The organism is Paracoccus maritimus (assembly GCF_025195095.1).
In the GTDB taxonomy this organism is placed as follows: domain Bacteria; phylum Pseudomonadota; class Alphaproteobacteria; order Rhodobacterales; family Rhodobacteraceae; genus Paracoccus; species Paracoccus maritimus.
This window is the reverse complement of record NZ_JANAVZ010000004.1, coordinates 1-226,553: the sequence shown is the minus strand read 5'-3', so window position 1 is coordinate 226,553 and position 226,553 is coordinate 1. Positions and strand designations below refer to the sequence as shown.

The following is a 226,553-nucleotide window of genomic DNA, read 5'->3' as shown; positions in this document are numbered from 1 at the left end:
GTCAGTTCCTTCCGAAAGGGCAGTTGCAGGGTCACAACCCCGGCGCTGATTTCCGCGATCCGCGCGCCAAGATGGCGCATCAGGCCCTGGCGATCGAAGCTGTCGCGGATCTTGCGGATGACCGCCCGGTCCAGTTCGGTGTCCGTCATGCCGATGTGTCCTCCCTGTTCCTCGGAGAAGTGTGGCGGTCGGCCCGGATGATGCAAAGCGTGACGCGGGGTCACATCCGCAGCAGGGCGCCACGAAATTCGGGCGCGGACAGAACGACCTCTCGCGCGCCGATGCGGGCGGCATGCGACATCGCCATCCCGGTCAGCTCCTGCGCCTGATCCACAGCCTGCATCAGCGGGTATCCGCGCCCCAGGGCTGCCACGATCAGCCCCGCGAACAGATCTCCGGTTCCGGGCAGGGACACGGGCAACATCGCCGTCGGATGCCGGCTGAAGCCCTCTGGCCCCAGGATCACGCTTTCCAGTTGTCCGGCTGCGGTATCGCGCAATTCGCAACCCGTGGCGACCAGCCGGGCTCCTTCGGCCAATGACAGGGACCGCGCTGCCGCGTGAAGATCGTCCAACGTGTCGATCGGTTGATCTGTCAGATACCCCAGTTCGAAGGAATTCGGCGTGGCCAGATCGGCCAGCGGCAATAGCCGCTTGCGCAGGACTTCCGCGATTGCCTGTGGAACGTACAGCCCCGGCGCGTGGTCGCCCATCACCGGGTCGCACAGATAGCGCAGCGCGCGATTGCGGGTCTTGCACCGCGCGACGAACTCGGCCGTCATCAAGGCCACGTCCACCGATCCGATATAGCCTGTGACCAGCCATGCCGCGCGATCCGGCAACCCGCGCTCTTCCGCGCCACGCAGCAGGTCCGCGAACAGATCGGGAGGCAGCGGCGCGCCGCGCAGCGTCTCGTAGTCCGGGGTGTTCGAGAACAGCACCGTGGGGATTGCCGCGACCTCAAGGCCCGCGGCCTGCATCGGAAACACCGCGGCCGAGTTGCCGACATGGCCGTGCACCACCTGACTTTGAATCGAGATCACCAGCGGCGGGCGGTCGTTGTCGGTCATTGCGGTCCCTCAAGCCTTGCAGTCCAGTCCTCGACGCGGCCGCGTTCAAGCCGTCTGGCGGCATGGCGGCGCCAGCCGTCGGCCAGAACAGCCAGATCCGCCATCGCGGCCAGATCCTGCGCGTTCATCCGGTCGACATACATCACCCGCCACAGTCGCGCGATGGACCAGTCCGGCGCAAGCCGGTCAACCAGTTCAAGCCGATCGCCCGGTGCAACGATTCCGGATTGCAGCACCCGGTAATACCAGCCCGTCCGTCCTGTGCGCTGGACCCTGCGGGCCATGTCGGGAACCCCGAAACGCAGGTTCAGCTTCCAGCAAGGCTGCCGCCCCTGACTGACCTGCACCAGCGCTGTGCCTATCCGGAAGATGTCGCCCACTGCCACATCGGCCTCGGTCATCCCTGTCAGCGAGATGTTTTCGCCGAAGGCGCCGGCGGCGTTCAACAGGGGCAGGGGGCCGATCTCGTCGCTCCATGTCGCATAGTGATCGCGTGGATAGTGGTGCAGCGCCTTTTCGGGGCCGCCATGCACGCGAAGGTCCGCCTGCTGATCGCCCTCGAATCCCGTCGGGGTCAGTGTCAGCGGCGCAGGTGCCGGGATCTTCGCGATCCCGCTGAGATGCGTGCTTCCGGGCAACAGGCTGGCCTTGCCGGTCAGCAGGGTCGGGGGTGCCATCATGTGTTCCGGGGCTGGTCAAGGAAAAGGCGCGGGCCGATCGGACCCGCGCCTGACTGTCATCGCGTGATTGCGGGATCAGCGGCGCAGGGCGCGCAGGCGCAGCCCGCCTTCGATCAGCAGAGCGGCCAGCACGATCTTGAACAAATCACCCAGAATGAACGGCGTAAAGCCTGCGGCCAGCAGCTTGTCGGCGGGAACAAAGGCCGACAGCCACGCAAGCCCGCAGGCATAGACCAACGCGATTCCGGCCAGCATTGCGACCATGCGGCCGAGCAGTGCGCGACCCTGCGCCAACCAGCCCGTCACCAACGCCATCAGTGCCATGCCGATCAGGAAGCCGCCGGTCGGACCCAGCGCATATGCCAGCCCGATGCCGCGTTCGGGCGATCCGGCGAAGACCGGCAAGCCCGCAATCCCCGCGCCCAGATAGGTCAGATAGGCGGCAAGCCCAAGCCGCGGCCCCAGCGCCGCCGCAATCGCCATGACCGCCATGGTTTGAAGCGTCATCGGGACCGGCCAGAACGGAACCTGGGTCTTGGCGCTCAGCGTGATCAGGGCGGCGGCGACCAGGCTGATGCCGATGGCGCGAGCCGGGCTGAGGCCAAGTGTCTGACGATTTGTAAGCTGCATGGAAATCCCTCCGGATGGATCGCGAATCAGAACCGGCTCTGCCCTTCGCGAATATATCTCGATACCGAGGTTATGGACCGGCTTCGATGATGGGTGCAACCTTGACGCTCGTCCGGTGCCGCCGCGGTGCCGCGACTTGCGGCAGTCCCGCGCACCAGCAGCCTCGTTCGGCATCAGAGGCAGGCGATCTCCCACTGGTTTCTGGTCCAGTTGCACGATGGACTGTCCGAATCGAAACGACTCGGTCCGGTTTCCGGCGTGTTTCCTTGAACGGCATCGACGAAGCGGATAGCGTGATGGGTGTAGTCTGTTGACCGTGGCATGGTAACGCCGATGAGGATTTCCCGCTCTGTGATCGCAGCTCCGCCCGTCGCGCCGCCAGCCGTCTGTCTGCGGCCCGCAGCTACTTTTGACCGGCCGGGCCGATGATCGAAAACAGACCAGCCTCGGGCAAGCCCTGTCCCGCGTTTCGCGCGGTGCACGACCCGGCATGGTTCTTTCCGTCGGCCGGGCACAGTCAGGCCGTCAGGGTCCTGTTTCACGGTGCCGAATCCGGCCATCGACTGACCCTGCTGACGGGCGAGACCGGCACCGGCAAGACTCTGTCGATGCGGGTCGTCGCCGCGGAACTGCGCAACGAATTCACCGTGGGCTGGATTGATGCAACCAAGGGTGCCTTGCGTGATCCGCTTGCCAGTGTTCCTGCGGCGTTCGGCCTGAAACTTTCCGGGGCCGGCGCGGGGGATGTCCTGCTGCGCATGCAGGAATTTCTTGGCGATCAGAACCGTCAGGGTCGACCCGCGATCCTGTTCGTGGATGACGCGCATCTGTGCGGCCCCAGCGCCCTTGAGGATCTGCGCGGGCTAAGCGATCCGGGCGGGCGTGGCGCGGAGACGATGCCGTTGCTGATGGCGGGCGCGCCGCATCTTCGTGCCCGGCTGACAGATCCGCAGCACCGTGGATTGTATCGGCTGATCTCGGGATATTTCGACCTTCCGCCCTTGGGCGTGGACGAGGCGCGGGCCTATATCGACCACCGGTTTGCCGTCGCGGGCTGCGAATGCCACGCAGGTGTATCACCATTTGAACACGGCAGTGTCAGGGTGCTACATCACTGGGCCGGCGGCGTTCCCGAGGAGATGAACGAATTGGCCCGATATTGCCTGCGTCAGGCGCAGGCCGCCAGTCGCGACAGGCTGGACGCGGATTTTGTCGATACCTGCCTGCGAGAGCGTGGCCTGAAAGCGCGGCCCGGCGCGGGCGTGGCGGACAGGCAGGACCTGCCTTCGGTGGAACCGGGACAGCCCGTCGTGGAGCTGCCTGTACGTGCGGCCGCGTCACCGACCACCGCCCCCCCAACATCGGCTGTGCCGCGTCACGAGATGCCGCCGGCGACCGGTGCGGACCAGCCGGTGACCGCGGCGCGCAGCCTGCCGGTCCTGACCTCGCAGCCGGTCCGGACGAAAAAAACGGCATCACCTTGGCCGGGCCTTTCGCGCGCGGCCTTCGTGCTGGCGATCGCCGGCGCTGCCGGGGCGCTGTATTGGTGGCAGATCCGTGAACGCAATCCGGACCTGACGACCATTTCCGACATCGACACACAGCCCGCGCAGTTGCGGCCGGAACCGGACGACCTGCCGCCCAGTGCATTTACCCAGTTCGCCGAGAGCCCGGAACTTCCGCCGCCTGCACAGGTCGAACGGATGGCGTCCATGCCTGACCCGGCAGCGTTGATGGCAGAAGCCCTTTCCATCGGGCAGGATCAACCGGAAGATGCGGCGCTGCTGTATGAGCGTGCGGCGATCCACGGCAATGCGCGCGCTGCCTATTATCTGGGGCAGGCTTTCGAGATTGGCGAAGGCGTGAATGCCGATCCGAACCGGGCGCGAAGCTGGTATGACACGGCAGAGGGTATCTGGGGTGCGACAGACCGTCTGGAAGGTCTGTCGGACCAACCCGTGGTGCAGGCTGCTGCTTCGGCGCCCATCCCGGTCTTGCAGGCGGTCCTTCCCTCGGGACAGCTGGAGCTGCACTGGCGGGCGGCCCAGGGCGAAAGCCCCGCGACCTTTGCGATCGAAACCGAATCCAATGAAGACGTTGATCAAGGTGATGCGCCGACTCAACGCATCGTCACCGATCGTTCCGCCATTCTGCTGGAAAATGTGCCGGCGCGCTGGCGCTTTGTCACCATCGGCGTCGACGGAGAGGACGTGGCCGCGACCGACTGGTTCGCGGCCCCCGCGCCCGGACGATGATCAGCAGCCCATGACGGCACAGATGCTGCGGCGATAGGCGGCGTTCGCGTCGCTTTCGGGATCGCTCATCGTCGATGGTGCAGTGCAGTTTGCGACGTAATCGGGGCTGATGCCCCGATTGACGCAGGCGCCAATGCTCCAACCCGGCGGGATCGCTTCAAGATCGACATCGCGCCATTTCGGATGGCCATTTGCCTTCAACTGTTCCAGTTGCGTCAGGATCAGGGAAGACAGGTCCGAGACAGCGGTGCAGGCATCGCGGTGATAGCTGTTGCCGCGCATGTTGTATTCGTAGGTCATCAGAACCGCCTTCACCGCGACCAGATCGACGGGCTCGGTCTGAAACGGATAGGTGTTGGCGGGAAGGGTCGAGGGCGTATAGACGCTGGTCAGCGTATCATCCGAGATCGGGACAAGGTGAAAGCGGTCGCCGTCGATGTTGCCTTCGGAATACAGCGAGGCGGGCGCCCCCGCGACATAGATGAAGGCATCGACGCGGTCCGCATTCAGCGCATCCAGCCCTTCCTGCGGTCCCAGCGGCAGACGTTCCGCAGGCTCTATCCCGCTGAGCGACAGCATCAGGGACGATGTCAGGAATGTCCCGCTGTCCTCGTCGCCGACGCCGACCCGCTTTCCGGCCAGATCCGCAAGGCTGTTGATGTCCTTCTTGGCAAGGATATGGACCTCTTCCTCATACAGGGGAAAGGCGATGCGAACGCCTTGAATGGCCCGTGCAACGACAGGATCCTGGCTTGCAAAGGTCTGCATGTATTCCAGCACGTCATTCTGGACGATGCCGAACTGGGTGTGCCGCCGCTGACGCACCGCAAGGAAATTCTCCAGGGAGCCGGCCGATTCGACCACGCCCATCTGCTGGCCGCAACCTGCCATCAGGTTCTGCATATCTCGACCGAACTGAATATAGGTGCCCGTCGCCGAGCCGGTCATAATGTTGATACGCGGCTCCTGCGCTAGGCCGGGCAGGGCTGCCGCCCCGATGAAGCCTGCGACAAGTGCGGCGCCCCGCAAGATCTTGGACAAACGCATGATACTCTCTCCTTGGAAACGACGTGGGGCCATTCAGCAACGCTCCAGGCGTGACATCAGGGCCAGCAGCGTCTGCCGGTTGATCGGGTTCTGCACTTGGCGCAGCGCGTCGGGCGCGCATGCGCCTTCGATCAGCAGAATGCGCAGGCGGGAAAGCTGCGCCGCGTCGCGCGGAAGCCCCGGCGCCGCCGCAAGCGCCGCATCAACATCCGCTGCATCGCGGGGGCGGGACAGAGCGGGGGCCGCCGCTGGTTGGGGCTGGATTTCCGGTGGTATCGGCTCTGCCGCCTGCGCCGCCGCGACCGGGGCAGATGCCGCAGCTTCCGGCTGGGCGGCCGTCAGGGCCTCGCGTTGATCACGCAAGGTCGCGATCTCGGCGCGCAAGGTTTCGGCCTCTGATGCCAGTGCGTCCCGGGCGGACTGCTGTTCGCTGACAGCCTGCGCGACACGTTCACGCTCGGCCTGCAACTCCGCCAGGCTTTCGACCTCTTGCGACAATTCCCGCCGTTGTTCCGTGATCGTTTCGATCTCGTCGCGAAGATCTGCGAGTGTGTCTTCGCCCTCGGCTTGTTCAGCCTTCAGTTGTTCGATGCTGTCGGAAATCTGGGCGCTGGCACTTTGGGCGGCTTCGGTCTCGGACTGCAATGACTGACGTTCCTCGGACATCTGGGCCACTTGCTCTTCAAGCTCGCGCGCACGCTGGGTCATCTGATCCAGTTCCGCGCTGCGGCTGGCCAGTTCCTCATCCAGACGCGCAGAACTTGCTTGCTGATCCTGCAGCTTCTCGGCCAACTCGGTCTGCTGCGCGACGCTGCTTTCCAGATCCTGTTGTCGCGTCGTCATCTCTGCGATCCCGTCGCGAAGCTCGGTGCTTTGTGCATCAAGTCGGGCGATTTCCTCGCGGCGCTCCGCGATGGTCTGGGCAAGCGCATCGGCGTCGGCCAGTTGCTGTGCCGCGTCCTCGCCCTGTTCGGTCTGCGATTTCAGCGTGTCGCGGCGTTCGCTAAGTGACGCGACCTCGTCGCGCAGCCGCTGCGCCTGGCCTGTCAGTTCGTCCATCTCGCCTTGCCGCGTGGCGATGGACTGTTCAAGGTCCGCAAGCTTGGCGGTTCCGGCCTCAATAACGGTCAATTCCTGACGGCGTGCGGCGATGGTTTCCGCCAGACTGGCAGCAAGCTGCCTTTGGTCGGCGATCTCGCCACCCTCGGAAATTTCGGCCTGCAGCTCGTCCCGGCGCGTGGTCAGGCTTTCGATCTCGGCGCGCTGCTGGTCCGCCTGCTGCTGCAAATCCTGCAATGCGGCTTGGGCCGTCTGCTGCGCCGCCGTCACCTCGTCACGTTCCGTCGTCAGTTCTGCGATCTGCGTCCGCATTGCCTCGGCCTGCGCGGTCAGTTCGCCGAGCGTCGCTTTCTCAGCCTCGGCAGAGTTGCGTGCGGTGTCGATGTCGGCCTGCAGGCTCTCGCGCTCAGCGCCAAGCTTTTCGATCTCGGCGCGAACGCTGGTCGCCTGGGCGTTCAGCGCCTCGGCCTCCTCGCGCCGCGTCGCGATCGTCTGTTGCAGCGTCTCGGCTTCTTGCTGCAGCTGGTTCAGCTCTGCTGCAAGATTGTCGCGCTGCGTCTTCATGTCCTCGGTCTCGGCCATGCCAGACTGCAATTCCTGGCGCTTCGCTGCGGCGTCGTCGATCTGGCGCTGCAAGGCGTCCAGGTCGGCCTGTCGGGCAGACAGGGTTTCGGCCAGCGCCTCAACCGATGCCTGCTTCTTGGCGATTTCGGCGTCCAGCTGCTGCTGCTGTTCGTCCTGCGCGTCCGCCTGACCGATGCGCGCGTCCAGTTCCCCGCGCCGCGCGGTCAGATCGTCAATCTCGGACTGCAAGTCCTGCAATCTTGTTTCGGCCTCGGGAATATCCGCGTTCAGTTCGTCCAGCTTGGTCTGTGCTTGTTCCGAACGCGCTTCAAGCTGTGCGACCTCTGCATCCATCGTCGCGATGATCTGACGCAGGGCATGCGCGCGCTGCGTCTCGTCTTGCTGCGCGCGCGCCGGAGCAGGCGCCGAAATGGCAACCACAAGCAAAACGATTGCTGAACAAACTGACCAGATAAAACGTGCCACGGATTTCTCCTTGCAGTAATATCAAGGATGCTGATTCAGGACTTCTTGTCAACTTTTCAGCGAATTGAATCACAATAAACTGCGATTGATCCGGATCGGTCTTCGGTAATGCTTATCGAATTCGCCGAATGGTACAATCACACTTCGCGAAGGCCCCTGATTCGTTCCTTTTGTTAGCGTGGACGGTTGGAGGAAAAGCCTTTGCGGTACGCTCTGGGGGAGTTTTTCAATATTCCTAAGGGTTGCTTTTTATCTTTCAATGCAACTCAAGGATGTTTTGTTGATCCTTATCATTCCAAGATTCGGTGTGATTTCTTCTAAGCCTGCTCAGCGCTTTCTTGGATAGTTTTCGCCGCTTCGCGCGATTTAACTCCATCGCACAAATCTCTTGTCTTCGTTCCCACCTGCTGCCGCGATGTCAGGTCGGGGATTTCTGGAATGCGGATTGGTCTGATGGCGATTGACAATTCCGACTGATTAAGTCAGGAACCTTCTGGTCGCGAACAGAACTCAGCAGGCAATCATGAAAACCGCATTCAGAATCACATGGCTTGCCAGCGCAAGCGTTCTCGCCTTGTCGGCATCCGCCTTTGCACAAGAGGCGCAGCAGCCCATTGTTCTGGACGCGATCACGCTGACCGCGACGACGGATGTCAGTGTCCAGCCCGAGGGATATGTAAGTGAATACTCGCAGGCGGCCACCAAATCAGACACGCCGATAGCCGAGATGCAGCAATCCGTGTCCGTTGTCACGACGGATCAGGTCAAGGATCAGGGTGCAGAGAATCTGGGTCAGGCATTGGGCTATACGTCGGGTGTCCACGCACAGCCGTTCGGAATAGATCCGCGGTTCGACACGCCCTATATCCGCGGCTTCCGGGCCGACAACGCACAGTACGTGAACGGACTGCGCCAGGGGCGATATTTCGGCGCGATTGGCCAGGAACTCTATGGCATGCAGCAGATCGAGGTCTTGCGTGGGCCATCATCCTCGCTTTACGGAGCAGGCTCGCCACTTGGCGTGATCAATCAGGTGCAGAAGCGTGCCCAATCCTACGATTTCGGCGAAGCAGGTGTCGGCTATGACAGCAACCAAAGCAGGCAGTTGTTCTTCGATGTCAATCGCGCGCCCTCCGAAACGCTATCCTGGCGGCTTACCGGGATCGGCCGCGACGACAACACGCAGATCGATGACCTGACCAACAAGCGCGGCTATCTGGCAGGTGCGGTCCGGTGGTCGCCCGATGCCGCGACGACCATCGACATAATGGCGAACTACACCAAGGATTCGCCCCTGTCCCCGACAGGAGTCCCGTTCGCACTGACGCAAAGCGCGTATGGCGATTACCTGCGCGACCTGTACACGGGTCAGAAGGATTGGGACGACAGCGACCGAACATCGTCCAGCTTCAGCCTTGAACTGAGCCACGAGTTCGACAATGGCTGGAGGCTTAGTCAAGGGTTCCGCTATGAGAAGTTGGACTGGGACTATCGCAGTACCTACGCCATTGCGGTCACCGGGGCGGACACGTTCAGCCGGGGCTCCAGCCGCCAAGAAGAAGACAGCGAAACGATCAGCCTCGACACCCGCCTGTCGGGCGAGGCCACGACTGGTCAAGCCGTGCACAAGCTGTTGTTTGGCGTGGATGTTCGACAGTACGACGCCTATGAAAGCAGCCAGTTTGGCATCGCCAGCGATCTGAACTGGCGCGATCCAGACTATTATGCCGGTGGGCGCAGGTTCCCAGGCGATCCGAATGCGGGTGACTCGAAGCTGCGTCAGGTCGGTATCTATGCCCAGGACGAGGTCGAGTACGGGAACTGGCGCGGTTCCCTTGGCCTGCGCTATGACTGGGTGGAGCAGACCGGCGAACGTTACGGAAGCGTGTCCGAGTACAAGGACAACAAGGTAACCGGTCGCATCGGCCTTGGATATGTCATGGCCAATGGTCTTACGCCATATGCCAGCTATTCGACATCCTTCGATCCGCAGGCTGGGCAGGATATCGATGGAATCGCCTTGCGTCCGACCGAGGGCGAGCAGTGGGAGCTTGGGGTAAAATACCAGCCGACGGCGTTTGACGGGCTGATCACCGCGTCGCTGTATGATCTGCGCCAGAAGAATGTGAACAGGTCTGTGCTGGAAGGTGGGATCGCCGGCATCCGGCAGATCGGTGAGGTCAAGTCGCGTGGCCTTGAAATCGAGGCGACCGCCGAAATCGCAGATGCCTGGAAGCTGCGCGCCGGCTACGCCTACAACAAGACCGAGCAGGTCGCACCTGAGGGCGATCCGCTGAATGGCAACCAATTGGCCGACGCCCCGAACCATATCGCCAGTATCTGGCTTGATCGTGAATTTGCGAATGGCCTGCGTGTCGGGGGCGGTGTTCGCTACATCGGGGATCGCTTCATCGATGCGGCCAACTCGGCCGAACTGGACAGCGTGACCTTGGTGGATCTGGGCGCCGCCTACAGCCGCGACAATGTCGAGATGTCGTTGAACCTGACCAACGTCACCGATGAAGTCTATGTCAGTGCCTGCGGATTTTCATATTGCTCCTACGGCGAGGGGCGCACCGTCAGCGCAAAAGTCACTTACAAGTGGTGACCGGGCGGGCCGCAAAGTCCGGGCCTGATCGCCGTGCCATCCTGACCGCCGCCGGCCTGTGGCTGGCGGCGGCATCGTCGCTGCGGGCCTTGCCCTCGCAGCCGCGCCTTGCGGCGATCGACTGGGCGATGCTGGAGACCGCGATCCTGATCGGCCACATGCCCGTCGCGGCCTGCGAACTGATCCGCTATCGCGAGGATGCGATGCAGCCGAAGGTCCCGGCGAAGGTCGTCGATCTGGGGCTGCGTGGTGCGCCGAATTTCGAACTGCTGCAACTGACCCGCCCCGACCTGATCCTGACCTCGCCCTATTACATGCGCTATCAGGACCGGCTTGCATCGCTGGCGCCGGTGCTGAACCTGCCATTCTATGTTCCCGGCGAAGCGCCGCTGCCCAAGGCATTCGCGGCGGTTGATGCGCTGTCGGCAGCGGTCGGCGACCCGGATGCCGGCGGGCGGGCGACGGCACGGGCCGAGGCCGAGCTGGACGATCTGGCCGCGCGTCTTCGTGGCTTCTCGGATCGGCCTGTCGCTTTGGTCAATATCGGCGATGCCCGGCATCTGCGGGCCTTTGGCTTTGATAGCCTGTTCGGCAGCACTCTGAATCGCCTTGGCCTGCGCAATGCCTGGACCGAGGGCACCCGGTTCAGCTTTCTGGCGCCGGTTCCGATCGAGCGGCTTGCCACGATGCCCGAGGCGCGGCTGGTGGTTGTCGGCGATATCCCCGTCGCGGCGCACCGCGCCCTGAGGCGCAGCATCCTGTGGCAGGCGCTTCCCCCCGTCGTCGAGGGCCGGCTGTATCAATTGCCCGATGTGAATGCCTTTGGCGGCGTCCCGGCCGCCCTGCGTTTCGCCCGGTTGCTGGCAGGGGCATTCGCGTCCGGACCGATCGGCTGGTCATGAGGCCCGTGCTGCGCCTGTGGTTGCCGCTTGCGGTTGTCTTAAGCGTCGCGTTGTGGCTGGTGCTGGCCGCGCGGATGCTGCCGGTGGCGCAATGGCCCGCGCCGCCCTTCGATCCTCAGGTAATGAGCCTGGATCAGATCCTGATGGCTTTCGGCATGATGCCGCGCGGGGTGATCGCGCTGTTGGCAGGGGCTGCGCTGGGTCTGTCGGGGGCAATCCTTCAGGCCGTGCTGCGCAATCCGGTGGCCGATCCGACGACGCTGGGGATTTCGGCGGGGGCGCAGCTGGCGCTGGTGTTGGCCACGATCCTTGCGCCGGGTCTGCTGGCGTGGGGACGATGGCCGGTCGCGATGACCGGTGCCGGACTGGCGGCCGCGCTGGTTCTTGCCATCGGTGCAAGGCGGGGCTTCGCGCCGGTCACAATGGTGATCGCCGGGATGCTGGTCGGTATGACCGCCAGCGCCATCGCGACCGCGGTCACGCTGTCCCAGGGGCAGTATCTTCTGTCGCTGGTGATCTGGAATGGCGGATCTCTGGTCCAGCAGGACTGGTCGGGGGTACAGGCCTTGGCACTGGTCCTGGCGGCGGGCGGGATTGGCGCGGCGCTGCTGGCCCGGCCTCTGCGGGTGCTGTCGCTTGGCGTCGAAGGCGCGGGAGGTTTGGGCCTGAACGTGGCGGTGGTGCGTGTCACCGCGGTCGCGCTGGCCGCCTGGATCGCCGCCAGTGTCTCGGCCGAGTTGGGGCTGATCGCCTTTGTCGGGCTTGCCGCACCTGCCTTGGCGCGGACGGCGGGCGCGCGCGGGATCGAGCAATTTCTGGCGTTGTCGCCGCCGATCGGCGCGCTGATCCTGTCGGTCTGCGACGGGCTGGTGCTGGCCATCGCGGGGCAGGGCGGCGAGATGTTTCCCACCGGCGCCCTGACCGGCCTGATCGGCGGTCCGCTGCTGATCTGGCTTCTGCCACGTCTGCGCGGCTCGACCCCGCCCGGAACCGAGGCTGCCGAAGGACCGGCGCCACGCCTTGTGCGACCGGTGCGGTTGCTGGTCACGCTTGGCATCGGGCTGGTTCTGGCCGCGCTGATTTTGATCTGGATCGGCCGGGTGCCGGGGGGATGGGCGGTGCTGGACTGGGACAGTCTTCGCGCCTTCCTGCCGATGCGGGCGCCGCGGCTGATCGCCGCGGCCTCTGCCGGGGCGGCGCTGGCACTGGCCGGCGCGATCCTGCAGCGACTGACCGCGAACCCGCTGGCCTCGCCCGAGGTGCTGGGCGTGTCGGGCGGCGCGTCGCTTGGCTATGCGGCGGTGATCTTTCTTGCTGTCGCGCCGGGCGCAGCGCTGCTTGCGATTGGCACGATGGCGGGCGGCGCCGTCGCGCTGGCGCTGGTCGCGTCCTTCGTCAGTCGCCGCGACATGCCGGCCGAGCGGATCCTGCTGGCGGGGATCGCGGTGTCGGCGCTGGCTTCGGCGGTGCTGTCGGCGATGATGGCTGTGGGCGATGCGCGATCCTGGGCGATCCTGAACTGGCTCAGCGGGTCGTCCTCGGCGGTGACGATGCCGGCGGCGATGGCTCTGGCGGCGCTGGCCGCCACGGTGCTGGGGTTCACGCTGGCGGCGCGGCGCTGGCTTGGGGTGTTGCCGCTTGGTGCGGACGTCGCGGGCGGGCTTGGACTGCCGCTGCGTCGGGCGCGACTGATACTGATCCTTCTGGCGGGGGTGGCGACCGGCGCGGCGACCGTTCTGGTCGGCCCGCTATCCTTCGTCGGGCTAATGGCCCCGCATCTTGCCCGGCGTGTGGGTCTGGCCCGACCCCGGGATCATGTGACCGGGACGGCGCTGATCGGGGCCGCGCTGATGCTGGCGGCCGATTTCGGTGCCCGGATGGCCGGGTTTCCCTATGAACTGCCGCTTGGCCTGTTCGCGTCGCTGATCGGTGCGCCATGGCTGATCTGGCTGATGATGAGGTCCGTGCGATGAGCCTGTTCGCTATCGAAGATCTGGTCGTGGATGTTCCGGGCCGCCGACTTCTGGACGGGATTGCGCTTGACCTGCCCGCGGGCAGGGTGATCGCGCTGATCGGCCATAACGGATCGGGAAAGTCGACCCTGCTGAAGGTGCTGGCACGGCAGATCCCCGCCTCTGGCCGTGTCGCATTCGAAGGTCGCGCGCTTGGCGACTGGCATGCTCGCGACTATGCCCGCCGCCTGGCGTTTCTTCCCCAGACCACCCCACCGGCCGAGGGGATGCTGGTGCGCGAACTGGTCGCGCTTGGCCGCTATCCCTGGCATGGTGCGCTGGGGCGCTTCGGGCCGCGGGATCACGCGGCGGTCGCCGAGGCCATGGCCGAATGCGGGGTCGCGGCCTTTGCGGACCGGCTGGTGGACACCCTGTCTGGTGGCGAGCGGCAGCGGGTCTGGCTTGCGATGATGGTCGCGCAAGGGGCCGGGACGCTGCTTCTGGATGAACCGATCAGCGCGCTGGACATCGCCCATCAGGTCGAGGTGCTGGCATTGGTTCGTCGCATGTGCCATGCCGAAAACCGCAGCGCGGTGATCGTGCTGCACGAGGTGAACATGGCAGCCCGGTTCTGCGACCATGTCGTTGCCCTGAAGGGCGGACGTCTGGCGATGCAGGGCAGTCCCGCCGACCTGATGCGTCCTGCCACGCTGCAAGACATATACGGCCTGCCGATGCAGGTGCTGACCCGTGATGACGGCACCCCCATTGCCATTCCTGCCTGAGGATCCCGATGCTGCGCGAATTCTTTTCCTATTACCGCCCGTTCATGGGCCTGTTCTGGCTGGATTTCGGGTGCGCGGTCCTGTCGGGACTGCTGGAACTGGCCTTTCCGCTGGCGATCACCGGCTTCATCGACCATCTGCTGCCGCAGGGCGACTGGTCGCTGACCATCGCCGCTGCCGTCGGGTTGCTGCTGCTGTATGCGATCAATGCGGGCCTGCTGACGGTGGTGATCTACTGGGGGCACAAGCTGGGCATCAACATCGAGACCGAGATGCGGGCCCGCGCCTTCGACCACCTGACCCGGCTGTCATGGCGCTGGTATGACCGCGCCCGCACCGGCAAGCTGGTCGCCCGCGTGACCCGTGACCTGGAAGAGATCGGCGAGGTCGCCCATCACGGCCCCGAGGATGCCGTGGTCGCGATCATGACCTTTGTCGGGGCCTTCGCTTTGATGTTCTGGATCAACCCGCAGCTGGCGCTGATCGTCGCGCTGATCGTGCCGGCGATGCTGGCGCTGGTGATCATCTATGGTGGGCGGATGACGCGGACATGGCGCGCGATCTATTCGCGTGTCGGCGATTTCAATGTCCGCCTGGAAGAGGCGCTTGGCGGCGTGCGCGTTGTACAGGCGTTCGGCAATGAAAGCCATGAAAGCCATCTCTTTGCCGGTGACAACGCGCGTTACCGGCAGGCCAAGCTGGACGCCTATCGGGTTATGGCGGCGTCGTCGGCCTTGCAATATATGGGCCTGCGGCTGGTGCAGGTGGTCGTGATGGTCGTGGGCGCCGGTTTCGTGCTGTCAGGCAGCCTGTCCACCGGGGGCTTTGTCGGCTTTCTGTTGCTGGTGGGTGTATTCTACCGTCCGCTGGAAAAGATCGCCGCCGTGATCGAAACCTATCCGCGTGGCATCGCCGGGTTCCGCCGCTATCAGGAACTGCTGGCCACCGATCCCGAAATCGCCGATGCGCCCGAAGCGACCGAGGCACCCGTGCTGCGCGGCGATATCCACTTTGACCGGGTGGGTTTCGCCTATGATCAGGGCCGCCCGATCCTGCAGGGCATCGACCTGACCGTTCGCGCCGGCGAGACGGTCGCCTTTGTCGGCCATTCCGGTGCCGGCAAGACGACCCTGCTGGCCTTGTTGCCGCGCTTCTACGAGCCGACCGAGGGGCGCATCATCGTGGACGGGATGCCGCTGGATCGGATGCGGCTGAACAGCCTGCGGCGTCAGATCGGGCTGGTCAGCCAGGATGTCTTCCTGTTCGGCGGCACGCTGCGCGAGAACATCGCCTACGGCCGCCTCGGCGCCAGCGAAGACGAGATATGCAAGGCCGCTGCACAGGCGCAGCTGACGTCGCTGATCGCGTCCCTGCCCGAAGGGCTGGACACGATTGTCGGCGAACGCGGCGTGATGCTGTCGGGCGGTCAGAAACAGCGCGTCGCCATCGCGCGCGCCTTCCTGAAGAACCCGCCGATCCTGATCCTGGACGAGGCGACCAGCGCGCTGGACAGCCAGACCGAACGCGAAATCCAGACGGCGCTGGATGCGCTGGCGGTCGGGCGCACGACGCTGATCATCGCGCATCGACTGGGCACGATCCGCAACGCCGACCGGATCGTGGTCATGCAAGACGGTCGCATCGCCGAGGTTGGAAGCCACGCCCAGCTTCTGTCGCAGGGCGGTATTTATGCGACTCTGGCGGCCTGATCGCGCGGCGTTCGCCGCCTAGAAATCCCAGTCCTCGTCTTCGGTGGCAACCGCCTTTCCGATCACATAGGACGACCCCGATCCCGAGAAGAAATCATGGTTCTCGCTGTCGGGGGACAGGGCGGCAAGGATTGCCGGATTGACCTCGCAGGCGGCAGGCGGAAACAGCGCCTCATAGCCCAGATTCTGCAGCGCCTTGTTGGCGTTGTAGTGCAGGAAGGCCTTCACATCCTCGGTCAGCCCGATCCCGTCATACAGCTCGGCCGTGTACTTGGCTTCGATGTCATAGAGATCGAAGATCAGCGAGAAGGCAAAATCCTTCAGCGCAGCGCGCTTGGCCTCGTCCAGTTTCTCAAGACCGCGCTGGTATTTGTAACCGATGTAGTAGCCGTGCACCGCCTCGTCACGGATGATCAGCCGGATCAGATCCGCGGTGTTGGTCAGCTTGGCGCGGCTTGACCAGTACATCGGCAGATAGAAACCGGAATAGAAAAGGAAGCTTTCCAGAAATACGCTGGCGATCTTGCGCCGCATCGGATCGGCGTCGGCCCTGTATTCCTCAAGGACCAGCCGGGCCTTGTGTTGCAGATGCGGGTTTTCCTCGGACCAGCGGAACGCCTCGTCGACCTCTTTCGTGGAACACAGGGTCGAGAAGATCGACGAATAGGACCGCGCATGAACGGCCTCCATGAAGGCAATGTTGGACAGCACCGCCTCTTCGTGGGGGGTGATCGCGTCGGGCATCATCGCCGGCGCGCCGACGCCGTTCTGCAGCGTGTCCAGCAGGGTCAGCCCGGTGAAGACCCGGATGGTCAGTTGCCGTTCCTCGGGGCGCAATGTCGCCCAGCTTGGCACGTCGTTTGACAGCGGCACCTTTTCGGGCAGCCAGAAATTCACCGTCAGCCGGTTCCAGACCTCCAGATCCTTCTCGTCCTCCAGCCGGTTCCAGTTGATCGCCTTGGCCACACTCGTCACCATGTCCCGCATCGCGCCCATTCCCTTCTTCTTTGTCCAGATACCCCGCGGGGTCCGGGGCTGCGAAAACCCCGGTCATCGCCTGCCTAAAGCGTGCAGGACACGCAGCCCTGCACCTCGGTGCCTTCCAGCGCGGTTTGCCGCAGCCGGATGTAGTAGATCGTCTTGATGCCCTTCTTCCACGCATGGATCTGGGCGCGGTTGATGTCGCGGGTCGTCGCCTCGGCGGGGAAGAACAGGGTCAGGGACAGGCCCTGATCGACATGCTCGGTCGCTGCTGCATAGGTGTCGATGATCGCCTCTGGGCCGATCTCATAGGCGTCGCGGTAATAGTCCAGATTCTCGTTCGACATATAGGCGGCCGGGTAATAGACGCGGCCGATCTTGCCCTCCTTGCGGATCTCGATCTTGCTGACGATGGGGTGGATCGAGCTGGTCGAGTTGTTGATATAGCTGATCGACCCGGTCGGCGGCACGGCCTGCAGGTTGCGGTTGTAAAGACCGTGTTCCATCACCTGAAGCTTCAGCGCGGCCCAGTCGTCGCGTGTGGGCAGGGTGATGCCGTCAAAGACGCGGGCCACATCGGGCAGGCCGGGCAGCCAGTCCCGGTCGGTGTATTTGTCGAAGAAGCTGCCATCGGCATAGGTCGATTTCTCGAACCCCTTGAAGGTTGCGCCCTTTTCACGCGCCAGTAGCATCGAGGCGCGGATCGCGTGATAGGCGATTGCAGCGAAATAGACGCTGGTGAATTCGACGCCTTCCGGGCTGCCGTAATGGATATGCTCGCGCGCCAGAAACCCGTGCAGGTTCATCTGCCCCAAACCCACGGCATGCGCCTCGTCGTTGCCCTTGCGGATCGAGGGGACGGAATCGATGGCCGACATTTCCGACACGGCGGTCAGGGCGCGGATCGCGGCCTCGACAGTGGCACCGAAATCGGGCCCGTCCATGGTCTTGGCGATGTTCAGCGATCCCAGGTTGCAGGAAATATCGGTGCCCATATGTGCATAGCTGAGATCGTCGTTGAACTGCGACGCCTCGTTCACCTGCAGGATTTCGGAACACAGGTTCGACATGGTGATGCGTCCGTCGATCGGGTTGGCGCGGTTCACAGTGTCCTCGAACATGATATAGGGATAGCCGCTTTCGAATTGGATCTCGGCCAGCGTCTGGAAGAATTCGCGGGCATTGATCTTCTTCTTGCGGATGCGCTTGTCATCGACCATCTCGGCATATTTCTCGGTCACGGAAATGTCCGAGAAGGGCACGCCATAGACCCGCTGGATGTCGTGGGGCGAGAACAGGTACATATCCTCGTTTCGCTTGGCCAGATCGAAGGTGATGTCGGGGATCACCACGCCAAGCGACAGCGTCTTGATGCGGATCTTTTCGTCCGCGTTCTCGCGCTTGGTATCCAGAAAGCGCAGGATGTCGGGGTGATGGGCGTTCAGATAGACCGCCCCCGCGCCCTGCCGCGCCCCCAGCTGGTTGGCATAGCTGAAGCTGTCCTCCAGCAGTTTCATCACCGGGATGACGCCCGAGGACTGGTTCTCGATGCCTTTGATCGGTGCGCCGGATTCGCGGATATTGGTCAGCATCAGGGCGACCCCACCCCCGCGCTTGGACAATTGCAGCGAGGAATTGATGGCCCGACCGATCGATTCCATATTGTCCTCGATCCGCAGAAGGAAACAGGAGATCAGCTCACCCCGCGATTTCTTGCCCGCGTTCAGAAAGGTCGGCGTGGCGGGCTGGAAACGGCCCGACAGCATCTCATCCATGAAACGCAGGGCCAGCGCCTCGTCGCCGCGCGCCAGAGCCAGGGCGACCATCACGACCCGATCCTCGTAACGCTCAAGATAGCGATGGCCGTCGCGGGTCTTCAGCGTGTAGCTGGTATAGTATTTGAACGCGCCAAGGAATGTCGGAAAGCGGAATTTTCGCGCATAGGCGGCGTCCCATATCTCGCGCTGGAAGTTCCGGGAATACTGGTCCAGCACGGCGGCCTCGTAATAGCCCTCATCGACCAGATAGCGCAGCTTTTCATCCAGATTGTGGAAGAAGACCGTGTTCTGGTTCACATGCTGCAGGAAATACTGGCGCGCGGCCATGCGGTCGGCGTCGAACCGGATCCGGCCATCCGCATCATACAGGTTCAGCATCGCGTTCAGCGCGTGATAGTCGAGATCCGGTTTTATGGCGTCAAGCATTCCAGCCCCATCAATTTTGCAAGCCCCGACCGCACGCGGGCCAGATCGGTTTCGGTTCCCGCCAGTTCAAAGCGATACAGCACCGGAACATGGCATTTTTCAGAGATGACGCGGGCCGCCAGCGCGAAGGTCGCGCCGAAATTGCGATTTCCCGCGCCGATGACGCCGCGCAACCCGGCGCGACGATCTGGATCGTTCAGATAGCGGATCACCTGCTTGGGGACCGCGCCCCGACCCATGCCGTCGGCATAGGTCGGGCAGATCAGCACGTGGTCCGCGGCGGGGCGGGGCATCGGCTCGTCCGGACGGATCGGAATGCGATCCGCCGCAAGCCCCAGCGCCGCGACGAACCGCGCCGTGTTGCCCGAGGCCGAGGAAAAATAGACCAGACCCGCCATGACCCGCTCAGGCCAGGCGACCGATCATGTCGGGCCGGAAGCCCGCCCAGTGATCCTCGCCCGCGACCACCACCGGCACCTGCCGATAGCCAAGCGCGGTCACGCGCTGCATCGCATCCTCGTCCTGGGTCAGGTCGATAATGCTGTAATCCAGGCCCCGCGCGTCCAGCGCACGGGTGGTGGCGGTGCATTGCACGCAGGCAGGTTTGGAATAAACGGTGATGGTCATGGCCTCTGCTCCTGTCGTTTGGGCGGCAGAGGGCGCGGAATGGCCCTGCGCATGATCCTGCGAAGGCGCCACGCCGCCGGACCCACCGCCCGGTGTCGTCGTCGTTGCCATGGCAGGTCTCCTGGCTTGCGGTGTCTTGCGCGGCTGGCCTTCCCGGAACGCTCCAGTGGCATGTTCAGCCGTGCACACCGCTTACAGTTGCGGGGGCAGCGCCGGATCTTCACCGGCTTCCCTTTTCACCCTGACCCGAGTCAGCGGCACCATAGCCACATCATTTAGGCATATTGGGTTAAGGGGCGTCAATATGTGGTGTTGGATGCCGCGAAGATTTCTTCAGTCGTCCACGACATTCAGGATCTTCGGCAGTGCCGGGCAGGGCAGCAACTGGTTTCTGGCCACGTCAGCCAGGGAATGATTGTGCAGGAACACATAGACATGGGCTGACAGGCTTTCCCACAACCGGTTCGACAGGGTCTGCGCCCGCGATCCGGATATGCCGCCCGACGCACCTGCGCCGACGTGCATGGCGCTGACGGTCTCATCGACCGCCTCAAGGATTTCCGAGACGCGGATGGCTTCCGGCGCGCGGGCCAGCCTGTAGCCGCCGCCCGGTCCCCGGACAGACGCCACAAGTTCGGCGCGGCGCAGGCGCACGAACAACTGCTCCAGATAGGGTAGCGAGATATCCTGACGCTTCGAGATTTCGGCCAGCGATGTCAGTTCACCCTGCTTGGCGATGGCCAGATCGGTCAGCGCGATGATCGCGTAGCGGCCCTTGGTCGACAGTTTCATCGCACATCCCCCTGTCTGCGCATCTCGCGTCGCATTGACGGGCGGCGCGTGGCTGCGCTATGCCGCCGAGGCCCGTTTCTTGCGTAATCGGCGCCAGCTTCCCAGATCAAATGGTCTAGAAGCCTGACGCGACCTCGTCAAGCAACCAACAAGCTGTGAAGGACGACGATGCCAGAGCTTATTTTTCCCGGTCCAGAAGGCCGCCTTGAAGGCCGCTATCACCCCCAGCCGGGCAAGCCCGACGCCCCCATCGCCATCGTCCTGCACCCCCATCCCCAATATGGCGGCACGATGAACAATCGCGTGGTGTATAATCTGCACTACGCGTTCCACAATATGGGTTTCACGGTGATGCGGTTCAATTTCCGCGGTGTGGGACGCAGCCAGGGAGAGTTCGATCAGGGTGTGGGCGAACTGTCCGATGCCGCCTCGGCGCTGGATTACCTGCAGGCGATGAACCCAAATTCGAAGCATTGCTGGGTCGCCGGTTTCAGCTTCGGCGCGTGGATCGGGATGCAGTTGCTGATGCGCCGCCCCGAGATCACCGGCTTCATCAGCGTATCGCCGCCCGCCAACATGTATGATTTCAGCTTCCTTGCGCCCTGCCCAAGCTCGGGGCTGATCGTCAACGGAACTGCCGATCGCGTCGCGCCGCCAAAGGATACGCATTCGCTGGTCTCCAAGCTGCGCGAACAGAAGGGCATCACCATCACCCACGAGGAAATCGACGGGGCGGACCATTTCTTCCGCGACGACGAGGCGCATATGAAGCCTATGATCGGCATGGTTCAGAATTATGTCCGGCGGCGGCTGACCGAAAGCACGCGCTGATCCATGACGGACCGGATCGCGGCGCAGATCGATTTTCTGTGCGAGGCCGACCGGCTGAAATCGGTCGATCGCGCGAATGTGCTGATGGATCTGTCCCGCGCCGAAAACAGCGCCGAACATAGTTGGCACGTGGCGTTGTGGGCGATGGTTTTCGGTGCGTCGGACCGGACCATCGCCATGCTGCTGCTGCACGATCTGGTCGAGATCGACGTCGGGGATCAGCCCATTCACCTGGCCCATGATGCCGGCGCCCTGATGCAGGCCGAGTTACGCGCCGCTACCCGGATCTTCGGTTTGCTGCCCGAGGGCGGCAACTGGCTGGATCTCTGGCGCGAATTCGAGGCCGGTCTGACGCCGGATGCCCGCTTCGCCAAGCGGATGGATCACTGCCAGCCGCTGTTTCAGGTCTTGCTGACGCGCGACCCCCTGCCGCAACATGTTCAGATCGTGCGCGACAATCTGGACAGGGGACGCGCAGCCAGGCTGCACGCGGAATGGCCCGAGGCGATCCATGCGGCCCGGTCGCTGCTGGATCAGGGAACCGCGCCGACCGGTGATCTTGGCGCGCGACTGGGCTTTCTGGCCGAGGCGGATGCACTGAAATCCGTGATCCGCGCGAATGTGCTGATCGACGCCTCCCGTCGCGAGAACAGCGCCGAACATAGTTGGCATCTGGCGTTGTATGCGCTGGTCCTGCGCGAACACGCGCATGACGGGGTGGATATCAGCCGCGTGATCCGGATGCTGCTGCTGCACGATCTGGTCGAGATCGATGTTGGTGACGTGCCGCTGCATTCCGCGCAGGGGCAGGCGCATGGCTCGGCCAGCATACAGGCCGCCGAGGCGCGGGCGGCGCGACGCATCTTCGGCCTGCTTCCGACCTCGCAAGGGGCAGACTACCTGTCGCTGTGGCAAGAATTCGAGGCAGCCCAGACACCGGATGCGATCTTCGCCAAATCGCTGGATCGCTGCCAGCCCGCCGTGCAGAATCTTCGTTCGGGCGGCGTCGGCTGGCGTGAATATTCCGTCAGCTACGCGGATCTGGTGACGCGGGTCGGCGCGCGCGTCCACCCCGGCGCGCCGGCGCTGTGGGGCTGGCTGGACCTGCGGCTGCGGGATCATTTCCGCTGAGGCCCGAAAAAATTCGTCGCTCTTCTGGAACGATCGTCTCGTTCGCGTGTTGGGATGCCATACTGGAAACAGACATATCCGAGGAGGAAATGGAATGAAATTCAAAGCTTTGGCGATGACGACCGCAATGGCAATGACAATCGGCGGAACGGCCTTCGGCCAGACGATGATTGGCGAACAGGAACTATCGAAAGCCGATGTCCCGTTCGTGAAGGCACATTGCGAGATGCTGGCTTCGGGCGGCACGGAAAGTGACATGGCGACCATGGGGATTTCGGGCAACCCCGATACGGACGGCATGGAGCCCAAACCCGACGCAACCGATTTCGGGTCGGAATCGAACGAAGACGTCGTTGCCGGCAACGCGGGCAATCCCGACGCCGGAGAAACGGACGAAAACCAAGCCGCTGAAGGCATGGTGTCCGAGACTGAGCTCGCCCCCGAGGGCAATTCAGGCAACCCCGACGCCGAGACCGATGTTCCGTCGGTCAACCTGCAGCAGATCACCATGGCTGATTGCGAAGCCGCCGGAATGTGATCATCGTGCCAACCGTGGCACCATAGCTTTGGTCGCAGCGTTATCTCTGCAAAAAAAAAACGCCGGACAATCTGTCCGGCGTTTTCTTTTCAGTGCGACAGCATCAGCGGCTGCCCCTTCAGGGAGTGGCGATGCGCCATCGCACGGGCACGCTTTCCGGCCGCGAAAGGTCGCGCACCGGCAAAGCTTGTGACGCCCTCGCGCAGTTCGGGAAACAGCGTGAAAATCTCGTCCCTCGCAGCCGCACCCAGCGCCGCAAGCGCCTGTGGGCCGGGGTAAAGCGACTCGGTCTCGGCGCCGTTGGACATCACGACCTCGTGGTGGTCGAACATCAGGTGAAGATAGGTCACTTCGCTGGCGTCGAAGACTTCGTCGATACCCTCGATCTCTGTCAGGTGGCGTGCCGCGATCAGCAGTTCCTTTGTTCCAAACATCCGCTGAGCGATTTTCGAGCAGATCAGGATCCGATGCTGCGGTGAAACCGTCAGGTCACTTTGCGGATGGTTATTGCCAAGGGCGCCGGCACGAATGCGAATGGGACGAAGCTTGGGGTTGCTGGCAAGATCGGTCGCTGACAGGCGGCGCCTTCCGCACCAGCGGATCGGTTGAAAGCCGTTGTCGCGCGTCCAGACCCTGTCGCCGACCGACAGTTCCTCGACCGCGCGCTCTCCGGATTCGGTCAGGATCATCGTGCCGAGGGCGAAACAGGGAACAAAGCCCTGAAGATCGAAGCGGTTCGCACTTGCGACCCCCAGTTCGGTGGTGAAATTCTGCGCCGGGGGCAAGCGAATCCCGATGATCGGATAGCTGGTGACGGCATCGACCTCACCCGGTACGCCCCCGTTGACGGGTGGCGGGATCATGAAGGTATTGCCCGAGGTGTCTTGGAAGACGCGCACGGTCGTGGTCACTGTATCGGTGCTGCCATCCGGCAGCAGCCGCGTGACCAGGGTGCCGCTTGCAAGGAAGGCACCGTCGATTTCGTGGCTTTGATCGACCGGCGGATCGCCCAGTTCATAGCTGATGCGTTCCTGCGTACCACCGTAATTGTTGTGGTAGATCATGCCGTCGCCATTGGTGTCGTTCATCGACACCTCAAGCACCTGCGCATGCAGCGGCTGATCGCTAGTGCCGATGCTGCGATTCGCGAAAATTCCGGTCGAGGCTTCGGAATTGATCGTCGATTCATTCGGGTCGATATCGGCGTAATTGCCGAGGTAGATCATGCGATAAATGGGCATCTGAAAAATCCAGAAAACTGAAAAGGCTACGCAAGTTCGATATCCGAGTTTCAGTCACCGGAGAAGTTGTTCATTTGGTCAATTTTAATCGAATCCGGCCGATGCACTCGCGCCGCCAATCCAGAAATGCATACCATGGCATACTGTCTTTCATTCCGCGCCGAATGCGGATATAGCCCGGTCAGCACGCAACCAACGCCAAGGGAACCACCATGTCGAAGATCAAGGTAGAGAACCCCGTCGTCGAGCTTGACGGCGACGAGATGACGCGGATCATCTGGGATTTCATCAAGCAGAAGCTGATCCTGCCCTATCTGGACATCGACCTGAAATACTACGACCTCGGGATCGAAGAGCGTGACCGCACCGACGACCAGATCACCGTGGATGCCGCCGAGGCGATCAAGCAATACGGTGTCGGCGTCAAATGCGCGACCATCACCCCCGACGAGGCCCGCGTCGAAGAGTTCGGCCTGAAGAAGATGTGGCGTTCGCCCAACGGCACCATCCGCAACATCCTGGGCGGGGTGATCTTCCGCGAGCCGATCATCTGCAAGAACGTGCCGCGCCTGGTGCCGGGCTGGACCCAGCCGATCATCGTCGGCCGCCACGCGTTTGGCGACCAGTATCGGGCGACCGATTTCAAGTTTCCCGGCAAGGGCAAGCTGACCATCAAGTTCGTCGGCGATGACGGCGAGACGATCGAGCATGAGGTGTTCCAGTCGCCCGGCGCAGGTGTCGCCATGGCGATGTACAACCTGGACGACTCGATCCGCGACTTCGCCCGCGCCAGCATGAACTATGGCCTGTCGCGCGGCGTGCCGGTGTATCTGTCCACCAAGAACACCATCCTCAAGGCCTATGACGGCCGCTTCAAGGATCTGTTCCAGGAGGTCTTCGACGCCGAGTTTGCCGACAAGTTCAAGAAGGCCGGCATCACCTATGAACACCGCCTGATCGACGACATGGTCGCATCGGCAATGAAGTGGTCGGGCGGCTATGTCTGGGCCTGCAAGAACTATGACGGCGACGTGCAGTCCGACACCGTGGCCCAGGGCTTCGGCAGCCTCGGCCTGATGACCAGCGTGCTGATGACGCCCGACGGGCAGGTCGTGGAATCCGAGGCCGCGCACGGCACCGTGACCCGCCATTACCGCGAACACCAGAAGGGCAACGCGACCTCGACCAACTCGATCGCGTCGATCTTTGCCTGGACGGGCGGTCTGAAGCACCGCGCGAAGTTGGACGGCAACGATGCGCTGATGACCTTTGCCACCACGCTGGAAAAAGTCACCGTGCAGGCCGTCGAGGACGGCTTCATGACCAAGGATCTGGCGCTGCTGGTCGGGCCGGACCAGAAATGGCTGACCACGATGGGCTATCTGGAAAAGGTCGACGAATATCTGAACAAGGCCTTGGCCTGAGTAGTCGAAAGCCGGGCCCGGTCCCGGCCTGACCCCGGCGAGGGTTTTTCGGATAATAAAGAAGCCGCGCGGTCGCCTCCGCGCGGCTTCATTCATTCTGAAGCTTGCGCAGCAGGGCGGGCAGTTCCCGCGCGCCGGTCTCGGCCTGCCGGACAAGCTGGTCGAAATGCGCGGTCAGAATGCGAACCCGTTCGCTGTCGCGGAAGACCAGATAGTTCTGCCCGATATAGATCGCAGCCATCAGCGGCCCGAATACCGTCAGCGGCGCCGAAAACAGCTGCCGCGCATCGTACAGGCAGACGCGCAGTGCCGGATACAGCTGATCGGTGACCTGGGCAAAGTGATCCAGCTGCGCGCGGCGCAGGTCGGCGGGCAGGTCACGGTAATAGCCTTCGCCGCTGGCCAGCAATTTGATCTCTTGCCGGGGCAGGGCGATCTCCAGATCCGAACTTGTCTGGCGCATCCAGTCCAGCCGACGTTCCGATGCCTCGATCGCCTGTTCGGTGCTGCGGTTGCGGTGGTTGGCGTATTCCCAGCGCAGCACCTGGTGCGTCTTCAGCATGTCGGGCAGGCCGGTCGGAACGTGCCGGATCTTGTAGCCGGCCGCCTGCTGATGCCACTGGAACAACTGGTCGTCGATCAGCGCGCGCGTGGCTGCGGTGACCTGCAGCGAGGCATCGACCAGATCGCTGGCCATCTGCTGATGTTCGCTGAGACCCAGCAGCCAGTCGGCGCTGACATCGAAATGCCGCGCGGCAGCGGCAACCAGATGCGCGCCGGGCATCCGCCCACCGGCATCGGTCAGAAGCTGCGATACGGTCGAGCGGTCCACGCCGATCGCGCGGGCAAGCCCGGATTGGGTTTCACCGCTGTCGGCCATGATCTGCGAAAGCCGGTCGCGAAGCCCGGCCGCAAGATCGCGCTTGTCGATAATTTCTCTCATGCAGTGATATTTATCATCACATGTGCGAAATTGCTAACGATGTTCAGAATTCTGGGCAGAAGATGGTTCTGATAGCAAAGTCCCAGTTTCCCGTCAGCAAGAGGAAAGGGCAGGATGGACACCCGCAAGCGATCGGTTCTCAAGGCTGTTCTGTGGCAAATGCTTGGCCTTGTTGTGATGACACTGGTCGGCTTTGTGCTGACGGGATCGGTTCGGGTGGGTGGCGGCATGGCGTTGATCAACGCCGTGCTGGGGCTGGTGCTGTATCTGGGCTATGAAAGGCTGTGGCAGCATATCCGCTGGGGCCGTATCGCGGGTTGACCGGCTGCGGGCGCTTTCCAAACCCCGTGGAATCGGCTATCGGCGGCACAAGCATTCCCTGCCGCCGGAGCCCGCGCCATGAAAGCCGCCGTCATCACCTTTCCCGGATCGAATTGCGACCGCGATCTGGCCGTCGCGCTGGAACAGGCCGGTGCGCAGGTCACACGCGTCTGGCACAAGGATGACGCGCTGCCCGTCGGCACCGATCTGGTGGCTGTTCCGGGCGGCTTTTCATATGGCGACTACCTGCGCTGCGGCGCGATCGCGGCACATTCGCCGATCGCCGGCCCGCTGCGCGCGCATGCGCAGAAGGGCGGCTATGTCCTGGGGATCTGCAACGGATTTCAGGTGCTGACCGAGCTGAAGCTGCTGCCCGGTGCGCTGATGCGTAACCAGGGACTGACGTTCATCTGCCGACCGGTTTCGATGAACGTTGCGACCGTCGCCAGCGACTTTACCCGTGGCTATGGGCGGGGTCAGCAGATCACCATTCCCGTCGCCCATCATGACGGCAATTATCAGATCACGCAGGACGACCTGGCGCGACTGCGCGATCAGGACCGGATCGCATTCACCTATGCCCCGTCGATCAACGGATCGGTCGCCGACATTGCCGGTGTGCTGTCCGAGAACCGTCGGGTTCTGGGGATGATGCCGCATCCGGAACGGGCCGCCGATCCGGCACTTGGCGGCAGCGACGGCGCGCCGCTGTTTTCTGCGCTGGTCGGCAGCTTGCAGAACGCCTGACTTGAGCGAATATGATTCCGCGCCTAGATTGCGTCAGTTGACGGATTATTTCGGATTGACGAGGTGATCGGGGATCAGGGGAAACACGGCAGATCGGCACGGACCGGGCGGGCAGGGCCCCAACCGGCCAGTCCCTGGTGGCTGCGTTCTGCCATCGGACTGATCTTCGTGGGCGCCCTTGCGGCGATCTGGATCACCAACGCCTGGCTGACCGAGCGGTTCGCGGAAAATACCCGCGTCCATGCAGAGCTTCGGCTTGAGCTTTATACCGGAAACCTGCGCGCCGAGCTGGATCGAAACGAGGTTGTGCCACTGCTGCTGGCGCGCGACCCGGCGCTGATCGGAGCGCTGAGCAGCGGCGATTTCTCGACCACATCGGCACGTCTGATCGCCGCGCAGAAAGAGATCGGCGCAGCCTCGATCCGGCTTCTGGACGCATCGGGGCGGACCGTGGGGGCCACCGATCGTTACCAGATCGGCGCCAATGTCGTGTCATCGCCCTATTTCGTCGAGGCGCTCCGCTCTCGGGATACGGTGTTCACGGTCTCGACCAACGACGCGGGCGCCTATGAATTCAACCATTCCCGCGCCATCGTCGCCGACGGCAAGACCCTCGGGATCATCGTGGTCGGGGCCGATCTCAGCCAGTTGGAACGGCGATGGTCGGGCATCGCCGATGCCGTCGTGGTGACCGACAGCGAGGGCAGGATCATCCTGTCGACCGAACCGCGCTGGCGCGGCCTGACCATTCCCGAAGCGCTTGAGGTGCGATCCGCCCCCTCCGCGATCCAGCGCGCCTTTCAGGTCACCACCGACTGGGCCGCGCCGCCCGCCGACGCCTATCTGAAGGGACGCGCGGTGATGCGCAGCGAATATCGCATCACCTTCCGGGGCTGGAAGATGGTCGGGTTCACCACCTATGCCTCGACCCGGGAACGGGTGAATGCGGTTCTGGCGCTGGAGATCATGGGGTTCGCGATCCTTCTGGCGGGCGCGTTCTGGCTGTTGTCGCGGCGTGCGCGGTTGCAATCGGCGGCCTATATGCGCGAGTCTGCGGATCTGCGCGCGCTGAATGCGCGTCTGACCAGCGAGATCGCCGAACGCGAGCGCGTCCAGAAGGAACTGCGCGTTGCCGAACAGACGGTCCAGCAATCCTCGAAACTGGCCGCCCTTGGCGAAATGTCCGCCGGCGTCAGCCACGAGTTGAACCAGCCGCTGGCTGCGATGAAGACCTACCTGGCCGGCGCGCGGCTGCTGTTGCAGCGCAACCGGCCCGAAGAGGCGCTGTCCAGCTTTCAGCGGATCGACGACCTGATCGAACGGATGGGGGCGATTACCCGGCAGCTGAAATCCTATGCCCGCAAGGGCGGGGATGCGGTCGAACCCGTCGATCTGCGCGCGGCCGTCAGTTCCGCCCTGACCATGATGGAGCCGCAGCTGCGCAGCCGCACGATCCGCGTCAGCCGCAACGCGCCGCGCGGCCGGATCATGGTGCTTGCCGATCGCATCCGTCTTGAACAGGTGATCATCAACCTGTTGCGCAACGCGGTCGATGCGGTCAAGGATCGGCGCGATGCCGCCATCGAGATCACCGTCGAGGCCGGGTCTCACGCCCATGTGTCCGTCCGCGACAACGGTCCGGGTGTTTCCGATCTGGAAAAACTGTTTGAACCCTTCTGGACCACGAAGAAGCCCGGCGAGGGCACCGGACTTGGGCTTGCGATCTCGTCCAGCATCGTGGCCGATTTCGGAGGTCGCCTGACCGCCCATAACGCAACCGAAGGCGGCGCCGTCTTCCATGTCGAACTGCCGCTGCACCGGCCCGGCGAAACCCACGAGGCGCTGGCCGCGGAATGATTATCGAGAGAGGTTAGAAGAATGTCCCGCAAGCTGAAGATCGCGATTGTCGACGACGAACCGGATATGCGGGAATCGATCAGCCAGTGGCTGGTCCTGTCCGGGTTCGAGACCGAGACCTTCGCCAGCGCTGAAGACGCGCTGAAGGTGATCGGACCGGATTGGCCGGGCGTTGTCGTGTCGGATATCCGGATGCCGGGAATGGACGGGATCGCGCTGCTCAAGCGGCTGATGGGACTTGATTCCGCCTTGCCCGTCATCCTGATCACCGGCCACGGCGATGTGCCGATGGCGGTCGAGGCGATGCGCCTTGGCGCCATGGATTTCATGGAAAAGCCCTTCAATCCCGACAAGATGACCCAGCTTGCTAAGAAGGCGACACAGGCGCGCCGGATGACGCTGGACAACCGCGCGCTGCGTCGCGACCTGTCCGAGGGGCAGCAGGTGATGTCCAAGCTGATCGGACAAAGCCCGGTGATGGACCGCCTGCGCGAGGATATCCTGGACCTGGGGCAGGCCGATGGTCACGTCCTGATCGACGGCGAGACCGGCACCGGCAAGACCCTGGTCGCCCACGCCCTGCACGCGGTCGGCCCCCGCGCAACCAAGAAATTCGTGCCCGTGTCCTGCGCGGCCTATAACGACGAGGCCTTGTCGGCGCGCCTCTTCGGTCCCATCGAAGAGGGCCTGCCGGCGGTCGAGGAAGCCCGCGGCGGCACCTTGTGCCTCGAAGATGTCGAGGCCATGTCCGAACCGCTGCAGGCCCGGCTTCTGGCCTTCATCAGCGATCAGGGCACGCCCGCCGAAACCCGGATCATCGCCATCTCGAACGCGCGGGGCGAGGGGCGCAAGGCCGAGGATTCGCTGCGGCCGGATCTGTTCTATCGCCTTTCTGCGCTGAAGATCACGCTGCCACCCCTGCGGGCGCGGGGCGAGGATATCCTGGCGCTGTTTACCCGGATGTCCGAACAGTTCTCCGAGGAATATGGCTGCGAACCGCCGCAGGTCAGCGCACAAGAGGCCGCGCAGCTTCTGCAGGCGCCCTGGCCGGGCAATATCCGTCAGTTGATCAACGTGGCCGAACGCGCGGTGCTGCAGAACCGTCGTGGATCGGGGTCCATCGCCTCGCTTCTGATGGCCGATGGCGAGGACAATCAGCAAGCCACGACCACCGAGGGCAAGCCGCTGAAGGAATATGTCGAAAGCTTCGAGAAGATGTTGATCGACAACACCATGCGCCGGCACAAGGGCAGCATCGCCGCCGTCATGGAAGAGCTTTGCCTGCCGCGCCGGACCCTGAACGAGAAGATGGCGAAATACGGCCTGCAGCGCAGCGATTATCTGTAAAGATCATCGCCGGGAACGACAAAGGCGGCCGCCATCATCGGATGGCGGCCGCCCTTTCTTTCATCTCGGGCCTGATCGATCAGGCGAACATGAACTCGTCGCCGCTGATCGTCGTGTTGTAGGCCATGTCGATGGCTTCCGGCGGCGTCAGGTCGCCGGTGATCGGATCGACCGCGAAATCGCCGGGGATCTCGTCCGGCATCTCGCCGTTGGCATTGAATTCGCTGTGATAATAGAACTGAGTCTCTTCGCCTTCGGCCTGGATGAAGACACCTTTCAGCGATGATCCGGCGGACACGTTGGGATCGGCCTCGATCAGGTCGGCCAGCAGCGTGTCGATATAGCTGTCCAGATCCGTCGGCAGGTTCGCCGCGCCGGTGTCCAGCTTGACGCTGTAAAGCCAGTCGGCGTTCACGTCGCCCTCGGGCTGGTTCCAGGTGTTGGTCGCGGCGTCGTAGGTCGCCCCGAACACCAGCGTCAGCGAGGTCGCACCGGCACCGGTGCCGGGGAAATTCAGGTCGATCTGTTCGTCGGGCAGGGTCGATGCGGGCGGCGTGTAGGTGCCGGTTCCGGCCAGCTTCGCGCTTTCAAGGCCGCACCAGCCGATGCCACCGGCACGAATGCCGATTTCGGCCTCTGCCAGCTCTGCAAGGCTGCTGACGCCCAGGTCCTTCAGCGAAACGGTCAGTTCGCCGTCCCGATTGTCGGCATCCCAGCCATGCACGGACCCGATCTTCTGCGCGAAGTCGAAACCGTCCAGTCGGTCGCCGTCGGTATCGCGGCCCCACATGTTGTTGAACAGGCCGGCCGATCCGATCTTGCCGCCGTCATTGCCCGCGTCCACGAAGAAACCGGTCAGATCCGCATGTCCCTTGACCTGTTCGTAGGTGAAGACGATCTTGCCGTCGGCGTTCTGCGTGGCGCTGACATTGACGGTCACGCCCTTGCCGCTCAGGGTCCAGTTCACCTGCCCGCCATCCACCGATGGCTGCGGCGCGGTGTCATCGTCCGCGCAGTGATCGCGATCACGACCGTGACCCCACCATGAATCATGGCGGTTGTGATGCGAAGAAAACTTGTTACCGAAAGACGCGAAATAGCGGCCGAAACTCATTACCGATCTCCTCAATTGCAGGTGGTCGGCAAAATATCGCCGCAGCCTTTCCGGGCAACTTGTCCTTTTGGTCAGCTTTTAAGGATATATATCCTCTTGATTATTATGTCCTTTGTGAAATTTTCATGATCGTTTTGGGCGACTGAACGCGATTTTCTGACGGGACATGATAATCGTTGGCGTCGGGTCCATGCCAGCGCCGGCAATCTTTCGCGCATGGTCGGGCGACGTGCATCCAGGCCCTTTGCGGCCGCCAAAGGCTTGCGCGGCCTTTGCCGCAGGTTTAACCCTCTGCCACCGCAGAAAGGGACTTCAGGAATGAGCGTGACATCCGCCAAGGGTCTTCACCCCCGCACGCAGGCCGTCCATCACGGCACCCGTCGCAGCCAGTATGGCGAGATGGCCGAAGCGATCTTTCTGACGCAGGGTTTCGTCTATGACAGCGCCGAACAGGCCGAGGCTCGGTTCCAGGGAACGGGCGACGACGAATTCATCTATGCCCGCTACGGCAACCCCACCAGCCGCATGTTCGAGGATCGGATCGCCGCGCTGGAGGGGACCGAGGATGCGTTCGCCACGGCCAGCGGCATGGCGGCCGTCAACGGCGCCATGTTCTCCATGTGCGCGCCCGGCGATCACGTCGTGGCGGCGCGGGCACTGTTCGGGTCCTGCCTCTATGTTCTGGACCTGCTGGCGAAATTCGGGGTCGAGGTGTCTTATGTGGACGGCACCGATCTGGACCAGTGGCGGGCCGCGCTGCGCCCCGGCACCAGGGCCGTGTTCTTCGAATCGGTGTCCAATCCGCGGCTTGAGGTGATCGACCTGAAATCGGTGGCCGACATGGCCCATGCGGTCGGCGCGACGGTCGTGGTGGACAACGTTTTCGCCACGCCGGTCTTTTCGCGCGCGGTCGATCAGGGCGCAGATGTGATCGTATATTCCGCCACCAAGCATATTGATGGCGGCGGTCGCGCACTGGCCGGCGTGATCTGCGGCACCCGCGACTATATCCGCAACACGGTAGAGCCGTATCTGAAACACACCGGCGGCGCGATCAGCCCGTTCCACAGCTGGATCATGCTGAACGGTCTGACGACTATGGATCTGCGGGTCCGGGCGCAGGCCGACAGCGCGCTGACGATTGCCCGCGCGCTGCAGGATCATCCGGGGCTGTCGCGGGTGATTTATCCGGGTCTGCCGGACCATCCCCAGCACGATCTGGCGATGGCGCAGATGGGTTCGGGCGGCACGATGATCGCGCTCGAGGTTGCGGGCGGCAAGGATGCGGCCTTCGCCGCGCTGGACCGGCTGCGGATCATCAGGATCTCGAACAATCTGGGCGACGCCAAGTCGATCGTTACCCACCCCGCGACAACCACCCATCAGCGCCTGTCGGACGAGGCCAAGGCGCATCTGGGAATCACGCCGGGGTTGCTGCGGATCTCGATCGGGCTCGAGGATGCTCAGGATCTGATCGACGATCTGACCGGGGCGCTGGCGGGCTAGGACGGCGCAAAAGCGTGGCGGTGCGCCGTATTTTGGGATGATTTGTGCGGTCCTGTTCTTTAGAAACAGCCGAAACGCCCCCATATTGGCGTCCGCTGTCCCATGGAGGATGACCGCATGACCGAAGCCCGTCCGATGGTCCCGGCCTATCCGGCGCTGATCCGCGACTATGATTCCCAGTTCCGCGCAGACGAGTCCTATCGCGCCGGGCTGCCCGATCTTCAGAACGGCCCGGCCAGCCTGATCGTCGGCGCGCGGGCGCCGATCCAGCATGTCGGCATCTCGAATTTCCGGCTTCCGATCCGGTATCAGACCCGCCCGGATTCCTCTCATCGCGGGGGCGAGATCGCGCTGGAGACCAGCGTCACCGGCACGGTCAGCCTGGACGCCGACCGCAAGGGCATCAACATGTCCCGGATCATGCGGTCCTTCTATGCCCATTCCGATCACCTGTTCAGCCTGAAGGTGCTCGAGGCCGCGCTGGACGACTACAAGGCCGATCTGGATGCCTTTGACGCGCGCATCCAGATGCGGTTTTCCTATCCGATCCGGGTCGATTCGCTGCGCTCGGGCCTGTCGGGCTGGCAATATTACGACATCGCGCAAGAGGTGGTCGAACATCGCGGAGACCGGCTGCGGATCGTCCATTTCGACTATGTCTATTCCTCGACCTGCCCCTGCTCGCTGGAACTTTCCGAACATGCCCGCGAAACGCGGTCGCGGCTGGCGACGCCCCACAGCCAGCGTTCGGTCGCGCGGATTTCGGCGGTGATGAAGGGCCCCGACAAGATCTGGTTCGAGGATCTGGTCGAACTGTGCCGTCGCGCGGTGCCGACCGAGACGCAGGTGATGGTGAAGCGCGAGGACGAACAGGCCTTTGCCGAACTGAATGCCTCGAACCCGATTTTCGTCGAGGACGCCGTCCGCGCCTTTGCGCATGAATTGCAGGCCGATCCGCGGATCGGCGATTTCCGCGTCATCGCCAGCCATCAGGAATCGCTGCATTCCCACGACGCGGTCAGCCTGCTGGTCGATGGTCCGACCTTTGCCCAGGCCTCGCTGGACCCGATGACCTTCGCAGGGCTGCGCGCCTGAGATTGCGTCCCGCGATCGCCGGGGGCCGTCTGCCCTCGGACCCCCAAGGGGTATTCGGGCAAAGAAGAAAATCGGCTGGATCGGAACGAAGCGGGAACGAAGACTTCCCTTGTTCGCCTTTCGCGCCTAGATTGACGGGATGGAGCTTCTGGACGATTCCGACGATTTCGATGGCGTGCCCCTGTCGCAGCGGGCCATGTCCGCACGGCCCGCGCCGTATCTGGACGGGCTGAACGACGCGCAGCGCGCCGCGGTCGAGGTTCTGGACGGGCCGGTGCTGATGCTGGCGGGGGCCGGGACCGGCAAGACCCGTGCGCTGACCACCCGGATCGTGCATCTGCTGATGCTGGGAAAGGCTCGGCCGGCGCAGATCCTGGCCGTGACCTTCACCAACAAGGCCGCGCGCGAGATGAAGACCCGGATCGGACGGCTTCTGGGCGAGACGGTCGAGGGGATGCCGTGGCTGGGCACATTCCATTCGATCAGCGTCAAGATCCTGCGGCGGCATGCCGAACTGATCGGCAATGGTGAACTGCATCTGAAACCCGGCTTCACCATTCTGGACAAGGACGACCAGATCCGGCTGATGAAGCAACTGATCCAGGCCGAAAACCTGGACGAGAAGCGTTGGCCGGCCCGGCAGCTGGCGCATCTGATAGACGGCTGGAAGAACCGTTGCCTGACACCCGGCAAGCTGCCCAAGGGCGAGGCCGCTGCCTTCGACGGCTGGGGCGGGCGACTTTATCAGGCCTATCAGGACCGCTTGCTGGCGCTGAACGCCGTCGATTTCGGCGATCTGCTGATGCATTGCGTCACCTTGTTCCAGGCCCATCCAGATGTGCTGAAAACCTGGCAGGACCGGTTCCGCTATATCCTGGTGGACGAGTACCAGGACACCAACGTGGCGCAGTATATGTGGCTGCGGCTGCTGGCGCAGGCGCACAGGAACATCTGCTGCGTCGGCGATGACGACCAGTCGATCTATGGCTGGCGCGGCGCCGAAGTGGGCAACATCCTGCGGTTCGAGACCGACTTCCCCGGTGCGCAGGTGATCCGGCTGGAACAGAATTACCGGTCCACCCCGCAGATCCTGGCGGCGGCATCGGGGCTGATCGCGACCAATCAGGGGCGCTTGGGCAAGACCTTGTGGACCGATGCCGAAGCGGGCGAGAAACTGCGCCTGATCGGGCATTGGGACAGCGAGGCCGAGGCGCGCTGGATCGGCGAAGAGATCGAGGCGTTTCATGGCGGGCATCGCGCCGCGCTGGGGCAGGTCGGGTTGAACGACATCGCCATTCTTGTCCGGGCCTCGCACCAGATGCGCGCCTTCGAGGATCGCTTCATGACCATCGGCCTGCCATACCGCGTGATCGGCGGCCCGCGCTTCTACGAGCGGCAGGAAATCCGCGACGCCATGGCCTATTTCCGGCTTGTCGTCGGCCCCGAGGACGATCTGGCGTTCGAGCGGATCGTGAACACGCCCAAGCGTGGCCTGGGCGACAAGGCCCTGAAGACGATCCAGACGGTGGCGCGGCAGAACGCCGTCAGCTTGCTGGAAGGCGCGCGGATGGTGGTCGAGGACAAACATCTGGGCGGCAAGGGCCTGGCCAATCTGCGCGACTTCGTGAATGTGGTCGGGCGCTGGCATGCCGATGCGCTGGACAGCACCGTCAGTCACGTCGAACTGGCCGAACGCCTGCTGGACGAATCCGGCTATACGGCGATGTGGCAGAACGAAAAATCCCCGGATGCGCCGGGGCGGCTGGACAACCTCAAGGAACTGGTCAAGGCGCTTGAGGAATTCGACAACCTGCAGGGATTTCTGGAACATGTCGCGCTGGTCATGGACCGCGACGAGGGCGAGACGGTCGATCAGGTCAGCATCATGACGCTGCATGCCGCCAAGGGGCTGGAATTTCCGGTCGTCTTTCTGCCGGGATGGGAAGACGGGCTGTTTCCCAACCAGCGGGCCATGGACGAACAGGGCACCCGAGGGCTGGAGGAGGAACGCCGGCTGGCCTATGTCGGCATCACCCGCGCCGAACGCCTGGCGACGATCAGCTTTGCGGGCAACCGGCGGCTTTATGGCCAGTGGCAATCCAGCATGCCGTCGCGCTTCGTCGATGAACTGCCCGAAGAGCATGTCGAGGTGCTGACGCCGCCCGGTCTTTACGGCGGCGGCTACGGTGCGGCGATGGCTTTCGCCGGGGCCAATGCCGGCACCGACATGCACGACCGCGCGGCCAAGGCCGATGTCTACAACTCGCCCGGATGGAAGCGGATGCAGGCGCGCGCCGCCGAACGAAAACCCCCCGTCCACCGCGCGCCCATCACCATCGACGCGACCCCCTCGACGACGTTCAAGGTCGGCGACAAGGTTGTGCACGCCAAGTTCGGCGAAGGTCAGATCATGGGCATCGCCGAAGATACGCTGACCGTGCAGTTCGCGGCGGGTTTCAAGACCATCAAGGCCGGTTATGTTCGACCGGCAGAAGAGGACCACGACGTGCCGTTCTGATCTTCGGGGCGGCCGCAAGCGGAGCAAGCGAATGCTGAATATCCAAGTGGACGCCACCAGAAACGTCATCACGGCCCGGCCCGAGGGGACGATCCCGGCCGCGGAATTCGAGGCGATGGGACAGACCATCGACGCCTATGCGAACGACCATGACCGGATGCCTGGGCTGGTCGTGCATCTGAAGGGGCTGCCGCACTGGCAGGGTCTTTCCGCGATGAAGGCGCATTTCGATGTCGTGCGGAAACATGCGATGGTCCTGCCGCGCGTCGCGATCGTCACCGACAGGATGGGGCTGGCGATGTTGCCGAACCTGGCCGACATCTTCGTGCGCGCCCGCGTGCGCCACTTCGACGCCCGGCAAGAGGACGAGGCGATCGCATGGGCCGGATCGCCCGAGAAGGAACCCGAAGGATATGTGCTTCTGGACGGCTATCCCGACAATGTCATCGCGATCCGCGCGGTCGGCGAGGTGACCTCGCGCGATTACGAGGATCGGCTGATCCCGCTTGTGCGCAAGAGAGAGGCCGCGCATGGCAGCCTGCGGTTGCTGATGCAGCTTGGCCCGGATTTCGAGAATTACACCGCCGGTGCGATGTGGGACGATGCGCGGCTGGGACTGACCCACTGGCGCAGCTTCGCCCGCGTGGCGGTGGTCAGCGATATCGGCTGGATCACGCGCGGGATGAAGATGTTCGCGCCGCTAATGCCGGGCGAGGTCGCGGTATTCCCCACGGACGCGATGGACGCGGCCAAGGCATGGATCTGCGAAGGCGGGACCGAAGCCGCGCCTCCGCCCGAGGCACGGGCAGATGCGGCCCCGCAGGCCGGATCACAGCCTGCTGCGGCCGCACCCGACCGGAAGCCCGCGCCGGAACGGCCGAAGCCTGCGCCAAAGGCCGCGGCGAAAACTGCGCGAAAGACACCCGCGAAGCCGGCGGCAACGCCCGCCGCGAAATCCAGGGCCGCGACAGGATCTGCATCGCGCAAGGCGGGTGGCGCCTCGGCGTCGGGGCCTGCCCCGGAGAAAGCCGCCACGGCCAAGGCCGCTGCTGCCCCGAAATCCGCGACCCCCAAATCCGCAACACGACGCAAACCTGCTGCAAAAAACGCGCCACAGAAGCCGCAAACACCCGACAGCTGATCCCTAGCTGGTGATACCAAGGATCTTGCGGACCGTCATCCAGACATGGGCATCGGTCCAGTAGCCGGTATGGCCGCCCGGCGCGACGCGGTGGTTCTCGACCTTGTCGCCGGGCAGCCGAACCTCGGTGCCCACGAAATCATCGCAGCGATAGATATTGATCCAGCGGCGGGTCTGCCGGGGCAGGTCGGCCATGTCGAAGCCGTTCGCGAAATACTGGCCGTAGATATGCGTCAGGGGCGATCCCATGGTGACCAGAAAGGTGGGCGTTTCGGTCGGCCCGACCTCTTGCAGCGCCCGCGCGGCGATCACGGTGCCCTGCGAATGGGCGATGACGATCAGCCGGTCATGCGGATATTGCCGCGACAGATGCGCCAGCACGCTGTGAAACCGCGCCTTGATCCGCTGCCGCGACGCATAGGCGCTGCGCCCCTCGGGGGTGTCGGGGCTGTAGGCCAGCGTGCGCGCCGAATAGACCGAGATGTCGCGCGCCACCCCCAGCGCCGATGACACGAAATCGGCTGCGCGATAGGCCGCCACCCCGGCCATGCCGACCAACGCGATGGCCATCGGGTTATAGGTCTTGATCGTCTCGTGGAACCGGATCAGCCCACCGATCAGCGTGTCGCTGTTCCAGGGCCGATAGGCGATGCCCAGCACGTCGAACCCGGTCCGCACCGCCTGCAGCGCGCCGCCAAAGGCGATCCACAGGATCAGGAACATCAACAGCAGGTTCAGCACCGGGTTCAGGATGATCCGTCCGCACCACACGTCCAGCCAACTGTCGGGGTCCAGCGCCAGCGCCTCTTTCCGGCGCTGGCGGATCAGCAGCGGCACCACGCCAGCGACGATCAGCCCCGCGACCCCGAAGACGATATAGGACATGGTGCTGGTCGCGAGACCCGAGTAATCGGCATAAAGCTGGCTCAGCAGGGTCTGGCCGCCCTGCGGACCGTCAAGCTTGTGGATCAGTTCCGCGAAGATCGACCAGATCGCCGCCGAAATCAGCATCCACAGGAACAGCATCGCGTTGCAGATCGGCAGATAGATCCGCGCGCGCCGTCCGAACAGCCGTGTCATCCGGCCAAGCGCGTCGCCGCCCTGACGCGCGACCCAGGCCGCGAAGACCGCCCCCGCCGCGATCAGCAGCCCCAGCAACAGCAGCAGCCGGGGTAGGTCCGGCGAAAGCTGGATGGCAAGGATCACTGACAGCGGCACCCCCGCCAGCGCCGCCGTGCGCAGCCCGCCGAGATCGGTCACGGCCGAGATCACGAACATCGCAAGCAGAACCGCCACCGCCGCAAGCCAGGTCAGCGCCATCAGCATCGTGAACGCCCACAGCAAGGCCGCAATGTCCTGATAGGCCGGGTTCCAGCAGGCCGTCAGATCGACCGACCCGCAGGACGCCTTGCGCAGCCAGTCCAGCCAGAATGGCGGCTCGCGCGGGATCGCGGGCATGTAGGCCTGCGGGTTGTTCAGGTCGATCACCGCCAGTTCCGGCCGGTCGGGCAGGGCCAGCCGCACCATCAGCCCCGCGATCAGCGTCAGCGCGCCCAGCCCGCCGATGCCCGCCATGAAGCAGCGTTCGAGATACGAGCTTTCGGGCCGCCGCAGCCGGTACCGCCATACCAGGTGCAGCGCCACCGCGATCGCGCCAAGCATGGCCATCAGCGTTGCCCCCTGCAGCGTGTCGGGGCCAAGCCGGATGATGAAGCTGTCGGTCAGCATCAGGATCGACCCCAACAGCAGCAACGCGTTCATCGGCGCGATCAGCGCATAGAAGATCCAGACGAACAGATGCACCAGGGCGCGGATCCAGCGATGCGCGGGTTCGACGCTTTGCGAGACATTGTCCAGCGCCAGATAGCCAAGCGTCAGCACGGTGCGCAGCAGGTCCAGCCCGGTCGCGACCGCGCCGCGTGGGGCGGGCGACAGGTCGGACCAATAGACCTCTCCGGCCAGAACCTCCTGCTCCTCGGCCTGACCCACATGGCCGGCGGGCAGGGTGGTGCGCCGGATATGGCAGGGAAACAGCCGCAACTGCCGGTCGCCGGGGCGGTCCTCGGCGATCATCTCGGTCCGGCTTTCGACCGGGCCCGGCAGGCCCAGTTCACGGATCGCGCCACCGGTCAGCGCGTCGATCGTCTGACCGGGTGTCTGTTCGCCGATCCCGTGAACGACTAGTATCAGATTGCGCTGCACCGACCTGTCCCGAACTCGTTGATTGATCCCGACAATAGCATGATCCGCGCGATTGTCTGAGCCATCGGACCTGATCGGGCATCAGCCGTCAGCCGGGCGGCTGTCCGGTCAGCAATTCCTCAAGAACCAGCGCCATCACCTTGGCGCTGTCCAGCATGTCCTGAACGCCGATCCATTCATCCGGCTGATGCGCAAGGTCCAGCACGCCGGGACCATAGGCGATGCAGTTCTTCAGTTTGCCGATCCGGTCGATATGTTTCTGGTCATAGGTGCCGGGGCTGACGACATAGCCTGCCTCGCGGCCCAGCACGTTCTGGATCGCGCGGGCCGTGGTCGTGACGACCGGCGCGTCCTTGTCGGTCATCGAAGGCACGACCTCGAACAGGTCGCGCACCTCATAGCGAAAGCTGGGCCGCTGTGCCTTCACCCGTTCCAGCAGCGCGGTCACCTCGGCCTTCACTTCGGTCAGGTTTTCCTCGATCAGGAAACGCCGGTCGATCACGATCCGGCATCGGTCCGGCACGCAGGGTGTGGGCAGACCGGTATAGTCCGGGTCCTGCTCGGTCGCGCCGCCATGCAGGCTGTTGATGTTCAGGGTCGAGGATCGCGCCCCTTCCGGGATCACCGGCATCTCGGTGTGCTTGCCCGACAACAGAGGCCACAGCGTCGCCTCCATCTCGGCCAGAACCGCGCCCATGTGGCGGACCGCGCAGTCGCCCAGAAACGGCATCGAGCCATGGGCGATGCGGCCCTGGGTCTCGATCTCGGCCCACCAGACACCGCGATGGCCCAGACAGATCCGGTCCTTGTGCAGCGGTTCGGGGATGATGACGTGATCGACATGGGCGAAGGCGCCCTGCTGCGCCAGATAAGCCACACCACCATAGCCGCCCGATTCCTCGTCCGCCGTCGCGCTGATCTCGATGCTGCCGGCATGGTCGGGATAGGTGGCGACGAAGGCTTCGGCGGCGATGATGCTGGCGGCCAGCCCGCCCTTCATGTCGCAGGCACCGCGACCATAGATGCGGTCGCCGTCAAGCTGGGCGCCGAACGGATCCCGGGTCCAGCCGTTTCCCACCTCGACCACGTCGTGATGGCTGTTGAAATGCACGCAGTCGCCGCGTCGCGCCCCCTGCCTGCGCGCCACGATGTTCCAGCGCGGATAGGCTTCACTGTCGCCGGGGCTGCCGGCGGCGCGCACCATCTCGCAGCGCCAGCCCTGGCGGGACAGGCGCGCCTGCAGATATTCGCAGATATCCAGATAATGCCGCCCCGGCGGGTTCAGGGTCGGAATGCGGATCAGGTCCTGGGTCAGCGCGACCAGTTGATCGCGGCGGTCGTCGATGGCGTCGCGAAGTCTGTTCATATTCCGATGCTAGGCGGTGCGGCGAAGGCTGGCAACGGGGTTCGCGCGGCATAGGCAGTTCAACCACTTGCGCGGATCGGCACGGGCCCTAACATTCGGCACCGAGACAGAGGGGACCGAGATGGCGGCGCGCGATCACCAGGGCAGGGACGATCAGTCAGCGCGGATGCTGGCGGCCCCCCTGCAAGACGGCGGGGGGATGCGATGTCGCGCCAGATGATCCTGTGGCGTCGGCTGGACATGCCCGGTCACGATGCCTGCGCGCTGCACCTTGACGCGGGCCAGTGGCATCTTCAGGGCGCAGCGGTGTGGCGCGACCGGCGCGGTCCCGCGCGGATCGGCTATGACGTCATCTGCGATCAGGACTGGGTCGCGCGATCCGCGCGGCTGCAGGGCAATGTCGGCGGGCGCGCCATCAGCCTGTCGATCCGGCGCGGATCCGGCGGGGAATGGCGCGCGAACGGGGACGAGGTTCCCGACAGCCACCGGCTTGCGGATCTGGATCTGGGCTTCACGCCCGCTACCAACACGATCCCGCTGAACCGCCTTCGGCCTGACGGTGGCGGCGACAGCGCCGCGCTGTGGCTTGACGATGGGGACTGGACGCTGAAGCCGCTGCATCAAGGCTATCGCCTCGCCCCCGACGGCACATGGTGCTATCGCAGCGCCGAGACCGATTTTCAGACAACGCTGACCGTGAACCGGCACGGCTTCGTGACCGACTATCCGGGGCTTTGGACGCAAGAGGACTGAATGGACGCCCGCAACGAGATGGAACTGCCCGAAGATGCGATCCGGCGCCATTATCGGCAGGCGCTGTCGCTGCTCAGCGGGTTCGAACATGCGCCCCGGCTGGTGCGCGCGGCAGAGTCCGGGACGGTCGGCGACGATGCTCTGACTCGGCCCACGGGTCGCCAGTCCGCCACCGGTTTCGCCCATGGCGCGACGACGCGGACCGACCGGGTGCGGCTGCTTGAACGGATCGAGAATGCGGGCGGCGACGATCTGCTGACCCCGGCGGCGGCGACCATGGCGCGGGTGCTGCGCCGCGCCACCGCCATCGCGCTGGCCGTCGCCGACGAGGTCGCCGCGCGTTCCGGCGCAGCCACGCTGAAGCGCCGCAATACCGAACATCATCTGCCCCATGACCGTCACGACGATTTCGCCCAGCTTGTCGCGGTGGAATCGCTGGCCGCGCTGTCGGTGCTGGCCAATGCGACGGCGTTTCTGCTGTCCGAACATGCCGGGGCACGATCGGTGGCCGACGCCAGCGCGGACGAGATCCTGACCGACAGCCCGATCGTCGCGCTGCAGGGCGCGCTGTGGGAACTGGACCGGAACCTTGCGCAGCACGCCAAGGATGACGACAGCCTGATCGCCACCGCGATGGCCTGGGCCGAATCGCTGTCGGCCGCGGTCTCGGCGCAAGGCGAGCAGGCGCCGATGGCCCGCGCCTTTACCGGTGCCGCCTGGCGCGTGGCCGCCGACGATCTGCCGATCGCGGGCTTCGCCCCGCCGACCCGCGCCAAGGGCGGTCCCGCCGCGATGGAATTCAAGCGCCCCGAGGAGGTGATCGGCAACACCATCGCCAAGCATCAGTCGATGCGGCTGGCGCGTATGCTGGTCGCCTATGATTTCGACCGGATGATGAACCCGTTCGTCGAACTTGGCGGCTTTGCCTTCACATTCCTGGGCGATGGCCGTCCCGGCACCGGCAAGACCACGCTGATCCAGATGATGGCCGGGCTGATCCACGACTATTGCGGGGTTGCGGGCTATCCCTTCCGCTATCGCAACCTGTCGGTGGACAATGTGGACAGCTATCAGGGCAAGTCGGGCCAGAACGCGCGCGCCTTCGTCAACGCGATCATCGACCCTCGGGTGATCGGCTTCGGCACCATCGACGACATCGACCAGATCGCCGGGCGGCGCGGCGACCGGCAATCCTCGTCGGGGCAGCAGGAAATCACCGCCGTGCTGATGGAGGCCTTCGCCGGTGCCTCGACCGTGGTGCGCGGCAATGCGACCTTCGGCATGTTCTCGAACCATGCCGAGAATATCGACGACGCGCTGCGCCAGCGCGCGGGCGCGCGCCTGCTGATCGAGGGGCCGCGCACGCAGGCCGACTATATCGAGATACTGGGCCTGCTCATGGGACGCCGCCACGACATCCCGTTCGGCAGTCACGATGCATCCCGCGGCCGCGTCCTGCAGCAGGCGGTGTCCGACAGCTATGCGGGCCATGCCCGCCCCGAGGCCCCGGCGATCAGCGCCATCTTCGCGGATGTCTCGTATCGGCACGGGCCGCTGCAGAATATCTCGGATCTGGGCAGCTATCTGTTCGCCATCGCGCAGGCCGATCCGCGTTTTACGGGCCGCGCGATCAAGAACATCACCGACGCGGTGAAGGCCCGCGCGATGGATTTCGACATGCCGGATGACTGGTTCGACAGGCCCGGCACGTTCCTGCACCAGCCCTATCAGCGCAAGATCGACATGATCGAGGAACTGCGCCGCCCCATCACGCCCGAGATGGTCCTGCAAGAGATCAACCGATACGCCGACAGCGAATGGCGCTATTCCGAAAGCGCGGATGAAACCGCCATCACCGATACGGTGCGCGGCATGCAGCGCATGGCCGAGGCGAAACGCCGCTTCGAACGTGGCGACTAAGGCGGTGTCCCCGGCCCGTCCGGCCGCCGGATGCCTTCTCCCCCGCTGCGTGCTAGGCTGTGATCCCCACGGATCGTGACGCGGGAAAAGGGGGAAACATGGCTGCGTTGTTGCGCCTGATCGTGCTGGTCTTTTTGATCGAGGTGATGTTCTACCTGCTGCTGCGGATCTATATCCGCTCGCTCAGGCGCGAGAGGCTGGAAGAGATCTGGGACGAACGCCATCCCGACATGGCGGGGAACAACCGTGCCAGGGACGAGTTTGTCCGCAAGTCGATGGTCGGGTTCGACAAGTCGCTGAAGTCACGGCTCTTGTGGTTGGTCTTCATCATCCCGACATTGGCGATCATGGGGATCGTCTATTGGGTCAACTGGCAGTAAGGGGCCGCCGCACATGTATTACGTCAAGGTCGTTCTGGGGGTGCTGCTGGGGTTGGTGGTGTTCCTGTTTCTGGACTATTCGCTGCCGTCCAAGAACACCGTCCGGATCACCAACACCTATAACCGGCTGACGGCCGTCACCTCGTCCAATTCCATCTTCTATGCGTCCGAGGATGCCGGAACGGTGGAAAACGCGGCCGGTCAGCGTGACGTGCGCTTCATCGAGACGGTGCGCCCCAACGGCAAGGTGTTCGTCTATCGCAACGAGGATACCGGCTGGATCTGGCCACCCTATTTCAAATATGACAGCGCCAACCTGCATGCCGAGGCGACGAACCTGCAATCGACCTCGGCCGCCCCGACATGGGTCAGCGTGACCGCCTATGGCTGGCGTCTGCCGTGGCTGACCGCCTATCCCAACGCCATCTCCATCGACACGCTGGCCAATCCGAACGAACGCCCGCGCAACTGGGCGGCGATGGTGATCTGCGCGGTCCTGCTGATCCTGCTGGCACTGATCTGGCGGATGTGGGCGCAGTTCCGCGAACGCACCATCGATCCGGCGATCAAGTCGGTCGATGACGGCTGGGACCGCACCACCGACCGCGTCGGCGCAAGCTCGGCCCAGGCGCGCGGCCGGATCGGCAGCTGGTGGCAGAAACTGGCGGGCAAGCCGCGCAAATAGCGGTCGGGCAGGCTTGAACCGGGCGCGCGCGATCACCAGCCTGTGCCCATGTCACAGGAGCCCACATAACAGGAGATTGCATGCCCGACCTGCCGCATCGCGAACCCGCCAAGGTCGCGCTGGCCACCCAGCCGGCGGGCATCCTGCAGACCGTGATGATCGCCCGGCGCAACGTTCTGGGCATCATTCCCGAACTGGCGCTGCGACAGCCGATCGTGTCGGGCAAGACCGGCATCCGCTGGCACATGGTCATGGACCCCGAAAGCCTGCGTCGCATCCTGAAGGACCGGGTCGACGACTATCCGAAATCTGTCACGACCAAGCTGATCCTTGAACCGGCCATCGGCGACAGCCTGTTCATCGCCGAAGGCGCAAACTGGCGCTGGCAGCGGCGCGCGCTGGCGCCAGCCTTCGCGCACCGCCATGTCACCGCGCTGGGACCGGTGATGACTGCCGCCGCCCAGGCGTCCTGCCGCCGTCTGGTCGCCGCCACCGGCCCGGTCGACATGTTCGAGGAAACCGTGGCCGCGACTTTCGAGGTGATCTCGGACGTGACCCTGTCGGGCGATGACAGCTTTGACCGGGCGGCGGTGCACCACGCCATCAACGGCTATATCTCGCAGACGGCCAGGGTCTCGCTGCTGGACGTGCTGGGCCTGCCGGCATGGCTGCCGCGGCCCGGCCGGGTCTTTTCGGGCCGCGATCTGGGGCGGATGAAGCGCGTCGCCGATCAGGCGATCGCGGCGCGTGCCGGTGCGGCGCCGTCGGGCGCGGCCGACCTGCTGGACCTGCTGCTGGACGCCGCCGATCCCGAAACCGGCCGCAGCATGAGCCGTCAGGAACTGCGCGACAACCTGCTGACCTTCATCGTCGCGGGACACGAGACGACGGCCCTGACGCTGGCATGGGCGCTTTACCTGTGCGCCTTCGATCCGGATATCCAGGAACGCGCCGCGGCCGAGGCGCAGGCCGCGCTGGGCGACCGCGCGGCGACGGCGGACGACATGGGCGCGCTGCCCCTTGTCACCCGCATCGTGAACGAGACGCTGCGCCTCTATCCGCCCGCCGCCTTCCTGTCGCGCACCGCGCAGGCGCATGACCGTCTTTGCGGGCGCGAGGTCCGGCCCGGCGACACGGTCATGCTGCCGATCTATGCGCTGCACCGCCACCACCTGCTGTGGGATCGCCCCGACGCCTTCGACCCCGACCGTTTCCGAACCGCGCCCGACCGCTATGCCTTCCTGCCCTTCGGGGCCGGCCCCCGCATCTGCATCGGCGCCAGCTTCGCGCTGCAAGAGGCAGTGGTCATCCTTGCCACCCTGCTGGCCCGGTTCCGTTTTCGCGCACTGCCCGGTCGCGCGCCGGAACCGCGCATGATTCTGACATTGCGCCCGCATGGCGGCGTCGTTCTGGATGTCGCAGCCCGCTGAGGCGGGGCAGCGTTCTTCGCGCTTGCGGTGGTCACGCTTCCGTTACAGTCTGAGGCCACTGCGCTTTCAGGAGGCTGTCGCATGAACGCGATCATTGATTTTCTCAACAACATCTTCTGGGGATACGTGCTGATCTACGGCCTTCTGGCCGTCGGCATCTATTTTACCATCAAGCTGGGCTTCATCCAGTTCCGCCATTTCGCCGAGATGTGGCGCTGCGTCATCGGGTCGGGTGAAACCGACCGCGACGGGATCTCGCCGTTTCAGGCGCTGACCGTCAGCCTGGCCAGCCGGGTGGGCACCGGCAACATCGCCGGCGTCGCGGTCGCGCTGACCCTGGGAGGGCCGGGGGCGATCTTCTGGATGTGGATGGTGGCGCTGGTCGGCATGGCCACGGCCTATGCAGAATCCACGCTGGCCCAGCTTTACAAGATCCACGGCCCCGGCGGCATGTATCGTGGCGGCCCGGCCTATTACATCGCCCACGGGCTGAAACAGCCGTGGCTGGCGGCGCTGTTCTCGGTGGCGCTGATCGCGTCCTTCGGGCTGATCTTCAACGCCGTTCAGGCCAACTCGATCGCCGAGGCCGTCGAACGCTCGTTCGGGATCAACAAGGCCATCGTCGGCGTCGTTCTGGCGGTTCTGGCGGGGATCATCATCTTCGGCGGCATCCCGCAGATCGCGCGCGTGGCCGAAAAGGTCGTCCCGGCGATGGCGGGGCTGTATCTGCTGGCCGCGATCATCGTGCTGATCATGAATATCGGCGAGGTGCCGGGCATCCTGATCGGCATCGTGAAATCCGCGTTCGGCCTGCAAGAGGCGGTGGGCGGCGTTGCCGGCGGCGTCATGGCGGCGATGCTGAACGGCATCAAACGCGGCCTTTTCTCGAACGAGGCGGGGATGGGATCGGCGCCCAACATCGCGGCGGTGGCCACGCCCGACCCGCATCACCCCAGCTCGCAGGGCTTCGTGCAGGCGCTTGGCGTCTTCATCGACACGCTGCTGATCTGCACGGCGACGGCGGTGATGATCCTGCTGGCCGATGTCATTCCATCCGCGGAACTGACCGGGGTGAACCTGACCCAGGCCGCGCTGACCGACCATTTCGGCGGGTTCGGCGGCATCTTCGTGGCCATCGCGATCTTCTTCTTCGCCTTCACCTCGATCATCGGCAATTATTCCTATGCCGAGAACGCGGTGGTGTTCCTGGGCGGTGGCACGACCGGCATCCTGGTGCTGCGGGTCGCGGCGCTGGCCATGGTGATCTGGGGCGCGATGCAGGCCGTGTCGACGGTGTTCAACTTCGCCGATGCCAGCATGGGCCTGATGGCCACGATCAACCTGATCGCCATCGTGCTGCTGTCGGGAACCATCGCCTATGTGACGCGCGACTATATCCGGCAGCGCAAGGCCGGGCAGGAACCGCGCTTCCACATCTCGGAACATCCCGACATCGCGCCGGGCGTGAACCGCGACATCTGGAACTGACGACAAATGGGGAAGGGGGCAATCGCCCCCTTTTTCACGGCCTTTCCGAACGCGCGCCACAATGCTAAGTCAGGCGCCGACACGGCACCCGAAGGCATGACGATGGACGATCTGACCCCCCTGCGCCAGCAATGGCTTGACCGCATCAAGGACGCCGCCGACCCGGCCGCCATCGAAGAGGTGCGCCTTGCCGCGCTTGGCAAGAAGGGCGAGATCAGCCTGAAGATGCGCGAACTGGGCAAGATGAGCCCCGAGGAACGCCAGACCACAGGCAAGGCGCTGAATGCCCTGCGCGACGAGATCGATACCGCCCTGCGCGCCCGCAAGGCGTCGCTGGACGACGCCGCGCTTGAAGCCCGGCTTGCGGGCGAATGGCTGGACGTGACGCTGCCCGGCCGGCCGCGGCCGCAGGGGACCATTCACCCGGTCAGCCAGGTCATGGACGAGGTGAACGCGATCTTCGCCGATATGGGATTTGCCGTCGCCGAAGGTCCGCAGGTCGAAACCGACTGGTACAATTTCGATGCGCTGAACATCGCCCCCGAACATCCCGCGCGGCAGGAACACGACACCTTCTTCATGCACCGCGCGCCGGGCGACGACCGCCCGCCGCATGTGCTGCGCACCCATACCAGCCCCGTGCAGATCCGCGCCATGCAGGATCAGGGCGCGCCGATCCGCGTCATCGCGCCGGGCCGTGTCTACCGGATGGACATGGACCAGACCCACACGCCGATGTTCCACCAGATCGAGGGGCTGGCCATCGACCGCGACATTTCCATGGCGCAGCTGAAATGGACGCTGGAAGAATTCTTCTCGGCCTATTTCGGCACCCGTGTGAAGACCCGGTTCCGCGCCAGCCATTTCCCCTTCACCGAACCCTCGGCCGAGGTCGATATCCAGTGTTCATGGCAAGGCGGCACGCTGAAGGTGGGCGAGGGCGACGGCTGGCTCGAGGTGCTGGGCTCGGGCATGGTCCATCCGCATGTGCTGCGCTCGGGCGGGATTGACCCCGACCAATGGCAGGGCTTTGCCTTCGGCATGGGCATCGACCGGATCGCGATGCTGAAATACGGCATCCCCGACCTGCGCGCCTTCTTCGAATCCGACCTGCGCTGGCTCAGGCATTTCGGCTTCATGCCGGGCGACGTGCCAAGCGTCGCGGGGGGGCTGAACCGTTGAGTTTCTGGCGCGGCGCATTCTTTCACTACCGCCGCGAGGCGACCCCCGCCTCGCGGCGACTCTATGCCCGGTTCGAGATTGCCCACACCATCGTCGATTTCCTGGCGGCGCTGTTCTTCCTCGTCGGCTCGATCATGTTCTTTTCCGACGCATGGATGACCCCCGCCACGTGGTTCTTTACCATCGGTTCGGTGTTCTTCGCGATGAAGCCGACCCTGAAACTGTGGCGAGAGGTCCGGCTGTACCGGATGGGCAAGACCGAGACACTGGCGGATCGGTTGGGCTGACGTCGGTGAGTATCTTTATGGCAGTTATGGGCGTGACACGCTGAGACGCCGAGACATCTCCCCCGGCATCGAAATTCCAGACATCCGGGTCTGGCTTCGTCCTGCCCAGGTCGGATGGCCGTGCTGACGCCGCCGGACTGACCCCAAAACACCGCTTTGGGAAAAAGCCGGCAAAACCCCGCAACATCCCTTACCCGACCGTTCGCAAGCGGTGTACGCGCTGTGCACGGCCGGTGCCGCCTCTGTGCATGCGCGGTGCAGCCGAACTTGCAGCATTTGCTGGCCGAAACGGCGCCGCCCCCGCGCAGCGTCCTCGCGCAACGCACGGTGGCGTTGCGCAGGCATTGCGCGGGGGCGGCGGGGCAGGGATTAACGGATCAGCGGTTGGGCCATATCGGCGCGTGCCGGTTCACGTCCTTGTACAGCAGATACCGGAATGGCCCCGGCCCGCCCGCATAGCAGGCCTGCGGGCAGAACGCGCGCAGCCACATGAAATCGCCCGGTCCGACCTCGACCCAGTCGCGGTTCAGGCGATAGACCGCCTTGCCCTCGATGACGAACAGCCCGTGTTCCATCACATGCGTTTCGGCAAACGGGATCGACCCGCCCGGCTTGAACGTGACCACGGTGATATGCATGTCGTGGCGCAGATCGGCAGGATCCATGAACCGCGTCGTGGCCCATGCCCCGTCGGTGTCGGCCATCGGCGACGGCGCGATATCCTGTTCCTGCGCGACGATCGGATCGGGCTTGTCCAGGCCTGCGCAAGGCTGCCAGCGCTTGCGCCACCAGTGAAAGCCGGTCTCGCCCGGCGTGGTGTTGCGGACCGACCATTCGGTGCCCGCCGGCACATAGGCGAAGCCGCCCGGACGCAGCAGATGCTGCTTGCCGGCGATGGTGACGCGCAGTTCGCCGCCGGTCACGAAGATCGCGTGCTGGATCTCGGGGTCGTCGTCGGGCGCGTCGCTGCCGCCGCCCTCGGCCAGTTCCACGATGTACTGGCTGAACGTCTCGGCAAAGCCTGACAGCGGCCGGGCCAGCATCCACATCCGCATGCCGGTCCAGCCGGGCAGATAGCTGGTCACGATGTCGCGCATGACGGTGCGCGGGATGACGGCATAGGCCTCGGTGAAGACGGCGGTATCGGTCGTCAGACCGGTCTGCGGCGGCAGCCCGGCAACCGGACCCGCGTAAGAGCCTGCCTGCTGCGGGGCCGCTGTGACGGGTGCAGGATCGCCGGTCGGGGCGCCATGCGGCGGATTATGGGTCATGGTTAACCTCGGTTCTGGCAACGATCCCAGCGGGATGGACCGTTCATTTCAGGATGTCGTTCAGCCGCAGTTCCGCGATGCGCGTGACCTGCTGTTCGGCCTCGCCGCGTTCTGTGGTCGTATCGTTGTCGATCCGCGCCCGCATGGCATCCTGGATGCCGCGCTTGTCATAGTCGCGCACCGCGATGATGAACGGGAAGCCGTGCTTGGCCGTGTAGGCGTCGTTCAGACGGGTGAATTCGGCACGTTCCTCATCGGTCAGCGCATCCAGCCCGGCGCTTGCCTGTTCGGACGTGCTTTCAGCCGTCAGCTGTTTTGCGGCGGCCAGCTTGCCCGCCAGATCGGGGTGAGCGACCAGCACGCCCAGTCGGTCCTGATCGTCGGCGCTGCGGAAGATCTGCGCCATCCTTCGGGCAAGCCCCTTGGCGCTGTCGTGAACTGCGCCCATTTCGGCATCCCAGACCCGTTCGGCAACCCAGGGCGAATGCTCATAAACGCCGCCGAACTTGGCCACGAAATCGTCGCGATCCATCTTCGAGGGCTGCGGCCGTTCGCGGTGGGGATGCGTTTCGGCCCAGTGCCGCGCGATGTCCAGCCGCGAGGCGAACCAGACCCCCTCATGCGCGCGGCAGTGGTCCAGGAACCGCTGGATCGCCATGGCCCGGCCCGGCCGTCCCGCCAGGCGGCAATGCAGCCCGATGGACATCATCTTGGGTGCGCCCGCCTGACCTTCGGCATAGAGAATGTCGAAGCTGTCGCGCAGATAGTCGAAGAACTCGACCCCGGTCCCGAAGCCTTGGCCGCTGGAAAACCGCATGTCGTTGGCGTCCATCGTATAGGGCACCATCAACTGCGGCCGGCCCTGATGAACATGCCAGTAGGGCAGGTCGTCGGCGATGGTGTCGGCCAGATAGGCAAAGCCGCCTTCCTCGCAGCCCAGTTCGACCGTGTTCATCGAGGTGCGGCCCTGATAAAATCCGTAGGGTCGTTCGCCGGTGATCTGCGTGTGCAGCGCAACCGCCTGCGCGATATGATCGGCCTCGACCTCGCGCGGGACGTCCTTGTAGTCGATCCATTTCAGGCCATGGGTCGCGATTTCCCAACCCGCCTCCTGCATCGCGGCGACCTGCTCGGGGGCGCGTTCCAACGCGGTCGCGACGCCGTAGACCGTGATGGGAATGTCCTTCAGCATCCGGTGCAGCCGCCAGAATCCCGACCGTGCGCCGTAATCGTAGATCGATTCCATGTTCCAGTGGCGCTGACCGGGCCAGGGTTGGGCGCCGATGATCTCGGACAGGAACGCTTCCGAGGCTTTGTCGCCGTGCTCGATGCTGTTCTCGCCGCCTTCCTCGTAGTTCATGACGATCTGGACGGCGATCCTCGCACCGCCGGGCCATTTCGGGTCCGGGGTGGTTTCGCCATATCCTCGCATGTCGCGGCTGTAGCGCATCTGCCTCTCCTCCGGCTTTGTTCTATGACAGCAAACCGCGCAAGGGCTTGCCGGGCAAGCGGGCAGAAGCAAAATTCTGTATCAACGAATCGACGAAGATCCGACGTTGTTTCAATTTGCCATTGAAAGACTTGCGGGTTGGCGCTGATTGTGAGCGGGCTCTCGTCGCCCATAAGGTTTGGCAATGGCGGCAAGGGAGAGCCGCGCGGAGGATTATCAATGGAACGCTACTTCAAGCTCGCCGAGCATGGCAGCAATGTCCGGACGGAAGTGATCGCCGGGATCACGACCTTCCTGACCATGGCCTATATCATTTTCGTAAACCCCGACATCCTGTCCTCGACCGGGATGGATCGGGATGCTGTCTTCATTGCCACTTGCCTGGCCGCCGCCATCGGCTCGGCCATCATGGGGCTCTGGGCGAACTGGCCGATCGGCATGGCGCCGGGGATGGGCCTGAACGCGTTTTTCGCGTTCACCGTGGTCGGTGCGATGGGCTTTACCTGGCAACAGGCGCTGGGTGCCGTCTTCATCAGCGGCCTGATCTTCCTGTTCCTGTCCGCCACCGGCATCCGTCGCTGGCTGATCGCCGGCATTCCGATGTCGATGCGCAGCGGGGTTGCCGCCGGGATCGGGATGTTCCTGGGCATCATCGCGATGCAAAGCTCGGGGCTGGTGGTGGACAACCCTGCGACGCTGGTCGGGCTGGGTGATCTGACCAATACGGGCACGCTGCTGACCATCGCCGGTTTCTTCATCATCGTGGCGCTGGACGCGCTGAAGGTGAAGGGATCCATCCTGATCGGTATTCTCGTCATCACCATCGCCTCGATTTTGCTTGGCGTCAGCGAGTTCAGGGGCGTGATGTCGATGCCGCCCTCGATCGCGCCGACCTTCCTGCAGATGGATCTGCTGGGGGCGCTGCATTACGGCATCTTCCACGTCATTCTGGTGATGGTCCTGGTCGAGGTGTTCGACGCGACCGGCACCCTGATCGGCGTTGCCAAGCGGGCCGGACTGCTGACCGAGGGGCCGGTCCATCAGAACAAGGGGCTGTCGCGCGCCTTGATGGCGGATTCCACCGCGATCACCGCCGGTTCGCTTCTGGGTACATCCTCGACCACCGCCTATGTCGAAAGCGCCTCGGGCGTTCAGGCGGGCGGTCGGACCGGGCTGACCGCGCTGGTCGTCGCAGGCCTGTTCCTGCTGGCCACATTCTTTGCGCCGCTTGCCGGTGCGGTTCCCGCATATGCGACCGCGCCTGCATTGCTGTATGTGGCCACGCTGATGGTGCGCGAACTGGCAGAGATCGAGTGGGATGATGTGACCGAGACGGCACCCGCCGTGCTGACCGCGCTGGCCATGCCGTTCACCTACTCGATCGCCACGGGACTTGCGTTCGGTTTCATCAGCTATGCGCTGATCAAGCTGCTAACCGGCCGCGCCCGCGAGGTTCACGCGGCGACGTGGATCGTGGCTGCCCTGTTCGTCGTCAAATTCGCCTTCTTCGGCGGTCATTGACACCCAGGCCTGGGTTCCGGGAAATAATTTGGGCCGCCGGTTTTCCCGGCGGCCCTTGGCGTTTTCGGATGGGACACGGCGGGGGCCTTGCAATCCAGCCTCGGTGACCAGCCTCAGCCCTTTCCCCCCAGCGCCTGTGACAGCTCGCTTGCCGCCGCCGCCACCGCGGCCCCCAGCGTCTTGACATGTTCGTGCCCGATGCGATGGCTGGGGCCGCTGACGCTGATCCCGGCGACGGCCTCGCCGCTCAGGTCGAAGACCGGGGCCGCGATGCAGCGCATGCCGCGGGTCTTTTCCTCGTCGTCGAAGGAAAAGCCGCGATGCCTGATCCGTGACAGGTCTTCCTGCAACGCCTCGGCCGTTGTCAGGGTCCGGTCGGTGAACCGTTTCAGCGGAACATGATCCAGCAACATTCGCAGCGTATCGGCACGACCGAACGCCAGCAACGCCTTGCCGATCCCCGAGGCATGCAGCGGGGATCGTGTGCCCGGCGGAAAAAAGGCACGGATCGTCTCGTGCGTTTCGGCCTGACTGACAAACAGCACCGCATCGCCGTTGAGGATACCCAGATTTGCCGTCTCTCCGGTATGTTCCATCAATGCGCGCAGCATCGGGCGAGCACGCTCGACGATGCCCGATCGGCGCATGAAGGCAGAACCCAGCCGGAATGTCGCCGGGCCGATATGCCAGGTCTGCGTGGCCAGATCGGTTTCGGCCACGCCGCGCGCGGCCAGCGTGTGCAGCACGCGATGCACGGTCGATGGCGACTGCTGCATCTGCTCGGCGACCTCGGACAAGGTCAGACCGGGATTCGCGGCCAGCAGGTCCAGGATATCCAGCGCGCGATCCAGCGCCTGAATGGTGCCCGCTGCCTCGGGCGCGCTGCGTGGGCGGCCTCGTTTGCGTTGCGGTTCAGCCATTTTATCCCTCCGGTTAAGAATGCATCCTGATTCCAGTGAAAATCGTGGATCGCAAGTGAAAAAACACAAGTCCATGTTTACGCGTAGTTTTCCAGCGCCTTTCCGCTTATCGGAAAACTTTTCCAGAAAAATTGTGACATTGCGCCGCAGGGCGTAAATTCGTCAATAACCCGCAGGAGGAGTCGCCATGACCAGCCAGAACCCCGTTTTCATTCCCGGCCCGACCAACATTCCCGAAGTGCTGCGCAAGGCCGTGGACATGCCCACGATCGACCACCGCAGCCCGGTGTTCGGAAAGATCCTTCATCCGGCGCTGGAAGGCGTCAAAAAGGTGCTGAAGACCACCGACGGCCAGGTTTTCGTGTTCCCTTCGACCGGCACCGGTGGCTGGGAAACTGCGATCACCAATACTCTTTCGGCCGGCGACAAGGTTCTGGCGACGCGCAACGGCATGTTCAGCCATCGCTGGATCGACATGTGCCAGCGCCACGGTCTGGATGTGCAGGTCGTCGCCCAGGAGTGGGGCGAAGGTGTTCCGGCAGACAAGTTCGAGGAAATCCTGACCGCCGACAGGAACCACGAGATCAAGGTCGTTCTGGCCACGCATAACGAGACCGCGACCGGCGTTCGCAGCGACATCGCCGCGGTCCGCCGCGCGCTGAACGCAGCCGGTCATCCGGCGCTGCTGTTCGTGGACGGCGTCAGCTCGATCGCGTGCTACGATTTCCGCATGGACGAGTGGGGCGTCGATATCGCCGTCACCGGATCGCAGAAGGGCTTCATGCTGCCGCCGGGGCTGGCCATCGTCGGCTTTTCGCCCAAGGCGATGGCCGCGGTCGAGACGGCGAAGCTGCCGCGCACCTTTTTCGACATCCGCGACATGGCCAAGGGTTATGCCGCCAACGGCTTTCCCTATACCCCGCCCGTCGGCCTGCTGAACGGGCTGAACGTCGCGTGCGACATGCTGCTGGACGAGGGGCTGGAAAACGTCTTTGCCCGTCATCACCGTATCGCCGAGGGTGTGCGCAAGGCGGTCGGCGCCTGGGGGCTGTCGCTGTGCGCCGTCCGGCCCGACCTCTATTCCGACAGCGTCAGCGCGATCCGCGTCCCCGAGTGCTTTGACGCCAACAAGATCGTCAGCCACGCGCTGAACAACTATGGCGTGGCGTTCGGCACCGGCTTGGGCGATGTCGCAGGCAAGGTGTTCCGCATCGGACATCTGGGCAGCCTGACCGATGTCATGGCGCTGTCGGGGATCGCCACGGCGGAAATGGTCATGGCCGATCTGGGCCTGCCGATCACTCTGGGCAGCGGCGTTGCTGCCGCGCAGGAACATTACCGCCAAAGCGTTGCGGGCGCGGAACGGGCCGCCGCGTGATGAAGGACGCCGAGATGTATATCCCCACCTACCAGGACATGCTGGCCGCGCATGATCGGATCAAGCCGCATATCCGGCGGACCCCGGTTCGCACGTCGGATTACCTCAACGATCTGACCGGTGCGCAGCTGTTCTTCAAATGCGAAAATTTTCAGGAGCCGGGGGCCTTCAAGGTCCGCGGCGCCAGCAATGCGGTGTTCGGGCTGGATGAGGCCCAGGCCGCCAAGGGTGTGGCGACGCATTCTTCGGGCAACCACGCGTCCTGCCTGTCCTATGCGGCGATGCGGCGGGGCATTCCCTGCAACGTCGTGATGCCGCGCACCGCGCCACAGGCCAAGAAGGACACGGTTCGCCGCTATGGCGGCAAGATCACCGAATGCGATCCCTCGACCAGTTCGCGCGAGGCAACCTTTGCGCAGGTCCAGGCCGAGACCGGCGGCGATTTCGTTCATCCCTACAACGACCCGCGCGTGATTGCGGGGCAGGGCACCTGTGCGAAGGAATTCATGGAACAGACCGACGGTCTGGACATGGTCGTGGCGCCGATCGGCGGCGGCGGGATGATCTCGGGCACCTGCCTGACGCTGTCCACGCTGGCCCCCGAAACCCAAGTGATCGCGGCTGAACCCGAACAGGCGGACGACGCCTATCGCAGCTTCAAGGCCGGGCACATCATCGCAGATGACGCGCCCAAGACCATCGCCGACGGGCTGCTGGTGCCGCTGAAGGATCTGACCTGGCATTTCGTCAGCAACCATGTGTCTGAGATCTACACTGCCTCGGAGCAGGAGATCATCGACGCGATGAAACTGACCTGGAAACATCTGCGCGTGGTGATGGAACCCAGCAGCGCCGTGCCGCTGGCCACCATCCTGAAGAACCGCGACGCATTCGCCGGCAAACGTGTCGGCATCATCATCACCGGCGGCAATGTCGATCTCGACAAGCTGCCCTGGATCTGAGGAGGGCTATCCATGAACGCACCCACCAATTTCGAAGGTCTCGAGGTCGGCTTCGACGTGCCCGCGCTGCCGGGCATGGACGAAAAGGACATCCAGACGCCCTGCCTGATCCTGGACCTCGACGCGCTGGAGCGGAACGTCAGGAAGATGGGCGAATACGCCAAGGCCCACGGCATGCGTCACCGCAGCCACGGCAAGATGCACAAATCTGTCGATGTCCAGAAGCTGCAGGAATCCCTGGGCGGCGCGGTCGGCGTCTGCTGCCAGAAGGTCAGCGAGGCCGAGGTTTTCGTGCGCGGCGGCATCAAAGATGTGCTGGTCAGCAACCAGGTTCGTGACCCGAAGAAGATCGACCGTCTCGCGCAGCTGCCCAAGCATGGTTCGCGCATCATCGTCTGCGTGGACGATGTGGCCAATGTCGCCGATCTGTCGGCAGCGGCGGAAAAGCACGGCACCCAGATCGAGGTCTTCGTGGAAATCGACTGCGGCGCAGGCCGCTGCGGGGTCAAGACAGCCGATGCGGTCGTCGAGATCGCGCGTGCCGTCGATGCGGCACCGGGGCTGAAATTCACCGGCATCCAGGCCTATCAGGGTGCGATGCAGCACATGGACAGCTACGAGGACCGCAAGGCCAAGCTGGACGCGGCCATCGCGCAGGTCAAGGAAGCCGTGGACGCGCTGAAGGATGCCGGGCTGGAGCCGGAACTGGTCTCGGGCGGCGGCACCGGCAGCTACTACTTTGAAAGCAATTCGGGCGTTTACAACGAATTGCAGTGCGGCAGCTATGCCTTCATGGATGCCGACTATGGCCGCATCCTCGACAAGGACGGCAACCGCATCGACCAGGGCGAATGGGAAAACGCGCTGTTCATCCTGACCTCGGTGATGAGCCATGCGAAGGCCGACAAGGCCATCGTTGATGCCGGCCTCAAGGCCCAGTCGGTCGATAGCGGGCTGCCCTTCATCTATGGCCGCGACGACGTGAAGTACATCAAGTGCAGCGACGAACATGGAGTCGTGGACGATCCGCAGGGCGTGTTGAAGGTCAATGACAAGCTGCGGCTGGTGCCGGGCCATTGTGACCCGACCTGCAACGTTCATGACTGGTATGTCGGCGTGCGCAACGGCAAGGTCGAAACCCTGTGGCCGGTCAGCGCGCGCGGGAAGGCCTACTGATGTGGTTCGTCCCTGAGAAGGAAATCGCCGGGCTGATGACGCCCGAAGCGGCATTCGACGCGGTCGAGGCGGTCTTTGCCGCCATGGCATCGGGCGATGCCTATAATTTCCCGGTGGTCCGCGAGGCCATCGGGTATGAAGACGCGCTGTACGGGTTCAAGGGCGGTTTCGACCGCAAGGGCGCGAATCTGGGTCTGAAAGCCGGGGGTTACTGGCCGAACAACCAGAAGCACGGGCTGATCAACCATCAGTCCACCGTGTTCCTGTTTGATCCCGACACCGGACGTGTCGCGGCAGCGGTGGGGGGCAACCTGCTGACAGCCTTGCGCACGGCGGCGGCCAGTGCCGTATCCATCAAGCATTTGGCGCCGAAGGGTGCCAAGGTGCTGGGCATGATCGGCGCCGGGCACCAATCCGCGTTCCAGATGCGGGCAGCCGCCCGCACCGGCAGCTTCGAGAAGGTGATCGGCTGGAATCCGCATCCCGAGATGCTGTCCCGCCTGGCTGATACGGCGGCTGATCTGGGCCTGCCCTTCGAGGCGGTCGAACTGCCTCGCCTGGGGGCCGAGGCCGACGTGATCATCTCGATCACCTCGGCGTTCGAACCGCTGCTGATGGACGCGCATGTAAAGGGTTCGACCCATATCGCGGCCATGGGCACCGACACGAAGGGCAAGCAGGAGCTTGACCCGGCGCTGGTCGGGCGGGCGCGGCTGTTCACCGACGAGGTTGCCCAATCGGTCAGCATTGGTGAATTCCAGCACGCCGCGGCGCAGAAAAAGATTTCCGACAGCGATGTCACCGCGATAGGCCGGGTTATCACCGGCGATCACGAGGGGCGTGGCGATGCGGAAGTCACCATCTTTGACGGCACCGGCGTCGGTCTGCAGGATCTTGCGGTCGCGGGCGCTGTTGTCGAACTGGCGAAACAACAGGGAAAGGCCATCGAAGTCGAGATCTGATTTCAATCCGACATTCGTGGAAAGGGAGGTCCGCTATGTCTGATGCAAGCTATGACGCCGGCAGAGAGGCGAGGGTTCACGCCGTCGATGAGGTGCTGCCGGCACCCAAGCTCATCACTCTTGGTTTCCAGCATGTGCTGGTCATGTATGCGGGCGCGATCGCGGTTCCGCTGATCGTCGGGCGGGCGCTGAACCTGCCCCCCGAGGAGGTCGCGTTTCTGATCTCGGCCGATCTGTTCGTCTGCGGAATCGTGTCGATCATCCAAAGCTTTGGTGCGACGCAGTATTTCGGGATCAAGCTGCCGGTGATGATGGGCGTGACCTTCGCATCCGTAGGCCCGATGGTCGCCATCGCCACCTCGATGCCCGGTCACGAGGGCGCGCGGGCGCTTTTCGGATCGATCATTGCGGCGGGGATCATCGGCATCCTGATCGCCCCGGTCATCAGCAAGATGCTGCGGTTCTTTCCGCCGGTCGTGACAGGCACGCTGATCCTGACGATCGGGATCAGCCTGATGCCGATCGGCATCAACTGGATCTTCGGGCTTCAGGTCGGTCCCACCGCGCCAAATGTCGTCGATCCGGAAGCCGCCGCATGGCTGGAAAGCGCGCGTGCGGCAGGCGACGTGCCCGCCAGCGTGGCCTTGGCCGCGACGGTACCGAACCCGCTTTACGCGTCGGGCCGCAATATCCTGATCGCGTTGCTGGTGCTGGGTACGATTCTGGTCGTGTCGCGCTATGCCAAGGGCTTCCTTGCCAATATCGCCGTTCTGGTCGGTATCGCGGTCGGCGGCGTGGCGGCGGCAATGTTGGGCATGATGCATTTCGACAAGGTCGCCTCGGCGCAATGGTTCGCGCTGATCAAGCCGCTGCATTTCGGGATGCCGACCTTTGATCCGATCATGATCCTGACCATGCTTCTGGTCATGCTGGTCACGATGATCGAATCCACCGGCATGTTCCTGGCGCTTGGCGACATGTGCAAGAAACCCATCACCCAGAAATCGCTGGCCGCCGGTCTGCGGGCGGACGGGTTGGGGACGGCAATCGGTGGGTTGTTCAACACCTTTCCCTATACGTCCTTCAGCCAGAATGTCGGGCTGGTCGGGGTGACCGGCATCCGCTCGCGCTATGTCTGCGTTGCGGGGGGCGCGATCATGATCGTGCTGGGACTGATCCCGAAGATGGGGGCGCTGGTCGAAAGCCTGCCGACCACCGTTCTGGGCGGCGCCGGGTTGGTGATGTTCGGCATGGTTGCGGCGACCGGGGTGCGGATCCTCAGCCGCGTGGATTTCGCGGGCAACCGCCACAACCTGTTCATCGTGGCCATCTCGATCGGAATGGGCATGATCCCGATGATCGCGCCGCATTTCAACCAGTGGATGCCGCACGCGATCCATCCGCTGATCCATTCGGGCATTCTGTTGGCTGCGATCACCGCGGTGCTGCTGAACTGGTTCTACAATGGCGCACCAAGTGTCGATGAGGCCGAAATGCGCGAGGCGGGTCATGCAGCCGACATCTGATCGGCTGCTGATAAGGGGCGCCGAGGTCGTCGTTACCATGGACGACGACCGCCGCGAGATCGCGAATGGCGATGTGCTGATCCAGAACGGAAAGATCGTCGCGGCGGGCCAGGGCCTGCCGCGCGACAATGCGCAGGTGGTCGAGGCCGAGGGCTGCGTCGTGACGCCCGGTCTGGTCAACACGCATCATCATCTGTTCCAGACGCTCACCCGCGCGGTGCCTGCGGCGCAGGACGCGGCATTGTTCGGCTGGCTGAAGACGCTTTACCCGATCTGGGCGCGGATGACGCCCGACGACATCCGCCTGTCCGCTGAAATCGGGCTGGCAGAGCTGGCGATGTCAGGCTGCACCTGCTCGTCGGACCATCTCTACATGTATCCTAACGGGTCGCGGCTGGATGACAGCATCGAGGCGGCCACGAATATCGGCATCCGTTTCACCGCCACGCGCGGCGCGATGTCGATCGGCGAAAGCAAGGGCGGCTTGCCCCCCGATCAACTGGTCGAGGACGAGGCCGCGATCCTGAAGGACAGCGAACGTGTCGTCGATGCCTATCACGATGCAGCCGAGGGGGCGATGGTGCAGGTCGGGCTTGCCCCGTGCTCGCCTTTCTCGGTCAGCCGCGAACTGATGCGTGACGCCGCCGTTCTGGCGCGCGAGAAAGGCGTGCGGTTGCACACCCATCTGGCCGAGAATGACGAGGATATCCGTTATTCGCTGGAGAATTTCGGCATGCTGCCGGGCGATTACGCCGAAAGCCTGGGCTGGACGGGCGATGATGTCTGGCACGCCCACTGCGTCAAGCTGTCGGGTGACGAGATCAATCTGTTCGCGCGGACCGGCACCGGTGTAGCGCATTGCCCCTGTTCCAATTCGCGTCTGGCCAGCGGCATCGCCCCGGTCCGCGCGATGCGCGATGCGGGTGTGCCGGTCGGACTGGGCGTGGATGGATCGGCCAGCAATGATTGCAGCCATCTGGGGCTGGAGGCGCGGCAGGCGATGCTGGTTGCGCGACTGCGCGACGGGCCCGGCGCACTTGGTGCGCGCGAGGCGCTGGAGATCGCGACGCGCGGCGGGGCGCGGGTGCTGGGGCGGCGCGATATCGGTGCCTTGATGCCCGGAATGCAGGCCGATCTGGTGCTGTGGGATGTCGGCGAACTGGCGGCCGCCGGCCAGTGGGACCCTGTCGCCGCGCTGGTCTTCTGTGCCCCGGTTCGCCCGCGTGCGGTCTATGTACGAGGCAGGGCGGTGGTCGATGATCATCGTCTTCTGACCGCCGATACCCGCGATCTTCAACGCCGCGCGAAAAGCGCGGTTGCGCGGCTGGCAGGCTGAGATGCAGGCGTGGCGCCTTTACGCGACCGCACCGACCGACAATCATTATTGCCAACGGATCATGACAAGACAGGCCCTCGCCATTGGCGGGGGTCTTGCTGTTTCGCGACCACAGGCGGCACTTCCATCCGTTCCCAAGCGGGATTTTCCACGAAATCTTAAGACTGCCTTGCTTACAGGCTATCTCGCCTGTGGCCACGGATCGGTTATCAATCTGGCAGCGATAATCAGGGGAGGCGCAGATGCCGGGTTACCTGACAACCCATGTTCTTGATACCGCCCGCGGCACACCTGCCGAGGGCATGGAGGTGGTCCTGTACCGCCGCGATGGTGACAACCGCACCGAACTGGCGCGGCTTATGACCAATGCCGATGGCCGCACCGACCGGCAGATCCTGCCAGAAGACCAGTTTCGGACCGGCACATACGAGTTGGAATTCCATGCCGGCGCGTGGATGGACAAGACCGGCGTGCCGGCCGAAACTCCGCGTTTTCTTGATATCATCCCGATCCGCTTCGGCATGTCGCAGCAGGACCACTATCACGTCCCGCTGCTGATTTCGCCGTTCGGGTTTTCGACCTATCGGGGGAGCTGAGCGATGATTCCCGATTATGTCGTCATCTGGGAATGGCTGGCCTTCGCGATCCGCTGGCTGCATGTCATCACGGCCATCGCGTGGATCGGCAGTTCCTTCTACTTTGTCGCGCTGGATCTTGGTCTGACCAAGGCCCCCAACATGCCCAAGGGCGCGCATGGCGAGGAATGGCAGGTCCATGGCGGCGGCTTCTATCACATCCAGAAATACCTGGTCGCGCCCGAACGGATGCCCGAACATCTGACCTGGTTCAAATGGGAAAGCTATGCGACCTGGCTGTCGGGTGCGGCGCTGCTGATGGTCACCTACTGGGCTGGCGCGAACCTGTATCTGATCGACCCGGCCAAGATGGACCTAGCGACCTGGCAGGCGATTGCGATCTCGGGCGGGTCGCTGGCGATCGGTTGGCTGATCTATGACACGCTGTGCAAGTCCAAGTTGGGTGAGACGCCGACGACGCTGATGCTGCTTTTGTTCGTCGCGCTGGTCGTGATGGGCTGGGGGTACGATCAGGTCTTCACCGGACGCGCCGCGCTGCTGCACCTGGGTGCGTTCACCGCGACGATCATGACCGCCAACGTGTTCCTGGTCATCATGCCGAACCAGCGGATCGTCGTTGCCGACCTGAAGGCCGGGCGGGCGCCCGATCCGAAATACGGCAAGATCGCCAAGCTGCGTTCGACGCACAACAACTACCTGACCCTGCCGGTCGTGTTCCTGATGCTGTCGAACCACTATCCGCTTGCCTTCGCCAGCCAGTACAATTGGCTGATCGCGGCGCTGATCTTCCTGATGGGCGTGACGATCCGGCACTTCTTCAACACCATGCATGCCCGCAAGGGCGACCTGTGGTGGACCTGGGCGGTGACGGCGGTGCTGTTCATCATGGTGATGTGGCTCAGCTCGATCGGTCTCAATCAGGACAGCTACGAAGAATCCGAGGCGCGTGCCCTGTCGCCGATCGAACAGCGCTTTGCCGAGGCAGAGGGATTTGATCAGGTCAGTGACATCGTCATGGGCCGCTGTTCGATGTGCCATGCGCGCGAACCGGTATACGAAGGCATCTATCACGCGCCTAAGGGGGTCTTTCTAGAGACCCCCGCCGACATCGCCCGCGCCGCGCGTGAAATCTATGTTCAGGCCGGGCTGACCGATGCCATGCCGCCCGCGAATGTCAGCTTCATGGAACCCGACGAGCGGCGGCAGGTGATCCGCTGGTTCCGCGAGGCCGGCGGGGCCGATCTGGCCGGCATGTAGATGCCGGTCGGAATTTTTTCGCTTAACGGATCGCGCGCGAATCGGTAACAGGATCGCGATGTCGATGCGAATCCTGCGCCTTGTCCTGTTGCTGGGGGTGATCCTTGGCGTGGTGCTGCCGAAAACATCGGCGGCACTGGCCGATCTGGGATTGTCCGGCGGCGAGACAGTGGTGATCTGCACCGGCCACGGCCTGCAAGAGATTTCGCTGTCCTCCGAAGGAACACCTGCGAAGGCGCCGGCGCCGCATGAGGACGCGCCCTGTCTGCTGGTGCACGCGTTGGACAGCGTGTCCCAGGTTGCGCTGCCGGTGTGGATCACGCTGGCGCGCGAATTTCATCCTGTCGAAACCACCCATCTCTGGTCGGGCGATCATTACGCGCCGACCCGTTTCGCCCGCGCGCCACCGCGCGGCTGACCCTTCTTGCGATCAAGAACAGCGAAACCTGCACCCGCCGCTTGAGGCGGCTTCGGGTGTGACCGGAGATGAATGATGACATATGAAACTTCTGCGCCGCAGTCTGCGGCTGCAACGACTGGGGGCGCGGCGTCGGCGGCCGATCCCGGCCGGGCGACCAGGCTGTATCGCGCCGCGTGGCGCTGGCATTTCTATGCCGGGGTCTTTGTGATCCCGTTTTTCCTGATCCTTGCGGTGACCGGCATGATGATGCTGTGGATTGCCTGGATCGATGGTCGCGACGGCGAAAGGACCGCCGTGGTCCCGCAGGGCGCACCGGTCGCGGTGTCGGTTCAGGCCGATGCCGCGGTTGCGACGGTTCCGGGCGGGCAACTGGTTCAGTATGTCGCACCGCGATCTCCCGACCTTGCCGCGATCTTCCGCGTCGATGATGCAGACGGTGCCGCGCAGATGGTCGTGGTCGATCCGTATCGCGCCGCCGTGCTGGAACAGTTTCCCCGCCGCAGCGGCTGGTATGACTGGGCCGATCAGATGCATGGTGGCCTGCGGCTGGGTGTCATGGGCGATCGCGTGGTCGAGACCGCTGCGTCGCTTGGGATCGTCCTGCTGGCGACCGGATTGTATCTGTGGTGGCCGCGCGACGGCTGGGCTGCCCGCGCCTTCGTGCCTCGCTTGCAGGCGAAGGGCCGCGCGTTCTGGAAATCCTTGCACGGGACGGTCGGCATCTGGATCTCGGTCTTCCTGCTGTTCTTCCTGATTTCGGGTCTGTCATGGTCGGGCGTGTGGGGTGAAAAGCTGGTCCAGGCATGGTCCAGCTTTCCTCCGGGAAAATACGGCGACATCCCGCTGTCCGAAGACGTCCATGCGACCATGAACCACGGTCCGAAAGAAGTGCCCTGGGCGCTGGAACAGACCCCGATGCCGGCGTCGGGCTCCGAAGCGGGACAGGCTGGCGTTACTGGCGCGGTCGATATCGACGGCGTCGATGCGCTGGCCCGCCGGATCGGATATGAAGGCCGATACCAGTTGAACCTTCCGCAAGGCGACACCGGCGTCTGGACTCTCAGCCGCGATTCGATGAGCACCGACAGCGTCGATCCGACCAGCGACCGCGTGGTGCATGTCGATCAGTTCAGCGGCAAGGTGCTGGCAGATATCCGCTTTGCCGACTATTCCTTGATGGGCAAGGCGATGGCGGTCGGAATTGCCCTGCACATGGGCACGCTGGGATTGTGGAGCGTGCTGGCAAACACCGCCTTCTGCCTGTCGGTGATATTCCTGTGCGTGTCGGGCGTGGCCATGTGGTGGAAGCGCCGCCCGGCGGGACAGCTTCGTCTGGCCGCCCCGCCGATGCCTGCAGACATGCCGCTGTGGCAGGGGGCCGTGGCGGTCGGCCTGGTGGTGTCGCTGGCCTTCCCGATGGCCGGGATCACGCTTGCGGCGGTACTGCTGGTTGACTGGCTGATCCTGTCGCGGGTGCCGGCGCTGAAACGGGCATTTGCCTGATCGGTCATGCCGCGATCCCGGGATCGCGGCATGATCTGAACTAGAAGATCTTCTTCAATTCACGAACCGCGAAATCTGCGAACATGCGCACCTTTGGATCCTGCAGCCTGCGATGTGGCGTCAGGCAACCGAATTGCGCGGGCAGGGGCGGTGCCTCGGGCAGGATCTTGATCAGTCTGCCCGAGGCCAGATCCTCGGACACCTCATAGAGCGGGCGATTGGCGATGCCATGTCCGCCCAGTGCCCAGGATCGCAGCACATCGCCGTCATCGGTGTCATAGCGACCGTTGATCATCATCTTCTGCTGACCCTGATCGGTCTGCAGAACCCAGAAGTATTCCGGGCTGCGGGGATAGCGCAGCAGCAGGCAGTTGTGATCCGCCAGTTCCTCGGGTTTTCGCGGCGTTCCGTGTTCGGCAAGATATTCCGGCGAGGCAACCAGGACGCGCGGCGCATCCGCGATCTTGCGCCATTTCAGCGCGGAATCGGCCGGCTCTCCCAGAAAGAAGGCCAGGTCGATGGCATCTTCGACGATGTTCACGTTGCGGTCGGACAATCGCAGCCTGAAATCCACGCCGGGATTCGCGTCGCAAAAAGGCGGGATCAGCGGTGCGATCAGTCGTCGGCCCAACCCCAGCGGTGCCGTCAGACGGATCACGCCCTGCGGTTTGCCCGAAAAGCTGCTGACCATCGCCTCGGCCTCGTCCAGCGTGTCGATGACGCGCCGGGCGTGATCATAGAAGGCGCGTCCGATCTCGGTCGGGGTCAGCTTGCGGGTGGTCCGGTTCAGCAGTCGGACCCCAAAACGATTTTCAAGATCCTTGATGCGGTTGGACGCCACGGCGGGGGACAGCCGCAGATCCCGCCCTCCGGCGGTGATCGATCCCAGTTCGACCACCCGGACGAAGACCCGCAGGCTTTCCAGATAAGACATTTTCTCCCCCGCTTTCAATGTTTCGTGTAAAGTCTTCCGTGTCCCGACCGATTTCGCAATCCTTTTTTACGACCTACTCTTCCAGACGGGTTCACAGCCAAGAGGGAATGCCATGACGCCCGAGTTGCGCTTTCTGCTGAATGACCGGGAAATCCGGCTGACCGAGGTCGGCGCCGCCGATACGTTGCTGGATTTCCTGCGCATCGACCGCCGCCTGACCGGCACCAAGGAAGGTTGTGCCGAAGGTGATTGCGGCGCCTGCACGGTCCTGCTGGGTCGGGTGACCGATGCCGGCCTTGTGTACGAGCCGATCAATGCCTGCATCCGGTTTCTTGCGTCCTGTCACGGCTGCCACGTTGTCACGGTCGAACATCTGCGCGGCCCCGATGGCGGGCTGCATCCGATCCAGGCGGCGATGGTCGAACATCACGGCAGCCAGTGCGGCTTCTGCACGCCGGGCATCGTGATGTCGCTGTATGGGCTGTGGATGACCAATCCCGACGCCGGTGTGACCCAAATCGAAGAGGCGTTGCAGGGCAATCTGTGCCGCTGCACCGGTTACGAACCGATCGTCAAGGCGGCGCTGGCCGCCGGCCGCGCGGGCGGGCAGGCGCAGGACGCGCTGGCCGCTGAACGTGACGCCGTGTCTGCCCGGCTGCGCGCGATGCAGGGCCAGCGGGTCGAACTGCGCAAGGGTGACGAACGCGCCATTATCCCCGCCGATGCGGACGATCTGGCCGCCGTGCTGGCTGACAATCCCAAGGCGACCATCGTTGCCGGTGCGACCGATGTCGGGCTGTGGGTGACGAAATTCATGCGCGACATCTCTCCGGCGGTGTTCATCGGCCATCTGATGAAAGGCGTCGAGGTCCGCGAGGGCGAGATCCGTCTTGGCGCGGGCGTCACCTACAGCGAGGCAGTGCCGCTGATCGCCGAACATGTCCCAGCCGCGCTGGACTACTGGCTGCGAATTGGCGGCTGGCAGGTGCGCAACATGGGCACGGTCGGCGCGAACATCGCCAACGGCTCGCCCATCGGCGACACGCCGCCGTTGCTGATCGCGCTTGGCGCGCGGATCGTGCTGCGCAAGGGCGACGTGCGGCGCGAGGTAGCATTGCAGGACTTCTTCATCGACTATGGCAAGCAGGATCGCGCGCCGGGCGAATTCGTCGAGCATGTGATCATCCCGATCCCGCAAAACGCCATTGTTGCCGCCTACAAGATCAGCAAGCGCCGCGACAGCGATATCACGGCGGTTGCCGCGGGCTTCTGCCTGAATGTCGAGGACGGCACCATCACCGAGGCGCGGGTGGCCTTTGGCGGCATGGCCGCGACGCCCAAGCGCGCGGCCCGGGCCGAGGCTGCGCTGACCGGTCAGCCCTTTGCCGCCGAAAGCTTCGAGGCCGCGGCGCGTGCCGTCGCGGATGATTTCACACCGCTGTCCGACTGGCGGGCCAGCGCCGAATACCGCAGCGCGGTGGCTGCGAACCTGTTCCGGCGTTTCTGGCTGGAACAATCCGAACCCGATCTGCCCGTGCGGCTGAAATACGCGGTGGGAGAATGACCATGAAAGACGAAACCATCATTCGCGGCGTCGCCCACAGCGACACCATCCATGACAGCGCCATCAAGCATGTCACCGGCCGGGCCGAATATACCGACGATCTGGCCGAGCCCTCGGGCTTGATCCACGCCTATCTGGGCCTGTCGCAATGTGCCCATGGCCGCATCACCGGTATGGATTTCACTGACACGCTGGCACAACCCGGCGTGCTGGGCGTGCTGACCGCCGAGGATCTGCCTGGCGTCAACGATGTCTCGCCCACCGGCAAACATGACGAGCCGGTGTTTGCCGAGGGCGAGGTGCATTTCTGGGGCCAGCCGGTGTTTGCTGTGATAGCCGAGACCCGCGATCAGGCCCGTCGGGGGGCGCACAAGGCCAAGATCAGCTATGATGCGCTGCCTCATGCGCTGGACCCGATCGCCGCGCGCGAGGCCGGGCATGGCTATGTCACCGAACCGTTGACCCTGCGGCGCGGCGATGCGGCCTCGGCCATGGACAAGGCGCCCCATCGGATCAAGCGCCGCTTTGAGATCGGCGGGCAGGACCACTTCTATCTTGAAGGTCAGATCGCCATGGCTGTGCCGGGCGAGGATGAGGATGTCCTGATCAACGTCTCGACCCAACACCCGACCGAGGTGCAGCACATGGTCGCGCATGTCCTTGGCGTGGCCAGTCATTCGGTGGTCGTGAATGTCCGGCGCATGGGCGGCGGGTTTGGCGGCAAGGAAACGCAGATGAACCTGTTCGCCTGCGTGGCGGCGGTCGCGGCGAAACGCTGGAACCGCGCCGTCAAGATCCGCCCCGACCGCGACGACGACATGACCGCGACCGGAAAGCGCCATGACTTCGTGGTCGATTACGAGGTCGGATTCGATAATGACGGCCGCATCCTTGCAGTCTCGGGCGACTGGTATGCGCGCTGCGGCTTTTCATCGGACCTATCGGGGCCGGTCACCGACCGCGCGCTGTTCCATGCCGACAACGCCTACTTCTACCCCGATGTCGAATTGCGCAGCCATCCGATGCGTACCAACACCGTCTCAAACACCGCGTTCCGGGGCTTTGGCGGTCCGCAGGGCGTGATCGTCGCCGAACGGATCGTCGAGGAGATCGGCTATGCGCTTGGCCGCGATCCGCTGGAGATCCGCAAGCTGAACCTCTACCAGAACGGGCAGTTGACGCCTTATCACCAAGAGGTCGAGGACCAGATCCTGCCGCGCATCTTCGAGGAACTTGAGGAGAGCAGCGAATACAACGCGCGCCGTCAGGATGTGCTGGACTGGAACGCGAAGGGCGGCACGATCCGCAAGGGCATCGCGCTGACACCGGTGAAGTTCGGCATCAGCTTTACCGCCACCTGGTACAATCAGGCCGGTTCGCTGATCCATATCTATTCCGACGGCTCGATCGCGCTGAACCATGGCGGAACCGAGATGGGGCAGGGGCTGAACACCAAGGTCGCGCAGGTCGTCGCCGAGGCGTTCCAGTGCGACATCGGCCGCATCAAGATCACCCGCACCACGACCGAGAAGGTGCCGAACACCTCGGCCACGGCGGCATCGTCGGGGACCGACCTGAACGGCATGGCGGCGCTGGACGCGGCCGAACAGATCAAGGCGCGGCTGATCGATTTCGTCGCCGAACGCTGGCAGGCGCCGCGCGACGAGGTCAAGTTCGTGCCCGGCCATATCCGCGCCGGCGACCACGAGATCCCCTTCGACGAGGTCATCAAGGCGGCCTATATGGCGCGGATCCATCTGTCGGCGGCAGGGTTCTACAAGACGCCCAAGATCCATTGGGACCGCGCGACGGGGCGGGGTCGGCCCTTCTACTACTATGCGTATGGTGCGGCGGTGGCCGAGGTTTCGGTCGATACGCTGACCGGCGAATATGTCATCGATCGTGCCGATGTGCTGCATGATGTCGGACGCAGCTTGAACCCGGCGATCGACCGGGGCCAGGTCGAGGGCGCGTTCGTGCAGGGCACCGGCTGGCTGACTTGCGAGGAATTGTGGTGGGACGACAAGGGCCGGCTGCGCACCCACGCACCCTCGACCTACAAGATCCCGCTGGCCTCGGACAAGCCACGTGTCTTCAACGTGAAGCTGGCGGACTGGGCGGAAAACGCCGAACGCACGATCAAACGCAGCAAGGCCGTGGGCGAGCCGCCCTTCATGTTGGGGATCTCGGTGTTCGAGGCGATCAACATGGCGGTCGCTTCGGTCGCGGGTTACCGCGAACCCGCGCGTCTGGATGCGCCCGCCACGCCTGAGCGGGTCCTGATGGCCGTGAACCGGCTGAAGGGATGATCCGGGTCCGGGTCATATCCGCGCGCGGATCGACCCCGCGCGACGCCGGCGCTGAAATGTTTGTCGCGGCCGACCGGGTTACCGGCACCATCGGCGGGGGCCAACTGGAATACATGGCCATCGACCGCGCCCGGCAGATGCTGGCGCGCGGCGAGACCGAGGCAAGCATGGACATCCCGCTTGGCCCCGAGATCGGCCAGTGCTGCGGCGGCCGGGTGCAATTGCTTCTGGACCGCCAAGGGCCGACACCCGAAGCGCACCCCAAGGTGCTGATCTTCGGCGCAGGTCATGTCGGACGCGCGCTGGCGCTGGCGTTGCAACCATTGCCCGTGCATGCCCGGCTGATCGATACCCGCCCCGAGGAACTGGCCCAGGCTGCGCCGGGGTTGGACACGCTGCTGACCGCCTTGCCCGAGGCCCAGATCCGCGCGGCCGATTCCGGAACCGCGGTGGTCATCGTGACCCATGATCACGCGCTGGATTTCCTGCTGGCCGCCGAATCCCTTGCCCGAAACGATCTGGCCTATGTGGGCATGATCGGCAGTGCCACCAAGCGCGCGCAATTTTCCCGTTTCGCGCGCGATCGTGGCCTTGACCCCGCGCCATTGACCTCCCCGATCGGCGCGGGGTTTTCGCCCGACAAACGCCCGGCGGTGATCGCCGCCTATACCGCCGCCGAGCTGATGGCCCGGCTGACCGCAGCTTCTTCCTTGAAAAAGATCTCATGCAACAGCTGATCCGGGGCCGTGTCCTCGACTTTCACGCCGATCCTGCCGATACGCAGGACAATCACCGCTTCCTTGAGGACGGGGCCATCCTGATCGAGGATGGCAAGATCCTTGCCGTGGATGACTACACCACGCTGGCGCGGCCTGATCTGGCCGAGATCGACCACCGTCCGAACCTTATCCTTCCGGGGTTCATCGACCCGCATATCCATTTTCCGCAGGTGCAGGTCATTGCCAGCTGGGGTGCGCAGCTTCTGGACTGGCTGAACACCTATACCTTTCCCGAAGAGGCACGATTTGCCGATCACGCACATGCGACCCGGATGGCGGGCCTGTTTCTTGACCAGTTGACCGCGCATGGCACGACCACGGCGGTCGCCTTCTGTTCCGTCCACGCGACTTCGGTTGAGGCCCTGTTTGCGGCTGCCGAGGCGCGCGACATGGCGATGGTGGCGGGCAAGGTGATGATGGATCGCAACGCCATTCCCGAGGTTCAGGATACACCGCAGCAGGGCTATGACGACAGCAAGCGCCTGCTGCAGAAATGGCATGGGCGCGGCCGCCAGCGTTATGCAATCACCCCGCGCTTCGCCATCACCTCGACCCCCGAACAGATGCAGGCGACCGGCGCACTGGTTCGCGAGCATCCCGATTGCCATGTCCAGACCCACATGTCGGAAAATCTGGACGAGATCGATTTCACCCTCAGCCTTTATCCCAAGGCGCGGGACTACCTGGATATCTACGAAACACATGGTCTGCTTTCCGACAGGTTGCTGCTGGGACACTGCATCCATTTGCGCGAACGCGAAATCGCCCGCATGTCGGAATCCGGCAGCCGGGCCGTGTTCTGCCCGACCTCGAACCTGTTTCTGGGATCGGGCCTGTTTGACGAGGCCGGGCTGCGCGCCGCGGGCATCCTCAGCGGCATCGCCACTGATGTCGGTGGCGGCTCCAGTTACTCGATGCTGCAGACCCTGAACGAAGGCTACAAGATCCTGCAGCTGCGCAACCAGAAGCTGCATCCGCTGACGGCGTTCCACTGGGCCACGCGGGGGAATGCGCTGGCATTGGGCATGGCGGATCGGATCGGCACGCTTGCGCGAGGCAGCGATGCCGATCTGGTGGTTCTGGACGCACGCGCCACACCGGCGATGGCCCTACGTGCCGAACGCGCCGAAACCCTTGCCGAGGAATTGTTCATTCTTCAGATCATGGGCGACGATCGCGCCGTCGCGCAGACCTATGTGGCCGGCAAGCCCATGAAAAAAACCGACTAGATCAAATCGCGCGCGCCTCTCTCTTGGCGGGTCCCGTTGCATCGGCTATCCCTGAAATGGGACAAGGCAGGCGGGGCGCGTCGTGCATTGGCACGGCGGATCGTACAGCCTGCGGGCGAATCGTCCTTGGGAATGTCGCCGGAGTCGGCGGCGTGTGGCAAAAGGGGGCGCGCGGGGCGTGTTCGAGGGGTCTTTGAATGAGTAAGATTACACCGGTTCTGATGGCGGGCGGGTCTGGCACCCGTCTGTGGCCCGTTTCGCGCAAAAGCTTTCCCAAGCAGTTCGCCCCGCTGATCGGCGAGGAAACATTGTTTCAGGCCTCGGCCAAGCGGTTGTCGGGTGCGGGCTATACCGATCCGATCGTCATGACCAACGCCGATTTCCGCTTCATCGTCGCCGAGCAGCTGGACCAGATCGGCATTGCGCCGGGTGCGATCGCGATCGAACCTTCTGGTCGCAACACCGCGCCCGCGGTTCTGGCCGCCGCGTTGATGGTCGCAGCCGAGGATCCTGACAGGCTGCTGCTTGTCGCGCCTTCCGATCACGTCATTCCCGATGCCAAGGCCTTTGCCGCCGCGGTCGAGGCCGGGGCGAAGCCGGCCCTTGAAGGGCGGATCGTGACCTTTGGAATCGCGCCCGACAGGCCCGAGACGGGTTACGGCTATCTGGAACTGGCCGGTCAGGGCGAGGGGCCGCAACCCCTTGCCCGTTTCGTCGAAAAACCCGATGCCGCACGCGCGGCCCAGATGCTGGATCAGGGCAATTTTCTTTGGAACGCGGGGATCTTCCTGTTCAGCGCCAGGGCGATGATCGAGGCATTTCGGGCACATGCGCCAGAATACCTGGATCTGGTGCAAGCGGCGCTTGACCAGGCAAGGACCGATATCGGGTTCCTGCGTTTGGCGCGCGATCCCTGGGACAAGCTGCCGGACAATTCGATCGACTACGCGGTGATGGAAAAGGCCGACAACCTGACCGTCGTGCGGTTTTCCGGGCGCTGGTCGGATCTGGGCGGCTGGGATGCGGTCTGGCGCGAGGAATTGGGTCGCCATCCGTCCGACGAGGGCGTGGTTGCGGATCAGAACTCGACCGCCATCGATTGCAACGATGTCCTGCTGCGGTCGGACAGCGATGATCTGCAGGTCGTCGGCATCGGGTTGCGGGATGTAATGGTGGTGGCGACCGGCGATGCGGTGCTGGTTGCGGACAAGTCGCGTGCGCAGGACGTCCGTCAGGCGGTGACCGCGCTGAAGAAGAAGAACCGCAAGCAGGCCGTGGCGTTTCCGCGCGATCACCGCCCCTGGGGCTGGTTCGAGACGCTGGCCCTGGCCGACCGTTTTCAGGTCAAGCGGATCGTGGTGAAACCTGGCGCTGCATTGTCGCTGCAAAGCCATGTGCACAGGTCGGAACACTGGATCGTGGTCAGCGGCACGGCAAGGGTCACGGTGGACGAGACCGTGACCCTGGTGACGGAAAACCAGTCGATCTATGTGCCCCTTGGGGCCGTTCACCGGATGGAAAACCCCGGCAAGGTTCCGATGGTCCTGATCGAGGTGCAGACCGGCAGCTATCTGGGCGAGGACGACATCATCCGCTATGAGGATGTCTATGCCCGCGACAGCAAGGACTAGTCACTAAACAGATGACGGGCCAAGCGGCGCGCGGCGATCAGGCCGCGCTGACCGTCCTGGTATAGTTCAGCACCGGTGCCAGCCAGCGCTCGGTTTCTTCCAGCGTCATTCCCTTGCGCGCCGCGTAGTCGCGGGCCTGATCCTCTTCGATCTTGGCCACGCCAAAGTAATACGCCTCGGGGTGACCGATATAGAGCCCCGAGACCGAACTGCCCGGCCACATCGCCATGCTTTCCGTCAAGGTGACTCCGGTCGCGGCCTCGGCGTCCAGAAGCCGGAACAGGGTGGTCTTTTCCGTGTGGTCCGGCTGCGCAGGATAGCCGGGGGCGGGGCGGATGCCGTCATAGGGCTCGGCGATAAGTTCCGATGGGCTGAATCGTTCTTGCGGGGCATATCCCCAGTATTCGCGACGCACACGTTCATGCAGCATCTCGGCCATCGCTTCGGCAAAGCGGTCTGCCAGCGCCTTGACCATGATCGCACCGTAATCGTCGTTTGCGCGTTCGTAGCGTGCCGAGATTTCGGTTTCCTCGGGGCCTGCGGTCACGACGAACGCCCCTACATAGTCGCGGCTGCCCATGGGCGCGACGAAATCGGACAGCGCGACATTCGGCCGGCCACCGCGTTTGGTCACCTGCTGGCGCAAAGTGTGCAGCGTGGCCAGCGGTTCGTTGCGGTCGTCACCGGTGAAAAGCCGGATGTCGTCGCCCACCGTATTGGCGGGCCAGAAGCCGACAACCGCGCGCGGTCGGAACCACTTGCCCTCGATGATGCGGGCCAGCATGTCCTGGGCGTCGCGGAACAGGTTGCGCGCAGCCTCGCCCTGTTTCTCGTCGTCCAGAATGCGCGGATAGACGCCTTTCAGCTCCCATGTCTGGAAGAACGGTGTCCAGTCGATATAGTCCGCGATCTTGGCCAGATCCCAGTCGTCAATGACGCGGCGTCCCAGGAACTGCGGCGTCTGCGCCTGCCAGCCGGTCCAGTCCACCTTGTAGGCATTGTTGCGCGCGGCCTGCAGGGACAGTCGGCTTTTCGCGGCCTCGGCGCGTTCATGGCGATCCGCGACATCGGCGTAATCGGCACGGATTCCGTCAATATAGGCCTGTTGCTGCGCCGGGCTGAGCAGCGAGGACACGACCCCGACGGCACGGCTGGCATCGGTGACATATACGGCGGCACCCTTGTGATATCGCGGCGCGATCTTGACTGCGGTATGGATCTTCGAGGTCGTCGCGCCGCCGATCAGCAGCGGCACGACAAAGCCTTCGCGTTCCATTTCCGCCGCGACGTGGACCATTTCGTCCAGCGATGGCGTGATCAGGCCGGACAGACCGATCACATCGACATTCTCCGCCCGCGCGGTTTCCAGGATCTTCTGCGGCGGCACCATCACGCCAAGATCGATCACCTCGTAATTGTTGCAGGCCAGAACGACACCGACGATGTTCTTGCCGATGTCATGGACATCGCCTTTGACCGTTGCCATCAGCACCTTTCCGGCGCTTTCACGTTCCGTCCCGCCATTCAGGCGTTTTTCCTCTTCCATGTAAGGCAGCAACACCGCAACAGCCTGTTTCATCACGCGCGCGGACTTGACCACCTGCGGCAGGAACATCTTGCCGGCGCCGAACAGGTCGCCGACGACGTTCATCCCGGCCATCAACGGTCCCTCGATGACGTGCAGCGGGCGTTCGGCCTGCTGGCGGGCCTCTTCGGTGTCGGCCTCGATATACTCGGTGATGCCGTTGACCAGCGCATGTTCAAGTCGCTTTTCGACCGGCAGTTCGCGCCAGGACAGGTCCTTTTCTCGCTTTTGTCCGCTGCCATCGCCCCGGAACCTTTCGGCGATCTCCAGCAGCCGTTCGGTCGCATCGTCGCGGCGATTCAGCACCACGTCTTCACAGGCGTCGCGCAGCTCCTGATCGATCTGGTCATAGACCGCCAGCTGCCCGGCATTGACGATGCCCATGTCCATGCCCGCCTGGATGGCGTGATACAGGAACACCGCATGCATCGCCTCGCGCACGGGTTCGTTGCCGCGAAAACTGAAGGACAGGTTCGACACACCGCCCGAGACATGGGCGTGGGGCAGGTTCTGGCGGATCCAGCGCGTCGCCTCGATGAAATCGACGCCGTAGTTGTTGTGTTCCTCGATCCCGGTGGCGACGGCGAAGATGTTCGGGTCGAAGATGATGTCCTCGGGCGGGAAGCCCACCTCTTCGGTCAGGATCTTGTAGGCACGGGCGCAGATCTGGATCTTGCGTTCCGCCGTGTCGGCCTGACCCTGTTCGTCGAAGGCCATGACCACGACCGCGGCGCCATAGGCCAGACAAAGCGCGGCCTGTTCGCGGAACTGGTCCTCGCCCTCTTTCATGCTGATCGAATTCACGACCGGCTTGCCTTGCACGCATTGCAGACCAGCCTCGATCACCTCCCACTTGGAGCTGTCGAGCATGATCGGAACCCTCGCGATGTCGGGTTCGGCAGCGACCAGGTTCAGGAATTCGACCATGGCGGCGCGGCTGTCGATCAAGCCCTCATCCATGTTGATGTCGATGATCTGTGCACCGTTCTCGACCTGATCGCGCGCCACTTCCAGCGCGGCGGCGTAGTCGCGGTTCTTGACCAGCTTGCGAAACCGGGCGCTGCCGGTGACGTTCGTGCGTTCACCGACATTCACGAAAGGAATGTCGGAGGTCAGCACAAAGGGTTCCAGGCCGGACAGGCGAAGCTGACGTTCAGGCATATTCGGGCACCTTTCGCGGGCTGAATTCGGCCACCGCCTCGGCGATGGCGCGGATATGGTCGGGCGTTGTGCCGCAACAGCCGCCGACCACGTTCACCAGACCCTCGCGGGCGAATTCGGCGACCTGAACGGCAGTGTCCTGTGGGCCCTCGTCATATTCGCCAAACGCATTTGGCAGGCCGGCATTCGGATAGGCGCAGATCAGCGTGTCAGCCACACCCGAGAGTTCCGCCAAATGTGGGCGCATCGCCGCGGCGCCAAGTGCGCAGTTCAGACCGACCGTCCAGGGCCGCGCGTGGCGGACAGAATGCCAGAATGCGGTCGGCGTCTGACCGGACAGGGTACGGCCCGACGCATCAGTGATCGTGCCCGAGATCATCAGGGGCAGCGCCTGACCATGCGCCTGCATCGCCTGCAGGCAGGCAAAGATCGCGGCCTTTGCATTCAGCGTGTCGAAGATCGTCTCGATCAGCAGGATATCCGCGCCGCCTTCGATCAGCCCCGTCGCCTGCTGCAGATAGGCGACACGCAATTCCTCGAACGTGACGGCACGATAGCCGGGATTGTTTACGTCCGGACTGATCGACGCGGTCCGGTTCGTCGGGCCAAGCGCGCCAGCAACGAAACGCGGCCGGCCATCCTCTGCCGTGGCCCGATCCAGGGCGCGCCGAACCACGCGAGCGCCTTCGGCGTTCAGGTCGTGAACCGCCTGCTCAAGCCCGTAGTCGGCCTGTGCGATCGTCGTCGAGGAAAACGTGTTGGTCTCGACGATATCCGCCCCGGCGATGGCATAGTTGTAGTGGATCTGCTCGACGGCCTCGGGCTGGGTCAGGATCAGAAGATCGTTGTTGCCCTTTTGCGGGTGGTCGGAATGGTGCCGGCAGGCATGGCCGGATCCTCGCCCGATATAGTCGTCCTCGTCCAGCCCCAGATTCTGGATCTGCGTGCCCATGGCGCCATCCAGGATCAGGATGCGTTCGGCGGCAAGCCTGTTCAGGTCCTGAAAGGCAGCGGATTGTTTCAGTTTGCCGGTCATGGTCACACTCTTGCTGGGAAAGCCGGAACATAAAGATCGGCGGCGCTGTGCGCAAATTCATAATTTTCCAGAAGATGATGAGTCATTTCGATAATCGCGCGCTCTGTGCCACGTCAGCGCAACGGGATGCCGCGATCATCCTTCAGCGTCTTCAGCACGATTTCGGACCGCACCTGTGCGACCTGCGGATGTGGCAGCAGATGGCGGTGGATGAAGTCCGCGAAGGCATCCAGATCGCGCGCCCGGATATCAAGAACGTAATCAGCATCGCCCGACACCGAGAACGCGGACCGGATCTGTGGATGGCTGGCCACGAAGCGGGCAAAGTCGTCTTCCTTGCTTTGCCCGTGGCTGGACAGGTTGACCCGAATGATCGCCCGCAGCCCGAACCCAAGGCTGGTCGCGTTCAGGCGTGCGGAATAGCCGTCGATGATCCCGGCCTTTTCCAGCGCCGCGCGCCTGCGCGAACATTGCGACGCCGACAGGTTGACCACCTCGGCCAGCGCCGCGTTGGTCAGCGATCCGTCACGCTGCAATGCAGCCAACAATGCAATGTCAAAGCCATCCAGATCCATTTCGCGCGCCTGTGAGGTATTCAGTGCATGTTTCATGCAATCATGCCGCAGAAGTTCCGCGCTTCGCAAGCTTCGTGCATCGATCCCACACGATATTGAAACCATAGCGACAGGAACGCACCGAACAGGAGGAGCACATGGGCCCATTCCCGCATAATGCCCCGAAAGCCACGATTTCCAAGGCGAACCCGGCAGGCACCGACGGTTTCGAATTCGTCGAGTATGCCCATCCGCAACCCGAAAAGCTGGACAGGATCTTTCGTCAGATGGGCTTCGTGCCCGTCGCGAAGCACAAGTCCAAGGACATCACGCTGTATCGTCAGGGTGACATCAATTATCTGCTGAACGCCGATCCGGGCAGCCACGCTGCAGGCTTTGTCAAGGAACACGGTCCCTGTGCACCGGCGATGGCATGGCGCGTCGTGGATGCGCAGGCCGCTTTGAAGCGCGCGTTGGACCTTGGGGCCAAGGAATATGCGGGCGACGGCAAGTCGATCGAGGCACCGGCGGTCTATGGCATCGGCGGCTCGTTGCTGTATTTCGTCGACCGCTACGGTGACGAGGGCAGCGCCTACGAGGCCGACTTCGACTGGCTGGATGAAGTTGATCCACGGCCCAAGGGCTTCGGCTTCTACTATCTGGATCACCTGACCCACAACGTGATCCGCGGCAACATGGACACCTGGTACAAATTCTACCACGACACCTTCAATTTCCGCGAGATCAAGTATTTCGACATCAAGGGCAAGCAGACCGGCCTTGTTAGCCGCGCACTGACCTCGCCCGATGGCAAGATCCGGATTCCGATCAACGAATCCACCGACGATCACAGCCAGATCGAGGAATATATCAAGGAATACAAGGGCGAAGGCATCCAGCACATCGCCATTGCCTCGGACGATATCTATGCCGGCACGGACCAGATCAGCCAGGCTGGAATGGATTTCATGCCCGGCCCGCCGGACATCTACTACGAGATGTCGAAAAAGCGCGTCATCGGGCACGAGGAACCGATCGAACGAATGAAGAAACACGGCATCCTGATCGACGGCGAAGGTGTGGTCGGCGGCGGAGAGACACGCATCCTGCTGCAGATCTTCTCGAAGACTGTGATCGGGCCGATCTTCTTCGAATTCATTCAGCGCAAAGGCGATGACGGCTTCGGCGAGGGCAATTTCCGGGCGCTGTTCGAATCGATCGAGGAAGACCAGATCCGGCGCGGTGTCCTTGACGCCGCACCGGCCAAGTAGGGAGGATGGCCCCGCCGGAGGAGCGGCGGGGCCGGTTTGCATGAGTTGGCGTGATTACAGCACCGCCCCCGCGCCGGGAACACCGATCTGTGCAGCGATCGAGGTGACCGATGTCCACCCCGTGAGCCTCAGCACCGAGAAGGGTGAATTCCCCCTGCTGATGGTGAAGGATGCGGGGGGCTATCTTGCTTATGTGAATGCCTGTCCGCACCAGTATCTGCCGCTGAACTATCGGGGCGACCAGATGCTGTCGGCGGATGGCACGATGCTGCTGTGCACGGGGCACGGCGCACGTTTCGATCTGCGCACGGGCCGGGCGATCGAGGGGGCGGATTGCGGCCTCGATCCCGTTCCGGTGTCGCTGGAAAACGGCATGCTGGTGATCGGCGGATAACGCCGCCATTCGGGTTCTTTTTCGCGAATACACCAGCGGGGGTCCGGGGGCAGTCAGCCCCCGGCTTGCGCCAGCCGTCGGGCTGGCAGGTTGCTGAAATCAGAACCCGGCCTTGATCTTCTCGAACTCGGCCTGCTGGCGCTCGCGCTGCGCGGGTGAATTGGGGGTCTGCGCCAGGATCGGGGCGTCGACCGGCCCAAGCCCTTCCTTGACCGCCGGATCGTCCTCGATCGTCGCCATCGCCTCGGTCGAGGTGTGGCCATAACCGATCGTGTCCAGCAGCGCGCGTCCGGCGGACGGCTCCAGCCAAGCGTTGATGAAATCATACGCCTTCTCTTCGCTGCCCGGCCCGTCCTTCAGGTTGATGAAGCCGCAGAAGAAGGTCGATGATCCTTCCTTGGCCTCGCGCTGGAATGCGACGGGATAGTTGTCGGCCTGAAGATACACCACGCCATCGTTCCACGACCATGCCACATCCACCGCACCCGAGGCCATCAACTGCGCCTGTTCCGACGGGTCGGACCAGTAGGCTGCCACGTTCTGATGCGCCTGGCGAAGCCAGTCGGCAGCCGCCTGGAACTGTTCTTCGGTCACATCGGTCCAGTCCGTGGTGCCGGTGGCCAGATAGGCCAGCGCCCAGACGTCGTCGGGGCTGTCGGGCAAAGATGTCCGGCCCTGATATTTCGGATCGACAAAGACCTGCAGGGTCGAGACATCCTCGGCGGGGACGGTCTCGGGATTATAGGCGATGGCGGTCGCGCCCCAGTCGGTCGGGATGTACCACACACCCTCGTCGTCCTTGTAGATCGGCGAATCCAGGAATTTCGGGTCGATCTTGTCGAAATTCGGGATCTTCGAGGTGTCCCACGGCTCGATCAGTCCGGCGTCGCGATACTTGCTGATCATCTGGCTGCACGGGTGGGCAACATCGGCCTTGAAGCCGGATGCGACCTTCTGGAAGGCTTCGTCATCGTCGCCATAAAAGGCGAAGGTCGGGCTGTCGCCGTGCTTGTCGACATAGCTCTGAAAGATCGAGGGCTCCTCGAAGCCCGCCCAGTCGAACACCGTCAGTTCGGGATCGGCGGCGAACGCTGGCATCGCAAGGGCGGACGCCAGTATTGTGGTTGTCAGCAAGCGCATGATGTTGGGCCTTCCTGTTGGTCCGTTTTCTTGAACGCTAAACGCGCGCCCGTGGTCGCGCAAGAGGATCGCACGACCCATCTGCCAGCCGCTCAGCGCATCCGCAGCGCCCCGTCCAGCCTTATCACCTCGCCGTTCAGATAGGGATTCTCGACCACGAAGGCGGCCGTGCGGGCGTATTCGGCCGGATCGCCCAGTCGCTTGGGGAACGTCACTTCAGCGGCAAGGCTGTCTTGCACGTCTTGCGGCAGGCCGCGCAGCATGGGGGTGCCGAAGATGCCCGGTGCGATCGCGCAGATCCGGATGCCCTGCGATGCCAGGTCGCGTGCGATGGGCAGTGTCATGCCGGCGATCGCAGCCTTGGACGCGGCATAGGCGGCTTGACCCTTCTGGCCGTCGAAGGCCGCGATTGAGGCGGTGTTGACGATAACACCGTTTTCCTCGCGGCTGTTGCGGGCCATCTCGGCGGCGGCTAGGCGCAGCACGTTGAAACTGCCGATCAGGTTGATCTCGATGGTTCGGCGAAAGCCAGACAGGCTGTGCGGACCGTCGCGGCCGACTGTCTTTTCCCCGGTCGCGATGCCCGCGCAGTTCACACAGACGTCGATGCGCCCCATTTCCCGCACCGCTTCGGCGATGGCTGCGGCGACGCTGTCCTCATCAGTGACATCGGTGCGGGCAAAGCCTGCGCCCATCGCGGCCGCGGTCTCTGCGCCGTCGGGATCCAGATCCAGTACCATCACGCGGGCGCCGCGGTCGCGGAAATGCTGCGCGGTCGCAGCGCCAAGTCCCGATGCGCCGCCGGTGATGATCGCGCGACTATGTGAAAGATCCATCTGTCCCTCCGTTGCCGGTTGCTGCGATCAAGACTTGCCACGCATCGCGCAGGTCTTCCAGAGCGCTGACGCGCTGTCCTGCACGAAGGGTGTGCAGGCGCATCTTCGGATGGATCTCGGTGGGCAGATGGATCTTGCGCCGTGCAGCCCGTGTGCCTAGCGGAACAGCAGCAGCGGGACCTTGCAGGACTGGATCATCTGCGTGGTGGTCGAGCCGATCATCAGGCTGCGGATCCGGCTATGGCCATAGGCGCCCATCACCAGCATGTCGAAGCCTTCCTCCTCGACAAGCTGGGCCAGTGCAGCTTCCGGTTGACCCTCGACACGGCGGCTGCTTGCATCCAGCCCCGCATCGCGCAGGGTGGTCGCCGCAGCGTCGATTTTCCGCTGACGCTCGGGGTCGGGGCCGCCGACCATCGCCAGTTCCAGAGACAGGTCACGGTAAAGCGGGCTGGTGGCCATATAATCCACGGCCTTTTGCGCCGAGGCGCCACCGTCGAAGGCGATCAGCACCTTGCTGACCGGACGGAACGCACGCGAGGCGACCAGAACAGGCTTGTGGCTGATCCTGGCGACACGTTCCAGGTTCGAGCCAAGATGACCCTTGGCGAAATCCGCAGCCTCTCCCCGCTTGCCGATCAGCACGACGCGGGTTTCGGATTGCAGATCCGCGACGGTGTCGATCAGGTCGCCATGCATCAGCCGGGTGGTGACATCGGTCGCCCCCGCTGCCTCGGTCAGCGCACGCGCATCGTCCAGAATCGCCCGCCCATGTTCGTTACTGATCCGGGCGCGCCGCGCGTCAAGTTCGGCCAGTTCCTCCAACAGCCTCGTCCGCGCGCCCAAACGGATCGAACCGGACAGATCCTGCGGGGCGGCACCCTGGCGACGACCCATCACATGCAACAACTGGACCGGCGCGCCGGTCCGCTGCGAGATCCAGGCGGCGTGTTCGCAGACGGATGCCGCGTAAAGCGACGCGTCCACAAGGGCTGTGATCTTCTCTGCCATCTCGGTCTCCTCGTTCAATGGGCAGCCAGCTGGTCCATGGCACCCGGCTTGTCATGAACTGCAAGCTTGTCCACGATCGTCTCGGACGCCTCGTTCATGCCGACCAGTTCGACATCAGCCCCGTCGCGGCGGAATTTCAGGATCGCCATGTCAAGGGCCTGCACCGAGCTGATGTCCCAGATATGCGCCTGACTGACATCGATCACCACTTTTTCCAGCGCTTCACGGAAATCGAAAGCGGCCATGAAATCCTCGACCGAGCCATAGAACAGCTGACCTTCAACTTTGTAGATCCGTTCGCGGCCATCGGCCGAGATCGTCGAGGTCACGCGGAAAAGCTGTGCGATCTTGGCGGCGAAGAAGATCCCCGACAGCAAGACGCCGACCAGGACCCCGATCGCCAGATTATGGGTGTAGACGACCGTCACGACGGTCGCCAGCATGACAACCGAGGACGACCGGGGATGCGTGCGCAGGTTGCGGATCGACGACCAAGAGAACGTGCCGATCGACACCATGATCATGATCGCGACCAGCGCCGGCATCGGGATCTGACTGACCAGATCACCCAGTCCGGTGACAAGGATCAGCAAGAATACCCCGGCCACGAAACACGACAGCCGGCCGCGTCCGCCGGATTTGACGTTGATCATCGACTGCCCGATCATCGCACAGCCCGCCATGCCGCCGATGAAGCCGGTGGCGGTGTTGGCCAGCCCCTGACCGATGCATTCCTGGTTGCGGTTGGACCGGGTGTCGGTCAACTCGTCCACCAAATTCTGCGTCATCAGGCTTTCCAGCAGCCCGACCACCGCGACCGCGACCGAATAGGGCAGGATGATCAGCAACGTGTCCAGGTTCAGCGGCACGTCCGGCAGCAGGAACATCGGCAAGGTGTCGGGCAATGCCCCCATGTCGCCGACGGTGCGCACGTCCCATCCCAGCATCAGGCTGAGCGTGGTCAGCACGACGATGGTGACCAGCGGCGAGGGGATCGCCTTGGTGATGCGCGGAAACAGGTAGATGATCGCAAGCCCCGCGGCGACCAGCACATAGGTCAGCGGCGGGACGTGGCGCGGATCCAGTTCAGGCAACTGCGCCATGAAGATCAGGATCGCCAGCGCGTTCACGAAGCCTGTCATGACCGATTTCGAAACATATCGCATGACGAAACCCAGCCGCAGCGCACCGGCGCCTATCTGGATCAGTCCGGCCAGCACCGTGGCGGCCAGCAGGTATTCCAGCCCGTGATCGCGCACCAGCGTGACCATCAGCACGGCGGTCGCGGCGGTCGCGGCCGAGATCATTCCAGGGCGCCCGCCGGTTATTGCAGTGATGACGGCAATCGAGAAGCTGGCGTAAAGCCCGACCTTCGGATCCACACCGGCGATGATCGAAAAGGCGATGGCCTCGGGGATCAGCGCCAGCGCGACCACCAGGCCTGACAGCAGATCGGCGCGGATATTGCCGAACCATTCGTTCTTGTAGGCGTCGATTGAAAACATGAATATCCATCCCTGACCGGGGGACGGCCCTCCCAAACCGGCCTCGGCGCATTTATGCGTGTCTGTTCAGGTTGTCCGGCGGATCAGCGGCCGGAAGAGCCACCCGGACTTGCACCGGGTCCATGCTTTGCGTGCCTGATAGTCGCAAACGCCACCTGATCGCAACCCTGTGAGTCGGATTTCACCGCCGCGCGGGATGCGGCAGTGGGGGTTGCGACTGTCGATCAATGCAGATATTGGACGTTATAGTATTACATTACTTTTAGAGGAGATGACGATGTTCAGGCAATTCGGCGCGATGGCACTGGGGATGGCGCTTGTCGTTGCTGGTCCGGTCCATGCCGATCACGCACCCAAGGACGCCGCGCATAACCATGCGCATGGCCATGACCACGATCATGATCATGGCGATGCGAAGTCTGTGCATGACGGCTACTTCGACGACAATCAGATCGCCGCGCGCGCCTTGTCGGACTGGCAGGGGGACTGGCAGTCGGTCTATTCCTATCTGATCGACGGCACTCTTGACCCGGTGATGGACCACAAGGCAGAGCACGGCGACAAGTCCGCGCAGGAATATCGTGATTACTACGAAACCGGCTACAAGACCGACGTCGAACGCATCGTGATCGAGGGTGACACCGTTACGTTCTATCGTGACGGCACGCCGATGTCGGGCCGGTATGACAGCGACGGCCACGAGACATTGACCTATGCGAAGGGCAATCGTGGTGTGCGCTTCATCTTCCGCAAGGTCGAGGGTGACGAATCCGCACCGGATTACATCCAGTTCAGCGACCATCGCATCGCCCCCGAGAAGTCGGATCACTATCACCTCTACTGGGGCGATGACCGGGCGGCCCTGCTGGACGAGGTAACGAACTGGCCGACCTATTACCCCTCCGCGCTGAGCGCGGACCAGATCGTTGCCGAAATGACGGCGCACTGAAAGCAAGGGCCGGGCACAGTGAAATAAGGCCGCCGCGACGGAACGCGGCGGCCTTCATTTTTTTCTGGAAGCGTGTTCAGCGGCTGCGCAGCAGCCCCATGATGTCCTTGGTCTGTTCCAGGATCGGGGTTGCGACCGCAGCTGCGCGCATCGAACCATCGCCCAGGATGCGGTCGATTTCAGCGGGGTCGTTCATGTACTCGCTCATCCTCTTCGTGATGGGCGAGAGCGCCTCGACCGCGACCTCGGCCAAAGCGGGCTTGAACGCGCCAAAGCCCTGTCCCTCGAACCGCGCCAGAACCTGATCGGGCGTTTGGTCCGACAGCGCAGCATAGATATTGACAAGATTGCGGGCCTCGGGGCGGTCCTTCAGCCCGTCGGTGCTGCCGGGCAGCGGGTCGGCGTCGGTCCGGGCCTTGCGGATCTTCTGGGCGATCGTATCGGCGTCGTCGGTCAGGTTGATGCGGCTTGCATCCGACGGATCGGACTTGGACATCTTCTTGCTGCCGTCGCGCAGCGACATGACGCGGGTGGCCACCCCCTCGATCAGCGGTTCGGTGATCGGGAAGTGGTTGACGCCGTAGTCGTGGTTGAACTTGGCGGCGATGTCGCGGGTCAGTTCCAGATGCTGCTTCTGATCCTCACCCACCGGGACGGCGGTCGCCTGATAGGCCAGGATGTCGGCGGCCATCAATGCGGGATAGGCCAGCAGCCCAAGGCTAGCATTCTCGCTGTTCTTGCCAGCCTTGTCCTTGAACTGGGTCATCCGATACATCCAGCCGACCCGCGCCACGGTGTTGAACAGCCAGGCCAGTTCGGCATGCGCGCTGACCTGGCTTTGATTGAAAAGGACCGACTGTGCAGGATCGACGCCCGATGCCATGAAGGCGGCGGCGGCTTCACGGATACGGGCCTTCAGGATCGCAGGATCCTGCCAGACGGTAATCGCGTGCAGATCGACGATGCAATAGATCGTCTCGGCCTGTTCGCCCTGCAGCGCGGCAAAGCGTTTCAGCGCGCCCAGATAGTTTCCCAGCGTCAGCCCGCCCGAGGGCTGAATGCCCGAGAAGATGCGCGGCGTGAAGCCCTTGTTGGTCGTCTCGCTCATGTCTGACCTGCTTGGATTTTGCGTGGCGCTGGCTTAGCTGTTGGCCGCACTGTCCGCAACCGCGAAGGAATTGCCATGCGTGAAGGCCTGACTGAATCGCCCCTGAACCCGCTTCCGGCGGCCGTCTGGCTGCTGGCGCTGCCGGTCATTGCCAGCGAGGCGGTCTTCGGGCTGGGCCAGCTTGGATTGATCGGCGGCGCCCAGGGGGTGGGGTTGCGCCTGTCCGGAATGCAGCTGGCGGCCTATGCGCCCGAGATGGTGCAGCGCATGTGGCAGGTCGGGGTGATCGACTGGGATCAGCTTTATCGGCTGATCAGCTTCAGCTTTGTCCATGCCTCGCTGACCCATGCGTTGCTGGTGCTTGCCTTCACGCTGGCGCTGGGAAACCTTGTCGCCCGCGAGTTTCGGCCCTGGGCCGTGATCGTTCTGTTCCTGGGCTCGGCCATCGGCGGCGCTCTGGTCTATACTGTCGCCATGTCGCTGCTGCCGGGGCGTCCGGCGCCTTTGATCGGCGGCTATCCGGCGGTCTATGGTCTGGTGGGGGCGTTCACCTTTCTGCTTTGGACGCGGCTGGCTGCCGCGAACGCCAATCGGATGCGGGCGTTCACGCTGATCGGGATGCTGCTGCTGTTCCAGCTGGTCTTCGGAATATTCTTCGGAAATGCCGGATATGGCTGGATCGCCGAACTTGCCGGTTTCGTCGTCGGATTCGGACTGAGCTTTGTGCTTGTGGACGGTGGTATCGCGCGCGCCCTTGACCGGATCCGAGAACGCTAGGCGGTCGGATCCGGCCTCGCGACACGGTGGGGCAGCGGCGCTGCTGCCGGCGCCGCAACGCGGTTAGCTGACCGATGGCAGGATGCCGCGAACCATGTCCGCCCGCGGTTCGGCCACCTTGACCATCGTGTTGATGCTGACATGCGGCCAGCGGATCGGGCCGGGCATCGCATCCCCGCGCGGCACGAAGAAATCCAGCATCACAACCTGAAGATACTGCATCCGCAGCTTTGGATTGCCGTATTCGTCCTGATCTTCCAGTTCCTGAATCCAGAAGGTCGATTTCATGCTGGCGGCATTCGCTTCGCGGACGATGAAGGGGATATTCAGGACGCCGCCGCGTTGAAGGGTGGTATCGAAATCAAGAACCGTGGTTCGCCGCACATTCACGCCCTGATTTGCAGCATGCAGAAGTTCGGTCGTGTTCAGCGGGTTGAAACCTGGAAATCCGGGTGCATTCACCTCGCCGGTGAAACGGTTGTCGCGGAAATGCTTGTAGGGCGCCAGATAGGGGTTGTTTTCGATATCGTCTCCGACCCCTACGGCAATCGCCGTGACATTGTTCGGAATCGGCGCCAGCCCCTCGACCACTTCGCTGCGTCCCAGCCCAAGAACCGAATCTCCGTGCGGGATGGCTGCCAGGCGACCGATATCGATCCCCTCTGTCTCGTGGCTCAGCATGTGCAGGAGAAGACCGGGCTCGTGATGGATGGCCAGCCCCTTGTCGCCCGCCTCGCCGCTGACCGGAAAATCCGCGGCAGCCACTTGTCGGATAGCCTGTTCGTAATCCAGCGTCACGACGCGCTGATCGGTCGAATTCACATCGGGATCGTTGACGATGCCGCGATTTGGCACGCCCTTGTCCACAATCGAGAAAGTCAGGCTTTCATTATATTGGTTCATCAGAACCCTGAAGGGCGGCCTGGCTCCGCCGAAGGGCAGAGCGATCAGGTTCCAGCCGCGTCCGTCGCCGACGCCCGGACTGACTTCTTCGTTGACCCATGTGCCGGGCAGCAGCTTGAACGGGCCCAGATCCTCGTCGCCAGTTCGCGCGACTTCGATATGCCGTTGTTCCAGTTTTTGATACAGTTGACGGTTTGACATGACATTAACCTTTTAAGATGAACTTAAATTAAAATGCCATCCAAATTGATAATAAGCAAATACTATATATTATGTATCTTCATTTAAATAATGCAATGAATATGGTTAATAATTTTCGATAAATCGCCGCAAGATCGAAAAAACTCTGGGGAGCGGCCCGGTCTGGTATGTGGGAATGATTCGTGCGCAATCCTGCCGCGCTTTTCGTCCAGAGCCGGATCAGCGATTGCGTTTGACGGCAGCTTTCAGTTCCGAAAGCCGGTAGGCGCCGGTCACGAAGCTGAGCGCGAAGTAGAAGACCGCTCCACCAAAGACCAGGATTGCCAGGCCGGGGATGCGACCAACGCCGAAATCGGCAAGCCAGCCCTTCGCGAACCACAACGCAACTGCCATCAACGCCGAGGCCAGCACGATTCGGGGGGCGGCACGACGCAGCCTTGCATCCGCGCGCGCGGCCTGTCCCATCGCGCGTGTTCCCCACCACAATTGTCCGACCATCACCCAGGCGGCCACGGTGGTGCCGATGGCGGCGGCCAGGAACCCAATTACAGGCATCAGTCCGAACGCGACCGCCGCGTTGACCACCATCGACATGGCGGCGAAGCGAAACGGTGTTTTGGTATCCTCGCGGGCGAAATACAGTGGTTGCAGGATTTTCTGCAGGACGAATGCCGGCAGCCCAAGTGCATAGACGACCAGCGCGGCGGAGGTTTGCGCGGTGTCATGGGCCGTGAACTGCCCGCGTTCGAACAGCGTGGCGACCATCGGCTCGGCGATCACGGCGATGGCAAAGGCGGCGGGCAAGGTCAGGAAAAGGCCGAACTCGGTGGCGCGTGAATAGGCGGACTGGCCACCGGCATGATCCTCGGCCCGCAGGCGTCGGGCCAGTTCCGGCAACAGCACGACCGCGACAGCGGCCCCGACGACGCCAAGCGGCAGCTGATACAGCCGGTCGGAATAAGAAAGCCAGGCGATCGCACCTTCAAAGCGCGACCCGACCTGCCGTCCGATCAGAAGGTTCAACTGTACCACACCCCCGGCGAATGCGGCGGGCAGGGCGACCGCCAGAAGGCGGCGCATGTCAGGCGACATGCGGGGGCGGCGCGGAAAGAATGTCCAGCCGTTCCGATGAGCATCCCACCAGACAAGTGCCAGCTGCGAGATGCCGGTGACGGGCGTCGCCCAGGCCAGTGTCAGCCCCAGATCCCAGCCGCGCCACCTTCCAAGGCCCATTGCGACGATGAACAACAGGTTCAGCAACACCGGCGCCGCGGCGGCAGCGGTGAAACGGCCATTGGCATTCAGAACGCCCGAGATCATCGAGGCCAGCGAAATCAGCAGGATATAGGGAAACGTGATCCGTCCGTATTCGACCGCCAACGCGAAACGCTCATCGCCCTGAAAACCCGCCGCCATCAGCCAGACCAGCGCCGTCATGAAGATCATCGCCACAGCCGACAGGATCATGACGATCATGAACAGGCCCGAAAATGCCTGCGCGGCAAAGCGTTCCGCGTCGCCCCGGTTTTCCAGCTTCTTCGAGAAGATGGGAACGAACGCGGTGTTGAAGGCGCCCTCGGCGAAGAAACGGCGGAACATGTTTGGCAGAGACAGCGCGATCAGGAATGCCTCGGCCACCGGCCCCGTGCCCAGCCAGGCGGCCATCAGGATATCGCGGACAAAGCCCGACACGCGCGAGATGAAGGTCCAGATTCCCACCGACAGGAACCCGCGCACCAGCCCGGATTTCATGGTTCTATGCCTCTGCCCGTTTGGTTCCGTCGGCGATGGCCTTGCGCAGCTTCTTTTCAAGCTGGTCGCGCTTGTTCTCGCTGTGCAGCTTCAGGCCGAACATGTCCTTGACGTAGAAACTGTCAACCACCTGGGCGCCGAAGGTGGCGATCACCGCGCTGACGATCTGGATGTGGTTGGTCGCCATTGCGCGCGTCAGGTCATACAGCAGGCCCGGCCGGTCGCGGGTATCGACCTCGATGATCGTGTAGATGTCGCTGCCCTCGTTGTCGAAGGTGACATGCGTCGGAAAGCGGAACTCGCGGGTGCGTTTCTTCTGCTTGTCGCGCGAGGCGAATGCCTCGCGGGCGACGATCTCGCCCTTCAGGGTGCGCAGGATGGTCTGACGCAGCTTCGGCAGGCGATCCTCTGCGAAGGGATGGCCTTCTGTATCCTGGACCCAGAAGACCGCGGTCGCATAGCCGTCGCGGGTCGTGTAGGTGCGCGCATCGACCACGTTTGCCCCGGTCAGCGTCAGCGCGCCGCATAGGCGCGAGAAGATGCCGGGATGGTCCGCCATCACGAAGGCCGCGCGCGTCGCGTCGCGGTCATGGTCGGCCCGCAGGTCGATGCGGATCTCGTCACCGTCGATCTGGTGCAGCAGGTCGGCGAAGACCGCCTGGGTATCGGTCGGCAGCCCCGGCCAGTAATTGTCATAGTGACGGCCCAGCTCGGCGCGGATCTCCTTGGCCTCCCAGCCCCTGGCAACCAGAAGATGGCGCAGCGACCGTTTGGCCTCGTTCTGCCGCTTTTCGCGGTTCAGTTCCTCAAGACCGTTTTCCAGCGCGGACGAGGTTTCCTGATGAAGCTTGCGCAGCAGGGCGGCTTTCCAGTTGTTCCAGACCCCCGGACCGACGCCGCGAATGTCGCAGACGGTCAGCACCAACAGCAGGTCCAGACGCTTGCGGGTCTTTACGGCCTTGGCGAAATCGCGCAGCGTGCGCGGATCCGCGATATCGCGCTTTTGTGCCACATCGGACATCAGAAGGTGGTTCCTGACCAGCCATTCGACCGTGTCGATATCGTCTTGGGGAAAGCCGAAGCGCGTGGCTATGCGGCGGGCGATGCGCGCGCCCAGGATCGAATGATCCTCGCGCCGGCCCTTGCCGATGTCGTGCAGCAACGTGGCCAGATACAGCACGCGGCGATTGATCCCCGATCCCATGATGCCGTGCGATAGCGGAAGGTCATCGGGATGTTCGCCGCGTTCGATCTCGGCCAGCGCGGCGACGCACTGGATGGAATGCTCGTCCACGGTATAGTGGTGATACAGGTTGAACTGCATCATGGCGACGACGGGCTGAAACTCGGGGATGAATGCGGCCAGCACGCCCAGCTCGTTCATGCGGCGCAGGCTGCGTTCGGGATTGCCGTGCTTCAGAAGCAGATCCATGAAGATGCGGATCGCCTCGGGATCGCTGCGCATCCTGTCGTCGATCAGGTCAAGATTGGCGGCGATCAGGCGCATCGCGTCGGGGTGGATGAGGATGCCGGTGCGCAGCGCCTCTTCGAACAGGCGCAGGATGTTCAGTGGATCGGCAAGAAATTCGGCGTCGTCCTTGATCGCCAGCCTGCCATGCTGATCGATGAAGCCCGCCTTCATCTTGCGCCGCCTGCGGAAGAGGCGACCCAGGATCGGGGCGCTCCTGACATGGCGCGATTCCAGTTCGGTCAGGAAAACCCTGGTCAATTCCCCCACGCGCGTCGCGTGGCGGAAATAGTCCTGCATGAAATATTCGACGCCACGCCGTGCCGTCGTGTCGGAATACCCCATGCGTCGGGCGACTTCGACCTGCATGTCAAAGGACAGGACATCGACCGGCCGGCCGGCGATCAGGTGCAGGTTGCAGCGCACGGCCCACAGAAAATCCTCGGCCTGCCAGAAGGCCAGATGCTCTTCACGCGAGAACACCCCAAGATCGACCAGTTCGACCGCGCGATCCACCCGATGGATGTATTTCGCGATCCAGTAAAGCGTCTGCAGGTCGCGCAGCCCGCCCTTGCCCTCTTTTACGTTCGGTTCCAAAACATATCGCTGGCCGCCCTGCCGCTGGTGCCGCGCGCTGCGCTCTTCCAGCTTGGCTTCGACGAATTCGGGTACCGTCTTGTCAAACAATTCCGACCACAGACGGTCGCGCAGCTCTTGGGCCAGCGGTGCGTGGCCGGTGACAAGCCGGTGTTCGACCAGCGACGTTCGGATCGTCATGTCGCCGGCGCCAAGCCGCAGACAATCGTCCACGGTGCGGATCGAATGGCCGATTTTCAGCTTCAGATCCCACAGCATGTACAGCATGGATTCGACCACGCTCTCGGCCCATGGGGTGATTTTGTAGGGCGTCAGGAAAAGCAGATCGACATCTGAATAAGGTGCCATTTCGGCGCGGCCATAGCCGCCGACCGCCAGCACGGCCAGCTTCTCGCCCTCGGATGCGTTCTGGACGGGGTGCAGCCTCGTTGTCGCGACATGATGGATGGCCGTCACGATGCCGTCGGTCAGCGCGGCGATCGCGCGCACCGTCTCGCGCGCGGCGCGGGGGTGGCTGGCAAACCCGGCCTCGACATCCGCCATGGCGTCCTGACGGGCCTCGGCCAGGAACGCAACGGTTGCCGCGCGGATCTCGCGCGGGCCTTGCAGATCGGCCAGACGCTCGCTCAGGGCCTTCAGGATGCTATCGGCATCGAACAATTCATGCGCCCCGGGCAATGCCGGGGCGCTTTGAACGGTGGATTGTGCAGGGCTGGGCGGCAAGATCAGAACCCGAAGCCACCGAAGCCGCGCGGCGCCGGATCCAAGATCACGACCTGATTGCCCCGGATCGTGGCAACGGCAAGGCCGCGCTCGATGGTGCCATCACGCCGCAGCCGGAACACCCCGCCCACGCCCGAGAACCCGGATCTCTGGGTCAGCCCGGCCGTCGTCAGGGCATTCCGATTTCCGGCGCGGGCAAGCGACGCAATGGCCGCGACGCCATCATAAGCAAGCGTCGCAAGTTCGTGCGGTTGTTCTCCGTAGGCGGACTGATAGCGGGCGTCGAACTGCTGTTTCAGGCCTTGGTCGGGTATCGCGAACCAGCCGTTCTGCAGTTGCGGCAGCGACATGCGCGACGCCGGCTGATCCCAGCGGGTCAGGCCCATGAACTGGGTGACCTGCGACGTGACCCCCGCGGCCGCGAGCTTTTCGGTCAGATAGGGCAGGACCGCCTGATTATTTGCCGTCATGAACACGGCATCGACCTGACCCGAGCGTGCCGCGGCGACGATCTGGGGCGTCACGCTGTCGATCCCGCTGACCGACACCGGGTGATTGCTGCGCCCCGCCAGCCGGGCGCCGTTGCGGGCGATCGCGGTCTCGATGGCGCGGCCGCCGATCTGGCCGGCGACGTCGTTCTCGGCCACGACATAGATGTTCCGTTTGCCGTGTTTGGCGCCGAAACCGACCAGCCGGTCAGCGACGTTGGCGAAGCTGTTGCCAAGGATATAGACATTGCCGCCCGCAATCTCGGCATTGTTCGAGAAGGACAGCACGTTGATTCCGCGCGGGCGCATGGCGTTTCCGACAGCGTTGGCGCCTTCGGCGAACAGCGGACCAAGGATGATCTGCGCGCCTGCGTCGGCGGCGGCGTTGGCCTGCGCGACGGCCTGCGCAGTGCTGTCGCCGGTGTCATAGATGCGCAGATCGATGGTCGCGCCCTGTGCATCTGCTGCTGCCATGCGCGCGGCGTTCTTCAGGCTGCGCGCCAGCCATTCAAGGTTGGCCGATCCGCTGCCCGCAGGGGCCAGCAGTGCCACCTGCACCGGCTGACCGGGGTCGATCATCGGGCCGATGCTGGGGCCGCTGGCCTGCTGGCCCATGCCGGCGGGATCGCAGGCAGCAAGGAAAAACGCCGAGATCACGGCGCCAGCGCGGCAGAATGTGCGGCGCAGCCCCGCGAAGGGCCGGGTTGTGGCAGATGCGAACATGTGAAACTTCCCTGCAGTATGATCTGATGGCGGCGATTAGCGCGCAGCCTAAGTGGATCGCGCCGGATTGGCAATTGGCGGCGCGGCCGTCATGACACGGGAGAAGGCAGGATGAGCGAGAATGCGATGAAGCCTCCGCAGCGGCTCGAGGCGTATGTCGCTGCCGCACATCTGGACCCCGGACTGTATCTGGTTGCGACCCCGATCGGCACGGCCCGCGATATCACACTGCGCGCGCTGGACGTGCTGAACAGCGCCGATGTTCTGGCCGCCGAGGATACGCGGGTGATGCGGCACTTGATGGAAATTCACGGCATTCCACTTCGCGGTCGGCGGGTCTTGCCCTATCACGATCACAATGCGGCTCGTGCACGCCCTGCGCTGATGGCCGCGCTGGCCGAAGGGGCCAGCGTCGCCTATGCCTCGGATGCGGGAACGCCGCTGGTCGCGGATCCCGGCTACCGGCTGGCACGGGACGCGGCACTGGCGGGGGTGCGGGTCCACGCCGTGCCCGGGGCCTCGGCGGCGCTGGCTGCGCTCAGCCTTTCGGGTCTGCCAAGCGACCGCTTCCTGTTCGCGGGATTTCCACCCGCGACGGCCTCGGCTCGCGCCGCGTGGTTGCGCCAATGGTCGCAAGTCGACGCGACGCTGATCCTGTTCGAAAGCCCCAGGCGCGTTAACCAGACATTGAGGGAATTGTGCGAAATTGACCCGAATCGCGTTACCGTGGTGGCGCGGGAACTGACCAAGAAATTCGAAGAGGTGATCAGGGGAACGGCACAGGAGCTTTCAGAAGATCCGCGCATGACAGGCTTGAAAGGTGAAGTGGTCATGCTGCTGGATCGTCCTGCCGCCGCGGTCGTCGACGACGAAGATATCCGCAAGGCGCTTCGGCAACGGCTGGCGGACATGTCGGTCAAGGATGCCGCCAAGGACGTGGCCCGGGAGCTGGGCCTTGCGCGCCGCGACGTCTATCAGATGGCGCTTGCGATGGGCGGTCAGGCCGAAGACAAGTGACCTGTTCGGTCCGGCGGATCATGACATGATATGGCGCTGAAGATCGGCTGAGGAAATACGCAATGGGACATGGTGCAGGAACGGTGAATCGAAAAGCCGGAGGGCCGGACCCCACTTCCGCGATGCGCGCGCAGCGCCGGAACCGCGGCGCTCTGGCTGCACTTTCGGGCGAGATGGCCGAAGACAGCGTGGCGCGTCACCTTATCGCGAAGGGATGCACTATTCTGGCCCGGCGCTGGCGCAGTGCCGGAGGCGAAATCGACCTGATATGTCGCGATGGCGATGCGGTGGTCTTCGTGGAGGTCAAGCAGGCCGCCTCGCACGCAGAGGCGGCGATGCGTCTGGGACGATCCCAGATGGATCGCATCTGCGCCGCCGCCTGTGCCTATTGTACCGATCTGCCCGACGGTCAGTTGACCTGCATGCGCTTCGATGTCGCGCTGGTAGATGGCGCAGGCCGGGTGGAGATTCTGGAGAACGCCTTCGCCGAGGCATAGAGCGGCTGGCCCTTGCATCCCCGCAGGCGACGGGTAACAACCGGGCGAGACCGTTCCGGAGCGTGCCATGAGCCTATACGTCGCCTTGCAGATGGATCCGATTGAGGATGTTGCGATCCACGCGGACAGCACATTCAGGATTGGCCTTGAGGCCGAAGCGCGCGGTCATCGGCTTTTCCAGTATGCCGCAGATCAGCTTCGATATGACGAGGGTCGCGTGATTGCGCGCGGCAGGCCTGTCACCCTGCGCAGGGTCGAGGGGGATCATGTCAGTTTCGGGGACTGGGAAGAGGTCGAGTTGACGCAATTCGACGTCGTCTGGCTGCGCCAGGATCCGCCCTTCGACATGGCGTATGTCACATCCACCCATCTGCTGGATCGCGTTCATCCTGCGACCCTTGTGGTCAACGATCCGTTCTGGGTGCGCAACTGCCCGGAAAAGCTGATGGTGCTGGATTTTCCGGATCTGACCCCGCCCACGATGATCGCGCGTGACCTGGCGGCGTTCCGCAGGTTCCGCGATCGCCACGACGAAATCATCGTCAAGCCGCTTTACGGCAATGGCGGCGCCGGGGTGTTCCACTTGCGGCGCGGCGATCCCAACCTGTCTGCACTGCTGGAAACCTTTGCGGGCATCAACCGCGAGCCGATGATCGCCCAGAAATACCTGCCTGCCGTCAGCAAGGGCGACAAGCGGATCATCCTGATCGACGGCGAGGTCGCCGGAGCGATCAACCGAGTTCCTCAGGAAGGCGAGGCGCGGTCGAACATGCATGTGGGCGGCCGGGCCGAAAAGGTTGGCCTGACCGAGCGCGAACGCGAGATCTGCGCCCGGTTGGCACCCGTACTGCGTGAAAAAGGTCTGATCTTCACGGGCATCGACGTGATTGACGGCTGGCTGACCGAAATCAACGTGACATCGCCAACCGGAATTCAGGAACTGGAACGCTTCGACGGCATCAACGCCGCGGCGATGATGTGGGACGCGATCGAGCGCCGGCTTAGCGCTCGCTGATGCGCACCACAGGTGCTGATGCGCCCCTTCATCCGCCCGCGACGAAAGGCAGGCGATAGCTGATCGCCTCGGCAAGATGCGGCGTGCGGATGCCGTCCGATCCTTCCAGATCGGCAATGGTGCGGGCCGTGCGAAGGATCCGGTGATAGCCGCGCGCAGTCAGTCCCAGCTTTTCGGACGCTTTCAGGATCAGCGCGCGGCCTTCGCTGTCGGGGGTGGCGATCTCGTCCAGCACCGCGCCTGACGCATCGGCATTCGCACGAAACCTGGGGTGTTCGCGGAAGCGGGCAAGTTGACGCTGGCGGGCAGCGGCGACTCGACCGGCGATCTGGGCAGTGCTTTCTCCACCTGAGGGCATCTCCAGATCCATGAAACTGACGGCCGGCACTTCCAGCCGCAGGTCGAAGCGGTCCATCAGCGGGCCCGAAATCCGCCCCATGTAGTCGCCCCCGCAGGCGGGCGCACGCGAACATGCCCGCGAGGCGTCCGCCAGATGTCCGCAGCGACAGGGATTTGCTGCGGCGGCCAGCAGAAATCTGCAAGGATAGCGAATATGCGCGTTCGCGCGGGCCACGACCACCTCGCCCGTCTCGATGGGCTGACGCAGGGTTTCCAGCACCTGCCTGGGAAATTCCGGAAATTCATCCATGAACAGCACGCCGTTATGGGCAAGGCTGATCTCGCCCGGTTTGGCGCCGCGTCCGCCGCCGACGATGGCCGCCATCGAGGCGGTGTGATGGGGCTCTCGGAACGGCGCCTGGCGCGAGATTCCGCCGTCCTCCAGCACGCCGGCCAGCGAATGGATCATCGAGGTTTCCAGCGCCTCGATAGGTGACAGCGGCGGCATGAGGCCGGGAAGCCTGGCCGCCAGCATCGACTTTCCGGCGCCGGGCGGGCCGACCATCAGCATGTGGTGCCGGCCAGCTGCCGCGATTTCCAGGGCACGCTTGGCGCGTTCCTGACCCTTCACTTCGGACAGGCATCCGAGCGGGGCTGACGCGCCGACCGTTCCGGGCGCGGCGCGGGACAGTGGGTGGCGGTCGGTCAGATGATCGACCGTCTCGCGCAGCGTCGATGGCGCGATCACCGGCACCGTCTCGACCCACGCGGCCTCTGCTCCGCAAGCGCGCGGGCAGATCAGCGCGCGGTCATCTTCTGCCGCGGCCATTGCGGCGGGCAGGGCGCCCGTCACCGCGACCAGCCGTCCATCCAGCGCCAGTTCGCCAAGACAGACGCAGCGCGAAAGTTCTTCCGACGGGATGATGTCCAGCGCGGCCAGCACCGCAAGCGCGATCGGCAGGTCGAAATGTGATCCCTCTTTCGGAAGGTCGGCGGGCGACAGGTTGACTGTCAGGCGCTTGCTGGGCATCGCGATGGCCATCGCGCCGAAGGCCGCCTTGACGCGCTCGCGCGCCTCGCTGACCGCCTTGTCGGGCAGTCCCACGATCGCGAAACCCGGCAGGCCGGCCGAAACCGAGCACTGGACCTCGACCAGTCGCGCCTCGACCCCCTCGAAGGCGACGGAATAGGCGATGGCGACCATCTGCCCCCCTGACATGTTCGTCTGAGGGTTTAGCTCGGCAGCACTTAAGGATTGGTTAACGGCTTCGCTTGCTTGCGGCATGTGGCCCGAACGCCTATCTGTCGAGCAGGTTTTCGGAGGCGGCATGGACGGCAAGCGTATCCTTCTGATCGTCGGCGGCGGTATCGCCGCCTACAAGCTGCCTCAGCTGATCCGGCTGATGCGGGCCGACGGGCTGGCGGTGACGCCGGTGTTGACCCGTGCAGGCGCGCAGTTCACCACGGCGATGACCCTGTCAGTCCTGGCGGGTGAGGCCGCGCATGAAGGTTTGTTCGACATCGCCAAAGAAGCCGAGATCGGTCACATCCAGCTTTCCCGCAACGCGGATCTTGTCGTGGTCGCACCGGCGACGGCGGACCTGATGGCGAAGATGGCGCAGGGGCTGGCCGACGACCTGGCCTCGACCCTGCTGCTGGCAACCGACAAGCGCGTGCTGATCGCGCCTGCGATGAACGTACGGATGTGGCAGCATCCGGCGACAGGACGCAATCTTCAGACATTGCGCGGCGACGGGATTCTGACTGTTGGCCCGGACGAGGGCGACATGGCGTGCGGCGAATTCGGTCCCGGTCGCATGGCCGAGCCAGAGGCGATCATGACCGCGATCCGCGCCGCTCTTGCCGACGAACCGTTGCGATTGACCCAGGCGGTGCAGGTGCCGCGCGGCCCATTGCTGGGGCGTCATGTCATCGTCACATCGGGACCCACGCATGAACCGATCGATCCGGTGCGCTATATCGCCAATCGCTCGTCCGGTGCCCAGGGCACGGCCATCGCCACGGCATTGCGCGACCTGGGTGCGCGGGTCAGCTTTGTGACCGGTCCGGCCAGCATCGCCCCGCCCGAAGGGGTCGATGTGATCCGGGTCGAAACGGCGCGCGAGATGCGCGAAGCGGTCAGCGAGGCGCTGCCCGCGGACGCGGCGGTGATGGCCGCCGCCGTCGCCGATTGGCGGGTGACGAACGCCGGGGCGCGCAAGATCAAGAAGGATGGGTCCGGCAAGCCTCCGGCGTTGGAGATGACCGAAAACCCGGATATCCTCGCCTGGGTCAGCGGCCTGCACAAGCGGCGCCCGGCACTCGTCGTGGGTTTCGCTGCCGAGACCCACGAGGTGATCGAGAATGCGACTGCGAAACGGCAGCGCAAGGGCTGCGACTGGATCGTGGCCAATGATGTCAGTCCGGCGACCGGGATCATGGGGGGCACGGAAAACGCCGTCACGCTGATCCGCGATGGCGGGGCAGAGGAGTGGCCGCGCATGGGCAAGGATGCGGTCGCGCGCCGTCTGGCAAAGGAAATCGCCGAGGCGCTGACATGAACCGGCACTATCTTGACTGGAACGCGACGACGCCCTTGCGGCCCGAGGCGCGCGCGGCGATGATCGCGGCGATGGATCTGCCTGGCAACCCGTCGTCGGTGCATGCCGAGGGTCGCGCCGCGCGGATGTTGTTGGAACGGTCCCGCGAACAACTGGCCGCCGCGCTTGGGGCCGAGGGTGCCGACGTGATCTTCACCTCGGGGACGACCGAGGCGGCGGCGATGGTGCTGGCTGGTCGCAAGATCGCCTGTGCCCCGACCGAACACAGCGCCGTAAAGGTCTGGTGCGATCCGTCGTTGGCCGTAGATGCCGACGGGATCGTGACGGTTCCCGATCCGGCTCAAAGCAGCCTGCAACTGGCCAACAACGAGACCGGCGTCGTTCAGGACTTGCCCGATGGGCTGGGCAGCAGCGATCTGACCCAGGCTTTCGGAAAGATTCCTTTCGCGTTTAACTGGCTTGGGGTCACGGCGGGATTCGTCAGTGCCCACAAGCTGGGCGGCCCGAAGGGGGTTGGCGCGCTGATCTTGAAGAAGGGCACCGACATCCCCGCGCTGATCCGTGGCGGCGGTCAGGAACAGGGCCGCCGGGCGGGCACGGAAAACCTGATCGGCATCGCAGGCTTTGCCGCAGCGGCGGCCGCCGCGCAGGCGGAACTGGAAGCCGGGATGTGGGATCAGGTGGCTGCGCGGCGCGACGCGCTGGAGGCACGGTTGCTGGACATCGCGCCGGGCGCCAGAATCGCCGGAAAGGGCGCGCGGCGCTTGCCGAACACCACCTGCATTCTTACATCGGGATGGAAAGGCGAAACCCAGGTCATGCAGATGGATCTTGCGGGCTTTGCCGTGTCGGCGGGATCGGCCTGCTCGTCGGGCAAGGTCCGGGCCAGCGGTGCGTTGCAGGCGATGGGTTACGGCGATGACGAGGCGCAATCGGCGATCCGCATTTCGATAAGTCCGGCTTTGGGCGAGGATCAGATGAACCGATTTGCGGATGCATGGGAAAGCGCGTATTCACGCTGGCGCGACAGGAATGGCTAGGCGGATGCCCGGCCCCAGGAAGGACAAAGGATGACCCAGACCCCCGATCTTGACGTTCGTGAAGGTGTCGACCGCGAAACGGTCGAGACCGTTCAGAACATGGGCAGCTACAAATATGGCTGGGATACCGAGATCGAGATGGACTATGCCCCGAAGGGGCTGAATGAAGATATCGTCCGCCTGATCTCGCAAAAGAACGAAGAGCCGGAGTGGATGACCGAGTGGAGGCTGGAGGCCTTTCGCCGCTGGCAGACCATGTCCGAGCCAAAATGGGCAATGCTGAATTATCCCGTGATCGACTATCAGGATCAGTATTACTATGCCCGGCCGAAAAGCATGGAGATCAAGCCGAAGTCGCTGGACGAGGTCGATCCCAAGCTGCTGGCAACCTATGAGAAGCTTGGGATCCCGCTGAAGGAGCAGATGATCCTTGCGGGCGTCGAGGGCGCGGATGCCGCCCCGGCCGAAGGTCGCAAGGTCGCCGTCGATGCGGTTTTCGACAGCGTTAGCGTGGGCACCACCTTCAAGGACGAACTGGCCAAGGCCGGTGTCATCTTCTGTTCGATCAGCGAGGCGATCCGCGAGCATCCCGAGCTGGTCAAGAAATACCTTGGCAGCGTCGTTCCGCAATCGGACAACTTCTTCGCCACGCTGAACAGCGCGGTGTTTTCGGACGGCTCGTTCGTGTACGTGCCGCCGGGCGTTCGCTGCCCGATGGAACTGTCCACCTATTTCCGCATCAATGCCGAGAACACCGGCCAGTTCGAGCGCACGCTTATCATCGCCGACAAAGGATCTTACGTCAGCTATCTTGAAGGCTGCACGGCACCCCAGCGCGATACCAATCAGCTGCACGCCGCAGTGGTCGAAATCGTTGTGCTGGAGGATGCAGAGGTCAAGTATTCGACGGTCCAGAACTGGTTCCCCGGCGACGAGAACGGCAAGGGCGGGATCTACAATTTCGTCACCAAGCGCGCCGATTGCCGCGAGGCACGGGCCAAGGTGATGTGGACGCAGGTCGAAACAGGCAGCGCGATCACCTGGAAATATCCGTCCTGCATCCTGCGCGGCGACGAAAGCCAGGGCGAGTTCTATTCCATCGCCATCGCCAATAACTGGCAGCAGGCCGACACCGGCACCAAGATGGTGCATCTTGGCAAGAACACCCGCTCGCGCATTGTTTCCAAGGGAATTTCGGCGGGGCAGGCGCAGAACACCTATCGCGGTCTTGTGTCGATGCATCCGCGCGCGACCAACAGCCGCAACTATACGCAATGCGACAGTCTGCTGATCGGCGACAAATGCGGTGCGCATACCGTTCCGTATATCGAGGTGAAGAACACCAGCAGCCGCGTGGAACACGAGGCAACGACCAGCAAGGTCGATGACGACCAGCTGTTCTATTGCCGCTCGCGCGGCATGGACGAAGAAGAAGCGGTCGCGCTGGTCGTGAACGGCTTCTGCCGTGACGTGCTGCAGGCCCTGCCGATGGAGTTCGCCATGGAGGCGCAATCGCTTGTCGCGATTTCGCTGGAAGGTTCCGTGGGCTAAGCCCAGACGAGATTTGATGATGGTGCCGGACGGTCGGCACCGCCGCCACCATCTGACGAGGTAAAGATGCTTAAGATCAACAACCTGCATGTGAAACTTGAGGAAGAAGACAAGCAGATTCTGAAGGGTCTGTCGCTGGAGGTGCCTGCCGGTCAGGTTCATGCGATCATGGGTCCGAACGGGTCGGGCAAGTCCACCCTGTCCTATGTCCTGTCGGGCCGGGACGGCTATGAAATCACCGAGGGCGAGGCAACGCTGGACGGTGAAAGCCTGCTGGATATGGAGCCTGAGGAACGTGCCGCGGCGGGCCTGTTCCTGGCTTTCCAGTACCCGGTCGAAATTCCGGGCGTCGGCAACATGACCTTTCTGCGGACGGCGGTAAACGCACAGCGCAAGGCGCGCGGAGAGGAAGAGCTTTCTTCGGCAGAGTTCCTCAAGCAGATCCGAGAGAAGGCCCGCAATCTGGACATCGACGCCGAGATGCTGAAGCGCCCGGTCAATGTCGGTTTCTCGGGCGGTGAGAAAAAGCGCAACGAGATCCTGCAGATGGCGATGCTGGCCCCGCGCATGTGCATCATGGATGAGACCGATTCCGGTCTGGATGTCGATGCGATGCGTCTGGTCGCTGACGGTGTGAACGCGCTGCGCGGCCCCGATCGCAGCTTCCTTGTCATCACCCATTATCAGCGTCTGCTGAATCACATCCAACCGGACGTGGTCCATATCATGTCAAATGGCCGCATCGTGAAGTCTGGCGGGCCCGATCTGGCCCTGCAGATCGAAGACGAGGGTTATGGCGATCTTCTGGCGGAGGCTGGCTGATGTCAGAAGCCGCCGTGAAGACGAAAGACGTGACGCCGCAGATCAGTGGCGCGGCAAAGGCCGCCGACGCGTTGCAGGCAAGGCTTGACGCGATGACCTTGCCCAAGGGCGGATTCACCGCCGCTGCACGCGCCGATGCCTTGGCGCGCCTGCGCGACATGGGGCTGCCTGGACCGCGCGATGAATACTGGCGCTATACCGATCCGCGCCCGTTCAATGCGCCCGTCCCGCAACCTATCCCGATCGAGGAAAGGGCACCCGATTCGCCGCTATTCACCGATCTTGACCGGTTGACGCTGGTGTTCGTCGATGGCGCGTTCGACGCCGCGTCGTCGGATGATCTGATGCTGGAGGGCATCGAGATCGACACGCTGGCGAATGCCGATGCGCAGGACAGTCATTGGGCTGCGGATGTTTACGGCAAGCTGGAAACCGCGGGGCAAAACCCGGTCAAACGCCCCTTCGCGGTGCTGAACACCGCGACCGCGTCGGATGGCGTTCTGATCCGTGTGACCGGCAGGCCGGCGAAGCCCGTGCACATCATCCATCGCCGGGCGCGCGAGGATGCAGATGTCAGCTGGCATCACGTGATCCGGGTCGAGGAAGGCGCCGAACTGACGCTGCTTGAGACCGGGATGGTCGGCGCCCGATCCAACTCGGTGATCGAGGTGGATCTGGCGCGCGGAGCGAAACTGCACCACATCACTGCCAAGCGGGCGGGCCATCAGAAGCTGGGTCTGTCCCACCTGTTCGCGCGTGTGGGTGCCGAAGCGCAGCTGAAGGCCTTCAATCTGTCCGTGAATGGCACGCTGATGCGGCACGAGGGGGTTATCGACATCGTCGGCGACGATGCTGTGGCCCATATCGCGGCAGCCGTGCTGGGCGATGGCCATGTCGGGCCGTTCCATCATGATGACACGGTGTTCATCACTCATTCGGCCGAGCGTTGCGAAAGCCGGCAGGTCTTCAAGAAGGTCCTTAAGAACGGCGCGGAAGGCGTGTTCCAAGGCAAGATCCTTGTGAAACCCGGCGCGCAGAAGACCGACGGCTATCAGATCAGCCAGGCACTGCTTCTGGACGAACGCAGCCAGTTCCTTGCCAAGCCGGAACTGGAAATCTACGCCGACGACGTCAAGTGTTCGCATGGGTCGACGACCGGCGCGATCGACGAGACCGCGCTGTTCTACATGCGGTCGCGCGGGGTGCCCTATGACCGCGCCATCGTGTTCCTTGTGCTGTCCTTCCTTGCCGATGCGCTGGAGGAAATCGAGGATGAAACGCTGCGCGGCCAGATCAATGACCGGTTGGAAGCTTGGCTGACCCGTCGCGCCAAACAGTGATGCGCCGCGGCATCCTGCCGCGCATTCTGCAAAGCTGGTGGTCGCCGCGCCGCGTTGTGCGGGGCCTGTCCGCGATGCCGGAGTCGGGCAAGCTGGCAGTCCTGATGGCGGCACTGCTGATCTTTCTGATCGCGCAAGGCCCGCTGCGGGCACGCGAGGCGCAGCTTGACCCAACGGTGCCGTTCGAGGCACGGATGGGGGGCGCGATGCTGGCGGTGCTGTTCATGATGCCGCTGGTCGCCTATGCGGTGGCGGCGATCATATCGGTGCTGTCGCGGCTGTTTCCGAAGCGCCTGACGCCCGAGGATTCGCGGCTGGCGCTGTTCTGGGCACTGCTGGCGGTGTCGCCCGCAATGTTGCTTTGGGGCATTGTCGCGGGGTTGATCGGGCCGGGTCCGGCACAAATGCTGACACAGGTTCTGGTCGGCGCCGGGTTCTTGATGATCTGGGGCGCCGGTGTCCGTGCGCTGGCGAGGAAAGAATGAATTTCGACGATCTGAAGATGCTTGTCGGCCAAAGCTTCCGCAACCCCGAGGGGGCGGCGCGCGCGCTGATCGGGATGAACTTGCCTTTGTCGGCGCGCTGGATGGCGCTGGCCTTGGCGGTGTCAGTGTCGGCACTGCTGGCGTGGGTATCGGCGCAGATGTTCCCGCTGCCCGAGGGCGCGGCCTCTGGCGTTCTGGCCCTGACCGCGCAACCGATGATCATGGCGGGCATCCAGTTCTGCGCGATCGTTCTGGCGGCGTCGCTGATGGCTGGGGTCGGGCGCATGTTCGGCGGACAGGGACGGTTCGAGGACGCGTTGCTGCTGACCGTCTGGATCGAGGTCGTGCTTCTGCTGGTGCAGCTGGTGCAGTTGCTGCTGTCGCTGATCCTGCCGGGTCTTGCCGGCATCCTGGGCATCGTTGCGATCGCGGTCTTTCTGTGGCTGACGGTGCAGTTCACCAAGGCGTTGCATGGGTTTCAAAGCGGCATCAAGGTGATGCTGGTCATGTTCGCCACGGCGCTTGCCGTCGGGTTCGTGCTGTCGTTTCTGGCCGCTGCTTTCGGCTTACTTCCCGAGGTGCCGCAATGACATTTGACATTTCCGCCATCCGCGCCGATTTCCCGATCCTGTCGCGGCAGGTCAACGGGCGGCCGTTGGTCTATCTGGACAACGGCGCAAGCGCGCAAAAGCCGCGTCAGGTGATCGAGGCCATCACCCGTGCATACGAGGGCGAATACGCCAATGTACACCGCGGGCTGCATTACCTGTCGAATCTGGCGACCGACAACTATGAGCGCGTCCGCGCGATCATCGCGAAATTCCTGAATGCCCCGCGCGAGGACGAGATCATCTTCACGTCGGGCGGGACCGAGGGGATCAATCTGGTCAGTTATGGCTGGGCCGCGCCACGATTGCAGGCAGGCGACGAAATCGTGCTGTCGGTGCTGGAACATCACGCCAATATCGTGCCGTGGCATTTCCTGCGCGAACGGCAGGGTGTGGTGTTGAAATGGGTCGAGCCCGAACCAGATGGCAGCCTGCCGGCCGAGAAGGTCTTGCAGGCCGTCGGACCAAAGACCAAGCTGATTGCCGTCACCCATATGTCGAACGTGACTGGCACGATCGTCGATGTTGGCGCGATTGCCCGCGGAACCACCGTGCCGGTTCTGGTGGACGGCAGTCAGGGGGCCGTTCACACGCCTGTCGATCTGTCCGCGCTTGGTGTCGATTTCTACTGCATCACCGGACACAAGCTGTACGGACCATCGGGATCCGGCGCGATCTGGATAAAGGCCGCGCGTCAGGCCGAGATGCGGCCCTTCATGGGCGGCGGCGACATGATCCGAACCGTCGCGCGGGATGGGGTCGACTATGCCGATCCTCCCTTGCGGTTCGAGGCCGGCACCCCCGGCATCGTCAATCAGATCGGTCTTGGTGCCGCGCTGGAATATCTGATGGACATCGGTATGGACAATGTCGCCGCGCATGAGCAGGCGCTGCGCGATCACGCCCGTGATCGGTTGCGCGAACTGAACTGGCTGAACATGCAAGGGGATGCGCCCGGCAAGGGGGCGATCTTTTCCATGACGATGCAGGGCGCACATGCGCACGACATCTCGACGATCCTTGACAAGAAGGGCATCGCGGTCAGGGCCGGAAGCCACTGTGCCATGCCGCTGATGGATTTCTATGGAATCAACGCGAGCGCGCGCGCGTCCTTCGCGATGTATAACACCACCGAAGAAGTGGACGCACTTGTCGAAGGATTAAGCTTCTGCAGAGAGCTTTTCGCCTGAATCTTGCAAAGATTCGAATACCAGTCGAAGAATGCCCGAAATTTCTTGCCGGAATGCGACGAGTTCTGCATCCCTCGCATTGACGAGGCAAGGAGGCGCGCATGTCCGAAATTCTGGTTCTGGGTGCAGGAATGGTTGGCGTCAGCACCGCGCTGGCATTGCAGGCGCGTGGTCATGACGTCACGATCATCGACCGCAACTCTCCGGGCCGCGAGACCAGCTATGGCAATGCCGGGCTGATTCAGACCGAGGCGGTTGAACCCTACGCGATGCCGCTGGCCCCTGGCGCGCTGATGCAGATTGCGCTTGGGCGCGGCTATGACGTCAAATGGAATATTCCGGGCCTGTTGTCGCAGGCGGGTGCCGTCTGGGCCTATGCATGGAATTCTCTGCCCGCCGCGCATCGTCGTGCATCCCGGACATGGGGCAAGCTAATCCGCCAGTCAACCGAACGCCACGGACCGTTGATCCAGGCAGCCGGTGCCGACAACATCATTCGTCGCGATGGCTATATCGAGATCCATCGCACGCCCAAGAAGATGGATCAGGCCCGCAAATCCGTCGAGCGTTTCCTGACCGAGTTTGGCGTCGAAGCCAAGATCCTCGACGGCAAGCAACTGCGTGCGCTTGAGCCCTCGATAAAGATCGAAGTTGAAGGCGCAACCCATTGGTCTGACAGCTGGAACTGTTCAGACCCGGGCGGACTTGTGGCGCGATATGCGGCGCTGTTCGAGCGTCAGGGTGGGCGTATCATCAATGGCGATGCCGGCGATCTTCACCGCAAGGGCGCGGCCTGGGTCGCCGATGAGGCCGAGGGTGAACACGCCGTCGTTGCGCTTGGTCCATGGTCGCCGATGATGCTGGGCCGTTTTGGGCTGAAGGTGCCGATGGTCTACAAACGCGGCTATCACCGCCACTATCACATGGATGCCCCGCCGCATCATCCGATCGCCGATTTCGGCAATTCGGTCGTGTTGTCGCCGATGCGCCGCGGCCTGCGGATCGCCACCGCGGCCGAGTTGACGCGCAATCCACGCCTGACGCCGCCGCAATTGAGCCATGGCGAAGAGGCCGCGAAGGAACTGTTCGACATCGGGGCGCCTGTCGAGGCCGAGCCCTGGACGGGCCGCAGGCCCTGCATGCCGGACATGCTGCCGGTCGTTGGGCGGGTGCCCGATCAGGCAAACCTCTGGGCCCATTTCGGGCACGGTCATCAGGGCTTCACCCTTGGGCCGGTGACAGCCGAGATCCTTGCCGACGAACTGGATGGCGGTCAGGGCTGGGCGGAACTGCACCCGGACCGCCTGAAACGCTGATCCCGGCGTGGCACCATCATAGCCCGGTGTTCGCAAGAAGCCCGGTGATGACCGGTGCCAGCCGTGCCGCCCATTCAGCCTGGCCCTGTTCGGACCGGATCAGATCGTTGCGCAGTTCGATCAGCAGGTTCGGCCGGCCGTGCGCAAGGGCGTGCCGATCGATTGAATCGCCCTGAAGGTGACCGCTGTAGGGCTGATTCTCGCCGGTCACCCAGCCTTGGTCGCGGCAGGCCTGAACCATCGGCGCGCCCAACCTTGAATCGCGATGTGAATACAGGATGCCGACCTGCCATGGCCGTGGTGGCCTGCCGCGCAGTTGCGGGGTGAAGCTGTGGACCGCGCAGATGCACCGAGCGGGATGACGCGCGGCCAGTTCCGCCAGCGCCTGATGATAGGGGCGGTGCAGTCGTGCCAGGCGGCGCTCTCGTTCGTCGGCGTCGGCATTGCGGTTCGCGGGAATTACCGTGCCGTCATACAGCCGCATCAGCAGCGTCGGATCATCCTCGCCACGATTCGGGTCGATCACCAATCGCGAGAAATCCGACATGATCGCGGGAGCCTGCAGACGTTCCGCAAGCTTCGCGGCAAGTCCGGCCGCGCCAACGTCGAACGCGATGTGGCGTGCCATGTCCGCCGCTGCGATGCCCAGGTCGCCGCCGTTGACCCATTCCGGCACGCGGTTGGTGGCGTGGTCGCAGGTGATCAGCCAACGCGAGGGGCGATCCTCGCCTTCAATGCGGAAGGCGCGCTTTGTCATGTGCTCTTCATCCTTCATATCGCATGCTGTCTATGCCACACAGGGGCCAGACTCCAGTTGCCGCAAGGGGCCTGTTGTGGCATTGATAGCGCTAACCGGAGATCCGGAGCCTGTATGGGCCGAACGCAGAGGGGCGGACGATGAGACGACATCGCAATGTGAAGATCGTGGCAACACTGGGGCCGGCGTCAAGCAGCAAGGAAATGATCCGGGCGCTGTTTGATGCGGGTGCCGACGTGTTCCGCCTGAACATGAGCCATGGAAGCCACGACGATCACCGCGCCCGGCACGCCACGATCCGAGAGATCGAGGCCGAAACTGGTCGGCCCATCGCCATCCTGGCCGACCTTCAGGGCCCCAAGCTGCGCGTCGGGCCGTTCGAGACGGGAGCGCATGATCTGGAAGTGGGCGACAAGTTCCGCTTCGATCTGGACACGGCCAAGGGCGATTCGACCCGGGTCCAGCTTCCGCATCCCGAGATTTTCCAGGCGCTTGAGCCGGGCAGCGAACTGTTGGTCAACGACGGCAAGATCCGCCTGACGGTGGATGAATGCGGTCCCGACTTTGCAAATTGCACTGTGACCGTCCCCGGCACGATCAGCGACCGCAAGGGCGTGAACGTGCCAGACGTTGTCCTGCCGCTGGCGGCGTTGTCCGACAAGGACCGGGCGGATCTGGAATTCGCCTGCGAGCTGGGGGTGGACTGGTTGGCGCTGTCTTTCGTGCAGCGTGCGGAGGATGTCGAAGAGGCCCGGCGTCTGGCAAAGGGCCGCGCGGCCGTGCTGTCGAAGATCGAAAAACCCGCCGCCGTGCGTGCCTTCGACGAGATCCTGAAAGTATCCGACGGGATCATGGTGGCACGCGGCGATCTGGGCGTGGAACTGCCCGTCCATTCGGTCCCGCCGATCCAGAAGCGGTTGGTCCGGCACTGCCGTGCGGCAGCCAAGCCGGTGATCGTGGCCACGCAGATGCTGGAATCCATGATCGACAGCCCGATGCCGACCCGTGCCGAGGTCAGCGACGTGGCCAATGCCATTTACGAAGGCGCCGATGCGGTGATGCTGTCTGCCGAAAGCGCGGCGGGCTCCTATCCGGTCGAGGCCGTGACCACGATGGACAGCGTCGCCCGCTCGGTCGAGGCGGATCCGAACTATCGCGCCATCATCGAGGCGTCGCGCGCGGCCAAGCTGCACAGCGTTGCGGACGCCATCGTGACCGCCGCACGCGAGATCGCCGAAACGACCGATATCGCCGCGATCTGCGCCTTCACGCAATCCGGCACGACCGTCGGACTGGTGGCGCGTGAACGCCCGCGCGTGCCGATCCTGGCGATGAGCCCGGTGGATACCGTGCTGCGCCGGATGGCGCTGACCTGGGGCACGCATTGTGTCAAGACCGGGCGTCTCAGCCGGTTTAAGGAAGCCGTGGTGAATTCGACCCGGGCGGCGCGTGATTTCGGCTTTGCCGATGAGACGCGTCAGGTCGTGGTGATGGCAGGGGTGCCCTTCAATGTGCCGGGCACGACGAACATCCTGCGCATCGCACCGTGCGACGAGCGGTTGATTTACGCCACCGATCCGGAATAAACCCGCTTGACCATAGACAAAAGCGGGTGCGTTCCATGTCCGATTATCTGCTGCTGGCCGGCGTTGCGCTGTGCCTGATCTCGGTGGTTGTTGCCATCGTGCAGCTTGTGCAGACCCGACCGCCGCGTGCCGCGGTGATCACGCTGATTATCGGGATCGTCGCGTTGTTCGCGGGCGCGTATCTGAACCCCGAGCCGTTCCAGGCCAACGACATCGTTTCGGCCTGGGATCATGTTGTCGAAGAGGCGCAGGGCAGCGCACCCTGATCTGACCCTCTTGCCAATTCCTCTGCGTGCCCTTATACGGCGCGCTTCCTACCCGCGCGGCCGGCCTGAATGGCATTGCCGAGTCGCGCGTTCACTCTGTTACGAAGGAGATGAAAATGCCGAAGATGAAGACCAAATCGGCCGCCAAGAAGCGGTTCTCGATGACGGCCTCGGGCAAGGTCAAGGCCTCTCAGGCCGGCAAGCGCCACGGCATGATCAAGCGTACCACGAAGTTCATTCGTGACGCGCGCGGCACCACCGTCCTGTGCGACGCGGATGCCAAGATCGTCAAGAAATACATGCCCTACAACCGCTGAACCCCGAGGACTGAACAATGGCACGAGTTAAATCCGGCAAGGTCACCCACGCCCGCCACAAGAAGGTTCTTGAAAAGGCCAAGGGCTATTACGGCAACCGTTCGCGGAACTTCCGCACCGCGACGCAGGCCGTGGACAAGGCAAACCAGTACGCCACCCGCGACCGCAAGAACCGCAAGCGCAATTTCCGCGCCCTGTGGATCCAGCGGATCAATGCCGGCGTGCGCGCCTTCGACGCCGACATGACCTATTCGCGTTTCATCAACCTGCTGTCGAAAGCGGGTATCGAGGTGGACCGCAAGGTTCTGGCCGATCTGGCCGTGAACGAGCCCGAAGCGTTCGGTGCGATCGTCGAAAAGGCGAAAGCCGCCGCCTGATCACGGCACGGCTGTTATTTGCGAAGGCCCGTCCCGAAAGGGGCGGGCCTTTTCGTATGTTCGTCTCGCATCTCGTGGGACAGGGGCGCGCGAGCTGACGACAATAGGTTCCGGGGCAGGCCATGAGCGGCGCCAGGCCGAGCGACAGCGGCCGGAGGGCGAGGGCAGGGGAGAGCCTGCTGTAGTGCGGGCACAGGGCTGCCATGCGTCGCCCAAGAGGCCTAGTAATGAAAAAGGCCGCATCCGGGGATGCGGCCTTTCGTTCATCGGGATTAAGGCGAAGATCAGTTCTTCGCGTAGAATTCGACGACCAGGTTCGGTTCCATCTGCACGGCATAGGGCACATCACCCAGCGACGGCGTGCGGACGAAGGTCGCGGTCATCTTGTTGTGGTCGGCGTCCAGATAGTCGGGAACGTCACGCTCGGGCAGGCCCACGGCTTCCAGCACGATGGCCAGCTGACGCGAACGCTCGCGGATCGAGATGACATCGCCTTCCTTGACGCGGTAGGACGGGATGTTCACGCGCTGACCGTTCACCTCGACATGGCCGTGGTTCACGAACTGGCGGGCGGCGAAGATGGTCGCCACGAATTTCGCGCGATAGACGACGGCGTCCAGGCGACGCTCCAGCAGGCCGATCAGGTTCTCGCCCGTGTCACCCTTGACGCGCTCGGCTTCGGCATAGATGCGGCGGAACTGCTTTTCGGTCAGGTCGCCATAGTAACCCTTCAGCTTCTGCTTGGCGCGCAGCTGGGTGCCGAAGTCGGACAGTTTCTGCTTGCGGCGCTGGCCGTGCTGACCGGGGCCGTATTCGCGGCGGTTCACCGGGGATTTGGCGCGACCCCAGATGTTTTCGCCCATGCGGCGGTCGATCTTGTACTTGGCAGACGTGCGTTTGGTCACGGCTGATCTCCTTTTGTTGTTTCAAAAGGGCGTTGTCCTTTGGCCGAGGCCTGACAGGGATTCCCTCGCGGGAGCCACCAACACCAATGAAGTGCGCGCTTATAGACGCCTGATGCCCGGTGTCAACAGGTGTTTCAGGCGCGCTGTTCCTGCAGCCTTTCCAGCGCCTCGGACCAGCCGGACAACAGGGCGGGATCGGGGTCAAAACGGGCCGCGATGTCGGGCGGTGTCATGGCGTCCGAGCCTGCACCGGTGGCGGCCATCAGCGCCAGACGCGCCGCGCCGAAGCCTGCGCCGGTTTCGGCACCCGCCGGTCGCAGCACGGGCACGCCGGTCGCCTGCGCCAGCATTCCCAGCCACAGGTCGGACCGCGCGCCACCGCCCATTGCAATCAACGAGTCCGCGCCGCCCCCGGCAGCGGTCAGCGCGGCCATGTTCTCGGCCAGCGCCAGGGCCACCCCTTCCAGCACGGCGCGGGTCATCTGGGCGCGGTCGCTGCGTCCCGACATGCCGGTAAAGCCCGCCCGCTGAGCCGGGTTGTTCAGCGGCGTGCGTTCGCCCGACAGATAGGGCCAGAAGGCGATGCGGCCGGGCTGACCGACATCCGTGCCAAGTTCCGCCAGCAGATCGGGCGCGGGACGGCCGCAGATGCCCGACCACCATTCCAGGCAGCCTGCGGCGGACAGGATCACACCCATCTGGTGCCACTGGCCCGGCAAGGCGTGGCAGAAGGCATGAATCGCCGTTTCGGGCGCCGGCAGGAACCGGTCCGTCGCCGCAAAGATCACCCCCGATGTACCCAGAGAGACCAGCCCCGGACCCGGCCCGGTGATTCCGGCCCCGATCGCGGTGGCGGCGTTGTCGCCTGCGCCGCCTGCCACCGGGATGCCGGCGGGCAGGCCCAGCTCGGCCGCGATGTCGGAACGCAGGTGGCCCGCGACCTCGCTGCCCTCGGCAAGGGCAGGCATCATGCTGCGGTCCATTCCGGTGGCTGCCAGAAGATCGTCTGACCAGTCACGTTCGGCCGGACTGAACCAAGACGTGCCCGAAGCGTCGGACATGTCACTGATCGCCTCGCCGGTCAGCCAAAGCCGCAGATAATCCTTGGGCAGCAGGACGCGGCGGATCCGGGCGAACAGGTCGGGCTCGTGCTGCTGCATCCAGACCAGCTTCGGCGCGGTGAACCCCGCAAAGACCAGATTACCGGTTATGTCGTGAAATCGCGGATCGGCGTCCAGCGCAATCGCCTCGTCGGCGGCGCGGCCGTCATTCCACAGGATCGCGGGGCGCAGCACGTTGTCTGATGCATCAAGACAGACGGCACCGTGCATCTGACCGGACAGGCCGATCCCGGCAACCTTGTCCAGAGGTTGGTTCAGGTCCGCGATTGCCGCGCGGGTCGCGTCGATCCAGTCCTGCGGCGTCTGTTCGGACCAGCCCGGACGCGGTGTCTGAACGCCAAGTGTCGCGTGGCCGGTTTCCAGCACGGCCTGCGCCTCGTCGATCAGAACGACCTTTACCCCTGATGTGCCCAGATCGATTCCCAGATACATGATCGTCCCTCCGTATGCCGCGCGGCCATGATTGGCGCGACTTTGGGACATTTGAGGCCCGGATGCCAGATGTTGCTTCAGCCAAGCTGGCCGTCGGGCTGAAAGAAATGCGACAGCGGCAGTGCAGCGGCACCCAGGACGCGGGCATTGCGGCCCAGGCTGCCCTCGATCACCTCGGGCGGGTCGATCCCTTCTCGCGGCATGTCGATCAATGCTGTGCGCGTTGCCTCGACCAGCCGCGTCCGGGTCGCATGCGGCACCGCTCCGTCAATCACCACAAGCGGAAGATCCACGATTGATGCAGCAGCCAGGGAAACAAAGGCCAGGGCGCGGCCCGCCTGGGCGGCCCATTCGGCCTCGACCCGTTCCGGGACATCCCACGCCGAATCGTCCGGATGAAGCGACCGTCCAAGCCGCGTTTCCAGTGATGCGACCGAGGCACGGTCCAGAAGCTGGCCTCCATCGGGCACCAGGATAGAGCCAAGCGCGGCGGCATTGCGTTGGGGGCCGAAGCGAAGCTTGCCGTCCAGAACCAGTCCGCCGCCGGGAAAATGCGCAATATAGATGTGCAGGAAATCGGCGGGCAGGGGCCGTTGTCCGAAGACCAGCTCTGCGCCGCAGGCGGTGGTTGCGTCGTTTTCGAGGAACACCGGAAACGGTAGTTCCGCGGCCAGTTCAGCGCGCAGGTCGTGATCCTGCCAGGCGGCCATCTCGACGCCCCAGTCCCACAGGCGAAACGGGGTTGCGATGCCCAGACCGGCGATTCGGTCCCGTGCTGCCTGGGTCAGGTTGGACTGAAATGTGGCAATTCCGTGGCGGGCGAAGGCCAGGACCCTGTCCGGTTCGGGGAACGGGTATATCTCCTGCCGGTGAAGTTTTACCTGCCCGGCGAAATCGACAAGCGCCAGTTCAGCCAATCGGCGACCCAGCTTCAGGCCGATGAAAAGCGCGCCGTCAGGCGCCAGAGAGAGGGGTGTGGAAGGCTGGCCGACCTTGCCCCGCACAACGTCTTCCTCGGCAAGAAATCCGTTTTCGATCAGCTTTCTGCTGAGATTCGTGATCGCCTGGGCGGACAGCCCGGTCGCCTGCGCCAATGCCGCGCGGGGCATCGGACCGCGCTTGCGGATCAGGGACAGGATCAGGCGCTCGTTCCGGCTGAAGACTCCGCCCGTGATGCGCGTGTTCAACATGATCTCGATCCTCCCTTCCTGCATTAATCAACGTAATTGAATTATTGACAAGTGAAATCTTCTCGTGCTTTGTGAAGTCAAGGCGGGCAGAGGTCCCGCTTGTGGTGGAGGAGCAAATCTAATGAACATGAAGCACGTATTCCGTATGTCGGCAGCAGCGTCCGTGCTGGCGCTCGGCGCTGGTTTGGCGCAGGCGCAAGAGCCGGTTAAGGCCTGTCTGATCACCAAGACGGACATCAACCCCTTCTTCGTGAAAATGAAGGAAGGTGCTAGCGCCAAGGCGCAGGAACTTGGGGTCGAACTGATGACCTTTGCAGGCAAGATCGACGGCGATCACGAAACCCAGCAGCAGGCGATGGAAAGCTGCATCGCGGCGGGCGTCAAGGGGATCATGATCACCGCGTCCGATACCAAGGCGATCGTGGATTCCGTCAAGCAGGCCCAGGACAACGGCGTCCTGGTGATTGCCCTCGATACGCCGCTGGATCCGATCGACGCTGCAGACGCGACCTTCGCGACCGACAATTACGAAGCTGGTCGGCTGATCGGGGCATGGGCCAAGGGCAAGATGGGCGATGCCGCTGCGGATGCGAAGATTGCCTTTCTCGACCTGTCGGAACGCGGTGCATCGGTGGACGTGCTGCGCGATCAGGGCTTCATGGAAGGTTTCGGCATCGACGTGAAGGACAAGGCGCAGATCGGTGACGAGGATGATGCCCGGATCGTCGGCCACGAAGTGACTTCGGGCAACGAAGAGGGCGGGCGTCAGGCCATGGAGGCGCTGATGCAGAAGGATCCCGCCATCAACCTCGTCTATACGATCAATGAACCCGCCGCAGCCGGGGCCTATGAGGCGCTCAAATCCTTTGGCAAGGAAGGCGATGCACTGATCGTGTCGATCGACGGTGGCTGCCCTGGCGTGCAAAACGTGCAGGAAGGCATCATCGGCGCGACATCTCAGCAATACCCGCTGAAAATGGCGTCCATGGGCATCGAGGCGATTGCCGCCTTTGCCAAGGACGGTACCAAGCCGGAAGCCAGCGAGGGTCTGGATTTCACCAATACCGGCGTCAATCTTGTGACCGATCAGCCGGTCGATGGCGTATCCTCGATCAGCGTTCAGGACGGCCTGGACCAGTGCTGGGGCTGATCGCCCGGGTCTGAGACTTCCATTATCTGTCGTCGAGCGACGGCGGCGCAAGGCGCCGCCGTCCCATCATCCACATCCGGACGGAGAGCCCCATGTCGGACGCCCCTGATCCCGTGGTCGAGCGCAATTCCAGCGAGACGGTCGCCTCATTCGAGCATCATTCTCGTGGACTGCTGGACCGGGTGCAGCATTTCCTGCACCGTTTCCCAACCATGGTGCCGGTCATCGTGCTGGTGCTGTCACTGATCGCTTTCGGGCTGATCTCGCCCAACTTCTTCTCGGCCTTCAACCTGTCGCTGATCATGCAGCAGGTCGCAGTGGTCGGCACCCTAGCCGCGGCGCAGTCGCTGGTGATCCTGACCGCCGGTATCGACCTGTCGGTGGGTGCGGTGATGGTGATGATTTCGGTGGTCATGGGGCGCCTGTCCCTTGATCTGGGCATTCCGGTTCCCATCGCGATCGTTCTGGGCATGGGCTGCGGCCTGCTGACCGGTGCGCTGAACGGCATGCTTGTCACGCGGCTGAAGCTGCCACCCTTCATCACGACGCTGGGGACGTGGAATATCTTCCTTGCATTGAATTATTATCTGTCGGGCCGCGAGACGATCCGCAGCCAGACCCTGGATGCCGAGGCGCCGCTGCTGAAGTTCTTCGGTGAACGGTTCAATCTGGGCGGGGCGGTGCTGACCTATGGCGTCGTGCTGATGCTGATCGTGTTCATCGTGCTGTGGTATGCGCTGAACAAGACCGCGTGGGGGCGTCGGGTCTATGCCGTCGGCGACGATCCCGAGGCCGCCGCGCTGGCTGGCATCCAGACCAAGCGCGTGCTGTTGTCGGTCTACATGGCGGCTGGCTTTATCTGTGCGCTGGCGGCGTGGTCGTCGATCGGGCGCGTCGGATCGGTCAGCCCGACCTCTTTCTTCGAGGCCAATCTTGAATCGATCACGGCCGTGGTGATCGGGGGCATCTCGCTGTTCGGCGGACGTGGTTCGATCATGGGGCCGCTGATCGGTGCGCTGATCGTCGGCGTCTTCAATTCGGGTCTGCGCCTCGCCGGTGTGGACGTTCTGTGGCAGTTGTTTGCAACCGGCTGGCTGATCATCGTCGCCGTCGCTGTGGACCAATGGATCAGGAAGATTTCGTCATGACCGAACCGCTTCTGACAGCCCGTAACATCGTCAAGCGCTATGGCCGGGTGACCGCCATCGACCACGCCGATTTCGATCTTTATCCGGGCGAGATCCTGGCTGTGATCGGCGACAACGGGGCTGGCAAGTCCAGCCTCATCAAGGCCGTCTCGGGCGCCGTGCAACCCGACGAGGGCGAGATCCGCCTGAACGGCAAGCCGGTCAGCTTCGATAGCCCGCTGGCCGCACGCAAGGCAGGGATCGAGACCGTCTATCAGACGCTGGCCCTTTCGCCCGCCCTGTCGATTTCGGACAACATGTTCATGGGTCGCGAAATCCGCAGGCCCGGTATCATGGGCAAGTGGTTCGGCATGCTGGACAAGCCGGCGATGGACAAGTTCGCCCGCGACAAGCTGTCCGAACTGGGGCTGATGACGATCCAGAACATCAGCCAGCCGGTCGAAACGCTTTCGGGCGGGCAACGTCAGGGCGTTGCAGTGGCGCGGGCCGCCGCATTCGGCAGCCGCGTCATCATCCTGGACGAGCCGACCGCGGCGCTGGGGGTGAAGGAAAGCCGGCGCGTGCTGGACCTGATCCTTGACGTCAAGTCGCGCGGTATTCCGATCGTGCTGATCAGTCACAACATGCCGCATGTCTTCGAGGTGGCCGATCGCATTCACATCCATCGGCTTGGCAAGCGGCTTTGCGTGATCAACCCCAAAGAGCACACAATGTCGGATGCGGTGGCCTACATGACCGGCGCGAAGCTGCCCGACGGGGTGGCTGCGTGACGGGGGGGGAAGGGGGGCTGTGCCCCCCGTCCTTCGACCCTGCCGCGACTTTTTTCGAGTCCGGGGAAGGTCGGGCGCTGATCCAGCGTCTTCTGTCCCTGTCCGGCCCGCGCGTCATCATCGCGGTGGTCGGACCGCCCGGATCAGGCAAGTCCACCCTGGCCGCGTCGCTGGTCGCGCGTCTGGATCGGGCGGCATTGGTGCCGATGGATGGCTTCCATCTGGATGATCGCATTCTTGATGCGCGTGGTTTGCGTGACCGCAAAGGCGCCGTCGAGACGTTTGATGCCAGCGGGTTCGCCGCGCTGGCGTCGCGTATGGCGGTGCCGGGGTCCGATGTGTTCTATCCGGTCTTCGACCGAAGCCGCGAAATCGCCATCGCGGGTGCGGGGGTGGTTCGCGACACGGATCGGGTCATTGTGATCGAAGGCAACTATCTGCTGCTGGACCAAAGCCCGTGGAATCGGGTCGAATATGATTTGACAGTGTCGCTGAACGTGCCCGAGGACGAATTGCGGCGCCGGTTGACGCAACGCTGGCAAGGTCTGGGCAAGTCGCCCGATGCCGTGGCCGCGCATCTTGAAAATGACCTTCGCAATGCGCGGCTGGTGGCGGCGCAATCACGCGCCGCCGACGTGACGCTAGTCGGTCAGAAAGCGCATCATGAACCAGGCGAGGCCTGAACAGATCAGCGTCGCCGCAACGACCGGCAGGGCGGTCCCGTTGTAAAGCTGACCGACCGGTGCCGCGATCAGGGTCGCAAGCACGGTCGAGATCGCGGCGACGATGGATGCGGCCATCCCCGCGATATGGCCCATATATTGCAATGCCAGCGCGTTCAGGTTCCCGAATGTCACACCAGCCATGAAGAACACGCTGACGCACCAGACGAAGAACGCCGGAAAATGCAGTGCCGGGGGCAGCGCCCCGCTCAGCAGCAAGATCAGCATGGTGGCGCTGACGCAGGTCTGCATGATGTATGCCCATTTCGCGATCCGGCGCATCCCGAACCGGGTGACGAAGGTCGCGTTCAGGATCGTGCCCGATCCAGAAAGCAGCGCCATCGCCGCGAACCAGGCCGGGAACGCATCGCCCTTGCCGTAAGCCTCGCCGAACAGTTGTTGGGCCGATGACAGAAGCCCGAACATCTGGCCGAATCCCAGCGTCAGGATCAGCGTGCACAACATGACATGGCGGCTGGTCAGCACCTCGCGGGCGGCCTCGCGCAGGGGACCTGCGCGCAGCGGACGGCGGCGCTCGGGCAGCAGCGTTTCGGCCTGGCGCAAGTTAAGCCAGCTGCAACCGATCAGCGCGAACAGCAAGAAGCCGATGAACACGCCATGCCAGCCAGCCAGATAGATCATGCCCGCGCCGATCGAGGGGGCAAGGGCGGGCACGATGATGAAGACCATCATCACGAAGCTGGTGATCCGCGCCATCTCGCGTCCGGCGTAAAGATCGCGCACAAGCGCAAGGCCGACAATCCGTGGACCCGATGCACCAAGCCCCTGAACGAAACGCGCCACCAGCAGCATTTCGATCGAGTTGGCGAAGATCGCAACTACCGTCGCGGCGGCGTAGATCCCGAAGCCGATCGTGATGGCCCGCTTGCGCCCGATTGCGTCGGATATGGGACCGGCGAACAGCGTGCCCACGCCCATTCCCGCGACGAAGACCGTCAGGATCAGCTGCGCACGGTTGACGTTGTCGGGCGTCAGTTCGGCGGCGATATCAGGCAGCGCCGGCAGCATCGCATCGATCGAGAACGCGATCGTGGCAAAAAGGAAAGCCAGCATCGCGATGAATTCGGGCATGGGCAGACGGCGCAGCGGCGTCTGCTGAAAGGAAGCGGCATGAGACATCGGAAACACCTATCGGTCAGGTGATGGCCTTAGTCGCATTTTGCACGTTGTGCAAGTATTGGGTCAGGCGCCCGTCAACTCGTCTACGACCTGCTGCCACAGGGCTGCAGGCTGCGCACCGGATACGGCATGATGATTGGCGACGATGAAGGTCGGCACCGACGAGATACCGCGTTCCCGCGCATGGTTTTCGCGCAGCGCAATTTCCTCGCGGTCGGCGTCGCCCTCCAGCAGATGCGTGATCATGGCTCGGTCCAATCCCGCAACGCCGGCGATGTCGGCCAGCACAGACGCATCACCGATGTCACGCGCCTCTTGCCAGTGGGCGCGCAACAGTCCCGACATCACCCGGCTTTGGGCGCCTTCCAGCCCCGCCCAGTGCATCAGACGGTGCGCGTCGGTCGTGTCCGGCTCTCGCGAGGAGGGGTTCAGCGTCAGTCCCAACCCGGCAGCCCGTTCAGCGACGGAACGGGCAGCCTGCTCCACATCGTCGCCCAGCTTGGCCCTGAGGTATTCGATGCGATCCATGCCGCCCGGTGGCATTTGCGGGTTCAGCCGGAACGGATGCCATGCGACTGCAAACGGATGGTCGGGGCGGCTTTCCAGTGCGCGATCAAGTTCCAGCTTTCCGATCAGGCACCACGGGCAGACGGGATCGGCGAAGATGTCCAGCGGGATCATGTTCGGTCCTTGCGGTATTGTTCGCGCAGGGCGCGGCGGTTGATCTTGCCGGTTGGCGTCCGGGGCAGGGCGTCCAGCCGGATGTAGTCGCGCGGATGCTTGTATCGCGCCAAGCCGGATTCGGCCAGTGCGCGCAGATCGGACGGGACGGCGGGGCCGGTCCAGAACACCGCGATGATGCTGTTTCCCGGACCCACCGGCAATTCGATCGCGGCGACATCTCCGGCGTCGGGGTGGCTGGCCAGAAATTCCTCGATCTCTGCCGGGGCGACGCGGAACCCGCCCGCGTTCATGATGTCGTCCTGACGCCCCAAGACGACGATTGCGCCCGAAGCGTCCATCCGCGCCTGATCCCCGGTCAGGAACCAGTCGCCCAGAAATCGTGCGCGAGTTTCGTCGGGCTGATCCAGGTAACCCAGAAACAGGCCCGGATCGTCACGACGCACCGCAAGCGCGCCGGGCTGCCCCGGCGGTGTCGGCTGACCGTCATCGGAGAGGATGGCGACATTGCGCCCTGCCTGCGGGAAACCGGCGGTTCCCGATGGTGCAGGGTGATCCGGGCTGCCCGAGACGAAGGTCGAAATCTCGGACGCGCCCATCGCTTCATGCAGATCAGTGCCGGTCCTTGTCTGCCAGTCCGCGCGCAGCGCCGGGTCCAGCCGCTCGCCCGCAGCAAGCCCATGGCGCAAGGTCGGGATCGGTCGCCAGTCCGCCCGCAGTAGGCGGCGAAAGACGCCCGGCGCGCCCGCAAGCATCGTCGCGCCATGTCGCGCGGCGAGCAGCGGGATCTGTTCCAGCGATGTGCCTTCGGCCGGGATCAGTGCGGTCGCGCCGACCGTCCACGGGTCCAGCAAACCGGTTCCCAGCGTGAAGGTCCAGTTGAAGGCACCGGCGTGCAGCATTCGGTCGCGCGACGTCAGGCCGTACCAGCCCTGAAACATCATCCGGCGCGCCATGATCGCGCGATGCGCGTGCATGACTGCACGGGGCCTGCCGGAACTGCCGGAGGTATAGACGATATAGGCCAATCCGTCAGGGTCGGATTGCGCGAAACCGGCGGGTGCAAGATCGGCAAATCCGGCCAGCGCAGCTTCGTCCAGAACCGGCGCGGGATGGTCGGGCAGAGCGATTCCGCCGCCAGCGACCACCAGTGCCGGGGCTGTCTCGTCCGCCAGTGCCGTGATCTCGCGCTTGGTCAGCATCGCGGATGTCGGTATCGGCACGATCCCGGCGGTGATCGCGCCAAGATAGGCGACCGGAAATGCCGGACGGTTTCCCAGGCGCATCAACATTCGGTCGCCTGGTTTCAGCCCTGCGCGCAGCAGTCCAGTCGCCGTGCCGCGTACCGCCGAAATCAGCCGGGAATAGGACCAACGTTCGGCCCGCGCGGGACCGATGATCGACAATGCAAGCTTTTCGGGATGCGCGCTGCCCGCGCGCAGCACTTCTTCTGCCAGGTTCACGACCGATCTCCTTGCGGACCTCGCGCGCTTTGGGGGCAAACATGCCTGTTCCGTGGTGGCGGCGTGTCAGGCGGCAGGTCGGATCAACGAAAAACGGCCCGCGCGGGCGGGCCGTCATGTGTGCTGTCAGGCTGGATCAGAGCAGCTTCAGATCGCTTGCCGAGGCGCGGCCGTCACGTCCCGACTGCAGCTCGTACGAGATCTTCTGGTTGTCCTGCAGTCCAGTCAGCCCGGCGCGTTCAACCGCCGAGATATGCACGAAGACATCCTTGCCGCCCTCATCGGGGGCAATAAATCCAAAGCCCTTGGTGGCGTTGAACCATTTCACCGTTCCGGTCGCCATAACCGTTCTCTCCTTCAAGTCTCTCCCGACGCAGGATTGCGTCAGGCCGTGCAGCCCGCTTTCGGTCTTCCGGCTGCCCATCTTCGAAGGGAGGCGGTAGAAAGTCTTCGCTCACGCAGGGGTGAGGATGAACGAATCATCAAGAAACGCAAGCAGGAAACGCCCGCAGACTGCCCTGCGGACGTGAAACTTGCATAACATCGGCACTTTTCAGCGCAGATCGGGTGGCGTGGCCTCGACTTTCAGCAATTCCGTCACTTCGGCAAGCGACAATGTGCGACTGCCCTGGCTGTCCAGCCGACGCATCGACACGGACCGATCTTCCACTTCTTTCATGCCGATGGCAAGGATTGCGGGCACTTTCGCCACCGAATGCTCGCGGACCTTGTAGTTGATCTTCTCGTTCCTTGTGTCGGCCTCGGCGCGGATCCCTGCTTCGCGCAGCATCCTGACCACCTCGGCGACATAGTCATCCGCGTCCGAAACGATCGAGGCGACGACGACCTGGCGCGGCGCCAGCCAGAACGGCAGCTTGCCGGCGCTGTTCTCGATCAGGATGCCGATGAAGCGTTCGAAACTGCCCAGCACCGCGCGGTGCAGCATGATCGGACGGTGCTTGGCGCCGTCCTGGCCGACATATTCCGCATCAAGCCGTTCGGGCAGGTTCGGGTCCACCTGCAACGTGCCGCATTGCCAGTCGCGCCCGATCGCATCGGTCAGCACGAATTCCAGCTTGGGGCCGTAGAAGGCACCTTCGCCCGGAAAGATCGTGAAATCATGGCCAGCGGCCTTGCAGGCATTGCCAAGCGCCGACTCGGCCCGGTCCCAGCTTTCCTCGGATCCGATGCGCTTTTCGGGACGGGTGGACAGCTTGATGCGCCAGCCTTCGAAGCCCAGATCGGCATAGATCCCGGCCAGGAAGTCGATGAACTTCTTGGTCTCGGCTTCGATCTGGTCCTCGGTGCAGAAGATATGCGCGTCGTCCTGGGTAAAGCCGCGCACCCGCATGATGCCGTGCAGCGCGCCCGACGGCTCATAGCGGTTGCAGGACCCAAATTCGGCCATGCGCAGGGGCAGGTCGCGATAGGATTTCAGTCCGTGATTGAAGACCTGCACGTGGCAGGGGCAGTTCATCGGCTTCAGCGCGTTGATGGTCTTGGTCTTGGCGTGTTCCTCATCGACTTCGACGATGAACATGTTTTCCTGATAGTTGTCCCAGTGGCCTGATTCTTCCCACAATTTCCGGCTGACCACCTGGGGCGTGTTGACTTCGACGTAGCCGTCGGCGCGCTGCTTGCGGCGCATGTAGTCCTGCAGCGTGACATAGATGTTCCAGCCGTTCGGGTGCCAGAAGATCTGGCCCGGCGCTTCTTCCTGCATATGGAACAGGTCCATCTCGCGGCCCAGCTTGCGGTGATCGCGCTTGGCGGCCTCTTCCAGCATGTGCAGATGCGCCTTGAGGTCGTCCTTGTTGCGGAACGCCACGCCATAGATGCGCTGCAGCATCGGGCGGCTGGCGTCGCCCAGCCAATAGGCGCCGGCGATATGTGTCAACTTGAAGGCATCGGCCGGCAATTGGCCGGTATGCTGCAGATGCGGGCCGCGGCACAGATCCTGCCAGTCGCCGTGCCAGTACATCCGCAGATCCTCGCCCTCGGGGATGCGGTCGATCAACTCCAGCTTGAACGGCTCTCCCGCCGCCTTGTAGTGCGCGATGGCGCGGTCGCGATCCCAGACTTCGGTGCGGACCGGATCGCGCGCGGCGATGATCTGCTTCATCCTGGCCTCAATCTGGCCAAGGTCTTCCGGCGTGAACGGCTCGGCGCGGTCGAAATCATAGAACCAGCCATGATCGCGCACAGGGCCGATGGTGACCTTCACATCGGGCCAGATGTCCTGAACGGCACGCGCCATGACATGGGCAAAGTCGTGGCGGATCAGTTCCAGTGCCTGCGCCTCGTCCTTCATGGTGTGGATCGCGATGCTGCCGCTTTCGCCGATCGGCCACGCCAGATCCACATGGCGGCCATCCAGACTGGCGGAAATGGCGCGTTTCGCAAGGCTCGGCGCGATGCTTTCGGCGACCTCGGCGGCGGTGATGCCGGCGGGATAATCGCGCGAATTGCCATCGGGAAAGGTCAGGGAAATCTGGGACATCAAGTCCTCCTCGTCGGTTTGGCGCCCACGGAACGCCCGGCTGCGGGTTATGTCGGTGGCTGTCATGAACCCGGGCGCGCCGGCTGTCAAGAACAGGGGCGGCATAGCGGTTCTGTTCGGCCACAGGATCGCGTATCACTGGCTCCGACCCCCTTGGCGGGACGACAGAGACGGAGACAACAGCATGAGCGAATTTCTGACCACGCGCGACGGTCGCCGGATCGCCTATCACACGCTTGCGGGCCGGGGGCCGGGGGTGGTGTTTCTGGGCGGGTTCAAATCCGACATGACCGGCACCAAGGCGATGCATCTGCAAAATTGGGCCGAGCGTTCGGGCCGCGCCTTCCTGCGCTTCGACTATTCCGGGCATGGCGACAGCAGTGGCAGCTTCGAGGAAGGTTGTATCGGCGAATGGGCGGACGATGCCCGCGCCGTGATCGAGGCCTTGACCGACGGGCCGCAGCTGCTGGTCGGGTCCAGCATGGGCGGATGGATCAGCCTGCTGATCGCGCGGGCGCTGCCGCAGCGCGTTGCCGGGCTGATCACCGTGGCAGCCGCGCCTGATTTCACCGAGCGGGGGTTCTGGGCGGGATTCGATGACACGCAGCGTGCCACCCTGATGGCGCAGGGCCGGCTGGAACTGCCAAGCGACTACGACGACCAGCCCTATGTCATCACCCGCCGGCTGATCGAGGATGGCCGCGATCACCTGGTTCTGAACGGTCCGTTGCGCCTGCCGTTTCCTGTCAGGTTGCTGCAAGGCACCGCAGACGACGATGTGCCGGTGTCATGGGCCATGCAATTGCTGGATCATGCCGACGCGGATGACCTTCGGCTGACCCTTGTGAAAGGCGCGGATCACCGGTTCTCGACACCCGAATGCCTCGATCTGATAACCCGGACGATCGAGGATCTGCCTGACGGCACAGGCTGATCCGATTACGGCGCTGTCCGCGCAAGATCGGTCGCCGCTCAGAAGTTCAGCGTGACATGTTCGCCCAGGTCGGGTTTGTCGCCTGTCGCCTTGGATTTGGCGATCTGGTATAGGAACGCCACGCTGCCGCCCGTGATCCATGTCTCGGCCGTCGCAATATTGAACCGCAGCAACTGGATGTCGCTGTCGTGGCGGCCATCCTCGAACCAGCTGGACGCGACCGCGTTCCACAATTCGTCCAGCTTTGCCGGATCATCGACCAATGAAAGACGCCCTTCGATCCGCGCGAACAATCCCTCGCCGCTGTCGCAGACAATGTGCATTGCATCGCGTTCCGACCCGGCAAGGGACCTGGCCAAGTCGGTTTCCTTGGCGGTGATGAACCACAGCTTGCCAGCGTCGCGATCAGTGTAGTGTGACATCGGGATGAAGCGTCTGTCATCGGACAGGCCCAGCATCCCGGCATTAAGGCTGTCCAGACGATCCCAAAAAGCCTTATGCAGATCCTGAGTGTCGGTCATGTTCGATCTCCGTGCCGCGTGAGGCGGCTTCGGGGATCAACTTTTTCCTCAGGGCCGGGTTCCCGCGATCAGACGGCAATCTTGCCGCTGTCGCCAACAGGATCGCTGGCACCGCAATCCGCGGCTGTCCCTCCGCGTGCGCGCCGACGCTTGGGTCTGATCGAATCCGGCACCGCCATGTTCTCGTCGATGAAGTCCAGCACCAGCGGCCGAATATTCAGACGCCAGGATTTGCCGGCGAAAATGCCATAGTGACCCGCGCCTGGTTCCAGATGCTGCTGCTTCTTTTCGGCTGGAACGCCGGTGCACAGATCCAGCGCGGCAACACACTGTCCGGGCGCCGAGATGTCATCATTGCTGCCTTCCACGGTCATGATTGCGACATCGCTGATCTTGCCGATATCGACGGGATTGCCGTTCACCGTGAAACGGTTCTGCGCGATTTCCAGGTTCTTGAAGATCCGCTCGACCGTGGAAAGATAAAACTCGGCCGTCATGTCCATGACGGCCAGGTATTCGTCATAGAATCTGTTGTGCCTGTCGCCTTCGGTGGCGGTTCCGCGGGCCTCATTGAAAATCTTGTCGATGAAGGCGCGCGCATGCGTCTCGGCGTTCATGGCGATGAAGGAGGACAGCTGCGCAAGCCCTGGATAGACCATGCGTCCGGCACCGCGATACTTGAAGCCGACGGACTGGATGGCAAGATGCTCTAGCTCGCCCATCGTCATGCGATTGCCGAAATCCGTGACCTCGGTCGCGGCGGCGTCCGGATCGACCGGTCCCCCGATCAGCGTCAGGGTTCGCGGCTGCGAACCGGGATCTTCCTCGGCAAGCATTGCGGTTGCGGCCAATGCCAGCGGTGCCGGTTGGCAGACGGCGACGACATTGGTGTCAGGCCCGAGATGCTTGATGAAGTCGACCAGATAACTTGTATAGTCCTCGATATCGAACTTGCCTTCGCTGACAGGGATATCGCGGGCGTTGTGCCAATCGGTGACATAAACTTCGCAATCGGGAAGAAGCGACGTGACGGTGGACCGCATCAAGGTGGCGTAGTGCCCCGACATGGGCGCGACAAGCAGCACCTTGCGCGGACTGGTCTCGCGCCGGGCGACGCGGAAATGGATCAGATCGCCGAAGGCCCGGCGCATCACCGGCTCGACATAGACGATGTGATCCTGGCCGTCTTCGCCGGCGATGGGGGGGATTTCCCAGTCAGGCTTGATGACCATGCGCGAGAAGCTGCGTTCGGTGACGCGGCCCCAGGCGCTGAGAACCTTGATGGCAGGGTGGGGGATCAGCGCGAATGCGGGATACGACCCAAGGGCGCGTGCGGTGGCGCCCAGCCATTCGTTGGTGTTCCGAATCGTTTCCATCGCGTCGTAGGACACGATTCCCTTGATTCCTTTCATCGGCATTCGATCCACCATTTGCTGCGCCGCAGCGCGTTTCGTGTGGCGGGTGAAGGGTGTAGGTGTCGGCATAAGCCGGGTTTACCCTGCGCCTGCCCTGCGCGTATGATCATAGTGTTTCTAGGGGGAGAATTGCGATATGGCAAGCGAGACGGGCCCGACGGGAAAGAAGCCAACTCGTCAGACTGGCCGAAAAGCGACTTCTGGAAAGCCTTTGAAGCCTGAAGATAATGGCAACGTGGAAGCAGGTGCGAAAGCCACGCGACGCCGTGGGTCGGACGCCAAGAAGGCAACCGCAGCGACATCGCCGAAACCGGCCTCCAAACCCCGGAGTCGCGCTGCAGTTTCTGCGCCGACGACAACGGCGAAGGCCAGCGAAGCGGTCGATGCTGCGATGCAGCAAGAAGCCGGGAGGCCAGCGCGAACCCGAAAGACCGCGCGACCCAAGGCCGAGCCCGCGGTCACAAAGGCCGCGTCATCGGCTGCAAGCGAGGCAGAGGCGCGGCAAGCAGATGAAACGCCCGACGCCGGTTCTGGTGCACAGACTGCTGCCGAGGCCGCCGAAGCGATGTTCATGGCGGGCGGCGCGCCGACCGCCCGCAGACTTGCCGAGAATATCGAGCGTATCGAGGCCTTGGGTCATCGACTGGTGACCGCGCTGGGTGAACGCGCGCTGCCCAATCCGGGCGTCGAGGCGCCGGGGCCCGAGTTAATGATGACGGCTGCGGGGGCGTGGATGAAGGCGCTGGCCGAACAGCCGGCGCGCGTGATCGAACAGCAGGTGTCCTATTGGGGCGAAACGCTGAAGCACTACACACGGGCCCAGCTTGCGCTTGCACGCGGACAGCTGACCGCCCCCGATGATGATGCGCCGGCGGACAAGCGGTTTCAGAACCCGCTTTGGCAAAGCCATCCTTACTTCAACTTCGTCAAGAACCAGTATCTGATCAACGCGCGCGCGCTGCAGGATGCCTCTGCCGAACTGGAATTGCCCGATCAGGTCGCCCGGCGCAGGGTGGACTGGATGACGAAGCAGGTCGTCGACATGATGTCCCCCACGAATTTCCTGGCGACCAATCCGGACGCGCTGGAAAAGGCCATCGAGACCGAGGGCGAAAGCCTTGTGCGCGGGCTGGAAAACCTGGTGCGAGATGTCGAGCAGCACGGCGGCGAGATGATCGTGTCCCTGGCCGATACGGATGCCTTCACCGTGGGCGAAAACATCGGCACCGCCGAGGGCAGCGTCGTGCACAGGACCCCGCTTCTGGAACTGATCCAGTACAAGCCGACGACGGATCAGGTTCACGAACTGCCGCTGATGATCTTCCCGCCCTGGATCAACAAGTTCTACATTCTCGATCTGAAGCCGCAGAACAGCATGATCCGCTGGCTGCTGGATCAGGGCCATACGCTGTTCGTGGTCAGTTGGAAGAACCCGGACACCAGCTATGCCGATATCGGCATGGAGGACTATATCGACGCCTATCTGGATGCGATGGACAAGGTCCGCGAACTGACCGGCCAGCCCAGGCTGAACGTGGTGGGATACTGCATTGCGGGAACTACGCTGGCACTGACACTGGCGCTGTTGAACAAGCGCGGCGACGATCGTGTCAATGCCGCGACCCTGTTCACCACACTGACGGATTTCTCGGACCAGGGAGAGTTCACGACCTTCCTGCAGGATGATTTCGTCAACGGCATCGCGGAAGAGGTGCAGCGCCACGGCCTGCTGCGCGCCCAACTGATGTCCCGCACGATGAGCTTCCTGAGGGCGAATGATCTGGTCTGGGGGCCGGCAGTGCGCAGCTACATGCTGGGCGAGACGCCGCCGGCATTCGATCTGCTGTTCTGGAACGGCGACAGCACCAACCTGCCGGGCCGGATGGCGATGCAGTATCTGCGCTTTCTGTGCCAGAAGAACGCGTTCGCCACGGATGGTTTCGACCTCATGGGGCACCGGCTTCATTTGTCGGATGTCAAGACGCCGCTCTGCGCCGTGGCATGCGAAGGCGACCACATTGCGCCGTGGAAGGATTGCTGGAAAGGGGTCGCGCAGATGGGGGCGCCCGACAAGACCTTCCTTCTGTCCGAGTCCGGGCACATCGCGGGCATCGTCAATCCGCCCAGCAAGAAGAAATACGGCCACTATGCCGGCGGCGCGGATTTCGACCATGGGCACGAGGCGTGGCGCGAATCGGCCGGTTTCGTTGCAGGCAGCTGGTGGCCCCGTTGGGGCGAGTGGCTGGCCGAGCGTGCGGGCAAGATGGTGCCGGCAAGGGCGCCGGAACGCGAGATTCTGCCGGCGCCAGGCAGCTATGTTCATGAACGCGCAGGCTGAACTGCCGTCTTGAATGCAACTTTGCCAAAGGCTTGCGCGATCCTGCGTATGCTGCATGAATTCTTTGCTGCAGCGCAGCATTAGGGGTTGAAATGCCGCGCTGCAGCATGCATATTGTCGATACGTTAATGGATCGCGGCCAGCCTTACCCCTCCCAAGAACGGGGCCGCGACAAAAGGAGTGACCGAGATGGCAAAGACCCCTGATTTCACCAAGACGATGCAGGACATGATGGCGAACTTCCCGATCGACACCTCGTCGATGCAGGACGCCATGAAATCGCAAAGCGCCCTGGGCGAGCGTCTGGCCAAAGTGGCCCTGACCGCCGCCGAGCGTTCGACCGAGATTTCGGCCCAGTGGGCCAAGGATAGCATTTCGCGCATGGGCGAGCTGGCCGTCGTGAAGGAAGAGCCTTCCGAGTACGCCAAGTCGTTCAGCGACTATGCTTCGGCCTCGGCTGAAGTGGCTGCCGAACACATGGCCGCCTTCGCCGAAGTCGCGAAGAAGGTCCAGATGGACACGGTCGATCTGATGCTGACCGCCGGCAAGGACATGTCCTCGGACGTGCAGAAAGCTGCCGAAAAGGCAACGCGCGACACCCAAGCTGCTGTCAAGAAAGCCAGCAGCGCTGCCGCGAAGTAATCGCAGCTACAGCGTAGAAGCACTGAAAGGGGGCGGGTGACCGTCCCCTTTTTTCGTGGCGAAGGGGCGGCGGGGCGCAACCGCCGGGCAGCGCATAATTTTTCTTTGCCTTTTCGCGGTGCTGCACCCATCATGCACGAAAGGAAATGCAAGAGGGGCCGAAAATGCCCGCAGACGCCAAGCCGCTGCTGATAAAGAGATATGCCAGTCGGCGGCTCTATAATACCGAAACCAGTGACTATGTGACGCTGGACGATATCGCGTCCTTCATCCGCGATGGTCGCGAGGTGAAGATCGTCGATCTGAAGTCGGGCGACGATCTGACCCGGCAGTACCTGTTGCAGATCATCGCCGAGCACGAGGGCAGGGGCGAGAATGTCCTGCCGATAGACGTGCTGACCGATCTGGTGCGCAGCTATACCACCAGTGCCCAATCCGTGGTGCCGCAGTTCCTGGCCGCCAGCTTCGAGATGTTGCGCGATGGCCAGTCCAAGCTGATGGAGAACATGGCGACAATTCCGAACCCGATGGCCAAGATGCCGGGCTTCGACGCCATGCAGCGCCAGCAGCGCATGTTCCTCAAGGCCATGATGGGGGGCTGGCACGGCGGCGCTTCGGGCCCCGAACCCGAGGATCTGGACTCGGAACAGGCGTCCGGGAGGGCAGGGCAGAATGAACCCCGTTCCCATCCTGGACCTGATGGCGCCGCCAAGTCGGGCGTGAAGTCCTACGTCGCCGACGCGTCCGATCAGCAAGACATGGACGAGATACGCCGTCAATTGGCCGAGCTTCAGAAGCGAATTTCAAATCTCTGACTTGCACGCCTTTGCGTCACCCGCTAGACCGGCGCCGTCGGAGCGGTGGCCGAGTGGTCGAAGGCGCACGCCTGGAAAGTGTGTAGGCGGGAAACCGTCTCGAGGGTTCGAATCCCTCTCGCTCCGCCATCATCCCTGTTGCGAACACGGACAGGCGCCCATCGCGGCGCGGAAATAGTCGTGTTTTCAAAGGGCTTTGCTTCCCCCATGCGAACCTCTGAGACCGCGCGCCGGGCCTATTCCGGGCTCTGAACGGCGCTCCGTCTCTGTTCGAGCGAACCTCGCCGTTTTCGGTTCGGTCGGAAATTACCTCGTCTTTCCAATAGCCTGAGTTTCGACCCCGCCAAAACTTCGCCCCTTGTGTCCATCGCCTTCGTGACAAACAGAGCCGCAACACGCGAGAGGCGCAGCCGCTGGGTGCGATGGTCTAATGGCGCGTAGCGGTGGCGGTGTCCGCCCGTGACGAAAACCGGAAAACCCCGACGACAAAAGGACTTGAACTCGTTAGCGTTACAAGGCGCAGGGCGATGACCGACGGCACTTGTAGACCAGCCATCAGCATAGGGAACGATTTTCAGGAGAGTGCATGGGAACAGTCGATATCATCCCCGACATCCACGGGCAGATCGCCAAACTACGGGGAGCGCTCGATGCCCTCGGATGGCGGCGGAGTCCGGCGGGCTGGATCCATCCCGACCCGGAGCGGACCATCGTCTTTCTGGGCGACTTCATCGACCGCGGACCGGAAAACCGGGCCGTCATTCACCTGGTGCGCGACCTGATCGACAGCGGCAAGGCCCGCGCGATCATGGGCAACCACGAGCTCAATGCCCTTCACTTCCACACGGCCCACCCCGCGACCGGCCAGCCCCTCCGCGCTCATTCGGAGAAGAACCTGCGCCAGCACGCAAGCTTCCTGGCGGAGTTCCCCGTCGGTGCCGGCGAGACCCGCGAGGCGCTGGCGTGGATGCGCAGCCTCCCGCTGTTTCTGGAAGCTGAGGGTTTCCGCGCCGTGCATGCTTGCTGGGTCGACCCCAAGATCGACCGGGTGCGGGCGCTCACCGAGGACGGCGTTCTGTCCGAAGAGCAGTTGATCCTCGCGGCTGATCCTGCCGACGAGCTTTTCCACCTTGCCGAGGAAATCACGAAGGGGCCCGAACACCAGCTTCCAGATGGGTTTGCATTCCGCGACAAGGACGGCACCCACCGCGATCACGTTCGGCTGCAATGGTGGAATGCAGGGGCCCGGACCTGGCGTGACATCGCTATCTCGGTTCCTGTTCCGGATGATCTGCCCGGTGTACCACTACCGGGAACACTGATGGCGCAGACCTATCCCGCCCACGAACGCCCGGTATTCTTCGGCCATTACTGGCTCAGCGGCGATCCGGTCCTGCAGGCTCCGAACGCGCTGTGCCTCGACTATTCCGCCGGCAAGGATGGGCCGCTGGTCACATACGAACTGCACCCGGGTGAGACATTGCTCTCCCCCGACCGGGTTTGGCTTCACGCGATCCCTGACTGACCCGTCGTCTCAGTCGAACACCTTCCCCGGCTGCTCGTCCCAAGGCAGGGACGCGACAAAGCACAGATCATAGATGCTGATCGTCGAGGGCTCGCGGTGGATGACAAGCCGCTCGAGCACCTCGGGCGCGAGCCAGGCGAGGCGCAGGAGGCGGCTGACGTAGCGGTCGGACAGCCCCTCGTCGGCGGCGAGATCGGCGAGAGTGGCGACGTCGCCGCGTTCCAGCCGCTGCCGCCAGCCCCATGCGCGGCCGATGGCGCGCAGAAGATGAGGATCCTGCCCGCGGTTCATGGCGGCCTCGACATGCTTCGGCGGCAGGATCCGGGGGCGGCCGCCGCGGCGGCGCAGTTCGAGCGAAATGTGGACGCGCAGGGTGTCGGGCGCGGGCATCAGGCGACCTCCTTCTTCGGCGGGGCCATCAGCGCGGCGATGGCGCCGAGGCCATCATGGCGCAGGTCGATGGCGAGGCCCGCCTCGCTTACCGTGATGCGCGCGACCAGCAGCTGGACGATGCGCGCCTGCTCGGCCGGGATGAGCGCCTTCCATAGGTCGTCGAACTGCGCCAGCGCGGCGACAACGGTGGTCTCATCGAGATCGGGCCGCTCCTTCCGGACCGCCCGTGCGGTGCGCGCCGCGACCTCGGGCGTGCGCAGCATCCGGCGGATTTCGCCGATGACGGCCTCCTCGACCATGGCACCCGGCAGCCGCTGCGGGCCGCGCAACTCGGCTGCAGGACGTTTCCGGATCACGTCCATCGAGGTGTAATAGCAGTAGCGCTTGCCCTTGCGCTTGGTGTGGTGGGGCGTCATGGCGGCGCCCGTCTCGGTGAAGATCAGCCCGCGCAGGAGCGCAGGCTGGGCTGTGCGCGCCACCGCCGCCCGGGCGACGCGGTTGTTGGCGATGACCTCGTGGACCTCGTCCCACAGCTTCTTGTCGATGATCGCCTTGTGCTCGCCCGGATAGACCTCGTCCTTGTGCACAGCGAGGCCGAGATAGACCTTGTTGTGCAGGAATTTCAGCAGATAGCCCCGATCGAACACCGCGCCGCGCTTGGTGCGGATGCCGCGAGTGTGCAGCTCCTTCAGCACCTGCGCGGTGGAACTGGAGCGGGCATAGAGGCGGAAGATCGTCAGGACGTGCTCGGCCTCGGCGGGCTCGATCACCAGTTTGCGGTCCTTCACGACATAGCCGAGCGGCACCGGCCCGCCCATCCACATCCCCTTCCGGCGCGAGGCCGCAAACTTGTCGCGGATGCGCTCGCCGATCACCTCGCGTTCGAACTGGGCGAAGCTGAGCAGGATGTTCAGCGTCAGCCGGCCCATGGACGTCGTGGTGTTGAAGGACTGCGTGACCGAGACGAAGGTGACGCCGTGGCGGTCGAAGATCTCCACCAGCTTCGAGAAATCCATCAGCGCGCGGCTGAGGCGGTCGATCTTGTAGACCACCACCACGTCGATCAGCCCGGCCTCGATGTCGGCGATCAGCTGCGCCAACGCGGGCCGGTCCAGCGTCCCGCCAGAGAAGCCGCCATCATCGTAGCGGTCGCGGAGCGCCACCCATCCCTCCGCGCGCTGGCTGGCGATGTAGGCCTCGCAGGCTTCCCGTTGGGCGTCGAGGCTGTTGAACTCCATGTCGAGCCCTTCTTCGCTCGACTTGCGTGTATAGATGGCGCAGCGCAGGCGGCGGACGGGTTCGAGCTTTGCGCGGCTCATGAGCGGGCCTCCGCGCCATGGGCCAGCCCGAAGAACTTCCACCCGTTCCAGTGACTGCCGGTGATCGCCCGCACTGCGGCCGAGAGCGACTTGAAGCGCCGCCCCTGCCATTCAAAGCCGTCGGTCAGGACGGTGACGACCTGCTCCTCGCCCTGCCATTCGCGCACCAGCTTGGTGCCGGGGATCGGGCGGCGGGGATCCGCGATCAGCGGACCCGGCGCGCCAGTGGCGACCTCGGCCGCCAGCGCGTCCAGCGTGCGCCGCGTCGCGGGCTTGATGCCGCCATGGGCCAGTTCCTGGATCCGGTAGCCGATCCGCAGCTCCAGGTTCCCCCGGCTGGCGTTCGGCGCGGGCGCGCCGAATATCACCCGCCACTTGCCCTGCAACTCGGGCACCGTCATCGCCTTCAGCGCCGCCAGTTCGGCCAGGACGTCGATCCCCTCCGCCGGGCGCGCAAGCGCGGCCCTTGCGCCTGATTTACTTGTGTTTTTTCTCATGCGTCGTCTCCAACTCGGTTTTGCACCTGTCTCCGACGACGGCGTCTGAGGGCGAGAATGTCCAGCGAACTGTCTCCGCTGAGCGGAGAATTATCGTTTGTTTCTCGTGGGTTGGTCCGCGCGATGGCGCTGGCGAGAATGGTGGCCAACTCCGCCAGCCGCTCATCTGTGGAAAGCTTCTCGGCGGGCGGCGCGAAGGCGATGTCGTCTTGCATGGGGAGCGAACCTCCTGAGGCGGTTTGCTCCGTGTTCGCCGGTCGTGGCGAGGTAATTCAAGTCAAAACAATGGGTTGTCGTAAGCGGGCGAAAACGGGAGAAGGCGGGCGGGTTCGGCGTTCAATGCCGCGTCGCACCTCGCACCTTCCCATCTGTCTCCAGCCGCAGCGCCGCCCGCCACAACGGCGTCTTCATGAACACCGCGTCCTCGAACCGATAGCTGACCTCCCCGCACCCCTGCTTCAAAAGGCCCGCCCAACAGAGCGGGCGCAGGACCTGGATGTAGAGCTGGCCCATCACCTCGTCGTAGCGCGGAAGCGGACCCGTCTCGGGCGCTCCAAAGAGCACTCGGCGAAGGTGGCCGCCGGTGGCACCGTCCTCGGTCTCGATGTTCAGCACGTTTAGGAACACGTCCCAGTTGCCGAGGATCGGCGCATCGTCAAAGCGCGACATGCTGGCGTGGTTGATCCGGAACAGGAAGAACGGGACGACTGTGCCGAAGATCCGACCGGGATGGCCCGCAAGCGCCTGGCCTGCCTTGGTCAGGCGAAACTCGCCCTTGTAATGCCGCCCGAGCTTCGTCTCGATCATCAGGTCGTGCAGCACCATGAGCGGGGCGAAGTCGGGTTCGTTCAGCACCTTGTTCACGGCGAAGAGGTCCGCCTCAGTGTGGCCCGGCCAGTCGAACTCGGCCGCGGCCCAGTGCACGAACACGCGCTTGAACGCCTTGGACGGGGTCAGGGGGATGCCGCCATGCGCGCCGATCCAGGCAAAGGTCTTCTCGACCCCGCGCACCAGCGGTGAATGCGCCAGCGCCGGGTCGGCATCGTCGAGGTCACGCCATGCGATCATGATCGCCGATCCTTGCGCGCAAGATCGGCCATGGCCTTGCTCAGCAGATGACGGGGAATGTTGACCAGCGCGAAGCGATTCTTGCCGACGGGAACACCGTTGTCAGATGCTTCTATCACCAGTTCGACGTGATCGCCGCTGGCGTGCAGCTCCACGGTGATGTCGGCGTCCTCGAAGTCCACCTCATGACGGCGACCATTTCCGCCGCGGATGATGACGTGGGCCATTCTCAGATCTCCCGCGCAAACCAACGGATGCGGCCGACGATGTGGATCTCGTCGGCCGTTCTCTCGTATTCGGGGTAGTGCTTGTTGTCTGAAATGACGCGCACCGCGGGCGGGTCGCTGTTCGGGATGTGCTCGAGCCGCTTGGCGACCAGCCCCATCCCGTCGTCCAGCACGAAGATGCCGGGCGGGTTGGGCGCGCGGCGCGCCATGTCGACCAGCACCGCGTCACCGCTCAGGAGGGTCGGCGCCATGCTGTCGCCCGCGACATGCATGATGCGCAGCTGCGAGGGGCTGGCCTTGAGCTTGTGGCGGATCCACGACTGGCGAAAGTGGTAGACGCGGCCGGGCGTGTCGCCGTCCTCGGTCACGACCGCGCCGCCGCCCATCGCGGGGCGCGGCGTGGCGTGGGCGATCGCCACGAAGGCATCGTCGGGATTGTTCACGAAGGGTGGCGTGCCCTCGACCTCGCCGATCCCGTGGATCAGCCAGTCACGGTCGACCTTCAGCACGCGGGCGACCTCGGCCAGGCGGTCGATGCCGGGCCGGGCTGAACGGCCGCGCAGGATGTCGTAGACGAAGGAGCGATGCACGCCAGCCATCTCTGCGACATGGGCGGGACTGATGCCAAGCTGGTTGGCGCGGGCCCGCAGGCGGTCGGCCAGGGTGTGCTGCTCGGTCATGTTTTCCCCAAGGGTATGTGGATAGAATAGGATAAAACAGGATTGATGCGGACCCGTCAAGCGATTAGAACAAAACCTAAACAATCGCACATGGGAATCGGGGGTCCGGATGGAGATCGAGAAGTCGTATTTCACCCTGCCGGAGATCCTCGAGCGCTGGTCCATGTCCGAGGCGGACCTCGTGTACCTCGCGGAGAACGACCAGCTGCGGCTGTCGATTCGGGTGTTCAACCTGGCCGTCGAGCTTGGCGACTATGACGAGACGCCGGAAGGGGAGCGCTTCTCCGTGCCCTTCGAGCGGGGCCCGTTCAACGGGCTCCTGGATCTCCACGCCCATGACGTCTTCCAGCTGTTCCGGCATGGCGAGGTGAAGCTCAGCCGCTTCCGCTCGCACAAGGCCGACTATGCCTGCCTGACAGGGGAGCGAGAGCTCATCACCGTGCGGCAGCGCGATCTTTTCCTCAGGCGGGACGAGCGTGACCGCTTCGAGGCCGAGACGGGATTTGCAGGAGCGGCTGCCGGCCCGCGACCCGGCGCGTTCCATGCCTCCGCCGACTACCAGGATGCCCGCTGCAACGGTCAGCACTTCCGGTTGGGTGCAATCCAGGCGCAGGTCGTGCGTGCGCTGCACGAGGCGGCCAGGCGTGGCGAGCCCTGGCAGAGCGGCAAGGCGATCCTCGCCGCCGCGGGCTCGCGCAGCCTCAAGATGTCCGACGTCTTCAAGTCGAAAAAGAACTGGCGGCTGCTGATCGAATCGGACGGCCGCGGCGCCTATCGCCTGCTCGGGCTCTGATCTCGCGCCAACTCTCCCGTTCGCGCGCCCTCCCGATTCCCCCTGTGGGATGCGCCGGGGGATGAGAGGGGGATGGTGATCCCCCACGGAGCCATTCTCCCTTGGATTGAAAGGTTCCTGACGATCCCCCTCCGCATCCCACTCCAATCCTGACGACATCCCCTCGCGGGATTTCGCATCGTGCTCCCAACGAATGACACCGGGAGATGACGATGCAGCAGAAGACCTGCCTCACACAGAAGGAGCTCGCGCGGCGCTGGACGATCTCGCACCGCACGCTCGAGCGTTGGCGATGGGCCGGAGAAGGCCCCGCCTACATGAAACTCGGCGGCCGGGTGGTCTACCGGCTCGAGGACATCCTCGCCTTCGAGAAGGACCAGCTCACGCACACCGCTGACAGCGCGCGGGGGGCGGCATGATGGAGCGCCGTTCCGCAATCCACGGCAGCCGGGTCGTGTCGATCTTCGGGGCCGCTGGTCCCGCGCTCGACGAGGTGGGGCTCTCCGCCTGGATCGCGCAGGCCGCCCCGGGCGAGGCGCTGGTCTATCACCGCGGGTTCCTCGCCGTCGATGCCACCGGGGCCGTCTCGAACCTCACGCCCGAGCGCCAGCGCACCCTGCGTGGTGTCGCCGCCGCCGCCCTGCGCGCCGCCGAGCAGCGGCTTGTCCACCTCGTGCAGGCCCGGCTCGGCCCCGACCACTTCGCCTACATCGCCGTCGCCCGGCCGAGGCCCGGCCCCGCCGGCGCCGCCCTTTCGATGCGCCTCCTCGAGGCCGCCTGACCCTATCCCCCATCACGGAGATCCCCATGCCGTTCCCTGAGAACACCCCCTCTATCGACGAGCTGATCAACTTGCCCGCGGGCGAGATTGCCCAGCTTCCTGTCGAGCTTCTGGCCGCAATGCAGCGCGAGATCGACGCTGCCGCGAAGCAGATGAAGGCCGTGACCGCGCGCCTCAGTACCGCGCTCGAGGTCCGCTACGCCGCCCGCGCCGCCGAGGCCCGCCGCGTCTGCGGCAAGGACACCGGCACCGTTCGCCTCGCCGACGGCGATTTCACCGTGGTTGCCGATCTGCCCAAGCGCGTCGAATGGGATCAGGCCCGGCTTGCCGCCATGGTCGAGCGGATCCGCGCCGCTGGCGACGACCCATCCGAATACGTCGAGATCAGCTTCAAGGTGCCCGAACGCGCCTATGTCGCATGGCCCGAGGCGATCCGCCAAGGCTTCGAACCCGCCCGAACCGTGAAGACCGGCGCGCTGAAGATCGCGATCCTGCCGCAGGAGGACCGCGCGTGAGCCTCCCCATCATCACGGCCGATCAGCGACTGGCAGAGACGCGGGGCGTCAAGGGCGTGATCTTCGGCCCCTCCGGGATCGGCAAGACCAGCCTGCTTTGGACGCTGGAAGCCTCGACCACGCTGTTCTTCGACCTCGAGGCGGGCGACCTCGCCATCGAGGGAATGCTCATCGACGTGGTCCGGCCACGGACCTGGAAGGAGTGTCGGGACTTCGCGGTCTTCATCGGCGGCCCGAACCCGGCGCTCCGGCCCGAACAGCCCTACAGCCAGGCGCATTTCGACGAGGTGTGCGGCCGGTTCGGCGATCCGCGCGTCCTCGCCAAATACGACACCGTTTTCATCGACTCGATCACCGTGGCCGGGCGGCTCTGCTTCCAGTGGTGCCGCGGACAGCCGGAGGCGCATTCGGAAAAGACCGGCAAGCCGGACGTGCGCGGCGCCTACGGGCTGCACGGGCGCGAGATGATCGGCTGGCTGACCCACCTCCAGCACACGCGCGGCAAGAATGTCTGGTTCGTCGGGATCCTCGACGAGAAGCTCGACGACTTCAATCGCAAGGTCTTCGTCCCGCAGATCGACGGCTCGAAGACTGGGCTCGAGCTGCCCGGCATCGTCGATCAGGTCATCACGATGGCCAGCCTTCCGGACGAGCTGAACCGGCCTCAGCGGGCTTTCGTCTGCCAGACGCTGAACCCGTGGGGCTACCCGGCCAAGGACCGCTCCGGCCGCCTCGACCTGGTCGAAGAGCCCCATCTCGGCCGGCTGATGGAGAAGATCCGCGGCCCGCTGATCCCTGCGGAACGGCGGCTAACCTATTCGCCGCCGCAGCTGCCCCCGCCGCCCGGTCCGACGGCGACCGACACCCATTCCTATCCCACCAACTGAAAGGACCCGAGCCATGTCAGGCCTCTGGAACGACTTCAACGACGCCCAGTCCAACACGAACCTTATCCCCAAGGGGACGCTCGCCAAGGTGCGGCTGACCATCCGCCCCGGCGGCTTCGACGACCCGTCGCAGGGCTGGACCGGGGGCTATGCCACCCGTGGCTCGACCGGGGCTGTCTACCTCAACGGCGAGTTCACGGTCACCGAGGGCCAATACGCCCGGCGCAAGATCTTCACGCTGATCGGTCTCTACAGCCCCAAGGGTCCGGACTGGGCCAACATGGGCCGCAGCCTCGTGCGCGGCATGCTGAACTCGGCGCGCGGGATCTCGGACAAGGACCAGTCCCCGCAGGCGCAGGCGGCGCGGCGGATCGGGGGCTTCGCCGATCTCGACGGGATCGAGTTCGTCGCCCGCATCGACGTCGGCAGCGACGCCATGGGCGAGGAGAAGAACGAGATCCGCGCCGCGGTCACGCCCGATCATCGTGACTATGCGCAGGTCATGGGGCTGGCGGCGCAGCACGGCTATCAGCCGCCCGCGCAGCCCGCGCCGCTAAAGCCGGTCCAGCAGCCTGCGGCATCGCCGGTGCCGGGTCGTCCTGCCTGGGCACAGTGAGGGCGCGATGCTCCTCCGTCCCCGCCAGAAACTCTTCGTGGAGCGCAGCCTCGCTGCGCTCTCGACCCGCGGCAACACGCTGGGCGTGGCGCCGACCGGCGCGGGCAAGACGATCATGCTTTCGGCCGTCACCGGCAACATGACCGGGGACGGCGCCAGGGCCTGCGTGCTCGCCCATCGTGACGAACTGACCAGCCAGAACCGGGCGAAGTTCGCCCGGGTCAATCCGGGCATCGGCACATCCGTCGTCGATGCCACCGCCAAGTCCTGGGAGGGCCAGGTCACCTTCGCCATGGCGCCGACGCTGTCACGCGCCGCCAATCTGCAGGCCATGCCGAAGCTCGATCTGCTGGTGATCGACGAGGCGCATCACGCGGTGGCCGAGAGCTACCGCCGCATCATCGACCGGGTGCGCGACGCCAATCCGGAGGCCCGGGTCTTCGGCGTCACGGCGACGCCCAACCGGGGCGACCGGAAGGGCCTGCGCGAAGTCTTCGACAACGTTGCCGACCAGGTCCGGCTGGGCGAACTGATCGCGTCCGGTCACCTCGTGCCGCCGCGAACCTTCGTGATCGATGTCGGCGTGCAGGACCAGCTGCGCGCCGTCCGCAAGACCGCCGACGATTACGACATGGGCGCAGTTGCGGCGATCATGAACCGCGCGCCCATCACCGAGGAAGTGATCCGGCACTGGGAGGAGAAGGCCGGGAACCGCCAGACCGTGGTCTTCTGCTCGACCGTCGCGCACGCGGTCGATGTCGCGACCGCCTTCAACGAGGCCGGAAACCCGGCCGCCGTCGTCCTTGGCGACATGGGCTCCACTGAGCGGAAGATGGTGCTCGAGGCCTACGCGTCCGGGGAAGTACAGGTCCTCGTCAATGTCGCGGTGCTGACCGAGGGGTGGGACCACCCGCCCACCTCCTGCGTCGTGCTGCTGCGGCCCAGCTCCTACAAGTCTACCATGATCCAGATGGTCGGGCGCGGCCTGCGCACCGTCGATCCGGCCGAGCATCCTGGCGTGGTGAAGACCGACTGCATCGTGCTGGATTTCGGGATCTCGAGCCTGACCCACGGCACGCTGGAGCAGGATGTCGATCTAGACGGTCGCGATCCGACACCGGGCGAAGCCCCGACGAAGACCTGTCCGGAATGCGAGGCGGAGATCCCGCTCGCATCGCGGCAGTGCCCGATCTGCGGCTACGAATTCCAAGGCGGGAGCGTGACGACGCCGCTCGAGAACGTCGTCATGTCCGAGATCGACCTGCTGAAACGTTCGAGTTTCGTGTGGGAAGACCTCTTCGGCGACGACGCCGCGCTGATGGCCAGCGGCTTCAGCGCCTGGGGCGGCGTGTTCTTCCTCGAAGGCCGCTGGCACGCAGTGGGCGGCGCCAGAGGGCAGCCGACCTGCCTTCTCGGCGTGGGGGATCGGACGGTCTGCCTCGCGCAGGCCGACGATTGGCTGAACGAACACGAGAGCGATGAGAGTGCCTTCAAGTCGAAGCGCTGGCTGACGCAGACGCCGACCGAGAAGCAGCTGCAATACCTCTCGCCCGCGCAGCGGCAGGATTACGGGCTGACCCGCTACCGCGCCTCGGCGCTGATCACCTTCCAGTTCAACCGGCGTGACATTCGCCGGCTCGTCATGTCGGCCGCGCCCGAGCGGAGGGCAGCGTGAACCATGTCGCGCAAGTCCCATCCCCGTCCTCAGCGGCTGCGGATCGACCGGGCCGTGATCGCCTCTGGCATCCGCGGCCGATGCTCTGCGCCGTCTGCACATCCCGCACGCGCGGCTTCGGCTGGTTCGATCCCCACCGGCCGCGCCCAACCCGCACCCACCGCTGGTTCTGTTCCATGGGCTGCCAGGCGGCCTTCACCCGCAAAGCAAAGAGAGGACTGAGCATGGTCGACTTCACCGAAGAGGAAACTCAGGCGCTCCCCGCCGTCATGCGCGCGCTCGCCCCCGAGATGGAGCGGATCGGCTGGGACTGGCCCCTTGGGCAACTGACCCAGAACGACATGCACCGGCTGATTGTCACCACCGTCGAGGCTTTCCGCGCCGAGATGGCCGAGATCGCGAGCCAGTCGGAGATCCCGTTCTGATGCTGGACTTCAACAAGCGGCCCTCCATGGGCGAACGCATCAACGCGGCCGTGGATGCCGCGCTCGAGGCGGAGCGCGCAGCGACGCCACCTCGTGACTATCTCGGCGCATCGCGGCTCGGCCACGCCTGCGAGCGCGCGCTGCAGTTCGAGTTCGCGGGCGCGCCGAAGGACGAGGGTCAGGACTTCTCCGGCCGGTCGCTCCGCATCTTCTCGATCGGGCATGAACTCGAGGATCTCGCCATCCGCTGGCTGCTGGCGGCGGGGCTCGATCTGGTGACCCAGAAGCGCGACGGCGGCCAGTTCGGCTTCTCCGTCGCCGGCGGGCGCATCCGCGGCCATGTCGACAGGATCGTCGCCGAGGCCCCCGCGGCGCTGGGGCTGCGCACACCCGCGCTTTGGGAATGCAAGACGATGAACGCGAAGAACTGGCGCGAGACAGTGGCCAAGGGCGTGACCGTCGCGAAGCCGGTCTATGCCGCGCAGATCGCGCTCTACCAGGCTTACATGGAAGCGACGGTGCCGGGCATCTCGGCCAACCCGGCGCTCTTCACCGCGATCAACAAGGACACGGCCGAGCTGCACCACGAGCTCGTGCCCTTCGATGCCGACCTCGCGCAGCGCATGTCGGATCGCGGCGTGCGTATCCTGCGGGCGACCGACGCGGGCGAGCTGCTGCCGCGCATCGCCGCCAATCGCGACTTCTTCGAATGTCGGTTCTGCCCGTGGGCGGAGCGCTGCTGGAGCCTGCCGGCATGAGCGACGACAACATCATTCACTTCAACCCCTGGCGGGATTTCAACGACGCGGCGCCGCTGCACGATCCCTTCGCGGTCGAACCGGATGCAGACCAGATCACGCGCTTCGTCGATGTGGTCTTTGGCTATTCCGACGGGCTGATCCCGGTTCGCGGTTTCGTCGACAAGGGTCAGGGCAAGGACGGCCGGCCGCACAACATCTGGATCGACGCGGACGCCACCGCGCCCGAGAAGCTCGGCACCTTCGCGGGCTGGGCAGCGCGTGAGGGCGCGGCGGTCTATGTCATCCCCGGCACGGTGGCGGAGACGGGTCAGGCCCGCGCCGCGGACGTTCTGCAAATGCAGAGCCTTGTGGTCGATCTCGACTCGGGCGACATCCCGGCCAAGCTCGATCACCTCGTCCATCACCTTGGCCGACCGACCCTGATCGTCGAGAGCGGCGGGCGCACGCCCGAAGGCGCGACCAAGCTCCATGTCTGGTGGAAGCTGACCGAGCCCGCGGAGGGGGCGGACCTGGCCCGGCTCTGCAAGCTCCGCGGCGAGATCGCGCTGAAGGTTGGCGGCGACACGCATTTCCGTTCGGCCCACCAGCCGATCCGCGTGCCCGGGACGGTCTATCACAAGGGCGGACTCACCCGGCTTGTGCAGATCCGCGAGGCGACAGAGCTCGAGGTCGATCTCACCGAGATGGCCGAGCGCGTCGCCGACATGCCGCCCATGCTCGGCGTCGGCATGGCCACGGCCGAGCCCCGCGAGAAGCCCGCCATTGACGACGTGCTGGTGACCCCGGTCCACGAGGGCGGGACGGACGAGTGGTCCCGCTTCGAGGGCGCCTCGGCCGCCATCGGCTATTTCCTGCGGCTGGTCCACGAGGGCCGGATGTCGATGGACGAGGGCTGGACGGCGATCTGCGGCTACAACGCCGCGATGCTCCGCCCGTCCTGGCCGCTCGACCGGCTGAAGCGCGAGACGAACCGCCTCTGGGAGCTGCACATCAAGCGGCACGGGCCGCCGCTGATCCGCCTCGACAGCGCGGCACCTGCGCAAAAGGACCTGCTGACCTTCAGCCTAGGCGCGCTGCTCGACGATACGAGCCCGATGCCCGACGACATCATCGGCCCGCGCGTGCTGACGCCGGGCGGGCTCCTGGTGCTGGGCGGCGCGCCCAAGGTGGGCAAGAGCGACCTGCTGATCGCGTTGCTCGTGCACATGGCGGCGGGCGTGCCCTTCCTCGGCTTCACCCCGCCACGGCCGCTGCGGATCTTCTACCTGCAGGCCGAGATCCAGTACCACTACCTGCGCGAACGCATGCAGCAGATCGGCCTGCCGCCCGAGCTGATTGCGGCCGCGCGCGACAACCTGATCGTCACGCCGAAGCTGCGCATGCTGCTCGATGCCGAGGGCAGCGCCCGCGTGGCCGAGGCGATCAAGGCCGCATTCCCCGGCGAACCGCTCGACATCCTCTGCATCGACCCGATCCGCAACCTCTTCGATGGCGGGCCCGATGGCGGTGGCGAGAACGACAACGCCGCGATGATGTTCTTCCTGAAGGACCGGGTCGAGGTGCTGCGCGACCACGTCAATCCCGACTGCGGCGTGATCCTCGTCCACCACACCAAGAAGCTCTCGAAGCACCAGGTGAAGGAGGACCCGTTTCTCGCGCTCTCCGGCGCCAGCGCGCTCAGGGGCTTCTACACCACCGGCCTGATCCTGCACCGGCCCGAGGAGGACTCGACCCAGAGGCGGTTGGAGATCGAGCTCCGGAATGGCCCGGCGCTGCCGGCGAAGCTCGTGGACAAGGTCAACGGCAAATGGGTCGAGATCAACCCGATGAACGAGCGGCTCGTGCGCTCCGAGGTCGGCGCAAAGCACGACGCCGAGCGCGATCGCAAGCGGGACGTGATCCTCTCGATCCTGCTCGAGGAGGCGGCCGAGGGGCGGCTCTACACCATCAACCAGTTCGCTGAGGCCTTCGAGAACAAGGGCGGTCTGGGCGGCAAGGACACGATCCGCGACCGGATCGCCGTGCAGGCCACCAAGGGCGCCATCAAGTTCATCCGCGACGGCGCGCCCTACGGCCTCGGGCCTTCGCGATCGCGCTTCGGATACCTCTGCGTCGAGGGGATGGTCATGCCCATGGACGGCGAGGCTGTCGATCCGGCGACCGGAGAGGTCACTGCCGCCAGCATCGCGGTCCTGCCCACCCACTACAAATCGCCCCAGACCGGAGCGCTCCTCGAGGTCGAGAACCCGCAGGTCTGGGTCTATCCGGAGGGGGAACGGCCATGAACGCCCCCGCAGATCGTTTCGCGCAGAATTGCGCAGGGACCAGTTTGAACCAGATGCGGGGCCTTGCCGAAACTGCCCCGCCATCCGTTCGCGAACATGCGCAAACGCCCGCTGTGATCAGTTTCGGCCCGTTTCCGAAACTGCCCCCGCAAGATTGCGCAGATGCCGCAACCGCTACGCTGCACCCAGTTTCGGGCGAGTCAGGAGAAAGCACCCTCCCGAAACTGGAATTCCCATTTCTCGTCAGTGTGTTGATGCGGTTTTCCAGTTTCGGGGGTGAAACCACCCCCTACGGGGGTGGGGGAGAACGCCGCAGGCGGGTTCTCCCACGCCCACCCCCAGGGGTTTCGCGCGCGATGCCTGCCCACGCGCCAACCTTCCGATCCGACGACGGCGGCCCCGTACCGCCAAGCACCAGACCGCCGTCGTCTTCCACCCGAGCAGCCAACCAGAAGAGGAGACCACTCATGGCTGACCTGACTCTCGCCGCACACCGCCGCGAGGCAATCCCCGATCTGCCACCCGTATCCCGATCCTACAGGTCGATGCTGGCGCTCGACCTCGGCACCGCCACGGGCTGGGCGCTGCACGGCATCGACGGGCTGATCACCTCCGGCACGGCATCCTTCCGCCCCGGCCGGTTCGATGGCGGTGGCATGCGGTATCTCCGCTTCACCAACTGGCTGACCGAGATCGACCGGCTGTCCGGACCCGTCGCCGCCATCTGGTTCGAGGAGGTCCGTCGCCATGCCGCGACCGATGCGGCCCATGTCTATGGCGGGCTGATGGCCACGCTGACCGCATGGGCCGAACTGCGCGGCATTCCCTACGAGGGCGTCCCGGTCGGCACCATCAAGCGCCACGCCACGGGCAAGGGCAACGCTCCCAAGGAGGCGATGATCGCCGCGGCCCGGGCGCGCGGCTTCAGCCCCGCCGACGACAACGAGGCCGACGCCATCGCGATCCTGCTCTGGGCGCTGGAGACCAAGGGGGGCATGCAATGAGGCGGTTTCCCCGTGGCTATGGCGGCGAGCGCCGCAACCCCGAACAGGTCAAGCGCGACGGCTGGAAGGAGCAACGCGTGTTCGCAGTTTCCCTTGAGGACCAGAGACTTACTTGGCCTGAGCGGGAGCTGGTGCGGCAACTCGGCGAGCGTCTCTACGGCGCGCGCCCAACACAACGAGAGGTGAGGAAATGACCCATTGGACACCAGCCGACGTGGAGGCGCGGCTCTCCGAGGCGGGTATGATCCTGCGCCGTCTGCCGGAGCCCCGGCGCAACGGATACTTCAGCACATGGCCAGAGATCGTCCACGGTTTCGCCGACAAGGTGGGCCAGGAGCCGAAGCCCATGCGCGTCTCGCCCTCGCCGCGGGACATCGCGCGGATGGAGGAGACGCTGACCTGGACGAACTGCCTCGAGCCCATCGACGGCAAGATCGTCTGGATGAAGGCGCATGACGAGCGCTGGAAGAACATCTGCTGGCACGTCGGTCTCTGCCACGCCGCTGCGCATCAGCACTGGCGCTACGGGCTGTCGCTGATCGCGCTCAACCTCAACAGGCAGCCGTTCAACCGAAAACTGCCGATCCTCGAGATCATCAAGCTGGCGCGCAGCCTGTAGGAAAGTCTCGTGTAGAGGGTTTTCGCGCAGACAAAAACGCCTCTCCCGGGCTAGAAAGTGGATATGCTCGGGAGAAGCGCGCGCGGCGCAGCCCCGAACGAAACCATCCTTTCGTTGGCGAGGGCCGTTGGAAAAGGAAAGGCGCTGATCCTTTCCTTGCGGACCGATGTCCGCGCCCGCCACCCCCCCTCAGACGACTTCGCGGTTCCTTCTCCGCGACATTCGTATGCTGGCGGGCGAAGCGCGGGACTTCGCCAGCGTGAGGGCCGGATTTTTGGGAAGCCACCCGGAAGCCGGAGCCACTCACGCCCCGCGCAAACACCAATGAACGCTGACCTTCCGACCGGACACAGCTGGTGGCCGCTGGACCCCGCTTGGAGTCCGGCCCGGCATCCGGAGTCCGGAAGCCACCGGCATCCACCCGCCCCAAGGAACCTTGCCCACCATGACGCTGAGCTTCGCCCCGGACGCGATCGAGACCTGGCCGCTGTCGCGCCTGCAGCCCTACGCGAAGAACGCGAAGGCGCACGGCGCGGACCAGATCGCGAAGATCGCCGCCAGCATGGCCGAGTTCGGCTGGACCGTGCCGTGCCTCGTCGGCGAGGACGGGGAGCTGATCGCAGGGCATGGGCGCGTACTGGCCGCGACGCAGCTCGGGCTGACCGAAGCGCCGGTGATCGTGCTCGGCCACCTGACCGAGGCGCAGCGCCGGGCGTACCGGATCGCGGACAACAAGCTCACCGAGCTCGGCACCTGGGACGAGGCGCTGCTGTCGGCGGAACTGAACGACCTGCTGGCCGACGACTTCGACCTGTCGCTGGTCGGGTTTTCCGACGGCGAGTTGGACAAGCTGCTGGCCTACGTCGCGGAAGACGACGGGGACGAGGGTGGCGCCGGGGGCTCCGTGCCGCCGGTGACCATCCCCGAGCCGCCGCGCAATCCAGCCTCGCGGACCGGCGATCTCTGGATCCTTGGCGACCACCGCCTGCTGTGCGGCGACAGCACCAGCGCTGCCGACGTGCGCCGCCTGATGAACGGCCAGCGGGCGATCCTGTTCGCGACCGATCCGCCGTATCTCGTCGACTACGACGGCTCGAACCACCCGACCCGCAACAAGGATTGGTCCGCGTCCTACGGCACGACCTGGGACGACAGTTCGCAGGGGGCCGAACTCTACGACGGGTTCATCGCTGCAGCCGTGGCGGAAGCCATCGCCGAGGATGCTGCTTGGTACTGCTGGCACGCCTCGCGCCGCCAGGCGATGCTGGAAGCCTGCTGGGAAAAGGCCGGCGCCTTCGTCCATCAGCAGATTATCTGGGTGAAGGACCGAGGGGTGCTGACCCGGTCCCACTACCTGTGGAAGCACGAGCCCTGCTTCATGGGCTGGCGCCGCCCCAACCGTCCGCCGAAGGTCGCCGAGCAGACGCTGCCCTCAACCTGGGAGATGCCGTCCTTCGCCAAGGACGAGCGCCCCGACCATCCGACACCGAAACCGCTCGACGCCTTCGGCATCCCGATGCGCCAGCACGTCGCGCGCGGCGGGCTCTGCTACGAGCCGTTCTCGGGCTCCGGCTCTCAGATCATGGCAGGCGAGGCCAACGGCCGCCGCGTCTTCGCAATGGAGATCAGCGCCGCCTATGTCGACGTCGCTTTGGAACGCTGGCAGGCCGAGACCGGTCGCGACGCGATCCTCGACGGCGATGGCAGGACCTTTGCGGAGATCAAAGCGTACCGACTGGAGGGCGGACAACAAGACACTGATCATCAAGAACACTGAGATCGCTTGTCCAGCCTGTACGAAGCATCATTGCGCCAAGCAAATTCAGGCACTCCGGTTCACAGATGGCGCTCTCCAAAGGCCTCCGCTCTTCCCACATCGCCAACAGATGCATTGCGGCAAGCTCAGCATCTTCTACGTGGCGGGCGTCGTGCGATTTCTTTTGGTTTGTCACGAACGCCTCGAAAAAAAGAACACCAGCGGGTGCGGAGAAGAAGCTGCGATAGTCCATAGTGGCAATGGAAACTGGCGCCGCCGAGCGAAGAGCGCGCAGGACGTACGGCACCACGACAGTAGCAATCACCAGAACAGTGCTTCCCGCACTTGCTGAGTAGGGTCGATTGACACCACCGACGCACTCACCCGATCGCGCCTTCGTCAGGTCACCGGCCGCGCTGCGCATCGGTACATACAATGGGGCTTCGAAACCGAGAGCTACCGGGCCCCGCGAAATACGGTCCGAGATCTCATCAATCGCTTCATCAAGGTCTGTGCCTGAGGCGGGGTTGGAGCCGACAATTGCCCAGCCAAGGTTCTTGCCCGGCTTTCCGATGTCAATCACAGCAACATGCATAGGCTCTCCAATGTCTCGCGACGGGTGTAGTACTCAGCCAGTAAACACCAAATGCCAATCGCGAACCATGTCGCTGGTCGAGGCGGTCGCCAACGTGATCGTCGGCTACGGCGTCGCAGTCATGACGCAGATCCTGATCTTCCCGGTCTTCGGGTTGCACACGACGCTAGCGCAGAACATGAAGATGGGCGCGGTGTTCACGGTGGTGAGCATCGCCCGTTCCTTCGCCTTGCGGCGGGTGTTCGAGGCGATCCGGATGCGGAGCGCCAAATGATCGACCGCCGCCCCTGTGGGACGGCGGCCATCGACTTGTCGGGGTTGGTTGGGTCAGGCGGCGGAGAGTTTGTAAACGCGCCCCCGGTTCTCGACCTTCTCCGAGGTCACCTCGAGCCCGAGTTTCTTCTTCAGCGCCCCGGCCATCGCGCCGCGCACCGTGTGCGACTGCCAGCCCGTCGCGGCCATGATCTCCTCGATGGTCGCGCCGTCCGACGCGCGCAGCATGGCGATCAGCGTGGCCTGTTTCGTGCCCTCGCGCGGTGTGCGCGTCTTGGGCGCGATCTCGGCCCCGGTGGGAGTGTCCGGCGCGGGCTCCTTGGTCGGCGCGTCCGTCGCGCCCGCAGGCGCGGTGTTTGCGTCCTCGGTCTCGATGCCGATGGCGGCGAGCCCCGCGTCGGTGGCGACCAGCGTGACGCCGTGGCCGTCGCCGGTCTCGCGCCACATAAGCTCGCCGTTGCGCGTGTCGGCGTCGACCTCCTGCAGGAAGTTCTTCGCGAGCATCGCGCCGACCACCTTGGCGGCGGCGCCACCGCGCAGGCTTTCGGGCAGCGGCAGGGCGATGCGGTCCTCGCGCTGTGCGGCGGCGCTGAGGATGATGGCTTGGGTATCGGAAAGCTTGGTCATGGGGTCGTCTCCGTTTTCGGGCCCGCGTCATGCGGCGCCTTCTACGACCCCGAGCCGCGCGGGGCGCGCGGCGGGAGTTCCGGCAGCGCCGGGCATCAGCGGGCGTGTTCGCCCTCGCCGAAGGCGCTGTCGGTGATGCGCTTCAGGAGGCTGGCGTAGTGTTCGAGGGTGCCGACCATGGCCCAGCCCGGCTCGTCGGGGGCGCAGTTGAAATGGTCGTCGCTGAGCGCCTGCAGGCGGGCGAGCATCTCGTCGATCTCCGCCTTCTTGCCGATGAAGGCCGCGAGCGCGGCTTCCTTGTTCCGGCGCGCCTTCTCGGCGCGGAGTTCGTGGCGCGGGGTGGTGATCGGGTTCAGGCGCGTGGTCATCGTGGTGGCTCCGTGGTGAGTTGCATCGCTTCGTTGGGGTGACGTTCGCTCCGGTGGCGAGGCTTATCAACTCGATAAGCACATGAATCTGAATGATAATCGGAGCCGTCGATGCAGGGCATGAGCGAGCGCCAGTACGCCGCCCATGTCGGGCTGTCGCGGGGTGCGATCCAGAAGGCGAAGACGGCCGAGCGGCTGGTCCTCTATCCCGATGGCAGCATCAACGCGGCGGCCAGCGACGCCAGGCGTGCCGAGACGACGGACCCGTCGAAGACGAGGAAGCCGCCCGCGCCGAAGCTGAAACCCGTCCCCGAGGCGGCGGTAGCGGCCGTCGGCGATACCCTGCGCGAACAGGGTCTGGCGGTCCCCGCCATCGGCGGCGGCACGACCTTCCTACAGGCGAAGACCGCGAACGAGGTGCTGAAGGCGCAGGAGCGGCGCATCCGGCTCCAGAAGCTGAAGGGGGAGTTGATCGAGCGGGCCCGCGCGCTGGCGCTGGTGTTCCGGCTGGCACGGGAGGAACGGGACGCATGGGTGAACTGGCCTGCACGCGCCGCGGCGCTGATGGCGGCCGAGCTTTCGGCCTCGTGCCGCGACGCGACGGGCCAACAGATCACAGTGGAGCCAGCCGCGATGCAGAAGGTCCTGGAGAAACATGTACGCGCCCACCTCGACGAACTCGCCGAGGTCCGGCCCGACTTCCGATGAGAGTGGCGATGGCCTGACGGACTTCGAGGGCGCGGGCGAGATCCTGCGCGCCTGGGGCAACGGGCTCCGGCCTGACCCTGACCTGACCGTCTCGGAATGGGCGGACCGGCACCGGATGCTCTCGGGCCGCGCCTCGGCCGAGCCTGGGCGGTACCGGACGGTGCGCACGCCCTATATGCGCGAGATCATGGACCGGCTGTCGCCCGGCGATCCCACGCAGCGGGTCGTGTTCATGAAGGCGGCGCAGGTCGGCGCGACCGAGGCCGGTAACAACTGGATCGGGTTCGCCATCCACCAGGCGCCGGGCCCGATGCTGGCGGTGCAGCCGACCGTGGAACTTGCCAAGCGCAACTCGCGCCAGCGGATCGACCCGCTGATCGACGAGAGCCCCGAGCTGCGGGAGCGGGTGAAGCCCGCGCGCTCGCGCGACGCGGGCAACACGATGCTGTCGAAGGAATTCGCGGGCGGCATCCTGATCATGACCGGCGCGAACTCGGCGGTCGGGCTCCGCTCCACCCCGGCGCGCTACATCTTCCTCGACGAGGTCGACGCCTATCCGGCCTCGGCCGACGAGGAAGGCGATCCGGTCACGCTGGCCGAGGCGCGGTCGCTAACCTTCGCGCATCGGCGAAAGGTCTTCCTGGTCTCGACCCCCACCATCCGGGGGCTGAGCCGGATCGAGCGCGAGTACGAGGCGTCCGACCAGCGCCGGTATTTCGTGCCGTGCCCGCATTGCGGGGCGATGCAGTGGCTGAAATTCGACCGGCTGCGCTGGCAGAAGGGTCGTCCGGAGACGGCGGAATATCACTGCGAGGGCTGCGAGACAGCCATCGCGGAACACCACAAGACGGCGATGCTGGAGGGCGGCGAATGGCGGGCGACCGCTACCGCCGCCGATCCGACCACGGTCGGGTATCACCTCTCGGCGCTCTATTCGCCGATCGGCTGGCTCAGCTGGACGCGCATCGCCCGCGGCTGGGAGGCGGCCCAAGGGTCGGACGAGGCGATCAAGGCATTCCGCAACACCATCCTTGGCGAGACATGGGTCGAGAGCGGCGAAGCCCCGGATTGGCAGCGGCTCTACGAGCGGCGCGAGCGCTGGACATCCGGCACCGTGCCTGCGGGCGGGTTGTTCCTGACTGCCGGGGCCGACGTCCAGAAGGACCGGATCGAGGTCGATGTCTGGGCATGGGGGCGCGGACTTGAGTCCTGGCTCGTAGATCACGTCGTCATCGAGGGCGGCCCGGATCGGCACGACGCGTGGTCGGAGCTGACCGCGCTGCTGGATCGAAGCTGGCCGCACGAGCGCGGCGCGCATCTCAGGATCGCGCGGCTCGCGATCGACACCGGCTACGAGGCCCCGGCGGTCTATTCCTGGTCGCGGGCGCAAGGGTTTGGGCAGGTGTCGCCGGTCAAAGGTGTCGAGGGGTTCAACCGCTCTAGCCCGGTGTCGGGGCCAACCTTCGTCGATGCAACCGAGGGCGGCAAGCGGCTGCGGCGCGGGGCGCGGCTCTGGACCGTGGCGGTCTCGACCTTCAAGGCCGAGACCTACCGCTTCCTCCGGCTGGCCCGTCCGACCGACGAGGAGATGGCCGACGGGGCGGCATTCCCGCCCGGGTCGGTGCATCTGCCGCACTGGGTCGAGAACGAATGGCTCAAGCAGTTCGTGGCCGAGCAGCTGGTCACGGTGCGCACGAAGCGCGGCTTCGCCCGGCTGGAATGGCAGAAGCTGCGCGAGCGCAACGAGGCGCTGGACTGCCGGGTCTATGCCCGCGCCGCCGCCTGGATCGCGGGCGCGGATCGCTGGCCCGACGAGAAATGGCGCGACCTCGAGGATCAACTCGGGGCGGCCCCCAACGACACCGATCCCGCCGGGCAGATCAACCGGCCGGGACAGGCCCCGCAGGGCAAGCGCCGCTCCGACTGGCTCGGGCGGCGTGGAGGATGGTTCTGAAGATGACCGACTGGACGGAAACCGAGCTCTCGGCGCTGCGCAGGGCCTATGCCAGCGGCACGACCCGTGTCAGCTATGACGGCAAGTCGGTGGACTACGGCTCGGCCGAGGATCTGCTCGCCCGCATCCGCACCATCGAGCGCGCCATCGCGGGGGCCACCCGGCCGCTGCCGATGGCGGGGCTGGCGGGCTTCTCGCGCGGGGATCGGTGATGTCGGCCAACTGGTTCGATAGGGCCATTGCCTCCGTCGCCCCTCGGGCCGCCGCCAGGCGCGTGCTGGCCCGTCAGGCCTTCGAGACCTTGACGCGTGGCTATGACGGGGCCGCGCGTGGGCGGAGGACCGAGGGCTGGCGCGCGCCGGGGTCCTCCGCCGACACCGAGATCGGCGTCGCCGGGGCGCTTCTGCGCGACCGGATGCGCGATCTGGTGCGCAACAATCCGCATGCGGCCAAGGCGGTGGCGGTTCTGGTGAACAACATCATCGGGGCGGGCATCATGCCGCGCGCCGCCAGCGGCGAGGAGGCGCTGGACCGCAAGGTCGATGCGCTGTTCGAACGCTGGACAGCCGACTGCGATGCCGACGGTCAGCTCGACTTCTACGGTCTGCAGACGCTGATCTGCCGCGAGATGGTCGAGGCGGGCGAGGTGCTGGTGCGCCGCCGTATGCGGCGCGTGAGCGACGGTCTTCCGGTGCCGCTGCAACTGCAGGTGCTCGAGGCCGATTTTCTCGACGCCACCAAGTCCGGCGCCCTCGGCGCAGGTCGCCTCGTCCAGGGGATTGAGTTCGACCCGGTCGGCAAGCGCCGGGCTTACTGGCTGCACGCGGAGCATCCGGGCGACGCCTATGGCGCCTTGCAGAACGGGTTGCAGAGCCGCCCGGTCCCGGCGACCGAGATCGCCCATGTCTACGAGAAGCAGCGCACGCAGGCGCGCGGCGTTCCCTGGGGCGCGCCGGTGATCCGCAGCTTGCGCGATCTCGACGATTACGAGGTGGCCGAACTGGTCCGCAAGAAGACCGAGGCCTGCGTCACCGCCATCGTGTTCGGCGACGACGAGGCGCAGCAGGGCATCGCACCCTCCGTGGTCGATGCCGACGGCAACCGGGTGGAGCAGTTCGAGCCGGGGCTGATCGCCTATGCCCGTGGCGGCAAGGACATCCGCTTCAACCAGCCGTCGGCCACCGGCGGCTATGGCGAATACAAGCGGGCGAGCCTGCACACGATCTCGGCCGGGTTCCGCGTGCCCTACGAGCTGCTCACCGGCGATCTCAGCCAGGTCAACTATTCCTCGATCCGGGCGGGGCTCGTGGAGTTCCGCCGCCAGATCGACGCCGTGCAGTGGCAGCTGTTCATTCCGATGTTCTGCGCCCCGGTCTGGCGCTGGTTCACGGAAGCCGCATGGGCGGCGGGGCAGATCCCGTCGCCGATCGTGCCGGTCGAATGGTCGCCGCCGAAGTTCGAGGCGGTCGATCCGCAGAAGGACGCGATGGCGAACCTGCTGTCGATCCGCTCCGGCACCATGACGCTGGCCGAGGTGATCGCCCGGCAGGGCCGCAACCCGGACGCCGTGCTGGCCGAGATCGCCGCGACCAACGCGAAGCTCGATGCGCTGGGGCTGGTGCTCGACAGCGATCCGCGGCGGGTGACCAAGACCGGCAGCGCGCAGATTAGCGATCCGGCGAACGACGAACCGGCCGCCGACGCGGACAATGACCCGGCGCAGGCCGACCAACAGGACTGACCTTCATGGACACGATGATCGAACTGCCGGCCATGCGCCGGTCGGCGGAGCTTGCGCCGAACACGGCTGATGCCGACAGCCGCACCGTCGAGGTGGTCTGGTCGGCCGGGGCCCGCGTCCGCCGTGCCACCTTTTTCGGCGAGCCCTACGACGAGGAGCTGAGCCTCGACCCCGCCCATGTGCGGCTCGACCGGCTGAACGCGGGCGCGCCGTTCCTGAAGGTGCACGAGCTCGACACGCTAGACGCGGTGATCGGCTCGGTCGTGCCAGGCTCGGCGCGGATCGAGAACGGCCGCGGTATCGCCCTGGTGCGGATCAGCGAGCGCGCCGATGTCGAGCCGATCTGGCGCGACATTCAGGCCGGGCACATCCGCGCGGTCTCCATCGGCTACCAGGTCCACCGCTTCGAGGTCTCGAAGCCCGAGGCCGCCCGCGAGCTCTGGCGCGCGGTGGACTGGACGCCGTTCGAGGTTTCCGCCGTCGCCGTCGGAGCAGACCCGGCAGCGGGCTTCCGCGCCCAGCATCCCCTTCACGACTGCGTCCTCCACCGCCGGGACGCCCCCACACCGCAAGGAGCATCCCCGATGACGGACAAGACCCAGACCCCGGCGCGCGACGCCGCAACCCCCGCCACCACCCAGCCGACCGAGCCGGTCGAAACCGAGGACACCACCATGACCGAGCCGAATGCGGCTGCGCCCGACCCGAAGGTCGCAGCCAGCGAGACGCGCGCGCAGCCGAAGACGCAGGCAACGCCGGCGCCCGACACCGAAGCGGTCGCCACCCGCGCCCGCGAGGCCGAGCGCGACCGCGTCTCCACCATCTACGATCTCGCGGGCCGCCTGAACCTCGAGCGCGGCTTCGCCGAGGATCTGGTGAAACGCGGCGTCAGCGTCGACGAGTCCCGCCGCCTCATCCTTGATCAGGTCGCCGCGAAATCGGACGAGACCCGGACCTTCCCGCATGTCTCCGTCCCTCTCGGCGGCCGCGACGAGCGCATCACCCGCCGCGACGCGGTGGCGAACGCGCTGCTGCACCGCTACAGCCCGACGCTGTTCCAGCTGGAGGACGCCGCACGCCAGTATCGCGGCATGACGCTGCTGGAACTTGCCCGCGAAAGCCTCGGCAATGCCGGGGTGAACACGCGCGGCCTGTCGCGCGACGAGGTGGCGACGCGGGCGCTGCACTCGACCTCGGACTTCCCCGAGATCCTGTCGGCCGTCACCAACAAGACCCTGCGGCAGGCCTACGAGGCCTATCCCCGCACCTTCATGCTGTTCTGCCGCCAGGTGCTGGCGACCGACTTCAAGGCGATGCACCGCGTGCAGCTCGGCGAGGCGCCGCAGCTGCTGGAAGTCGGCGAGAGCGGCGAGTTCAAGCGCGGTACGCTCGGCGAGAGCAAGGAGAGCTACAAGGTCAAGACCTATGGCCGGGTGGTTGCGATCACCCGCCAGACGCTGATCAATGACGATCTGGACGCCTTCACCCGGATCCCGGCGATGTACGGCAACTCCATCGCCCAGCTGGAGTCGGACGTGGTCTGGGGGATCATCACCGCCAACCCGGCGATGGCCGACGGCAACGCGCTGTTCCACACCACCCACAAGAACCTCGCAGGCACCGGCACGGCGCTCGATGTCGGCAGCGTCGGTGCGGCCCGCGCCGCTATGGCCAAGCAGACGGGCCTCGACAAGAAGACGGTGCTGAACGTCCGCCCCGCCTTCCTGATCGTGCCCGCCTCGCTGGAGCTGAAGGCCGAGCAGCTGGTCGCGCAGAACCTGGTGCCCGCCGCGACGTCCAGCGTCGTGCCGCAATCGATCCGCACGCTCGCGCCGATCAGCGAGCCACGGCTCGACGCCGCCAGCGAGACCGCCTGGTATCTGGCCGCCAGCCCGAACCAGATCGACACCATCGAGTACGCCTATCTCGAGGGTCAGCAGGGCGCCTACATCGAGACGCGCAACGGCTTCGACGTCGACGGCGTCGAGATCAAGTGCCGCCTCGACTTCGGCGCCAAGGCCATCGACTGGCGCGGCCTCTACAAGAATCCGGGCGCGTAACCCCGCACCCCATGCTGAACCCTGACACACGGGCGGTCCTCAAGGGCCGCCCTTCGTCTTTCCACGAGGATCACCCCCATGAAAAACTACGTCCAGCCCGGCAACACCATCACCCTGACCGCGCCCTATGCCGTCGCCTCCGGCGATGGCCTGCTCGTCGCCTCCATATTCGGCGTCGCCGCTGGCGCGGCCGCCCTCGGCGAGCCCGTCGAGACCGCACTCGTCGGCGTCTTCGACATCACCAAGGTCGGCTCGCAGGCCTGGACCGTCGGCGCCAAGGTCTATTGGGACGACACCAACAAGCGCTGCACCACGGTCGCGACCGACAACACCCTGATCGGCGTGGCCGTCGAGGCGGTGGCGAGCGGCGCGGGCGACACTATCGGCCGGGTGCGCCTGAACGCGACGTTCTGATGAGCGCCTTCGCCGCCGCCGTGGGTGCGCTCTTCGCCGATCCCAACATCGGTTGGGACGCGGTCTACATCGCCGACGGCGGCGCGCCCGTGCTGGTGCGCGTCGTCGCCCGGCGCGCTGACACGGTCACCGACTTCGGCGATGCGCGGCTCTGGTCGGAGACCACCCGGATCGACCTGCGCGTGGCCGAGGTGGCGAACCCGCGCCCCGGCGACCGCATCGAGATCGATGGCGAGGCCTTCCTCATCCAGGGCGAGCCGGTCCGCGACCGCGAGCGGCTGGTCTGGACCGTCGATCTGCGCCCGGCATGACCGCAATGAAACTGAAGCTCGACATCGATCCCGACATCGTCGCGATGATGGCGGCCGAGGTCGCGGCGGGCGAACGTGCGGTGACGGCCGCCATGCGCGAGGCCGGGACCGGGCTGAAGACGGCGTGGCGGTTGCAGATCACCGGCGCGGGGCTCGGCCCGCGGCTGGCCAACTCGATCCGGAGCCAGAACTTCCCGAGATCAGGCGAGAGCATGGACGCGGCGGCGCTGGTCTGGTCCAAGGCCCCCGTCATCGTCGGCTCGCATGACACCGGCCCGCTGATCCGCTCGAAAAACGGGTTCTGGCTGGCGATCCCGCTGCCCGCCGCAGGCAAATCCCTGCGCGGCGGCCGCATCACCCCCGGCGAATGGGAACGACGACGCGGGCTGCGCCTGCGGTTCGTCTATCGACGGACGGGTCCAAGCCTGCTGGTGGCGGAGGGACGGCTGAACACGAAGGGTCAGGCGGTGGTGTCGCGCTCGAAGACCGGGCGCGGAAAGGTCACCGCGCCGATCTTCCTGCTGGTGCCGCAGGTCAAGTTGCCGAAGCGGCTGGATCTCGCACGGGATGCGGACCGGGCGTTGGACAGTGTGCCGGGGCTGATCGTGGAGAAGTGGGTAGATAAGCGGCTTGGCTGACCAACAGATCCGGATGAGGATCACCTGATCAACTGGCATCCAGCCATTGTTCAGTCAGGTACCATGGTCATGTCGATCTGGATCATGAACTCTGCCTCATCCAACGATTGAACGGCAATCTGGCCGGATTCTACCTCGGAGCTCGAAAAAAGCAGCCGACCGTCGAACATCATGCTGTCGTTGACATCATGGCCGGCGGCCACAAGCGCTGATTGCCAATCAGCGAACATGGGCGTCGGGTCCGTCTCGACAACAATCTGGAGTAGATGGGTATTCGAGCCGATCTTCTGGTCCATCAGCACGGCGTGCGGCTCTGGCAGTGTGATGCCAGCCGGTAGCCATTCAGGGGGGGCGGCTAGAACTGCGAGAGGCATCGCTCCCAAGCACAGTGCGAAAACACGGGTCGCGGATCGGGCAAGGAAATACATGATTAGGCTCCAGATTCGGGAAGCGTCTGAACAAGACTAGCAGCGGAACTCGCTGATGGAAAAGAAACTCAGACTTATTGCCGTCTTGGCCTGAATGAGGACAGGAAATGCCCACCCCCCGCGAAACCATCCTCGCCGCGCTGCACGAGCGGCTCTCGGCGCTGCCTGCCACCGCCCTGCGCGGCGATATGCTGCCCGAGCGCGTGCCAGCCGAGGGCCTGCTGATCCTGCGCGACGGCGAGCCCGGGGAGCCCGAAGTGACGTTGTCGCCACTACGCTATCACTACCAGCACCGGGCCGAGATCGAGGCGGTCGTTCAGGGCGCCGACCGTAACGCCGTCTTTGACACGCTGACCGCCAACATCGGCGCAGTACTCGCCGCGGACCGCACGATGGGCGGGCTCTGCGACTGGGTGGAGGCCGAGGCGCCGCAGCCCGTCGATCTGCCTGTCGAGGGCGCGGCCACCCTGAAGGCGGCCGTGATCCCGGTGGTTCTGCACTATTCAACGGCCGACCCGCTCGGCTGACTTCTCTCACGATAGGAGACGAACATGGCACGAGCCCAGGGGGCGCGGGCGCTGATGGCGCTTGCGTTCGAGACGACCTATGGAACGCCGCCCGCGAGCGGCTTCACCCGCATGCCCTTCGCCAGCACCTCGCTGGGGGCAGAGCAGCCGCTGCTGAACTCCGAACTGCTGGGCTATGGCCGCGATCCGTTGACGCCGATCAAGGATGCGGTGACCGCCGATGGCGATGTCGTGGTGCCGCTCGACGCCGAGGCCTTCGGCTTCTGGCTGAAGGCGGCCTTCGGCGCGCCGACGACCACGGGCGCGGAGGCGCCGTACAGCCACGAGTTCCAGTCCGGGTCCTGGACGCTTCCCTCGATGTCGATCGAGACCGGCATGCCGGAGGTGCCGCGCTACGCGATGTATTCCGGCTGCGTGCTCGACCAGATCACCTGGCAGATGCAGCGCTCGGGCCTGCTGACCGCCACTGCGCGGTTGGTGGCGCAGGGCGAGACGGTGGGCACGACCACCGGCGCCGGAACACCGGCGGCGCTCGAGCTGAAGCGCTTCGGGCATTTCAACGGGTCGATCACGCGCAACGGCACGGCGCTCGGGAACGTGGTCTCCGCGGAGATCACCTATGCCAACAACCTCGACCGGATCGAGACCATCCGCTCGGACGGGCGCATCGACGGGGCGGACCCGTCCATCGCCGCGCTCACCGGCCGGATCGAGGTGCGCTTCGCCGACCAGACGCTGGTGACGCAGGCGATCAACGGCGAGGCCTGCGAGATGGAATTCGCCTATGTCCTGCCCTCGGGCGAGAGCTTCACCTTCACGGTGCACGCCGTCTACCTGCCGCGCCCGCGCATCGAGATCTCCGGGCCGCAGGGCGTCCAGGCCACCTTCGACTGGCAGGCCGCCCGCGACAGCGTCGTCGGCCGGATGTGCACCGCCACCCTCGTGAACGATGTGGAGACCTATTGATGCTGACGCTCGACCTGACCAACGCGCCGCGATGGCATGACCTTGCGCCCGGCGTCCGGGTGCAGCTCCGCCCGCTGACCACCGCGCTGATGGTGGCGACCCGCAGTGATCCCGCCGTCGAGGCTGTGCCCGATGAGGCCTCGGACGAGGAACGCGCCGTGGCTTTCGCGAAAGCACTGGCGCGGCGGGCCGTGCTCGCCTGGGAGGGCATAGGCGACGCCGACGGGAAGCCGATCGATCCCAGCCCCGATTCCATCGACGCCCTGCTCGACGTCTGGCCGATCTTCGAGGCATTCCAGCTGACCTACGTCTCGAAGGGTCTGCTGCTGGAGCAGGAAAAAAACGCCTCCGCGCTCTCGCCGAATGGTCCTTCGGCGGGGGCGACCGCTACTGCGAGGGTTGCGAACCCTGCGGAGCCAGCGCGCAAGCCTGCCCGGACTGCCCGGCGCGGCTGAACCGTCCGGAAACGCCGGAGGGTTGGCAGGTCTGGGACCTGGTCGGCCGTCTCGGCGGCCAACTTCGTGTGCTGCCCGGCGCGGTGATCGGCTGGGACATGTCAGCGGCGCTGGCGCTCGGTGACGCGCTCGGGGTCTCGCCACTGGCCATGGCCGAACTGCTGCCCGTCATCGAAGCGGTGATGGTCCGGAAGCTGAACGAGGAGCTGAGCGCGAATGGTGGCCCGGGGGTCAGGCCTTGATCTTCTCGATCAGCGTGACGCCGGGCAGTCCCTCGAAATGCGCGTCGCAGGTCAGGAGCGTCGCGCCCTGTGCGCGGGCGGTTGCGAAGATGATTGCGTCGGCAGTCGCGAGCTTGTGCTCCCGGCACGCCTCCGCCGCCGCCAGCGCGATCTCGGTGTCGAGCGGCACCACATGGCAGACCTGCGTGAAGGCGATGACCTGATCGGCTTTGTCCTCGCCGACCTCGCGTGTCAGCCATTTCGCCAGCTCGAGCTGGACCATGGTCGGTACGAGCCACTCGGCCTGTTCGGGCAGATGTTCGGACAGCTTCTCGCCGGTCGGCGAGCCGATGAGCCACTCGATCCACGCCGACGTGTCGACGAGGATCATCAGAACCGATCCGTCCGGTCGCGATAATCGGTGGCGGACGCGCCGCGCGCGAGCCCCTTCAGCGCCTCCCGCTTGGGCACCGGGACCAGCAGGACGCCCGTGCCTTTCGGGATGAAGGCAAAGGTCAGCCCGGCCTCCCAGTGCTGCGCTGCGCGGATCGCCTTAGGGATCGAGATCTGGAACTTCGAGGACAGGGTCGCGGTCTCGGCCATGGTCATACCCTCACTTGATCGATGGCGGAAACGTAAGACGCCGATGCGGCGAAAGCAAGGACTCTGACCGATGGCTGAAAAGCGAGTGTCCGTCCGCCTCGCGGCCGTGGGCGGACGGCAGGTGCGCGCCGAACTGGAAGGTGTGGGCGAAGCCGGATCGCGCGGCTTCGGACGGCTGAGCCGGGAAATGGAGGCGGCAAACGCCCGGCTCGCGGCTTTCTCGCGCCGGGTGCGCGTGGCCGCCGCTGCCGCCGTGGCGGCTGCGGCCGCCGCTGGCGTGGCGATGATCCGCTCCGGGCTGCAGACGGTCGATGCGCAGGCCAAGCTCGCGCAGTCGCTCGGCACCACCGTCGCCTCGATCCAGACGCTGGAGCGTGCGGGAGAGCTTGCGGGCGTGTCCATGTCCGGGATCGAGCAGGCGACCAAGGATCTGACGCGCCGTCTCAGCCAGGCGGCCGCCGGGACCGGTCCTGCCGCCGACGCGCTCGACCGGCTGGGCCTATCCGCCACCGACCTGATCGCGCTGCCGCTGGACCAGCGCGTCGGCGCGATCAACGCCGCCATCGAGAGCTTCGTGCCTGCGGCCGAGCGCGCGGCCGTCGCAGGTCAACTCTTCGGCGAGGAAGGCTCCATCGCCATGAGCCGGATCGACACGGCGACGCTGCGCCAGGCGACCGAGGACGTGCTCGCTTTCGGGGTCGTGGTCTCGGAGCAGGATGCCGACCAGATCGAGCGGACGAACGACGCGATCTCGCGCCTCGGGCTGATCTGGCGCGGGCTCTCGAACCAGCTTGCCGTCGCCGCAGCGCCTGCGCTGGAAGCCGTCGCGGATGCCATGGCGGCGGTCGCCAGCCGCACGGGGCCGCTCGGCATCGCGATCCGTGGGCTTTTCGACAACATCGGCCGCCTGACGACCTACGCTGCCACCTTCGCCACCTTCCTCGCGGGACGCTGGGTCGCCGGCATGGCCGCCGCGGCGCTCTCGGTCCGGGGTCTTGCCACGGCGCTGGTCGTCCTGCGCGGCGCGCTGATCCGCACCGGTATCGGCGCGCTGATCGTCGGCGCGGGCGAGCTCGTCTACCAGTTTACCCGGCTCGTGTCCGGCGCGGGCGGCTTCGGCGAGGCGATGTCGCTCCTGAAGGACCTCGCCGTCGAGGTCTGGGAGCGGATCCGCATGGGCGCTGCTGCGGCCGGTGCTGCCGCCACGGCGATGTTCTTCGACCTGAAGGCGGACGCCGCGTCGGGCATGCAGAGCGCCATCGAGAGCATGGTGGCTTTCGGCAACACGGCCGCGAACACGTTTGAGGGCGCCTATGAGGCGATCAAGGCGATCTGGGGCCTGCTGCCCGCCGCCATCGGCGATCTGGCGTTCCAGGCCGCAAACAGCCTGGTCGATGGCGTCGAGGCGATGCTGAACGGGGTGGTCTCGCGCATCAACGGCTTCATCGGCGGCATCAACCAGGGGCTGGAAGCGCTCGGATCGGAGCGGCGCATCTCGCTGGTGCCCGACCTCGACCTCGGCGAGATCGAGAACCGCTTCGCGGGCGCGGCCAGTGCCGCCACCACGGCGGCGCAGGCGGCGTTCGACCGGGCCTTCGAGGACAACCCGCTGACCGCGCCCGATCTCGGCCTGGCCGAGGCGGCAAACCGGGCGCTCGAGTCCGCCAACCTCTATCGGGGCGCCGCGCGCGATCTGGCCGAAGGGGCTCGCGCGCCGCTTGAAAGTTGGCAGGCGCTTCGCGATGCCGTGCGCGGTACCGACGAGGCCAGTGCCGATGCGCTGACCGAGGCCACGGGTGCTGCCGAGCGGCTGGAGACGGCGCTCGGCGATGCCGGACGCGCCGCCACGGGTGCAGGCGCAGCGGCCGGAGCTGCCGCCGCTGCGGCGGAGCCCGCGACCGAGGCCGCCGTCACCGGGTGGCAGGCGGTCACTGCGGCGCTGTCGGACTACTCCAGCAAGGCCCGCGACATCGGCGGCGATATCGGCCAGAGCCTCGTCGGCGCCTTCCAGTCGGCCGAGAACGCGGTGGGCCAGTTCGTGAAGACCGGCAAGCTGAACTTCCGCGACCTGGTCACCTCGCTGCTGGCCGATCTCGCCCAGCTCGCGGCGCGGCGGTTCATCCTCGGGCCGATCGCCAATGCGCTCTCCGGCGTGTTTGCCGGGGCGGGCGGCATCTTCGCCGACGTCCTGCATGCGGGCGGGATGGTGGGGTCCGCGGGGCCCTCGCGCTTGGTTCCGGCCATGGCCTTCGCCGCCGCGCCCCGGATGCATGGCGGCGGCATGGCGGGCCTCCGCCACGACGAGGTGCCCGCGATCCTGCAACGCGGGGAACGCGTGCTGTCGCGGCGCGAGGCGCAGAGCTACGGCGGGGGCGGCGGCGTCAACGTCACCATCATGGCGCGTGACGCCGAGAGCTTCCGGCAGTCCCGCACGCAGGTCGCGGCAGACATCGCCCGTGCGGTCTCGCTCGGGCGGAGGGGCATGTGATGGCGTTTCACGAGGTCCGGTTTCCCGACAACATCAGTCGCGGCGCGCGGGGCGGGCCGGAGCGGCGCACCCAGATCGTCGAGCTCGCCTCTGGCGACGAGGAGAGGAACGCCAGCTGGGCCAATTCGCGCCGCCGCTACGATGTCGCCTACGGCATCCGCCGCGCCGACGATCTGGCGGCGGTGGTGGCCTTCTTCGAAGCGCGGAACGGTCGCCTGCATAGCTTCCGGTTCAAGGACTGGGGCGACCACAAGTCCTGCCTGCCGTCGGGCACGCCATCGCCCACCGATCAGTCGATCGGCACCGGCGACGGCGCGACCACCGCCTTCCAGCTGGTGAAGCGCTACGCCTCGGGTGCGCAATCCTGGACGCGCGCCATCGCCAAGCCGGTGACCGGAACTGCGCGCATCGCGCTCGCCGGGGTCGAGCAGCCCTCCGGCTGGTCGGTCGACACCGCCACCGGCATCGTCACCTTCAGCGCCGCGCCCGCCGAGGGCGTCGCCGTCACCTCGGGGTTCGAGTTCGACGTGCCGGTCCGCTTCGACACCGACGTGCTCGACGTGACGCTCGACCTCGAGCGGCTCGGCTCGATCACCTCCATTCCGCTTCTGGAGATCCGCCGATGAACGACACCGGCAGCTTTGTCGCGGCCGTGCTGCGCGAGCTCGCGGCCTCGACCGCCGTGATCCTCGCTGCCTGGGGCGCGCTTGGCGGGGCCACGAACGCGCTGACAACGAAGATGCATCTGCGCGATGCTCTCCGGCATATCCTGCTCGGCGGGCTGATTGCGGCCGGGATGGGCAGCCTCTCCATGGCCGTGATCACCGCCTGGCTCAGCCTGCCGCCCGAGGCGATCCCCGCAGGCGGGGCGGCGGGGTCCGCCGCCTATCTCGTGGGCGTCTTCGGGCCGGCCTTCATCGAGATGCTGCTCGCCCGGCTGCGCCGCGCCAAGCAGGGCGACGGCGATGAATGAACTTCTCCGCCTCGCGCGCTCCCTCCGCTGCGATCCGGCCGACCCAAGAGCGGCCTTCGCCCATCGTCTGCGCATCGGCCTCGCCGTCGCGGCACTGATCCTGATCCTCTCGCTTCTCCGGTAATCCCATGCACATGACCGACCGGGGCCTGCTGGCCCTCGTCCGGCACGAAGGACTCGTGCCCGGGCCCTATCTCGATGTGAAACAGGTCTGGACCTTCGGCATCGGCCACACGGCCGCGGCCGGGTCGCCCGATCCGGCCACCATGCCGCGCGGCATGCCCGCCGATCTCGATGCCGGGATCCGGGAGGCGTTCCGGGTCTTTCGGGCCGACCTGGCTGCTTACGAAGCCGCCGTCTTGCGCACCGTGAAGGTGCCATTGGCGCCGCACGAGTTCGATGCGCTGGTCAGCTTCCACTACAACACCGGCGGCATCGCCCGCGCCGCGCTGACCCGGCACCTCAATGCCGGAAATCGCGTTGCGGCTGCCGACGCGTTTCTGAACTGGCGGCGACCGGCCTCGATCATCCCCCGCCGCGAAGCCGAGCGCGACCTGTTCCGCCATGGCCGCTATCCCGGCGGAACCATCCCGGTTTGGTCCGTGGATCGCACGGGCCGCGTGGACTTCTCGCGGCCGATCCGCCGACTGACCGAGGATGAGGCGCTGGAGCTGCTACGGCGGTCGCCGCTGCCGAGGCCACCGGTCCTCGATCCTGCGCCCGACGCGCCGTCCGGCTGGCTCGTTCGGCTGGCCACCTTCTTCTCCACGCTGATCCGGAGGGCCTGACTCATGCGCTACGTCCGACCCAACTCGCTCACCTGGTGGGCGGGACTTCTCGCCATGCTCACGGGCATCGCCTCCCTCGCGCTGCCCGCGACCGGTCCGTTCGCCGAACTGTCTCGCCTCGTCGCGCTGCTTGCCGGCTCGGGCGACGCGTCGCCCGCGGGGCTGATGTTCCTCGGTCTGGGCCTGATCGGCCTGCGCGACCGGATCGAGCGCGGGTTCCGCCGCGATGCTTGAGTTCCTCGCGGGTCTGATCGTGGGCGGCTGCCTCGGTGTCTTCGTCGTCGCTCTCTGCGTCGCCGCCGCGCGCGGGGAGCGGGACGATGGCTGAATTCCTGATCTGGCTGGTCGCGGTTCTGGGTGCGGTCGGGGGCGTGGTGCTCGGCCGGCTCTGGGGCCGCGCGGAGGGGAAGCGCGCGGGCAAACGGGAGGCGGAACGCGATGCGATGGAAGACACGAACAAGCGTGTCGAGCGGGGGCGTGACGCGGTTCGCGATGGCCGCGGTGCTGGCGATCCTGCTGAGCGGCTGCGCCGCAACGATGGGCGCTGGTGATGCGGGCTGTGCCTCCTATGCCGAGGCGCGGCTTGCCCGACCACCCGCCGAGACGGTCGCCGCGGTTCCGCCCGCATGGGCGGACTGGATCGCCGATCTCGACGACCGCATGACGGGAACCTGCCGATGAAGTCCCTCTCACCCGTGCTGCAAGCCCATCTCGACGAGGGCACGACCACGCTCGGCTGGTGCTGGCGGATCGCCCGCGCCGACGGCGTGACCTTCGGCTTCACGGATCACGACCGGACGCTGAGCTTCGACGGCACGGACTTCGAGCCCGAGAGCGGGCTCACGGCGTCCGAGGTCCGCTCGGGCTCGGACCTGTCCGTCGACGCGCAGGACGCGGAAGGCGTGCTGACCTCGGACCGGATCACCGAGACCGACATCCTCGACGGCCGCTGGGACAACGCCGAGGTGGAGGTCTGGCGGGTGAACTGGGCCGATACGAGCCAGCGCGTTCTGATGCGCCGGGGCGCCATCGGCCAGATCCGGCGCGGGCGGCTAGCGTTCGTCGCCGAGGTACGCTCGCTCGCGCATGTGCTGGGCCAGACGGTTGGGCGGACCTTCCAGGCGACCTGCGACGCCGCGCTCGGGGACGCGCGCTGCGGCGTCAATCTGGAGGACCCGGCCTTCAAGGGCACGGGCGCCGTGATCGATCTTATGCGTGACCGGGCGTTTACCGCCTCTGGTCTCGGCGGGTTCGCCTCCGGCTGGTTCACCTTCGGGACCATAGAATGGACCAGCGGCGCGAACGCGGGGCGTCAGACGGAAGTGCTGGGCCATGACGTGACGGACGGGATCGCCGTGCTGACCCTCCTCGAAGCGCCGGTGCGCGAGATCTCCGAGGGCGATGCCTTCACCATCCGTGCGGGTTGCGACAAGCGGATCGAGACCTGCGGGGCGAAGTTCGCCAACACCGCCAACTTCCGCGGCTTCCCGCACATCCCCGGCCAGGACGCCGTCCTCCGCTACGCCACCAAGGACGGTGGGCACGAGGGAGGCGTACTGTGACGCAACCCCTCGCATTGGCCGATCCCGCGCGCGTCATCGCCATTGCACGCTCCTGGCTCGGCACGCCGTACCACGACCAGGCAAGTCTCCGCGGCGTCGGTTGCGATTGCCTCGGGCTGGCGCGGGGCGTCTGGCGCGAGGTGGTGGGGCCGGAGTTGTTCCCGATCCCGCCCTACAGCCGCGACTGGGGCGAGACAGGCCCGCGCGAGGTTCTGGCCGACGGGGCGCGGCGGATGATGATCGAGGTGCCTCCCGTAGAGGCCGGTCCCGGCGCGCTGGTCCTGTTCCGCGTGAAACCGCGCGCCATCGCCAAGCATGTCGGGATCCTGACCGCGCCCGACAGCTTCCTCCACGCCTACGAGCGGCTCGGCGTGATCGAGGAACCGCTCACGCAATCCTGGCGGCGGCGCATCGCCTTCGCCTTCCTGTTCCCGCAACGCTGAGACCCGACCATGGCAACGCTTGTCCTCGGTGCCGCAGGCGCTGCCATTGGCGGCAGCATCGGCGGCGCGATCCTCGGTGTCAGCGCCGCGACGATCGGCGGCTTCATCGGCTCCAGCATCGGCTCGGTGGTCGACAGCTGGATCATCTCGTCGCTGGCGCCCACGCAGCGCATCGAGGGCGCGCGGCTCGACACGCTGCGCATCACCTCGGCCACCGAAGGGGCGGTTATCCCTCGGCTCTATGGCCGAATGCGCATGGGCGGAAACATCATCTGGGCGACGGATTTCCGCGAGGAGACGAAGACCACCACGCAGGGCGGCGGCAAGGGCGGCGGTGGCGGCAAGGTCAAGACGACCGAGTATCTCTACTACGCCAGCTTCGCCGTCGCGCTCTGCGAGGGGCCGATCACCGGCATCGGCCGCATCTGGGCCGACGGCAAGCCGATGGACCTCTCGGGCGTCACCTGGCGCTGGCATCCCGGCGACGAGGCGCAGACGGCCGATCCGTTCATCGCCGCGAAGATGGGCGCGGCCAGCACACCCGCCTATCGGGGCACCGCCTATGTCGTGTTCGAGGACCTGGCGCTTTCCACCTATGGCAACCGCCTGCCTCAGCTGTCCTTCGAGGTGTTCCGGCCTCTGGCCGACCCCGACACCGCCGAGGGGCTGACCCGCGCCGTCACCATGATCCCCGCCTCGGGCGAGTTCACCTACGCGACGCAGGCCATCCGCAAGACCGATGGCGGCGCGACGGTGCCTGAGAACCTGAACGCGCTGGCCGACTCCACCGACATGGTGGAGGCCCTCGACCGGCTGCAGGCGATGGCCCCTGCGGTCGAGAGCGTCAGCCTCGTCGTGGCGTGGTTCGGCGACGACCTGCGCGCAGGATCCTGCAAGGTGCGGCCCGGCGTCGAGGTGTCGGCCAAGTCGACCACGCCCGCCAGCTGGTCGGTCAACGGCGTCAGCCGCGCCAACGCCTTCCTGGTCAGCCGTGACGATCAGGACCGCCCTGTCTATGGCGGCACGCCGTCCGACTTCGCGGTGGTGCAGGCGATCCAGGAGATGAAGGCGCGCGGGCTGCGGGTCACCTTCTATCCCTTCATCCTGATGGACGTGCCGCCCGGCAACACGCTGCCGAACCCGTATTCCGACAACGCCGCGGAGACGGGCCAGCCCGCGTTCCCTTGGCGGGGGCGGATCACCTGTTCCCCCGCGGCAGGGTTCGCGGGGACGGTGGACAAGACCGCCACGGCCGCAAGCCAGGTCGCGGCGCTGTTCGGCGCCGCCACGCCCGCCAGCTTCAGCGTCTCGGGTCAGACGGTTTCCTGGATCGGGCCTGCGGGCGACTGGGGTCTGCGGCGGATGGTGCTGCACTATGCCCATCTCTGCGCCGCGGCGGGCGGGGTCGATGCGTTCCTCATCGGGACCGAGATGCCGGGGCTGACGACGATCCGCTCGGGCGCGGCCACCTATCCGGCGGTCCAGGCCTATCGGGACCTGCTCGCGGATGTCCGCTCTATCCTCGGTGCCGGCACCAAGATCGGATACGCGGCGGACTGGAGCGAGTATTTCGGGCACCAGCCAGGCGATGGCTCGGGCGATGTGTTCTTCCACCTTGATCCGCTCTGGGCCGATCCGGAGATCGATTTCGTCGGAATCGACAACTACATGCCGCTGTCGGACTGGCGCGACGGCTTCGAACATGCCGATGCGCAGGACGGCTGGCCCGCGATCTACGACCGCGCCTACCTGCAGGGGAACATCGCAGGCGGCGAAGGCTTCGACTGGTTCTATGCCAGCGCGGCTGACCGATCCGCGCAGGTCCGTACCCCGATCACCGACGGTGCCGCCAGCAAGCCGTGGGTCTTCCGTTTCAAGGATCTGCGCGCCTGGTGGTCGAACCCGCATTACAATCGCCCGGGCGGGGTCGAGAGCGGAACGCCGTCGGCATGGGTGCCGCAGTCCAAGCCGATCTGGTTCACCGAACTCGGCTGCCCGGCCATCGACCGGGGCACCAACCAGCCGAACGTCTTCTTCGATCCGAAGTCCTCGGAAAGCTTCACGCCGCATTTTTCGCGGGGCTGGCGCGATGACGCGATCCAGCGCGCCTATCTCGAGGCGACGTATCTCTGGTGGGGCACCCCGGCGAACAACCCACTCTCGTCGGTCTACGGCGGCCGGATGGTGCATGTCCCCGAATGCGCCGCCTGGACATGGGACGCGCGGCCCTATCCGTTCTTCCCGGCGCTGACCGACGTCTGGACGGACGGCGCGAACTGGCGGCTTGGCCACTGGCTGACCGGACGGCTTGGGTCGGTGTCGCTGGCCGCACTCGTCCGGCACCTCTGCCTGCGCGCCGGGCTGCCCGAGGATCGCATCGACGTCACTGGGCTCTGGGGCGCGGTCGAGGGCTACGCCATCACCGCGCTGGAAAGCCCGCGCGCCTCGATCACCACGCTGTCGCGGCATTTCGGCTTCGACGCCGTCGAGACCGAGGGGGTGATCCGCTTCGTCATGCGCGGCCGGGCCTCCGTCGCCACCCTCGGGCCCGATGATCTTGTGGCCGCCAGCGACGGCGACGTGCTGGAGCTGACGCGCGGCCAGGAGACGGAACTGCCGCAGGCGCTGAAGTGGCAGGTCGCACGCGCCGACGAGGATTACGACGCCGCCCTCGTCGAGGCGCGACGCATCACGGTGGACACGACGCGGATCGCCTCCGAGAGCTTCCCGATTGCGGTGCCGCCCGAGGAGGCCGAGCGCCGCTGCCGACGCGCGCTGATGGAGGCGTGGGTGGGCCGCGAGACGGCGGCGTTCCGATTGCCACCCTCGCGCCTCGCGCTCGATCCGGCCGACGCGATCCGGCTCGCCCATGACGGGCGGCTGGTCGATCTTCGGCTCGTCTCCATTGCCGACGCCGAGGCGCGCGGCATCGAGGCGGTCCGCCAGGATCGCGCGACCTACGACCTGCCGCCCGGCGATCTCCGCGCGGCGTCGCTGACGCGGGCGGTCGTGTTCGGCGCGCCCGATGCGGTGCTGATGGACCTGCCGCAGCTGACCGAGGACCAGCCCGCGCATCGACCTCTGGTCGCGGCACACGCCTTACCATGGCCCGGCGAGATGGCGGTGTTCCGCAGCCCCGCGACCGATGGGTTTGATCTGCTGACCAGCTTCGGCACGCGGGCCCGGATCGGGACGCTGGTCTCTGACCTCTACGCGGGCCCGACGTCGCGCTTCGACCTCGGCAATTCGCTGGTCCTCGACCTGCTGACTGGCACGCTGGAGAGCGTCACGGACCTGACGCTGTTCGGCGGCGCCAATGCGATGGCGGTGGAATCCGCGCCGGGGGTCTGGGAGATCGTGCAGGCGGGGGCGGCGGAGCTGCTGGCGCCCAGCCGGTATCGGCTGACCCGCTTGCTGCGGGGTCAGCGCGGCACCGAGGGCGCCATGGGCAACCCGGCGCCTGCAGGCGCCCGCGTCGTTGTGCTCGACCTCAGCCTCGCCACGCTGCCGATCGCCGAGGCCGATCTCGGATTGCCGTGGAACTGGCGCATCGGCCCGGCCAGCCGCCCGGTCAGCGACGAGACCTATTTGGCGCAGGCCTTCACGCCCGAAGGCGTCGGACTGCGGCCCTTCTCTGTCGCCCATGTCGAGCAGCCATGGCGGAAGCCGCGCACGCCCGGCGATCTGACAATCCTCTGGACCCGCCGGTCCCGCGCGCTCGCGGCAGACAACTGGGGCGGGCTTGAGGTGCCGCTGGCCGAGGAACTGGAAGCCTACGAAGTCGGGATCCTCGACGGCGCCACGGTGAAGCGCGTCCTGAGCACGGCCACCACCAGCGCCGTCTACACTGCCGCCCACCAGACCGCCGATTGGGGCGCGCCGCTCGGTCCCGGCGACAGCCTCACCGTCCGCATCTTCCAGCTCTCCGCCCTCGTCGGGCGGGGCGCGCCGAAAACCGTCACGCTGATACTCTGAAGGCCATCCCATGTCCGACGCCACGACCCATCTCCTGCTGCCCTACATCCTCGCGGCGCAGGCCCAGAAGCACGTCACGCACAACGAGGCGCTGCGGATCCTCGACGGGCTCGTCCAGCTCTCCGTCCTCGACCGGGATCTGACGGCACCGCCCGGTTCTCCCGCCGATGGCGACCGCTACATCGTCGGCTCGGGCGCGACGGGCGACTGGGCGGGCTGGGACCTGAACGTCGCGCTCTGGACCGACGGCGCGTGGCTGCGTCTGCCGCCGCGGAGCGGGTGGCGGGCATGGGTCGAGGACGAGGGCCTGCTGCTGGTCTATGACGGCGCGGACTGGGTCGGCACCACGCCCACGGCGCTGCAGAACATGGCGCTGCTGGGTGTCGGCACGACGGCGGATGCGTCGAACCCGTTCTCGGCCAAGCTGAACGCGGCACTCTGGACCGCGAAGACCGTCGCCGAGGGTGGCACCGGCGATCTGTTCTACACCATGAACAAGGAGGCCGCTGGCGACGATCTCGGCCTGACGCTGCAGACCGGCTTCGTGACCAAGGCGCTGGTGGGGCTCTTCGGCTCCGACCGCTTCCGCCTCGCGGTCTCGGCCGACGGCAGCACCTTCTTCGACGGGCTGAGCGTCGACAACGCCACGGGCATCGTCGACCAGCCTCGGCTGCCGCGGTTCAAGGCGTACACCAACTACGACAACTACGTCGGCGTCGGAACCTGGACGAAGATCGGCCTCAACAACACGGACACCAACGATCAGGGGGCCTTCGACGCCGCGAACAACCACTTCATCGCCCCCGTGGACGGCACCTACCTTTTCGGCGCGACGCTGCTCTACAAGATCAACGCCAGCGCCACGGCCCGCATGCGCGCGCGCCTCGTGCTGAACGGCACGACCGAAATCCGCGGCTCCCTCGGCGAAATCTCCGCCACCCATGTCTCGCTCGCCACTGCGATCTGGCTGCAGACCATGGTCCCGCTCACCGCGGGCGATACCGTCGAGCTGCAGGGGTATTTCCGGGTCGCGGACGGCTACTTCGCCGCCGATCACACGTCCTTCTGGGGCTGCAAGGTCGGCTGACCTCCGGCAAAGCTGCTGACAGCACGGTTGCCCGGAGCAGACACAATGTTCAAAGTCGGCTGGACGAGGCTTCCCTCGCATCTTGGTTTGCCTCCCAGTCCGCGTAGTTGCGCCCATCCGGGAGCTTCCAGAGGATCCGGCCATTGGCGCTCGCGCCGATCACGGCCGCTGCCGCAGCAGAGGCAGATGTGAAACTATAGGCGCTTGTGAAGACGAGAAAATCGCCTTCCTCTCGGAGAACGCCCTTCTCGACGAGGGTGTTTCTAAGCGTGACCGTGCCTCTCGGTATCGTCCGCGTCGTCCGGACCCTTGCCCTCGATCCTGCTGTGACCACGAAATCTCCGGAGGGCCCGATCTCCATCTCTGCGGCGAAGCCGTCACCACGGAAGAAAAACCGAGGGCTTTCGGGGAGGTCAGCTCTTGCCAGCTCCCGCTCCGCGATCTGCTCCGGCGCTCGACCGCGGATTTCGCGGAAGAGATCCCAGCCGAGGGCTCCAACCAGCGTTTTCGTCTGGTCCACGAACTCGTCCATTGCGGCTCGATCCGGCAGTGGCAGCTTACCGGCATCGTCGGAGGGCGTGCGCGAATTTGGCAAGGTCCAGCGAGGATTGCTGCCAACGCCCCGGATAAGGCAGGCCTCGACATAGCGAGCGTGGCTTTTTGTCAGGTTCTCGTCCTTGCTGATCAGAACCACCGTATCGGTCCAGAAGCCCTTGGCATCGCGACCAGCTTCATTCGAATTGTGATACGACAGGCGAGCACCGACGCCTTCGGACTCGCCAATATACGCAAGCTGCCGGTCCTGCGCGTCTTCGTCGGCGCCGATCAGGATGTAGACGCCTGGCCGTTCAATCTCGGGGAAAGCTTCACGAACCCGCCGAAGCTGGTTGCGCCGGAAGGCAATCGCCTGGATCGTCGACATCGAGATCTGCGCCACCCGAATGCCGTTCGGATCGCCGTCGAGCAGGAAGATATTAATCGAGCGCGGTTTCATCAAAGCCGTTGAAAAGCAAATACGATCACAGGGCCGCCGCTCCCTCTCGCAGGTAGGTCACCTCAAAAGCCTTCACTTGCCGGAAGCGTTGATGCCTGTTGGCCGGGCTAAACCCGTTGTTCAGGTCTGCCCGCTGGAATACGTCGAGTCCCCGATCGAGCAGGATCTTCCAGCCAGTGTCTGTCACGAGGTGCCGGGCGTGGATTGTGCTCGTCCCGTCAAAGGCCCAGCTAAACTCCACGCCCAAGGGTGCGATCCCGTCCCGGATCTGCTCAAGATATCCCGTCTGCCGCTCGATGTCGTCCGGGTCCGGAGCGGTGATGAGCTGGAACTGGACGTCCTCCCCGTCTGGCTTGCGCAACGCCACGACTTCGAGAAGTTCCATTAGGTTGCGCATCTGGTGATAGACCCGAATGTAGGGGTCCGTGAGCGTGATCACCGCCGCCCCGTCGAGCCATGGGCCGAGAAGCGCGTCGAAGCTCACCCCCTTCTGGTTCTCCACGAAGGTGACGTGACCGGGCGCGGGTCCGCGCGGGACGTCCGGCACCGCCGGCGGATGCAGATCGCGTCCCTCCGGGGCGTCCCGGACCGGCGCGGAAACGGGCGCGCCCGAATCTAAGTGGGGCGAGTCCGGCTCGATTGCCGCCTCGCCCACCTCCTCGACGTTCCGGCGGTGATACCAGCGCGGGTGCTCACGCTCCTCGAGGGTCTGCACCTTCGTCACTCGACCCGTCTTGTCGGCGAAGTTGAACTCGACCTCCGGGTAGGTGCTGTCGATCCGCATCAACTGGTCTTTGACGCGTTTTCGCCCCTCCATCGCGAGGGTCAATAGCTCCCGGATTTCCTCCGGGGTAGCGCCCCCGTCCGGGAAGAGGAGCTTCATCAGGCCGGAGAAGGTCTTCTGCACCCCGTCCCGGTCTCGGGTCGAGATGGAAGCGTCCAGCGTGAACAGGTCCCGGTAGTCCAAGGACCGGTCCTGCCCGCGCAGGTGGCGCAGCACTTCCGCTAGGTAGTCCACGATGAAGCCGTAGCCGGTCGCGAACATCTCTCCCCGGATGACGTCGATCTCCCAGCCAGGCAGGTAGGCGTGGAGGCGATCGATGAAGGCGCTATCGTAATACTTCTCAGGCAGCTCCTCGAAGAGGTCCGTATGCTTGAGCATGTACGCGACGGAATGCTTGGTGTTCCCGATGAAGGCCATCGACGCTTCCGCCCCGAGCGTCTCGACACCGCGCGAGAAGGACTTGTTCGCCAGGTAATTCTTCATGATGTCGACGAGCGCCTTGTCGACCTTCTTCTGCCGGCCGGCGAACTCGTCGAAGGCGATCGTGTCCCAGTAGCCGACGAGACCGATCTTCCCGCTCGCGTTGCTCACGAACAGCTTAGGGACGGTTACCTCGCCACCAGAGATCAGGATCCCGTGCGGGGAGAACTCGGAGAAGATGTGCGATTTGCCAGTCCCTTTTGGGCCAAGCTCGATCAGGTTGTAGTTCCGCTCCACATAGGGGATCAACCGCAGCAGCTGGAGGAGCTTGCTGCGCCGGCCGAACGCGTCCGGGTTGAACCCGATCGTCTGGATCAGGAGGTCAATCCACTCCTCCGTCGTGAACTTTGCCCGCCCGGCCAAGTACGCGTCGAAGTCGAAGCTGGACATCTGGATCGGCTTAAGCCCCGCGAGAACCCAGGGGACCGAATTCGCCTCCTCCTTGTGATCGTATTCTAGGTCCGCGATCGACCAGACCCCGGAAACGAGCATCTTCTGGTTCTTCTTGACTGTGTCGCTGTCCACCAGGACCTTCTTGATCCCAAGGTTGGCAAAACTGGCCTCATAGGAGTCAGTTTTCTCGTTAAGCGCGACCGACACCTTGTCTATGACCTTACCGCGCCCCTTCTCGCGGATGTTCGACCGGATCAGACCCGCCTCGTTGCGGTGCACGTAGTGCCGGTGCAGGATCTCCTTCACGGTCTCGATGCCGGTCTGAATCGAGGCCTCGTCATCGGTGGCGCAGTATTGGCCGAGCAGATATTCCAACACATAGGTCGGCACGATGGCGTTGCCCTTGACCGCCTTCACCAGGTCCTTTCGGACAACGAAGCCCGCGAAATGCTCGTTGATCTTGTCGTCGAGGTCACTCATCCGCAGGCTCCTCAGAAATCAAAGTCAGTGGTCATGCCACGCCGCAGCTGAAAGCGGTGGGTGGCATAATCCTGGTAATGGCTGGTCTTTCCGACCCGTTCACGCAGCTTCAGGATGACATCCTGATTGTTAAACCGGTCGGCCTCCCGCGAGAGGAGGAACTTGCGCGGCATTTCCCGCTCGCGGGCGTTGTCGGAGCGGAAATCGAAAATCAGGGTGTACTCGTCGGAGATCAGTGTGCCGTCCATCGCATAGATGCCCGCCAGAAGCTCCCGAGGCCGCATCTTCTCCGAGACAGGCTGGGTCTGATAGAGCGTCACCGCTGTCTGGCCCGAGGAGATCAGGCTGCGGCCCGTGACGAAGATCTGCACGTCGACCTGGCCCACATCCGTCTCACGCTGTTTGCCGACCCGGATGACCGGGATGACCACTTCCTGCAAGCTGGCGCCGCCATGTACGAAACGGCTGCCTGCTCCCTTCACGCGCATCCGGTTGATCGAATTCGGGATCAGGACATCCAGTCCACCAGAAAGGCCCAGCCCTGCTGCGCCGAAGTGCTTCATGCCTGATGTTGGTGTGAGGCCGCGCCCAATCACAAAACGCCGGTTGCGGAAGAGGATCTCGGCGCCCTGTGGATCGGCGATCGCGAAATCGCTCTCGTCAAGAGCACGATGCTGATAGAGGAACCCGTGATCCGCAGTGATCAGGATGTTGGAGAAGTTGGCCGAAGTCAGCTTGCGGACGAGCTTGGTCAGATCTTCTATAGCATCCTCAGCCGCCTCGGGCAGCTTGTTTTCCGTTTGCAGCTTGTCGCCGATGGCGTCGATGCGGTTGTGGTAGACGTAGACGATGTGATGGTCGCGAAAAAGCGCCTTTCCGTCCTCGGTGCGCATGTTCATCACGTCTTCGGATTTCAACGCCCTCGCGCTATCTCCCTTACGCCCCGCGGCGAGCAGCTTTTCTCGAGCCGCAAGACCCTTGGTATTCTCCCCGTCCGAGATGACATCGCCGCTTCCGTCCTCTGCCAGGGCGAGCGCGCTGTGCGGTAAAAGCGCCGCCATGCCGAGCTGGGTGTAGCTGGGCAGCGAACTGATCATGGGCTTCAGCTCGGCATCGAAGCGATCCAGAGCGCGGATCCGGCGCAGGCACTCCTCGCCCACCTCGAAGCGGAGGGCGTCCGAAATGATCACAGCGACCTTCTGGTCCTTGCGCCGGTACTCGGCGGCCTGCTCCTGATAGAAGTTGGCCTGCGATGCGAAGCCGGGGATCTTCCACTCGCCGAGGCCGGCGATCTGATCCTGCCATGCGTCGTTCAGCGCCAGTACGAAGCTGTTCGTGTAGCGGTTCTCGACGGACGCATAGAGGTCGGCCAGCAGGGACGCCTGACCGCTCTTCTGCATGTGGTAGATGAACTTGCGGTACAGCTGATCCAGCCGATACCAGCTGGTCACATAGCGTTGCACGCCCTCAGCAGGGCTGGTCATCCCCAGGTTCGCCTCTGCGAGCGCCTGCTGGAACTCGGTGGCGTAACCGACCGCCTGATAGATGTCCGCGTAGGTCGGATACCAATGGCTCTGCCGCCGTTCGCGCACCCAGTTCAGCACTTCCGGCGCGCTGACAGACTGGGCTGCCATCGCGCGGACGATCTCGCGGATGATCTGGCGGTCGATCTCCTCGAAATGATCGATACCGACCAGGGTACGAAAATCACGGGTCGAGAGATCGGCGGGGATTTTCAGCAAGTCCTGATATCGGGCCGACAGGGCCTCGAAGGCCTCCGCCCAATGGCGGTTGTTCTTCCAGCGGCGGAAGACCAACAGCGCCTCGGCGTTCAACGCGCCGTCCTCCCCCAGAACGCGCGCATAGGCCGACTGGAACAGCGCGATGGCGAAGTCCTCGAAATCCGGCTCGTCGGGCTTGTAGCCGTAGGCCTGGCCGACCTGCTTCCAGAGGAAATCCGTCAGTCCCGAGCGCTCGATCAGCCGCAGGGCGTCGTCCTTGTCCGCTGCCAGCTCGCCCAGCAGCGCCTCGATCACCGTGTCCAGCCCGCCCTCGGCGCCCGCGCAGACGGCCAGCATGCGGATCCGCATCTGGGTCTGGGTGTCCGAGGAAGAGGTCGGCATCAGCCGCTTCAGCGCCTCGACGCGGGCCTTGGCGCGGAAGAACTCGATATGCCCGCGCACCACGTTCTCGAACTGCAGCGGCAGGCCCAGCTCGGCCAGCCAGATCGCCGCCTGGTCGGCCTTGAAGACGGCCGAGGCCAGCTGCAGGTCCAGAAGCCAGTTGTCGGTCATCTCGGGTTCGGGCCCGTCCTTGAACAGCAGGAACTTGGCCTTGGGTTCCTGCCGCAGGATCCGGTACTTCAGCCCGAACTCGTTGTTCGCGATCTCCAGCTTGGTCACGCCGGGCAGATCGACCGCGTCGAACTCCGTCCGCATGTCGCGGTCGGCGTCGTACCAGAAGACGATCCGGTTCTCCTCGAACAGCTGCCGCAGGCTGGCGGCGATGCGGTCACTCATCCGCGGCCTCCAGCCCCTTGATCGGCTTCAGCGCCGCGCCGAACAGCGGGTAGTTCCGCTTGACCCCGTCATCCAGGTCGATCTCGATCTTGGCCTGCGCCAGCGGGAAGATCACCTCGCGCTCCCATTCCTCCAGCTCGGCGAGCTGCTTGGCGATCACGCCCACGTCCTTCAGCGCCTTTGTCCGCTGGGTCTGGGTGGCGGCGGGGTCGTCGGACAGCTTTTCCAGCCGTGCGCGCTCGGCCTCCAGCTTGCGGATGAATTCGCGCAGGTAGTCGTTCAGCAGGACCGAGACGGTGTCGGGCCGGTAGCGGTGCATGTAGATCAGCGCCTGGAACGTGCCCCTGGGGCTGGAGAACATCCAGTAGATCGGCCGCTTCTTGTAGCGCTTCACGTGGTCGTCGTAGAAGCCGCGCGTGAAATACTTCCGGATGTCGCCGATCTGCGCCTCGACGAAGGCGAGGTTCTCGCGGAAATGCGCGTCGCCGAAGGTCACGCGCAGGAACTTGCGGAAGCGGTCCACGATGTCGTCGGCGAACCAGTCGGCATCCAGCACGGGGATTACGTTGTCCTCGTCGGGAAGGAAGCTGGGCTCCGGCACGCGGGCGAGGTAGTCCGCCAGCGTCTCGCCCTGGTTGGCGAGGATCAGGCCCGGCGCGTCGAGGCTGTAGCGGCCGAACATGCAGCCCACGGCGTAGGACAGGAACTCGGCCATGGTGTCGGCGCGCAGGCGGGTTTCGCGGTCGTCTTCCGTGCCCTTCACGCCAAAGCGGTAGGCGGGGTTGCAGGTGAGGGTGATCTCCTCGATCGGCACCTCGGGGGTCAGTTCGTCCTGCAGGCCATAGGCGTCGATGAAGATGCGGTTGTTCTCTTCCTCCAGCCGCTGCATTTCGTCCGTCATGTTCTGCCAATGGGCGCGCAGGCGGGCATAGGTGGCCTCCAGCGTTCCGGCCCGATGATCGGGCGAGAGCAGCGGGAGCGTGGTGAAATCCCAGGAGGTTTCGTAGGCGTCCCAGTCGGATTTCGATATTGAACACAAACCTTGTGCGCCAACTTCTGCGGCTTGAATCGTGCTGTTTGACGGGTATGGCAGCTTTGCTATGTCGCCTGCCTGAAGGTTGAGTGTCGGGTTGAATGTTTTCAACATGAGACGTGAAGCAGTCGAATTAGCAAGAGCGACACAGCCATAAACGCTCTCCGGATCAACAATTGCGGGTGACGCGTTATCGAACCAAATTTGAGCGTCATCCACCCGAAAGCTTGGATCACCCGAAGTCAGACGGCCCCAAACTACGTGTGGCTTCCCAAAATGCTTGAGAGCACCAAGACCAGCGGAATTGTGCTTCTTTAGTTCCTTCCCGTCTTCCGACCAATCGACCACATGGGATGCGATGCCATACCACTTCCGGTAGCCACCGGCTTTATTATACAGGCGCCAAGCTTTACTTTCAATTCTCTGCTGAGAGATCTCGAACCAGAACTTGAGAAATCGGCCATTGTCATTTGTGAAAAGGCCAACCGTTATTTCCTTGGAGTAGTCCCTGACCGTGCCGTGCTCAGTGAAGAGTTCAAAGACCCGTTTCGGCAACCAGAATGCAACAGGCTGTCCTGGAATTTGCGCAAAATCAACTGGACTGCGATAGAATGGAGCGTATTGACCTCTTCCAGTAACGCCTTCTTTGAAGCGAATTGGTTGCTGCTCTGCATTTCCCAAATAACCAAGATCAAAATAAGGTGCTCGCTCATCTCTGGCGGGAGAATTGACCAAAGTGAACGCGCAGATTGGAACGATAGCTGACTGGTAAAAAGAGGTGTAGGATGGCTTGACCAGTGAGGTCACACGTGCATTCTTGTATAGTTCCTGGCGCAACTTTTCATATGTCGCAATAAACATCCAGACAAATGGCGACATGAACCCTGCCATGCCATTTGCCTTAAGCAATTTCTTACCTGCAAATATAAACGCTGAAAATAGGTCCGCCTTAAAGTCTTTGTAGTGCTGCTCAACCCATGGCTTGAGGCTACTATTCATCCCACTACTGGCCATGAAAGGCGGGTTGGCCACCACCACATGATACTTCGGCGACAGCGCCTCGGCCATGCGCAGCAAGGTCATGACGCGCGCCTGCACGTCCTTCAACAGCAGGTCGCCGCCAAAATCCCGCGCCTCGACCACCCGCAGCGTCTCTGCCGGATCGCGCAGTTTCGGCACGATCAGCGAGCCGAAGTTCTTGGCCTGCTCGAACTGCAACAGCGTCTCGCGCAGCGCAGCCGAGAACAGGTCGCGCCCCACCACGGCGGCCACGTCCTGCATCTCGGCCGGTGTGAAGGTCACGTTCTGCAGTACGACGATGTCGGGCTTCGCCTCCATCCGCAGGAACCGCCGCCGCCCCAGCCACGCCGCCGCCTTCATCGCCAGCGCAAAGGCCGCCAGCGCCCCCGCGCGGTCGTCGATTTCCACCCCCGTCAGGTTGTGCTGCAGGATCAGCGCGGGGATCCTGTCGGCCTCATACCCCTCTTCCTCGTAGATCGCGTAGAGCAGGTCGAAGGCATAGGTCAGCATGTGCCCCGACCCGCAGGCCGGATCGCAGACCTTGATCTCCTCGGGCTTGCCGATCTTCAGGAAGTCCGTCTCGGGCTCTTCCGGCGCGATGTAGTAGTCCATCCGCTCGGCCAGTTTCGACCCCGGCCGATTGAGCAGCCACAGCCGCCCCAGCGAATTCTCGACCAGGTAGCGGACGATCCAGTGCGGGGTAAAAAGCTGGGTGGCCGCCGGGATGTTCTCGGCCGTGATCTTGACGTTCTTCTTCAGCCCCGCGAAGACCTGATCCTTCTTCTCCGAGATATAGAACTGGTATAGCCAGCCGATGATCTCGACGTCCTTGCAATCGTCTTCGGGCATGGCGTCGCGCAGGCGGGCGAGGATCGAGGTCGGCGAAAGCAGATCCTCGGGCATCAGGAGTTCGGTGTAGTCGCCCACTTTCTCGAACATGAAGGGCATGGGCTTGTGCCAGGCATTGCAGGCGTGGACGAGCAGCAGGCGGTAGGCCTCGCCCTGTGGGTCGCGGCTGGGGCTGCGGCCGTCGAGCAGCGCGGCGATGGTGGCAGGCGCGCCCTCGGGCAGGTTGCCCGCCATCGCCTCGGCCAGGATCTCGGGCCGCGTCGCGTCCCCCTCGGGCGAGACGACGCGCGGGTTGGTGTAGCCGTTCACGTCCATGAAGCGGAGCGCGGTGAAGCGGTTGAACCAGGTGTAGGCGACCTGTTCGATGACCTGCGCCTTGCCGATCTGCGCGATGGCGGCGTCGAGCTTCTTCATCGCCGCGGGATTCTCGCGCCGGGCGGACGAGGCCGGGTCAATGACGACGGACAGCTTGGCGGTGACCTGATCGATCAGAAGGTTGCGGGCGGCTTGCGCGAATTTCTTGAGGGCGTTGGTATCCATCAGACGATCACCTTCTTGCCCGCGGCGATTTCGGCCATCAGGGTCTTGCGCAGTTCGTTCACGTATTGGTCGACATCGGCCTCCTCGGCGAGGTAGGGGCGCGGATAGGACACCTTGATGTCCGAGGCGTTGACGTAGGACGGCGGCCGTGGCGCCGGGGCGGGCCGGTCGTTCATGCCGGGATCGGCCGGAGCGGGCGCCCGGGGCTGTGCCATGCGCGCGATGTCCGCCAGCATCTGCTGCATCAGGCCGGACCGCGCGCCATTCGGCCGGTCACGCAGGATCGGGATCATGGTCACGGCATCGAGCCCGGCTTTGTGTGAGGCCACGCTGCGGCGGATTTGATCCTGCTGGTCGGGGGTGAGGGCCTGGAACTCGGCCGTCTGGGCGACCTTGTCGGCACATTCATCGACGGCGGCGATCACCGCCTTGCGCTCCTTCAGGACATCGAGTTCGACCTTGTCCTTCAGGGCGTAGAGGTCGGACTTCAGCGCCTGGATCGCCGTGCCCTTGTAGCAGTCGGGATCCCGCAGGGCGGCACGCAGCTTTTCCCCGGCGGCGGCATCGACATAGCCGATGTTGGCCTCTTGTGCCTGCAGGAAGTCGCGGACGTCGTCATAGATTTCCCGCTGGGCCCCGCCCATGAAGCTGCGGATCTTGTCGAGGATGTCCTCCTTGGCATTCAGCAGCGCATCTTCCTGCTTGACCGGTTCGGTGATGTACCAGGCAGCGGGTTTGCCGACCATGGCGACCATCTGATCCCGCAAGGGCTCCAGCGCCGCGACGAACGGGTACTTGTGGTTTTCGGTGACGAGCCGGTTCAGTTCGTCCGCCAGCTTGCGGATGCTCTCCGCCCATTCGCCGCCGAGAACCCGTGCATCGGAGCCGTCGGCAGGCAAGCCGAACAGTTCCTTGTAGAGATCCTTGGCTGCGCGGATCTGGGACGAGGTGAACTCGAGTTGCGGGGTCAGGAGGATGTTGCCCAGCGTGTGGCTGTTGTTGAGCGCCCGGGCCAGTTCGGCGCCTTCCAGCGGCGTGCCGTCCGACCGGGCCTCGCACTTGCCTTTTCCGGATAGGCTGGCGGTGAGGCACAGGGTGGCCACCGTCGGCCAGCCGTAGGGCTTCGCCCCGAAGCGTTCGGTAAGGTATTTGGCCGAGACCTTCACTCCGTTGCGGGCCTGGCTCTGAATGTGGTTCAGCACATCCTGTTCGGCTTCCGTCAGGCCGGTACCGGCTTCGCCAAACAGGGTGGACGTCGGACTGGCGGCCTTGGCGATGTCTGCTTCGACGTAGTTCACGCCCCTCAGCATCGGCAGGTTCACGTAGACCTTGTCGACAAGCGCCTGGAAGGCCTTGACGATGCGGTCCTGGGGATCGTCACCGCCGATGTCCAGTTCATCACCACGCACGAAGAGGCGTGCAGCGGCCATGAGTTTCCGCAGGCGAAGTTCCAGATCTTTCGCGCGGCGGCCGTTTTGCTCTCCCTTTTCGAGAATGATCCGGTCTCGGCCAGGCTGGGGCGATCCGCTGCGGGATTGCCGGATGAACTTGTCGGTCTGCCGGAACAGGGTCAGATCCCGAATGAACCGGACATCCGGCTGCAGCACGATCGCCAGTTCCTCGCGCCCCATGTTGCGCATGCGCACAGCGTCAGGAGCCGCAGCATCGTCACTGAAGGGGCTGATGATGTTGATCGAGAGCTCGTATTCCCGGCCCAGCAGATGGTCATCGAGCTTCCGGCTGAAGGAATACTCATAGCCCGTGGTCAGGTGCTTGATCTTGCGGTGCCGAAGGATCGTGTCGAAGGCAAGGGTTTCCAGCTCCTTGCTGATCTCGGTCGGATCGACATCCAGCGCCTTGATCTCAGCCTCGACGTCCTTCTCTTCGTTTGTGAGGAATTCGTAGACCTCGCCATTGCGCTGAATGTAGGTTTCGCGCTCGAGACGCGCCAAAGCGTCTTCGATCTTTCGCCGTTGTCCCGCTTGGTCAGCCTCGAATTCCGACAACAGAAGAACGCTGATGTTGCGTACGGTCGGCTTGAATTCCTTCACATACTTGACAAGGAACAATGCCTTCAGAACGCGAACCGCGAAGGGATCGTCGAGGTTCCGCTCGGCGATCTGGATGGACTGTTGGACGGCGGACTTTAACGCGGTGCGGATCCCCTCGAACATCAAATCGAAGGTCGCGAGCCCCCCGACAGGACGATCGGCAAGGGTTTTGGCGACCTCTTGGAACACGCCCAGCATCGAGCGTTCGCCCACGGAGCTATGCTTGCCCTCGAATGCATTGTGCTGGGAGAGCGACGTGATCGCCATCTGGAACAGCGTGTACTGATAGGGCGGGAACGGATAGCTCGCGACGAAATGCTCGCGGTCGCGATAGTTCTTCAGCCGGATCGAACCATCTGCGAAATCGAACAAGGTCTTGAGATTGTTCTCCTCCTTGTCGTGCAAATTGCCCAGCATGATCTGAGCCGCGTCGGTCTTGGACAGCAGGCGGCGTTGAATGACCTCGGCTACATCCGCCGAGTTCAAGGGCATGCGGTTGGCAAATCTTGCCTGGATTTTCGAGAAGTCGTTTTCCTGCCGGGCAGTCATGTCCCCGACGACTTCTGTAATGGCCTGCTGCGCCGTCACTATGATCCACGCCTGACCCTTGCACTTCGTGTTTAGGCTCTCGGCGATGGTCTGAAGGTTCGTCATCAGCTTGACGTTGTCGGCAATGTACTGGCCGACCTCATCGACGAAGAAGTTCAGTCTGAAATTCGGCACCTGCCGGTCGATCCAGGCCTTCACCGTGTTAGCGAAATCTTCGATCGAGACCCTCGTATCTTTTCGGTACTGTGAGAGGATATCCTTGGCATCGACGGGATCTGCGCCAGTTGCCCGTGCGAATGCCGCAGCGATGTTGCGCCCCTCCAGCAGAGCCTCCTCACGGCCTCGAGTCTCCCAAGGCTTTCCGGAAAGCTCCAGGAACGCCGCCTTGAACGCCTCGAACTGACCACGCTCATCGAGTTGCCGTTCGAACTGCGCAATGTGCGGCTGCTTGCCGTAATAGCCGCACATCTCGTCGAACACCTTCTGGAAAACCGATAGCAGCGCGTCGACGTCGTTCTTCGAGATTACGTCCGCCTTCTGGTCAATGTTGAACAGGATCGACTTCGAAGGGATCGACACGGCTTTGCGAAGGGCGCCAGCAAGCATAGGCTCGTCCTTCAGCTTCTCAGCGAAGATGTCGAACGCCTTGATCCCGTCGACTTCGCGATTTTCCAGCAAGAGCGCCAGCATCTTCAGAAGATGCGATTTGCCTGAGCCGAAGAAGCCTGAAATCCAGACGCCATTCGCGGTCTTGTAGTTATTGTAGGCATCGAGGAACTGCTCAAGCCGTTGCCCGATCTCGCCGGTGATCACATACTCGTCGAGCTCGATCCGGAGGCTTGCTTCGTCGTCCGCCTTGATGACGCCATCGATGGCGCGGTCGACGGGCTTCTCAAAGATTTCGCGCATCGCAATCGTCATCGGATCAAACCTCATAGTTCAGAATATTGAAGGCCCGGTAGTACTTGTCGTCGTGCAGGCGCCCGAACAGATCGAGTGAGGCCCCCGTTGCGAGCGCATGGGTGTAGCTGCCAGGGAAGAACAGGACGGTCGGCTTGTCCTTGGCCGTGCTCTGCAGATTATTCAGCACGTTGTGCGACCGGATGTATGGATAGACCTCGCCAACGCCGGAGAGGAAGATGACGTCATGCGGTGTGGCTTCGATGGCGTCGCCAATCTTCGGGATCAGGTTGGCTTTGGGATCCAGAACGGACTGCAGAAGCTCCCGGATCTCTCCTTTGTCGGTGTCCGACTCGATCTCGAGGATCTGCTCGAGGATGCCGCGCTCTTCGAGAATGCTGAGCGAGAGGTCGTAAAGGCTCAGGTCGAGAACGGCGATCCCGGCGTGTGTTATCCGGGTAACGAGATCCAACCGGTCCTCAACCATCGACAGTCCTTCTTCTGCCGGGTAAGGGCAGATGAAGAACGGCACCTCATTTCCAAGGCCTTGCTTGGTCAGGAACCGCTGGCTGGTGACGACCTTGAATAGATGCTCTGCCCGCTCTTTGCGGCTGGTCGGCTTTCTCACAAAGCGCCTCCATCACGGCTCAATCCAGGAAACACGACGAGGTCCCTTGGGTTTTTCTCTGCCAAGATCGCTTTGAGCCGCGGCGAGACATAGGCCGACAGGATCCTGTTATCGTCGGAGATCACGTTTGCTTCGCGCATCATCCGGAACAGCACCTGCCGCAGCTTTGCGCGGGTCGTCGGACTGATCCCGGCAAGGCCTTCATCCCATTCGGCTTTGGCGGCAAACAGGACGTCGAAACTTTCCAGCGGCAGGTCGAGTTGGAACGAAAGAAATCGCTCGTGGATGACTTCCGTCGCGAACTCTCGGACAAATCGGTATGCTCTGCAGGTCGCGAGCCACAATAGGGCTTGCTGGTCTTGGCGATCTGCCACCTGGACGAGATAGCCGAGCTCTTCATCGCTCAAGGTCGAAATCCGATTCACGATCTCACGAAGCGTTCTGCGACGCGACGCGGCCTTGGGGAGGGACGTCACACCTCCCTCCAAGGCGCGCCGCAACGTTGCGTCCCACGCCTCCGATGGCGCGTGCATTCGGGCAACTTCGACGCTTTCGTTAAGCAGCAGTCCTCCAACGGCGAAAGACATCTTGTAAGGCTGGAGGTCTGCACCGGTCATCGTGCCGAGCTCCCATCTTGCAGATGAACCACGTCACGATTCAGGAGAACGATCTGCTGATCCTGCGGCTTCCTAGCGCCGGGATGAGTATCAAGTCCGAGACGCCTGAGCGCGTAGTACAGCAACGCCCGCCGCACCTTGATCTTCGCCTTGCCGCCCCGCATGGCGTAGTCGAGAGCGATGACCTTCGCCTGCGTCTCCGAGAGGTCGGGGTGGGGGCCGACCTCCAGGGTGACCTCTAAGTGCCAGTCGCGATCATTCTCGGCCGAGATGTCGCTCTCCCGCGATCCGCGGATGTCGAGGATCCGTGAGAGCAGGAAGTCCTTGAAGTTTTCGTCAGTCTGGCAGAACGCCCGCGCGTGCCAGCGGAAGCCGTCGAAGGCGATGGCGTGGGGTGCAATCCAGCGCCACCGCGGCTCCGGGCTGGACAGGGACTGGTACTTCACCTCGATCGCCTCGGAGCGACGGATGGCGCCGACCACGGAGCGGAGCCTCACCGGATTGACGCCGCGCACCGGGGTCGGGGCCGAGGCATAGGGCGGGAGATCGGCGATCCAGGAGTCCTCGCGGTCGAGGATCCCGTCCGCCATCGATCGCAGCTGCGCGAGGTAGCGGCTGGCGTCAGGCTCGAGGAACTGTGGCTTGAAGCCTGAGCCGCGGACATAGGTCCGCGCGCTCTTGTCGTAGACCATGTTGTCCGGCGCGAAGCCGATGTAGCGGTTCAGGTCGGTGGACGCCTGGTTCACCGAGACCCCGAACTGGTCCATCAGATCGCTTCGGTTCACATGCCCCTCCCAGAACAGGCGGAACTCTATGAACTCGAGGCGCTGCTCGACGCCCCAGCGAAGTTCCGACCTGTCGCTCTCCATCACGCTCTCCCGGCTCGGGCGATGCGCACGATAACTATGCGCGCCCATTTACTGGGCCTGAGCCGAGGCTAGCCGAGCCGGGAAGGTGGCGCAATCGAAATGCGCCGCAAACCAGAGCTTTGGAGCGTGACTTGCGGCCGGGAGGTCGCCAATGGCGTCAGAACGCGGCGATCCGCTGGTCAGCAGTGGATTGAATGACCTCTTGTTCGAACGCCTCGATATCGCTGACGCGGTAGACGACGCGTCCGCCTAGCTTCATGTATGCCGGGCCTTCGCCAGCCCACCGCCACCGTTCCAGTGTGCGGTGCGAGATGGTCCAGCGGTCGGCGAGTTCCTTCTGGGTCATGCAATTGCGTTTCATGTTGTCCTCCATCTGAGCAACTCGGTGTGGTTGCGTCCAAACGAAGGCGTGAAAGAAAATGCGAGGCAAGTCAGTTAGTTGCGCAAGTCCGCGCATTGCGTCTGGTTTGGCGATAGCGGGGAATTTGAGCGGCGATCAGCGCCCCGGTTTTGGGAAGTTCCGAACGGACGCAACCGAGAGAAAACGATTAATAATCGCTTGGAGACGAGCGCTCTCGTGCAGTTCTGCCAGCGCATGACTGCAGGACTCTGAGCCGAGATTTTCGATGACTCATTCCCTCCGCCACTTGCCCTCGCGAAAGCGTTCTCCCGATCCGGCTCCGGCCGGATTTTTCCGTTGTATTCGGGGGTTATGCGGGAGGGGCTGAGCACTGCCCCTGCTGCCAAGAGGCCCGGAAGCGGTCTCTGAGGGCCGATATTCTCCGGACCTGATGACTGCGCCGTTAAGGTGAATTTCTTGCAAGTAACTGAAAGTGTAGAACTTTTTGAGAGCGTCCGCTAAGCAGTTCGACGTGGGTGGCGTTCAGCGAGATGGAACAGAAATCCAACTTGCTACCGCCTTTGAGCGGCCTCACTGCGAGGCGCAGTCTGATATGCCCTGAGAGGCTTCCCAGTCCGCGTAGTTGCGCCCGTCCGGGAGCTTCCACAGGATCCGGCCATTAGCGCTCGCACCAATGACGGCCGCAGCCGCGGCAGAGGCAGACGTGAAGCTGTAGGCGCTTGTGAAGACAAGAAAATCGCCTTCCTCGCGGAGGACGCCCTTCTCAACAAGGGTGTTCCGGAGCGTGACCGTCCCCCTCGGTATCGTTCGCGTCGTCCGGACCCTTGCCCTCGAACCTGCTGTGACGACGAAATCCCCGGAGGGCCCAATCTCCATCTCTGCCGCGAAGCCGTCGCCTCGGAAGAAGAACCGAGGGCTTTCATGGATTTCAGCCTCTGGCAGTTCTCGCCCTGCGATCTGCTCCTGCGCACGACCGCGGACTTCTCGGAAGAGATCCCAGCCGAGGGCTCCAACCAGCGTTTTTGTCTGATCCACGAACTCGTCAATGGCTGCGCGGTCGGGGAGTGGTAGCTTGCCCGCGTCGTCGGACGGCGTGCGCGTGTTGGGCAGGGTCCAACGGGGATTGCTAACGACGCCCCGGATCAGGCAGGCTTCGACATAACGCGCGTGGCTCTTGGTCAGGTTCTCGTCCTTGCTGATCAGCACGACCGTGTCGGTCCAGAATCCTTTGGCATCGCGACCGGCCTCATTCGAGTTGTGATACGATAGGCGAGCGCCGACGCCTTCGGACTCTCCGATATATGCAAGCTGCCTGTCTTGCGCGTCTTCATCGGCGCCGATGAGGATGTAGACGCCTGGCCGTTCGATCTCGGGAAATGCTTCCCGAACCCGACGTAGCTGGTTGCGTCGAAAGGCAATGGCTTGGATCGTTGACATCGAGATCTGCGCCACCCGAATGCCGTTCGGATCGCCGTCGAGAAGGAAAATGTTGATCGAGCGGGGCTTCATGAAGGTGACCAAACGATTGAATTATGCAGCCAATTTAGAAAGGGCGTGAAAGAACACATGATTTAGTGCCAATGTGTTCAAAGCTCACCACCTTTTTGCTTCAGCCAAGCTTTACGACTTTCATAGTCTGGCATGACCGAACCGAGCATTTTCCAGAATTTTTCTGAATGGTTTGGAACCTTGATGTGCACCAGCTCGTGCACGACGACATATTCGATGATTCTGGCTGGTAGCTGCATTACCCGCCAGTGGAAGTTCAATGTCCCATCTGCGCTGCATGAGCCCCACCTGTATCCAAGATCCATTACCTGGACGAAGCGCCCGGGCTCAGCGCCAACGATTCTCTTCCACCTCTGAACGGTCTCATTCAGGTAGGGATGTGCCGCTCTAGTATAGTATTCTTCAATCCGCTTGCCCCCCGAGGCAGCTTGCTCTCGCCGCAACAAAAGCCGATCGCCCTCGAACCTGACGCTCGGCACACCGGTCACATTCTTGGGAATATCGACGAGTTTGAGGCGATAGTGCTTCCCAAGTAGGTGGAAGCCTTCGCCATCCACAAACTCCGCGACCCGAAAAACGTCCTCGCGTGCACTTTCGCCCTGCTCAGCGAGCTTTTGATGAACCCACAATAGCTTTGAGGCTATAAGCTTTGTCGCCTCTTCTAGAGTCCAGACTCATTGATTGTCATAGCCAGAAGATGACGGCGGCGGCCAAAGCGATGGCCGACAGGAAGACCTTGGGGCATCTGTCGTAGCGGGTGGCGATCCGGCGCCAGTCCTTGAGCCTGCCGAACATTATCTCGATGCGGTTGCGCCGCTTGTATCTCCCTCGGCAATCTGGTGCTCGGTCTGGGCCTTGCGGTCTTCGCAAGCTGGACGATGCACGCCCTCCAGCCTGAGCGGGTGCCGATGCGCAGCCTCCGGGTGATGCCGCGCCTGGTGTTGACGCTGTTCACGGACATCATCCGCTCGAACATCGCTGTGGTGCGGCTGCTGACCGATCAGCGCGGGACGCGGCAGTCCAGCTTCCTGCTGATCCCCGTCAAGCTGCGCAGCCCCACGGCTCTTGCGGTTCTGGAGATTATACTGACGGCGACGCCCGGCACGGCCTGGGTGGAATATGTTTCCGAGACGGGCACGCTGGTCCTGCATGTCTTTGATGGCGCCGAATCCGGGCGCTACCTCCACGTCGTGAACAACGTCTACGTCCCCATGCTGCAAGAGGTTTTCGAATGAGCCACACAATCCTGGTCTGGTCGCTGACCTATGCCCAGCTGGCGCTGGCACTGGCCACCTGTCTTGCCGACATTCGCATCCTGAAGGGGCCGCGCGCGCAAGACCGCGTGCTGGCGCTGGACACCCTATATATCGCAGTCATGCTGCTATTCCTGGTAACGGGGATGAGGCTTGGCTCCATCTTTCTCTTCGAGGCGGCGATGGTGATCGCAGTCATGGGCTTTGTCGCATCGATCGCCTTGGCCAAGTTCCTATTCCGAGGGGAGGTCATCGAATGAGCGGCCTGGAGACCGTTCCGCTGTGGCTCAGCATCCCTATTGCGCTGTTCGTGATCCTCGGATCCAACCTCACGCTCATTGGTGCATGGGGCTTCCTGCGCCTGAGCAGCTTTTACGACCGGCTGCACGCGCCGACCCTGGCGACGAGTTGGGGGACAGGCGGCGTGACGATCGCGTCCGCACTTCTTGCCAGTTGGCTGCAGGACCGCTCGATCCTCCACGAACTGATCATCGGCTTCGCTGTCATTGTCACAGTCCCTGTAACGCTGATGCTTCTGGCTCGCGCGTCACTGCATCGCGACCGGATGGAGCGGGCCGCCCACCTGCCTCCCGAGTTGCTCTTGATGCACCCCAGCCTTGAACGGCCTTCCGAGGTGGCGGCCTCGGGCTTGGTCGAATGACGCAAACACTTTTCACGCCTTTGCTAGTAGCGAAAAGGAGAGCGGCAGGAACTCGGTGGCGCCTTGGATCACCGCGATCAGGATCAGTTGCAACAGCGTCATGTCGCCGCTAATGCAACTAACTGTGTCACCTCCGGCCATTAGCTGCCAGTCGACTCCCCGCAGATGCCATCGCGCAGTTTCCCCATACCGGACTTTCGGCGCCCTACGCGAAGTTGATGTTCTCACAATACACCCTATGTCCATCAAGCCGCCGTTTGCGATGCGTGGCTGGTCCTTCACCAGCCACGGGGTGTAGGATTAGCCCGGAAGCGGGTGACAGTGGGAAGACCAGGCATGACTATGATCAGGGTGCGTGACCTCCGGACAGGCTTCACCTACCGGTCTGCTTGGACCGGCTTCGCGAAGGGCAGAGGGCTCGATATCTCGAACGCGCCGATACTGCACAGCGCGCGGATCGGTGAGGACCAGGTCTATAGGGATCCATTTAGGGGACCGCGCCACGGCTTCTCGGCGAAATACGAGCAGTTCATTGAGGCGCTGCGCTTGAGCGAGCATGTCTTGGTCCGCCAAGGCGGCCGGGATGAGGCCGGCAAAATGTTCGGCACTGGCAAGCTAATTGCGATCTACGAGATCCTATCGCACGAGATCGACACGGAGGGCGGCGTCACGATCCGCCTCGGTCGGCGCATCGCCAGTTGAGTTTGGACCGGTGTGATCCATCCAGTGTTTCTCACACTCGGCCCGAACCGGACTTTGACCGTTCCACCCAACGCTGCGGCGCGGATTTAAATTTCTGCCATTTATGCATCTTGCAGAATTTTCGTGTGAAAGTTTGGCGTTTTGGCTATGCTGACCTCGCCGTCTGCTCAGTGAAACTAACTCGCCGGATCCATGCCGTGATTTCGCGTCTTAACAATAAAGAAAAAGACACACTTATGAATATGCAAAAATCGTCGTCGGAGACAATATTTTGAGAAGTATCTTTTATTTCGCTTCGCTGGTGATTTGTGCCTTACTGCCCCGAAGCGCACTGGCATACTGCAGTGAACCTTCGTTCTACTCAAGTAAGCCAGCTTTTTCTGGCGCAGAACCCGGGGCCCCCTCAAAATACCAAAAGCCTGATGTGCCTTATTGCTTATCCTCCTACAGCTACTCTGGTTCTCACACCTGTGAAGACTACGAACTTGACCAATACTTTAACGAGGTTAACGAATATATCGATGACCTAAACGATTTCTATGAGGAGGCTGTAGAATTTGCAGAAGAAGCAAGGGCATACGCGGAGCAGGCGGCGGAATTCGCAAATGACGTGAGAAGACATGCTGATGATGTTCTTGACTACGCAAAATGCGAAGCAGATGAAGTTAAGCGGCAACATGAATGACGGTCCAAACCAGTCACTCATGCTATGCGCAACGGACAGTCGGTCCCAGCCCCAAAACAGCCATACCTGCTACGTGGCAACCGGCGCTTGATTCGAAATTGACAAAAGCGGAATCAAAAAGAATACAGATGCTTCCTATGTGCCGCATGAGTATAAGTTATTGACCAAACGTCAATGCTAACGCCTTGCCCATCTCAGCAAGGCTGCATCAAATACTCGCTCTTGAGGAAACCTGCCGAGGAAATACCGACGCTCATCAGGTGGGAACTTAGAACACGCAAAAATGAATGCTCTTTTTTGCCATGGGTCCATGTGAGAAAATTCTTCCTTTTGTTCACGGAGCCAATCCGTTGCTCCCGATACCATGGCCGATAGAATGACCTCACGTCTCACATAGGGATCACCCGACGAGTAAAAACCAATTATCCGAGATATATGATTCAGAGTAGCGTTTCGAGAAAAAAGACTCAGCACAGATAGACGAAAATACTCATTGTTTGCCAGAGACGTATCCGTCATTAACCCGACTAATTCTTCACCCAAGTCTCGCCAATCATCGTCTTCAAGATCCTGAACACTCGAAAGATAGGCGCAAATCCCGGCGAGACATGGGATTAGGTCATGGATGCGTGAAATCACCTTCTTGACCGCGCCAGGGTGACCGACCTGTGCAAGCCTTCGGAAGAACCAACGTAGGCGAATAAAATCCACTGGATCTTGGGATAGGTACTCATCAATAATTTCATCAATCTTGCTGTCGCGGATCTTCTTCCAATCAGGCGGACTAATTGAGCTGAAAGCGATCATTCTATATGGATTGCCCGACGAGTATCTTTTCACAACACTTAGTAAGTCCTTCTCATTTTCACTTATAGGTCGATCTTCGACCATCTGCCGACACAAGGAATTTGCCTCTTCTGGGGAGAGGAACCGTGTCTTGTGTCTTTGAAGGGTCAGACGTTGTTGCTGGTCAAGAGAGCGAGCAATTCGTGAAAGGGCTGCCCTCGCATCATCTTGAGATGGACAGAATACAAGGATATCATCAGCATACCTCAAGAAATCTATACCTTGCGCCTCCAAGCTGTTGTCAATTGGAATGAGTGTCGCCTCAGCAATGAGGTGAGCTGCGTGAGGACCAACGGGAATCCCCCTGGAGACACCCGCTGTTGTCGATTCAAGAAGCCGAATTACCCATTTAATAGATTGGTTTGAAAACCCAGAATCCATTAGCTGGTTTTCAACAGTATGGTGATAAATTTGATTGTAAAAATCAGCGATGTCGCAATAGAGAACTGTCGTGGAGGCAGAAGCCTTCAGTGCCACCTTAGCCCAGAAATCATTCCAGCCTGACTGGCTGGCATATAGGCCATGGTCATGAGATGGAGAGAAACGATAGCTAAATACTTTATCGGTCGCTTTTCGCCTCTGCTCCACGCCAGCTCCAAACTGGTGCATAATTGCGGATAGGATGATAGAGTCTTGAGGATCAAGCTGGGTCGCTTGACGATACGATATTTCATCTTTGGGGACGATGAACCGCCTCGAAGTGCCAATTTGAAATTGGTTTAAGTCTTTCCCAGATATGTCATTGGCAAGTCGGTCTTTTTCAGCCTGCATCACGCGCATTTCAGCTATTTGAGGAAAAAGATCACCATCCGAGTGCTCTGCAATGAAATCAATCGCCCACTCAACCGACGCTTTGTCTAACAACTTGCCTCCGCAAAAAACCCATGCACAGTAGCCGAGTAGTATCAATGATTGCTCAACCTGCACCATTTTCGAAACAGATTGCAACGGCAACTTCAATGTCCGGTCTTGAGGGGCTCACAGCGCGACATGCTGGACCGAGCGAAATGTCGGTTGGATCTGTTCCCAAAATTATTCAAAGGTCGCTTTCTTGCGCATTGCTGACGTTCGTTCAGGGCGCAGCGAGGGTCTGCTTTCCGCCCATCGGCCAATTCTTCCTCCGTGTGAGAGAAAGAGATGCAAGGGTCGCAAAGCGCCTTCAATCAACCATCGCGAAAACACGCAACCACTCCACCCAGGAGGCTGTCGCCACATGGCGGTGATTGTCGATTATTGTCTATATTACAACGAGTTAACTGATCTGATACCATCGCCGCATCGTGTTTTGCTCTAATGGCGGGCATGATCCGGTTCGGCGGAGGGTTTTCATGACCGTGGCGCCGAGGGCCGGGATGGCAGACCACGGGGCGGGGACAGATGCCAGGCGCAGTCCGAAAGGCCGAAGCGCGTCCCCCGGCACCAGGCCCGGTGTCGAATGTAGCGGCTGACCTCGAGACGCAGGGCATGCGCGATCTCGAGGGCCAAAGCGACGGGGCGGCTCCGGTCGACACGGAAAGCTGACGGCAGCGGGGACCGGCTTCGGCAAATGCCGGGGCTGGTCGTCCTATGCCGTCACTCAAGGGCTCACCAATCGACACATCCTGCCTGGTGGTACAGAGACACGCGCGCGAGGCGCAGACCGGCGTCCTACCGGCAGGGTCGCACGATCATGCGTGACATCGGTTGGCATCGTGACAACGGCAAGATCGTGGCCGCCCCCGAATGGCGTGAGGCCGACGCGTCCCGCATGCACTCCCGACGAGGGACACGACGGGAAACACGGATTGCTCCAGCACACTCGCGGATCGCGCCCTTCGGCGTCTCATGGAGAGGCCATGGGGTTCCGTCCCGGCGCGGTTTCCGGACCGCATGGCATGTATCCGCTGCGCCAACCCGGGCGTGGCGTGCGGCAGCATTTGCGGGAACCGCCCGGCAGGATGTCGTTCCATGACGGCGATTGCCGATAACTGTCTGTCTTATCATGATTCTTCTGTTCGGATATAATCGATCCGATGGATGCGATCTGGACGGAATGAGGCAAGGCGGGGGTCATGGGCACAAAAGCGAAGCTGCAGGCGATGGAGATCAGGCATACCCCGGTCAGTGACTTGATCCCCTATGCCAACAATGCCCGCAGCCATTCCGAGGCGCAGGTCGCCCGCATCGCCGGTTCGATCCGGGAGTTCGGCTTCAACAATCCGGTGCTCGTCGATGCCGGGAGCGGGATCATTGCCGGCCACGGCCGGGTGTTGGCGGCACAGAAGTTGGGTCTCGAGACAGTACCTGCAATCGAGCTGTCGCATCTGAGCGAAGCGCAGAAGCGCGCCTACATCCTCGCGGACAACCGACTGGCCGAGCAGGCCGGCTGGGATGCGGAATTGCTGGCGCTGGAACTGGGCGAACTCGCGGAGCTGGAGGTTGATCTCGCAGGCATCGGTTTCGACGGTGCCGAGCTGGACGCGCTACTGGGGCACGGGACGCCGGATCCCCGCGAGGAGGCAACGCCCGATCGCCCGATCGATCCGGTGTCGCGACCTGGGGATCTCTGGCTTCTGGGGCGGCACCGGGTGATCTGCGGCAGCGCCACGAATCCGGACACCGTGGGCAGGGTTCTCGGCGGGGTCGTGCCGCATCTGATGGTCACCGATCCGCCTTATGGCGTCGAATACGACCCGAGCTGGCGCAACCAGACGGGCGCCGCGAAGACAAGGCGAACCGGCAAGGTGCTGAACGACGACCGCGCCGACTGGCGCGAGGCCTGGGCGCTGTTTCCGGGCGAGGTCGCCTATGTCTGGCACGGCGCGCTGCATGCCGGCACTGTCGCCGACAGTCTCGAGGCGACGGGTTTTGGGATCCGCAGCCAAATCGTCTGGGCCAAGGAGCGTCTGGTGCTGTCCCGCGGGCACTATCACTGGCAGCACGAGCCCTGCTGGTACGCGGTGCGCGGCAAGGGTCATTGGTCGGGCGATCGCAAGCAGTCGACGCTGTGGTCGATCCCCAACCGCGACCAGGATGCGACGACGGTGCACGGCACCCAGAAGCCGGTCGAGTGCATGCGCCGGCCGATCCTGAACAATTCGAGCGCAGGACAGGCAGTCTACGAGCCCTTCTGCGGATCGGGCTCCACCGTGATCGCCGCCGAGACCAGCGGACGGCAGTGCCATGCTGTCGAACTGGATCCGGCCTATGTCGACGTCATCGTCACCCGCTGGCAGGACTTCACTGGCAAGGAGGCGGTGCTGGAGAGCGAAGAACGGAGCTTTGCCGCGATCGCCGCCGAGCGCCGTGCCAGTGGCCCGCAGGGCATGGCGGTGGCGTCATGAGCCAGTCGCGCATCATGTCTCTGGTCGAGGCGGTGGGCAATGTGACCGTCGGGTTCGGAATCGCACTTGCAGCGCAGATGGGACTGTTCCGGCTGGTCGGCATCGAGGCAAGCCTTCGCGCGCAACTTGGCCTCACCGCCTGCGACATGCCCGAGGCCAACAATCTTACGGTTGGCATCATGGCGCTCGTCGCCGAGCAGGAGCGCGAGGCGATCTCGCGCCGGACGCGCGAGGCGCTGGCCGCGGCGAAAGCGCGCGGGGTCAGGCTGGGCAATCCGCGGGGTGCCGCGGCCCTGCGCCGTGCGGGACTGGGTGGCGCTCCGCTGCGTCGCGCGGTCTCCGACAATGCCGACGCCCATGCCCGGGCACTCGCCCCATTGATGGGCGAGCTGAAGGGTCTTGGGTTCACCAGCCTTCGGGCCATCGCCGCCGAACTCAACCGCCGCGGCATCCTCACCCGACGTGGCGGTGGCTGGCACGTCTCCACCGTCCGCAACCTGATCGCGCGCATCGACATGATCGAGTAAGGACACCGATGGCGGCCGAAGCGTCTAGAACATTCTCGAAGAAGCCTGATGGCGCGCTGCGGACCGCCACAACCGTAGCCGAGGGCGGGACCGGCGATCTGTTCTACGCCATGAACAAGGAAGCGTCGGGCGACGATCTCGGGCTGACGCTGCAGTCCGGCTTCGTGACCAAGGCGCTGGTCGGCCTGTTCGGCTCGGACCGCTTCCGGCTCGCGGTCTCGGCCGACGGCAGCACGTTCTTCGACGGGCTCAGCGTCGACAACGCCACCGGCATCGTCGATCAACCCTGGCTGCCACGGTTCAAGGCGTACACGAACTACGACAACTATGTCGGCGTCGGGACCTGGACGAAGATCGGCCTGAACAACACCGACTACAACGATCAGGGCGCCTTCGACGCGGCGAACAACCACTTCGTGGCGCCGGTGGACGGCACCTACCTCTTCGGCGCGACGCTACTCTACAAGATCAACGCCAGCGCCACGGCGCGCATGCGCGGGCGGCTGGTGCTGAACGGCACGACGGAAGTCCGCGGCTCCCTCGGCGAAATCTCCGCCACCCATGTCTCGCTCGCCACCGCGATCTGGCTGCAGACGATGGTGCCGCTGGCCGCGGGCGATACCGTCGAGCTACAGGGGTATTTCCGGGTCGCCGACGGCTACTTCGCCGCCGAACACACGTCCTTCTGGGGCTGCAAGATCGGCTGAGCGGCAACAACGGGATTGCACACGCCCCTTTGACCTGTGCGGCGCTAGCGGAAAGAAATGCCTTGAAGCTCTAGTTGGTGGAGGTTGCATATCGAGACACGAAAGCGCAGCTCGTGCCTCGCGAGCCTGCGCAAATGCCCAGAACAAAGGCTGCCAAATGCTGACAAGACGACACTTCGTTCGATCAAGCACAGCGCTGTTTTCAGCGTCGGTCTCCGGCCCACTCCTCGCCGATACCTGGCCCACCGAGGCGCAGAAGGCTGCCTGGGACGCACAGGTGACGCCCCCGAACTATGATCCCGAAACCTCCAATCCTTGGGGTCTGCACCCGCGGTTCCTACCGCAACGTGTAGTCGCGAAGGATGGTCTCGTGCCGGGAGATATCCATGTCGATGCGGTCGCGCGATATCTCTACCACATTGAACAGGGTGGAACCGCGATGCGCTACGGCGTGGCGATCGCGCGGGGCAACCTCTACGAGCCGGGTGTTTATAACATCAAGCGCAAGGTCAGGTGGCCGCACTGGACGCCAACACAAAACATGATCGAACGCGATCCCGTGAACGCACAATGGGCCGATGGGATGGAACCAGGGCCGGAAAACGCTCTCGGATCACGGGCGCTCTATCTCTATGTCGGGGATCGCGACACCTATCTCCGGATCCACGGCACGCCCTACCCGAGAAGCATCGGCGGTCGCGCGAGTTCAGGATGCGTGCGGATGGTCATGGCCCACATCAACGATCTCTATCCAAATGTAGACCTTGGCTCTACGGCCTACCTGTATTCGGCAGAGGACAGCGTCACAGCCCGCAGCTGAGGGAGCGCTCGGTCGGCCAACGTGCCTGCGGTCGGTCGAGCGATCTCAGGTTGGGCGCGCGGCGCAGATCGGATTGCCGTTCGCTGTTCGCAGGGGGAGCAAGGTCACCTCCACCGGGCCGTTGTGCTCGTACCAATAACAGCCGTCTTCCGGCCTGAGGCGGGCGGTCGAAACGTCTTGATCGGGTGCCGCCATCGCCACCACGCTTTCGGGCACGTTCCCGATCGCGTTTGCGGTATCGCTGCTGTCGCTCGGTGAAATGGCACACCCGGCGGCGAGCATTAACGTGGGCAGGACCATCACGTTACGTTTTTGCATGATCGATTGCATTGGGTTTCCTTTCGCATTTGCTTTCTGCCTCGCAAAAACGGGGCAATCCGCTGTCAGACCTACCAAAAAACGGGACATGAAGACCAACCGATTTTTCACTTGAAGCTCTAGTTGCTGTAGGTGCTATGTCAATCTGAACTGTCCGAATCCCGAGGTCCGTTCATGCCGTCTGATATCCACCGCCATGATGATACCGACGCTCCGCAGGCATCCGGCGACGGCTGCTGCGGAGGCAGTCGAAGCTGTGGCGACGTCGCTCCAGTGACGCTCGCGCCGTATGCCGGGCGCAGCTTTCAGGTTTCAGGCCTCGATTGCGCCGAGGAGGTCGCGATCCTGAACAAGGTGGTCGGCCCGAAGATCGGCGGGGCGGAGCATCTCGCGTTCGACGTGATCAATGGACGGATGACCATCCTCGACAGCGCAAGGAAGGTATCGGACGGCGAAGTTGCAGAACTGGTGGCAAGCACCGGCATGACCGCCAAGCCCTGGGATGCCGAAAACGCGTCGGTCGACCAGGTGGCCCATCTTGCACGACAGCGGCTGTTTACGGCGCTCAGCGGCGGCTTCTGGGCCGCGGGATTTCTGTGGCACATCATCGAGACCGGCATGGGTGGGGCGCTCGGCCTTTTCGCGGGGCACGGCGAAGCGCCGATGCCACTGGTCGAGGCAGGGCTGTTCGCGGTTGCGATCCTGTTCGGTGTCTGGCTCGTGGCACCCAAGGCATGGTCGTCCGCACGTCGGCTGTCGCCGGACATGAACCTGCTCATGGTTGTCGCCGTGGCCGGTGCCATCGGGCTTGGCGAATTCTTCGAGGCGGCAACAGTGGCGTTCTTCTTTTCATTGTCCCTCTTTCTCGAAAGCTGGAGCGTCGGGCGCGCGCGGAACGCGGTTTCGGCGCTTTTGGATCTCGCGCCACCGACGGCGCGCGTGATCCGCGAAGACGGAAGCGAGGCCGAAGTGCCGGCAGCGCAGGTCGCGGTCGGCGAGCGCTTTATCGTGCGAGGTGGCGACCGTATCCCGCTCGACGGCGAGGTGACGGGTGGCGCGGGCGCCGTCGATCAGGCGCCGATTACCGGGGAAAGCGCTTTGATACCCAAGGAGGCCGGAGATGAAGTCTATGCGGGCACGATCAACGGCGAAGGCACACTGACGGTGCGCGCCACGAAGGCCGCCTCGGACACCGTGTTGGCCAAGATCATCCGCATGGTCGGCGACGCCCATGCCCGTCGCGCGCCAGTGGAGCAATGGGTGGCGAAGTTCGCCCGCATCTACACGCCTATCGTCATGGCTCTCGCCATCGCAATGGCCTTGCTGCCGCCGCTCATTTTCGGTGGGGCCTGGGATTATTGGTTCTACAATGCACTCGTGCTGCTGGTGATCGCTTGCCCATGCGCTCTGGTCATCTCGACCCCTGTCTCCATCGTCGCGGCGCTCACTGCTTCGGCGCGTGCGGGCGTACTCATCAAGGGTGGTGCCTATGTCGAGGCACCGGGTCGGACCACCGCGCTGGCCATGGACAAGACTGGCACAATCACAATGGGCGAGCCCGAGGTGGCGGCGGTGCATCCGCTGGGTAGAGCATCGGCGCAGGATCTGATGACCCTCGCCGCTGGGCTCGAGGCACGTTCCTCGCATCCCTTGGCGCGCGCCATTCTCGCACGGGCAGAAGCGGACGGCATCAAGGTGTCCGCCGCGGAAGATACCCGAACCGTTCCCGGTAGGGGACTTGAAGGACGCACTGACGGCCGGTCGATCTGGCTAGGGTCGGACCGGTTTGCCAAGGAGAAGGGTTTCGGCGACGCCATTCCGAAGGATTTGCGCGACCGCATCGAAGGAGCTGGCAGCACCCTTGTTGCCGTGGGCGACGACACCGGCGTGACCGGCATCCTGGAATTGCGCGACCGTATCCGCCCCGACGCCAAGGGCATCGTGGCACAGCTCCACGCGCAAGGCGTGAAGACCATCGTCATGCTGACGGGCGACAACGAGCGGACAGCGCGCGCCGTTGCAGCCGAGGTCGGCATCGACGAGGTTCGCGCCGAGCTTCTGCCCGAAGACAAAGCGACAGCCATCGAAGAACTGGTCGAAACGCATGACATGGTGGCCATGATCGGCGACGGGGTGAACGACGCCCCCGCCATGGCGCGTGCGCATTACGCCATCGCGATGGGTGCTGTTGGTTCGGACGCGGCAATCGAGACGGCGGATATTGCCCTGATGACCGACGACCTCGGCAAGGTGCCTTGGCTGATCGGTCATTCGCGCCGGACAATGTCGATTATCCATCAGAACATCGGTATTTCCTTGGCGACCAAGGGCGTTTTCGTTGTCGCTACTGCGTTCGGAGTGGCATCGATGTGGGGCGCTATTGCAGCCGACGTAGGAGTGTCATTGCTGGTGGTGGCCAACGCCCTGCGCCTGCTGAACAGCCAAGAGGCCAAGGCGCCTCCGTCCGGCGGTGAGCGGGTTGGCCCACAGATGGCAAAGGCCGCGCTTGCCCACGGACATTGATCACGCTGCATTTGCGAGGTAACGTGATGTCCATATCAGACCTCACCAAAGAGGCATGAGCAGTGAAGACCATCCGATTTCCCCGCCGCGCCGTCCTGTTGGGCGGGTTGGCAGCGTTTCTGTCCGGCTGCGCCAGCAAGTTCCGCAGCTATGGCGGACCCGAGGTGACCCGTGTTCGGCTTTACAAGGGACAGCGCTTGCTTGTTCTCGACGGAGCCGATCGAGTATTGCAAACCTATCCGGTCGGACTGGGTTTCGCGCCCGAGGGTCACAAGCAATTCGAGGGAGACGGCCGGACTCCGGAGGGCACCTACATAGTCGATAAGCGCAACCCTGAAAGTACGTATCATCTTTCAGTTGGCATCTCTTATCCGAACGAGGCCGACATCGCCTTTGCCGAAGCGCAGGGCCTTTCCCCCGGCGGCGACATCTTCATCCATGGTGGTCCACGCCCGGGCATCGACCCAACGGACGTCCGCGACTGGACAGCTGGCTGCATCGCGGTCACGGATCGGGAGATCGAGGACATCTATGCAATGGTGAAGGACGGAACACCTATCCACATCTTTGCATGACGGTGTTTCTCATGCGGCGGTAGCGCGCCGTCGCATTGGCCGCCATTGCCCAGCTCCACGAAGCCAAGATGAGCACCAACAGCATCCAGTCCCCGAAGCTCGCGTAGAGTGACGGCGGCCGCGCGGAGGGCAGGCTTGCGTTGATGATGCCCGTTTCGCCGGTATCGAGCCGCGCAACGATCTCTCCGTTCGCGTCGATGACCGCAGAGATGCCCGTATTCGCGGCTCGGATGACTGGAAGGCCTTCCTCTACGGCGCGCATACGTGCGGAAGCCAGATGCTGCTCGGGTCCGATGCTGGTGCCAAACCAGGCATCGTTTGTCGCGTTGAAAATCCAGTCAGGTCGGAACAGGTCGTCGACCACATGGCTTGGGAAGATGACCTCATAGCAGATCGCCACGGCGACCAGCGGCACACCCGGAAGCGCAAGCGTTCGGAGGCCCGGTCCGGGCGTAAAATCGCCCAGCCCCGCCGTGAGCCGCTCGATGGGCAACCAGCCGCGAAATGGCACATATTCGCCGAACGGCACGAGATGGTGTTTCGCGTATCCCTCGCCCAGCAGAGATACGGCGACGGCCAATCCTTCGGGCGCATTCTGAAGCCCGATGCCGATGGCGAGCGGCAGACCGCCCTCCATACCTCCGGATCCGAAGCCGACCCCCACGGCAAGGCCTTCGGGGAAGTTGTGGATCGTGATCGCAATGATGAACAACCAGACCCGCCGCAAAGACGCCGCTTCGGGCCCTTCGCGTCCCGTCTTGAAGTGCTCGTGCGGCAGCTTTTCGTTCATCAGGGCGACAGCCCCCATGCCCAGAAGAATCGAAACGCATACGATGGCCGCAGGCATCGCGCCGTTTTCGAACATCGGCTCCGCCGCATCCAATGCCGGGATGATCAGCGAAAAGAAAGAAGCGGCGAGCATCACACCGGCAGCGAAGCCGAGCGACAGATCGCGTGTGGCCCGAGACGGGATGCGCCCGAACAGCACGGGAACTGCTCCGACTGCTGTGAGCGATCCGGCGGCAAGACTTCCGAGAAAGCCGAGCATTATCGGAGACAGATTTTCCATGGGCGGGCCAGATTATCCTTCGGCGTAGCTCGAAAAGACTTCCGTCGACCCGTCCTTGCGGATGAGGACGACATCATAGGCCTCGCGGTCGTCTTCTGGCCCCATGCCGGGCGAGCCATAGGGCATCCCCGGAACAGCGAGGCCGACGGCGTCCGGGCGCTCCTCGAGAAGGCGGCGGATGTCAGCGGCTGGGACATGGCCCTCGATCGCGTAGCCGTCAATGAGCGCGGTGTGGCAGGAGACCATGCGCTGCGGCACGCCGTTGTCTAGCTTGAAGCGCACGAGAAGCCCGCCGAACATGTCCTGGCCGGTCGGCACAAACCCGTTCTCTTCGAGATGTTTCATCCACGAGAGGCAGCAGCCGCATCCGTTGGTCTTGCGGACGTCGATCGCCGTTGCCTCTGCGAGGGCCTGGGCCGCTGGGAACAGGGCGAGCGTGATGGCAAGAGCTTGGGTCATGCGTTTCATGGGTCAGAGCCTTTCGGTTGTCGTTTTGGCAATCTCGCTGCCGAGGTTTTCATTCAGAAGCGCCCGCGCCTCGGCCAGACGCGAGAGCGCGGCGGTATCATCCGCATCGCTCTCGGCCGCTTCTGCGAGCCGGTCGTCAGAGAGGGGGTCAGTCGGGCGCCCATCCACGAGCACCTCATAGTGCAGGTTCGGACCTGTCGCCGTGCCAGTCGCGCCGACGCGGCCGATCACGTCTCCCGCAGCAACGCGTTGGCCTTGTGCCAAGTCTTCGGGCACGGCGCTCAGATGCGCGTAGCGCGTCATGGTGTCGGAGCCGTGCAAGATTTCGACCACGCGACCATATCCGCCGCGCCAGCCGATGAAATTGACCCGCCCCGGTGCCGTCGCTTGAACCGGTGTCCCGCGTGCCGCTGCAAAATCGACGCCGGTGTGCATCCGGACGTTGCCAAAGACCGGATGCGTGCGGCGCCCGAACACCGAGCTGAGGCGCGCACCCTCGACCGGCTGTGCGAAGACGCGCAGCACCTCGCCATCGACGTAGATCGTCGCCTTACCGCTGCCGTCGTCAGGCCATACGATCTCGTAGAGCGAACCGCCGATCTCCAGTGCGGCGAAGGCGAGTTCGGGCTGTCCGATCCTGTCCTCGCCGACCCGCGCCTCACGCCAGAGAAGCCTTAGTGTTTCGCCGCCGGCCATCTCGCGGCGGAAATCCACGGTCCCACCCAGCATCTGCGCAAGGTCCACGGAAAAACGGGCGGGTATGCCGGCTTCGTCGAGTGCCGCGAAGATCGAGCTGTCGATCACGGCTTCGCCGGCAAGGGTTACGATCTCCGGATCCGGAGCCACGACCTGTGTGGACAACTGCTCGCCGAAAACCACCTCGATCCGAACCCCGTCCTCGACGGCGAGTGAGAAGGTGCGGGGGCTGCCGTCCATGGTCGAAGCAACAGTGACCGAGTGCCCCGGCCGCAGCCGTCGCAGATCGTATTCCGCGCCAAGCGCGAGGGCAACTTCGGCTCTGTCAGGTGCCGCAAGTCCAGCTTCGGACAGCAAGAAATCGAGCGTCTCGCCAGGTGCAATGTCGCGCGACCACATCGACAGCGGTGGCTCGATCGCCCTTACCGGCCTGTCGGCAAACGCGACCTGCAGAAGGGGCAGGGGGCCGAGGTCGGGTGCATCTTCTGCCCATACCGTCACGGGCAGCGTCACGGGGATGTCAACGTTCTGGGGGGCTTCAGGACCTTGGGGCATCCAGCTACCTGCCTGGGCAAGTTCCGGCGGCACGGGTTCTTTCGACATGGAATCAGAGATGGCGATAGCCGCTCTCGAAACCGTCCCCGCAATTGCGACACAAGCCGCCAAAGTTCTGAGCCTCATGTCGCCCCCTCCATTTCTTCTTCCAGCGCGCGGCGGATCTTCGGCACCGCGAATTCTTTGGGCTCGTGATAGTCGATCATGGTGACGAATCGCCCAGAGGCTGCGAACAGGAAGACGCTCGCGGTGTGGTTCATCGTGTAATCGCCGCTCTCCGCCGGTACTCGCTCGTAGGTGGCGCGGAAGCCGTCCGCGACGCGCGCTATCTGCTCTTCCGGTCCCGTCCAGCCGCGGATCGCCGGATGGAAGTAGCCGACATATTCGGCCATCGTTTCGACAGTGTCGCGCTCGGGATCGACCGTGATGAAAACCACGTTCATCTCGTCGGCCTCGTCTCCCAGATCGTCGAGCCATCCCGAAATGTCCGATAGCGTGGTCGGGCAGACATCGGGACAGTAGGTGAAGCCAAAGAACGCCATCGTCGGTCGCCCGATGAGGGTTTCCGGCCCGACCGCGTTGCCCTCATGATCCGTCAGACGGAAGTCCATCTCGGTAAGGGTCACAGGCCGCTGCCCGACAGGTGCGGGTGCACCGGGTCCGTCGACCCGCCACCAACCGACGAAGAGCATCAGGGCGACCGCCCCAACAACGGCCGCGCCGTACACCAGGATCGCCCGTCGCCGCATCAGTCCTCCGGCCCCCGCGCGGCGATGCCGAGGATCGGCACCTCGACCGTCACTTCGCCTCCGTCGTCGAAAAGCAGGGTCAGCGGAAAGGTTTCCCCTTCCGTCATCGGTTCTTGCAGCCGCATCAGCATTCCGTGCAGGCCCCCCGGTTCGAGCGCGACGCTCTCGCCCGGCGCGATCGCGATCTCCCCCGCCGGGCTCATGGAGCTTACACCTTCGGCATTTGTCTTCGTCTCGTGAATTTCGGGCATCATCGCGAGCGGTGTTGTAAGGCCGATCAGCGTCACCGGCTCGTCGCCAGTGTTGCGGATCGTCATGTAGGCGGCTCCGGGACGGTTCATCCCGATGGAGGCGCGGGACCACGCGTTCTCTACGACAACATCCTCGGGTCCGGCCAGCGCGGGCACCGAGAGCCCGCCAAGGGTCAAAAGCGCCGCCAGTGTGCTGGTCAAAAAATACTTTTTCATCGTATTGATCTTGCCCTTTCCATTCAGCTTTGCGCGGCAGCGACTTCGGCAGCCACCAATCGCCGCAGTTCTGCCTCCCCGAACGGATCGAGCGGCTTGCCGTTCACGAAGAATGTGGGCGTCTGGCGAATTCCCACGGTCTCGACGTCAGCACGATCCTGGTTCAGGATCGCCACGACATCGGGTGCCAGCATTTGCGTGCGCGCGGCCTCGGCATCGAGTCCGGCCGTGGCGGCGATTTGAAGGATCAGACCAGGCTCCGGGGCACCGTGCGACGCCCATCTCGGCTGTTCCCGCAAAACGGCCTCGAGCACCGGCACGTAAATGTCCTGCATGCGCGCCGCCTCGAGCACGCGGATCGCTTCCTCGGATGCCGCGCCGTGGAAGGGCGTGTAGCGGATCACGACGCGGACAGCATCTCCATGCTCGGCCATGATGTCCTTCACGATGGGATGAAAGGCGCGACAGGCCTCGCAGGCCGGATCGAAGAATTCGACGATCGTGACGGGCGCTTCCGCAGGCCCGAGGATGGGCGAGTAGGGGCGGATCATCGCGTCCGCGAGTTCCGGCGCAACGGGCTCCGCTTCGGCCACCGGGCCAGGGCGGGTTGCAAACCAGGTGGCTCCGCCGAAACCGGCGACGCCGAGGGCGAGAACGGACAGGATCAGGCCGCGTCGGTTCATGTTCGTGTGTCCTTCAGTGAAAGGGCCGACAGCGCCCCGATCAGCGCGAAGGCGGCGAGCGCCATCAGCGGGATCGGGATGCCGAAGACCAGTTGGTTGTCATCGGTGCAAGAGGGGCCGGTGGCCGTGCAGGGCTGGATGCGTTCGGGAACAAGACCGACGTACAGCCCCATGTGCCAGAGGGCGATTGCGCCGCCGCCAAGCGCCAATGCGATGCCGTAGCGCCCCACGCGGCCGTCCCGCCACCAAAGGCCGAGCCCGAGGACAATGGCCAAGGGGAACATGAAGGCGCGCTGGAACCAGCACAGCACACAGGCCGTCTGCCCCAGCACCTCGCCGATGAAAAGCACGGCAAGCGAGGCGACGAGCGCGATGATCCACGCCAGCCCGAGGGCTGTTTCTCCGGATATGCGGTTCATTTCGGTCAGATCCTCTCTTCCAGATCGGCGAGGATCTCTTCGGCGGAGGTGCCGTAGGGCCACGAGTCGGCGAAGCCCGCGTCGGGATCGAAGAGGAACAGATGCGACGTGTGGCCCATCGTGTAACCATCCGGCGCCGCAGCCTCTTCGACGCGTTCGAAGAAGATCGGAAAGGTCTCGGATGTGGCGGCGGTCTGTTCCGGCGTGCCGGTCAGCCCGATGATGCCCGCATCGAACAGCGGGACGTATTCGGCGAGTGCTGCGGGCGTGTCTCGTTCAGGGTCGATTGTTATGAAAATCGGCTGGACCTTGGCGGCATCGTCGCCCAGACCGTCCATCACCGCCGCGACCTCGGATAGGGTCGTCGGGCAGACGTCGGGGCAGTTGGTAAAGCCGAAAAAAACCAGCATCCAGCGCCCCGCAAAGTCCTCCTCGGTTCGAACCATACCCTGGTGGTCCGTCAGTTCAAACTCAGCGAAAAAAGGCGGTTCGGCGTCGGTTCGGGCGCGGTCGGAACGATAGTCGGACCAGAGCAGAAGCCACACGAAGGCAAACGCCGCGACGCCCGCCGATACCCAAAGAAGTTTCTGCACCGATCTAAGTGACAATCCCGTTCGCCTGCCATTGATTCTTGTGTGTTTGCGCGTCTACATCCTCTAGCCACTGAAGGTTCAAGCGTGAAGATGGCGCTTTGATGCGACATCACGCGCCTGTGAATCCCGCACTTGCCCGCTCCCGCGGCAAAACCTACAACGACTGTATACTTTCCCTGGAGGGGAGAATGCTCACGATCGGCACTCTGTCAAAGAAGACCGGCACGAAGGTGCAGACCATCCGGTACTACGAGCAGATCGGGCTCATGCCCGAACCTGGCCGGACCGAGGGCGGACAGAGGCGCTACGACAGTTCACAGCTCGATCGCCTGTCCTTCATCCGCCACTCGCGGCAACTCGGCTTCTCGCTGGATGCGATCCGCGAACTGCTCGACCTCAGCGACCATCCCAATCGACCCTGCGACGAGGCCGATGCGATTGCGCGTCGCCAACTCAAACAGGTGGAGCAACGCATGGCCCGCTTGAAGGCACTGCGCACCGAACTGAAACGGATGGTCCACGAGTGCAGCGGCGGGCGGACGGCGGATTGCCGGGTGCTGGAGGTGTTGCGGGACCATTCTGAATGTCTGACCGAGCACGACGAGATCGGGGCCTGATTGGACCATGCCAATGTCGCGGCAGGAACTTAGACCAGCCGCAGGAGTTCTTCGATCGTAAACCACGAGCCGAAAACGAGAAATGGCCGCAGAACAAGATTCAAAAGAGAGACGCACGCTCTGGATCGTTCTGGCGCTCAATATCGGTCTGGCCGTGGCTTTTTTTGCAACCGGTGCGTTCGGCGATTCCAGCGCCTTGATCGCCAACGGCCTCGACAACCTTTCCGACAGCTTCGTCTACGCCATCAGCCTGTTTGCGCTGTCCCGGTCCGGCAAGTGGAAACGCGGCGCGGCGAACGTCTCCGGCTGGCTGTTGATCCTGTTCGCCGCCGGCATCCTCTATGATGCGTGGCGGCGCTATGTCGGCGGGTCGGATCCGCTCGGGACGATCATGATCACCATGGCCCTGATCGCCGCGGCGATCAACGCGGTCTGCGTCTGGTTGCTCGCCCGACTCCGCGAACCGGACGTCAACATCCGCGCGGCGAACACCTTCAGCTGGAACGACTTCGCCGCGAACCTCGGGATCGTCGTGGCTGGCGGTCTCGTCGCCTGGCTGGGAACGAACTGGCCGGACCTAGTCGTGGGTGTGGTCGTGGCCGGGATCGCGGCGTGGGGCGGTATCGACATCCTGCGCGATGCACACGGCGAACACCACAAAGCCGTTCATGCCGACGACCGGTAGCGATTGATCGCCTTCTGAGAAAAGGGACTTGAAGCTACAGTCGCTGGAGCATCTATGTAGATCCTCGCCAGGCTCGAGGAGATGCATCTTGCCCGCCGTTGACCCCTTGCTGACAGCCACGCGGCTGCTGGATTTCGAAGCCGCTCCTATTGCGGATCTGGTCGCGGGCCGCGGCTGGCAGGCTTTTGGCGAGCATGACCGGATCGGTGCCGCCTATGATTTCGTCCGAAACGAGATCGCTTTCGGCTACAATCGTGCCGACGACATCCCGGCCTCAGAAGTGCTGTCGGACGGCTACGGCCAGTGCAACACCAAGGGCACGCTGCTCATGGCGTTGCTACGTGGCCTTGGCATTCGGTGTCGCCTGCATGGCTTCACCATCCACAAGGCGCTCCAGCGCGGTGTCGTGCCCGAGTGGGTTTATCCGCTGGCCCCCGCGGAAATCCTCCACTCTTGGGTAGAGGTCGAGACCGAGAATGGATGGATCAATCTCGAAGGGTTCATCCTGGACACGCCCTTTCTGAAATCGCTGCAACGGGCGTTCATCGAGATGGAAAGCCTTTGCGGCTACGGGGCCAGCACCGACTGCTTGAGCGGCCCACCGGTCGAGTGGACCGGCGACGACACTTACATCCAGAAGACCGGCATCGCCCGCGATCTCGGAACATACGCTATACCAGACGAATTCTACCGGGGGCATCGCCAGGACTTCGGCGCCTTGCGCGACTGGCTCTATCGCCACGTCATCCGCCACTGGATGAACAGACGCGTGCGCGCAATTAGGCGGGGCAAGGTGCCGCAAATCCCCGGCCTCACTCGCCCGAACCATCTTCATGAGGAGACGCACCGTGCCGCATGATCACGGCCATGCTCACATCGATCCCGCATCCGGTGACCGGCGCGTGTCCATCGCCATCTGGGCGAACGCCCTTCTGACCGTCGCGCAGGTCTTCGGCGGTATCCTGTCAGGCAGCCTCGCGCTGATCGCGGACGCGCTGCACAACTTCTCAGACATGGCGTCGCTGGTGATCGCCTTCGCGGCGCGCAAGATTGCGCGGCGGCCCGCCGACGAACGCATGACCTTCGGATACGGCCGGATCGAGATCGTCGTGGCGCTGATCAACTACACGACACTCATCCTCGTCGGCGTTTACCTCATCTACGAGGGCGGTATGCGCATGATCGATCCACCCGAGGTGCAGGGTTGGACCGTCGTGATCCTCGGCGGCGTGGCGCTCGTGGTCGACACTCTGACTGCGTCGCTCACCTGGTCAATGCAGAAGGGCAGCGTGAACATCCGTGCGCTCTTCCTGCACAACCTCTCGGATGCGCTCGCCTCGGTCGCCGTAATCGTCGGCGGCACGCTGATCATTCTCTACGACCTGCGCTGGGTCGATCCCGCAATCACCATCGGCATCGCGCTATACATACTGTATCTCGCGCTGACCGAGATTGGCGGCCCGATCCGGACATTGATGCTGGGCAGCCCGCCGGATATCGACAATTTGACCGTGATCGCCGCGATCCGGGACGTGGATGGCGTTACGGATGTCCACCACGTGCACCTATGGCAGATGCAGGAACACGAGTCGGCGCTCGATTGCCACGTGGTCGTCGCCGAAGATGGATGGGTGAGGATGGAGGCCATCAAGGGCGATATCAAAGCACGACTGAGCGAGCGCTTCGGCATCGCTCATTCCAGCCTCGAATTCGAGAATGAAAGGAACGCCCACACCAACGCCAACCTCTACGGTCACGGTGGTAATGGCCGTGAATGATCAGGAGGACGAATTGGCAGGAGAACAATATTATTGTTCACTTTCATACACTTAAGCGCAAGGCAAACAGTGTCAGCTTAGTGGAGAAGGTTGGACGTCAGGCCCATCCCCTCCGCCAGAACAAAATTCCAACACCAGCAATCGTTGAGCATAGCGCATCGTCGTGTCGCAAAATGTGACACAGAATGTAGCCCACGCCTGACGCCCCTATATGCCCTCAATGTCATGCCTTGAAGGTCGGAAGCGCGAGCGCGCGCCGCTTGGATTCTTCGGCCGACATGCTGCTTTCGGTTCCGGGGACATATGCCGTCAGGTCGTTCGCACGCTTACCGCAGATAGTGCAGCGGGATCTGGCAAGGATTCGGTCTCGTCTCCTTCAGACCTCAAGGGCAACAACAGTAGAATGTACTGGCGCGAACCTGGACGTGCCGTTTCCACCGCGCGTCAGAGACGAGGTCATTTACCGGGCAGGCGGTTACTGAGGGATCCGCGGGCGATCACTGGCTCCCATAACCCGTCTAAGCTGGTCAAAGACTGTGCGGTGATCAGCGGTCGCGAAGCATCGCGAGATCAACCTTCATGCGAGATACCGGTGCTGGCGTAATGCCAAGACTCGCGCTGACGTGGCCGAGAGATCGACAGTCGCGCGAAAATTGCGCCGGTGTCGAGAAGCGTAAACGTCAGATCTACGGAGCAAACGAAGTGAACCGTGTTGAGTAATTGATTTACCCCAACACTGCAGATCTTCCACAAATGGATGAATGCGCGGGAGTTGAGCTGCCATACCCTTTGTCTATCCTGACCGAGAAACCGCCTTTCGCGTCATCGACGGTGACGTGGGCGACGACTTGAATGATCGGCTTGCCGATGAAGGGTTCCTGCCGCTTGGCTGGATGGAACTTGGATCACGCAATGTCACGAACAGTGTCCGACCGATCGGCACCGTGGAGGACCTGAAAGGCTTGAAGATCCGTCTTCAACCCAACGAGACGCATATCTCGACCTTCCGCGCACTTGGCGCGAATCCTGTCTCGATGGGTATCGCAGAGGTCTATTCTGCCTTGCAGCAGGGCGTGTTGGATGGGCAGGAAAATCCATACTCGGTCATCAAATCCAGAAATTTCAACGAGGTGCAGAAATATGTCTCGGACACGAACCATTTCTTCGATTTCATAGCGCTAGTCGTCAATCGTGACCAGTTCGATGCCCTTTCGGAAGAGCAGCAGCAAATCGTGCGCGAGGCCGCTGCCGATGCGGTCGCATGGCAGCGCGAGACGGCGCGGGCCGAGGACGAGGCCGCGCGCGAGGCCCTGATCGCCGCCGGCATGGAATTCACCGAGATCACGGACGAGGCGCGCGCCCAGATGCAAGAGGCGTCTGTGCCGGTCATCGAGGAACTGCGTCAGCGTGTCGACCCTGCGCTCATTGATCGCGTGCTCGAGGATGCCGCGAAATGATCGGGGACAATCAGGCCGCGGCGCTTCGGCGCGTCGCGGCTTCCATCGGCGTGCTGGACCGCGTGTCCTGGTGGGTGATCGTTCTGTCCATGGCGGTCATGGCGGTGACCGTCGTGGCCCAGGTGGTCCTGCGCTACCTCTTCTCGGCAGGAATCGACTGGTCCGAGGAACTGGCGAGACTGGCCTTCGTCTGGGCGATGTTCCTGGCCATTCCACATGGCATTCGCACCGGCGTCCATGTTGGGATCGACGTGATCGTCGTGAAGCTTGGTGCTGCCGCGCGAGTTCGGCTTCTAAGGATTACGTCGATGTTTGGGGCGGTGCTGATGGCACTGCTGCTGTTCTACGCAATCGCCGCGATCATCGGTTCCTGGAGCGATAGATTGCCAACTATGCCCGTCACGGTGGCCGCCTATTATGTGCCCGTCGCCATCGCTGCGGGACATGGCTTGCTGAACTGCCTTCTGCTGGTCGTCTTTGGTGATGATGCCATGATCGACAACACGCTGGCCGAGGTCGAGGAGACCGTCGCATGACATTAATTGCTGTTCTGGTCTTTTTCGGTCTCGCCCTGCTTGGCACGCCGTTAGCCTTCGCACTTGGCCTGGGCTCTGTGGCCGGGCTGATGGCGGGCGACATTCCGATGACCGTTCTACCACAGCGTATGATGCACGCGGTCAACAGCTTTCCGCTGATGGCCATTCCTCTGTTCATGCTGGCAGGCGAACTCATGGTCAAGGCCGGCATCATGCAGCGGCTGGTCGAATTCTCGAACGCGGTTGTTGGCCGCCTTCACGGCGGCGTTGCGCATATGGGCATCGTGGCCGGGATGATGTTGGCCGCAGTCTCGGGTGCGGCGGTTGCGTCCGCCTCGGCCTTGGGCTCGGCGTTGGTGCCGGCGATGCGGCGCAATTACGATGACGGCTTCTCCAGTGCAGTAATCGCGTCTGCAGCCAATCTGGGTGCCATCATCCCCCCATCGAACGCGATGATCGTCTATGCGCTCATGGCCGGCTCCTCCGTTTCAGTCGGGGGCCTGTTCATGGCGGGCGTCGTGCCGGGTATGCTGCTGACGATCGGCTTTGTCGTGCTGTCGTCCTTCATCTCTTGGCGCCGAGGCTATCCGCTGACCGGTCGGCCGTTCAGCTTCCGTCATCTGCTGCGCGAGACCTGGCGGGCATTGCCGGTGCTGATGATGCCTGTTGTCGTAATCGGCGGCATCGTGGGCGGCGTCTTCACGCCGACCGAAGGCGCGGCCATCGCGGTTATCTATGCAATGCTGGTGGGTTTCTTTCTGACCGGAAAGCTACGACTCTCGGATCTGCCTTCGTCGCTGTTTCGGGCTGCGGTCGGTTCCGCGATGGTCGCGGCCCTCATCGCCTTCGCGGCAGGTCTGACCTTCTTGATGACGGTTGACATGGTGCCCGCGGCTGCAGCCGATTTTCTTCAGGGCCTGACGGCAAGCCCGATGATGTTCCTGGTCCTTGTGATGATCCTGCTTATCGTCGTGGGAATGTTCATCGAAAGCAATGCCGCCTACATCATGCTGGTGCCGATCTTGGCGCCGATCGCGGTTGCCTACGGGATCGACCCGCTGTTGTTCGGCCTTCTCTTCGTTCTCAATCTGGTTGCGGGAATGATGACGCCACCCGTCGGCGTGGTGCTTTTCGTAATGTGCGGGATCACGAAGGTCAGCATGGCTTCGATGATCCGCAATATCTGGCCGTTTGTCGCGGTCCAATACGTCGTGTTGCTGATGTGCCTTCTCGTTCCCGGACTGGTGACGTGGTTGCCGCGCATCCTTGGCTATTGAAAGAAAAGATCCAATGAGAATTCTCCTGATCAATCCGAACACCTCGACGTCGTTGACGACGCTTCTGTCGAATGCGGCCCGAGGCGTGGCATCGGAATCCACCGTTCTCGAGGAAATCACCGCCGCGCGCGGTGTCCCCTATATCTCGACCCGAAGCGAAGCCCTGCTTGCCGGCGTGGAGCTGCTTGAGATCCTTGCCGAACGTGGCCCGGAATACGACGCGGCGATCGTCGCGGCGTTCGGTGATCCCGGCCTTGGCGCGGCGCGCGAACTGTTCGATCTTCCGGTCGTCGGCCTGGCAGAGGCCGGGATGTTGACGGCGTGCATGCTGGGCAAGCGTTTTGCAATTGTCACCTTCTCGACTGCCTTGGGGCCCTGGTATCGGGAATGTCTGGAATGGCACGGATTGCAGGATCGGTCGGCCGGTATCTTCATGCTTGACGAAGCCTTCGATGACATCGCGACCGTCCAGGGCGACAAGGCTGAGATGTTGGTGGTGTTGTCGAACCGGGCGATCACAGAAGGCGAGGCGGATGTGATCGTTCTGGCAGGCGCCCCGCTGGCTGGGCTGGCGCAACACGTCCGCGAGAGGTTGCCAGTCCCAGTCGTCGATTGCGCCGAGGCCGCAATGAAGCAAGCCGAGGCGCTCGCCTCTCTGCGTCCGGCGCCACCACGGGCCGGCACGTTCCGGCGCCCCGATCCGAAATCCTCCATCGGCTTGGCGCCAGTTCTTGCGGACTACATTGCTCATCGGTGTGCAACGAGTTGACAAGACAAAGCTAGATGGCGCGCTGCGGCACCGCTACCGCTGGCGATTTATGGTCTTGCCTTTGAGTCCTGCACCACCGCCCAACTGGAGCGCGCTAGGGAATTGAGGGAAGCGATCCACGCCGCCGCGACAGTAGCCGCGACCCAGAACGCTTTGCCTGCGTCTGCCGTCAAACTCATCAATGAGTGCAGCATTGAAGGTCGTGCGGCCGCTACACTGACATCCGCAGCTGAGCACCGGTGGTGGCTCAGCTCGGCTTCGGTGGAGGATGCCCTCAGTGTGATCGCCGGCGACGCGATTAACATCATCGCAGGCGAGCGCGACGGAAAGCTGGCCTTGTGTGCGTCGCCGACCTGCCAGGCCGCCTTCTTCGATACCAGCCAGAGTCGCAACAGCAGGTGGTGTGACATGAACACTTGCGGCAATCTTCAGAAGAAGGCGCGCTTCAATGCCCATCGGCGGAAGAACCTCGGGATCAGCCGAATGAGCTTGAAATGCTCGCTGTCAATCTAAGGCATGCGTTCGCCGCACGCTTGAGCGCTCAGCCACGTCCGGTGGCGATTTGAGTAGGCAACTACGCAGTACCAAGCTTCAGGGCGATACCGCGCCGCCGGCTCATGATGCAGGACTTCGATCGGCAGGCCGCGGAGAACCAAAATCGCTGCGATGCTATCAACCGTTACTCGTCTATCGGCAGTCGGAATGATGGATCAGCCCCAGACCCGTGACCGGACTTCGATCGCGGAAAGATTTTTTGAGGGCTACGAGCACGAAGCGCATGCGTTGATCAATAGCGTCAAGAACGGGGAAAACGCCTCACGCTTGACACGAATATATCCTGCCAACATAGTGTAACCCTTTTGATTGCAGGTCATGACTTGCATTGTGGTAGTTGCGGTTGAAGAGTTTTGAGGGGTTTTCACAGGTGTTGGCGGCAAGACGGTTTGTCGGAGGCGGACTTGCTGCGCGTGTAATGCGTGGATCGCTTGCGACCGTGTTGGGCTTCGGCGGAGCCCAGTTTCTTCGTCTGGCCAGCAACCTAGTATTGACGCGACTTCTTGTACCGGAAGCCTTCGGGCTGATGACCCTGATCACATTGCTGATCATGGGCCTGAAATTGTTTTCGGACATCGGAATAGGTCAATCGATCCTGCGCAGTCCCCGCGGCGACGATCAACTGTTTCTCGACACGGCCTGGTCGCTGGATCTGATCCGCGGCGCAATCCTGTGGGTGCTTGCATGTGTTCTGGCAGTTCCCATGGCGAATTTCTATGACATTCCGCAACTGGCTCAGCTCGTTCCTGTCACGGCGACCGTCCTGCTCATCGGCGGCCTGGAACCTACACGCGTCGATTCAGCAACACGTCACCTGCTTCTAGGCCGTATTACGGCATTCGAACTGTTCAGCCAGTTCTGCGGCATCATCGTGATGGTGGCGCTGGCGGTGCTGACCAGATCCGTCTGGGCACTGGTCGTCGGACAGATTTTCGCCTCGGCGATCAGGCTGACGCTGATGATGCGGGGGCTTCCAGGCGAGCCGAACCGATTTCGGATAGACCGAAGCGCCGTACACGAACTGGTCGGGTTCGGGGCTTGGATTTTTGTCAGCACTGTCGCCGGCTATGCTGTGTCGCAGGGCGACAAGCTTGTGCTGAGCAAGTTCCTGTCGCTGGAGATGCTGGGGATATACAATATCGGATACTTCCTTGCAGCGGTTCCGGTGATGTTGGGAGGAACGCTGGTCGGACGAATGATGATTCCGATCTATCGCGAGTCTCCGCCTGCGGAATCACGGGAAAACTTTTTGCGCCTGCGCAGGTTCCGCTTCCTGCTCAGTGGCGGACTTATCGCGATCGGACTCTTCCTGGCATTGATTGGGACTTGGCTTGTCGATCTGTTGTACGACCCGCGATATGAGGCGGCGGGTGCAGTCCTTGTGCTGCTGGCGCTGGCGTTCATGCCGCAGCTTATCACGCAGAGCTATGACCAGATCGCTCTGGCAATGGGGGATTCACGCATCTTCTGTTTGGTTAGTATCGCGCGAGGTGTGCTGATGCTTGCCTGCGTGGCTGTCGGCGCTGCGTTGCTGGGACTTACCGGCGCGATCTTGGGCCAGGCCGTCGCCTATCTGCTTTCATATCCGATTATCGCTTGGTTGGCCCGCCGCTATGACGCGTGGGATGGCGCGCATGATGCCGTCATGGCGGCTGTTGCGGCGGTCGGCGCTGCGCTTGCCCTTTGGTTGCATGCCAATGCGATAGCGGCGCTGCCGTGAGTAGGAGACGGCCATGCATGATAATCCTCTGAAGGGCAACATGAGTTCGGCCATCCTGTCCGATCCGCATCCAGCCCAGGATGGTGCAGAGGCGCTTGCCCTGACGCCGACCCAGATCGGGCTCCTGGCCGAAAGCACCCTGTCGGGCAAGCCTGCGCTCAACCTGCTGCAGATCGTGATCCGCTTCGAAGGCGAACAGTTGGACGAGGCGGCGATAAGGGCGGCATGGCAAGACCTGGCATCGCGTCACCAGGCACTGCGCCTGTCACTCAGCCCGCTGGATCCGTCGGGGCCCAGACAGTTCCTGCATTCTCATGTCGATGCGGATGTCCAGGCGATCGACTGGACGGATATGACCAGGGATGCGCAGGAAGTCGAGTTCCAGAACTGGCTGGAAGAGGACCGACGCCGGTCTGTCGCCTGCGACTGGGCACCTTGTTGGCGCGTGCGACTGTTCTGGCTTGCGTCTGGAAGTGCGATCATGGTGTTCACGTTTCATCATGCGCTGCTGGACGGTGGCGGTTATCGGATCCTGCTGCGCGACCTGTTCCAACTGTATGCCGCGCATCGTGACGGGCTGCCGCTGCCGGAACGTGCTGGACCCGATTTCGCGGATCACTGCCACGCTTTGACGATGATCGACCATGACCCTGCAAGACGGTTCTTTCGCGAACATCTGTCAGGATTCGAAACCCCGAACGCGCTGGACCCGGTGTTCACCCCAGCGGCGCAAGATGCTTTGATCGCCGACACGCAGATCAGGGGCCAGTTCACCCGGCGCCTGCCGGCAGCGTTGTCAGACACGATCCGCGCCCGCGCCGCTCGGGCGGGCGCCACCACGGCGGATTTCATCAATGCGGCCTGGGCGCTTGTGCTGGCGCGGTGTACCGGCCGGGCGGAAGCCATCTTTGGCGTAACCCGGTCCGGGCGTCATATTGTGCCCGGCGGCGCGGATATTGTGGGTTGCCGGATCAACACGCTTCCTTGCCGCGCGCAGGTTGCCGGGCAGACGCTTGATGGCCTGCTTGGTGAACTGCATGGCTATTCGCGTGCCGTCCGCGACCATGAACATATGCCGCTACCACTTGTCGCAGAACTGTGTGACGTGCCGGGCGGTCTGATGCTGTTCGACAGCCTCGTCATGTTCGACCGAGGCTCTCTACCGATACAGATGCGGGCGCTCGGAGAGGAGTGGGCAAACCGACAGATTGACGAATACAGCCAGATGGCGACCGCCTTGTCACTGTCCGTCTATGACGACCCTGAGATGCTTTTGCGGCTGGAATACGATCCGGCGCGGCTGACGGACGAGGGCGCCGAACGTATCTTCGATTATCTGGGCAACGCCCTTCGCTCGATGTCGGAGGCCGGTGATGTGCCGCTGTCCGAGATCGACATGTTGTCCGCCGAGGAGCGGGAGAGATTGCTGCGGCTTGGCACGCCGCAGCATCCTACCACAGATGATCCCGACGGTGTCGCGACCCGGTTCGAAACCGTCGCAGCAAGAATGGGCGATCGCATCGCGATCAGCCAGATCGGCAGTTCGCGGCAGGTCAGCTATGCCATGCTCGAGGCGAGGGCCAACCATCTTGCCCGGAAGCTTGCAGATCAGGGCGTTGGAAAGGGCGATGTCGTCGGCTTGGCGCTGCCGCGCGGCGCGGAATTCATCGCAGCCATGCTGGCGACCTTGAAAGCCGATTGCGCATTCCTGCCGCTAGACCCGAAATACCCGGTCGCGACTCTGCAGGACATGATCGATAGATCCGGCGCAGTCGCGCTGTTTTCGGCCGCGGCCGAGATCGCACATCTCGGTCCACAACGGATTCCGGTGCTGCAACTGGACGATCCGGCCCTTGCAGGACAATCCGATACGGCTCCCGCACGGGGTGCCTACGATCCCGAACGCCGCGCATATGTGATTTTCACCTCCGGGTCGACGGGTAGGCCCAAGGGCGTTGAAGTCCCGCACCGAGCGCTGTCGCAGCATATTCAGGCGATCACACGGGAATTCGCGCTGACCGGCGATGACAGTGTGTTGCAATTCGCCAGCCTGAATTTCGACGTCTCGATCGAGGAAATCCTTCCGACACTGTTGTCGGGTGCCAGGCTCGTGCTGCGTGACGACATCGTGGCGCAGTCGATCTCGGATCTGCTGGATGCATTCGACGAGGATGACATCACGGTGGTCAATCTGCCAACCGTGTTCTGGCATTTGCTGGTCGCGCATCTGGACGGGACGGGTGACCGGCTTTCGCCAAAGCTGCGCCTGATGGTCGTCGGCGGAGAGCGGGTGTCTGGCGACATGCTGGCCCTGTGGCGCAGCATTCATCCCGAGATCCGCTGGCTGAATGGCTATGGTCCGACCGAAGCGACGATCACTTCCACCCTCCATGACGCCGACGATCCGCCGTTCCAGGGGGGCGATGTTCCGGTCGGCCGGCCGACAGGGCATGCGCGTGCCTATCTGATGTCTCCCGATGAAAGTCTTGCCCCCGAGGGGGTCGGGGCGGAATTGTGGCTGGGTGGCCCCGCGGTCGCCTCGGGTTATGTGGGCGAGCCCGCGCTGACTGAATCCGCGTTTCCGCCGGACCCATTCCAGCCGGAAGCGCCGGACGGAGGGCCGATTCAGGCCTATCGAACTGGCGACAAGGTGTCGTGGTTGCCGGAGGGAGTTCTGGCGTATCACGGCCGCATCGACCGGCAGATCAAGCTTCGCGGTTATCGGATCGAACTGGCGGCGATCGAGAACGCGCTTGAAGCCGATCCGGCGATTGCGACAGCCGTCTCCACGCTGGACGCTGCGGGCGGCGAGGATGCCAGGCTTCTGGCCTGGGTCAAGTTGCACGAGCATGCCCAGGACTTGAGCGAGGCCGCCGTGACCGAGGCGCTGCGCGAAAACCTGCCCGCGTTCATGGTGCCGCAAATTGCCATCGTCGAAGATTTTCCGCAGACCCCTGGGGGCAAGATCGACGTCGATCGGTTGCCCCGCCCGGCGAGGAACGACGACGACGACGGAGAGGACGCAGCGCCGGTCGACGAGACCACGGCACGGGTCCAGCAGATCTTCGGCGCGCTGCTGGGACGCCGTCATGTCGATCCGGAGCGATCCTTCTTCGATCTCGGCGGGAACTCGTTGCTGTCGGTCCGGCTCATGGGCATGCTTGAACGTCAATTTGGTCAGCGCCTGTCACTGGCGACGCTTTACGAGGCCCCGTGCGCGCGGCAGATCGCGGAGCGGCTTCGGCGATTGGACGATGAGGATATCGTAAACTGTCTTGTGCCTTTTCAGCCGCATGGCAGCATGCCACCTCTGTTTGCGGTTCATATTCTGGGAGAGCGAGGCGTCTATTTCCGACCGATGGCAGCTCTGCTGGGGCAGAACCAGCCCCTTATCGGCCTGACGCTGGATCTGCTGGACCCCTCGACCCCCACCAGCTTGCCGAAGATCGCCGCAATCTATCGTGCCAACATAGAACGCTATTATCCTACGGGACCCGTGCAGTTGATAGCAGTATCTCAGGGCAGCTATATCGCCTTTGAGCTGGCGCAGCAGCTGCTGGCCGCCGGACGCGATGTCGCCGCGCTGTATCTTCTGGACGCCGAAGGACCGGGTGGAAGGCTTCAACGCAAGACGCGTACCGGGCTGCGCGCCTCCCTCGGCAAACTGCGACGCAATTTCCGGGGTATTGTGATCGGAAAGCTGCAGAAACTGCGTGGCGAGATGAGTTTTCGTTTTGATCGATTGCGACTAAGCCTGTCGCGCAATCGCTGGACGGGGCGGCTGATCAGCCAGCCACAAACCGTCAGCGCGCATCAGGCCGCCATTGATCTCGCGATTGCAGAATATCAACCAACGCCCTATCCGCGCGAACTGACGCTGTTTGTCGGTCGCGATAATCCATTGGACACACCCGAAGGGATCGCCAGCGGGCTAGGCTGGCGAGATGTTGCGCCCGCAGGGATCAGGATTATCGAAACTGCCGGAATTCACTTGTCGATGGTCTATGAGCCGCATCTGCATGAACTGATAGATCATCTTGCGGTGCGGCTTCAGCAGATCTCTGCCATTGAGCCGTAGTTTGTGCGCACTGATTGGCGCCGCTGTCCAGCTTTCCTGGATACCGCCATTCAAGGTTCCTGAAGCAGACTGCCCGGTCACGTTGAGCAGTGTCGACGAATCGGCAAGTTGCACTATGCGAGCGCAAGCTTCATTTGTTTCGTGTGGTTCCTGCAAGTCGTGCCTTGAGCTTTGTCACCCGACGGCTTGACCACGGAAGAAAGATATAGCTGATCGGGGCGACATTGACCGAAAACAGCAGAACCGAGCGCCCCGTGCGATGGAAAATCTCAGGCAGAACAAGATCGGCAAGGTGGCCCAAGAAAGCGCCTAAGACGACGATCCAGAAGATTAGGATTGCGACAATCTCGATCTTACTTATCGCCCATCGAGGGCACCGGCGAGACGCGGCTTGTGCTCGTGCTCGACCCGGTCGACGATCCCGCGGAAGAAGTCTGATGCGCGGCAATCGCGGGAACACTGCCGGCTGCCGGCCGAACTAAGGTCTTGGCTCGCCACGGCGGTGCTACCCTAGCGGCCGCGCTCGGTGCGGCGCGCGTTCGACAAGGCGCTGGCCGAGACAGGTGATCGTGGCTTTTCGCTGTCACGACTGACCGCGCTGCAAGGCCGCCCCGTGCACGGGATGCGGCGGCGGTCTGGGGGCCGGACCATCCCGCGGTGAGAGGCGAGCAGATATCGAAATAGATGCCCTTTTCTTTCACTCTGGGCGAAATGACACAATTGCTCGACGAAACGATCACGGATAAACCTTCTCCCATGGGAAGGTTGCAAGTCATGATCTGGAATCGGGCCGTGTCGGTGCTTTGCGCACTGGCGCTGGTGCTCGTGGCCTTCGGGCATCGCCCCGTCGAGACCGACCCGCGCCTGTCCGACCCGCAAATCGCCGCCTATCTCGCCCTCGGCGGGTCGCTCGCCGACCTCTGCCTCTCCGGCGACGACGGTCAGGATCACGCGGCCCATGCAGACTGCCCGGCCTGCACCATCGCAAAGAGCATGGCGCTTGTCCTGGCATGTTTTGCCCCTTCTGACCTTGTGGTCTGGTCCGGCCACCATGCGGCCTGGCCCGAAACTCTCGTCCTGACCGGTCATGGCCCGCGCGCGCCACCGGCCCGTGGTCCGCCGTCCATCCAGTTGATCTGACGTCACTCCGGCTCCGCACCGTGCGGGCCAAACCGTCCGCCTGTGCGCGGACATCTGATCAATCTGGATGACCCTCACATGAAACGCTTCCTTCTTGCGGCCACGGCCGCGCTCGTCGCCAGCCCGGCGCTTGCCGACATGAATGTCGAAATCCCCTTTGCCGCCGAGATCGCGGGCGCGCCCTTTGCCTGCACCGACAGCTACACAGGCCTCGGCAGCGCCGAGACCGAGGTGCAGTTCCTCGATTTCCGCCTGTTCGTCTCCTCGGCCAACCTGATCGCCGCTGACGGCACTCGCGTGCCGGTCGAGCTCGACCAAGATGGCGCGTGGCAGATCGAGAACATCGCCCTTCTGGACTTCGAGGACAGCACCGGGTCTTGCGCCAACGGCACGCCGCAGGTGAACACCACGCTGCGCGGCACCGTGCCGGAGGGGGATTATCGCGGCCTCGAGTTCGAGGTCGGCGTCCCCTTCGACTGGAACCATGGCGATCCCACCACCGCGCCCGCGCCGCTGAACCTGACGGCGATGTTCTGGAACTGGCGCGGCGGCTACAAGTTCGTGAAGATCGAGTTTTCGCCGACCACGCCGTCAGGTCTGTCGATGGCTGCCGAGGGCCACAGCGAGGATGCGACCCACGGGCAAGGGCCGCGCGGCTGGATGCTTCATCTCGGATCGACGCAATGCGCCGCGCCCGAGGCGACGACGCCGCCGGCCGAGGCCTGCGCCAACCCCAACCGTGTCGCCGTTGCGCTGCCTGATTTCGTGCCGGGTGAGAGCACCGTGGTGATCGACCCCGCCGTCGTCGTGGGGGGCGCGGACCTGACGCAGAACACGGCTGAGACCAGCCCCGGCTGCATGAGCGGAGGAAGGAGGATCCGATGACACCACCCCGATCCGAGGGCTTCGTGCACATGCCCGACGCCGAGTTCGAGGCGATCCTGACGCGGGCGGCCGAGGAAGGCGCGAAGCGCGCACTGGCCGATGTCGGCCTCGACGGCGACGAGGCCGCGCTCGACATCCGCGACCTGCGTTCGCTCGTCGACTGCATCCGGCTGGTACGCCGCACCGCGATGCAGACCGCCGTCCGCACGATCACGACCGGCGTCATGCTGGCGCTGCTCGCAGGCATCGCCATCAAGCTCAGGATCTTCGGCGGCAGCCCGTAGCCGCACCCCGTCCCCATTTATCAGCCCGCAATGACCCGCCCTCGAGGCGGGTTTTTTTCGTTTCGGAGGATCACCATGAACACGACCTTCCACCGCCATTGGCGCGACGTGCCGGAGAGCGCCTAGCGCTGGCCGAACTTCAGCCCGGCCGAGATCGCCTGCCGGGGCACCGGCAAGCTGCTCGTCAACGATCCCGCGCTCGACAAGCTGCAGGCGCTGCGCGACCGGCTGGGCAAGCCGCTGATCGTCCGTTCGGCCTATCGCAGCCCCGAGCACAACCGCGCCGTCGGCGGTGCCACGGGCTCGAAGCACCTCGACGGCGCCGCCTTCGACATCGCCATGGCGAATCACGACCCGGTGGCGTTCGAGGCCGCGGCACGCGAGGTCGGGTTCCTCGGCTTCGGTTTCTACCCGCGTTCGGGTTTCATGCATATCGATCTCGGGCCCGCGCGGCAGTGGGGCGAGCGGTTCCCGGTCCGGGCGACGGCATTCGCAGCGGAGACGCCGCCCGCGCGCGAGGTCCTGGCGCAGAGCCGCACCCTGAAAGGCGGCGGTGCTGCGGGCGTCGCAACGCTCGGAGCGGCCGGTGTCGAGGTGGCGCAGAGCGTCCTGGCGGAGACCCAGTCCGCGATCCTGCCGCTCGTGCCGTATCTCGACACCCTGCGCTGGGTGTTCATCGCCGTGGCGCTCGGCGGGATCGCGATCAGCATCTTTGCCCGAATGGACGATTGGAAACGGGGGCGGCGGTGATCGCCACCCCTGCTCGGCGCGATCGTCGCGACCCCTTGGATGCGGGCGGCGCTGCGCTACGGCGCAATTACGTCCTGGCAGTGGATTTGCAATCAACGACCAAGAATACCAAGCTTCGGCCATCCTCAGAGTAAGACCTTGCTAATGAGCTTCGCTCCGAATGCCAAGCGCAGCAATCGACGCGTCGATCACCCGTCAACTGCGATACGTCGAAGTGATTCTCAATTGCTGTCCCGGCGGTGTGGATATCGATTGAAAGTAGGTCAGGGTCAGCTAAATTGCTGAAGCCATGGTCATATAGTATACGAATCGGCTATGTGTACTTTTTATTGAGTTGAATTAGTAGATCATCAAACTTACGAGCTGAAGCGGTTAATGCGCTCTCTACTTTTTCGCGCTCCGTATCAGACCAACCCCAATGTTTATTACTCATCAATCGAAAGGCTATAGCTTTAAAACTGCTTTCAGTAATGAAGCGTGTCATCTTCAATGTAGTCTCACTCTCTGAAACCTCTTCAATGGTAAAGTCTCTGAAATGATCAAAAAATGGAGGATCCCGAATATATACTAGAAGGTGGCTTTTTTGTGTGACATGCATCATTGTCATACACCCTTGCGAAAATCCTTCTCCAATCACTTCGGGAAGCTCTCCTATATGTGGAATATTCACCCATTTCTGCCAGTGTTCGGTCATTAGCAGACACGCCCAAACATAATCCTTATTGAATTTCAAATTGATTCTTGTGCTCGCTTGATCTCTCCTCCCGTGCAAGAGCTTCTTTTCTAATTTAAGGTATTTCCGAGCGCTTTCGGAGCCAGCCTGCAAGGCATAGGATGTCTTGTAATTGGCTCGAATAAAAGCCGAGTGGGATGTCGGGCTTGGGTCCATTTCGTAAGGCGACGTCCCGTCATCTAGCCTTTGGCCACTGGAAGGCTTCCGGCCGGGATGAATGTCGGCCCTTGGATGATACTGGACATCCTCCCCGAACGTCCTCTGGAGCGGCTCCTCTTCTTCCTGCGGCTGCTTTGCGCATTTCGGGCAGCCCTTGCCGTAGTCGATGCCTTGGCAGGTTGGGCATCGGCGCATAGGGAAGTCGGCGG

At 63.9% G+C, this 226,553-nt stretch carries 213 protein-coding genes, 1 tRNA gene, 5 pseudogenes, 1 riboswitch and 1 other annotated feature (1 of these 221 running past the window's edge); of the genes and pseudogenes, 138 read left to right on the top strand and 81 right to left on the bottom strand.

Going from position 1 to position 226,553, the window contains the following annotated elements; genetic code table 11:
- The 4 genes from MU516_RS08760 to MU516_RS08745 all read right to left on the bottom strand — a co-directional run.
- Positions 1-149: the start of a PaaI family thioesterase gene (locus MU516_RS08760; protein ID WP_260276853.1), read on the bottom strand. 313 nt of this gene lie to the left of the window's left edge; the window shows 149 of its 462 coding nt (coding positions 1-149); its start codon is at positions 147-149; the stop codon falls past the left edge of the window.
- A 71-nt stretch (positions 150-220) separates the two neighbouring features.
- Entirely contained in the window at positions 221-1,069 is an 849-nt protein-coding gene (gene pdxY, locus MU516_RS08755; protein WP_260276851.1) for a pyridoxal kinase, read from the bottom strand.
- The gene (locus tag MU516_RS08750; protein ID WP_260276849.1) at positions 1,066-1,746 is read right to left on the bottom strand and encodes an MOSC domain-containing protein; all 681 of its coding nucleotides are present in this window, start codon (positions 1,744-1,746) and stop codon (positions 1,066-1,068) included. Before MU516_RS08750 ends, pdxY begins: the two co-directional genes overlap by 4 nt.
- 78 nt (positions 1,747-1,824) lie before the next feature.
- Entirely contained in the window at positions 1,825-2,379 is a 555-nt protein-coding gene (locus MU516_RS08745; RefSeq protein ID WP_260276847.1) for a biotin transporter BioY, read from the bottom strand.
- Positions 2,380-2,804: 425 nt separating this feature from the next.
- Here MU516_RS08745 and MU516_RS08740 point away from each other — a divergent pair, with 425 nt between their 5' ends.
- Complete coding sequence (locus MU516_RS08740) at positions 2,805-4,634, top strand: AAA family ATPase (protein WP_260276845.1); 1,830 nt, start codon at positions 2,805-2,807, stop codon at positions 4,632-4,634.
- Here MU516_RS08740 and MU516_RS08735 read toward each other — a convergent pair whose 3' ends face one another.
- Together MU516_RS08735 and MU516_RS08730 are read right to left on the bottom strand one after the other, a co-directional pair.
- Complete coding sequence (locus tag MU516_RS08735) at positions 4,635-5,681, bottom strand: TAXI family TRAP transporter solute-binding subunit (protein WP_260276843.1); 1,047 nt, start codon at positions 5,679-5,681, stop codon at positions 4,635-4,637.
- Between the two features lie 33 nt (positions 5,682-5,714).
- Positions 5,715-7,790, bottom strand: coding sequence for a hypothetical protein (locus MU516_RS08730; RefSeq protein WP_260276841.1), 2,076 nt, complete (start codon positions 7,788-7,790; stop codon positions 5,715-5,717).
- Positions 7,791-8,313: 523 nt separating this feature from the next.
- Here MU516_RS08730 and MU516_RS08725 point away from each other — a divergent pair.
- Genes MU516_RS08725 through MU516_RS08705 form a run of 5 tightly spaced genes read left to right on the top strand, consistent with a single transcriptional unit; the run spans position 8,314 to position 15,746 of the window.
- Positions 8,314-10,398: a TonB-dependent siderophore receptor gene (locus tag MU516_RS08725; protein ID WP_260276839.1), complete on the top strand. Its 2,085-nt coding sequence runs from the start codon at positions 8,314-8,316 to the stop codon at positions 10,396-10,398.
- Positions 10,395-11,300 carry an iron-siderophore ABC transporter substrate-binding protein gene (locus tag MU516_RS08720; RefSeq protein WP_425606842.1) on the top strand — a complete coding sequence of 302 codons (906 nt, stop codon included), beginning with the start codon at positions 10,395-10,397 and terminating at the stop codon, positions 11,298-11,300. Before MU516_RS08725 ends, MU516_RS08720 begins: the two co-directional genes overlap by 4 nt.
- The gene (gene fhuB / locus MU516_RS08715) at positions 11,297-13,273 is read left to right on the top strand and encodes a Fe(3+)-hydroxamate ABC transporter permease FhuB (protein WP_260276836.1); all 1,977 of its coding nucleotides are present in this window, start codon (positions 11,297-11,299) and stop codon (positions 13,271-13,273) included. The genes MU516_RS08720 and fhuB overlap by 4 nt, the downstream gene beginning before the upstream one ends.
- A complete protein-coding gene (locus MU516_RS08710) occupies positions 13,270-14,037 on the top strand; it encodes an ABC transporter ATP-binding protein (RefSeq protein ID WP_260276834.1) in 768 nt (255 codons plus the stop codon). Before fhuB ends, MU516_RS08710 begins: the two co-directional genes overlap by 4 nt.
- A gap of 8 nt (positions 14,038-14,045) precedes the next feature.
- The gene (locus MU516_RS08705) at positions 14,046-15,746 is read left to right on the top strand and encodes an ABC transporter ATP-binding protein (RefSeq protein WP_260276832.1); all 1,701 of its coding nucleotides are present in this window, start codon (positions 14,046-14,048) and stop codon (positions 15,744-15,746) included.
- Positions 15,747-15,764: 18 nt separating this feature from the next.
- Here the strand turns inward: MU516_RS08705 and nrdF are convergent, their stop codons facing one another.
- The 5 genes from nrdF to iscR form a co-directional block, all read right to left on the bottom strand.
- Positions 15,765-16,742, bottom strand: a complete 978-nt coding sequence (nrdF, locus tag MU516_RS08700; RefSeq protein ID WP_425606835.1) for a class 1b ribonucleoside-diphosphate reductase subunit beta — start codon at positions 16,740-16,742, stop codon at positions 15,765-15,767.
- A gap of 65 nt (positions 16,743-16,807) precedes the next feature.
- Entirely contained in the window at positions 16,808-18,931 is a 2,124-nt protein-coding gene (gene nrdE, locus MU516_RS08695) for a class 1b ribonucleoside-diphosphate reductase subunit alpha (protein ID WP_260276830.1), read from the bottom strand.
- Positions 18,916-19,329: a class Ib ribonucleoside-diphosphate reductase assembly flavoprotein NrdI gene (gene nrdI / locus MU516_RS08690; protein WP_209055431.1), complete on the bottom strand. Its 414-nt coding sequence runs from the start codon at positions 19,327-19,329 to the stop codon at positions 18,916-18,918. Before nrdI ends, nrdE begins: the two co-directional genes overlap by 16 nt.
- Before the next feature lie 7 nt (positions 19,330-19,336).
- Complete coding sequence (nrdH, locus tag MU516_RS08685; protein ID WP_209055642.1) at positions 19,337-19,558, bottom strand: glutaredoxin-like protein NrdH; 222 nt, start codon at positions 19,556-19,558, stop codon at positions 19,337-19,339.
- A gap of 94 nt (positions 19,559-19,652) precedes the next feature.
- Positions 19,653-19,838: riboswitch (cobalamin riboswitch) on the bottom strand.
- 53 nt (positions 19,839-19,891) lie between these two features.
- A complete protein-coding gene (gene iscR, locus MU516_RS08680; RefSeq protein WP_260276827.1) occupies positions 19,892-20,350 on the bottom strand; it encodes a Fe-S cluster assembly transcriptional regulator IscR in 459 nt (152 codons plus the stop codon).
- A gap of 168 nt (positions 20,351-20,518) precedes the next feature.
- Here iscR and MU516_RS08675 point away from each other — a divergent pair, with 168 nt between their 5' ends.
- From MU516_RS08675 to MU516_RS08665, 3 genes are all read left to right on the top strand, one after another.
- The gene (locus MU516_RS08675) at positions 20,519-21,181 is read left to right on the top strand and encodes an alpha/beta hydrolase (RefSeq protein WP_260276825.1); all 663 of its coding nucleotides are present in this window, start codon (positions 20,519-20,521) and stop codon (positions 21,179-21,181) included.
- Positions 21,182-21,184: 3 nt separating this feature from the next.
- A complete protein-coding gene (locus MU516_RS08670; RefSeq protein WP_260276824.1) occupies positions 21,185-22,312 on the top strand; it encodes an HD domain-containing protein in 1,128 nt (375 codons plus the stop codon).
- 94 nt (positions 22,313-22,406) lie between these two features.
- Positions 22,407-22,850 (top strand): hypothetical protein, encoded by a 444-nt coding sequence (locus MU516_RS08665; protein ID WP_260276823.1) that lies wholly within the window; start codon positions 22,407-22,409, stop codon positions 22,848-22,850.
- An 89-nt stretch (positions 22,851-22,939) separates the two neighbouring features.
- On the opposite strand, the gene MU516_RS08660 is transcribed toward MU516_RS08665, so the two are convergent.
- Entirely contained in the window at positions 22,940-24,091 is a 1,152-nt protein-coding gene (locus MU516_RS08660) for a Hint domain-containing protein (protein ID WP_260276822.1), read from the bottom strand.
- A gap of 212 nt (positions 24,092-24,303) precedes the next feature.
- Between MU516_RS08660 and MU516_RS08655 the strand changes: the two genes are divergently transcribed.
- Positions 24,304-25,515, top strand: a complete 1,212-nt coding sequence (locus tag MU516_RS08655; protein WP_260276820.1) for an NADP-dependent isocitrate dehydrogenase — start codon at positions 24,304-24,306, stop codon at positions 25,513-25,515.
- Positions 25,516-25,603: 88 nt separating this feature from the next.
- Here the strand turns inward: MU516_RS08655 and MU516_RS08650 are convergent, their stop codons facing one another.
- Positions 25,604-26,458, bottom strand: coding sequence for a helix-turn-helix domain-containing protein (locus tag MU516_RS08650; RefSeq protein WP_260276818.1), 855 nt, complete (start codon positions 26,456-26,458; stop codon positions 25,604-25,606).
- A gap of 114 nt (positions 26,459-26,572) precedes the next feature.
- On the opposite strand from MU516_RS08650, the gene MU516_RS08645 reads away from it, so the two are divergent.
- From MU516_RS08645 to MU516_RS08630, 4 genes are all read left to right on the top strand, one after another.
- A complete protein-coding gene (locus tag MU516_RS08645) occupies positions 26,573-26,779 on the top strand; it encodes a DUF2061 domain-containing protein (RefSeq protein WP_260276817.1) in 207 nt (68 codons plus the stop codon).
- A 78-nt stretch (positions 26,780-26,857) separates the two neighbouring features.
- Entirely contained in the window at positions 26,858-27,526 is a 669-nt protein-coding gene (gene purQ, locus MU516_RS08640; protein ID WP_260276815.1) for a phosphoribosylformylglycinamidine synthase subunit PurQ, read from the top strand.
- Between the two features lie 141 nt (positions 27,527-27,667).
- A complete protein-coding gene (locus MU516_RS08635) occupies positions 27,668-29,383 on the top strand; it encodes a sensor histidine kinase (RefSeq protein WP_425606841.1) in 1,716 nt (571 codons plus the stop codon).
- A gap of 21 nt (positions 29,384-29,404) precedes the next feature.
- On the top strand, positions 29,405-30,730 hold the full coding sequence (locus MU516_RS08630; protein ID WP_260276814.1) for a sigma-54-dependent transcriptional regulator: 1,326 nt from the start codon (positions 29,405-29,407) through the stop codon (positions 30,728-30,730).
- A 79-nt stretch (positions 30,731-30,809) separates the two neighbouring features.
- Here the strand turns inward: MU516_RS08630 and MU516_RS08625 are convergent, their stop codons facing one another.
- Positions 30,810-31,844, bottom strand: coding sequence for a hypothetical protein (locus MU516_RS08625; RefSeq protein WP_260276812.1), 1,035 nt, complete (start codon positions 31,842-31,844; stop codon positions 30,810-30,812).
- Between the two features lie 318 nt (positions 31,845-32,162).
- On the opposite strand from MU516_RS08625, the gene metZ reads away from it, so the two are divergent.
- The 4 genes from metZ (at position 32,163) to MU516_RS08605 (ending at position 38,104) form a co-directional block, all read left to right on the top strand.
- Positions 32,163-33,350, top strand: a complete 1,188-nt coding sequence (gene metZ / locus MU516_RS08620) for an O-succinylhomoserine sulfhydrylase (protein WP_260276811.1) — start codon at positions 32,163-32,165, stop codon at positions 33,348-33,350.
- 117 nt (positions 33,351-33,467) lie between these two features.
- Positions 33,468-34,445 carry a GTP cyclohydrolase FolE2 gene (gene folE2 / locus MU516_RS08615; RefSeq protein WP_425606834.1) on the top strand — a complete coding sequence of 326 codons (978 nt, stop codon included), beginning with the start codon at positions 33,468-33,470 and terminating at the stop codon, positions 34,443-34,445.
- A gap of 139 nt (positions 34,446-34,584) precedes the next feature.
- Positions 34,585-36,963, top strand: coding sequence for a UvrD-helicase domain-containing protein (locus MU516_RS08610; RefSeq protein ID WP_260276809.1), 2,379 nt, complete (start codon positions 34,585-34,587; stop codon positions 36,961-36,963).
- A 31-nt stretch (positions 36,964-36,994) separates the two neighbouring features.
- Complete coding sequence (locus MU516_RS08605; RefSeq protein WP_260276808.1) at positions 36,995-38,104, top strand: SpoIIAA family protein; 1,110 nt, start codon at positions 36,995-36,997, stop codon at positions 38,102-38,104.
- Positions 38,105-38,107: 3 nt separating this feature from the next.
- Here MU516_RS08605 and MU516_RS08600 read toward each other — a convergent pair whose 3' ends face one another.
- Positions 38,108-40,306, bottom strand: coding sequence for a hypothetical protein (locus tag MU516_RS08600; RefSeq protein ID WP_260276807.1), 2,199 nt, complete (start codon positions 40,304-40,306; stop codon positions 38,108-38,110).
- A gap of 88 nt (positions 40,307-40,394) precedes the next feature.
- Positions 40,395-41,672: an acetylornithine deacetylase/succinyl-diaminopimelate desuccinylase family protein gene (locus MU516_RS08595; RefSeq protein ID WP_260276805.1), complete on the bottom strand. Its 1,278-nt coding sequence runs from the start codon at positions 41,670-41,672 to the stop codon at positions 40,395-40,397.
- Positions 41,673-41,876: 204 nt separating this feature from the next.
- Between MU516_RS08595 and MU516_RS08590 the strand changes: the two genes are divergently transcribed.
- The 8 genes from MU516_RS08590 (at position 41,877) to MU516_RS08555 (ending at position 49,797) form a co-directional block, all read left to right on the top strand.
- Entirely contained in the window at positions 41,877-42,425 is a 549-nt protein-coding gene (locus MU516_RS08590) for a putative glycolipid-binding domain-containing protein (RefSeq protein WP_260276804.1), read from the top strand.
- Positions 42,426-44,345: an AAA family ATPase gene (locus MU516_RS08585; RefSeq protein ID WP_260276802.1), complete on the top strand. Its 1,920-nt coding sequence runs from the start codon at positions 42,426-42,428 to the stop codon at positions 44,343-44,345.
- Between the two features lie 98 nt (positions 44,346-44,443).
- A complete protein-coding gene (locus MU516_RS08580; RefSeq protein ID WP_260276801.1) occupies positions 44,444-44,725 on the top strand; it encodes a hypothetical protein in 282 nt (93 codons plus the stop codon).
- 13 nt (positions 44,726-44,738) lie between these two features.
- Positions 44,739-45,410, top strand: a complete 672-nt coding sequence (locus MU516_RS08575; protein ID WP_260276799.1) for a DUF1523 family protein — start codon at positions 44,739-44,741, stop codon at positions 45,408-45,410.
- Between the two features lie 80 nt (positions 45,411-45,490).
- Positions 45,491-46,840: a cytochrome P450 gene (locus tag MU516_RS08570; protein ID WP_260276798.1), complete on the top strand. Its 1,350-nt coding sequence runs from the start codon at positions 45,491-45,493 to the stop codon at positions 46,838-46,840.
- An 81-nt stretch (positions 46,841-46,921) separates the two neighbouring features.
- Positions 46,922-48,328 (top strand): alanine/glycine:cation symporter family protein, encoded by a 1,407-nt coding sequence (locus tag MU516_RS08565; RefSeq protein WP_260276796.1) that lies wholly within the window; start codon positions 46,922-46,924, stop codon positions 48,326-48,328.
- Between the two features lie 102 nt (positions 48,329-48,430).
- Positions 48,431-49,510 (top strand): phenylalanine--tRNA ligase subunit alpha, encoded by a 1,080-nt coding sequence (gene pheS / locus MU516_RS08560; RefSeq protein ID WP_260276794.1) that lies wholly within the window; start codon positions 48,431-48,433, stop codon positions 49,508-49,510.
- A complete protein-coding gene (locus tag MU516_RS08555; RefSeq protein WP_260276792.1) occupies positions 49,507-49,797 on the top strand; it encodes a YrhK family protein in 291 nt (96 codons plus the stop codon). Before pheS ends, MU516_RS08555 begins: the two co-directional genes overlap by 4 nt.
- Positions 49,798-50,174: 377 nt before the next feature.
- Here the strand turns inward: MU516_RS08555 and MU516_RS08550 are convergent, their stop codons facing one another.
- Positions 50,175-51,068: a bifunctional allantoicase/(S)-ureidoglycine aminohydrolase gene (locus tag MU516_RS08550; RefSeq protein WP_260276790.1), complete on the bottom strand. Its 894-nt coding sequence runs from the start codon at positions 51,066-51,068 to the stop codon at positions 50,175-50,177.
- A 43-nt stretch (positions 51,069-51,111) separates the two neighbouring features.
- Positions 51,112-52,518, bottom strand: a complete 1,407-nt coding sequence (gene puuE, locus MU516_RS08545) for an allantoinase PuuE (protein WP_260276789.1) — start codon at positions 52,516-52,518, stop codon at positions 51,112-51,114.
- A 219-nt stretch (positions 52,519-52,737) separates the two neighbouring features.
- Between puuE and MU516_RS08540 the strand changes: the two genes are divergently transcribed.
- Complete coding sequence (locus MU516_RS08540) at positions 52,738-54,039, top strand: NCS2 family permease (RefSeq protein WP_260276788.1); 1,302 nt, start codon at positions 52,738-52,740, stop codon at positions 54,037-54,039.
- A 113-nt stretch (positions 54,040-54,152) separates the two neighbouring features.
- Here MU516_RS08540 and bhcR read toward each other — a convergent pair whose 3' ends face one another.
- Positions 54,153-54,959, bottom strand: a complete 807-nt coding sequence (gene bhcR, locus MU516_RS08535) for an HTH-type transcriptional regulator BhcR (RefSeq protein WP_260276786.1) — start codon at positions 54,957-54,959, stop codon at positions 54,153-54,155.
- A 187-nt stretch (positions 54,960-55,146) separates the two neighbouring features.
- On the opposite strand from bhcR, the gene bhcA reads away from it, so the two are divergent.
- The 10 genes from bhcA to MU516_RS08485 all read left to right on the top strand — a co-directional run bounded on the left by bhcA (position 55,147) and on the right by MU516_RS08485 (position 66,076).
- A complete protein-coding gene (gene bhcA, locus MU516_RS08530) occupies positions 55,147-56,337 on the top strand; it encodes an L-aspartate--glyoxylate aminotransferase BhcA (protein ID WP_260276785.1) in 1,191 nt (396 codons plus the stop codon).
- Complete coding sequence (gene bhcB, locus MU516_RS08525) at positions 56,337-57,299, top strand: beta-hydroxyaspartate dehydratase BhcB (protein ID WP_260277013.1); 963 nt, start codon at positions 56,337-56,339, stop codon at positions 57,297-57,299. The genes bhcA and bhcB overlap by 1 nt, the downstream gene beginning before the upstream one ends.
- A 12-nt stretch (positions 57,300-57,311) precedes the next feature.
- Positions 57,312-58,475, top strand: coding sequence for a 3-hydroxy-D-aspartate aldolase BhcC (gene bhcC / locus MU516_RS08520; protein ID WP_260276783.1), 1,164 nt, complete (start codon positions 57,312-57,314; stop codon positions 58,473-58,475).
- The gene (gene bhcD / locus MU516_RS08515; protein ID WP_260276782.1) at positions 58,475-59,437 is read left to right on the top strand and encodes an iminosuccinate reductase BhcD; all 963 of its coding nucleotides are present in this window, start codon (positions 58,475-58,477) and stop codon (positions 59,435-59,437) included. Before bhcC ends, bhcD begins: the two co-directional genes overlap by 1 nt.
- 35 nt (positions 59,438-59,472) lie before the next feature.
- A complete protein-coding gene (locus MU516_RS08510; protein ID WP_260276781.1) occupies positions 59,473-60,963 on the top strand; it encodes a nucleobase:cation symporter-2 family protein in 1,491 nt (496 codons plus the stop codon).
- Positions 60,947-62,299 (top strand): 8-oxoguanine deaminase, encoded by a 1,353-nt coding sequence (locus tag MU516_RS08505; protein ID WP_260276779.1) that lies wholly within the window; start codon positions 60,947-60,949, stop codon positions 62,297-62,299. Before MU516_RS08510 ends, MU516_RS08505 begins: the two co-directional genes overlap by 17 nt.
- A 242-nt stretch (positions 62,300-62,541) precedes the next feature.
- Positions 62,542-62,895: a hydroxyisourate hydrolase gene (uraH, locus tag MU516_RS08500; RefSeq protein WP_260276778.1), complete on the top strand. Its 354-nt coding sequence runs from the start codon at positions 62,542-62,544 to the stop codon at positions 62,893-62,895.
- A 3-nt stretch (positions 62,896-62,898) separates the two neighbouring features.
- Positions 62,899-64,152 (top strand): urate hydroxylase PuuD, encoded by a 1,254-nt coding sequence (locus MU516_RS08495; RefSeq protein WP_425606833.1) that lies wholly within the window; start codon positions 62,899-62,901, stop codon positions 64,150-64,152.
- Positions 64,153-64,210: 58 nt separating this feature from the next.
- A complete protein-coding gene (locus MU516_RS08490; RefSeq protein ID WP_260276776.1) occupies positions 64,211-64,570 on the top strand; it encodes a hypothetical protein in 360 nt (119 codons plus the stop codon).
- A 75-nt stretch (positions 64,571-64,645) separates the two neighbouring features.
- On the top strand, positions 64,646-66,076 hold the full coding sequence (locus MU516_RS08485; protein ID WP_260277011.1) for a PepSY-associated TM helix domain-containing protein: 1,431 nt from the start codon (positions 64,646-64,648) through the stop codon (positions 66,074-66,076).
- A gap of 40 nt (positions 66,077-66,116) precedes the next feature.
- On the opposite strand, the gene MU516_RS08480 is transcribed toward MU516_RS08485, so the two are convergent.
- Positions 66,117-67,010 (bottom strand): LysR family transcriptional regulator, encoded by an 894-nt coding sequence (locus MU516_RS08480; protein WP_209055395.1) that lies wholly within the window; start codon positions 67,008-67,010, stop codon positions 66,117-66,119.
- A gap of 112 nt (positions 67,011-67,122) precedes the next feature.
- Between MU516_RS08480 and xdhA the strand changes: the two genes are divergently transcribed.
- From xdhA to MU516_RS08455, 5 genes are all read left to right on the top strand, one after another.
- Positions 67,123-68,574, top strand: coding sequence for a xanthine dehydrogenase small subunit (gene xdhA, locus MU516_RS08475; protein WP_260276774.1), 1,452 nt, complete (start codon positions 67,123-67,125; stop codon positions 68,572-68,574).
- Between the two features lie 2 nt (positions 68,575-68,576).
- On the top strand, positions 68,577-70,883 hold the full coding sequence (gene xdhB, locus MU516_RS08470; protein WP_260276772.1) for a xanthine dehydrogenase molybdopterin binding subunit: 2,307 nt from the start codon (positions 68,577-68,579) through the stop codon (positions 70,881-70,883).
- Positions 70,880-71,620 carry a xanthine dehydrogenase accessory protein XdhC gene (gene xdhC / locus MU516_RS08465; RefSeq protein WP_260276770.1) on the top strand — a complete coding sequence of 247 codons (741 nt, stop codon included), beginning with the start codon at positions 70,880-70,882 and terminating at the stop codon, positions 71,618-71,620. Before xdhB ends, xdhC begins: the two co-directional genes overlap by 4 nt.
- Positions 71,608-72,891, top strand: coding sequence for a guanine deaminase (guaD, locus tag MU516_RS08460; RefSeq protein WP_260276768.1), 1,284 nt, complete (start codon positions 71,608-71,610; stop codon positions 72,889-72,891). The genes xdhC and guaD overlap by 13 nt, the downstream gene beginning before the upstream one ends.
- A 197-nt stretch (positions 72,892-73,088) precedes the next feature.
- Complete coding sequence (locus MU516_RS08455) at positions 73,089-74,522, top strand: mannose-1-phosphate guanylyltransferase/mannose-6-phosphate isomerase (protein ID WP_260276766.1); 1,434 nt, start codon at positions 73,089-73,091, stop codon at positions 74,520-74,522.
- 37 nt (positions 74,523-74,559) lie between these two features.
- Here MU516_RS08455 and metH read toward each other — a convergent pair whose 3' ends face one another.
- From metH to MU516_RS08440, 3 genes are all read right to left on the bottom strand, one after another.
- Positions 74,560-77,268: a methionine synthase gene (metH, locus tag MU516_RS08450; protein WP_260276765.1), complete on the bottom strand. Its 2,709-nt coding sequence runs from the start codon at positions 77,266-77,268 to the stop codon at positions 74,560-74,562.
- The gene (locus MU516_RS08445; RefSeq protein WP_260276764.1) at positions 77,261-78,304 is read right to left on the bottom strand and encodes a homocysteine S-methyltransferase family protein; all 1,044 of its coding nucleotides are present in this window, start codon (positions 78,302-78,304) and stop codon (positions 77,261-77,263) included. Before MU516_RS08445 ends, metH begins: the two co-directional genes overlap by 8 nt.
- Positions 78,305-78,417: 113 nt before the next feature.
- Positions 78,418-78,915, bottom strand: a complete 498-nt coding sequence (locus tag MU516_RS08440; protein WP_260276763.1) for an Lrp/AsnC family transcriptional regulator — start codon at positions 78,913-78,915, stop codon at positions 78,418-78,420.
- 101 nt (positions 78,916-79,016) lie between these two features.
- On the opposite strand from MU516_RS08440, the gene hppD reads away from it, so the two are divergent.
- Positions 79,017-80,129 carry a 4-hydroxyphenylpyruvate dioxygenase gene (hppD, locus tag MU516_RS08435; protein ID WP_260276762.1) on the top strand — a complete coding sequence of 371 codons (1,113 nt, stop codon included), beginning with the start codon at positions 79,017-79,019 and terminating at the stop codon, positions 80,127-80,129.
- Between the two features lie 40 nt (positions 80,130-80,169).
- Positions 80,170-80,523 (top strand): Rieske (2Fe-2S) protein, encoded by a 354-nt coding sequence (locus tag MU516_RS08430; RefSeq protein ID WP_260276760.1) that lies wholly within the window; start codon positions 80,170-80,172, stop codon positions 80,521-80,523.
- Between the two features lie 99 nt (positions 80,524-80,622).
- On the opposite strand, the gene MU516_RS08425 is transcribed toward MU516_RS08430, so the two are convergent.
- The 4 genes from MU516_RS08425 to MU516_RS08410 all read right to left on the bottom strand — a co-directional run bounded on the left by MU516_RS08425 (position 80,623) and on the right by MU516_RS08410 (position 85,015).
- Complete coding sequence (locus MU516_RS08425) at positions 80,623-81,663, bottom strand: ABC transporter substrate-binding protein (RefSeq protein ID WP_260276759.1); 1,041 nt, start codon at positions 81,661-81,663, stop codon at positions 80,623-80,625.
- A 92-nt stretch (positions 81,664-81,755) separates the two neighbouring features.
- Positions 81,756-82,499 (bottom strand): SDR family oxidoreductase, encoded by a 744-nt coding sequence (locus MU516_RS08420; protein WP_260276758.1) that lies wholly within the window; start codon positions 82,497-82,499, stop codon positions 81,756-81,758.
- A 156-nt stretch (positions 82,500-82,655) separates the two neighbouring features.
- Positions 82,656-83,510, bottom strand: coding sequence for a universal stress protein (locus MU516_RS08415; RefSeq protein ID WP_260276757.1), 855 nt, complete (start codon positions 83,508-83,510; stop codon positions 82,656-82,658).
- 14 nt (positions 83,511-83,524) lie between these two features.
- On the bottom strand, positions 83,525-85,015 hold the full coding sequence (locus MU516_RS08410; protein WP_260276756.1) for a SulP family inorganic anion transporter: 1,491 nt from the start codon (positions 85,013-85,015) through the stop codon (positions 83,525-83,527).
- A gap of 69 nt (positions 85,016-85,084) precedes the next feature.
- Positions 85,085-85,140: a sequence feature (sul1 is cis-regulatory element that is thought to sense ions involved in sulfur or methionine metabolism; They are found in Alphaproteobacteria), on the bottom strand.
- Between the two features lie 152 nt (positions 85,141-85,292).
- Between MU516_RS08410 and MU516_RS08405 the strand changes: the two genes are divergently transcribed.
- Entirely contained in the window at positions 85,293-85,964 is a 672-nt protein-coding gene (locus MU516_RS08405; protein WP_425606832.1) for a metal-binding protein ZinT, read from the top strand.
- Positions 85,965-86,040: 76 nt separating this feature from the next.
- Here the strand turns inward: MU516_RS08405 and trpS are convergent, their stop codons facing one another.
- Positions 86,041-87,072, bottom strand: a complete 1,032-nt coding sequence (trpS, locus tag MU516_RS08400; protein WP_260276754.1) for a tryptophan--tRNA ligase — start codon at positions 87,070-87,072, stop codon at positions 86,041-86,043.
- A gap of 75 nt (positions 87,073-87,147) precedes the next feature.
- Here trpS and MU516_RS08395 point away from each other — a divergent pair, with 75 nt between their 5' ends.
- Positions 87,148-87,849, top strand: a complete 702-nt coding sequence (locus tag MU516_RS08395; protein ID WP_260276752.1) for a rhomboid family intramembrane serine protease — start codon at positions 87,148-87,150, stop codon at positions 87,847-87,849.
- 63 nt (positions 87,850-87,912) lie between these two features.
- Here the strand turns inward: MU516_RS08395 and MU516_RS08390 are convergent, their stop codons facing one another.
- From MU516_RS08390 to MU516_RS08375, 4 genes are all read right to left on the bottom strand, one after another.
- Complete coding sequence (locus tag MU516_RS08390) at positions 87,913-88,953, bottom strand: heme-binding protein (RefSeq protein WP_260276750.1); 1,041 nt, start codon at positions 88,951-88,953, stop codon at positions 87,913-87,915.
- Between the two features lie 219 nt (positions 88,954-89,172).
- The gene (murJ, locus tag MU516_RS08385) at positions 89,173-90,705 is read right to left on the bottom strand and encodes a murein biosynthesis integral membrane protein MurJ (RefSeq protein ID WP_260276749.1); all 1,533 of its coding nucleotides are present in this window, start codon (positions 90,703-90,705) and stop codon (positions 89,173-89,175) included.
- A 4-nt stretch (positions 90,706-90,709) separates the two neighbouring features.
- On the bottom strand, positions 90,710-93,493 hold the full coding sequence (locus MU516_RS08380) for a [protein-PII] uridylyltransferase (RefSeq protein WP_425606831.1): 2,784 nt from the start codon (positions 93,491-93,493) through the stop codon (positions 90,710-90,712).
- Between the two features lie 2 nt (positions 93,494-93,495).
- Entirely contained in the window at positions 93,496-94,704 is a 1,209-nt protein-coding gene (locus MU516_RS08375; RefSeq protein WP_260276747.1) for a penicillin-binding protein activator, read from the bottom strand.
- Between the two features lie 111 nt (positions 94,705-94,815).
- Here MU516_RS08375 and rsmI point away from each other — a divergent pair, with 111 nt between their 5' ends.
- The 3 genes from rsmI (at position 94,816) to gshB (ending at position 97,233) form a co-directional block, all read left to right on the top strand.
- Positions 94,816-95,721: a 16S rRNA (cytidine(1402)-2'-O)-methyltransferase gene (gene rsmI / locus MU516_RS08370; protein ID WP_425606830.1), complete on the top strand. Its 906-nt coding sequence runs from the start codon at positions 94,816-94,818 to the stop codon at positions 95,719-95,721.
- Positions 95,722-95,843: 122 nt separating this feature from the next.
- A complete protein-coding gene (locus tag MU516_RS08365) occupies positions 95,844-96,218 on the top strand; it encodes a YraN family protein (protein WP_260276746.1) in 375 nt (124 codons plus the stop codon).
- Positions 96,219-96,285: 67 nt separating this feature from the next.
- Entirely contained in the window at positions 96,286-97,233 is a 948-nt protein-coding gene (gene gshB, locus MU516_RS08360) for a glutathione synthase (protein ID WP_260276745.1), read from the top strand.
- A gap of 28 nt (positions 97,234-97,261) precedes the next feature.
- On the opposite strand, the gene MU516_RS08355 is transcribed toward gshB, so the two are convergent.
- Positions 97,262-98,776 (bottom strand): YifB family Mg chelatase-like AAA ATPase, encoded by a 1,515-nt coding sequence (locus tag MU516_RS08355; RefSeq protein WP_260276744.1) that lies wholly within the window; start codon positions 98,774-98,776, stop codon positions 97,262-97,264.
- A 124-nt stretch (positions 98,777-98,900) separates the two neighbouring features.
- Between MU516_RS08355 and coaBC the strand changes: the two genes are divergently transcribed.
- From coaBC to MU516_RS08310, 9 genes are all read left to right on the top strand, one after another.
- Positions 98,901-100,133 (top strand): bifunctional phosphopantothenoylcysteine decarboxylase/phosphopantothenate--cysteine ligase CoaBC, encoded by a 1,233-nt coding sequence (gene coaBC / locus MU516_RS08350; protein ID WP_260276743.1) that lies wholly within the window; start codon positions 98,901-98,903, stop codon positions 100,131-100,133.
- The gene (locus MU516_RS08345; protein ID WP_260276742.1) at positions 100,130-101,173 is read left to right on the top strand and encodes a cysteine desulfurase family protein; all 1,044 of its coding nucleotides are present in this window, start codon (positions 100,130-100,132) and stop codon (positions 101,171-101,173) included. The genes coaBC and MU516_RS08345 overlap by 4 nt, the downstream gene beginning before the upstream one ends.
- A 30-nt stretch (positions 101,174-101,203) precedes the next feature.
- Positions 101,204-102,724 carry a Fe-S cluster assembly protein SufB gene (gene sufB / locus MU516_RS08340; RefSeq protein ID WP_209055370.1) on the top strand — a complete coding sequence of 507 codons (1,521 nt, stop codon included), beginning with the start codon at positions 101,204-101,206 and terminating at the stop codon, positions 102,722-102,724.
- Between the two features lie 66 nt (positions 102,725-102,790).
- Positions 102,791-103,546 (top strand): Fe-S cluster assembly ATPase SufC, encoded by a 756-nt coding sequence (sufC, locus tag MU516_RS08335; protein ID WP_260276741.1) that lies wholly within the window; start codon positions 102,791-102,793, stop codon positions 103,544-103,546.
- Positions 103,546-104,886, top strand: coding sequence for a SufB/SufD family protein (locus tag MU516_RS08330; protein WP_260276740.1), 1,341 nt, complete (start codon positions 103,546-103,548; stop codon positions 104,884-104,886). The genes sufC and MU516_RS08330 overlap by 1 nt, the downstream gene beginning before the upstream one ends.
- Positions 104,886-105,371: a hypothetical protein gene (locus MU516_RS08325; protein ID WP_260276739.1), complete on the top strand. Its 486-nt coding sequence runs from the start codon at positions 104,886-104,888 to the stop codon at positions 105,369-105,371. The genes MU516_RS08330 and MU516_RS08325 overlap by 1 nt, the downstream gene beginning before the upstream one ends.
- Positions 105,368-105,961 (top strand): YIP1 family protein, encoded by a 594-nt coding sequence (locus tag MU516_RS08320; protein WP_260276738.1) that lies wholly within the window; start codon positions 105,368-105,370, stop codon positions 105,959-105,961. Before MU516_RS08325 ends, MU516_RS08320 begins: the two co-directional genes overlap by 4 nt.
- Entirely contained in the window at positions 105,958-107,169 is a 1,212-nt protein-coding gene (locus MU516_RS08315; RefSeq protein WP_260276736.1) for a cysteine desulfurase, read from the top strand. The genes MU516_RS08320 and MU516_RS08315 overlap by 4 nt, the downstream gene beginning before the upstream one ends.
- A gap of 101 nt (positions 107,170-107,270) precedes the next feature.
- Positions 107,271-108,485, top strand: coding sequence for an NAD(P)/FAD-dependent oxidoreductase (locus tag MU516_RS08310; RefSeq protein ID WP_260276735.1), 1,215 nt, complete (start codon positions 107,271-107,273; stop codon positions 108,483-108,485).
- A gap of 16 nt (positions 108,486-108,501) precedes the next feature.
- Here MU516_RS08310 and MU516_RS08305 read toward each other — a convergent pair whose 3' ends face one another.
- A complete protein-coding gene (locus tag MU516_RS08305) occupies positions 108,502-109,242 on the bottom strand; it encodes an N-formylglutamate amidohydrolase (protein WP_260276734.1) in 741 nt (246 codons plus the stop codon).
- Between the two features lie 140 nt (positions 109,243-109,382).
- Here MU516_RS08305 and pyk point away from each other — a divergent pair, with 140 nt between their 5' ends.
- The 4 genes from pyk to rplT all read left to right on the top strand — a co-directional run bounded on the left by pyk (position 109,383) and on the right by rplT (position 111,788).
- Entirely contained in the window at positions 109,383-110,828 is a 1,446-nt protein-coding gene (gene pyk, locus MU516_RS08300; RefSeq protein ID WP_260276733.1) for a pyruvate kinase, read from the top strand.
- Positions 110,829-110,863: 35 nt separating this feature from the next.
- On the top strand, positions 110,864-111,094 hold the full coding sequence (locus MU516_RS08295; protein ID WP_260276731.1) for a hypothetical protein: 231 nt from the start codon (positions 110,864-110,866) through the stop codon (positions 111,092-111,094).
- Positions 111,095-111,210: 116 nt separating this feature from the next.
- Positions 111,211-111,411, top strand: coding sequence for a 50S ribosomal protein L35 (rpmI, locus tag MU516_RS08290; protein WP_209055361.1), 201 nt, complete (start codon positions 111,211-111,213; stop codon positions 111,409-111,411).
- Between the two features lie 17 nt (positions 111,412-111,428).
- Complete coding sequence (rplT, locus tag MU516_RS08285; protein ID WP_209055360.1) at positions 111,429-111,788, top strand: 50S ribosomal protein L20; 360 nt, start codon at positions 111,429-111,431, stop codon at positions 111,786-111,788.
- Positions 111,789-112,072: 284 nt separating this feature from the next.
- Here rplT and rpsD read toward each other — a convergent pair whose 3' ends face one another.
- From rpsD to MU516_RS08270, 3 genes are all read right to left on the bottom strand, one after another.
- On the bottom strand, positions 112,073-112,693 hold the full coding sequence (rpsD, locus tag MU516_RS08280; protein ID WP_209055359.1) for a 30S ribosomal protein S4: 621 nt from the start codon (positions 112,691-112,693) through the stop codon (positions 112,073-112,075).
- A gap of 134 nt (positions 112,694-112,827) precedes the next feature.
- The gene (xylB, locus tag MU516_RS08275; protein WP_260276730.1) at positions 112,828-114,246 is read right to left on the bottom strand and encodes a xylulokinase; all 1,419 of its coding nucleotides are present in this window, start codon (positions 114,244-114,246) and stop codon (positions 112,828-112,830) included.
- Between the two features lie 77 nt (positions 114,247-114,323).
- Complete coding sequence (locus tag MU516_RS08270) at positions 114,324-115,436, bottom strand: ROK family transcriptional regulator (protein ID WP_260276728.1); 1,113 nt, start codon at positions 115,434-115,436, stop codon at positions 114,324-114,326.
- A gap of 121 nt (positions 115,437-115,557) precedes the next feature.
- Here MU516_RS08270 and MU516_RS08265 point away from each other — a divergent pair, with 121 nt between their 5' ends.
- From MU516_RS08265 to MU516_RS08250, 4 genes are all read left to right on the top strand, one after another.
- Positions 115,558-116,586: a sugar ABC transporter substrate-binding protein gene (locus MU516_RS08265; RefSeq protein ID WP_425606829.1), complete on the top strand. Its 1,029-nt coding sequence runs from the start codon at positions 115,558-115,560 to the stop codon at positions 116,584-116,586.
- Between the two features lie 92 nt (positions 116,587-116,678).
- Positions 116,679-117,734 (top strand): ABC transporter permease, encoded by a 1,056-nt coding sequence (locus tag MU516_RS08260; protein ID WP_209055356.1) that lies wholly within the window; start codon positions 116,679-116,681, stop codon positions 117,732-117,734.
- Positions 117,731-118,504 carry an ATP-binding cassette domain-containing protein gene (locus tag MU516_RS08255; RefSeq protein WP_260276726.1) on the top strand — a complete coding sequence of 258 codons (774 nt, stop codon included), beginning with the start codon at positions 117,731-117,733 and terminating at the stop codon, positions 118,502-118,504. The genes MU516_RS08260 and MU516_RS08255 overlap by 4 nt, the downstream gene beginning before the upstream one ends.
- 77 nt (positions 118,505-118,581) lie before the next feature.
- On the top strand, positions 118,582-119,187 hold the full coding sequence (locus MU516_RS08250) for an AAA family ATPase (RefSeq protein ID WP_260277008.1): 606 nt from the start codon (positions 118,582-118,584) through the stop codon (positions 119,185-119,187).
- On the opposite strand, the gene MU516_RS08245 is transcribed toward MU516_RS08250, so the two are convergent.
- The 5 genes from MU516_RS08245 to thrS form a co-directional block, all read right to left on the bottom strand.
- The gene (locus tag MU516_RS08245; RefSeq protein WP_260276725.1) at positions 119,146-120,366 is read right to left on the bottom strand and encodes a multidrug effflux MFS transporter; all 1,221 of its coding nucleotides are present in this window, start codon (positions 120,364-120,366) and stop codon (positions 119,146-119,148) included. The two genes, MU516_RS08250 and MU516_RS08245, sit on opposite strands and share 42 nt — an antisense overlap.
- Before the next feature lie 63 nt (positions 120,367-120,429).
- Positions 120,430-121,047 carry a DsbA family oxidoreductase gene (locus MU516_RS08240; RefSeq protein ID WP_260276723.1) on the bottom strand — a complete coding sequence of 206 codons (618 nt, stop codon included), beginning with the start codon at positions 121,045-121,047 and terminating at the stop codon, positions 120,430-120,432.
- Positions 121,044-122,510: a class I adenylate-forming enzyme family protein gene (locus MU516_RS08235; protein ID WP_260276722.1), complete on the bottom strand. Its 1,467-nt coding sequence runs from the start codon at positions 122,508-122,510 to the stop codon at positions 121,044-121,046. The genes MU516_RS08240 and MU516_RS08235 overlap by 4 nt, the downstream gene beginning before the upstream one ends.
- Before the next feature lie 136 nt (positions 122,511-122,646).
- Entirely contained in the window at positions 122,647-122,853 is a 207-nt protein-coding gene (locus MU516_RS08230; protein ID WP_209055351.1) for a cold-shock protein, read from the bottom strand.
- A 210-nt stretch (positions 122,854-123,063) separates the two neighbouring features.
- Entirely contained in the window at positions 123,064-125,010 is a 1,947-nt protein-coding gene (gene thrS / locus MU516_RS08225) for a threonine--tRNA ligase (protein WP_260276721.1), read from the bottom strand.
- A gap of 184 nt (positions 125,011-125,194) precedes the next feature.
- Between thrS and MU516_RS08220 the strand changes: the two genes are divergently transcribed.
- Positions 125,195-125,944 carry an alpha/beta hydrolase gene (locus MU516_RS08220; protein WP_260276720.1) on the top strand — a complete coding sequence of 250 codons (750 nt, stop codon included), beginning with the start codon at positions 125,195-125,197 and terminating at the stop codon, positions 125,942-125,944.
- 38 nt (positions 125,945-125,982) lie between these two features.
- Here the strand turns inward: MU516_RS08220 and MU516_RS08215 are convergent, their stop codons facing one another.
- Both MU516_RS08215 and phaZ read right to left on the bottom strand, forming a co-directional pair.
- Positions 125,983-126,465 (bottom strand): pyridoxamine 5'-phosphate oxidase family protein, encoded by a 483-nt coding sequence (locus MU516_RS08215; RefSeq protein ID WP_260276719.1) that lies wholly within the window; start codon positions 126,463-126,465, stop codon positions 125,983-125,985.
- Between the two features lie 68 nt (positions 126,466-126,533).
- Positions 126,534-127,877: a polyhydroxyalkanoate depolymerase gene (gene phaZ / locus MU516_RS08210; RefSeq protein WP_425606828.1), complete on the bottom strand. Its 1,344-nt coding sequence runs from the start codon at positions 127,875-127,877 to the stop codon at positions 126,534-126,536.
- A 394-nt stretch (positions 127,878-128,271) separates the two neighbouring features.
- On the opposite strand from phaZ, the gene phaC reads away from it, so the two are divergent.
- The 5 genes from phaC to MU516_RS08185 all read left to right on the top strand — a co-directional run bounded on the left by phaC (position 128,272) and on the right by MU516_RS08185 (position 133,200).
- Positions 128,272-130,218: a class I poly(R)-hydroxyalkanoic acid synthase gene (gene phaC, locus MU516_RS08205; RefSeq protein WP_425606827.1), complete on the top strand. Its 1,947-nt coding sequence runs from the start codon at positions 128,272-128,274 to the stop codon at positions 130,216-130,218.
- A 189-nt stretch (positions 130,219-130,407) separates the two neighbouring features.
- Positions 130,408-130,860: a Phasin gene (locus tag MU516_RS08200; protein ID WP_260276718.1), complete on the top strand. Its 453-nt coding sequence runs from the start codon at positions 130,408-130,410 to the stop codon at positions 130,858-130,860.
- 164 nt (positions 130,861-131,024) lie between these two features.
- Entirely contained in the window at positions 131,025-131,675 is a 651-nt protein-coding gene (phaR, locus tag MU516_RS08195) for a polyhydroxyalkanoate synthesis repressor PhaR (RefSeq protein ID WP_260276717.1), read from the top strand.
- Positions 131,676-131,714: 39 nt separating this feature from the next.
- Positions 131,715-131,804, top strand: a tRNA-Ser gene (locus MU516_RS08190).
- 457 nt (positions 131,805-132,261) lie between these two features.
- Positions 132,262-133,200: a metallophosphoesterase gene (locus tag MU516_RS08185; protein ID WP_260276716.1), complete on the top strand. Its 939-nt coding sequence runs from the start codon at positions 132,262-132,264 to the stop codon at positions 133,198-133,200.
- A 9-nt stretch (positions 133,201-133,209) separates the two neighbouring features.
- Here the strand turns inward: MU516_RS08185 and MU516_RS08180 are convergent, their stop codons facing one another.
- From MU516_RS08180 to MU516_RS08150, 7 genes are all read right to left on the bottom strand, one after another.
- Positions 133,210-133,590 carry a hypothetical protein gene (locus MU516_RS08180; protein WP_260276715.1) on the bottom strand — a complete coding sequence of 127 codons (381 nt, stop codon included), beginning with the start codon at positions 133,588-133,590 and terminating at the stop codon, positions 133,210-133,212.
- Positions 133,590-134,912, bottom strand: coding sequence for a recombinase family protein (locus MU516_RS08175; protein ID WP_260276714.1), 1,323 nt, complete (start codon positions 134,910-134,912; stop codon positions 133,590-133,592). The genes MU516_RS08180 and MU516_RS08175 overlap by 1 nt, the downstream gene beginning before the upstream one ends.
- Positions 134,909-135,409 (bottom strand): DUF2924 domain-containing protein, encoded by a 501-nt coding sequence (locus MU516_RS08170; protein ID WP_260276713.1) that lies wholly within the window; start codon positions 135,407-135,409, stop codon positions 134,909-134,911. Before MU516_RS08170 ends, MU516_RS08175 begins: the two co-directional genes overlap by 4 nt.
- On the bottom strand, positions 135,406-135,624 hold the full coding sequence (locus MU516_RS08165) for a hypothetical protein (RefSeq protein WP_260276712.1): 219 nt from the start codon (positions 135,622-135,624) through the stop codon (positions 135,406-135,408). Before MU516_RS08165 ends, MU516_RS08170 begins: the two co-directional genes overlap by 4 nt.
- 121 nt (positions 135,625-135,745) lie before the next feature.
- Positions 135,746-136,477: a hypothetical protein gene (locus MU516_RS08160; protein ID WP_260276711.1), complete on the bottom strand. Its 732-nt coding sequence runs from the start codon at positions 136,475-136,477 to the stop codon at positions 135,746-135,748.
- Positions 136,474-136,704, bottom strand: a complete 231-nt coding sequence (locus tag MU516_RS08155; protein ID WP_260276710.1) for a hypothetical protein — start codon at positions 136,702-136,704, stop codon at positions 136,474-136,476. The genes MU516_RS08160 and MU516_RS08155 overlap by 4 nt, the downstream gene beginning before the upstream one ends.
- A gap of 2 nt (positions 136,705-136,706) precedes the next feature.
- Complete coding sequence (locus MU516_RS08150) at positions 136,707-137,384, bottom strand: LexA family transcriptional regulator (RefSeq protein WP_260276709.1); 678 nt, start codon at positions 137,382-137,384, stop codon at positions 136,707-136,709.
- A gap of 109 nt (positions 137,385-137,493) precedes the next feature.
- Between MU516_RS08150 and MU516_RS08145 the strand changes: the two genes are divergently transcribed.
- The 13 genes from MU516_RS08145 (at position 137,494) to MU516_RS08080 (ending at position 149,522) form a co-directional block, all read left to right on the top strand.
- Positions 137,494-138,177, top strand: coding sequence for a hypothetical protein (locus MU516_RS08145; RefSeq protein WP_260276708.1), 684 nt, complete (start codon positions 137,494-137,496; stop codon positions 138,175-138,177).
- A 206-nt stretch (positions 138,178-138,383) separates the two neighbouring features.
- Positions 138,384-138,596 (top strand): helix-turn-helix transcriptional regulator, encoded by a 213-nt coding sequence (locus MU516_RS08140; protein ID WP_157115320.1) that lies wholly within the window; start codon positions 138,384-138,386, stop codon positions 138,594-138,596.
- Positions 138,593-138,958: a hypothetical protein gene (locus tag MU516_RS08135; RefSeq protein ID WP_260276707.1), complete on the top strand. Its 366-nt coding sequence runs from the start codon at positions 138,593-138,595 to the stop codon at positions 138,956-138,958. Before MU516_RS08140 ends, MU516_RS08135 begins: the two co-directional genes overlap by 4 nt.
- Before the next feature lie 26 nt (positions 138,959-138,984).
- Positions 138,985-139,473: a hypothetical protein gene (locus MU516_RS08130; protein WP_260276706.1), complete on the top strand. Its 489-nt coding sequence runs from the start codon at positions 138,985-138,987 to the stop codon at positions 139,471-139,473.
- Positions 139,470-140,360 carry an ATP-binding protein gene (locus tag MU516_RS08125; protein ID WP_260276705.1) on the top strand — a complete coding sequence of 297 codons (891 nt, stop codon included), beginning with the start codon at positions 139,470-139,472 and terminating at the stop codon, positions 140,358-140,360. Before MU516_RS08130 ends, MU516_RS08125 begins: the two co-directional genes overlap by 4 nt.
- 13 nt (positions 140,361-140,373) lie before the next feature.
- Positions 140,374-140,976, top strand: a complete 603-nt coding sequence (locus MU516_RS08120) for a hypothetical protein (protein WP_260276704.1) — start codon at positions 140,374-140,376, stop codon at positions 140,974-140,976.
- A 7-nt stretch (positions 140,977-140,983) separates the two neighbouring features.
- Positions 140,984-142,651 (top strand): DEAD/DEAH box helicase, encoded by a 1,668-nt coding sequence (locus tag MU516_RS08115; protein ID WP_260276703.1) that lies wholly within the window; start codon positions 140,984-140,986, stop codon positions 142,649-142,651.
- Between the two features lie 224 nt (positions 142,652-142,875).
- Positions 142,876-143,076: a DUF6511 domain-containing protein gene (locus MU516_RS08110; RefSeq protein WP_260276702.1), complete on the top strand. Its 201-nt coding sequence runs from the start codon at positions 142,876-142,878 to the stop codon at positions 143,074-143,076.
- A complete protein-coding gene (locus MU516_RS08105) occupies positions 143,076-143,834 on the top strand; it encodes a PD-(D/E)XK nuclease family protein (protein ID WP_260276701.1) in 759 nt (252 codons plus the stop codon). The genes MU516_RS08110 and MU516_RS08105 overlap by 1 nt, the downstream gene beginning before the upstream one ends.
- Positions 143,831-146,122, top strand: a complete 2,292-nt coding sequence (locus tag MU516_RS08100; RefSeq protein ID WP_260276700.1) for an AAA family ATPase — start codon at positions 143,831-143,833, stop codon at positions 146,120-146,122. Before MU516_RS08105 ends, MU516_RS08100 begins: the two co-directional genes overlap by 4 nt.
- A 467-nt stretch (positions 146,123-146,589) precedes the next feature.
- Entirely contained in the window at positions 146,590-147,126 is a 537-nt protein-coding gene (locus tag MU516_RS08095; protein ID WP_260276699.1) for a crossover junction endodeoxyribonuclease RuvC, read from the top strand.
- 190 nt (positions 147,127-147,316) lie between these two features.
- Positions 147,317-147,745 carry a DUF6362 family protein gene (locus tag MU516_RS08085; RefSeq protein ID WP_036719356.1) on the top strand — a complete coding sequence of 143 codons (429 nt, stop codon included), beginning with the start codon at positions 147,317-147,319 and terminating at the stop codon, positions 147,743-147,745.
- Between the two features lie 445 nt (positions 147,746-148,190).
- A complete protein-coding gene (locus tag MU516_RS08080; protein WP_260276697.1) occupies positions 148,191-149,522 on the top strand; it encodes a site-specific DNA-methyltransferase in 1,332 nt (443 codons plus the stop codon).
- Here the strand turns inward: MU516_RS08080 and MU516_RS08075 are convergent.
- Positions 149,467-150,096 (bottom strand): hypothetical protein, encoded by a 630-nt coding sequence (locus MU516_RS08075; RefSeq protein ID WP_260276696.1) that lies wholly within the window; start codon positions 150,094-150,096, stop codon positions 149,467-149,469. The two genes, MU516_RS08080 and MU516_RS08075, sit on opposite strands and share 56 nt — an antisense overlap.
- A gap of 67 nt (positions 150,097-150,163) precedes the next feature.
- Between MU516_RS08075 and MU516_RS08070 the strand changes: the two genes are divergently transcribed.
- The gene (locus tag MU516_RS08070) at positions 150,164-150,370 is read left to right on the top strand and encodes a DUF7220 family protein (RefSeq protein ID WP_260276695.1); all 207 of its coding nucleotides are present in this window, start codon (positions 150,164-150,166) and stop codon (positions 150,368-150,370) included.
- Positions 150,371-150,423: 53 nt separating this feature from the next.
- Here MU516_RS08070 and MU516_RS08065 read toward each other — a convergent pair whose 3' ends face one another.
- Positions 150,424-150,996, bottom strand: a complete 573-nt coding sequence (locus tag MU516_RS08065; protein WP_260276694.1) for a DUF3489 domain-containing protein — start codon at positions 150,994-150,996, stop codon at positions 150,424-150,426.
- Between the two features lie 95 nt (positions 150,997-151,091).
- The gene (locus MU516_RS08060; RefSeq protein WP_260276693.1) at positions 151,092-151,364 is read right to left on the bottom strand and encodes a hypothetical protein; all 273 of its coding nucleotides are present in this window, start codon (positions 151,362-151,364) and stop codon (positions 151,092-151,094) included.
- A gap of 111 nt (positions 151,365-151,475) precedes the next feature.
- Here MU516_RS08060 and MU516_RS08055 point away from each other — a divergent pair, with 111 nt between their 5' ends.
- From MU516_RS08055 to MU516_RS08020, 8 genes are all read left to right on the top strand, one after another.
- Positions 151,476-152,072, top strand: a complete 597-nt coding sequence (locus tag MU516_RS08055) for a hypothetical protein (RefSeq protein WP_260276692.1) — start codon at positions 151,476-151,478, stop codon at positions 152,070-152,072.
- Positions 152,020-154,026, top strand: coding sequence for a phage terminase large subunit family protein (locus tag MU516_RS08050; protein WP_260276691.1), 2,007 nt, complete (start codon positions 152,020-152,022; stop codon positions 154,024-154,026). The genes MU516_RS08055 and MU516_RS08050 overlap by 53 nt, the downstream gene beginning before the upstream one ends.
- A gap of 2 nt (positions 154,027-154,028) precedes the next feature.
- Positions 154,029-154,238, top strand: a complete 210-nt coding sequence (locus MU516_RS08045; RefSeq protein ID WP_260276690.1) for a phage head-tail joining protein — start codon at positions 154,029-154,031, stop codon at positions 154,236-154,238.
- A complete protein-coding gene (locus MU516_RS08040; RefSeq protein ID WP_260276689.1) occupies positions 154,238-155,767 on the top strand; it encodes a phage portal protein in 1,530 nt (509 codons plus the stop codon). The genes MU516_RS08045 and MU516_RS08040 overlap by 1 nt, the downstream gene beginning before the upstream one ends.
- 5 nt (positions 155,768-155,772) lie before the next feature.
- Positions 155,773-157,827: a prohead protease/major capsid protein fusion protein gene (locus MU516_RS08035; protein ID WP_260276688.1), complete on the top strand. Its 2,055-nt coding sequence runs from the start codon at positions 155,773-155,775 to the stop codon at positions 157,825-157,827.
- A 78-nt stretch (positions 157,828-157,905) separates the two neighbouring features.
- Positions 157,906-158,241: a DUF2190 family protein gene (locus MU516_RS08030; RefSeq protein ID WP_260276687.1), complete on the top strand. Its 336-nt coding sequence runs from the start codon at positions 157,906-157,908 to the stop codon at positions 158,239-158,241.
- Positions 158,241-158,552: a head-tail joining protein gene (locus tag MU516_RS08025; protein ID WP_260276686.1), complete on the top strand. Its 312-nt coding sequence runs from the start codon at positions 158,241-158,243 to the stop codon at positions 158,550-158,552. The genes MU516_RS08030 and MU516_RS08025 overlap by 1 nt, the downstream gene beginning before the upstream one ends.
- 5 nt (positions 158,553-158,557) lie before the next feature.
- The gene (locus MU516_RS08020) at positions 158,558-159,190 is read left to right on the top strand and encodes a DUF6441 family protein (protein ID WP_260276685.1); all 633 of its coding nucleotides are present in this window, start codon (positions 158,558-158,560) and stop codon (positions 159,188-159,190) included.
- Between the two features lie 50 nt (positions 159,191-159,240).
- Here MU516_RS08020 and MU516_RS08015 read toward each other — a convergent pair whose 3' ends face one another.
- Positions 159,241-159,486: a hypothetical protein gene (locus MU516_RS08015; protein WP_260276684.1), complete on the bottom strand. Its 246-nt coding sequence runs from the start codon at positions 159,484-159,486 to the stop codon at positions 159,241-159,243.
- Positions 159,487-159,725: 239 nt separating this feature from the next.
- Between MU516_RS08015 and MU516_RS08010 the strand changes: the two genes are divergently transcribed.
- The 4 genes from MU516_RS08010 to MU516_RS07995 all read left to right on the top strand — a co-directional run bounded on the left by MU516_RS08010 (position 159,726) and on the right by MU516_RS07995 (position 161,808).
- Entirely contained in the window at positions 159,726-160,145 is a 420-nt protein-coding gene (locus MU516_RS08010) for an acyl-CoA transferase (protein WP_260276683.1), read from the top strand.
- A gap of 24 nt (positions 160,146-160,169) precedes the next feature.
- On the top strand, positions 160,170-161,111 hold the full coding sequence (locus tag MU516_RS08005) for a phage tail tube protein (RefSeq protein WP_260276682.1): 942 nt from the start codon (positions 160,170-160,172) through the stop codon (positions 161,109-161,111).
- Entirely contained in the window at positions 161,111-161,566 is a 456-nt protein-coding gene (locus MU516_RS08000; RefSeq protein ID WP_260276681.1) for a hypothetical protein, read from the top strand. Before MU516_RS08005 ends, MU516_RS08000 begins: the two co-directional genes overlap by 1 nt.
- Positions 161,567-161,634: 68 nt before the next feature.
- Positions 161,635-161,808: a DUF7697 family protein gene (locus MU516_RS07995; RefSeq protein WP_260276680.1), complete on the top strand. Its 174-nt coding sequence runs from the start codon at positions 161,635-161,637 to the stop codon at positions 161,806-161,808.
- On the opposite strand, the gene MU516_RS07990 is transcribed toward MU516_RS07995, so the two are convergent.
- Positions 161,798-162,178: a type II toxin-antitoxin system VapC family toxin gene (locus MU516_RS07990; RefSeq protein ID WP_036720047.1), complete on the bottom strand. Its 381-nt coding sequence runs from the start codon at positions 162,176-162,178 to the stop codon at positions 161,798-161,800. The genes MU516_RS07995 and MU516_RS07990 overlap by 11 nt on opposite strands.
- Positions 162,178-162,390 (bottom strand): AbrB/MazE/SpoVT family DNA-binding domain-containing protein, encoded by a 213-nt coding sequence (locus MU516_RS07985; protein ID WP_036179405.1) that lies wholly within the window; start codon positions 162,388-162,390, stop codon positions 162,178-162,180. The genes MU516_RS07990 and MU516_RS07985 overlap by 1 nt, the downstream gene beginning before the upstream one ends.
- A gap of 70 nt (positions 162,391-162,460) precedes the next feature.
- Between MU516_RS07985 and MU516_RS07980 the strand changes: the two genes are divergently transcribed.
- The 12 genes from MU516_RS07980 (at position 162,461) to MU516_RS07925 (ending at position 173,706) form a co-directional block, all read left to right on the top strand.
- Entirely contained in the window at positions 162,461-164,878 is a 2,418-nt protein-coding gene (locus MU516_RS07980) for a phage tail tape measure C-terminal domain-containing protein (protein WP_260276679.1), read from the top strand.
- The gene (locus MU516_RS07975; RefSeq protein WP_260276678.1) at positions 164,878-165,504 is read left to right on the top strand and encodes a DUF2460 domain-containing protein; all 627 of its coding nucleotides are present in this window, start codon (positions 164,878-164,880) and stop codon (positions 165,502-165,504) included. The genes MU516_RS07980 and MU516_RS07975 overlap by 1 nt, the downstream gene beginning before the upstream one ends.
- Positions 165,501-165,851 (top strand): hypothetical protein, encoded by a 351-nt coding sequence (locus tag MU516_RS07970; protein ID WP_260276677.1) that lies wholly within the window; start codon positions 165,501-165,503, stop codon positions 165,849-165,851. The genes MU516_RS07975 and MU516_RS07970 overlap by 4 nt, the downstream gene beginning before the upstream one ends.
- Entirely contained in the window at positions 165,844-165,975 is a 132-nt protein-coding gene (locus MU516_RS07965; RefSeq protein WP_260276676.1) for a hypothetical protein, read from the top strand. The genes MU516_RS07970 and MU516_RS07965 overlap by 8 nt, the downstream gene beginning before the upstream one ends.
- Positions 165,976-165,979: 4 nt before the next feature.
- Positions 165,980-166,639, top strand: a complete 660-nt coding sequence (locus MU516_RS07960; RefSeq protein ID WP_260276675.1) for a lysozyme — start codon at positions 165,980-165,982, stop codon at positions 166,637-166,639.
- 3 nt (positions 166,640-166,642) lie between these two features.
- The gene (locus MU516_RS07955; protein ID WP_260276674.1) at positions 166,643-166,873 is read left to right on the top strand and encodes a hypothetical protein; all 231 of its coding nucleotides are present in this window, start codon (positions 166,643-166,645) and stop codon (positions 166,871-166,873) included.
- A gap of 86 nt (positions 166,874-166,959) precedes the next feature.
- Positions 166,960-167,190 (top strand): hypothetical protein, encoded by a 231-nt coding sequence (locus MU516_RS07950; RefSeq protein WP_260276673.1) that lies wholly within the window; start codon positions 166,960-166,962, stop codon positions 167,188-167,190.
- Positions 167,177-167,320: a hypothetical protein gene (locus MU516_RS07945; RefSeq protein WP_260276672.1), complete on the top strand. Its 144-nt coding sequence runs from the start codon at positions 167,177-167,179 to the stop codon at positions 167,318-167,320. The genes MU516_RS07950 and MU516_RS07945 overlap by 14 nt, the downstream gene beginning before the upstream one ends.
- On the top strand, positions 167,317-168,201 hold the full coding sequence (locus MU516_RS07940) for a DUF2163 domain-containing protein (RefSeq protein WP_260276671.1): 885 nt from the start codon (positions 167,317-167,319) through the stop codon (positions 168,199-168,201). The genes MU516_RS07945 and MU516_RS07940 overlap by 4 nt, the downstream gene beginning before the upstream one ends.
- Positions 168,198-168,644, top strand: coding sequence for an NlpC/P60 family protein (locus MU516_RS07935; RefSeq protein ID WP_260276670.1), 447 nt, complete (start codon positions 168,198-168,200; stop codon positions 168,642-168,644). Before MU516_RS07940 ends, MU516_RS07935 begins: the two co-directional genes overlap by 4 nt.
- Positions 168,645-168,653: 9 nt before the next feature.
- Positions 168,654-172,619 (top strand): baseplate multidomain protein megatron, encoded by a 3,966-nt coding sequence (locus MU516_RS07930; RefSeq protein ID WP_260276669.1) that lies wholly within the window; start codon positions 168,654-168,656, stop codon positions 172,617-172,619.
- A 10-nt stretch (positions 172,620-172,629) separates the two neighbouring features.
- Positions 172,630-173,706, top strand: a complete 1,077-nt coding sequence (locus MU516_RS07925) for a DUF2793 domain-containing protein (protein ID WP_260276668.1) — start codon at positions 172,630-172,632, stop codon at positions 173,704-173,706.
- A 49-nt stretch (positions 173,707-173,755) separates the two neighbouring features.
- On the opposite strand, the gene MU516_RS07920 is transcribed toward MU516_RS07925, so the two are convergent.
- The 12 genes and pseudogenes from MU516_RS07920 to MU516_RS07865 form a co-directional block, all read right to left on the bottom strand.
- The gene (locus MU516_RS07920) at positions 173,756-174,700 is read right to left on the bottom strand and encodes a GIY-YIG nuclease family protein (protein WP_260276667.1); all 945 of its coding nucleotides are present in this window, start codon (positions 174,698-174,700) and stop codon (positions 173,756-173,758) included.
- Positions 174,701-174,725: 25 nt separating this feature from the next.
- The gene (brxL, locus tag MU516_RS07915; protein WP_260276666.1) at positions 174,726-176,837 is read right to left on the bottom strand and encodes a BREX system Lon protease-like protein BrxL; all 2,112 of its coding nucleotides are present in this window, start codon (positions 176,835-176,837) and stop codon (positions 174,726-174,728) included.
- Between the two features lie 11 nt (positions 176,838-176,848).
- Complete coding sequence (gene pglZ / locus MU516_RS07910; RefSeq protein ID WP_260276665.1) at positions 176,849-179,356, bottom strand: BREX-1 system phosphatase PglZ type A; 2,508 nt, start codon at positions 179,354-179,356, stop codon at positions 176,849-176,851.
- On the bottom strand, positions 179,349-182,798 hold the full coding sequence (pglX, locus tag MU516_RS07905; protein WP_260276664.1) for a BREX-1 system adenine-specific DNA-methyltransferase PglX: 3,450 nt from the start codon (positions 182,796-182,798) through the stop codon (positions 179,349-179,351). The genes pglZ and pglX overlap by 8 nt, the downstream gene beginning before the upstream one ends.
- Positions 182,798-186,319, bottom strand: coding sequence for a BREX system P-loop protein BrxC (brxC, locus tag MU516_RS07900; RefSeq protein WP_260276663.1), 3,522 nt, complete (start codon positions 186,317-186,319; stop codon positions 182,798-182,800). The genes pglX and brxC overlap by 1 nt, the downstream gene beginning before the upstream one ends.
- Positions 186,320-186,323: 4 nt before the next feature.
- Entirely contained in the window at positions 186,324-186,926 is a 603-nt protein-coding gene (locus MU516_RS07895) for a DUF1788 domain-containing protein (protein WP_150288343.1), read from the bottom strand.
- Positions 186,923-187,543: a DUF1819 family protein gene (locus MU516_RS07890; protein WP_260276662.1), complete on the bottom strand. Its 621-nt coding sequence runs from the start codon at positions 187,541-187,543 to the stop codon at positions 186,923-186,925. The genes MU516_RS07895 and MU516_RS07890 overlap by 4 nt, the downstream gene beginning before the upstream one ends.
- Positions 187,540-188,412 carry a WYL domain-containing protein gene (locus MU516_RS07885; RefSeq protein WP_260276661.1) on the bottom strand — a complete coding sequence of 291 codons (873 nt, stop codon included), beginning with the start codon at positions 188,410-188,412 and terminating at the stop codon, positions 187,540-187,542. The genes MU516_RS07890 and MU516_RS07885 overlap by 4 nt, the downstream gene beginning before the upstream one ends.
- Before the next feature lie 157 nt (positions 188,413-188,569).
- Entirely contained in the window at positions 188,570-188,758 is a 189-nt protein-coding gene (locus MU516_RS07880) for a helix-turn-helix transcriptional regulator (protein WP_232816615.1), read from the bottom strand.
- Positions 188,759-189,343: 585 nt separating this feature from the next.
- Entirely contained in the window at positions 189,344-190,282 is a 939-nt protein-coding gene (locus MU516_RS07875; RefSeq protein WP_260276660.1) for a GIY-YIG nuclease family protein, read from the bottom strand.
- A gap of 77 nt (positions 190,283-190,359) precedes the next feature.
- Positions 190,360-190,935: pseudogene (locus MU516_RS07870) on the bottom strand (YgjP family zinc-dependent metalloprotease); the annotation flags it as partial.
- A 31-nt stretch (positions 190,936-190,966) separates the two neighbouring features.
- Positions 190,967-191,107: pseudogene (locus tag MU516_RS07865) on the bottom strand (transposase); the annotation flags it as partial.
- Between the two features lie 53 nt (positions 191,108-191,160).
- On the opposite strand from MU516_RS07865, the gene MU516_RS07860 reads away from it, so the two are divergent.
- From MU516_RS07860 to MU516_RS07840, 5 genes are all read left to right on the top strand, one after another.
- Positions 191,161-191,517 (top strand): Na+/H+ antiporter subunit E, encoded by a 357-nt coding sequence (locus tag MU516_RS07860; protein ID WP_260276659.1) that lies wholly within the window; start codon positions 191,161-191,163, stop codon positions 191,515-191,517.
- On the top strand, positions 191,514-191,795 hold the full coding sequence (locus tag MU516_RS07855; RefSeq protein WP_260276658.1) for a K+/H+ antiporter subunit F: 282 nt from the start codon (positions 191,514-191,516) through the stop codon (positions 191,793-191,795). The genes MU516_RS07860 and MU516_RS07855 overlap by 4 nt, the downstream gene beginning before the upstream one ends.
- Positions 191,792-192,196 (top strand): monovalent cation/H(+) antiporter subunit G, encoded by a 405-nt coding sequence (mnhG, locus tag MU516_RS07850; protein WP_260276657.1) that lies wholly within the window; start codon positions 191,792-191,794, stop codon positions 192,194-192,196. The genes MU516_RS07855 and mnhG overlap by 4 nt, the downstream gene beginning before the upstream one ends.
- Positions 192,197-192,532: 336 nt before the next feature.
- Positions 192,533-192,898 (top strand): hypothetical protein, encoded by a 366-nt coding sequence (locus MU516_RS07845; protein ID WP_260276656.1) that lies wholly within the window; start codon positions 192,533-192,535, stop codon positions 192,896-192,898.
- Positions 192,899-193,169: 271 nt separating this feature from the next.
- Positions 193,170-193,583 (top strand): hypothetical protein, encoded by a 414-nt coding sequence (locus MU516_RS07840; protein ID WP_260276655.1) that lies wholly within the window; start codon positions 193,170-193,172, stop codon positions 193,581-193,583.
- 177 nt (positions 193,584-193,760) lie between these two features.
- On the opposite strand, the gene MU516_RS07835 is transcribed toward MU516_RS07840, so the two are convergent.
- Positions 193,761-195,389, bottom strand: a complete 1,629-nt coding sequence (locus MU516_RS07835; RefSeq protein WP_260276654.1) for an RNA-directed DNA polymerase — start codon at positions 195,387-195,389, stop codon at positions 193,761-193,763.
- A 1,091-nt stretch (positions 195,390-196,480) separates the two neighbouring features.
- On the opposite strand from MU516_RS07835, the gene MU516_RS07830 reads away from it, so the two are divergent.
- From MU516_RS07830 to MU516_RS07815, 4 genes are all read left to right on the top strand, one after another.
- Positions 196,481-197,752, top strand: a complete 1,272-nt coding sequence (locus tag MU516_RS07830) for a site-specific DNA-methyltransferase (protein ID WP_260276653.1) — start codon at positions 196,481-196,483, stop codon at positions 197,750-197,752.
- Complete coding sequence (locus tag MU516_RS07825; RefSeq protein ID WP_260276652.1) at positions 197,749-198,279, top strand: DUF7220 family protein; 531 nt, start codon at positions 197,749-197,751, stop codon at positions 198,277-198,279. The genes MU516_RS07830 and MU516_RS07825 overlap by 4 nt, the downstream gene beginning before the upstream one ends.
- Positions 198,280-198,287: 8 nt before the next feature.
- Positions 198,288-198,986: a hypothetical protein gene (locus MU516_RS07820; RefSeq protein ID WP_260276651.1), complete on the top strand. Its 699-nt coding sequence runs from the start codon at positions 198,288-198,290 to the stop codon at positions 198,984-198,986.
- Between the two features lie 157 nt (positions 198,987-199,143).
- Positions 199,144-199,806 carry a L,D-transpeptidase gene (locus MU516_RS07815; protein ID WP_260276650.1) on the top strand — a complete coding sequence of 221 codons (663 nt, stop codon included), beginning with the start codon at positions 199,144-199,146 and terminating at the stop codon, positions 199,804-199,806.
- A gap of 45 nt (positions 199,807-199,851) precedes the next feature.
- On the opposite strand, the gene MU516_RS07810 is transcribed toward MU516_RS07815, so the two are convergent.
- Positions 199,852-200,136 (bottom strand): hypothetical protein, encoded by a 285-nt coding sequence (locus MU516_RS07810; protein WP_260276649.1) that lies wholly within the window; start codon positions 200,134-200,136, stop codon positions 199,852-199,854.
- A 162-nt stretch (positions 200,137-200,298) separates the two neighbouring features.
- Here MU516_RS07810 and MU516_RS07805 point away from each other — a divergent pair, with 162 nt between their 5' ends.
- Both MU516_RS07805 and MU516_RS07800 read left to right on the top strand, forming a co-directional pair.
- Positions 200,299-202,647: a heavy metal translocating P-type ATPase gene (locus MU516_RS07805; RefSeq protein WP_260276648.1), complete on the top strand. Its 2,349-nt coding sequence runs from the start codon at positions 200,299-200,301 to the stop codon at positions 202,645-202,647.
- Between the two features lie 62 nt (positions 202,648-202,709).
- Positions 202,710-203,222, top strand: a complete 513-nt coding sequence (locus MU516_RS07800) for a L,D-transpeptidase family protein (protein ID WP_260276647.1) — start codon at positions 202,710-202,712, stop codon at positions 203,220-203,222.
- On the opposite strand, the gene lnt is transcribed toward MU516_RS07800, so the two are convergent.
- From lnt to MU516_RS07755, 9 genes and pseudogenes are all read right to left on the bottom strand, one after another.
- Positions 203,203-203,781, bottom strand: a complete 579-nt coding sequence (gene lnt, locus MU516_RS07795) for an apolipoprotein N-acyltransferase (RefSeq protein WP_345780854.1) — start codon at positions 203,779-203,781, stop codon at positions 203,203-203,205. The genes MU516_RS07800 and lnt overlap by 20 nt on opposite strands.
- A pseudogene (locus MU516_RS07790) lies at positions 203,761-204,291 on the bottom strand (ZIP family metal transporter); the annotation flags it as partial. The gene lnt and the pseudogene MU516_RS07790, both read right to left, overlap by 21 nt.
- Before the next feature lie 12 nt (positions 204,292-204,303).
- A complete protein-coding gene (locus tag MU516_RS07785) occupies positions 204,304-204,759 on the bottom strand; it encodes a DUF411 domain-containing protein (protein WP_260276646.1) in 456 nt (151 codons plus the stop codon).
- Between the two features lie 3 nt (positions 204,760-204,762).
- Positions 204,763-206,136: a M23 family metallopeptidase gene (locus MU516_RS07780; protein WP_260276645.1), complete on the bottom strand. Its 1,374-nt coding sequence runs from the start codon at positions 206,134-206,136 to the stop codon at positions 204,763-204,765.
- The gene (locus MU516_RS07775; RefSeq protein WP_040610611.1) at positions 206,133-206,759 is read right to left on the bottom strand and encodes an SCO family protein; all 627 of its coding nucleotides are present in this window, start codon (positions 206,757-206,759) and stop codon (positions 206,133-206,135) included. Before MU516_RS07775 ends, MU516_RS07780 begins: the two co-directional genes overlap by 4 nt.
- Positions 206,759-207,226 carry a copper chaperone PCu(A)C gene (locus MU516_RS07770; RefSeq protein ID WP_040610612.1) on the bottom strand — a complete coding sequence of 156 codons (468 nt, stop codon included), beginning with the start codon at positions 207,224-207,226 and terminating at the stop codon, positions 206,759-206,761. The genes MU516_RS07775 and MU516_RS07770 overlap by 1 nt, the downstream gene beginning before the upstream one ends.
- 23 nt (positions 207,227-207,249) lie before the next feature.
- Positions 207,250-207,909 (bottom strand): DsbA family protein, encoded by a 660-nt coding sequence (locus MU516_RS07765; protein ID WP_007426241.1) that lies wholly within the window; start codon positions 207,907-207,909, stop codon positions 207,250-207,252.
- Positions 207,906-208,328 (bottom strand): disulfide bond formation protein B, encoded by a 423-nt coding sequence (locus tag MU516_RS07760; RefSeq protein WP_007426242.1) that lies wholly within the window; start codon positions 208,326-208,328, stop codon positions 207,906-207,908. Before MU516_RS07760 ends, MU516_RS07765 begins: the two co-directional genes overlap by 4 nt.
- 5 nt (positions 208,329-208,333) lie before the next feature.
- On the bottom strand, positions 208,334-208,936 hold the full coding sequence (locus MU516_RS07755) for an SCO family protein (protein ID WP_260276644.1): 603 nt from the start codon (positions 208,934-208,936) through the stop codon (positions 208,334-208,336).
- 173 nt (positions 208,937-209,109) lie between these two features.
- Between MU516_RS07755 and MU516_RS07750 the strand changes: the two genes are divergently transcribed.
- The 17 genes and pseudogenes from MU516_RS07750 (at position 209,110) to MU516_RS07680 (ending at position 225,452) form a co-directional block, all read left to right on the top strand.
- The gene (locus tag MU516_RS07750) at positions 209,110-209,538 is read left to right on the top strand and encodes a MerR family transcriptional regulator (protein ID WP_260276643.1); all 429 of its coding nucleotides are present in this window, start codon (positions 209,110-209,112) and stop codon (positions 209,536-209,538) included.
- 82 nt (positions 209,539-209,620) lie between these two features.
- The gene (locus MU516_RS07745; protein WP_260276642.1) at positions 209,621-210,223 is read left to right on the top strand and encodes a cation efflux transmembrane domain-containing protein; all 603 of its coding nucleotides are present in this window, start codon (positions 209,621-209,623) and stop codon (positions 210,221-210,223) included.
- 88 nt (positions 210,224-210,311) lie between these two features.
- Positions 210,312-211,082, top strand: coding sequence for a transglutaminase-like domain-containing protein (locus tag MU516_RS07740; RefSeq protein ID WP_260276641.1), 771 nt, complete (start codon positions 210,312-210,314; stop codon positions 211,080-211,082).
- Positions 211,072-212,001: a cation diffusion facilitator family transporter gene (locus MU516_RS07735; RefSeq protein ID WP_260276640.1), complete on the top strand. Its 930-nt coding sequence runs from the start codon at positions 211,072-211,074 to the stop codon at positions 211,999-212,001. The genes MU516_RS07740 and MU516_RS07735 overlap by 11 nt, the downstream gene beginning before the upstream one ends.
- A 782-nt stretch (positions 212,002-212,783) precedes the next feature.
- Positions 212,784-213,458 (top strand): TRAP transporter substrate-binding protein, encoded by a 675-nt coding sequence (locus tag MU516_RS07730; protein ID WP_260277004.1) that lies wholly within the window; start codon positions 212,784-212,786, stop codon positions 213,456-213,458.
- Positions 213,455-213,994 (top strand): TRAP transporter small permease, encoded by a 540-nt coding sequence (locus MU516_RS07725; RefSeq protein ID WP_260276639.1) that lies wholly within the window; start codon positions 213,455-213,457, stop codon positions 213,992-213,994. The genes MU516_RS07730 and MU516_RS07725 overlap by 4 nt, the downstream gene beginning before the upstream one ends.
- Complete coding sequence (locus MU516_RS07720) at positions 213,991-215,271, top strand: TRAP transporter large permease (RefSeq protein WP_260276638.1); 1,281 nt, start codon at positions 213,991-213,993, stop codon at positions 215,269-215,271. Before MU516_RS07725 ends, MU516_RS07720 begins: the two co-directional genes overlap by 4 nt.
- Before the next feature lie 13 nt (positions 215,272-215,284).
- Entirely contained in the window at positions 215,285-216,040 is a 756-nt protein-coding gene (locus tag MU516_RS07715) for an aspartate/glutamate racemase family protein (RefSeq protein ID WP_260276637.1), read from the top strand.
- Positions 216,041-216,061: 21 nt separating this feature from the next.
- A pseudogene (locus tag MU516_RS19395) lies at positions 216,062-216,346 on the top strand (ABATE domain-containing protein); the annotation flags it as partial.
- Entirely contained in the window at positions 216,320-216,553 is a 234-nt protein-coding gene (locus MU516_RS19390) for a CGNR zinc finger domain-containing protein (RefSeq protein ID WP_345780853.1), read from the top strand. The pseudogene MU516_RS19395 and the gene MU516_RS19390, both read left to right, overlap by 27 nt.
- 460 nt (positions 216,554-217,013) lie before the next feature.
- Positions 217,014-218,315: an oligosaccharide flippase family protein gene (locus tag MU516_RS07705; RefSeq protein WP_260276636.1), complete on the top strand. Its 1,302-nt coding sequence runs from the start codon at positions 217,014-217,016 to the stop codon at positions 218,313-218,315.
- A 13-nt stretch (positions 218,316-218,328) separates the two neighbouring features.
- On the top strand, positions 218,329-222,393 hold the full coding sequence (locus tag MU516_RS07700) for a non-ribosomal peptide synthetase (protein ID WP_260276635.1): 4,065 nt from the start codon (positions 218,329-218,331) through the stop codon (positions 222,391-222,393).
- Between the two features lie 391 nt (positions 222,394-222,784).
- Positions 222,785-222,907: a DUF6525 family protein gene (locus MU516_RS19435; protein ID WP_425606826.1), complete on the top strand. Its 123-nt coding sequence runs from the start codon at positions 222,785-222,787 to the stop codon at positions 222,905-222,907.
- A gap of 206 nt (positions 222,908-223,113) precedes the next feature.
- Positions 223,114-223,533: a hypothetical protein gene (locus tag MU516_RS07695; RefSeq protein WP_260276634.1), complete on the top strand. Its 420-nt coding sequence runs from the start codon at positions 223,114-223,116 to the stop codon at positions 223,531-223,533.
- A gap of 78 nt (positions 223,534-223,611) precedes the next feature.
- A complete protein-coding gene (locus MU516_RS07690) occupies positions 223,612-224,418 on the top strand; it encodes an MbnP family copper-binding protein (RefSeq protein WP_260276633.1) in 807 nt (268 codons plus the stop codon).
- A complete protein-coding gene (locus tag MU516_RS07685; RefSeq protein ID WP_260276632.1) occupies positions 224,415-224,702 on the top strand; it encodes a DUF6127 family protein in 288 nt (95 codons plus the stop codon). The genes MU516_RS07690 and MU516_RS07685 overlap by 4 nt, the downstream gene beginning before the upstream one ends.
- Before the next feature lie 75 nt (positions 224,703-224,777).
- Positions 224,778-225,452 (top strand): annotated as a pseudogene (locus MU516_RS07680) (YcbK family protein).
- A gap of 313 nt (positions 225,453-225,765) precedes the next feature.
- Here MU516_RS07680 and MU516_RS07675 read toward each other — a convergent pair.
- Positions 225,766-226,553 (bottom strand): SRPBCC family protein (locus tag MU516_RS07675; protein ID WP_260276631.1); only part of this gene is annotated, 788 nt, incomplete at its 5' end.

What these genes read in the sequence shown, in the direction of transcription:
- pdxY (WP_260276851.1), bottom strand. Translation starts at nt 1,069, where the DNA reads ATGACCGACAACGACCGCCCGCCGCTGGTGATCTCGATTCAAAGTCAG.
- MU516_RS08750 (WP_260276849.1), bottom strand. Translation starts at nt 1,746, where the DNA reads ATGGCACCCCCGACCCTGCTGACCGGCAAGGCCAGCCTGTTGCCCGGA.
- MU516_RS08745 (WP_260276847.1), bottom strand. Translation starts at nt 2,379, where the DNA reads ATGCAGCTTACAAATCGTCAGACACTTGGCCTCAGCCCGGCTCGCGCC.
- MU516_RS08740 (WP_260276845.1), top strand. Translation starts at nt 2,805, where the DNA reads ATGATCGAAAACAGACCAGCCTCGGGCAAGCCCTGTCCCGCGTTTCGC.
- MU516_RS08735 (WP_260276843.1), bottom strand. Translation starts at nt 5,681, where the DNA reads ATGCGTTTGTCCAAGATCTTGCGGGGCGCCGCACTTGTCGCAGGCTTC.
- MU516_RS08725 (WP_260276839.1), top strand. Translation starts at nt 8,314, where the DNA reads ATGAAAACCGCATTCAGAATCACATGGCTTGCCAGCGCAAGCGTTCTC.
- fhuB (WP_260276836.1), top strand. Translation starts at nt 11,297, where the DNA reads ATGAGGCCCGTGCTGCGCCTGTGGTTGCCGCTTGCGGTTGTCTTAAGC.
- MU516_RS08710 (WP_260276834.1), top strand. Translation starts at nt 13,270, where the DNA reads ATGAGCCTGTTCGCTATCGAAGATCTGGTCGTGGATGTTCCGGGCCGC.
- MU516_RS08705 (WP_260276832.1), top strand. Translation starts at nt 14,046, where the DNA reads ATGCTGCGCGAATTCTTTTCCTATTACCGCCCGTTCATGGGCCTGTTC.
- nrdF (WP_425606835.1), bottom strand. Translation starts at nt 16,742, where the DNA reads ATGGGCGCGATGCGGGACATGGTGACGAGTGTGGCCAAGGCGATCAAC.
- nrdE (WP_260276830.1), bottom strand. Translation starts at nt 18,931, where the DNA reads ATGCTTGACGCCATAAAACCGGATCTCGACTATCACGCGCTGAACGCG.
- nrdI (WP_209055431.1), bottom strand. Translation starts at nt 19,329, where the DNA reads ATGGCGGGTCTGGTCTATTTTTCCTCGGCCTCGGGCAACACGGCGCGG.
- nrdH (WP_209055642.1), bottom strand. Translation starts at nt 19,558, where the DNA reads ATGACCATCACCGTTTATTCCAAACCTGCCTGCGTGCAATGCACCGCC.
- iscR (WP_260276827.1), bottom strand. Translation starts at nt 20,350, where the DNA reads ATGAAACTGTCGACCAAGGGCCGCTACGCGATCATCGCGCTGACCGAT.
- MU516_RS08675 (WP_260276825.1), top strand. Translation starts at nt 20,519, where the DNA reads ATGCCAGAGCTTATTTTTCCCGGTCCAGAAGGCCGCCTTGAAGGCCGC.
- MU516_RS08670 (WP_260276824.1), top strand. Translation starts at nt 21,185, where the DNA reads ATGACGGACCGGATCGCGGCGCAGATCGATTTTCTGTGCGAGGCCGAC.
- MU516_RS08665 (WP_260276823.1), top strand. Translation starts at nt 22,407, where the DNA reads ATGAAATTCAAAGCTTTGGCGATGACGACCGCAATGGCAATGACAATC.
- MU516_RS08660 (WP_260276822.1), bottom strand. Translation starts at nt 24,091, where the DNA reads ATGCCCATTTATCGCATGATCTACCTCGGCAATTACGCCGATATCGAC.
- MU516_RS08655 (WP_260276820.1), top strand. Translation starts at nt 24,304, where the DNA reads ATGTCGAAGATCAAGGTAGAGAACCCCGTCGTCGAGCTTGACGGCGAC.
- MU516_RS08650 (WP_260276818.1), bottom strand. Translation starts at nt 26,458, where the DNA reads ATGAGAGAAATTATCGACAAGCGCGATCTTGCGGCCGGGCTTCGCGAC.
- MU516_RS08645 (WP_260276817.1), top strand. Translation starts at nt 26,573, where the DNA reads ATGGACACCCGCAAGCGATCGGTTCTCAAGGCTGTTCTGTGGCAAATG.
- purQ (WP_260276815.1), top strand. Translation starts at nt 26,858, where the DNA reads ATGAAAGCCGCCGTCATCACCTTTCCCGGATCGAATTGCGACCGCGAT.
- MU516_RS08630 (WP_260276814.1), top strand. Translation starts at nt 29,405, where the DNA reads ATGTCCCGCAAGCTGAAGATCGCGATTGTCGACGACGAACCGGATATG.
- MU516_RS08625 (WP_260276812.1), bottom strand. Translation starts at nt 31,844, where the DNA reads ATGAGTTTCGGCCGCTATTTCGCGTCTTTCGGTAACAAGTTTTCTTCG.
- metZ (WP_260276811.1), top strand. Translation starts at nt 32,163, where the DNA reads ATGAGCGTGACATCCGCCAAGGGTCTTCACCCCCGCACGCAGGCCGTC.
- folE2 (WP_425606834.1), top strand. Translation starts at nt 33,468, where the DNA reads ATGACCGAAGCCCGTCCGATGGTCCCGGCCTATCCGGCGCTGATCCGC.
- MU516_RS08610 (WP_260276809.1), top strand. Translation starts at nt 34,585, where the DNA reads ATGGAGCTTCTGGACGATTCCGACGATTTCGATGGCGTGCCCCTGTCG.
- MU516_RS08605 (WP_260276808.1), top strand. Translation starts at nt 36,995, where the DNA reads ATGCTGAATATCCAAGTGGACGCCACCAGAAACGTCATCACGGCCCGG.
- MU516_RS08595 (WP_260276805.1), bottom strand. Translation starts at nt 41,672, where the DNA reads ATGAACAGACTTCGCGACGCCATCGACGACCGCCGCGATCAACTGGTC.
- MU516_RS08590 (WP_260276804.1), top strand. Translation starts at nt 41,877, where the DNA reads ATGTCGCGCCAGATGATCCTGTGGCGTCGGCTGGACATGCCCGGTCAC.
- MU516_RS08585 (WP_260276802.1), top strand. Translation starts at nt 42,426, where the DNA reads ATGGACGCCCGCAACGAGATGGAACTGCCCGAAGATGCGATCCGGCGC.
- MU516_RS08580 (WP_260276801.1), top strand. Translation starts at nt 44,444, where the DNA reads ATGGCTGCGTTGTTGCGCCTGATCGTGCTGGTCTTTTTGATCGAGGTG.
- MU516_RS08575 (WP_260276799.1), top strand. Translation starts at nt 44,739, where the DNA reads ATGTATTACGTCAAGGTCGTTCTGGGGGTGCTGCTGGGGTTGGTGGTG.
- MU516_RS08570 (WP_260276798.1), top strand. Translation starts at nt 45,491, where the DNA reads ATGCCCGACCTGCCGCATCGCGAACCCGCCAAGGTCGCGCTGGCCACC.
- MU516_RS08565 (WP_260276796.1), top strand. Translation starts at nt 46,922, where the DNA reads ATGAACGCGATCATTGATTTTCTCAACAACATCTTCTGGGGATACGTG.
- pheS (WP_260276794.1), top strand. Translation starts at nt 48,431, where the DNA reads ATGGACGATCTGACCCCCCTGCGCCAGCAATGGCTTGACCGCATCAAG.
- MU516_RS08550 (WP_260276790.1), bottom strand. Translation starts at nt 51,068, where the DNA reads ATGACCCATAATCCGCCGCATGGCGCCCCGACCGGCGATCCTGCACCC.
- puuE (WP_260276789.1), bottom strand. Translation starts at nt 52,518, where the DNA reads ATGCGCTACAGCCGCGACATGCGAGGATATGGCGAAACCACCCCGGAC.
- MU516_RS08540 (WP_260276788.1), top strand. Translation starts at nt 52,738, where the DNA reads ATGGAACGCTACTTCAAGCTCGCCGAGCATGGCAGCAATGTCCGGACG.
- bhcR (WP_260276786.1), bottom strand. Translation starts at nt 54,959, where the DNA reads ATGGCTGAACCGCAACGCAAACGAGGCCGCCCACGCAGCGCGCCCGAG.
- bhcA (WP_260276785.1), top strand. Translation starts at nt 55,147, where the DNA reads ATGACCAGCCAGAACCCCGTTTTCATTCCCGGCCCGACCAACATTCCC.
- bhcB (WP_260277013.1), top strand. Translation starts at nt 56,337, where the DNA reads ATGAAGGACGCCGAGATGTATATCCCCACCTACCAGGACATGCTGGCC.
- bhcC (WP_260276783.1), top strand. Translation starts at nt 57,312, where the DNA reads ATGAACGCACCCACCAATTTCGAAGGTCTCGAGGTCGGCTTCGACGTG.
- bhcD (WP_260276782.1), top strand. Translation starts at nt 58,475, where the DNA reads ATGTGGTTCGTCCCTGAGAAGGAAATCGCCGGGCTGATGACGCCCGAA.
- MU516_RS08510 (WP_260276781.1), top strand. Translation starts at nt 59,473, where the DNA reads ATGTCTGATGCAAGCTATGACGCCGGCAGAGAGGCGAGGGTTCACGCC.
- MU516_RS08505 (WP_260276779.1), top strand. Translation starts at nt 60,947, where the DNA reads ATGCAGCCGACATCTGATCGGCTGCTGATAAGGGGCGCCGAGGTCGTC.
- uraH (WP_260276778.1), top strand. Translation starts at nt 62,542, where the DNA reads ATGCCGGGTTACCTGACAACCCATGTTCTTGATACCGCCCGCGGCACA.
- MU516_RS08495 (WP_425606833.1), top strand. Translation starts at nt 62,899, where the DNA reads ATGATTCCCGATTATGTCGTCATCTGGGAATGGCTGGCCTTCGCGATC.
- MU516_RS08490 (WP_260276776.1), top strand. Translation starts at nt 64,211, where the DNA reads ATGTCGATGCGAATCCTGCGCCTTGTCCTGTTGCTGGGGGTGATCCTT.
- MU516_RS08485 (WP_260277011.1), top strand. Translation starts at nt 64,646, where the DNA reads ATGACATATGAAACTTCTGCGCCGCAGTCTGCGGCTGCAACGACTGGG.
- MU516_RS08480 (WP_209055395.1), bottom strand. Translation starts at nt 67,010, where the DNA reads ATGTCTTATCTGGAAAGCCTGCGGGTCTTCGTCCGGGTGGTCGAACTG.
- xdhA (WP_260276774.1), top strand. Translation starts at nt 67,123, where the DNA reads ATGACGCCCGAGTTGCGCTTTCTGCTGAATGACCGGGAAATCCGGCTG.
- xdhB (WP_260276772.1), top strand. Translation starts at nt 68,577, where the DNA reads ATGAAAGACGAAACCATCATTCGCGGCGTCGCCCACAGCGACACCATC.
- xdhC (WP_260276770.1), top strand. Translation starts at nt 70,880, where the DNA reads ATGATCCGGGTCCGGGTCATATCCGCGCGCGGATCGACCCCGCGCGAC.
- guaD (WP_260276768.1), top strand. Translation starts at nt 71,608, where the DNA reads ATGCAACAGCTGATCCGGGGCCGTGTCCTCGACTTTCACGCCGATCCT.
- MU516_RS08455 (WP_260276766.1), top strand. Translation starts at nt 73,089, where the DNA reads ATGAGTAAGATTACACCGGTTCTGATGGCGGGCGGGTCTGGCACCCGT.
- metH (WP_260276765.1), bottom strand. Translation starts at nt 77,268, where the DNA reads ATGCCTGAACGTCAGCTTCGCCTGTCCGGCCTGGAACCCTTTGTGCTG.
- MU516_RS08445 (WP_260276764.1), bottom strand. Translation starts at nt 78,304, where the DNA reads ATGACCGGCAAACTGAAACAATCCGCTGCCTTTCAGGACCTGAACAGG.
- MU516_RS08440 (WP_260276763.1), bottom strand. Translation starts at nt 78,915, where the DNA reads ATGAAACATGCACTGAATACCTCACAGGCGCGCGAAATGGATCTGGAT.
- hppD (WP_260276762.1), top strand. Translation starts at nt 79,017, where the DNA reads ATGGGCCCATTCCCGCATAATGCCCCGAAAGCCACGATTTCCAAGGCG.
- MU516_RS08430 (WP_260276760.1), top strand. Translation starts at nt 80,170, where the DNA reads ATGAGTTGGCGTGATTACAGCACCGCCCCCGCGCCGGGAACACCGATC.
- MU516_RS08425 (WP_260276759.1), bottom strand. Translation starts at nt 81,663, where the DNA reads ATGCGCTTGCTGACAACCACAATACTGGCGTCCGCCCTTGCGATGCCA.
- MU516_RS08420 (WP_260276758.1), bottom strand. Translation starts at nt 82,499, where the DNA reads ATGGATCTTTCACATAGTCGCGCGATCATCACCGGCGGCGCATCGGGA.
- MU516_RS08415 (WP_260276757.1), bottom strand. Translation starts at nt 83,510, where the DNA reads ATGGCAGAGAAGATCACAGCCCTTGTGGACGCGTCGCTTTACGCGGCA.
- MU516_RS08410 (WP_260276756.1), bottom strand. Translation starts at nt 85,015, where the DNA reads ATGTTTTCAATCGACGCCTACAAGAACGAATGGTTCGGCAATATCCGC.
- MU516_RS08405 (WP_425606832.1), top strand. Translation starts at nt 85,293, where the DNA reads ATGTTCAGGCAATTCGGCGCGATGGCACTGGGGATGGCGCTTGTCGTT.
- trpS (WP_260276754.1), bottom strand. Translation starts at nt 87,072, where the DNA reads ATGAGCGAGACGACCAACAAGGGCTTCACGCCGCGCATCTTCTCGGGC.
- MU516_RS08395 (WP_260276752.1), top strand. Translation starts at nt 87,148, where the DNA reads ATGCGTGAAGGCCTGACTGAATCGCCCCTGAACCCGCTTCCGGCGGCC.
- MU516_RS08390 (WP_260276750.1), bottom strand. Translation starts at nt 88,953, where the DNA reads ATGTCAAACCGTCAACTGTATCAAAAACTGGAACAACGGCATATCGAA.
- murJ (WP_260276749.1), bottom strand. Translation starts at nt 90,705, where the DNA reads ATGAAATCCGGGCTGGTGCGCGGGTTCCTGTCGGTGGGAATCTGGACC.
- MU516_RS08375 (WP_260276747.1), bottom strand. Translation starts at nt 94,704, where the DNA reads ATGTTCGCATCTGCCACAACCCGGCCCTTCGCGGGGCTGCGCCGCACA.
- rsmI (WP_425606830.1), top strand. Translation starts at nt 94,816, where the DNA reads ATGAGCGAGAATGCGATGAAGCCTCCGCAGCGGCTCGAGGCGTATGTC.
- MU516_RS08365 (WP_260276746.1), top strand. Translation starts at nt 95,844, where the DNA reads ATGCGCGCGCAGCGCCGGAACCGCGGCGCTCTGGCTGCACTTTCGGGC.
- gshB (WP_260276745.1), top strand. Translation starts at nt 96,286, where the DNA reads ATGAGCCTATACGTCGCCTTGCAGATGGATCCGATTGAGGATGTTGCG.
- MU516_RS08355 (WP_260276744.1), bottom strand. Translation starts at nt 98,776, where the DNA reads ATGGTCGCCATCGCCTATTCCGTCGCCTTCGAGGGGGTCGAGGCGCGA.
- coaBC (WP_260276743.1), top strand. Translation starts at nt 98,901, where the DNA reads ATGGACGGCAAGCGTATCCTTCTGATCGTCGGCGGCGGTATCGCCGCC.
- MU516_RS08345 (WP_260276742.1), top strand. Translation starts at nt 100,130, where the DNA reads ATGAACCGGCACTATCTTGACTGGAACGCGACGACGCCCTTGCGGCCC.
- sufB (WP_209055370.1), top strand. Translation starts at nt 101,204, where the DNA reads ATGACCCAGACCCCCGATCTTGACGTTCGTGAAGGTGTCGACCGCGAA.
- sufC (WP_260276741.1), top strand. Translation starts at nt 102,791, where the DNA reads ATGCTTAAGATCAACAACCTGCATGTGAAACTTGAGGAAGAAGACAAG.
- MU516_RS08330 (WP_260276740.1), top strand. Translation starts at nt 103,546, where the DNA reads ATGTCAGAAGCCGCCGTGAAGACGAAAGACGTGACGCCGCAGATCAGT.
- MU516_RS08325 (WP_260276739.1), top strand. Translation starts at nt 104,886, where the DNA reads ATGCGCCGCGGCATCCTGCCGCGCATTCTGCAAAGCTGGTGGTCGCCG.
- MU516_RS08320 (WP_260276738.1), top strand. Translation starts at nt 105,368, where the DNA reads ATGAATTTCGACGATCTGAAGATGCTTGTCGGCCAAAGCTTCCGCAAC.
- MU516_RS08315 (WP_260276736.1), top strand. Translation starts at nt 105,958, where the DNA reads ATGACATTTGACATTTCCGCCATCCGCGCCGATTTCCCGATCCTGTCG.
- MU516_RS08310 (WP_260276735.1), top strand. Translation starts at nt 107,271, where the DNA reads ATGTCCGAAATTCTGGTTCTGGGTGCAGGAATGGTTGGCGTCAGCACC.
- MU516_RS08305 (WP_260276734.1), bottom strand. Translation starts at nt 109,242, where the DNA reads ATGACAAAGCGCGCCTTCCGCATTGAAGGCGAGGATCGCCCCTCGCGT.
- pyk (WP_260276733.1), top strand. Translation starts at nt 109,383, where the DNA reads ATGAGACGACATCGCAATGTGAAGATCGTGGCAACACTGGGGCCGGCG.
- MU516_RS08295 (WP_260276731.1), top strand. Translation starts at nt 110,864, where the DNA reads ATGTCCGATTATCTGCTGCTGGCCGGCGTTGCGCTGTGCCTGATCTCG.
- rpmI (WP_209055361.1), top strand. Translation starts at nt 111,211, where the DNA reads ATGCCGAAGATGAAGACCAAATCGGCCGCCAAGAAGCGGTTCTCGATG.
- rplT (WP_209055360.1), top strand. Translation starts at nt 111,429, where the DNA reads ATGGCACGAGTTAAATCCGGCAAGGTCACCCACGCCCGCCACAAGAAG.
- xylB (WP_260276730.1), bottom strand. Translation starts at nt 114,246, where the DNA reads ATGTATCTGGGAATCGATCTGGGCACATCAGGGGTAAAGGTCGTTCTG.
- MU516_RS08270 (WP_260276728.1), bottom strand. Translation starts at nt 115,436, where the DNA reads ATGTTGAACACGCGCATCACGGGCGGAGTCTTCAGCCGGAACGAGCGC.
- MU516_RS08265 (WP_425606829.1), top strand. Translation starts at nt 115,558, where the DNA reads ATGAACATGAAGCACGTATTCCGTATGTCGGCAGCAGCGTCCGTGCTG.
- MU516_RS08260 (WP_209055356.1), top strand. Translation starts at nt 116,679, where the DNA reads ATGTCGGACGCCCCTGATCCCGTGGTCGAGCGCAATTCCAGCGAGACG.
- MU516_RS08255 (WP_260276726.1), top strand. Translation starts at nt 117,731, where the DNA reads ATGACCGAACCGCTTCTGACAGCCCGTAACATCGTCAAGCGCTATGGC.
- MU516_RS08245 (WP_260276725.1), bottom strand. Translation starts at nt 120,366, where the DNA reads ATGTCTCATGCCGCTTCCTTTCAGCAGACGCCGCTGCGCCGTCTGCCC.
- MU516_RS08240 (WP_260276723.1), bottom strand. Translation starts at nt 121,047, where the DNA reads ATGATCCCGCTGGACATCTTCGCCGATCCCGTCTGCCCGTGGTGCCTG.
- MU516_RS08230 (WP_209055351.1), bottom strand. Translation starts at nt 122,853, where the DNA reads ATGGCGACCGGAACGGTGAAATGGTTCAACGCCACCAAGGGCTTTGGA.
- thrS (WP_260276721.1), bottom strand. Translation starts at nt 125,010, where the DNA reads ATGTCCCAGATTTCCCTGACCTTTCCCGATGGCAATTCGCGCGATTAT.
- MU516_RS08220 (WP_260276720.1), top strand. Translation starts at nt 125,195, where the DNA reads ATGAGCGAATTTCTGACCACGCGCGACGGTCGCCGGATCGCCTATCAC.
- MU516_RS08215 (WP_260276719.1), bottom strand. Translation starts at nt 126,465, where the DNA reads ATGACCGACACTCAGGATCTGCATAAGGCTTTTTGGGATCGTCTGGAC.
- phaZ (WP_425606828.1), bottom strand. Translation starts at nt 127,877, where the DNA reads ATGAAAGGAATCAAGGGAATCGTGTCCTACGACGCGATGGAAACGATT.
- phaC (WP_425606827.1), top strand. Translation starts at nt 128,272, where the DNA reads ATGCAGCAAGAAGCCGGGAGGCCAGCGCGAACCCGAAAGACCGCGCGA.
- MU516_RS08200 (WP_260276718.1), top strand. Translation starts at nt 130,408, where the DNA reads ATGGCAAAGACCCCTGATTTCACCAAGACGATGCAGGACATGATGGCG.
- phaR (WP_260276717.1), top strand. Translation starts at nt 131,025, where the DNA reads ATGCCCGCAGACGCCAAGCCGCTGCTGATAAAGAGATATGCCAGTCGG.
- MU516_RS08185 (WP_260276716.1), top strand. Translation starts at nt 132,262, where the DNA reads ATGGGAACAGTCGATATCATCCCCGACATCCACGGGCAGATCGCCAAA.
- MU516_RS08180 (WP_260276715.1), bottom strand. Translation starts at nt 133,590, where the DNA reads ATGCCCGCGCCCGACACCCTGCGCGTCCACATTTCGCTCGAACTGCGC.
- MU516_RS08175 (WP_260276714.1), bottom strand. Translation starts at nt 134,912, where the DNA reads ATGAGCCGCGCAAAGCTCGAACCCGTCCGCCGCCTGCGCTGCGCCATC.
- MU516_RS08170 (WP_260276713.1), bottom strand. Translation starts at nt 135,409, where the DNA reads ATGAGAAAAAACACAAGTAAATCAGGCGCAAGGGCCGCGCTTGCGCGC.
- MU516_RS08165 (WP_260276712.1), bottom strand. Translation starts at nt 135,624, where the DNA reads ATGCAAGACGACATCGCCTTCGCGCCGCCCGCCGAGAAGCTTTCCACA.
- MU516_RS08160 (WP_260276711.1), bottom strand. Translation starts at nt 136,477, where the DNA reads ATGATCGCATGGCGTGACCTCGACGATGCCGACCCGGCGCTGGCGCAT.
- MU516_RS08155 (WP_260276710.1), bottom strand. Translation starts at nt 136,704, where the DNA reads ATGGCCCACGTCATCATCCGCGGCGGAAATGGTCGCCGTCATGAGGTG.
- MU516_RS08150 (WP_260276709.1), bottom strand. Translation starts at nt 137,384, where the DNA reads ATGACCGAGCAGCACACCCTGGCCGACCGCCTGCGGGCCCGCGCCAAC.
- MU516_RS08145 (WP_260276708.1), top strand. Translation starts at nt 137,494, where the DNA reads ATGGAGATCGAGAAGTCGTATTTCACCCTGCCGGAGATCCTCGAGCGC.
- MU516_RS08140 (WP_157115320.1), top strand. Translation starts at nt 138,384, where the DNA reads ATGACGATGCAGCAGAAGACCTGCCTCACACAGAAGGAGCTCGCGCGG.
- MU516_RS08135 (WP_260276707.1), top strand. Translation starts at nt 138,593, where the DNA reads ATGATGGAGCGCCGTTCCGCAATCCACGGCAGCCGGGTCGTGTCGATC.
- MU516_RS08130 (WP_260276706.1), top strand. Translation starts at nt 138,985, where the DNA reads ATGCCGTTCCCTGAGAACACCCCCTCTATCGACGAGCTGATCAACTTG.
- MU516_RS08120 (WP_260276704.1), top strand. Translation starts at nt 140,374, where the DNA reads ATGTCAGGCCTCTGGAACGACTTCAACGACGCCCAGTCCAACACGAAC.
- MU516_RS08115 (WP_260276703.1), top strand. Translation starts at nt 140,984, where the DNA reads ATGCTCCTCCGTCCCCGCCAGAAACTCTTCGTGGAGCGCAGCCTCGCT.
- MU516_RS08110 (WP_260276702.1), top strand. Translation starts at nt 142,876, where the DNA reads ATGGTCGACTTCACCGAAGAGGAAACTCAGGCGCTCCCCGCCGTCATG.
- MU516_RS08105 (WP_260276701.1), top strand. Translation starts at nt 143,076, where the DNA reads ATGCTGGACTTCAACAAGCGGCCCTCCATGGGCGAACGCATCAACGCG.
- MU516_RS08100 (WP_260276700.1), top strand. Translation starts at nt 143,831, where the DNA reads ATGAGCGACGACAACATCATTCACTTCAACCCCTGGCGGGATTTCAAC.
- MU516_RS08095 (WP_260276699.1), top strand. Translation starts at nt 146,590, where the DNA reads ATGGCTGACCTGACTCTCGCCGCACACCGCCGCGAGGCAATCCCCGAT.
- MU516_RS08085 (WP_036719356.1), top strand. Translation starts at nt 147,317, where the DNA reads ATGACCCATTGGACACCAGCCGACGTGGAGGCGCGGCTCTCCGAGGCG.
- MU516_RS08080 (WP_260276697.1), top strand. Translation starts at nt 148,191, where the DNA reads ATGACGCTGAGCTTCGCCCCGGACGCGATCGAGACCTGGCCGCTGTCG.
- MU516_RS08075 (WP_260276696.1), bottom strand. Translation starts at nt 150,096, where the DNA reads ATGCATGTTGCTGTGATTGACATCGGAAAGCCGGGCAAGAACCTTGGC.
- MU516_RS08070 (WP_260276695.1), top strand. Translation starts at nt 150,164, where the DNA reads ATGTCGCTGGTCGAGGCGGTCGCCAACGTGATCGTCGGCTACGGCGTC.
- MU516_RS08065 (WP_260276694.1), bottom strand. Translation starts at nt 150,996, where the DNA reads ATGACCAAGCTTTCCGATACCCAAGCCATCATCCTCAGCGCCGCCGCA.
- MU516_RS08060 (WP_260276693.1), bottom strand. Translation starts at nt 151,364, where the DNA reads ATGACCACGCGCCTGAACCCGATCACCACCCCGCGCCACGAACTCCGC.
- MU516_RS08055 (WP_260276692.1), top strand. Translation starts at nt 151,476, where the DNA reads ATGCAGGGCATGAGCGAGCGCCAGTACGCCGCCCATGTCGGGCTGTCG.
- MU516_RS08050 (WP_260276691.1), top strand. Translation starts at nt 152,020, where the DNA reads ATGTACGCGCCCACCTCGACGAACTCGCCGAGGTCCGGCCCGACTTCC.
- MU516_RS08045 (WP_260276690.1), top strand. Translation starts at nt 154,029, where the DNA reads ATGACCGACTGGACGGAAACCGAGCTCTCGGCGCTGCGCAGGGCCTAT.
- MU516_RS08040 (WP_260276689.1), top strand. Translation starts at nt 154,238, where the DNA reads ATGTCGGCCAACTGGTTCGATAGGGCCATTGCCTCCGTCGCCCCTCGG.
- MU516_RS08035 (WP_260276688.1), top strand. Translation starts at nt 155,773, where the DNA reads ATGGACACGATGATCGAACTGCCGGCCATGCGCCGGTCGGCGGAGCTT.
- MU516_RS08030 (WP_260276687.1), top strand. Translation starts at nt 157,906, where the DNA reads ATGAAAAACTACGTCCAGCCCGGCAACACCATCACCCTGACCGCGCCC.
- MU516_RS08025 (WP_260276686.1), top strand. Translation starts at nt 158,241, where the DNA reads ATGAGCGCCTTCGCCGCCGCCGTGGGTGCGCTCTTCGCCGATCCCAAC.
- MU516_RS08020 (WP_260276685.1), top strand. Translation starts at nt 158,558, where the DNA reads ATGAAACTGAAGCTCGACATCGATCCCGACATCGTCGCGATGATGGCG.
- MU516_RS08015 (WP_260276684.1), bottom strand. Translation starts at nt 159,486, where the DNA reads ATGGACCAGAAGATCGGCTCGAATACCCATCTACTCCAGATTGTTGTC.
- MU516_RS08010 (WP_260276683.1), top strand. Translation starts at nt 159,726, where the DNA reads ATGCCCACCCCCCGCGAAACCATCCTCGCCGCGCTGCACGAGCGGCTC.
- MU516_RS08005 (WP_260276682.1), top strand. Translation starts at nt 160,170, where the DNA reads ATGGCACGAGCCCAGGGGGCGCGGGCGCTGATGGCGCTTGCGTTCGAG.
- MU516_RS08000 (WP_260276681.1), top strand. Translation starts at nt 161,111, where the DNA reads ATGCTGACGCTCGACCTGACCAACGCGCCGCGATGGCATGACCTTGCG.
- MU516_RS07990 (WP_036720047.1), bottom strand. Translation starts at nt 162,178, where the DNA reads ATGATCCTCGTCGACACGTCGGCGTGGATCGAGTGGCTCATCGGCTCG.
- MU516_RS07985 (WP_036179405.1), bottom strand. Translation starts at nt 162,390, where the DNA reads ATGGCCGAGACCGCGACCCTGTCCTCGAAGTTCCAGATCTCGATCCCT.
- MU516_RS07980 (WP_260276679.1), top strand. Translation starts at nt 162,461, where the DNA reads ATGGCTGAAAAGCGAGTGTCCGTCCGCCTCGCGGCCGTGGGCGGACGG.
- MU516_RS07975 (WP_260276678.1), top strand. Translation starts at nt 164,878, where the DNA reads ATGGCGTTTCACGAGGTCCGGTTTCCCGACAACATCAGTCGCGGCGCG.
- MU516_RS07970 (WP_260276677.1), top strand. Translation starts at nt 165,501, where the DNA reads ATGAACGACACCGGCAGCTTTGTCGCGGCCGTGCTGCGCGAGCTCGCG.
- MU516_RS07965 (WP_260276676.1), top strand. Translation starts at nt 165,844, where the DNA reads ATGAATGAACTTCTCCGCCTCGCGCGCTCCCTCCGCTGCGATCCGGCC.
- MU516_RS07960 (WP_260276675.1), top strand. Translation starts at nt 165,980, where the DNA reads ATGCACATGACCGACCGGGGCCTGCTGGCCCTCGTCCGGCACGAAGGA.
- MU516_RS07955 (WP_260276674.1), top strand. Translation starts at nt 166,643, where the DNA reads ATGCGCTACGTCCGACCCAACTCGCTCACCTGGTGGGCGGGACTTCTC.
- MU516_RS07950 (WP_260276673.1), top strand. Translation starts at nt 166,960, where the DNA reads ATGGCTGAATTCCTGATCTGGCTGGTCGCGGTTCTGGGTGCGGTCGGG.
- MU516_RS07945 (WP_260276672.1), top strand. Translation starts at nt 167,177, where the DNA reads ATGGGCGCTGGTGATGCGGGCTGTGCCTCCTATGCCGAGGCGCGGCTT.
- MU516_RS07940 (WP_260276671.1), top strand. Translation starts at nt 167,317, where the DNA reads ATGAAGTCCCTCTCACCCGTGCTGCAAGCCCATCTCGACGAGGGCACG.
- MU516_RS07930 (WP_260276669.1), top strand. Translation starts at nt 168,654, where the DNA reads ATGGCAACGCTTGTCCTCGGTGCCGCAGGCGCTGCCATTGGCGGCAGC.
- MU516_RS07925 (WP_260276668.1), top strand. Translation starts at nt 172,630, where the DNA reads ATGTCCGACGCCACGACCCATCTCCTGCTGCCCTACATCCTCGCGGCG.
- MU516_RS07920 (WP_260276667.1), bottom strand. Translation starts at nt 174,700, where the DNA reads ATGAAACCGCGCTCGATTAATATCTTCCTGCTCGACGGCGATCCGAAC.
- brxL (WP_260276666.1), bottom strand. Translation starts at nt 176,837, where the DNA reads ATGAGTGACCTCGACGACAAGATCAACGAGCATTTCGCGGGCTTCGTT.
- pglZ (WP_260276665.1), bottom strand. Translation starts at nt 179,356, where the DNA reads ATGAGTGACCGCATCGCCGCCAGCCTGCGGCAGCTGTTCGAGGAGAAC.
- pglX (WP_260276664.1), bottom strand. Translation starts at nt 182,798, where the DNA reads ATGGATACCAACGCCCTCAAGAAATTCGCGCAAGCCGCCCGCAACCTT.
- brxC (WP_260276663.1), bottom strand. Translation starts at nt 186,319, where the DNA reads ATGACGATTGCGATGCGCGAAATCTTTGAGAAGCCCGTCGACCGCGCC.
- MU516_RS07890 (WP_260276662.1), bottom strand. Translation starts at nt 187,543, where the DNA reads ATGACCGGTGCAGACCTCCAGCCTTACAAGATGTCTTTCGCCGTTGGA.
- MU516_RS07885 (WP_260276661.1), bottom strand. Translation starts at nt 188,412, where the DNA reads ATGGAGAGCGACAGGTCGGAACTTCGCTGGGGCGTCGAGCAGCGCCTC.
- MU516_RS07880 (WP_232816615.1), bottom strand. Translation starts at nt 188,758, where the DNA reads ATGACCCAGAAGGAACTCGCCGACCGCTGGACCATCTCGCACCGCACA.
- MU516_RS07875 (WP_260276660.1), bottom strand. Translation starts at nt 190,282, where the DNA reads ATGAAGCCCCGCTCGATCAACATTTTCCTTCTCGACGGCGATCCGAAC.
- MU516_RS07860 (WP_260276659.1), top strand. Translation starts at nt 191,161, where the DNA reads ATGCACGCCCTCCAGCCTGAGCGGGTGCCGATGCGCAGCCTCCGGGTG.
- MU516_RS07855 (WP_260276658.1), top strand. Translation starts at nt 191,514, where the DNA reads ATGAGCCACACAATCCTGGTCTGGTCGCTGACCTATGCCCAGCTGGCG.
- mnhG (WP_260276657.1), top strand. Translation starts at nt 191,792, where the DNA reads ATGAGCGGCCTGGAGACCGTTCCGCTGTGGCTCAGCATCCCTATTGCG.
- MU516_RS07845 (WP_260276656.1), top strand. Translation starts at nt 192,533, where the DNA reads ATGACTATGATCAGGGTGCGTGACCTCCGGACAGGCTTCACCTACCGG.
- MU516_RS07830 (WP_260276653.1), top strand. Translation starts at nt 196,481, where the DNA reads ATGGGCACAAAAGCGAAGCTGCAGGCGATGGAGATCAGGCATACCCCG.
- MU516_RS07825 (WP_260276652.1), top strand. Translation starts at nt 197,749, where the DNA reads ATGAGCCAGTCGCGCATCATGTCTCTGGTCGAGGCGGTGGGCAATGTG.
- MU516_RS07820 (WP_260276651.1), top strand. Translation starts at nt 198,288, where the DNA reads ATGGCGGCCGAAGCGTCTAGAACATTCTCGAAGAAGCCTGATGGCGCG.
- MU516_RS07815 (WP_260276650.1), top strand. Translation starts at nt 199,144, where the DNA reads ATGCTGACAAGACGACACTTCGTTCGATCAAGCACAGCGCTGTTTTCA.
- MU516_RS07810 (WP_260276649.1), bottom strand. Translation starts at nt 200,136, where the DNA reads ATGCAATCGATCATGCAAAAACGTAACGTGATGGTCCTGCCCACGTTA.
- MU516_RS07805 (WP_260276648.1), top strand. Translation starts at nt 200,299, where the DNA reads ATGCCGTCTGATATCCACCGCCATGATGATACCGACGCTCCGCAGGCA.
- MU516_RS07785 (WP_260276646.1), bottom strand. Translation starts at nt 204,759, where the DNA reads ATGAAACGCATGACCCAAGCTCTTGCCATCACGCTCGCCCTGTTCCCA.
- MU516_RS07780 (WP_260276645.1), bottom strand. Translation starts at nt 206,136, where the DNA reads ATGAGGCTCAGAACTTTGGCGGCTTGTGTCGCAATTGCGGGGACGGTT.
- MU516_RS07775 (WP_040610611.1), bottom strand. Translation starts at nt 206,759, where the DNA reads ATGCGGCGACGGGCGATCCTGGTGTACGGCGCGGCCGTTGTTGGGGCG.
- MU516_RS07770 (WP_040610612.1), bottom strand. Translation starts at nt 207,226, where the DNA reads ATGAAAAAGTATTTTTTGACCAGCACACTGGCGGCGCTTTTGACCCTT.
- MU516_RS07765 (WP_007426241.1), bottom strand. Translation starts at nt 207,909, where the DNA reads ATGAACCGACGCGGCCTGATCCTGTCCGTTCTCGCCCTCGGCGTCGCC.
- MU516_RS07760 (WP_007426242.1), bottom strand. Translation starts at nt 208,328, where the DNA reads ATGAACCGCATATCCGGAGAAACAGCCCTCGGGCTGGCGTGGATCATC.
- MU516_RS07750 (WP_260276643.1), top strand. Translation starts at nt 209,110, where the DNA reads ATGCTCACGATCGGCACTCTGTCAAAGAAGACCGGCACGAAGGTGCAG.
- MU516_RS07745 (WP_260276642.1), top strand. Translation starts at nt 209,621, where the DNA reads ATGGCCGCAGAACAAGATTCAAAAGAGAGACGCACGCTCTGGATCGTT.
- MU516_RS07725 (WP_260276639.1), top strand. Translation starts at nt 213,455, where the DNA reads ATGATCGGGGACAATCAGGCCGCGGCGCTTCGGCGCGTCGCGGCTTCC.
- MU516_RS07720 (WP_260276638.1), top strand. Translation starts at nt 213,991, where the DNA reads ATGACATTAATTGCTGTTCTGGTCTTTTTCGGTCTCGCCCTGCTTGGC.
- MU516_RS07715 (WP_260276637.1), top strand. Translation starts at nt 215,285, where the DNA reads ATGAGAATTCTCCTGATCAATCCGAACACCTCGACGTCGTTGACGACG.
- MU516_RS07705 (WP_260276636.1), top strand. Translation starts at nt 217,014, where the DNA reads ATGCGTGGATCGCTTGCGACCGTGTTGGGCTTCGGCGGAGCCCAGTTT.
- MU516_RS07700 (WP_260276635.1), top strand. Translation starts at nt 218,329, where the DNA reads ATGCATGATAATCCTCTGAAGGGCAACATGAGTTCGGCCATCCTGTCC.
- MU516_RS07690 (WP_260276633.1), top strand. Translation starts at nt 223,612, where the DNA reads ATGAAACGCTTCCTTCTTGCGGCCACGGCCGCGCTCGTCGCCAGCCCG.
- MU516_RS07685 (WP_260276632.1), top strand. Translation starts at nt 224,415, where the DNA reads ATGACACCACCCCGATCCGAGGGCTTCGTGCACATGCCCGACGCCGAG.